The organism is Arthrobacter sp. PTI12 (genome assembly GCF_056679915.1).
The window spans coordinates 1,017,765-1,245,881 of the sequence record NZ_CM155256.1 but is presented as its reverse complement, the minus strand read 5'-3'; the positions used below and the strand labels follow the sequence as shown (position 1 = coordinate 1,245,881).

Annotated in this window: 208 protein-coding genes, 1 tRNA gene and 10 pseudogenes (2 of these 219 running past the window's edge); 96 read left to right on the top strand and 123 right to left on the bottom strand. The window is 63.4% G+C overall.

The window, feature by feature from the left end:
• On the top strand, nt 1–232 hold the 3' portion of the coding sequence (locus AC1MBU_RS06170) for an ATP-dependent 6-phosphofructokinase (RefSeq protein WP_277356890.1). It extends 806 nt beyond the left edge of the window; 232 of the gene's 1,038 nt are visible here — the last part of the coding sequence; the start codon falls outside the window, past its left edge; the stop codon is at nt 230–232.
• A 108-nt stretch (nt 233–340) separates the two neighbouring features.
• On the opposite strand, the gene dhaK is transcribed toward AC1MBU_RS06170, so the two are convergent.
• The 4 genes from dhaK to AC1MBU_RS06150 are packed head-to-tail and all read right to left on the bottom strand — an operon-like array spanning nt 341 to nt 3,709.
• The gene (dhaK, locus tag AC1MBU_RS06165; protein ID WP_277356891.1) at nt 341–1,336 is read right to left on the bottom strand and encodes a dihydroxyacetone kinase subunit DhaK; all 996 of its coding nucleotides are present in this window, start codon (nt 1,334–1,336) and stop codon (nt 341–343) included.
• Nucleotides 1,337–1,387: 51 nt separating this feature from the next.
• A complete protein-coding gene (dhaL, locus tag AC1MBU_RS06160; protein WP_479789376.1) occupies nt 1,388–2,026 on the bottom strand; it encodes a dihydroxyacetone kinase subunit DhaL in 639 nt (212 codons plus the stop codon).
• Nucleotides 2,023–2,844 (bottom strand): HAD-IA family hydrolase, encoded by an 822-nt coding sequence (locus AC1MBU_RS06155; RefSeq protein WP_479789374.1) that lies wholly within the window; start codon nt 2,842–2,844, stop codon nt 2,023–2,025. Before AC1MBU_RS06155 ends, dhaL begins: the two co-directional genes overlap by 4 nt.
• Before the next feature lies 1 nt (nt 2,845).
• Nucleotides 2,846–3,709: a class II fructose-bisphosphate aldolase gene (locus tag AC1MBU_RS06150; RefSeq protein ID WP_479789371.1), complete on the bottom strand. Its 864-nt coding sequence runs from the start codon at nt 3,707–3,709 to the stop codon at nt 2,846–2,848.
• Between the two features lie 167 nt (nt 3,710–3,876).
• On the opposite strand from AC1MBU_RS06150, the gene AC1MBU_RS06145 reads away from it, so the two are divergent.
• Nucleotides 3,877–4,296: a GlcG/HbpS family heme-binding protein gene (locus tag AC1MBU_RS06145; RefSeq protein WP_479789369.1), complete on the top strand. Its 420-nt coding sequence runs from the start codon at nt 3,877–3,879 to the stop codon at nt 4,294–4,296.
• 8 nt (nt 4,297–4,304) lie between these two features.
• Here AC1MBU_RS06145 and AC1MBU_RS06140 read toward each other — a convergent pair whose 3' ends face one another.
• A complete protein-coding gene (locus AC1MBU_RS06140) occupies nt 4,305–6,128 on the bottom strand; it encodes a glycoside hydrolase family 15 protein (RefSeq protein WP_479789367.1) in 1,824 nt (607 codons plus the stop codon).
• A gap of 97 nt (nt 6,129–6,225) precedes the next feature.
• Nucleotides 6,226–7,596 (bottom strand): glucose-6-phosphate dehydrogenase, encoded by a 1,371-nt coding sequence (locus AC1MBU_RS06135; RefSeq protein WP_479789365.1) that lies wholly within the window; start codon nt 7,594–7,596, stop codon nt 6,226–6,228.
• Nucleotides 7,597–7,709: 113 nt separating this feature from the next.
• On the opposite strand from AC1MBU_RS06135, the gene AC1MBU_RS06130 reads away from it, so the two are divergent.
• Nucleotides 7,710–9,347, top strand: a complete 1,638-nt coding sequence (locus tag AC1MBU_RS06130) for an ABC-F family ATP-binding cassette domain-containing protein (RefSeq protein ID WP_479789363.1) — start codon at nt 7,710–7,712, stop codon at nt 9,345–9,347.
• Nucleotides 9,348–9,352: 5 nt separating this feature from the next.
• Here the strand turns inward: AC1MBU_RS06130 and AC1MBU_RS06125 are convergent, their stop codons facing one another.
• A complete protein-coding gene (locus AC1MBU_RS06125) occupies nt 9,353–10,558 on the bottom strand; it encodes a hypothetical protein (protein WP_479789361.1) in 1,206 nt (401 codons plus the stop codon).
• A gap of 210 nt (nt 10,559–10,768) precedes the next feature.
• Here AC1MBU_RS06125 and AC1MBU_RS06120 point away from each other — a divergent pair, with 210 nt between their 5' ends.
• The 11 genes from AC1MBU_RS06120 (at nt 10,769) to AC1MBU_RS06070 (ending at nt 19,297) form a co-directional block, all read left to right on the top strand.
• Entirely contained in the window at nt 10,769–12,046 is a 1,278-nt protein-coding gene (locus tag AC1MBU_RS06120) for a class I SAM-dependent methyltransferase (RefSeq protein ID WP_479789360.1), read from the top strand.
• Nucleotides 12,047–12,069: 23 nt separating this feature from the next.
• Nucleotides 12,070–13,314 carry a metal-dependent hydrolase family protein gene (locus tag AC1MBU_RS06115; RefSeq protein ID WP_479789358.1) on the top strand — a complete coding sequence of 415 codons (1,245 nt, stop codon included), beginning with the start codon at nt 12,070–12,072 and terminating at the stop codon, nt 13,312–13,314.
• 275 nt (nt 13,315–13,589) lie between these two features.
• A complete protein-coding gene (locus tag AC1MBU_RS06110; RefSeq protein ID WP_479789355.1) occupies nt 13,590–14,669 on the top strand; it encodes a GAF domain-containing serine/threonine-protein kinase in 1,080 nt (359 codons plus the stop codon).
• 94 nt (nt 14,670–14,763) lie between these two features.
• Complete coding sequence (locus tag AC1MBU_RS06105; protein ID WP_277356900.1) at nt 14,764–14,970, top strand: hypothetical protein; 207 nt, start codon at nt 14,764–14,766, stop codon at nt 14,968–14,970.
• Nucleotides 14,967–15,344 (top strand): type II toxin-antitoxin system death-on-curing family toxin, encoded by a 378-nt coding sequence (locus AC1MBU_RS06100; protein ID WP_479789351.1) that lies wholly within the window; start codon nt 14,967–14,969, stop codon nt 15,342–15,344. The genes AC1MBU_RS06105 and AC1MBU_RS06100 overlap by 4 nt, the downstream gene beginning before the upstream one ends.
• A 45-nt stretch (nt 15,345–15,389) precedes the next feature.
• Nucleotides 15,390–15,581, top strand: coding sequence for a hypothetical protein (locus AC1MBU_RS06095; RefSeq protein WP_346028557.1), 192 nt, complete (start codon nt 15,390–15,392; stop codon nt 15,579–15,581).
• Nucleotides 15,582–15,781: 200 nt separating this feature from the next.
• Complete coding sequence (locus AC1MBU_RS06090) at nt 15,782–16,723, top strand: SbcC/MukB-like Walker B domain-containing protein (protein ID WP_479789348.1); 942 nt, start codon at nt 15,782–15,784, stop codon at nt 16,721–16,723.
• A 25-nt stretch (nt 16,724–16,748) separates the two neighbouring features.
• Entirely contained in the window at nt 16,749–18,182 is a 1,434-nt protein-coding gene (locus tag AC1MBU_RS06085) for a type II toxin-antitoxin system prevent-host-death family antitoxin (protein ID WP_479789345.1), read from the top strand.
• Entirely contained in the window at nt 18,179–18,571 is a 393-nt protein-coding gene (locus AC1MBU_RS06080) for a type II toxin-antitoxin system VapC family toxin (RefSeq protein WP_479789344.1), read from the top strand. Before AC1MBU_RS06085 ends, AC1MBU_RS06080 begins: the two co-directional genes overlap by 4 nt.
• Nucleotides 18,572–18,653: 82 nt before the next feature.
• On the top strand, nt 18,654–18,899 hold the full coding sequence (locus AC1MBU_RS06075; RefSeq protein ID WP_277356904.1) for a type II toxin-antitoxin system Phd/YefM family antitoxin: 246 nt from the start codon (nt 18,654–18,656) through the stop codon (nt 18,897–18,899).
• Nucleotides 18,896–19,297, top strand: a complete 402-nt coding sequence (locus AC1MBU_RS06070; protein WP_277356905.1) for a type II toxin-antitoxin system VapC family toxin — start codon at nt 18,896–18,898, stop codon at nt 19,295–19,297. The genes AC1MBU_RS06075 and AC1MBU_RS06070 overlap by 4 nt, the downstream gene beginning before the upstream one ends.
• A 91-nt stretch (nt 19,298–19,388) precedes the next feature.
• Here the strand turns inward: AC1MBU_RS06070 and AC1MBU_RS06065 are convergent, their stop codons facing one another.
• Both AC1MBU_RS06065 and AC1MBU_RS06060 read right to left on the bottom strand, forming a co-directional pair.
• The gene (locus tag AC1MBU_RS06065) at nt 19,389–20,165 is read right to left on the bottom strand and encodes a formate/nitrite transporter family protein (RefSeq protein ID WP_479789336.1); all 777 of its coding nucleotides are present in this window, start codon (nt 20,163–20,165) and stop codon (nt 19,389–19,391) included.
• 210 nt (nt 20,166–20,375) lie between these two features.
• Nucleotides 20,376–22,184, bottom strand: coding sequence for a bifunctional metallophosphatase/5'-nucleotidase (locus tag AC1MBU_RS06060; protein WP_479789334.1), 1,809 nt, complete (start codon nt 22,182–22,184; stop codon nt 20,376–20,378).
• 157 nt (nt 22,185–22,341) lie between these two features.
• On the opposite strand from AC1MBU_RS06060, the gene AC1MBU_RS06055 reads away from it, so the two are divergent.
• The gene (locus AC1MBU_RS06055) at nt 22,342–22,644 is read left to right on the top strand and encodes a hypothetical protein (RefSeq protein ID WP_479789332.1); all 303 of its coding nucleotides are present in this window, start codon (nt 22,342–22,344) and stop codon (nt 22,642–22,644) included.
• A 13-nt stretch (nt 22,645–22,657) separates the two neighbouring features.
• Here the strand turns inward: AC1MBU_RS06055 and AC1MBU_RS06050 are convergent, their stop codons facing one another.
• From AC1MBU_RS06050 to AC1MBU_RS06040, 3 genes are all read right to left on the bottom strand, one after another.
• Nucleotides 22,658–24,400 (bottom strand): hypothetical protein, encoded by a 1,743-nt coding sequence (locus tag AC1MBU_RS06050; protein WP_479789330.1) that lies wholly within the window; start codon nt 24,398–24,400, stop codon nt 22,658–22,660.
• 324 nt (nt 24,401–24,724) lie between these two features.
• Nucleotides 24,725–26,419 carry a ribonuclease J gene (locus AC1MBU_RS06045; protein WP_479789328.1) on the bottom strand — a complete coding sequence of 565 codons (1,695 nt, stop codon included), beginning with the start codon at nt 26,417–26,419 and terminating at the stop codon, nt 24,725–24,727.
• 179 nt (nt 26,420–26,598) lie between these two features.
• Nucleotides 26,599–26,967, bottom strand: a complete 369-nt coding sequence (locus tag AC1MBU_RS06040) for a DoxX family protein (RefSeq protein WP_479789326.1) — start codon at nt 26,965–26,967, stop codon at nt 26,599–26,601.
• Between the two features lie 222 nt (nt 26,968–27,189).
• Here AC1MBU_RS06040 and AC1MBU_RS06035 point away from each other — a divergent pair, with 222 nt between their 5' ends.
• Nucleotides 27,190–27,453, top strand: coding sequence for a ribbon-helix-helix domain-containing protein (locus AC1MBU_RS06035; protein WP_479789324.1), 264 nt, complete (start codon nt 27,190–27,192; stop codon nt 27,451–27,453).
• Nucleotides 27,454–27,569: 116 nt separating this feature from the next.
• On the opposite strand, the pseudogene AC1MBU_RS06030 reads toward AC1MBU_RS06035, so the two are convergent.
• Both AC1MBU_RS06030 and AC1MBU_RS06025 read right to left on the bottom strand, forming a co-directional pair.
• Nucleotides 27,570–28,591: pseudogene (locus AC1MBU_RS06030) on the bottom strand (1-aminocyclopropane-1-carboxylate deaminase).
• 84 nt (nt 28,592–28,675) lie between these two features.
• Complete coding sequence (locus tag AC1MBU_RS06025; RefSeq protein WP_479789322.1) at nt 28,676–30,145, bottom strand: DHA2 family efflux MFS transporter permease subunit; 1,470 nt, start codon at nt 30,143–30,145, stop codon at nt 28,676–28,678.
• A gap of 102 nt (nt 30,146–30,247) precedes the next feature.
• On the opposite strand from AC1MBU_RS06025, the gene AC1MBU_RS06020 reads away from it, so the two are divergent.
• Nucleotides 30,248–30,856, top strand: a complete 609-nt coding sequence (locus tag AC1MBU_RS06020; protein WP_479789318.1) for a TetR family transcriptional regulator — start codon at nt 30,248–30,250, stop codon at nt 30,854–30,856.
• A 352-nt stretch (nt 30,857–31,208) separates the two neighbouring features.
• Nucleotides 31,209–32,405 carry a ScoMcrA-related endonuclease gene (locus tag AC1MBU_RS06015; protein WP_479789315.1) on the top strand — a complete coding sequence of 399 codons (1,197 nt, stop codon included), beginning with the start codon at nt 31,209–31,211 and terminating at the stop codon, nt 32,403–32,405.
• A gap of 263 nt (nt 32,406–32,668) precedes the next feature.
• On the opposite strand, the gene AC1MBU_RS06010 is transcribed toward AC1MBU_RS06015, so the two are convergent.
• The 3 genes and pseudogenes from AC1MBU_RS06010 to AC1MBU_RS06000 form a co-directional block, all read right to left on the bottom strand.
• The gene (locus AC1MBU_RS06010) at nt 32,669–33,889 is read right to left on the bottom strand and encodes an endonuclease V (protein WP_479789313.1); all 1,221 of its coding nucleotides are present in this window, start codon (nt 33,887–33,889) and stop codon (nt 32,669–32,671) included.
• A 130-nt stretch (nt 33,890–34,019) separates the two neighbouring features.
• On the bottom strand, nt 34,020–35,246 hold the full coding sequence (locus AC1MBU_RS06005) for a helix-turn-helix domain-containing protein (RefSeq protein WP_479789311.1): 1,227 nt from the start codon (nt 35,244–35,246) through the stop codon (nt 34,020–34,022).
• A 336-nt stretch (nt 35,247–35,582) separates the two neighbouring features.
• Nucleotides 35,583–36,063, bottom strand: a pseudogene (locus AC1MBU_RS06000) (IS30 family transposase); the annotation flags it as partial.
• Nucleotides 36,064–36,301: 238 nt separating this feature from the next.
• Between AC1MBU_RS06000 and AC1MBU_RS05995 the strand changes: the two are divergent.
• A complete protein-coding gene (locus tag AC1MBU_RS05995; RefSeq protein WP_479789309.1) occupies nt 36,302–37,504 on the top strand; it encodes an IS110 family RNA-guided transposase in 1,203 nt (400 codons plus the stop codon).
• 246 nt (nt 37,505–37,750) lie between these two features.
• On the opposite strand, the gene AC1MBU_RS05990 is transcribed toward AC1MBU_RS05995, so the two are convergent.
• From AC1MBU_RS05990 to AC1MBU_RS05970, 5 genes and pseudogenes are all read right to left on the bottom strand, one after another.
• Nucleotides 37,751–38,200, bottom strand: a complete 450-nt coding sequence (locus tag AC1MBU_RS05990; protein ID WP_479789726.1) for a helix-turn-helix domain-containing protein — start codon at nt 38,198–38,200, stop codon at nt 37,751–37,753.
• A 108-nt stretch (nt 38,201–38,308) separates the two neighbouring features.
• Nucleotides 38,309–38,449 (bottom strand): HNH endonuclease, encoded by a 141-nt coding sequence (locus tag AC1MBU_RS05985; RefSeq protein ID WP_479789725.1) that lies wholly within the window; start codon nt 38,447–38,449, stop codon nt 38,309–38,311.
• 488 nt (nt 38,450–38,937) lie between these two features.
• Complete coding sequence (locus AC1MBU_RS05980) at nt 38,938–39,309, bottom strand: very short patch repair endonuclease (protein ID WP_479789724.1); 372 nt, start codon at nt 39,307–39,309, stop codon at nt 38,938–38,940.
• Between the two features lie 113 nt (nt 39,310–39,422).
• Nucleotides 39,423–40,538, bottom strand: a complete 1,116-nt coding sequence (locus AC1MBU_RS05975) for a DNA cytosine methyltransferase (RefSeq protein ID WP_479789305.1) — start codon at nt 40,536–40,538, stop codon at nt 39,423–39,425.
• Nucleotides 40,539–40,948: 410 nt separating this feature from the next.
• Nucleotides 40,949–41,792: pseudogene (locus AC1MBU_RS05970) on the bottom strand (transposase); the annotation flags it as partial.
• Nucleotides 41,793–41,901: 109 nt separating this feature from the next.
• Here AC1MBU_RS05970 and AC1MBU_RS05965 point away from each other — a divergent pair.
• Nucleotides 41,902–42,870, top strand: a complete 969-nt coding sequence (locus AC1MBU_RS05965) for an IS481 family transposase (protein WP_479789303.1) — start codon at nt 41,902–41,904, stop codon at nt 42,868–42,870.
• Here the strand turns inward: AC1MBU_RS05965 and AC1MBU_RS05960 are convergent.
• Nucleotides 42,865–43,107 (bottom strand): annotated as a pseudogene (locus tag AC1MBU_RS05960) (IS110 family transposase); the annotation flags it as partial. The gene AC1MBU_RS05965 and the pseudogene AC1MBU_RS05960 overlap by 6 nt on opposite strands.
• Before the next feature lie 296 nt (nt 43,108–43,403).
• Nucleotides 43,404–44,308, bottom strand: a pseudogene (locus AC1MBU_RS05955) (IS481 family transposase); the annotation flags it as partial.
• Between the two features lie 203 nt (nt 44,309–44,511).
• Between AC1MBU_RS05955 and AC1MBU_RS05950 the strand changes: the two are divergent.
• The 5 genes and pseudogenes from AC1MBU_RS05950 (at nt 44,512) to AC1MBU_RS05930 (ending at nt 48,721) form a co-directional block, all read left to right on the top strand.
• Nucleotides 44,512–45,576 (top strand): restriction endonuclease PLD domain-containing protein, encoded by a 1,065-nt coding sequence (locus AC1MBU_RS05950; RefSeq protein ID WP_479789300.1) that lies wholly within the window; start codon nt 44,512–44,514, stop codon nt 45,574–45,576.
• Nucleotides 45,569–47,461, top strand: coding sequence for a Z1 domain-containing protein (locus AC1MBU_RS05945; RefSeq protein WP_479789298.1), 1,893 nt, complete (start codon nt 45,569–45,571; stop codon nt 47,459–47,461). Before AC1MBU_RS05950 ends, AC1MBU_RS05945 begins: the two co-directional genes overlap by 8 nt.
• 509 nt (nt 47,462–47,970) lie before the next feature.
• Complete coding sequence (locus tag AC1MBU_RS05940) at nt 47,971–48,327, top strand: hypothetical protein (RefSeq protein ID WP_479789296.1); 357 nt, start codon at nt 47,971–47,973, stop codon at nt 48,325–48,327.
• Between the two features lie 82 nt (nt 48,328–48,409).
• Nucleotides 48,410–48,556: pseudogene (locus AC1MBU_RS05935) on the top strand (transposase); the annotation flags it as partial.
• A 27-nt stretch (nt 48,557–48,583) separates the two neighbouring features.
• Nucleotides 48,584–48,721 carry a hypothetical protein gene (locus tag AC1MBU_RS05930; protein ID WP_479789293.1) on the top strand — a complete coding sequence of 46 codons (138 nt, stop codon included), beginning with the start codon at nt 48,584–48,586 and terminating at the stop codon, nt 48,719–48,721.
• Between the two features lie 23 nt (nt 48,722–48,744).
• On the opposite strand, the pseudogene AC1MBU_RS05925 reads toward AC1MBU_RS05930, so the two are convergent.
• A pseudogene (locus AC1MBU_RS05925) lies at nt 48,745–49,020 on the bottom strand (transposase); the annotation flags it as partial.
• Between the two features lie 88 nt (nt 49,021–49,108).
• On the opposite strand from AC1MBU_RS05925, the pseudogene AC1MBU_RS05920 reads away from it, so the two are divergent.
• Nucleotides 49,109–49,992 (top strand): annotated as a pseudogene (locus AC1MBU_RS05920) (IS3 family transposase); the annotation flags it as partial.
• 8 nt (nt 49,993–50,000) lie between these two features.
• Here AC1MBU_RS05920 and AC1MBU_RS05915 read toward each other — a convergent pair.
• Nucleotides 50,001–51,145, bottom strand: a protein-coding gene (locus tag AC1MBU_RS05915; RefSeq protein ID WP_479788025.1) for an IS3 family transposase whose coding sequence is annotated in 2 segments (ribosomal slippage) — nt 50,001–50,869 and nt 50,869–51,145 — 1,146 coding nt in all. Because the reading frame shifts where the segments join, the coding sequence is not laid out codon by codon here.
• Between the two features lie 63 nt (nt 51,146–51,208).
• Here AC1MBU_RS05915 and AC1MBU_RS05910 point away from each other — a divergent pair.
• Nucleotides 51,209–51,501: pseudogene (locus AC1MBU_RS05910) on the top strand (integrase core domain-containing protein); the annotation flags it as partial.
• 790 nt (nt 51,502–52,291) lie between these two features.
• On the opposite strand, the gene AC1MBU_RS05905 reads toward AC1MBU_RS05910, so the two are convergent.
• From AC1MBU_RS05905 to AC1MBU_RS05890, 4 genes are all read right to left on the bottom strand, one after another.
• Nucleotides 52,292–52,696 (bottom strand): hypothetical protein, encoded by a 405-nt coding sequence (locus AC1MBU_RS05905; RefSeq protein ID WP_479789291.1) that lies wholly within the window; start codon nt 52,694–52,696, stop codon nt 52,292–52,294.
• Nucleotides 52,697–53,044: 348 nt separating this feature from the next.
• Complete coding sequence (locus tag AC1MBU_RS05900; RefSeq protein WP_479789289.1) at nt 53,045–54,043, bottom strand: Gfo/Idh/MocA family protein; 999 nt, start codon at nt 54,041–54,043, stop codon at nt 53,045–53,047.
• A 300-nt stretch (nt 54,044–54,343) separates the two neighbouring features.
• The gene (locus AC1MBU_RS05895; RefSeq protein WP_479789286.1) at nt 54,344–54,964 is read right to left on the bottom strand and encodes a hypothetical protein; all 621 of its coding nucleotides are present in this window, start codon (nt 54,962–54,964) and stop codon (nt 54,344–54,346) included.
• A gap of 527 nt (nt 54,965–55,491) precedes the next feature.
• Nucleotides 55,492–56,415 (bottom strand): acetamidase/formamidase family protein, encoded by a 924-nt coding sequence (locus AC1MBU_RS05890; protein WP_479789284.1) that lies wholly within the window; start codon nt 56,413–56,415, stop codon nt 55,492–55,494.
• A 173-nt stretch (nt 56,416–56,588) separates the two neighbouring features.
• Between AC1MBU_RS05890 and AC1MBU_RS05885 the strand changes: the two genes are divergently transcribed.
• On the top strand, nt 56,589–58,277 hold the full coding sequence (locus AC1MBU_RS05885) for a metallophosphoesterase family protein (protein ID WP_479789282.1): 1,689 nt from the start codon (nt 56,589–56,591) through the stop codon (nt 58,275–58,277).
• Between the two features lie 197 nt (nt 58,278–58,474).
• On the opposite strand, the gene AC1MBU_RS05880 is transcribed toward AC1MBU_RS05885, so the two are convergent.
• The 9 genes and pseudogenes from AC1MBU_RS05880 to AC1MBU_RS05840 form a co-directional block, all read right to left on the bottom strand.
• Nucleotides 58,475–59,617 (bottom strand): Gfo/Idh/MocA family protein, encoded by a 1,143-nt coding sequence (locus AC1MBU_RS05880; RefSeq protein ID WP_479789279.1) that lies wholly within the window; start codon nt 59,615–59,617, stop codon nt 58,475–58,477.
• A pseudogene (locus AC1MBU_RS05875) lies at nt 59,614–59,952 on the bottom strand (type 1 glutamine amidotransferase family protein); the annotation flags it as partial. The pseudogene AC1MBU_RS05875 and the gene AC1MBU_RS05880, both read right to left, overlap by 4 nt.
• A gap of 386 nt (nt 59,953–60,338) precedes the next feature.
• Nucleotides 60,339–62,327 (bottom strand): translocation/assembly module TamB domain-containing protein, encoded by a 1,989-nt coding sequence (locus AC1MBU_RS05870; protein ID WP_479789277.1) that lies wholly within the window; start codon nt 62,325–62,327, stop codon nt 60,339–60,341.
• A gap of 733 nt (nt 62,328–63,060) precedes the next feature.
• Entirely contained in the window at nt 63,061–63,783 is a 723-nt protein-coding gene (locus tag AC1MBU_RS05865) for a Gfo/Idh/MocA family protein (protein WP_479789723.1), read from the bottom strand.
• 6 nt (nt 63,784–63,789) lie between these two features.
• Nucleotides 63,790–64,713 (bottom strand): acetamidase/formamidase family protein, encoded by a 924-nt coding sequence (locus AC1MBU_RS05860; RefSeq protein WP_479789275.1) that lies wholly within the window; start codon nt 64,711–64,713, stop codon nt 63,790–63,792.
• Nucleotides 64,714–64,865: 152 nt separating this feature from the next.
• Complete coding sequence (locus tag AC1MBU_RS05855; protein ID WP_479789272.1) at nt 64,866–66,419, bottom strand: PTS ascorbate transporter subunit IIC; 1,554 nt, start codon at nt 66,417–66,419, stop codon at nt 64,866–64,868.
• Nucleotides 66,420–66,458: 39 nt separating this feature from the next.
• Nucleotides 66,459–66,731, bottom strand: coding sequence for a PTS sugar transporter subunit IIB (locus AC1MBU_RS05850; protein WP_056550377.1), 273 nt, complete (start codon nt 66,729–66,731; stop codon nt 66,459–66,461).
• 35 nt (nt 66,732–66,766) lie between these two features.
• The gene (locus tag AC1MBU_RS05845; protein ID WP_346028610.1) at nt 66,767–67,222 is read right to left on the bottom strand and encodes a PTS sugar transporter subunit IIA; all 456 of its coding nucleotides are present in this window, start codon (nt 67,220–67,222) and stop codon (nt 66,767–66,769) included.
• A 122-nt stretch (nt 67,223–67,344) separates the two neighbouring features.
• Nucleotides 67,345–68,475 carry an ROK family protein gene (locus AC1MBU_RS05840; RefSeq protein ID WP_479789722.1) on the bottom strand — a complete coding sequence of 377 codons (1,131 nt, stop codon included), beginning with the start codon at nt 68,473–68,475 and terminating at the stop codon, nt 67,345–67,347.
• A 112-nt stretch (nt 68,476–68,587) separates the two neighbouring features.
• On the opposite strand from AC1MBU_RS05840, the gene AC1MBU_RS05835 reads away from it, so the two are divergent.
• Nucleotides 68,588–70,609 (top strand): transketolase family protein, encoded by a 2,022-nt coding sequence (locus AC1MBU_RS05835; protein WP_479789267.1) that lies wholly within the window; start codon nt 68,588–68,590, stop codon nt 70,607–70,609.
• 36 nt (nt 70,610–70,645) lie between these two features.
• Here the strand turns inward: AC1MBU_RS05835 and AC1MBU_RS05830 are convergent, their stop codons facing one another.
• Complete coding sequence (locus AC1MBU_RS05830; RefSeq protein WP_479789265.1) at nt 70,646–71,446, bottom strand: IclR family transcriptional regulator domain-containing protein; 801 nt, start codon at nt 71,444–71,446, stop codon at nt 70,646–70,648.
• Nucleotides 71,447–71,596: 150 nt separating this feature from the next.
• Here AC1MBU_RS05830 and AC1MBU_RS05825 point away from each other — a divergent pair, with 150 nt between their 5' ends.
• The 8 genes from AC1MBU_RS05825 to AC1MBU_RS05790 all read left to right on the top strand — a co-directional run bounded on the left by AC1MBU_RS05825 (nt 71,597) and on the right by AC1MBU_RS05790 (nt 77,721).
• Nucleotides 71,597–72,829: a CaiB/BaiF CoA transferase family protein gene (locus AC1MBU_RS05825; protein ID WP_471672984.1), complete on the top strand. Its 1,233-nt coding sequence runs from the start codon at nt 71,597–71,599 to the stop codon at nt 72,827–72,829.
• Complete coding sequence (locus AC1MBU_RS05820; RefSeq protein WP_479789263.1) at nt 72,826–73,647, top strand: citryl-CoA lyase; 822 nt, start codon at nt 72,826–72,828, stop codon at nt 73,645–73,647. Before AC1MBU_RS05825 ends, AC1MBU_RS05820 begins: the two co-directional genes overlap by 4 nt.
• Nucleotides 73,648–73,666: 19 nt before the next feature.
• The gene (locus AC1MBU_RS05815; RefSeq protein WP_479789261.1) at nt 73,667–74,644 is read left to right on the top strand and encodes a DODA-type extradiol aromatic ring-opening family dioxygenase; all 978 of its coding nucleotides are present in this window, start codon (nt 73,667–73,669) and stop codon (nt 74,642–74,644) included.
• The gene (locus AC1MBU_RS05810) at nt 74,641–75,006 is read left to right on the top strand and encodes a hypothetical protein (protein ID WP_471672981.1); all 366 of its coding nucleotides are present in this window, start codon (nt 74,641–74,643) and stop codon (nt 75,004–75,006) included. Before AC1MBU_RS05815 ends, AC1MBU_RS05810 begins: the two co-directional genes overlap by 4 nt.
• 38 nt (nt 75,007–75,044) lie before the next feature.
• Nucleotides 75,045–75,575, top strand: a complete 531-nt coding sequence (locus AC1MBU_RS05805; protein WP_277356976.1) for a DoxX family protein — start codon at nt 75,045–75,047, stop codon at nt 75,573–75,575.
• A 69-nt stretch (nt 75,576–75,644) separates the two neighbouring features.
• A complete protein-coding gene (locus tag AC1MBU_RS05800) occupies nt 75,645–77,114 on the top strand; it encodes an amidohydrolase family protein (RefSeq protein WP_479789258.1) in 1,470 nt (489 codons plus the stop codon).
• Between the two features lie 107 nt (nt 77,115–77,221).
• Nucleotides 77,222–77,464 (top strand): type II toxin-antitoxin system Phd/YefM family antitoxin, encoded by a 243-nt coding sequence (locus AC1MBU_RS05795; protein WP_479789256.1) that lies wholly within the window; start codon nt 77,222–77,224, stop codon nt 77,462–77,464.
• On the top strand, nt 77,461–77,721 hold the full coding sequence (locus AC1MBU_RS05790) for a Txe/YoeB family addiction module toxin (protein WP_479789254.1): 261 nt from the start codon (nt 77,461–77,463) through the stop codon (nt 77,719–77,721). Before AC1MBU_RS05795 ends, AC1MBU_RS05790 begins: the two co-directional genes overlap by 4 nt.
• A 34-nt stretch (nt 77,722–77,755) precedes the next feature.
• Here AC1MBU_RS05790 and AC1MBU_RS05785 read toward each other — a convergent pair whose 3' ends face one another.
• A complete protein-coding gene (locus tag AC1MBU_RS05785) occupies nt 77,756–78,403 on the bottom strand; it encodes a TetR/AcrR family transcriptional regulator (RefSeq protein ID WP_479789252.1) in 648 nt (215 codons plus the stop codon).
• Between the two features lie 54 nt (nt 78,404–78,457).
• On the opposite strand from AC1MBU_RS05785, the gene AC1MBU_RS05780 reads away from it, so the two are divergent.
• Nucleotides 78,458–78,904 (top strand): nuclear transport factor 2 family protein, encoded by a 447-nt coding sequence (locus tag AC1MBU_RS05780; RefSeq protein ID WP_479789250.1) that lies wholly within the window; start codon nt 78,458–78,460, stop codon nt 78,902–78,904.
• Nucleotides 78,905–78,919: 15 nt separating this feature from the next.
• On the top strand, nt 78,920–79,783 hold the full coding sequence (locus AC1MBU_RS05775; RefSeq protein ID WP_479789248.1) for an SDR family oxidoreductase: 864 nt from the start codon (nt 78,920–78,922) through the stop codon (nt 79,781–79,783).
• Nucleotides 79,784–79,831: 48 nt separating this feature from the next.
• On the opposite strand, the gene AC1MBU_RS05770 is transcribed toward AC1MBU_RS05775, so the two are convergent.
• The 3 genes from AC1MBU_RS05770 to AC1MBU_RS05760 form a co-directional block, all read right to left on the bottom strand.
• Entirely contained in the window at nt 79,832–80,677 is an 846-nt protein-coding gene (locus AC1MBU_RS05770) for a type II toxin-antitoxin system HipA family toxin (RefSeq protein WP_479789246.1), read from the bottom strand.
• The gene (locus tag AC1MBU_RS05765) at nt 80,674–80,931 is read right to left on the bottom strand and encodes a helix-turn-helix transcriptional regulator (RefSeq protein ID WP_277356983.1); all 258 of its coding nucleotides are present in this window, start codon (nt 80,929–80,931) and stop codon (nt 80,674–80,676) included. Before AC1MBU_RS05765 ends, AC1MBU_RS05770 begins: the two co-directional genes overlap by 4 nt.
• Nucleotides 80,932–81,166: 235 nt before the next feature.
• A complete protein-coding gene (locus tag AC1MBU_RS05760; RefSeq protein ID WP_479789244.1) occupies nt 81,167–84,382 on the bottom strand; it encodes a DEAD/DEAH box helicase in 3,216 nt (1,071 codons plus the stop codon).
• Between the two features lie 16 nt (nt 84,383–84,398).
• Here AC1MBU_RS05760 and AC1MBU_RS05755 point away from each other — a divergent pair, with 16 nt between their 5' ends.
• Both AC1MBU_RS05755 and AC1MBU_RS05750 read left to right on the top strand, forming a co-directional pair.
• Nucleotides 84,399–84,755, top strand: coding sequence for a hypothetical protein (locus AC1MBU_RS05755; protein WP_056550394.1), 357 nt, complete (start codon nt 84,399–84,401; stop codon nt 84,753–84,755).
• A gap of 78 nt (nt 84,756–84,833) precedes the next feature.
• The gene (locus AC1MBU_RS05750; RefSeq protein WP_479789241.1) at nt 84,834–85,616 is read left to right on the top strand and encodes an alpha/beta fold hydrolase; all 783 of its coding nucleotides are present in this window, start codon (nt 84,834–84,836) and stop codon (nt 85,614–85,616) included.
• A gap of 416 nt (nt 85,617–86,032) precedes the next feature.
• Here the strand turns inward: AC1MBU_RS05750 and AC1MBU_RS05745 are convergent, their stop codons facing one another.
• Nucleotides 86,033–86,701 carry a TetR/AcrR family transcriptional regulator gene (locus AC1MBU_RS05745; protein WP_479789239.1) on the bottom strand — a complete coding sequence of 223 codons (669 nt, stop codon included), beginning with the start codon at nt 86,699–86,701 and terminating at the stop codon, nt 86,033–86,035.
• A gap of 122 nt (nt 86,702–86,823) precedes the next feature.
• Here AC1MBU_RS05745 and AC1MBU_RS05740 point away from each other — a divergent pair, with 122 nt between their 5' ends.
• Nucleotides 86,824–87,612 carry a DUF4386 domain-containing protein gene (locus AC1MBU_RS05740; protein ID WP_346028621.1) on the top strand — a complete coding sequence of 263 codons (789 nt, stop codon included), beginning with the start codon at nt 86,824–86,826 and terminating at the stop codon, nt 87,610–87,612.
• An 83-nt stretch (nt 87,613–87,695) separates the two neighbouring features.
• On the opposite strand, the gene AC1MBU_RS05735 is transcribed toward AC1MBU_RS05740, so the two are convergent.
• Nucleotides 87,696–89,045, bottom strand: a complete 1,350-nt coding sequence (locus AC1MBU_RS05735) for an MFS transporter (protein WP_479789237.1) — start codon at nt 89,043–89,045, stop codon at nt 87,696–87,698.
• A 218-nt stretch (nt 89,046–89,263) separates the two neighbouring features.
• Here AC1MBU_RS05735 and AC1MBU_RS05730 point away from each other — a divergent pair, with 218 nt between their 5' ends.
• Nucleotides 89,264–89,869 carry a cysteine hydrolase family protein gene (locus AC1MBU_RS05730; RefSeq protein WP_346028623.1) on the top strand — a complete coding sequence of 202 codons (606 nt, stop codon included), beginning with the start codon at nt 89,264–89,266 and terminating at the stop codon, nt 89,867–89,869.
• 40 nt (nt 89,870–89,909) lie between these two features.
• Here AC1MBU_RS05730 and AC1MBU_RS05725 read toward each other — a convergent pair whose 3' ends face one another.
• On the bottom strand, nt 89,910–90,272 hold the full coding sequence (locus AC1MBU_RS05725; RefSeq protein ID WP_056550403.1) for an Asp23/Gls24 family envelope stress response protein: 363 nt from the start codon (nt 90,270–90,272) through the stop codon (nt 89,910–89,912).
• Between the two features lie 123 nt (nt 90,273–90,395).
• Here AC1MBU_RS05725 and AC1MBU_RS05720 point away from each other — a divergent pair, with 123 nt between their 5' ends.
• The 6 genes from AC1MBU_RS05720 (at nt 90,396) to AC1MBU_RS05695 (ending at nt 100,443) form a co-directional block, all read left to right on the top strand.
• The gene (locus AC1MBU_RS05720) at nt 90,396–91,097 is read left to right on the top strand and encodes an HAD family hydrolase (RefSeq protein ID WP_346028624.1); all 702 of its coding nucleotides are present in this window, start codon (nt 90,396–90,398) and stop codon (nt 91,095–91,097) included.
• Nucleotides 91,094–91,855, top strand: a complete 762-nt coding sequence (locus AC1MBU_RS05715) for a maleylpyruvate isomerase family mycothiol-dependent enzyme (RefSeq protein ID WP_479789233.1) — start codon at nt 91,094–91,096, stop codon at nt 91,853–91,855. The genes AC1MBU_RS05720 and AC1MBU_RS05715 overlap by 4 nt, the downstream gene beginning before the upstream one ends.
• A 173-nt stretch (nt 91,856–92,028) precedes the next feature.
• Nucleotides 92,029–92,742 (top strand): endonuclease/exonuclease/phosphatase family protein, encoded by a 714-nt coding sequence (locus tag AC1MBU_RS05710; RefSeq protein ID WP_479789721.1) that lies wholly within the window; start codon nt 92,029–92,031, stop codon nt 92,740–92,742.
• A gap of 93 nt (nt 92,743–92,835) precedes the next feature.
• Nucleotides 92,836–95,544, top strand: coding sequence for a PD-(D/E)XK nuclease family protein (locus AC1MBU_RS05705; RefSeq protein ID WP_479789231.1), 2,709 nt, complete (start codon nt 92,836–92,838; stop codon nt 95,542–95,544).
• Nucleotides 95,541–98,756: a UvrD-helicase domain-containing protein gene (locus AC1MBU_RS05700; protein WP_479789229.1), complete on the top strand. Its 3,216-nt coding sequence runs from the start codon at nt 95,541–95,543 to the stop codon at nt 98,754–98,756. The genes AC1MBU_RS05705 and AC1MBU_RS05700 overlap by 4 nt, the downstream gene beginning before the upstream one ends.
• A complete protein-coding gene (locus AC1MBU_RS05695) occupies nt 98,749–100,443 on the top strand; it encodes a nuclease-related domain-containing DEAD/DEAH box helicase (protein ID WP_479789227.1) in 1,695 nt (564 codons plus the stop codon). Before AC1MBU_RS05700 ends, AC1MBU_RS05695 begins: the two co-directional genes overlap by 8 nt.
• A gap of 70 nt (nt 100,444–100,513) precedes the next feature.
• Here the strand turns inward: AC1MBU_RS05695 and AC1MBU_RS05690 are convergent, their stop codons facing one another.
• Nucleotides 100,514–101,164 (bottom strand): SDR family oxidoreductase, encoded by a 651-nt coding sequence (locus AC1MBU_RS05690; protein ID WP_479789225.1) that lies wholly within the window; start codon nt 101,162–101,164, stop codon nt 100,514–100,516.
• 201 nt (nt 101,165–101,365) lie between these two features.
• Here AC1MBU_RS05690 and AC1MBU_RS05685 point away from each other — a divergent pair, with 201 nt between their 5' ends.
• Complete coding sequence (locus tag AC1MBU_RS05685) at nt 101,366–102,358, top strand: matrixin family metalloprotease (RefSeq protein WP_479789223.1); 993 nt, start codon at nt 101,366–101,368, stop codon at nt 102,356–102,358.
• Between the two features lie 40 nt (nt 102,359–102,398).
• Nucleotides 102,399–103,052 carry a class I SAM-dependent methyltransferase gene (locus AC1MBU_RS05680; RefSeq protein ID WP_479789220.1) on the top strand — a complete coding sequence of 218 codons (654 nt, stop codon included), beginning with the start codon at nt 102,399–102,401 and terminating at the stop codon, nt 103,050–103,052.
• Nucleotides 103,053–103,094: 42 nt separating this feature from the next.
• Here AC1MBU_RS05680 and AC1MBU_RS05675 read toward each other — a convergent pair whose 3' ends face one another.
• Nucleotides 103,095–104,084, bottom strand: a complete 990-nt coding sequence (locus AC1MBU_RS05675; protein WP_479789219.1) for a copper resistance D family protein — start codon at nt 104,082–104,084, stop codon at nt 103,095–103,097.
• 218 nt (nt 104,085–104,302) lie between these two features.
• Nucleotides 104,303–105,340 (bottom strand): zinc metallochaperone AztD, encoded by a 1,038-nt coding sequence (aztD, locus tag AC1MBU_RS05670; RefSeq protein WP_479789217.1) that lies wholly within the window; start codon nt 105,338–105,340, stop codon nt 104,303–104,305.
• Nucleotides 105,341–105,511: 171 nt separating this feature from the next.
• Here aztD and aztA point away from each other — a divergent pair, with 171 nt between their 5' ends.
• The 3 genes from aztA (at nt 105,512) to AC1MBU_RS05655 (ending at nt 108,264) form a co-directional block, all read left to right on the top strand.
• Complete coding sequence (aztA, locus tag AC1MBU_RS05665) at nt 105,512–106,174, top strand: zinc ABC transporter ATP-binding protein AztA (protein WP_479789214.1); 663 nt, start codon at nt 105,512–105,514, stop codon at nt 106,172–106,174.
• The gene (locus tag AC1MBU_RS05660) at nt 106,171–106,707 is read left to right on the top strand and encodes a GNAT family N-acetyltransferase (protein WP_277357015.1); all 537 of its coding nucleotides are present in this window, start codon (nt 106,171–106,173) and stop codon (nt 106,705–106,707) included. The genes aztA and AC1MBU_RS05660 overlap by 4 nt, the downstream gene beginning before the upstream one ends.
• Before the next feature lie 153 nt (nt 106,708–106,860).
• On the top strand, nt 106,861–108,264 hold the full coding sequence (locus AC1MBU_RS05655; RefSeq protein WP_479789212.1) for an HNH endonuclease signature motif containing protein: 1,404 nt from the start codon (nt 106,861–106,863) through the stop codon (nt 108,262–108,264).
• 151 nt (nt 108,265–108,415) lie between these two features.
• On the opposite strand, the gene AC1MBU_RS05650 is transcribed toward AC1MBU_RS05655, so the two are convergent.
• Together AC1MBU_RS05650 and folE are read right to left on the bottom strand one after the other, a co-directional pair.
• The gene (locus tag AC1MBU_RS05650) at nt 108,416–109,666 is read right to left on the bottom strand and encodes an NAD(P)/FAD-dependent oxidoreductase (RefSeq protein ID WP_479789210.1); all 1,251 of its coding nucleotides are present in this window, start codon (nt 109,664–109,666) and stop codon (nt 108,416–108,418) included.
• Between the two features lie 71 nt (nt 109,667–109,737).
• Nucleotides 109,738–110,343: a GTP cyclohydrolase I gene (gene folE / locus AC1MBU_RS05645; RefSeq protein WP_277357018.1), complete on the bottom strand. Its 606-nt coding sequence runs from the start codon at nt 110,341–110,343 to the stop codon at nt 109,738–109,740.
• A gap of 90 nt (nt 110,344–110,433) precedes the next feature.
• Here folE and AC1MBU_RS05640 point away from each other — a divergent pair, with 90 nt between their 5' ends.
• The gene (locus AC1MBU_RS05640) at nt 110,434–111,177 is read left to right on the top strand and encodes a helix-turn-helix transcriptional regulator (protein ID WP_471672956.1); all 744 of its coding nucleotides are present in this window, start codon (nt 110,434–110,436) and stop codon (nt 111,175–111,177) included.
• A gap of 7 nt (nt 111,178–111,184) precedes the next feature.
• On the opposite strand, the gene AC1MBU_RS05635 is transcribed toward AC1MBU_RS05640, so the two are convergent.
• Nucleotides 111,185–111,763: a helix-turn-helix domain-containing protein gene (locus tag AC1MBU_RS05635; RefSeq protein ID WP_204534488.1), complete on the bottom strand. Its 579-nt coding sequence runs from the start codon at nt 111,761–111,763 to the stop codon at nt 111,185–111,187.
• A gap of 66 nt (nt 111,764–111,829) precedes the next feature.
• Between AC1MBU_RS05635 and AC1MBU_RS05630 the strand changes: the two genes are divergently transcribed.
• Both AC1MBU_RS05630 and AC1MBU_RS05625 read left to right on the top strand, forming a co-directional pair.
• Nucleotides 111,830–112,861: an NAD(P)/FAD-dependent oxidoreductase gene (locus tag AC1MBU_RS05630; RefSeq protein ID WP_479789207.1), complete on the top strand. Its 1,032-nt coding sequence runs from the start codon at nt 111,830–111,832 to the stop codon at nt 112,859–112,861.
• Nucleotides 112,861–113,598 carry a class I SAM-dependent methyltransferase gene (locus AC1MBU_RS05625; protein WP_479789206.1) on the top strand — a complete coding sequence of 246 codons (738 nt, stop codon included), beginning with the start codon at nt 112,861–112,863 and terminating at the stop codon, nt 113,596–113,598. The genes AC1MBU_RS05630 and AC1MBU_RS05625 overlap by 1 nt, the downstream gene beginning before the upstream one ends.
• Nucleotides 113,599–113,772: 174 nt before the next feature.
• Here AC1MBU_RS05625 and AC1MBU_RS05620 read toward each other — a convergent pair whose 3' ends face one another.
• Nucleotides 113,773–114,993: an NAD(P)/FAD-dependent oxidoreductase gene (locus AC1MBU_RS05620; protein WP_479789204.1), complete on the bottom strand. Its 1,221-nt coding sequence runs from the start codon at nt 114,991–114,993 to the stop codon at nt 113,773–113,775.
• 147 nt (nt 114,994–115,140) lie between these two features.
• Between AC1MBU_RS05620 and AC1MBU_RS05615 the strand changes: the two genes are divergently transcribed.
• Genes AC1MBU_RS05615 through AC1MBU_RS05605 form a run of 3 tightly spaced genes read left to right on the top strand, consistent with a single transcriptional unit; the run spans nt 115,141 to nt 118,420 of the window.
• Nucleotides 115,141–116,184, top strand: coding sequence for an NAD(P)-dependent alcohol dehydrogenase (locus AC1MBU_RS05615; protein ID WP_277357023.1), 1,044 nt, complete (start codon nt 115,141–115,143; stop codon nt 116,182–116,184).
• A 41-nt stretch (nt 116,185–116,225) separates the two neighbouring features.
• Nucleotides 116,226–116,840 (top strand): hypothetical protein, encoded by a 615-nt coding sequence (locus AC1MBU_RS05610; RefSeq protein WP_277357024.1) that lies wholly within the window; start codon nt 116,226–116,228, stop codon nt 116,838–116,840.
• Entirely contained in the window at nt 116,837–118,420 is a 1,584-nt protein-coding gene (locus tag AC1MBU_RS05605; protein WP_479789202.1) for a GMC family oxidoreductase, read from the top strand. Before AC1MBU_RS05610 ends, AC1MBU_RS05605 begins: the two co-directional genes overlap by 4 nt.
• Nucleotides 118,421–118,511: 91 nt before the next feature.
• On the opposite strand, the gene AC1MBU_RS05600 is transcribed toward AC1MBU_RS05605, so the two are convergent.
• Together AC1MBU_RS05600 and AC1MBU_RS05595 are read right to left on the bottom strand one after the other, a co-directional pair.
• Nucleotides 118,512–119,306, bottom strand: a complete 795-nt coding sequence (locus tag AC1MBU_RS05600) for an IclR family transcriptional regulator (protein ID WP_090585617.1) — start codon at nt 119,304–119,306, stop codon at nt 118,512–118,514.
• Nucleotides 119,307–119,418: 112 nt separating this feature from the next.
• Nucleotides 119,419–119,739, bottom strand: coding sequence for a putative quinol monooxygenase (locus tag AC1MBU_RS05595; protein ID WP_277357027.1), 321 nt, complete (start codon nt 119,737–119,739; stop codon nt 119,419–119,421).
• A 192-nt stretch (nt 119,740–119,931) separates the two neighbouring features.
• Here AC1MBU_RS05595 and AC1MBU_RS05590 point away from each other — a divergent pair, with 192 nt between their 5' ends.
• Complete coding sequence (locus tag AC1MBU_RS05590) at nt 119,932–122,760, top strand: FAD-binding and (Fe-S)-binding domain-containing protein (protein ID WP_479789199.1); 2,829 nt, start codon at nt 119,932–119,934, stop codon at nt 122,758–122,760.
• Between the two features lie 120 nt (nt 122,761–122,880).
• Here the strand turns inward: AC1MBU_RS05590 and AC1MBU_RS05585 are convergent, their stop codons facing one another.
• The 3 genes from AC1MBU_RS05585 to AC1MBU_RS05575 form a co-directional block, all read right to left on the bottom strand.
• Nucleotides 122,881–123,555 carry a haloacid dehalogenase type II gene (locus AC1MBU_RS05585; RefSeq protein ID WP_277357029.1) on the bottom strand — a complete coding sequence of 225 codons (675 nt, stop codon included), beginning with the start codon at nt 123,553–123,555 and terminating at the stop codon, nt 122,881–122,883.
• Nucleotides 123,556–123,698: 143 nt separating this feature from the next.
• The gene (locus AC1MBU_RS05580; protein WP_479789196.1) at nt 123,699–125,120 is read right to left on the bottom strand and encodes a glycerophosphodiester phosphodiesterase family protein; all 1,422 of its coding nucleotides are present in this window, start codon (nt 125,118–125,120) and stop codon (nt 123,699–123,701) included.
• Nucleotides 125,069–125,803 carry a glutamine amidotransferase gene (locus AC1MBU_RS05575; protein ID WP_479789193.1) on the bottom strand — a complete coding sequence of 245 codons (735 nt, stop codon included), beginning with the start codon at nt 125,801–125,803 and terminating at the stop codon, nt 125,069–125,071. Before AC1MBU_RS05575 ends, AC1MBU_RS05580 begins: the two co-directional genes overlap by 52 nt.
• 135 nt (nt 125,804–125,938) lie before the next feature.
• Here AC1MBU_RS05575 and AC1MBU_RS05570 point away from each other — a divergent pair, with 135 nt between their 5' ends.
• From AC1MBU_RS05570 to AC1MBU_RS05560, 3 genes are all read left to right on the top strand, one after another.
• Nucleotides 125,939–126,478, top strand: coding sequence for a hypothetical protein (locus AC1MBU_RS05570; RefSeq protein WP_346028644.1), 540 nt, complete (start codon nt 125,939–125,941; stop codon nt 126,476–126,478).
• Nucleotides 126,479–126,636: 158 nt separating this feature from the next.
• A complete protein-coding gene (locus tag AC1MBU_RS05565; RefSeq protein ID WP_479789191.1) occupies nt 126,637–127,476 on the top strand; it encodes a glucose 1-dehydrogenase in 840 nt (279 codons plus the stop codon).
• A 154-nt stretch (nt 127,477–127,630) separates the two neighbouring features.
• Entirely contained in the window at nt 127,631–128,695 is a 1,065-nt protein-coding gene (locus AC1MBU_RS05560; protein WP_479789189.1) for a spore photoproduct lyase family protein, read from the top strand.
• Nucleotides 128,696–128,762: 67 nt separating this feature from the next.
• On the opposite strand, the gene AC1MBU_RS05555 is transcribed toward AC1MBU_RS05560, so the two are convergent.
• On the bottom strand, nt 128,763–129,098 hold the full coding sequence (locus AC1MBU_RS05555) for a hypothetical protein (protein ID WP_479789187.1): 336 nt from the start codon (nt 129,096–129,098) through the stop codon (nt 128,763–128,765).
• A 185-nt stretch (nt 129,099–129,283) separates the two neighbouring features.
• Between AC1MBU_RS05555 and AC1MBU_RS05550 the strand changes: the two genes are divergently transcribed.
• Nucleotides 129,284–129,793, top strand: a complete 510-nt coding sequence (locus AC1MBU_RS05550) for a MarR family winged helix-turn-helix transcriptional regulator (protein ID WP_277357036.1) — start codon at nt 129,284–129,286, stop codon at nt 129,791–129,793.
• 64 nt (nt 129,794–129,857) lie between these two features.
• Nucleotides 129,858–130,373 (top strand): MarR family winged helix-turn-helix transcriptional regulator, encoded by a 516-nt coding sequence (locus tag AC1MBU_RS05545; RefSeq protein WP_277357037.1) that lies wholly within the window; start codon nt 129,858–129,860, stop codon nt 130,371–130,373.
• Nucleotides 130,374–130,466: 93 nt separating this feature from the next.
• Here AC1MBU_RS05545 and AC1MBU_RS05540 read toward each other — a convergent pair whose 3' ends face one another.
• A complete protein-coding gene (locus tag AC1MBU_RS05540; protein ID WP_277357038.1) occupies nt 130,467–130,763 on the bottom strand; it encodes a hypothetical protein in 297 nt (98 codons plus the stop codon).
• Between the two features lie 85 nt (nt 130,764–130,848).
• On the opposite strand from AC1MBU_RS05540, the gene AC1MBU_RS05535 reads away from it, so the two are divergent.
• Nucleotides 130,849–132,183: a DUF2254 domain-containing protein gene (locus AC1MBU_RS05535; RefSeq protein ID WP_479789185.1), complete on the top strand. Its 1,335-nt coding sequence runs from the start codon at nt 130,849–130,851 to the stop codon at nt 132,181–132,183.
• Between the two features lie 60 nt (nt 132,184–132,243).
• Here AC1MBU_RS05535 and AC1MBU_RS05530 read toward each other — a convergent pair whose 3' ends face one another.
• Together AC1MBU_RS05530 and AC1MBU_RS05525 are read right to left on the bottom strand one after the other, a co-directional pair.
• On the bottom strand, nt 132,244–132,702 hold the full coding sequence (locus AC1MBU_RS05530; protein ID WP_479789180.1) for a DUF3817 domain-containing protein: 459 nt from the start codon (nt 132,700–132,702) through the stop codon (nt 132,244–132,246).
• 37 nt (nt 132,703–132,739) lie between these two features.
• On the bottom strand, nt 132,740–133,666 hold the full coding sequence (locus AC1MBU_RS05525) for an EamA family transporter (protein WP_479789177.1): 927 nt from the start codon (nt 133,664–133,666) through the stop codon (nt 132,740–132,742).
• A 46-nt stretch (nt 133,667–133,712) separates the two neighbouring features.
• On the opposite strand from AC1MBU_RS05525, the gene AC1MBU_RS05520 reads away from it, so the two are divergent.
• Entirely contained in the window at nt 133,713–134,201 is a 489-nt protein-coding gene (locus tag AC1MBU_RS05520; RefSeq protein ID WP_471672942.1) for a MarR family winged helix-turn-helix transcriptional regulator, read from the top strand.
• On the opposite strand, the gene AC1MBU_RS05515 is transcribed toward AC1MBU_RS05520, so the two are convergent.
• Complete coding sequence (locus tag AC1MBU_RS05515; protein ID WP_277357043.1) at nt 134,198–134,725, bottom strand: DUF488 domain-containing protein; 528 nt, start codon at nt 134,723–134,725, stop codon at nt 134,198–134,200. The two genes, AC1MBU_RS05520 and AC1MBU_RS05515, sit on opposite strands and share 4 nt — an antisense overlap.
• Before the next feature lie 38 nt (nt 134,726–134,763).
• On the opposite strand from AC1MBU_RS05515, the gene AC1MBU_RS05510 reads away from it, so the two are divergent.
• Nucleotides 134,764–138,012 (top strand): DEAD/DEAH box helicase, encoded by a 3,249-nt coding sequence (locus tag AC1MBU_RS05510; protein ID WP_277357044.1) that lies wholly within the window; start codon nt 134,764–134,766, stop codon nt 138,010–138,012.
• A 10-nt stretch (nt 138,013–138,022) separates the two neighbouring features.
• Here AC1MBU_RS05510 and AC1MBU_RS05505 read toward each other — a convergent pair whose 3' ends face one another.
• The gene (locus AC1MBU_RS05505) at nt 138,023–140,671 is read right to left on the bottom strand and encodes an excinuclease ABC subunit UvrA (protein ID WP_479789173.1); all 2,649 of its coding nucleotides are present in this window, start codon (nt 140,669–140,671) and stop codon (nt 138,023–138,025) included.
• A gap of 103 nt (nt 140,672–140,774) precedes the next feature.
• Between AC1MBU_RS05505 and AC1MBU_RS05500 the strand changes: the two genes are divergently transcribed.
• Nucleotides 140,775–141,077: a DUF4193 domain-containing protein gene (locus AC1MBU_RS05500; protein ID WP_056550228.1), complete on the top strand. Its 303-nt coding sequence runs from the start codon at nt 140,775–140,777 to the stop codon at nt 141,075–141,077.
• Nucleotides 141,078–141,087: 10 nt separating this feature from the next.
• On the opposite strand, the gene AC1MBU_RS05495 is transcribed toward AC1MBU_RS05500, so the two are convergent.
• The 3 genes from AC1MBU_RS05495 to AC1MBU_RS05485 form a co-directional block, all read right to left on the bottom strand.
• Nucleotides 141,088–141,345 (bottom strand): YegP family protein, encoded by a 258-nt coding sequence (locus AC1MBU_RS05495; protein ID WP_277357045.1) that lies wholly within the window; start codon nt 141,343–141,345, stop codon nt 141,088–141,090.
• A gap of 63 nt (nt 141,346–141,408) precedes the next feature.
• Nucleotides 141,409–141,702, bottom strand: coding sequence for a DUF503 domain-containing protein (locus AC1MBU_RS05490; RefSeq protein WP_479789169.1), 294 nt, complete (start codon nt 141,700–141,702; stop codon nt 141,409–141,411).
• A gap of 6 nt (nt 141,703–141,708) precedes the next feature.
• On the bottom strand, nt 141,709–142,467 hold the full coding sequence (locus AC1MBU_RS05485) for an SDR family NAD(P)-dependent oxidoreductase (RefSeq protein WP_479789167.1): 759 nt from the start codon (nt 142,465–142,467) through the stop codon (nt 141,709–141,711).
• A gap of 150 nt (nt 142,468–142,617) precedes the next feature.
• Here AC1MBU_RS05485 and AC1MBU_RS05480 point away from each other — a divergent pair, with 150 nt between their 5' ends.
• Nucleotides 142,618–143,076, top strand: a complete 459-nt coding sequence (locus AC1MBU_RS05480) for a DUF4383 domain-containing protein (RefSeq protein ID WP_479789165.1) — start codon at nt 142,618–142,620, stop codon at nt 143,074–143,076.
• A gap of 202 nt (nt 143,077–143,278) precedes the next feature.
• Entirely contained in the window at nt 143,279–144,496 is a 1,218-nt protein-coding gene (gene fdhA / locus AC1MBU_RS05475; protein WP_056550213.1) for a formaldehyde dehydrogenase, glutathione-independent, read from the top strand.
• A 90-nt stretch (nt 144,497–144,586) separates the two neighbouring features.
• Here fdhA and AC1MBU_RS05470 read toward each other — a convergent pair whose 3' ends face one another.
• On the bottom strand, nt 144,587–145,018 hold the full coding sequence (locus AC1MBU_RS05470; RefSeq protein WP_479789163.1) for an acyl-CoA thioesterase: 432 nt from the start codon (nt 145,016–145,018) through the stop codon (nt 144,587–144,589).
• 360 nt (nt 145,019–145,378) lie between these two features.
• Here AC1MBU_RS05470 and AC1MBU_RS05465 point away from each other — a divergent pair, with 360 nt between their 5' ends.
• Nucleotides 145,379–146,062, top strand: a complete 684-nt coding sequence (locus AC1MBU_RS05465) for a transglycosylase family protein (RefSeq protein ID WP_479789161.1) — start codon at nt 145,379–145,381, stop codon at nt 146,060–146,062.
• A 93-nt stretch (nt 146,063–146,155) separates the two neighbouring features.
• Here the strand turns inward: AC1MBU_RS05465 and AC1MBU_RS05460 are convergent, their stop codons facing one another.
• From AC1MBU_RS05460 to AC1MBU_RS05450, 3 genes are all read right to left on the bottom strand, one after another.
• Complete coding sequence (locus tag AC1MBU_RS05460; RefSeq protein ID WP_479789159.1) at nt 146,156–148,555, bottom strand: Tex family protein; 2,400 nt, start codon at nt 148,553–148,555, stop codon at nt 146,156–146,158.
• A 54-nt stretch (nt 148,556–148,609) separates the two neighbouring features.
• Nucleotides 148,610–149,272, bottom strand: coding sequence for a hypothetical protein (locus AC1MBU_RS05455; RefSeq protein ID WP_479789155.1), 663 nt, complete (start codon nt 149,270–149,272; stop codon nt 148,610–148,612).
• Between the two features lie 62 nt (nt 149,273–149,334).
• On the bottom strand, nt 149,335–150,432 hold the full coding sequence (locus AC1MBU_RS05450) for a hypothetical protein (protein ID WP_479789153.1): 1,098 nt from the start codon (nt 150,430–150,432) through the stop codon (nt 149,335–149,337).
• A 116-nt stretch (nt 150,433–150,548) separates the two neighbouring features.
• Here AC1MBU_RS05450 and AC1MBU_RS05445 point away from each other — a divergent pair, with 116 nt between their 5' ends.
• Genes AC1MBU_RS05445 through AC1MBU_RS05435 form a run of 3 tightly spaced genes read left to right on the top strand, consistent with a single transcriptional unit; the run spans nt 150,549 to nt 153,486 of the window.
• Nucleotides 150,549–151,685 carry a type III polyketide synthase gene (locus tag AC1MBU_RS05445; protein ID WP_479789151.1) on the top strand — a complete coding sequence of 379 codons (1,137 nt, stop codon included), beginning with the start codon at nt 150,549–150,551 and terminating at the stop codon, nt 151,683–151,685.
• Nucleotides 151,686–152,372 carry a class I SAM-dependent methyltransferase gene (locus AC1MBU_RS05440; RefSeq protein ID WP_277357056.1) on the top strand — a complete coding sequence of 229 codons (687 nt, stop codon included), beginning with the start codon at nt 151,686–151,688 and terminating at the stop codon, nt 152,370–152,372. It begins immediately after the preceding gene.
• On the top strand, nt 152,365–153,486 hold the full coding sequence (locus tag AC1MBU_RS05435) for an FAD-dependent oxidoreductase (protein ID WP_479789146.1): 1,122 nt from the start codon (nt 152,365–152,367) through the stop codon (nt 153,484–153,486). Before AC1MBU_RS05440 ends, AC1MBU_RS05435 begins: the two co-directional genes overlap by 8 nt.
• 30 nt (nt 153,487–153,516) lie before the next feature.
• Here the strand turns inward: AC1MBU_RS05435 and AC1MBU_RS05430 are convergent, their stop codons facing one another.
• From AC1MBU_RS05430 to arfA, 5 genes are all read right to left on the bottom strand, one after another.
• Entirely contained in the window at nt 153,517–154,605 is a 1,089-nt protein-coding gene (locus tag AC1MBU_RS05430) for an NAD(P)/FAD-dependent oxidoreductase (protein ID WP_479789143.1), read from the bottom strand.
• A gap of 170 nt (nt 154,606–154,775) precedes the next feature.
• A complete protein-coding gene (locus tag AC1MBU_RS05425; protein ID WP_277357059.1) occupies nt 154,776–155,402 on the bottom strand; it encodes an FMN reductase in 627 nt (208 codons plus the stop codon).
• A 73-nt stretch (nt 155,403–155,475) separates the two neighbouring features.
• Nucleotides 155,476–155,679, bottom strand: a complete 204-nt coding sequence (locus AC1MBU_RS05420) for a hypervirulence associated TUDOR domain-containing protein (protein ID WP_056550188.1) — start codon at nt 155,677–155,679, stop codon at nt 155,476–155,478.
• 36 nt (nt 155,680–155,715) lie between these two features.
• Nucleotides 155,716–156,717, bottom strand: a complete 1,002-nt coding sequence (locus AC1MBU_RS05415) for an arabinan endo-1,5-alpha-L-arabinosidase (RefSeq protein WP_479789140.1) — start codon at nt 156,715–156,717, stop codon at nt 155,716–155,718.
• Complete coding sequence (arfA, locus tag AC1MBU_RS05410) at nt 156,717–158,219, bottom strand: arabinosylfuranosidase ArfA (RefSeq protein ID WP_479789720.1); 1,503 nt, start codon at nt 158,217–158,219, stop codon at nt 156,717–156,719. Before arfA ends, AC1MBU_RS05415 begins: the two co-directional genes overlap by 1 nt.
• A gap of 256 nt (nt 158,220–158,475) precedes the next feature.
• Between arfA and AC1MBU_RS05405 the strand changes: the two genes are divergently transcribed.
• Entirely contained in the window at nt 158,476–159,483 is a 1,008-nt protein-coding gene (locus AC1MBU_RS05405; protein ID WP_479789138.1) for a LacI family DNA-binding transcriptional regulator, read from the top strand.
• Nucleotides 159,484–159,511: 28 nt separating this feature from the next.
• Here AC1MBU_RS05405 and AC1MBU_RS05400 read toward each other — a convergent pair whose 3' ends face one another.
• From AC1MBU_RS05400 to AC1MBU_RS05385, 4 genes are all read right to left on the bottom strand, one after another.
• Complete coding sequence (locus AC1MBU_RS05400) at nt 159,512–160,519, bottom strand: nitronate monooxygenase (protein WP_479789136.1); 1,008 nt, start codon at nt 160,517–160,519, stop codon at nt 159,512–159,514.
• A gap of 39 nt (nt 160,520–160,558) precedes the next feature.
• Entirely contained in the window at nt 160,559–162,241 is a 1,683-nt protein-coding gene (locus AC1MBU_RS05395; protein WP_479789135.1) for a thiamine pyrophosphate-binding protein, read from the bottom strand.
• Nucleotides 162,241–163,224: an agmatinase gene (gene speB / locus AC1MBU_RS05390; protein ID WP_277357064.1), complete on the bottom strand. Its 984-nt coding sequence runs from the start codon at nt 163,222–163,224 to the stop codon at nt 162,241–162,243. The genes AC1MBU_RS05395 and speB overlap by 1 nt, the downstream gene beginning before the upstream one ends.
• A gap of 154 nt (nt 163,225–163,378) precedes the next feature.
• Entirely contained in the window at nt 163,379–163,786 is a 408-nt protein-coding gene (locus tag AC1MBU_RS05385; protein ID WP_277357065.1) for a VOC family protein, read from the bottom strand.
• A gap of 160 nt (nt 163,787–163,946) precedes the next feature.
• On the opposite strand from AC1MBU_RS05385, the gene AC1MBU_RS05380 reads away from it, so the two are divergent.
• On the top strand, nt 163,947–164,903 hold the full coding sequence (locus AC1MBU_RS05380) for a carbohydrate ABC transporter permease (RefSeq protein WP_277357066.1): 957 nt from the start codon (nt 163,947–163,949) through the stop codon (nt 164,901–164,903).
• 2 nt (nt 164,904–164,905) lie between these two features.
• Entirely contained in the window at nt 164,906–165,847 is a 942-nt protein-coding gene (locus AC1MBU_RS05375; protein ID WP_056550156.1) for a carbohydrate ABC transporter permease, read from the top strand.
• An 80-nt stretch (nt 165,848–165,927) separates the two neighbouring features.
• Here the strand turns inward: AC1MBU_RS05375 and AC1MBU_RS05370 are convergent, their stop codons facing one another.
• From AC1MBU_RS05370 to AC1MBU_RS05350, 5 genes are all read right to left on the bottom strand, one after another.
• Nucleotides 165,928–167,307, bottom strand: coding sequence for an extracellular solute-binding protein (locus tag AC1MBU_RS05370; RefSeq protein ID WP_479789131.1), 1,380 nt, complete (start codon nt 167,305–167,307; stop codon nt 165,928–165,930).
• Between the two features lie 195 nt (nt 167,308–167,502).
• The gene (locus tag AC1MBU_RS05365) at nt 167,503–168,081 is read right to left on the bottom strand and encodes a helix-turn-helix domain-containing protein (protein ID WP_056550151.1); all 579 of its coding nucleotides are present in this window, start codon (nt 168,079–168,081) and stop codon (nt 167,503–167,505) included.
• A 130-nt stretch (nt 168,082–168,211) separates the two neighbouring features.
• The gene (locus AC1MBU_RS05360; protein WP_277357068.1) at nt 168,212–169,354 is read right to left on the bottom strand and encodes an AI-2E family transporter; all 1,143 of its coding nucleotides are present in this window, start codon (nt 169,352–169,354) and stop codon (nt 168,212–168,214) included.
• Nucleotides 169,355–169,424: 70 nt separating this feature from the next.
• Nucleotides 169,425–169,751, bottom strand: a complete 327-nt coding sequence (locus tag AC1MBU_RS05355) for a DUF202 domain-containing protein (protein WP_479789128.1) — start codon at nt 169,749–169,751, stop codon at nt 169,425–169,427.
• A 1-nt stretch (nt 169,752) separates the two neighbouring features.
• Nucleotides 169,753–170,139 (bottom strand): YidH family protein, encoded by a 387-nt coding sequence (locus AC1MBU_RS05350; RefSeq protein WP_277357085.1) that lies wholly within the window; start codon nt 170,137–170,139, stop codon nt 169,753–169,755.
• A gap of 242 nt (nt 170,140–170,381) precedes the next feature.
• On the opposite strand from AC1MBU_RS05350, the gene AC1MBU_RS05345 reads away from it, so the two are divergent.
• Nucleotides 170,382–171,476 (top strand): VIT1/CCC1 transporter family protein, encoded by a 1,095-nt coding sequence (locus AC1MBU_RS05345; RefSeq protein WP_479789126.1) that lies wholly within the window; start codon nt 170,382–170,384, stop codon nt 171,474–171,476.
• Here the strand turns inward: AC1MBU_RS05345 and AC1MBU_RS05340 are convergent.
• Nucleotides 171,437–172,507, bottom strand: coding sequence for a DUF808 domain-containing protein (locus tag AC1MBU_RS05340; RefSeq protein WP_479789124.1), 1,071 nt, complete (start codon nt 172,505–172,507; stop codon nt 171,437–171,439). The two genes, AC1MBU_RS05345 and AC1MBU_RS05340, sit on opposite strands and share 40 nt — an antisense overlap.
• 299 nt (nt 172,508–172,806) lie before the next feature.
• Here AC1MBU_RS05340 and AC1MBU_RS05335 point away from each other — a divergent pair, with 299 nt between their 5' ends.
• Nucleotides 172,807–174,360, top strand: coding sequence for an LTA synthase family protein (locus AC1MBU_RS05335; RefSeq protein ID WP_479789122.1), 1,554 nt, complete (start codon nt 172,807–172,809; stop codon nt 174,358–174,360).
• A gap of 92 nt (nt 174,361–174,452) precedes the next feature.
• Here the strand turns inward: AC1MBU_RS05335 and AC1MBU_RS05330 are convergent, their stop codons facing one another.
• From AC1MBU_RS05330 to AC1MBU_RS05290, 9 genes are all read right to left on the bottom strand, one after another.
• The gene (locus AC1MBU_RS05330) at nt 174,453–175,505 is read right to left on the bottom strand and encodes a S66 family peptidase (RefSeq protein ID WP_479789120.1); all 1,053 of its coding nucleotides are present in this window, start codon (nt 175,503–175,505) and stop codon (nt 174,453–174,455) included.
• Nucleotides 175,506–175,550: 45 nt separating this feature from the next.
• Nucleotides 175,551–176,417 carry a glycosyltransferase gene (locus tag AC1MBU_RS05325; protein ID WP_479789117.1) on the bottom strand — a complete coding sequence of 289 codons (867 nt, stop codon included), beginning with the start codon at nt 176,415–176,417 and terminating at the stop codon, nt 175,551–175,553.
• On the bottom strand, nt 176,414–177,907 hold the full coding sequence (rfaE2, locus tag AC1MBU_RS05320; protein WP_479789116.1) for a D-glycero-beta-D-manno-heptose 1-phosphate adenylyltransferase: 1,494 nt from the start codon (nt 177,905–177,907) through the stop codon (nt 176,414–176,416). Before rfaE2 ends, AC1MBU_RS05325 begins: the two co-directional genes overlap by 4 nt.
• Nucleotides 177,904–179,322: an aldehyde dehydrogenase family protein gene (locus tag AC1MBU_RS05315; protein WP_479789112.1), complete on the bottom strand. Its 1,419-nt coding sequence runs from the start codon at nt 179,320–179,322 to the stop codon at nt 177,904–177,906. Before AC1MBU_RS05315 ends, rfaE2 begins: the two co-directional genes overlap by 4 nt.
• Nucleotides 179,323–179,422: 100 nt before the next feature.
• Entirely contained in the window at nt 179,423–180,364 is a 942-nt protein-coding gene (locus tag AC1MBU_RS05310; protein ID WP_479789110.1) for a Rieske (2Fe-2S) protein, read from the bottom strand.
• 88 nt (nt 180,365–180,452) lie between these two features.
• A complete protein-coding gene (locus AC1MBU_RS05305) occupies nt 180,453–181,373 on the bottom strand; it encodes an NAD(P)/FAD-dependent oxidoreductase (protein WP_479789108.1) in 921 nt (306 codons plus the stop codon).
• A gap of 39 nt (nt 181,374–181,412) precedes the next feature.
• Nucleotides 181,413–181,655: a hypothetical protein gene (locus AC1MBU_RS05300; protein WP_471672922.1), complete on the bottom strand. Its 243-nt coding sequence runs from the start codon at nt 181,653–181,655 to the stop codon at nt 181,413–181,415.
• A gap of 17 nt (nt 181,656–181,672) precedes the next feature.
• Nucleotides 181,673–182,017, bottom strand: a complete 345-nt coding sequence (locus AC1MBU_RS05295; RefSeq protein WP_471672921.1) for a DUF8129 domain-containing protein — start codon at nt 182,015–182,017, stop codon at nt 181,673–181,675.
• 6 nt (nt 182,018–182,023) lie between these two features.
• On the bottom strand, nt 182,024–182,233 hold the full coding sequence (locus AC1MBU_RS05290; RefSeq protein ID WP_277359876.1) for a hypothetical protein: 210 nt from the start codon (nt 182,231–182,233) through the stop codon (nt 182,024–182,026).
• Nucleotides 182,234–182,399: 166 nt separating this feature from the next.
• Between AC1MBU_RS05290 and AC1MBU_RS05285 the strand changes: the two genes are divergently transcribed.
• A complete protein-coding gene (locus AC1MBU_RS05285; protein ID WP_277359877.1) occupies nt 182,400–182,597 on the top strand; it encodes a YegP family protein in 198 nt (65 codons plus the stop codon).
• Between the two features lie 27 nt (nt 182,598–182,624).
• On the top strand, nt 182,625–183,818 hold the full coding sequence (locus AC1MBU_RS05280) for a glycosyltransferase family 9 protein (protein ID WP_479789105.1): 1,194 nt from the start codon (nt 182,625–182,627) through the stop codon (nt 183,816–183,818).
• Here AC1MBU_RS05280 and AC1MBU_RS05275 read toward each other — a convergent pair.
• From AC1MBU_RS05275 to AC1MBU_RS05245, 7 genes are read right to left on the bottom strand one after another with little or no spacing between them, the layout of a single operon-like run.
• Entirely contained in the window at nt 183,784–184,497 is a 714-nt protein-coding gene (locus AC1MBU_RS05275; protein WP_479789103.1) for an SDR family oxidoreductase, read from the bottom strand. The two genes, AC1MBU_RS05280 and AC1MBU_RS05275, sit on opposite strands and share 35 nt — an antisense overlap.
• A gap of 28 nt (nt 184,498–184,525) precedes the next feature.
• On the bottom strand, nt 184,526–185,926 hold the full coding sequence (locus AC1MBU_RS05270) for a PfkB family carbohydrate kinase (protein WP_479789101.1): 1,401 nt from the start codon (nt 185,924–185,926) through the stop codon (nt 184,526–184,528).
• The gene (locus AC1MBU_RS05265; RefSeq protein ID WP_471672917.1) at nt 185,923–186,606 is read right to left on the bottom strand and encodes a D-sedoheptulose-7-phosphate isomerase; all 684 of its coding nucleotides are present in this window, start codon (nt 186,604–186,606) and stop codon (nt 185,923–185,925) included. The genes AC1MBU_RS05270 and AC1MBU_RS05265 overlap by 4 nt, the downstream gene beginning before the upstream one ends.
• Nucleotides 186,603–187,919, bottom strand: coding sequence for a glycosyltransferase (locus tag AC1MBU_RS05260; RefSeq protein WP_479789098.1), 1,317 nt, complete (start codon nt 187,917–187,919; stop codon nt 186,603–186,605). The genes AC1MBU_RS05265 and AC1MBU_RS05260 overlap by 4 nt, the downstream gene beginning before the upstream one ends.
• Entirely contained in the window at nt 187,916–188,917 is a 1,002-nt protein-coding gene (locus AC1MBU_RS05255) for a glycosyltransferase (RefSeq protein ID WP_479789095.1), read from the bottom strand. Before AC1MBU_RS05255 ends, AC1MBU_RS05260 begins: the two co-directional genes overlap by 4 nt.
• Nucleotides 188,914–189,975, bottom strand: coding sequence for a glycosyltransferase family 9 protein (locus AC1MBU_RS05250; RefSeq protein WP_479789094.1), 1,062 nt, complete (start codon nt 189,973–189,975; stop codon nt 188,914–188,916). The genes AC1MBU_RS05255 and AC1MBU_RS05250 overlap by 4 nt, the downstream gene beginning before the upstream one ends.
• Nucleotides 189,972–190,496, bottom strand: coding sequence for a D-glycero-alpha-D-manno-heptose-1,7-bisphosphate 7-phosphatase (locus tag AC1MBU_RS05245; protein ID WP_471672913.1), 525 nt, complete (start codon nt 190,494–190,496; stop codon nt 189,972–189,974). Before AC1MBU_RS05245 ends, AC1MBU_RS05250 begins: the two co-directional genes overlap by 4 nt.
• A 119-nt stretch (nt 190,497–190,615) precedes the next feature.
• On the opposite strand from AC1MBU_RS05245, the gene AC1MBU_RS05240 reads away from it, so the two are divergent.
• Nucleotides 190,616–191,581: a glycosyltransferase family 9 protein gene (locus AC1MBU_RS05240; RefSeq protein ID WP_479789090.1), complete on the top strand. Its 966-nt coding sequence runs from the start codon at nt 190,616–190,618 to the stop codon at nt 191,579–191,581.
• Nucleotides 191,582–191,587: 6 nt separating this feature from the next.
• On the opposite strand, the gene AC1MBU_RS05235 is transcribed toward AC1MBU_RS05240, so the two are convergent.
• The 11 genes from AC1MBU_RS05235 to glyA all read right to left on the bottom strand — a co-directional run bounded on the left by AC1MBU_RS05235 (nt 191,588) and on the right by glyA (nt 204,160).
• Complete coding sequence (locus AC1MBU_RS05235) at nt 191,588–192,409, bottom strand: sigma-70 family RNA polymerase sigma factor (protein ID WP_479789088.1); 822 nt, start codon at nt 192,407–192,409, stop codon at nt 191,588–191,590.
• 147 nt (nt 192,410–192,556) lie between these two features.
• Nucleotides 192,557–193,006 carry an SRPBCC family protein gene (locus AC1MBU_RS05230; RefSeq protein ID WP_277358956.1) on the bottom strand — a complete coding sequence of 150 codons (450 nt, stop codon included), beginning with the start codon at nt 193,004–193,006 and terminating at the stop codon, nt 192,557–192,559.
• Nucleotides 193,007–193,056: 50 nt separating this feature from the next.
• Nucleotides 193,057–194,625, bottom strand: coding sequence for an MDR family MFS transporter (locus AC1MBU_RS05225; RefSeq protein ID WP_479789084.1), 1,569 nt, complete (start codon nt 194,623–194,625; stop codon nt 193,057–193,059).
• On the bottom strand, nt 194,622–195,245 hold the full coding sequence (locus AC1MBU_RS05220; protein ID WP_346028687.1) for a TetR/AcrR family transcriptional regulator: 624 nt from the start codon (nt 195,243–195,245) through the stop codon (nt 194,622–194,624). Before AC1MBU_RS05220 ends, AC1MBU_RS05225 begins: the two co-directional genes overlap by 4 nt.
• Nucleotides 195,246–195,406: 161 nt before the next feature.
• The gene (purU, locus tag AC1MBU_RS05215; protein WP_479789719.1) at nt 195,407–196,348 is read right to left on the bottom strand and encodes a formyltetrahydrofolate deformylase; all 942 of its coding nucleotides are present in this window, start codon (nt 196,346–196,348) and stop codon (nt 195,407–195,409) included.
• 4 nt (nt 196,349–196,352) lie between these two features.
• Complete coding sequence (locus tag AC1MBU_RS05210) at nt 196,353–197,726, bottom strand: L-serine ammonia-lyase (RefSeq protein ID WP_479789080.1); 1,374 nt, start codon at nt 197,724–197,726, stop codon at nt 196,353–196,355.
• Nucleotides 197,726–198,358 (bottom strand): sarcosine oxidase subunit gamma, encoded by a 633-nt coding sequence (locus AC1MBU_RS05205; RefSeq protein ID WP_346028690.1) that lies wholly within the window; start codon nt 198,356–198,358, stop codon nt 197,726–197,728. The genes AC1MBU_RS05210 and AC1MBU_RS05205 overlap by 1 nt, the downstream gene beginning before the upstream one ends.
• Nucleotides 198,351–201,305, bottom strand: coding sequence for a 2Fe-2S iron-sulfur cluster-binding protein (locus tag AC1MBU_RS05200; RefSeq protein WP_479789076.1), 2,955 nt, complete (start codon nt 201,303–201,305; stop codon nt 198,351–198,353). The genes AC1MBU_RS05205 and AC1MBU_RS05200 overlap by 8 nt, the downstream gene beginning before the upstream one ends.
• The gene (locus AC1MBU_RS05195) at nt 201,302–201,631 is read right to left on the bottom strand and encodes a sarcosine oxidase subunit delta (RefSeq protein WP_471672906.1); all 330 of its coding nucleotides are present in this window, start codon (nt 201,629–201,631) and stop codon (nt 201,302–201,304) included. The genes AC1MBU_RS05200 and AC1MBU_RS05195 overlap by 4 nt, the downstream gene beginning before the upstream one ends.
• A gap of 28 nt (nt 201,632–201,659) precedes the next feature.
• A complete protein-coding gene (locus AC1MBU_RS05190; RefSeq protein ID WP_471672905.1) occupies nt 201,660–202,880 on the bottom strand; it encodes a sarcosine oxidase subunit beta family protein in 1,221 nt (406 codons plus the stop codon).
• Nucleotides 202,877–204,160 carry a serine hydroxymethyltransferase gene (gene glyA, locus AC1MBU_RS05185; protein WP_428831049.1) on the bottom strand — a complete coding sequence of 428 codons (1,284 nt, stop codon included), beginning with the start codon at nt 204,158–204,160 and terminating at the stop codon, nt 202,877–202,879. Before glyA ends, AC1MBU_RS05190 begins: the two co-directional genes overlap by 4 nt.
• A 143-nt stretch (nt 204,161–204,303) precedes the next feature.
• On the opposite strand from glyA, the gene AC1MBU_RS05180 reads away from it, so the two are divergent.
• From AC1MBU_RS05180 to AC1MBU_RS05160, 5 genes are all read left to right on the top strand, one after another.
• Complete coding sequence (locus AC1MBU_RS05180; protein WP_471672904.1) at nt 204,304–204,978, top strand: GntR family transcriptional regulator; 675 nt, start codon at nt 204,304–204,306, stop codon at nt 204,976–204,978.
• 186 nt (nt 204,979–205,164) lie between these two features.
• Complete coding sequence (locus AC1MBU_RS05175; RefSeq protein ID WP_479789070.1) at nt 205,165–206,415, top strand: M24 family metallopeptidase; 1,251 nt, start codon at nt 205,165–205,167, stop codon at nt 206,413–206,415.
• Between the two features lie 88 nt (nt 206,416–206,503).
• Nucleotides 206,504–207,292: a creatininase gene (locus AC1MBU_RS05170; protein WP_346028696.1), complete on the top strand. Its 789-nt coding sequence runs from the start codon at nt 206,504–206,506 to the stop codon at nt 207,290–207,292.
• Nucleotides 207,289–209,004, top strand: a complete 1,716-nt coding sequence (locus AC1MBU_RS05165) for a BCCT family transporter (RefSeq protein ID WP_346028697.1) — start codon at nt 207,289–207,291, stop codon at nt 209,002–209,004. Before AC1MBU_RS05170 ends, AC1MBU_RS05165 begins: the two co-directional genes overlap by 4 nt.
• 96 nt (nt 209,005–209,100) lie before the next feature.
• Complete coding sequence (locus tag AC1MBU_RS05160) at nt 209,101–209,895, top strand: IclR family transcriptional regulator (RefSeq protein ID WP_346028698.1); 795 nt, start codon at nt 209,101–209,103, stop codon at nt 209,893–209,895.
• Between the two features lie 77 nt (nt 209,896–209,972).
• Here AC1MBU_RS05160 and sucD read toward each other — a convergent pair whose 3' ends face one another.
• The 5 genes from sucD to AC1MBU_RS05135 form a co-directional block, all read right to left on the bottom strand.
• On the bottom strand, nt 209,973–210,875 hold the full coding sequence (gene sucD / locus AC1MBU_RS05155) for a succinate--CoA ligase subunit alpha (protein WP_056550075.1): 903 nt from the start codon (nt 210,873–210,875) through the stop codon (nt 209,973–209,975).
• A gap of 32 nt (nt 210,876–210,907) precedes the next feature.
• Entirely contained in the window at nt 210,908–212,077 is a 1,170-nt protein-coding gene (sucC, locus tag AC1MBU_RS05150) for an ADP-forming succinate--CoA ligase subunit beta (protein WP_346028700.1), read from the bottom strand.
• A 136-nt stretch (nt 212,078–212,213) separates the two neighbouring features.
• A complete protein-coding gene (locus AC1MBU_RS05145) occupies nt 212,214–212,921 on the bottom strand; it encodes a hypothetical protein (RefSeq protein ID WP_479789065.1) in 708 nt (235 codons plus the stop codon).
• Nucleotides 212,922–212,929: 8 nt separating this feature from the next.
• Complete coding sequence (gene pcrA, locus AC1MBU_RS05140; protein WP_479789063.1) at nt 212,930–215,374, bottom strand: DNA helicase PcrA; 2,445 nt, start codon at nt 215,372–215,374, stop codon at nt 212,930–212,932.
• A gap of 115 nt (nt 215,375–215,489) precedes the next feature.
• Nucleotides 215,490–217,034: an alanine/glycine:cation symporter family protein gene (locus tag AC1MBU_RS05135; protein WP_277358950.1), complete on the bottom strand. Its 1,545-nt coding sequence runs from the start codon at nt 217,032–217,034 to the stop codon at nt 215,490–215,492.
• Between the two features lie 160 nt (nt 217,035–217,194).
• Here AC1MBU_RS05135 and AC1MBU_RS05130 point away from each other — a divergent pair, with 160 nt between their 5' ends.
• The 6 genes from AC1MBU_RS05130 to yczE all read left to right on the top strand — a co-directional run bounded on the left by AC1MBU_RS05130 (nt 217,195) and on the right by yczE (nt 221,308).
• On the top strand, nt 217,195–217,791 hold the full coding sequence (locus tag AC1MBU_RS05130; RefSeq protein ID WP_479789060.1) for a hypothetical protein: 597 nt from the start codon (nt 217,195–217,197) through the stop codon (nt 217,789–217,791).
• Nucleotides 217,792–217,843: 52 nt separating this feature from the next.
• A tRNA-Arg gene (locus AC1MBU_RS05125) sits at nt 217,844–217,917 on the top strand.
• A gap of 84 nt (nt 217,918–218,001) precedes the next feature.
• A complete protein-coding gene (locus AC1MBU_RS05120; protein WP_346028704.1) occupies nt 218,002–218,751 on the top strand; it encodes a hypothetical protein in 750 nt (249 codons plus the stop codon).
• Entirely contained in the window at nt 218,748–220,226 is a 1,479-nt protein-coding gene (locus tag AC1MBU_RS05115) for a PGAP1-like alpha/beta domain-containing protein (RefSeq protein WP_346028705.1), read from the top strand. The genes AC1MBU_RS05120 and AC1MBU_RS05115 overlap by 4 nt, the downstream gene beginning before the upstream one ends.
• A complete protein-coding gene (locus AC1MBU_RS05110) occupies nt 220,223–220,603 on the top strand; it encodes a hypothetical protein (protein WP_277358946.1) in 381 nt (126 codons plus the stop codon). The genes AC1MBU_RS05115 and AC1MBU_RS05110 overlap by 4 nt, the downstream gene beginning before the upstream one ends.
• A gap of 63 nt (nt 220,604–220,666) precedes the next feature.
• Entirely contained in the window at nt 220,667–221,308 is a 642-nt protein-coding gene (gene yczE / locus AC1MBU_RS05105) for a membrane protein YczE (RefSeq protein WP_056550049.1), read from the top strand.
• Nucleotides 221,309–221,336: 28 nt separating this feature from the next.
• Here yczE and AC1MBU_RS05100 read toward each other — a convergent pair whose 3' ends face one another.
• From AC1MBU_RS05100 to fdhD, 3 genes are read right to left on the bottom strand one after another with little or no spacing between them, the layout of a single operon-like run.
• Complete coding sequence (locus AC1MBU_RS05100) at nt 221,337–223,250, bottom strand: ABC transporter ATP-binding protein (RefSeq protein ID WP_346028706.1); 1,914 nt, start codon at nt 223,248–223,250, stop codon at nt 221,337–221,339.
• 28 nt (nt 223,251–223,278) lie between these two features.
• Nucleotides 223,279–224,352, bottom strand: a complete 1,074-nt coding sequence (locus AC1MBU_RS05095) for an LLM class flavin-dependent oxidoreductase (protein ID WP_471672897.1) — start codon at nt 224,350–224,352, stop codon at nt 223,279–223,281.
• 29 nt (nt 224,353–224,381) lie between these two features.
• The gene (gene fdhD, locus AC1MBU_RS05090) at nt 224,382–225,224 is read right to left on the bottom strand and encodes a formate dehydrogenase accessory sulfurtransferase FdhD (RefSeq protein WP_056550040.1); all 843 of its coding nucleotides are present in this window, start codon (nt 225,222–225,224) and stop codon (nt 224,382–224,384) included.
• Nucleotides 225,225–225,377: 153 nt separating this feature from the next.
• Between fdhD and AC1MBU_RS05085 the strand changes: the two genes are divergently transcribed.
• Nucleotides 225,378–227,741: an FdhF/YdeP family oxidoreductase gene (locus AC1MBU_RS05085; RefSeq protein WP_479789053.1), complete on the top strand. Its 2,364-nt coding sequence runs from the start codon at nt 225,378–225,380 to the stop codon at nt 227,739–227,741.
• A 41-nt stretch (nt 227,742–227,782) separates the two neighbouring features.
• On the opposite strand, the gene AC1MBU_RS05080 is transcribed toward AC1MBU_RS05085, so the two are convergent.
• Nucleotides 227,783–228,117: the 3' end of a molybdopterin molybdotransferase MoeA gene (locus AC1MBU_RS05080; protein WP_277358941.1), read on the bottom strand. It continues 919 nt past the right edge of the window; the window shows 335 of its 1,254 coding nt (coding positions 920–1,254); its start codon lies beyond the right edge, outside the window; it ends in the stop codon at nt 227,783–227,785.

Below are 228,117 nucleotides of genomic sequence, written 5' to 3'. Positions count from 1 at the left end.
GTCCACCACCCTCGGGCACATCCAGCGCGGCGGGGCTCCGAGCGGAGCTGACCGGGTCCTTGCCACCCGCCTTGGCCGGGCCGCTGTGGACGCCGCCCAGAACGGGGAATGGGGCACCATGGTCGCCAGCCGGGGAACAGAGATTGTGCGGGTGAGCCTGGAAGAGTCAGTCGGGCGCCTCAAGACGGTTCCGCAGGAGCGCTACGACGAAGCGTCATTCCTTTTCGGCTGATCAGCAGCACGGAGGGGAAGCAGCGGGGCGGGAACCGGCACCAAAACAGAAACACAGCAGAGCCCGTCCGGTGGGGGTTGGACGGGCCCTGCTGTGGCTTTCAGCTGGTCAGAACACGCGGATGGGGATCTCCGCGGGGTCGTTCAGGAGCCCTTCGATTTCGTCGTCGAGCTTGACCAGGGTGATGGAGGCACCGGCCATGTCCAGGGAGGTGCAGTATTCACCGACGTAGCTGCGGCCCACCGTGATGCCCTGCTCAGCGAGCCGTTTGTGGGCCTGGCCGTAGAGCAGGTAGAGCTCGCTGATGGGCGTGCCGCCGAGGCCGTTGACCATGAGGGCAACGCGGTCGCCGTCTCCGAACGGAAGATCCTTGACCACGGGGGTGAGTAGTTCATCGACGATCTCGTTGGCAGGCATCATCTTGGCCCGACGGCGTCCCGGCTCGCCGTGGATGCCCACGCCCATCTCGATCTCATCCTCGCCGAGCTCAAAGAGCGGACTGCCCTTGGCGGGAGGTGTGCAGGCAGTGAGCGCCACACCCATGGTCCGGGTGACGGAGTTGACCTTTTCACCGATGCGGATGACCTCGTCGAGATCCGCTCCGCGCTCGGCAGCAGCGGCGACGGCCTTGATGACGAAGAAGTTGCCGGCCACGCCGCGACGGCCGATCGTATAGGTGGAGTCCTCCACCGATACGTCGTCGTTGATGAACAGGGTCTTGACGTTGATGCCTTCGGCGGAGGACATTTCCTGGGCCATTTCGAAGACCATCTTGTCACCGGTGTAGTTGTTGACGAGCAGCAGGACGCCCTTGGGTGAGGCGAGCATCTTGGTGGTCTCATACACGTAATCGAACGGGGGTGCGGCGAAGACGTCGCCCGGGCACGCGGCGTCGAGCATTCCCTTTCCGACGATCATCACGTGCGCCGGTTCGTGGCCGGAGCCGGAGCCCTGGACAATCGAGACCTTGTTCTCGTCCGGGCCGTCGGCGCGCATGATGAGGTTGTACTCGGGCACATACTTCAGGGTGTCCGGATTGGCCAGTGCGAGGCCTTCGAGCATCTCTGGAACAAACTGCTGCGGATCATTGACGAACTTCTTCATGGGGGCTCCACATCGTTGTGCTGGTTGGGGAAAGGGGTGTGACGAAAGAAATCAGCGGTTGGGCCACTCGGAGACAATGCGCTCGATGATGATGGCAACCGCCACTGCACCGGCATCGGGTGAACCGATGCTGCGTTCACCGCTGTAGCTGGCGCGGCCGCGCCTGGCCTCGAGCTTGCTGGTGGCGTCAGCGCATTCACGGGCGGTCTTGGCGAAGGCTCCGCGCGCTTCCGCGGCCTCTGCACCGGACTGGATCTGCCGCTCGAGTTCATCGGTGGCCGGCACCAGTGCGTCGAGCAGCGTCTTGTCGCCCAGGTCGGCATTACCGCGTGCCTTGATCCCATCGGTCGCTGCCCGGAGCATTGCCACGGCTGCAGTGCCGTCAATGGTGTCGAGGGTCTTGGCTGTCATTGATGCGCGCAGGAACGCCGTGCCCCACAGCGGCCCGGAGGTTCCGCCGATCCGGCTGGAGATGGCGACAGCCACCTGTTGCAGGAAGGTGGCGACGTCGTCGCGCTTGAGTTTGTCCCAGTCAGCAAGGACCTTCTCGAAGCCGCGCGCCAGCGAGTAGCCGAGGTCGCCGTCGCCGACGACAGCGTCAAGGTCACCGAACTCCTTTTCCTGGTCCACTGCCGTCTGGGCAAGAGTACGGACAACGTATTCGACGTCCGCGAGATCTGTGGCGGTCATGATTTCTCCGTAGGGGTCGAAGCGGTGGTGGAGGGTGCTGACGGTGCCGGGCGGTCGAGGATGTCCTGCAGGACGGCCAGCGAGACGGCATCCGGCACATCAAGGCCGAGCGGGTTCTGCAACACCGCGGTGGGTTCGCCGTTATCCGGATCGCCGAGGGAGGAGACAACCAGCGAAGCGCCGCTGAAATCCTCCTCTTTCGTATAGCCGCTGACCGTGACGACGGTCCGCAGCCCTGCCGCCAGCGCGGCCAGCATTCCGTTGCGGCTGTCCTCGATGACGACGGCGTCATCCGGTTGCAGCCCCAGGTCACCGAGCGCTACCAGATAAATGTCCGGCGCCGGCTTCTTGTGCGGCACGATGTCACCTGCAAACACGGAGAAGTGGGCGGCGAGTTCCGGACCGACCGCATGGCCGAGTACGGCGCGCACGGCAGGTTCGGCAGAGGTGGATGCCACCGCAAGGGTCCAGCCGGCGTCGTGCGCTTCAGCGACGATGCGCCCAATTCCGGGCCGTCCCGGCATCGCGCCGCTTTCAACCAGTCCCTTGTAGATGTCGGTCTTGCGCTTGTGCCAGTCGCGGATCGCCTGGTCCACAGCGGCGTCGCTATTCAGTTCGAGCGAAGCGGCCAGCTCCCCGGTCAGGATGCTCCGCATCCGCTCCTTGCCGCCGCCGATCTTCACCTTCTGCGCGTACTCCTCCGAGGTCCACTGCACTGGAACGTTGAAGTCGGTGAAGGTCTGGTTGAAGGCGGGCAGGTGACCGTGCTGCTCAGTGTCGGCCAGGACGCCGTCGCAATCGAAGATGAGCGCCGGCATCCTAGTGTCCGGCCTTTCCTGCGCTGCCGAACTGGTCCGCGAGCTGTGTCACCATGGCCACGACGTCACCGCGGGTGTGCTTGAACAGTGACGGCGGATCCCACTTGTTGTTCTGTTCAGCCTGCTTCAGGAAGGACAACGAGGACTGCATGTACGTTTCCTTGAGCGCCGTGGAGATGTTCACCTTGGCGCAGCCGCGGGCAATGAGGTCGGCGAACTGTTCCGGGCTCAGTCCGCTTCCGCCGTGGAGCGCAATGGGAATGTTCCGGGCCTCGACGATCTGGGTGACCCGCTCGACGTCGAGCACCGGAGCTGCCTTGTAGGAGCCGTGTGCGTTGCCGATCGAGGGAGCAAACACGTCAATGCCGGTGGCGTCGATGAACGCGAGCGCGGTCTCCAGGCTCTGCTGCTGGGACACCTCGTCGGAGCCGTGATCGTCCTCGACGCCGGTGATGGACTCGATCTCCCCCTCGACCTGCGCGCCGTAGCTGCGGGCTTCGGCGACCACGTCGATGGTCTGGCGCTGGTTCTCCTCGACCGGAAGCTCGGAGGCGTCGAAGAGCACCGAGTTCCAGCCGGCTTTCAGGCATTCCGTCACGACCTCGCGGTCCGGGCAGTGGTCCAGGTGAAGGGTCACCGGTACCTCGATGCCGCGGGTGAGCGACTGCCACATGTCGAACAGCACCCGCGACCCGATGCTGCGCACGGTTTTGACCGAGGTCTGCAGGATGACCGGCGAGCGGGCTTCGACCGCGCCTGCCAGGACGGCCTCCATGGTCAGGTCATTGAAAATGTTGATCGCCGGTACGCCGTAGCGGGCCTGAAACGCGGGATCGACAATGTCTTTCAGGGGAACAACGCCCACGACACATACCTCCTGAGTAGGGTTCAAACTCCACAGTAGGGGTGCGTACCGCACGCCGGAATGGGGGGTTACCCGCCCCTCGCCTTGCGGGTAATCACCACCTCGTCAGGACCGGCGGGGCGTGCTTAGGTTGCTCAATCACCCCCCCCCTACCGACAGGAAACACCATGGCAACTGGAAGCGTGCTTGAGACAGTCACCGCCGAGGAAGCGCGCCGCGTCATTGACGCCGCGGCCGCCAAGGCAACGGAAATCGGGCAGCCGATGGACATCGCCGTCGTCGACGCCGGCGGCAACCTGAAAGCCCATGTCCGTATGGACGGCGCCAACATCGGCAGCATTCCGATTGCCATCAACAAGGCCTACACGGCCATCGCCTTCCAGTGCGAGACCGGTGATCTGCAGGGGCTCACCCGGCCCGATGGCCCGATCTACGGGTTGAATGACGCCCACGGCGGCCGGCTGGTGGTGTTCCCCGGTGGCATTCCGCTGGTACGCAACGGCGACATCGTGGGCGCCGTCGGTGTTTCAACCGGAACCATCGAGCAGGACCAGGAGGTTGCGGAGGCCGGGGTCGCTGCGTTCTGAGCGGGCGCTCAGGCCTGTGCTGCCTGCGCGTCCTCGGCCTGGGTGATAGCCCACGCTGCGTTGATCAGGCCTATATGCGACAGACCCTGCGGGAAGTTGCCGATCAGTGCGCCGCTCCTGATGTCGATCTCCTCGGAAAGGAGGCCGAGGTCATTTGCGTATCCGGTCACTTCGTCGAAGATTTTTCTGGCGCGTTCCGGTTGGCCTGCCATCGCCCAGCCGCTGGCCAACCAGTACGAACAGATGATGAAGGCACCCTCATCACCTGAGCCCGTCCACCGTTGGATGAGGTTCCCGGTGGCGAGTTCGCGCTCCATCGCGTCCAGCGTTGCCAGGATTCGGCTGTCGTCAGGCGGAAGGAAGGCCATAATCGGCATCAGGAGCACACCGGCGTCGAGATGGTCCGAGCCGAAGGCGCCTGTAAACGCATTGATGGTGCTGTCCCACCCCTGGTCGAGGATGGCGGCGTGGATCCTGTCCCGTTCACGCTCCCACTCCGGCACCTTCCGGGCGGCGCCGAGACGGTCGGCCAGTTTCATCGCGCGGTCCAACGCCACCCAACACATCAGTTTCGAGGTGACGTAGTCGCGGGTGCCTTCACGGCCTTCCCAGATTCCCGAATCGTTCTCCTGCCAGGTCTGGGCAGCCCTGTCCGCAACGGCGACCAGGAACTCCCGGGTCTCGGTTGGAAATTCGCCGAGCTGGTCCCGCAGGATCCAGGCACACTCGAAGACCTCACCGAGGACGTCCAGCTGCTTCTGGTCCCAGGCGTCGTTGCCGACACGGACCGGCCGGGAGCCGGCATAACCGGCCAGGTGGTTAAGTTCGCGCTCTGTGAGGTCATGCTCGCCGCCCACGCCGAACATGATGCTCAGGTGCCCGTCGCGGAGGACGCCGGCAGAGGTGGTGATCCAGTCGAAGAAATCCTGCGCCTCGTCCGGACACGCTGCCACCCACAGCGCCTTGAGTGTGAGGCTGCCGTCACGCAGCCAGCCGTAGCGGTAGTCCCAGTTGGCGGTACCGCCCGGCTCTTCCGGCAGGGAGGTGGTGGGTGCCGCGACGACCGCGCCGGTTGGACTGTAGGTGAGCGCCTGGAGCACCAGCGCGCTGCGGTGCACCTGTGCTTGGTAGGCGCCCCGGAAGCTCTGGTGCATGTCGCTCCAGGAGCGCCACGCTGCAATGGTGTTGTCCAGCTCAGCGGCGCCGTCGGCAGCTGGTTGCGCGGCTGCCGTGACGCCGTGGTGACGGAGCGCGAAAACGGCGGCGTCCCCGTCCTCCAGCCGGTAGGTGCCGCCGAGTGATCCGTCGGCGACAGAGAGGTTCAGCCCGGCGGTCAGCGTCAGACGGTCGGAGCCTCCCCTGATGACCCACCCGGTCGCGGTCTGCGTGAAATGAGGAGTGATCAGTCCGTATTCCGGACGGGGAGCAAGGTCGACCGCCAGTTCAACGGTTCCCCGGGTCACCTCGACCCGGCGAAGCAGCAGGTGCGGGGAGTTGTGCCCGATCTCGTGGCCCCGCTCCCCTGGCCCCAGGGCCAGCGCGTCCGTCAGCAGGACCGTCCCGTTGCCGCAGTCGAACTCGGTCTCGAGGACCATGGTTCCGGGAAGGTAGCGGCGAGTGGCTGTGTATGTGCCCGTCGGGCGGATGATCCAGTGTCCGGCGTCGGGATCCAGCAGGCGCCCAAACACGCTGGGGGCATCGAAGCGCGGCGGGCACCACCAGTCCACCGAGCCGTCCCGAGAGGACAGGGCGGATCCCTGGCAGTCCCCCAGCAGTCCATAGTCGGCTATCGCGGCTGACTTGTGATCCGGCGTGTTGTCCGGCCTGCGCACAGAAAGTCTCCCTCGATCGTGGTTCACCGTAACCCTACCCGTGGACCGTAATCCGGCCGGGCTCCGCTGCAAGGCGGGGGCACATTGAGCGGGGGCACTAGGGGCGCGGCCACTGAGGGCCGTTTGAGCCTGCCTCGTATTCATCCAGCGGAACCTCTCCACCGGCCCACGCCTCGCGCACCGAATCGACGATCCGCCATCCTTCTTCAGCGGCGGCACCGTCCAGGGCGAGCATCGCGTCCGCATCGAGCATTCCGCGCAGGACTTCGCCATAGGGATTCAGCTCTCCGGGCCCCACGTCTGCCGACAGGTGCGTCCGCTGGAGTTCAAGGGGGTGCCCTGATCCGTTCACGTTGATTCCCAGATCCACGCCGCCGTCCGCGAGGTTCAGGCGCAGTACGTTGGGCCGGTTCTGTCCGTTCAGCCGCCCAGGCAGGTGCGGTACGTCCCGGAAGGTCACGATCACTTCCTGGCGCGGCTGCCCGATCGCCTTGCCGGAACGGAGGGTGAAGGGAACTCCCGCCCAGCGCCGGTTCGCCGCCTCGACATCGAGCTCGGCGAGGGTTTCGGTGTTGCGCCCGGGATCCACACCGTCTTCGTCGGCGTAGGCCGGCAGCTCCCTTTCCCCAACGGTGCCCGCCGTATAGCGGGCACGCCTGCTCGCCGTCCGCGGGTCATTCCGCCACAGGTGAATCGAGCGGAGCGCCTGGACTTTGGCGGCGTGAAAATCCGCAGCGTCAAGCTCGGCCGGCGGCTCCATGACAATCAGCGCCATGATCTGCAGCAGATGGCTCTGGAGCATGTCCACCATGGCTCCGGCCTTGTCGTAGTAGCCGCCGCGGCCTTCGAGCCCGAGTTGCTCGTCATACACGATCTCCACCCGCGCAATATGGTCCCGGTTCCAGAGTGGCTCAAATACCCGGTTGGCAAGGCGCAACCCGAGGATGTTGAGGACTGTTGACTCGCCCATAAAGTGGTCCACCCGGAAGACCTGCGACTCCGGAACCACACCGGCGACCAGTTCATTCAGCTCGGTTGCACTCCTGCGGTCGTTGCCGAAGGGTTTTTCGAGCGCCAGCACGGTGCCCTCCGGCAGCTGTGCATCCTGTAGGGCCTTCACTGCAGTGGCCGTTACGCCCGGCGGCAGTGCGAAGTAGATGATCGGCTTGCCGTGTGCTTCCCGGACGAGCCCGGCGAGTTCCTCGGGAGAGGAGTAATCCACGGCAAGGTAGCGCGACGTGGACAGGACATGGTCAACGGCAGCGCCATGGGCGTCCACGGTGGAGAAGGCCTCGCTCACCGTGCTGCGCCACTGGTCATCGCTCCACTGCTTCCGCCCCGAACCCAGTACCAGAATCCGCCGATCGGGTTCCTCCGTGAGCAGCTTCCCCACCCCCGGCAGGAGCAGCCGGGCTGCCAGGTCTCCGGTTCCCCCGAGGATGATGAGCGTTGATTCCGAATCGGTCATGCCTGTTCCTCCAGGTTGGGGGCATCGTTGGATACTGACCCGTCCAGTCTGCACCCTCTCACTGACACGTTCCTGACGCGCGGCTGACTGCCACCGGCTCCTACACTGAATCAATGACTGCAACCCTCGTGGCCAAGGCGCTTTCCGGCGGCCACGCCCACCGCACCCTGTTCGCCAACCTGGACCTCACCGTCACCGAAGGCGACGTCGTCGGAGTGGTGGGTGCCAACGGTGCCGGCAAGTCGACCCTGCTCCGTCTGCTCGCCGGCGTGGATGAGCCGCTCGCGGGCACCGTGATGGCCTCGCCCAAGGATGCTTTCGTCGGGTGGCTCCCGCAGGAACATGAGCGCACACCGGGTGAGACCGTGGAGCAGTACATTGCCCGCCGGACCGGCGCCACCGAAGCTACTGCCGCGATGGAAGCCGCAGCCGAAGAACTCGGTACCGCCGTCAAGGGCGCCGATGACCGCTACGCCGCGGCGCTGGAACACTGGCTCGCCTCAGGAGCAGCGGATCTGGAGGACCGGCTCCCGGCGGTTCTGGCCGACGTCGCACCCGGCGTCGCTCAGGATGCCCTCGTCACCGGACTTTCCGGCGGCCAGCTTGCCCGGGTTGCCCTGGCCGCGCTGCTGCTGAGCCGGTTCGACGTCGTCCTACTCGATGAGCCCACCAATGATCTGGACCTGGACGGGCTGGCCCGCCTTGAAGCGTTCATGCGTAACCTGCGCGGCGGCGCTGTCCTCGTCTCCCACGACCGCGAATTCCTCGCCCGCTGCGTCACCACCGTGGTGGAACTGGACCTGGCGCAGAACCAGGTGGCGGTGTACGACGGCGGTTACGACGCCTACCTTGAAGAACGCGCCGTCGCGAAACGGCACGCGCGCGAGGCGTACGAGGAATACGCCGACAAGAAGCAGGACCTCGTCTCACGCGCCCGCACCCAGCGCGAGTGGAGCTCGCAGGGCATCCGGAATGCGATGAAGAAGAGCCCGGACAATGACAAGATCCGCCGCCGCGCCAGCACCGAGTCCTCAGAGAAGCAGGCACAAAAGGTCCGCCAGATGGAATCGCGGATCGCCCGGCTGGACGAGGTGCAGGAGCCGCGCAAGGAATGGCAGCTGCAGTTCAGCATCGGCTCCGCGCCGCGGTCCAGCTCAGTGGTCGCGACGCTGAACGGCGCCGTGGCGAGGCAGGGCGCCTTCACGCTGGGCCCCGTGTCGGTCCAGCTCCACGCCGGTGAGCGAATCGGCATCACCGGTCCCAACGGAGCGGGCAAGTCTACGCTGCTCCGCCTGCTGCTGGGTCATCAATCCCCCGACGACGGCGCCGCATCGCTGGGTGCCAATGTCGCCGTCGGCGAAATCGACCAGGCACGAGGCCAGCTTGCCGAGGACGAAACGCTTGCTGCAGCCTTCGAAGCGGCCGTACCGGAGTTGGCGCAGGCCGAGGTGCGCACCCTGCTCGCCAAGTTCGGCCTCAAGGCCGACCAGACCGGGGCACTCGTCGGCAACCTCTCCCCCGGCGAGCGCACCCGGGCCGGACTTGCGCTGCTGCAGGCACGCGGGGTGAACCTGCTGGTGCTCGACGAACCCACTAACCATCTCGACCTACCGGCCATCGAGCAGCTCGAGGAAGCACTCGAGGACTACACGGGTGCGCTGCTGCTGGTCACCCATGACCGCCGGATGCTTGAGAACGTGCGGCTGGATGCCCGGTGGGAGGTCAGTGCAGGACAGGTCCGGGTGCTGTAGCCGAACTACGCCGGAACCTTGGGATCCTCCAGAGCCTCATCGCGTGCCTTGAACTTCGCCGCGACCTTCTTCACCACCAGGTAGGGAAGCCAGCAGAGCGGCTGGTAGGCGAGGGCGGCCAGGAGAAAGCTCGTGCTCAGCTCCAGCTCCACCCCTGGGCGGCTCGGGATCAGCACCACTATCGCGCTGACGAGCACGCCGCCCGAATAGATGAACATGTAGGGCCAGCGAAGGTAGCTGCGGAGAAAGTAGAAGAAGGCGAACCCGAAAGCGATAACGCAGATGAAGCTGACCAGTGGGTTGCCGGGATCGAGGTATCCCCACTCCGCGGCGAGCTGCTGGACGAACAGAGTAGCCATCAGCCAGACGAAAATCAGTCCCATCGAGATCCAGGTCCGCCCCGAGTGCCGGGCGCGCCTGTCCTTCAACTCGGGGTCCTTAGCCTCTTCCTCACGGCGGATCGCTTTGTCGAGTGCTATCCACTGGGCACCCAGTTCTTGTTCATCCGCCAGCCAGCCCTCCGAGAAGGTGTAGGGAATGAGGTCGGCCGCAGCGTTGAGATGCTTCAGCCGGTCAGCGTCAGTGAGGACCTGTGTGTCGTGCCGGAAGAGGAACCGGGGAGTGTAGTGAAGCGGAATGCCTGCGCCGGCGAAGTAGCTCAGCCACCGGTCAACACCCTCATCCTTGTGCGACGAGAAGGGCACGCTCAGCAATTCCTGGCGGCCGTCGTCGTCGTACCGGATATACAGGACGGGAGCGGTCTCGATGATAGGGGTCGCTGTGCGGGGTGTCGTTGTCCGGCGAACGATCGCGAAGGAAGCCACCACGGAAGTCACCGCATCGAGCGGGATGGTGCGGCGGCGGGGCGCCTCACCGACTGCACTCTTCGCGCCGCCCTTCATGAACGGCGTGCGCCATTCCTCCGATTCAATGCGGTCGGTGAAGAGGGTGGCGCGCGGAAGGTGTGAGTAGTGCCAACGCAGCTTGCGGGAGTGCCCGAAAGCCTTGACCGCCATCCACGCTCCCCCCGCGACCACCGGCAGGAGAAGCAGGAGCCACAGGTTCCTATAGACGGCGAGCAACACCAATGGCCCGACGGCGAACGCCACCCCGAGCAGCACACCCACGAACAGGACAATCACGCCGAAAGTGCGCCAGAAAAGGTCCGGTGGAGCAAGTCTGTGCGCGTGAACCAGGCCTGGCCGTGTCATGTATCCCATCCCCCTGAGCAATCAACGGGGCGATTCGCCCTTCAGCATCCTAGTTGCCTTCGGAAACGAGTGCGGCCTGTGCCCGATCCCACTGAACTTTTGCGCACGTACGGCGACTTCTACGGGCTGGAAAGTCACCGGATCTGCGCAAAAGTTCCGAGGTGTTGGAGGCTCTGGTTCGTCGGCGCAATTCGGAGTAGACAGGAGTACATGGCGAAAGCAACGGGAGTAGCGCCTCGGCTGGCGGAAGCCCTGGGGATCATCCTCGGCACCGAAGAGATCCCGTTGAGGTTGCGCGCGTGGGATGGTTCCGAGGCCGGGCCAGCGGGTGCTCCGGTCATCGAATTCCGCTCCCGCCGCGGGTTGCGCCGAATGCTGTGGTGTCCCAACCAGCTGGGCCTGAGCCGTGCCTACGTCGCCGGGGATATCGACGGCCCCGGCGACCTCTTCGAGAGCTTTTCGGCGCTGAGTTCGGTGGGGAAGTTCGCCGAGCTGAAAGCCTTCCGCCCGCCGACGCTCCGCGAGCGCTGGAAGCTGATCCGCACCGCCGTCCGGGTCGGCGCGCTGGGACTTCCGCCCGCGCCGCCGCCGGAGGAGATGAACGTCAGCAGAAAAGGCGGGCTGCATTCGAAGAAGCGGGACGCGGCTGCTGTTTCACACCATTACGACGTCGGCAACGGCTTCTATGCGCTCGTCCTCGGTCCGTCGATGGTGTACTCCTGTGCGGTCTGGGCGGACGAAACCACCGGCCTGGACGCGGCCCAGGAAGCAAAACTTGATCTCGTGTGCCGCAAGCTCGGACTGCGGCAGGGCATGCGGGTGTTGGATGTGGGCTGTGGGTGGGGCAGCTTCGCGCTGCACGCGGCGCAAAACTACGGAGTCGACGTCGTCGGCATCACACTCTCGAAAGAGCAGGCAGCGCTGGCACGGGAGCGGGCTACCGCCGTCGGGCTTTCTGACCGGATTGAGATCCGCGTTCAGGACTACCGCGACATCAACGACGGCCCGTTCGACGCGATCAGTTCCATCGGCATGGCGGAGCATGTGGGGCGGGAGCAGATCGGGCACTATGCATCGAAGCTGTACGGCCTGCTGCGGCCCGGCGGCCGGCTACTCAACCATGCAATCTCGTGGAATGCCGGTGAGATGCCGCCGGATCCTGACTCGTTCATCCCCCGCTACGTCTTCCCGGACGGCGAGATGCTGAGCCTCACCGTGATGCTGGGTGCGCTGGAATCGGCGGGGCTGGAAGTGCTCGACGTCGAAGCGCTGCGCCTGCACTACGGACTCACCCTGCGTGCCTGGGTGCGCAACCTCGAGGAGAACTGGGACGAGGCGGTCCGGCTCACCAGCGAGGGCAGGGCGCGGGTGTGGAGGCTGTATATGGCCTCGAGCGCGCTCGGGTTTGAGCGCGGGCTGAACGGCGTCAACCAGATCCTGGTGCAGCGGCCGGGTGGCGAAGACCCGCCGTTGCGCCGCAATTTCTAACACACCGTTATTAGAGTGGCTGCATGACACCCTCTCTCACAGTTTTCCGCAATGGCCATGTGTTCGACGGCGAACGCTTCCTTCCCGAGCCCGCTGACGTTATTGTCCGGGGCACCACGATCGAAGCGGTGGGCCCGCGTGCTTCGAAAGCGGAACAGTACGACGGCGCGACGGTGGTCGACTGCACCGGGCGCACAGTGCTCCCCGGGATGATCGACCTGCACATCCACGCGACCACCTCCAACCCGGGTTCCATCCAGGCAGTGGCCGAGCCGTTTTCGCTGCAGTTCTACGAATCGGTGCGGAACCTGGAGGCCACGCTGCGGGCGGGCATCACCACGGCGCGCGATGCCGGCGGCGCTGACCTCGGCGCCAAGCTGGCCATCGAGCAGGGCCTCGTGAAAGGGCCGAGGCTCCGACTGGCAATCAGCATCATGTCCCAGACCGGTGGTCACGGGGACTTTTGGCTGCCGTCAGGTGTGGACTCCCCTGCACTGGGGCCCCACCCCGGGCGGCCGAGCGGAATTGCCGACGGCGTCGAGGAGGTCCGGAAGGTCACCCGCCAACTGCTGCGGGCCGGGGCGGACCAGATCAAGATCTGCTCGACCGGCGGAGTGCTCTCCCCCACCACCGATCCGCGGCATTCGCAGTTCACTCCGGCGGAGATCGCGGTCATTGTTGAAGAAGCAGACCTGCAGGGCAAGTACGTCATGGCGCATGCACAGGGCACCGCCGGCATCATCAACGCACTGCGGGCCGGCGTGCGGTCCATCGAGCACGGAATCTACCTCAACGAGGAGGCGATCCAGCTGTTCCTGGACACCAACGCCTACCTGGTGCCGACCCTCGCTGCGCCCCGGGCGGTCATCCGCAAGGGAGAATCCGGGACCAGCGGCCTTCCACCGCAGGTCATCGACAAGGCCAAGCGGGTGGCCGAGGATCACCGTGCCTCGGTTGCCCGTGCTGTTGAAGCCGGTGTCCGGATCGCCATGGGCACGGACTCCGGTGTGGGGGTCCACGGGGAAAACCTTGAGGAGCTCGCCCTGATGGCGGACGCCGGCATGAGCCTTGAACAGGTGCTGGCTGCAACTACGTCGGTTGCGGGTGAACTGATCACTCCGGAGCGCTCAGTGGGCCGGCTCGCTCCGGACTACCTGGCCGACGTCGTCGTTCTGAATGGTCGGTTGGAATCGGAAGGGCAGCTTCCGCGACTGCGCGAGATGATTGGGCAGGTCTACAAGGACGGCGAGCTGCAGTTTCCAGTCTGAGGAGGGCCCACAGCTTGACCTCGTCCCGGTAGAATTTTCGTGGCCAACACACAGCGACGATTTCCTCCTTTTCCGTCGCCCACTGATCATGTCGGTCAAGGAAGGTAAGTGATGGTTGAGGCGGCCGTGGACAGCACACCCGGACTCTTGTTCGGCGGACGGTACCGCTTGCTCGAACGGATAGGGGTCGGGGCCAAAGCCGCGGTCCACCGGGCACGGGATGAATTCCTCGCCAGGGACGTGGCGATCCGGCGTCACCTCTTGTCTATCTGGTCATGGAACTGGTGCGGGGCCCTGACCTGCGGCACCGGATTGCGGAGGGAACCCTGCAGTTGCGCCAAACCGCGCAAATTGGGTGCGATCTCGCTGATGGTCTGGATTACATCCATAGCCAGTCGGTGGTTCACCGGGACGTCAAGCCGGCCAACGTCATGCTCTTTGATTACGGCACCAGGAACGCTCGGGTTCGCGCCAAGCTGACCGACTTCGGCATCGCAGCCCTGACCGGCACAAAGGGCGACGACGCGAGCTCACTGACAGGGACCGTCGCCTATATGAGTCCAGAGCAGGTCAAGGGCGAGAGTGTCGATGCCGCGAGCGATATCTATTCGCTCGGCCTCGTCCTCCTGCAGTGCATCACCGGCAAAATGGAGTTCCCGGGCCCGGTGGTGGAGAGCGCCGTGGTGAGACTATTCCGCGCGCCGGAAATTCCTGCGGACCTGGATCCTCAATGGGTGGCGCTGCTGACCGCGATGACATCGAGGGATCCTGCGGCGAGGCCCACCGCCCGCGAGGTCTCGATGGCGTTGTACGAACAGGCGGTCGCGGGCCGTTCCCGGCGTAAGCAGGCGGGTTCACTTGTGCCGGACAATGAAGAGGATCGGCTGGCTGCAGTTCGCCGTTACAACATTCTTGACACTCCGCCGGACGGCGCGTTTGACCGCATCACGTCCCTCGCCTCGCGGATCTTTTCGGTGCCAACGGCGATTGTCAGCGTTGTGGACCACGACCGCATCTGGTTCAAGTCCCACTACGGAACCGATGTGGAACAGCTCGACCGGGACCCGGGACTGTGCGCGTCGGCCATCCTGCAGGACGGCCCCTGGATTGTCGAAAATGCGCCAGCCGACCCCCGGGCGCTCAGCAACCCGCTGGTGGCCGGCGAGTTCGGTCTGAAGTTTTACGCAGGGGTTCCATTGCGAACGCGGGACGGCTTCAACCTCGGAACGCTGTGCATCCTGGATACAGAGTCCCGTCAGTTCACTTCCGACGAGGTCGGCATGCTCGAGGACCTGGCCGGCATCGTCATGAATGACCTGGAGCTCCGGCTCGAGAGTCGTAGCGCACGGGCCTAGGCCTTCTGGAACGTGGTCGTCGCCAGTAACGCTGTCCTGGTCCCTGTCCGGAAAGCCTTTGAGGTGGGAGGTACCATTCCGGTACCGTGGACGGATGGCACTCAACATACGGCTCCCCAAGGATCTTGATCGCCAGCTCGACATAATCGCCTCGGAATCTCACATCTCGAAAAGCGCGCTCATTCTGCAAGGCGCCCAGCTCGTGATTGAGCGGCATGCACGCCGCAACGTCATCGACGCGTCTCTCGCATTCGTGAAGGCGCATGATGCGGAGTTGCTGGAACGACTCGCTGACGCGTGACGGCATATCTTGACATCAATGACGCTCTTTACATCATCGCGCAGTACGGCTTCCATGTCCGCGACGTTGGGATTCTTCAGTCGGCTCTTGCCCGGCCCGCGACAATCGCGGCGGGACAAGAAGCCTACCCTGCGTTAGCCAAAAAGGCGGCCGTTCTACTTGAATCAACTGCACGTAATCACGCCCTCATCGACGGCAACAAGAGAACTGCGTGGACGTTGATGGTGGTTTTTCTGGGACTCAACGGCTACCGGCATAACTTCCCGACAGATGTGGCCTTCGATCTGGTGGTCGGGGTAGCAAGCGGAAGCATCACCAATGAACAGTCCACCGACCTCATCTCCGCTCACCTCATCGCAACGCCACGGACCTGACACGCGAACTGCGTTTCGTCGGCGCCGGGTCGTACCTTTGACGACGTGAGCACCCTCAGCACTGCATACGCAACCGATCGCCTGGCCAAGGAAAGTCCCGCCTGGTCCCTGCTGCGCGGACGCAACGCGGGCGCCGCCGTCGCGCTTTTGGGAACGCATCTCAGTGGAGAGGAAAGACGGCGTCCTGCGCCGGAGCTTTTCGAGTTTGATCGACGCCGATTTGCAGGAGCTGCGTGACCACGGCTTCGAGCTCCCGCAGACCGCACAGGCGTATTGCTCGGAGTGGCGCAACGAGGGCGTCCTGATTCGCAGATGCAGCCGAGCTCGAACAGCGCTTCTACGGCGTCCGCCGGAGCATTACGCACGCTGAAATCGACGGCGTCGCGCTGAAGGTCAGCGGCGCGCTCATCGAGGAGGAGAACGCTGCCCGCGGTTCGGTGCAGGCGGCGGAACAGGCGATCACTGCAATCGAGTTCGCGTTCATCTCCTCGTGGCGGGCCGTTGCCGGCGACCTCACCGCAGAGATCACCGACCGTGGCGGCTTCCTCGACATTTTGGGCAAGCTTCGTGCGGACCGGCTGCCGGACTTCGAGCAGAAGTTCTTCGATTTGCTGGAGAGTCAGGCACAGCGAAACGTTGGGCAACTGGCCAATGAAATCCGCCGCGCGCCCGGGCAGATCCGGGAGCGCATTGACCCGGTGAACCGTTCCCTGCGCCGCTCCCCATTTGACCAGGGCCGGTATCTCAAGATCATGGTCAAGGACAACAATTCCGAGGCGAAGACCAGATTCATGCAGGACCTCCAGACCATCTCCGCGGGGTCCTGGGCCGAGGAAAGCCGCGAGGCCGCGGAGCAGAAGTTCGACGTGATGAACCGCCTCATGACGCGGCTGTCATCCAGCGAAGCCGGGGACCGCACCTGGCAACGGCAAGTACTGGACACCCGGCAGCACGTCCGCTTCACCGGGGTTGAGCTGGATGAGGCCGGCACCACGGTCAACATCCACGATTCCAGCGCTGGGCTCTCGGGCGGCCAGCGGCAGAAGCTGGTGATCTTCTGCCTGGCCGCTGCATTGCGGTACCAGCTGGCTGAGAATGAGGACGACATTCCCGGCTATGGCACTGTCATCCTGGATGAGGCTTTCGATAAGGCAGACAGCACGTTCACCCGGATGGCCATGGACGTGTTCCTCGAGTTCGGCTTCCACATGGTCCTGGCCACACCGCTGAAGCTGCTGCAGACCCTCGAGGACTACGTGGGCGGTATCGCGCTGGTGGTGTGCAGGGAGTTCCGCGATTCGCGGATCGGTGTGGTCTCTGTCGGCGATGCTGAACTGCAGGCCGCCGCTGATGAGTCGGCGCCGGAGACAGACGGTTGATGCCTCGAAAACGAGGTATCGCCTGATGCCGGGTGCCGGGAAGCTCTGGGTCGACGTGGAACAGGCACGCACTACCGCAGCCGGCAAGTATGAGCGGAATTTCGGTGAGTGGGCGGTAGTCGGTGGTGCCGGCGTCGTCGTCGAGTTTCCGCTGCACCCACCCACTGAGCAGGCTGCCCTTGCAAACCAGGGTGAGGCGATTGCCTGGGTGAAATCCTGGCGCGACGCCGGGCTGGAAGACGCTGTGGTGTGGGCGCCGCGCCGCTGGGCGAGCCTCGGAACGCAGCAGGTTCCGGACCGGCTGCGCCTCACCGGTGCCGTCGAGGTGGCACGGTTCGCGCGGAAGGGGCAGCACTGGTCACGCCTGAGCGCGCGAGTCCAGACACTGCTGTCGACGTTCGACGGCGGCACGCTGGCTGAAGCTGTGAGGCGGAGCGCACGCCGGATTGCGGAGCTTGATGACGCCGACTTCGACCGGTTGCTTTTGGTGCTTCGATGGCTGGAAGCGAATCCGCAGTCGGGACTGTATATCCGGCAGCTTCCTGTGCGCGGCGTGGACACCAAATGGGTCTCGACCCACCGCGGCCTGGTGGAGAAGCTGTTCGCTGCGTTGACGGGGCTGGAGTCCCTCGGGCTGGGCGCTCCGCCGGTGCTGGTGCGGATGCGGTTCCTGGATCCGCAGCTGAGTCCCGGCGGTCTGGTGGATGTGTCGGCACCGGTGCCAGAGCTTGCTGCCTTGGACATTCAGCCGCGAACTGGTTTCGTGTTCGAGAACCTTGAGTCAGTGATCGCGATGCCGCCGGTACCAGGCGCGGTGGTACTTCACGGTGCTGGATACGCGGTGGATCGGTTGGAGCGTATTCCGTGGGTTCGGGATGGCCGGGTTGTGTATTGGGGCGATCTGGATTCCCACGGCTTTGGAATTCTGAACCGAATCCGATCCGCTTGCTCCAACGTGTCCACTGTCTTGATGGACAGTGAAACGCTGGAGGCTTACCGCGATCTCTGGGTGAAGGAGCCGGTTCCATCGACCGGGACGTTCAACCATCTCCTGCCTGCCGAGCAGCAGATGGTCGAGCATCTCGGGCGGCAGGGCAACGTTCGCCTTGAGCAGGAGCGCATCGAGTGGCGGTATGCATTGGAGCAATTGCTCACTCGGCGACGTGTTGCTACGCTTGCTACGGAGGCAATCATGGCCACAATTCCCCACCGAGAACTGCGGAACTCCAGCAGCAAGATTCTCGAGCGCGTCCGCGCTGGTGAGACCATCACCGTGACAAACAACGGCGAAGCCGCAGCAACCCTTATCCCGCCGTCGTTGTCACCCCTGGAGCAACTACTGCTTTCTGGCAACGTCCGGCCAGCGGGTTCCGGAGCAGTTGACTTCCGCTTGTTATCTCGCGTGCGCCAACGTCAAAGTTCTTCCGATGTGCTCAATGATGTCCGCGGCGACCGATGATCCTGTATGTCGATACATCCGCCGCACTGAAGCTCCTCATCGAAGAACCCGAATCAGAGCCACTGGCTGAAGAATTGACCACGAGAGTGGGACGTGGAGATCGTCTGGTCTCATCAATGCTTCTCTACACGGAGCTTCACTGCGCTGCACGGCGGAGAGCGAAGCTGGCGCCGGAGCTGGTGAATTCGGTAACTGACTCGATCAACCTGGTCGACATAGCGCGTGCCGACCTCATGTATGCGGCCGCCCTCGCCGGTGGATTGAGGAGCGCAGACGCCATTCATCTTGCCACTGCCGTCCGGCTCGAGGCGGATTCGATGGTCGCCTACGACGCCGAACTTCTCGCCGCCGCGGCGGGCGCGGGACTCTCTACGCTCGCTCCTGACTGACCGCGGGAAGACATCGTCCTGAAATTCGAGCAGAGCCGCTCGCTCCGTAGCACTCCGTAGCATCGAGAGCTACAATAAGCTCATGAAGACCATCGCACAGCGAGAACTCCGCAACGACAACGCGAAAGTGATCGATGCAGTGCAGGCGGGGGAAACGTTCATCATCACGCGCAATGGTGAGCCGGTTGCTGAGTTGCGGCCCGCCCGGGTCAGTCGAAGTACGTTCGTCTCCCGTGAGGAACTGACGGCATTGGCGGTGTCCGGTGTGCGCATCGATCGGCATCAGTTTCGAGCCGATCTTGACCAGCAGATTGATCAGGGCCTGTGACCGCGACTCGCGGGTTGCTCGATACGTCGGTTGTCATCGATTGGCATGATCCTGCAGTGGCCCGCGCACTACCTGATGAGGTAGCAATTTCCGCGATCACAACGGCTGAGCTCACTGCTGGTCCCCATCTTGCTGCGACACCGGGCGAAGCGGCTAATCGACAGGCACGGCTGCAGGAGGTTGAAGCGAGGTTCGAACCGATCCCCTTCGACGGCACCGCCGCCCGCAGTTACGGACTGGTTGTTGCCGCAGTCGTCAGTGAAGGACGAAAGCCGCGAAGCCGATTCGCTGATCTCGTTATAGCAGCCACTGCCCATGCGCACGGTCTGGACCTCTACACCCGAAATGGTGCTGATTTCGCTGGGCTTGACCATCTGGTCCGGGTCATTTCAATCTGAGTCGTGTGTTGGCACACCGGTAATCGCACCGGAGTGATTGAGGATACCGCCGCAATACTCCGCACCGGCGGCCTCCAGGGACCAACAGCTGTTACTTGGCCTCCTTGGCCTGGGCGGTATGTGTCAGGGTCATGAGCAGGAGGCCACCGACCAGGTTCCCGGCTGTTGCCAGGAGGACATTCCTCCCCACCTCCAGATAGGTCACGTCTGCGCCGAGCCACAATCCGGCGAGCAGGTGGAGCCCGGAGACAACCACGTGATCGAAAGCGCCGAGCGCGAGGAACACCCCGACCAGATACGCGAGCACAATGCGGCTGCCTGCGGAATCAACAGCGTGTAACAGGTAGGAAAGCAGCGTCAGCAGGGTACCGGCGGCAATGGCACGCATGAAGGTGGCCAGCCCGCCTTTCCCTGCGATTTCCTCCGCCACGGTCACCAGGACATCGTGTGCACCGGAGGGCAGCGCTCCCGGCACGACGAAGACGGCCGCCATCACCGCTCCGCCGAGCAGGTTGAGGAGCAGGATGAGCCCCCACAGCCGGAGCAGCCGCAACCAGGTTGATTTCTCGCGCCGGTCAATCGCCGTAGCCACCGGATCGAAGAAATTCTCAGAGAACAATTCGGAGCGACCGATGACGAGGAAAACCACTCCCATGCCGAAAGCCAACGCGCCGGCGAGTTTGGCCGGGCCCTCACCGAAGGCCGGCTCGATGAGGTGTTCCGCTATGGCAAGCGCGACGATCCCGAAAACGATCGTGACACCGGCAATGAAGCCGGTCGATACCTGCTCGAGCGGCGGCATGAAGAGCCGTCGCTCACCCTCGTTTTTGGCCCGGTTGTAGATTTCCTTCGGTGCAAGATCGCTCACAGGCCATTCCTCTTCCCCGCGGTTGGAAGGCGGCAACTCATTTTTGCGTTCCTTTCCTGTTGCCAGGTCGGATACATTCCACGCTACCCACTTGCCAGAACGCAGGCCAAGGGCAGCTCCGCGCGTTCGTCATCGGAAAACGGACCCGGTCACGACGCAGCAGGGCACGGACCAACCGGTCCGCGCCCTGCGTGTTTACTGCTGGTTCCGCTAGTTGAAGACCGGCACTCCCTCGCGGGTGAGCTGCCAGTTCTCCTCGAAGAAGTTCGCCGGGTCAATGGTGCCCTGGGCGATCAGGTAGTCGATCAGCAACTGGCGGATCTCGGTCTGCTGGTTCACGAGTACCGGCGCGGTGGCGATGTGCGGGAAATTTCCGCCGCCGGACTGCCGGTAGTTGTTCGTGGCCACGGCGAAACGCTGCGCAGGATCGATGGGTGCGCCGTTGTAGCTCAGATCCACGATGCGCTCCCCCACCGGCTTGCTGATGTCGATGCTGTAGGAGACACCGGACATCATGTCGTAGTTGTAGTCCGGAGTGCCGCCCGCGTTGGTCAGCGTGGCGGGATCAACCGGTGCACCGGGTGCGGTCTGGTTGAAGTACTTCGCCGAGTACTCGAGGTAGTCCTTGATCTGCGCACCGGTCATTTCGACACCGAAGAGCGTGTTCGGGAAGACGTACAGTCCGGCCATATCCCGGATCGTCACGGGACCCTCAGGAATGACAGCCGCCCGGTTGAACGGTGCAACGATGGACAGAACCGGCAGATCCGCGTTGGCGGTACCCTCAAGTGCCCGGTCCACGGCGTCCGCCTGCACCTTGTTCACGAAGTCCATGACGGCGGTGTCCCTGTAGCGGGACTCTGCAGCGGACATGGTCTCCGTGGCGGTACCGATCGCAGTGTTCACATAGTCGACGACCTGCCGGTGCTGGTCGGCGACCAGCGCTGAAATCTCCGGGTCGGCAGGAACGGTGTTCGCGTTCAGCAGCTCCGAGTTCGCAGAGGTTACATCCCACTGCCCGCGGACCTTGACCAGCTCGAAGTCCATGACGGAGAGGCGCTGGCCCCACTGCTTGGGTTCGGTGAGGAGCACCTGCTCGCCGGTCTCCTTGTTGGTGATGAAGCGCTCGGCGATCTCGCGGTGTTCGTGGCCGGCGAGGATGGCGTCGATCCCCGGCACTTCCTCGGCGATCAGCGTCGAAGCGTTTTCAACCGGCAGGCTGTCGCCGTAGGACGAGGTGCCCGACGGCCCGGAGTGGGAACTGACAACAACGACGTCGGCGCCCGCCGCCTTCATCTCGGGAACGTACTTTTCTGCCTGCTCAACCATGTCGAGGAAGCGCAGTTCGCCCACGACATTGTTCTTGTCCCAGATGGCGCTGCCCGGCGTGGTAAGCCCAAGAATGCCAACGCGAATGGGCTTCTGTCCCTTCAGCTTGACCGTCTCGATGACGTACGGAGTAAAGGCGTCCTCACCGGTCTCCCAGTCCTTCACGTTGGCGCCGAGGAGCGGGAAGTCGAGCTGCTCCTCATAAGCGCGCAGCAGCGGCATCCCGTAGTTGAACTCGTGGTTGCCGAGCGTGGTGGCGTCATAACCCAAAGCGTTCATGGCGGCAGCCATAGGGTGCAGCTCACCGGTCTCATCGATGGGCTCAACGTTGGCGTAGTAGTCCGTCAGTGCGGTGCCCTGGATGGTGTCGCCGTTGTCGATGAGGAGGGTGGACTCCTCACCGCGGTCCGCACGGACCTGCTTGACCAGGCTGGAAATCTTGGCGAGGCCGACATCGTTGGAGGCGGCGTCGTCGTACTCCGCGTTGGTGAAGTAGTCCCAGTTCTCAATGTAACCGTGGAGATCGCTGGTACCCATCACCGTGATGGTGGCCGTCTTGCCGTTGGAACCCTTGATGGTGGTATCGCCGGGTGCGGCGGTTGCTGCCGGTGCGAGCGTCAATGCTGCGGCGCAGGTGAGCGCGACGGCCGTGATGGCACGGCGAGGCCCTCTGTTGAAAGTGTGGAACACGTGAAACCAACTCCCTGTCGTAATGCGGTGACAGCAGGCTACCCGTGACCGGTGACACTTTGGGAACATCGTGCCCTGATTCGGGTGAACAGGGCGTTGACATGGCCGGTGAAACGAGGACGATCAGAGGTACACCGGCTCAGCTACGGAGGACATTATGGCAGTCAAGGACCTGGCAACCAACGACGCCGGCGCACAGGTACCGTTCCAGGTTGAGTTGGTGCCCGATTCCGAAGACCCGGCCCTGCGCATTCCGGGCGCGGTTGCTGCTGCCGCTATTGCCCCCAATGCCGTGCTTGCGTTCATGACAGCCGACGACGACGCCTCCCCCTACAGCGATCCAGCCGCCTTGCGCGCGGGAGACTCCGGCCAAACCTATACGGGTGTCGCGGAACCGGGCCCGGAGGCGAACTTCGCCGGATCCTTCGACGCGGGTATCGCGGACGGCGGCGGCGAGTAAGGCCGAGATTGAGTCACACCGGACGGAGGTGTCCGCCCCGCCCCTCGCTCGCACCGAGGGTTGCCAGCGACGCGACGTAGCCCAGGGCATGCACGGCGTCGGAACCGGCTCCGTCGGTCAGGGGCCGGAGCTTGGCAGCGTCGACATGCCCGGACAGTGCCCCCTGAAGCTGAGCGAGGATCTCCAACCGGTTCAGGCCCTTTGACTGCAACCGCACGGCGGCTTCCCAGACCTGCGGCGGGTCGTTGTGCCACAACTGCGATATCACCAGCTCGCGCAGCGCGGCGTCCCATACGGGCGAGCCATCCGGTTCACCGCTCCGGGGATACTCCTTCTTCCCCACACCATGGAATTCCTTCAACTCACCGAGCACCAGCAGCCGCAGCTCGTCCGCCCTATTGGCGTTCAGCCGCGGATAATCTTCCGCACCGATCCGCGTGCCGAAGTAGGGCATGGCAAGCTGCCGGCGCCCAATGGCGTCCTGCGCTTCCTCCATCGTGTCCATATCCAAACCTTCGAGGAACACCATGCCCGGTGACGTAAGCTCCTCGCCCTCCTCAACCAGATCGGCCACCGAATCAAGGGTGGTCGCTGCTGCATGCTGCACCAGTTCAATCGCCAGCGCCGGAAGCTGCTGATGCTTCCCGCACCAGGCAATCCACGACTCAAGGAACAGTGGAAGCGCCTCTCGCTCCTCGTCATCGAGCATCACCTTGCGCGGCAGGAACCAGCCGGCGTAGTTGCTGATTTTCGGAGGGCTGACGCGGAGGAGGCGGCCGTCGTCGTAATTGCGTCCGTACATCAGTGCAAGCTCGGCGAGCCGCGCGAACTCCTCTTCATAGTCACGGACCGCGTGGTCGGTCGGGTCCTTCTGCAGATCCGCCAGGAACTCAGCGACCAGCCGTTCGTTCTCCGCTTCGTCCCTTTCGAACTGGGACAGTTCCTCGGCTTCAGTCGGAATGCGGCGGTCGGCGAGGTCGACGACGTCGCTACCCGGCAGCGCACGCAGCCGGCTCAGTGCCAGCGAACGGTTCGCTGCATACTCCGGCGCCAGGTCGGAATCGCTTGTGATGTCGGTGGCGTCAATCGCAGCGATGCCCATAGCCCGCACCTCGGTCAGCGATGCAGTTTCAATCTGCATCAGGCCGTCCATATGCCCTGCGAACCGTTCCCTGTCCTTGACAAGTTTGCGTGCGCTTTCGTCGAACGTCAGGCTGGTGGCGTAACCGCCCATGTGGTTGGTGTCGATCGTCATGGCCATGCCGTGCTTGCGGCGTCCGGTGCGGAACTCGATCACCAGTTCGATGGAATCACCGAAAACATCCGTCAGCATCCACGCTTCCGTGGCCTCAAGCTTGCGCAGGGGCGCAAGCCACGCCGGCGGCGCTACGCCTGCATCCATCAGGCGCTGGGCGGCCGCGGCGGCTTCCGCGTCAGCTGGTGGATCAGCGACTTGCGCAAGCGCCCATAGCATCGAGGCAGCTGCAGCATCCCGCTGGCGTTCGACGTAGCGCACCCAGTCGCCGAACATCTCGGCATCGATTCGAGGACCCAGATTCGTGGTCTGATGCATGACGGAGTACAGCTCCGATGCAATCAGCTCACTGTGCAGGGAAGACGTATGATCCGCTTCCGCTGCAAATACCGGCACGACGGTGCGGTAGACGTCCGCGATGGGGTTGCTGGGTGGGCCGGTCCTGCGGTTCTTGTTTCTGGCCGCCGACTTGGGCTTGCGTGTACGGCTTTTCGGGCTCATCTTTCGATGATGCCATCTTTGCTCACGGCCGCTGATTCGATGGCGCTCTGCATCTCGTCCAAGGAATGCGGCTCTTGATCGGGTCGATGAAACACGCCTTCAAGCGACTTGAGCGACGCGCCGACCGGTTCCATCACGCATCGACCGTCCGGCATGAACCGGAAATCGATCCTGGAACCCTTGCCCGATGGCGAGCCGCTGACGCACCTCAAGCGGTATTGTCACCCGCCTGCTGCTGGAGACTCGTGCGGTTGTCATGACTCGAACTTACTGCCGATCCCATCGTCAGGGAACCGGCAGTAAGACCGAGCGATCAACCGGAACTCAGGCGTCGACGATGATGACCGTCACCACGGGCTTGCGCCGCAGTGACCGGTCAGACCAGCGGACCAGGCCCTCGGCGATGGCGCGTTCGGCATCGGGGCCGGTCTTTTCGCCCTTAAGCTGAGCGAGCGTCTTCTCGACAATGTCGGTTGCCTTGTCCAGCTCGCCGTCCTTCGGAGCCCAGCCGACGGGGAAGAACTCGGGGTCCTCCTCCAGCTTTCCGGTGTCCGGGTTGACGATGGCCAGCACGGTGAGCGCGCCGTCTTCGGCCAAACGGATGCGGTCCTGCAGCGACTCCTCGGTGGCGGCGCCGGCCACCATGTTCTCCACATACACGTAGTCGGCGGTGACCTTGCCGGTCACGCGGGCTACGCCGTCCTTGAGGTCAATGGTGGTGCCGTCCTCGACCACGAGGGCCTTCTTCGGATCCACGCCGGTCCGTATGGCCAGCTCAGCGTTGGCCTTCAGGTGACGGTGCTCACCGTGGACCGGCATGACGTTGCGGGGACGTACGAGGTTGTAGCAGTAGACCAGTTCACCGGCGCTGGCGTGGCCGGAGACGTGGACCTTCGCGTTGCCCTTGTGCACTACGTTGGCGCCGAGCTTGGTGAGGTCATTGATGAGCCGGTAGATCGAGGTCTCGTTGCCCGGGATGAGCGAGCTGGCCAGGAGCACGGTGTCGCCCTGGGTGAGGTCGATCATGTGGTCCTGGCTGGCCATGCGCGCCAGGGCGGCCATGGGCTCACCCTGTGATCCGGTGCAGATGATGACGGCCTTCTTCGGGTCCATCTTGTCGAGTTCCTTGAAGTCCACCAGCGTGCCGCGCGGGATGTTCAGGTAGCCGAGTTCGCGTGCGGTCTTCATGTTGCGCACCATGGAGCGGCCCACGAAGGCCACCTTCCGGTGGTACAGGTGTGCGGCGTCGATAACCTGCTGGATGCGGTGGATGTGGCTCGCGAAGCTGGAGACGATGATGCGGCGCGGAGCGGTACGCATCACCTCGTCGATAGCCGGCGCCAGGTCCTGCTCGGAGATCTGGAAGCCGGGGACGTCGGCGTTGGTGGAGTCGGGCAGGAACAGGTCCACGCCTTCCTCGCCGAGGCGTGCAAAGCCGGCGAGGTCGGTGATCCGGCCGTCCAGAGGGAACTGGTCCATCTTGAAGTCGCCCGTGGCGAGGACCAGGCCGGCGGGAGTGCGGATGGCAACGGCCAGTCCGTCCGGAATGGAGTGGTTGACGGCGAGGAACTCGAGATCGAAGGGCCCGAACTTCTTGCGGTCCCCCTCCTTGACCTGCACGGTCTTGGCGGTGATGCGGTGTTCCTGCAGCTTGGTCTTGATGAACGCCAGTGTCAGCTTCGCCGAGATGATGGGGATGTCGGCGCGTTCGCGCAGCAGGTACGGAACGGCGCCGATGTGGTCCTCGTGCCCGTGCGTCAGCACCAGGCCCACGATGTCATCCAGGCGGTCCCGCAGGTAGGAGAAGTCAGGCAGGATCAGGTCCACACCCGGGTGGTGTTCCTCAGGGAAGAGGACGCCGCAGTCGACGATCAGCAGCTTGCCGCCGAACTCGAACACGGTCATGTTGCGGCCGATCTCCTCCAGACCGCCCAGCGCGACGATGCGCATGGCACCCTTGTCCAGCCGCGGTGGTGTTTGGCCTGCTCGTGGTGAGGAGTGGCGTGAAGTCCTGGTCATGGGATCCGATCTCTTGGACGGGCGGCAACCCGGAGCTCAAATACCGGCGGTAAGGTGCTTCGTGGCGGGAACGCCCTGCTGGGGCCGTTAACCCACGCTGAATCAGCGATGGGGACGGCATTACTTTGTACCGACTTTATCACCGTGCTGTCTAAAGCCGACGACGGCGGCACTCACCGTTACAGGGCCCACTCAGTGGAGCGTCCCCAGGCGACGAAGAGCGCGAGCAGGAGAGCCACGATGTTGATGGTGAACCCCTTCTCGCCGCGGGAGATGTGGAACGCGATCGACAGGGCCATGATCAACGCCAGCCCGATGGCTGCTGCCGGAATCAGGAATGTCGCTACCCGGAAGATGCCGGGAAGGATCAGCCCCAGAGCGCCGAGGATTTCGAATGCTCCGGCGGTGCGCGCATAGCCGGGTTTCTCCTTCGCCCAAGTGAGTCCCTGGGCCACGATTTTGTCGATTGGTTGAAGGGCCTTCGTGACACCTGCAGCGAGAAAGAAAAGTGCCAGGGCACCAGCCACAATCCAAAGCGCAATATTCATGACTTCTCCTCGTGAAGCCCCAACAGGGTAAGCATGCGCTCATCGGGCGGCTTTGGCTATGAAACTTTTGATCCTTCTGGACCGGCGTCGTTGCACGACTGAACCCGGCGATCATGCCCGCATGGGTGGAACCGGTGACCGTGCACACCACGACGGTGTCGAAGAAGACGCCGGCCGTCCGCTAGCCGTGATGCCCTGAAGATTACGTATTACGATATTTCGGTGAGCACAGAAGAGACGATAAACGGCGTGCCGCTCTCCGAGGATCAAATCAGGGAATGGGCAGCCGAGGCCGAAGCCGGGTACGACGTCGAAGCATTGAAGAAACGCGGCCGCGGACGCCCGGGGCGAGGCGCCGAACCCTCGCAAGTTGTCGCACTTCGTCTCACCTCGGAAGAGCTCGCCGCTATCGACGTTCGGGCCGCGAAAGAAGGGAAGACGCGTTCGGAGGTCATCCGCGAAGCGCTGGCCACTTTCGCTGCGTGAAGGCGCACGACTCCGCACTCAAGCACGGCATCCTTCCCGAAGACGCGATCCAGGCCGCCACGTGGGCGCTCTGGCAGTAGATCGAGCACGCCGGCGGGCGCCGTCGTCGTCGTTCCCTAGCTTCGGAACAGGCCGCTGTAGGCGTTGAGAGCCGGTTGGCCGCCGAGGTGCGCGTAGAGCACGTTGCTGGCGTCAGGGATCTCCCGGCTGGCGACCAGATCAATCATGCCGGCCATGGACTTGCCCTCGTAGACGGGGTCGGTGATCATCGCTTCGAGTGAGGCGCTGAGCCGCATGGCGTCCAGCGTGGACTCCACCGGGATGCCGTAGAGGTCGCCGGCCCAGCCTTCGAGGACGGTAATTTCGTCGTCGCGCAGGTCGCGTTCGAGGCCGATGAGGTTAGCGGTGTTGCGCGCGATGCGCGCCACCTGGTTGCGGGTCTTGTCCAGCGTTGCGGAGGCGTCGATGCCGAGGATCCGCCGCGGTCGGCCGCCTGCGTCCTCGAGAGCGGCGAAACCGGCGATCATGCCGGCGTGGGTTGAGCCGGTCACCGTGCACACCACGATGGTGTCGAAGAAGACGCCGAGCTCCTCCTCCTGCTGCTGCACCTCGTAAGCCCAGTTGGCGAAGCCCAGTCCGCCGAACTTGTGCTCCGACGCTCCCGCGGGAATGGCGTACGGTTTGTCGCCGGCTGCCTCCACTTCGGCGATGGCATTCTTCCAGGAATCACGGATGCCGATGTCGAAGCCGGCGGAGTCGAGCCGCACGTCCGCGCCCATCAGCCGGGAGAGCAGGATGTTGCCCACGCGGTCGGAGAGCGGATCGGCCAGTCCACCCAGTTCTCCTGAACCAGCAGAGCCTTCAGGCCGAGCTTTGCAGCGACTGCAGCCACCTGCCGGGTGTGATTGGACTGGAACCCGCCGATCGACACGATGGTGTCCGCGCCCTCAGCGAGGATGTCCGGGACGATGTACTCGAGCTTGCGGGTTTTGTTCCCGCCGAATGCCAGGCCGGAGTTCACGTCCTCCCGCTTCGCCCACAACTGCGCGCCGCCGAGGTGCTTGCTGAGCCGCGGCAAGTGGTGCACCGGGCTGGGCCCGAATGTGAGTGGATAGCGTTCGAAGTCCGTGATGGCCATGGGTCCTCGTTCTCTCGGCGGGAGTAGTGAGACCCAGTCAACCACTACTCCCGGCCACGGCGAGGCTGTTCCGCTCTTCGGTAACTAGTGCGCGCCGTCGTCGTTCTTCACACGCCGCACGAACAGCGAAAGCACCACCGCCACGACGGCCAACACACCGCCGACGACGAACGCCGCCTGCGCGCCGGACGCCTGGGCCGGACCCTCCGCCGCTCCCCCGGCTGACGCAGTCGCTGCGCCGACTGTGAGCGCAGCGACGAGGATCGCCGTGCCCGCCGCGCCGGCCAACTGCTGCAAAGTGTTCAGGCTTGCGCTGCCGTGACCGTACAGGTTGCGCGGCAGGGCGCTGAGTGCCGCCGTCATGAGCGGGGTCATGAGCATCGCCAGGCCGACGGAGAACATCACGTACATACCGCCAACCACCGGCAGCGGTGTCTCGACATTCAGCGTGGAGAGCCACCACTGGCCGCCGGCGACCAGCAGCGCACCGGGGATCACCAGCGGGCGGGGGCCAACGGCGTCGTACAGCCGGCCGATGATCGGCGAAACGATGCCCTGAATCAGGCCGCCCGGCAGGAGCAGCAGGCCGGTGGTGAGCACGCTCGCGCCGAGGCCGGTCTGCAGGTAGATCGGGAGGACGGTGACGGTGCCGATCATGGTCGCGAAGACCACCATCAGAATGGCCACAGAGATCCGGAAGTTGTGCACGGCGAACGGGCGGAGGTCCAGCAGGGTGGAGCCGGAGGCGCGCTGCAGGCGAAGCTGACGGCGCACGAACACCGCAAGGGCCACGACGCTGACCACCAAGGCAACAATCGGGAGCCACGCGCCGTCGAGTACGGCGTCGATCGAGGCGAGCGCGTAGACAAGGCCGCCGAAGCCGATCGCGGACAATACGACTGAAGGCGCGTCCAGCGGAGCCTTGCGTGTTTCTCCTCCCTTCTTCAGGAGTACCAGTCCGAGGATGAAGACGATGGCGATCACCGGGAGCATGAGCCCGAAGATCCAGCGCCAGCCGAGTGCGGAGACGACGACGCCGGACAGCGCCGGCCCGATGGCAGGCGCCACCGAGATGACCACCGAATTCAGGCCCATGACCGTGCCGCGGTGGGCGGGAGCGACCGAGGTAAGGGTTGTCGTCATCAGCAGCGGCAGGATGATCGCGGTGCCGCCGGCCTGGATCACGCGGGCAACGAGAATGATGCCGAAGGTCGGCGCGACGGCGGCGAGCAGCGTGCCGGCGATGAACAGCAGGAGCGCCGCGGTGAAAAGGGTGCGTGTGGTGAAGCGCTGCAGCAGGAAGCCTGTGGTGGGGATGACCACGGCCATGGTGAGGAGGAATCCGGTGGTGAGCCACTGCACGGCTGTGGCGGTCACGGAGAATTCCTGCATCAGGTTGGGCAGGGCGACGCCCACCACGGTCTCGTTCAGGATCATCACGAACGCGGACAGCGCGAGCACCGCGATGATCGGCGCGACGCGCGTAGGTGCTTGAGGTTCGACGGCGGTGGCCGGGTGAACGGATCGGTCCTCGCGGACGGGAGAGGGCGGCATGAGCTACCTGTTTCTGATCGAAGGGTCGCTCGATAGTGTCACAATGTGACAGGTCGTCGTAAGCTGACAGCTGCTGATGTGCCCAGTTTCATAGGAGGACAAATGAACGACGACGGTGTCCCCTCCTTACGTGCGCGACGGCGCCTCGATACCGAGCGCGAGATCCATCGTGCGGCGCTGGAGCTGTTCGAAGAGCAGGGCATCCAGGCGACGACGGTCCAGCAGATTGCCGACTTGGCCGGTGTTTCCTCGAGGACGTTCTTCCGCTACTTCACCCGGAAGGAACATGCGGCGTTGCCCGGACAACATCGGATGCTGGCGGGCGTCCGGGCGTTCCAGACGTCGGCTGCCAACCCTGCGGATCTGTTGCGGGACATCGAAGCCATGGCCGAGTCCGTGATGGCGCTGGAGACCAGCGGGGATTACGGCGACCATGCCCGCGTAATGCGCCTCCTGGCGAAGGAGCCGGAGCTTCTTGCGTGGGCGGCCGCGCAGGACCAGGTGTTGGCCGGCGAGCTGCGTGCTCGCATCACGTCGCAGGTCGAGGACAGGATCGACGCGCTGACCGTGCTGCTGCTGACGGAAGTGGCGGTAGCGGTGTGGCGGGCGTCGTGGGCGCGCTGGGGCGAGCTCGCGGCGGGCGGGAAGGCGTATGACCCCGTCGAGGTGTACCGGGAAACCCGTTCGGAGCTGCGGCGGGTGGTGGAGTAGCACCGAAACACAAGGGGTGCCCATTCGGTGAGGGAAGAGATGCCCCAATCGTTCACAGCGATCTGCCACACCAGCACATTCAGTCGGACCTTGTCGTACACCGGCTGGCGCGCATCATGGAGAGGACGTTTCCTTATCTCCACACGAACGTCGGACCTTGCCCCCTGTGGTCGCATTTTGGGCGTAGACGACGGTTCGCGGTGCAGATCCGGGCTAGAGGCTCCACCTGCCTTCGAAGCAGTCGACAATAATCGACTCAGCAACTAGAACGGACTATATTATCGGTGCATTCGATTGGAATGGGAGGGACAGCCTCGTGCCGCGGAACCCGCTTGGGATAGATCAGGAGGCTATGCGGGCTGCGCTCGAAGAAGCAGCAGGTATGTCCAGAGCTGCCTTCCGCACTAAGTATGGGTTCAGCGCCTCTAGAAAGTTCGTAGCCGTTCACAACGGACAACATATTGATAGCAAGGCCCTCGTCGCGGCCGCTAGTCGCCACGCTGGCATGGAACTTACGTGGGATGACTTCTCGGGCGGCGAGCAAACTACGTCAGTACTTGACCAGTTCGGCGTCCCGTGGATTGATCAAACTCACATTTCTGCCCTGTTATCGGCCTCTGATCTCCCTCATCTCAGCGATATGCGGCCCTGCTGGTGGGCGAATCAAGGTTACAACTTCGAATCCGCTTTCGCAGAAGGTTCGTTGTGGGCCTCTTACTACAGGTCCGACGGACGTTCCGGGCACAAGGATTGGACGCCCGCACTAGACCAAATGCGGCGAGGCGACCTTGTCCTCCATTATTCAAAAGGACTGTTGCGGGGCATCAGCACTGTTGCAATAACAAGCGTTGAAGCCGAACGTCCCGAGGGGTATGGCGAACCTACCGGTTATGACTGGGGCAAGTTGGTGCTCGTCGACCCACTTCTCCGCGACGTCGAATTCGAATTGATTTATCTGCAGCCCGTCTTTGGTCCGGGGGTTGGACCAATGAATTCATCCGGCGCTCCCGGGCTCTCCTACTTGTCCCCGCTACCCGAAGTCACCTCCAATCACCTGGTTAGACTCCTTTGCGCGGGGGGTCTGGCGTTCGACGTTGGTCGTGAACAGCTTGACAGTTATAAGGCTGATCCGCTTTGGACCGAGACGGACGCAATAGTGCAGAGCACGCGCCGGGTCGAACAACAGTTCCTGCGAGCGAATCTTCTAAACAACAGCCACGCGTGTTCATTGTGTGGCAGGGTCCTGCCACCGGACCTATTGATCGCGGCCCATATTAAGCGAAGGGCCCTTTGCAGCACAGAGGAGCGTCTAGATTTCAGAGCAAACACCATGCTCGCATGCGCGCTCGGGTGTGACCGGTTATTCGAACACGGCTACATCGGGGTAGACTCAGCCGGCGTCATTCGCGTCGGCTCCAACCCGCTTCTCAAGACTGACGCACTGACAGTCCATTTAGAAGGACGGACCTGCCCTGCTTTCTCAGAGCACACAAGGAATAGCTTCATCTACCACTGGAACCACTTCTATCAGCGGCAGTCGAACAGCTGACCGCGAAGCTCAACAGCATGAGAGCGCGCGAGGTTCCCTGTGCGTAGCATCGCTGGCAGCTGGTCCCAGCGTCGTGAGTCCGACGAAACCACTTCCGCGTGCGTGCGACTGAGGCCCGTCAGTAGCTTGGAAGCCCTGCCCGATCTTTCCCAACGACAGCGTGGCCAGCGTATCGGGAAGGCGATCGAGTCGCCGTGAGTCCGAGCATACTTCGGCCTCGTTCTCCATGATCATCTCGGGCCCCCGCCTCTTCAACTACGTAGTCAGCGTCCATTAATGTACATTGCGTCGATCGACAAGTCGTGTACGAAGATGCGACCGTCGAGGATCTGATGACGGATAAGCCTGTTGGCGCGCACCGCGGGCTTCTCAGGATAATCAACGAAACGGTCGTTACTAATGACGTATGTTGTAGAGCGTTCAGCTGCATCAAGAATGGTCTCGTCTGCGCCCTCTTCTGACGCTACAAGGTGGACCTCAATCCCGGGAAGCTTAGAGCGCAGGGCGTCGACGCTCGGCAGGCCGAGCTTTCTGGTTATGGATGCGTCGAAGACCACGACGACCTTGATTTCACTGGGCAGTCGCGCGCACAGTTCCCGGAGAGCGAAGAGGCCGATGAGCTTGTCAGCCTCATAGCATAAGTTACTGCCATCAATGATCAGCATTCGAGGGTCCAGCATCCCTCGTCGTCCGATTTCCCCAATTCGACGTTCCAGCTTCGCTATATCTCGTTCGGCACGATCAATGGCTGTGTTGGTTCTTTTGATGACCTCCCTAGGAGTACCGGTTCCAAATCTTCGTTGGCACTCATCATGGGTCAGCTTTCTCTCGTACGAATTGCTCGCGTCGACTAGCCGGCGCTCGAACTGTTTGGCTAAAACGAGTTCGCCCCGCGACGACGCCAGTCGGTTCTGAGCGACCGATATCTCACGCACCGGAGCTGCAAGCGCTTCATCGAGGACCTTCTCGCGAGTCTCCCACTTGTCGAGTTCAGCGCTACTCCGCGCGATGGAGAATTCCAGCTCCGCCAGTTCATTTTCGAGTGCCTTCCGATCGATACTCCAGTACCGATCGAGTGACTCCCGCGCATCGGCTTCTCGTGTCTGGGTATGCGCCAACTCGTCGGCGTACTGGCGCCGAGTTGCCTCGCGCCGTTCAATTTCAACAATCAAATGAGCCAGAACGCTCTTCGCATCGCTACGTTCTTTTGAGAGCCAGTAGCGCGGATTCCAACCAGGGCGAGTGGCCGATCGAATTCTCCGTAAGCGCCTATTCGTTACCTCGAGAACATTCTCGAGATCGGCGAGGCGGCTCTCACACCTGGTTACCGTGATTTCCTCGACTGCCGCCTGCCTCGCCAATGCATTGGGGTCTATGGCGTCATACCAAGCGAGTGTCTGCTCATACCCATTCACCGTCTCTTGCATCTTCGTTAGGTCATCCGCGCGCTCACGATTCAGCACCTTTATTGGGTTGTATTCCATATTGCCTTTCCAATTTCGCCTTCATGAATAGCATTCGCCTTAGCCACATCGGCGGTCCTTGGCGCGATCTATGTTCGACCTCGTCGTTGGCAAGACTTCGTTGACGAGTCGTTTCAGTCCCAAGCGGGTCCTAAACGAGCGCGCGCACCGTCGCCTCGGCGTAGTCAAGCGTTGCGGTGACAGTCGCTGTTAATCGCTGTAGTTCCGCACCTTCCATCGTCATGAATTGAACAGTTTCGATGCTGTCAATGGCCAACTCGCAAGCAGCGATGTCCACGAAATCGCGGTAACGTTGTTGTTGGTGGGCAGTCAACGATTTCCAGGTTATTGGTCGCGCGCCGAGTGTTTGTTCCCATTTCTCTAATGCATGAACCGCATGAACGCCGATGTATTCTAGGGTCGTTGTGGCTCTCGTAAGTGTTTGCGTGAGAAGTTCGAATCCTTCTTGAGTGGCGTTGAGCGATGTCTCCGCATCGTCTAACTGAGCATCAAGCTTGAGTTCCTGCGCCTTGTTTCGACGATGGGCAAGATATAGGCCGCTGGCGAACAAAATCACTGTAGGCGCAGCCACGATACTGGTGAGCAGAAGTGTGCCCCCAACGATCCCGCCACCGCCTGCCGCCAAAGTCCCGCCACCCAGCACCGACAGCGTGGCATTAGTTGCTGCAATCCCGGAGAGGCCGGAAATGGCAGCGCCAGTGGAAGCTGAACCACGCAACGCCACTCCAACGAATGCCGCATAAGCCGCCGCACCTCCCACGGCGGCACCTGCCACAGCTCCACCAGCCGCACCGACAAGCGCAGCGACTATCTTGCTCGACACGATGCGCATGCCGACAGCGATCGATTGGGCATTGGGCACACCGTCTTCAGGGCTGGGCATCTCATCCTTCGTCCCCGCTGTCGGTATAGGTGCATCTTTGATGCCACCCGCGATTCGCACGAAGCGCAGGAAGAACGCGTCGCGAGCCAACTTGTGAGCACCGTTGAAGGACGTTCCCATCTCTTCTGCACGATCGGTGCGCGATTTCGTGCATTGCTGAATCTTCGCCAGTCGATCCTTTACGCGGCGTTTCCCTCCGCTTGCACTAACCCCAAATTCCTGCATCACCGACGTGTAATCTCTCGACCGAGTCCTTGCACGGCCCTCGAGGCCCGCAGCAGTGATACCGAGTGCAGCCGCAATGCCAGCAAGACGAGGGGTACTGGGCCGAGTGATTCCCGACTCGATTCGCGAGATCGAAACACCCGCGCCCTTCTGGTAACCCGCCTTCGCCCCCAACGCTTCTTGGCTCATCTGGTGACGCTCACGCAATTCCTTAATCTCTTGACCCAATGCGGTCGGCGTATAGTCCACGTGTGCAGACTAGCACCATAGTGACACTAAACATACTAAGTGCGATTTGATCACCCATACATGGTCAACATCCTTCCACGAGCACAAGCTCGCTAGGTCAAGGAGTCAACAAAACCGGGGGCAGTCCCGGTCGAAAATCTGCAGCAGGAAGTCTGGTCTGACTAATTCGTCCCGAACAGCCCGCGATCGTAGCCGGCGTCGCTTGATCTCCCCCAACCAGTTCGAGCGCGTTTGGTCCGATTTCCACGAAGTCACGCCTGACTCCGACCGCAGGACCAGAAAATGGGTGTCGTGTCAGCGATGGTCGAGAAGTGAGCCGTTTTGTGGCGGCGGATTTCAGCGGTCGTTGCAACAGTTTATGAGTCCGTCGGGGGGTGGAATTAGTCTAGCGAGCTGCTCCGAAGGGCTCTGCCAGCCTAGGATCTCGGCGGTCGTCGGTTGAGTTCGTTAGCAATCTGGATGAGGTGTTCCGGGCTGTGGACCGCTAGGTCTGTCCCCTTAGGAAAGTATTGCCGGAGGAGCTAGTTAGTGTTCTCTTGGAACCACGTTGCCAAGGGCTTGCGGGATCACAGAAGTACACCGGAATCAGTGTCCGGCGGGTGAAGTTCTGATGACAGGCCATCCCGGTACCCTGATCCCAGGTCAGGGACCTGCGTAAATGCGCGGGGAGTGTGCTCATCGTGTCAACCAACCGATAACGTAGATTCTCGGCTCCCCTGTTGCCGGCCATATGCACGAGCACCGTGAACCTTGTGGTGCGTTCGACCAGCGTTCCGATCGCCGATCGGCTGCCCTTCCCGATGATGAGGTCCCCCTCCTTACGATTTTGTTGAGGGTGATTTCGGAGCTGTCGTAGTGTTTCGATCACCCTCGGGTGGCGGGTATGGCACAGGTCTCCCTGCCGCTTGGACGGCTCACTGGGAATGGCCGCCCGCTACCCGCCGATGACTCGACCGCTGATTGAGAATTACGACATTGATCGTTGGGTAAGGACGTGCCGGCGCAGTTATCGACAGGGACCAACCGAAATTGGAGCTGATCAAAGGGGATCGAATATGCCGGCATTTTGGGTAGGAATCGACTCGGGCAAGAGAGCTCATCATTGCGTCGTGATCGATCAGACAGGCGCGATGCTGCTCTCGAAACGGGTCGAGAACGACGAAAACGCACTCCTCGAACTCATAGCCACGATCGCGGAGATCGCGGACGGTCGTGAGGTCTGTTGGGCCACGGATCTGAACGCCGGCGGCGCGGCCCTGTTGATTGAGTTGCTGTCCGCCCACGCCCAGCAACTGCTCTATATTCCCGGACGAATAGTTCATCACGCCGCGGCGACCTACCGCGGAGATGGCAAGACCGACGCGAAAGACGCCAAGATCATCGCCGACCAGGCGCGGATGCGCACCGACCTTCAGCCGGTCCGCGGCGCGGACCAGATCAGCGTGGACCTGCGGCTGCTCACCGCCCGCCGCACGGATCTGATCTGCGACCGCGTCCGGTCGATCAACCGGCTCCGCGCCACCCTGCTGGAATACTTCCCTGCCCTCGAGCGGGCGTTCGACTACTCAAAGAAGGCGCCCCTGCTCCTCCTGAGCGGCTACCAGACCCCCGAGAGCATCCGACGGATAGGACTGACCCGGCTCACCGGTTGGCTGAGGAAACGCGGCTGCCGCAACAGTGCCAAGATAGCCGAGAAGGCACTGATAGCCGCGAACTCGCAGCATACCGTCCTGCCCACTCAAGCCACAGGCTCCGCCCTGGTCGTCCGGCTGGCCCAGCAAATCAGCACTATCGATGCAGAAATCGCCGACATCGACGCCCAAATCACCGAGCTGTTTCGGCAGCATGACAGCGCCGATGTTCTGCTCACCATGCCTGGGTTCGGCCCCATTCTCGCCGCAACTTTCCTAGCAAACATCGGCGGCAACCTGGACGCATTCGACTCAGTCGACCGGCTCGCCAGCGTTGCGGGCTTGGCTCCCGTCCCTCGCGATTCCGGAAGAATCAGCGGGAACCTGCACCGCCCACGCCGCTTCAACCGCAGGCTCCTGCGAACCTGTTACCTCGCCGCCCTCTCCAGCCTCAAGAACAGCGCGGCCTCCAGAACCTATTACGACCGGAAACGCGGAGAAGAAAAGTACCATAAACAGGCCCTCATCGCACTCGCCAGACGCGGCATCAACGTCCTCTGGGCAATGCTCCGTGACCACACGACCTACCAAGAACAAATGCCACGCATCACCGCTCAGGCGGCTTGACAGAAGCATTGAGATTCCCAATGGCCAGCCACCAATCTGCTGGTGACCTCTGCCGACCGGTCGCCAATTATCACCATGTTTGGGAAACGTTCGGTTCGATGTTCCTTCCTCCTGCGCGGTCGACGGCCGGTTCGTCCGGTGCGCAGCGAAATGGCAGGATCGACCGCCAGATCAAGGCTTCCTCGCCCATACAGGGCCTGATACACGGTTTCGGGTACGACCTGCATTTCGGCGCGGTCCGAGAACTCAACTCGTAGCCGATTGCAGATCTGGCGCGGACTCCAACGCTCTAGTAAATGGCTCCTCACGAATTCCGCCAGATCCGAACTGGCGGCGATCTTCCCGGTCCGAGGACGACTTCGCCCGCGCTCGGCGCTGCGCTGAGCTGTGCGCGGTCGGTAACTGCCAGGGGGCTGATGTGCATTCCGGCGAATCTCCGGGCTCACGGGTGGAGGGACTGCGCTTGAGCTCTCTAGCGATGGCCCGGACGCTTCGTTTGGCATGGAGCAGGTCTGCGATAGTGATTCGTTCTGCCTCCGATAGAAAGCGGGCGGATATTATCGGTGGCTTTTGTCGTGAGATTGGAGGGTACTTCTTGATGTCTCCCGTCTTCGAGATGACTGTGTGGCCATGCCGCCACCGCGTGCCTGAGCTTCGGCTGATACCGATAATTCGGCAGGCCTCAGAATTCCCCATCCCCTGTTTCATCATCTGATCATAGTGAGCGCGGGCAGCGTTTTTTGGAGGGGCGCCTCGTCCCCTTCTCGCTCGTTTCATGACGGCCATATTTGCAACTCCTATCCATCAGGTGTTGCAACGACCACTAGACGCCAAGCCGTCACAACGGCTCACTATTCGACCGTCACCGACAGTGTCGAAAGCCCAATGGTGCTGTTCGCAAAGAATCACGCCGTTTTGCGGGACGTCGAGGTAAAACTTCCCCAGGGCAAGATATGGGCTGAATCAACTCCAGCTGTCGAAAGACCGAGCCTTCCAGAGGCTTTGAAACCGCAAGAAGCGCTGGTGAATTTGTGAGCACGTTGCACATCGCGACGAAATTTCGCTCCGCTGGCTCCTCTCATCCTGGTCAGGCGAGATTACGCTCCGAGCGCCTTCGAGTGTCAGGTCTGCGTCGGGAATTTGGGCTGGTGAAAGGATCTGGCCGTGGCAGTGCCAGGCGCCGGGTGCGCAAGTTTGCACAGTTCGAGGAGTGGATCCGTGCCAGGCAGGGTATGCATCAGTCCAACGACAAGTTCTTGCATCGACGGTGTTGCCCGGGCACCGATTCCGGTAAATGCAGCTCTAGCTCGTATGAAACAACTATTGCTCGGTTCCCTTCCAACTCATCCCAGGTCCTCCTCCACTCTCCCTGCACCGACATCGCTTTGCTCTGTAGAAGCGAGGTAGGGGGCGCGTCCCCTACCTCGGCACGGTCACGGATCCAGGAAACACTGGATTTGGGCTATGTAGGTACTTCCAGGTCGCATTTCGCATTCCCAGACGTCCAAGTACTCCCAGCCGAGCTCTAGTAGTCTTTGCCGCTGCGTTGCATCCCTCTCCTGATTGCGTTGACGTTTGGAAGACCAGTACTCCAGGTTAGATTTCGGTAAGCGTCGGCCTTTTGGACAACTGTGACCGTGCCAAAAGCATCCATTCACGAAAATGACCTTGCCCCTTCCGGGAAAGACCAGATCGGGCTTGCCGGGCAGGCGCCTATCGTGGAGCCGATAACGGTAACCCAACGCATGGAGCTGGCGACGAACCCGAATCTCTGGCTTCGTATCCTTTGCTGGGATCTTGGCCATATTTGAGCTTCGCTGCTCTGGAGTCAAAGAATCCATATCGACATTCTCGAGTGCTTCATCAAAAGTCCGTCCCGTCGTCGGATACTCGCCCGGCTTGCAGAGAATGCTCAGCGTTAGCTACCCGTCTTGCTCGCTTCCTTGGGACTACCTACGAAGGCTTGCAGTAACTCTTCAGCAACAACTCTGGCTGCCGTAGGGGGAACGGAATTGCCAATCTGCCGACGCACCTCCGTGATCGACCCCTCAAATCGGAACGTATCCGGATAGCCAAAGAGTCTAGCTCTTTCACGGTTCGTGAGCGGACGATTGTGTTCGAAGTGGTATCCCCACGTCCCTCCGCCGCCACCCGCGATGATGGTCGTGGAAGGCTTGTCCCGGTGAAGCCGACGGTAAACGTGCGAGATCATGCCCTTAACGTAGCGAGGGTGCTCCTTCGGCACCGCTGAAAAATTCATGCCCTCAGGAATGAGACTTAGAAGCTCAACCGTGCGGGGAAGTATCCTTTGATGCTCATTATTCAGGGGTACGCTTTCGACTCCCGCCAGCGCCTCGCCTGCGGTCACATACGGGTGGGGGAATCCAGGACCGTGGGTTGGCTCTGGGGGTTGAAACTCATATGCGAGATCTTCACGGACACCGATGATGAGTACACGTTCACGCAGCTGTGGAACGCCATACTGAGCAAAGTTGTAAAGCTTGGCATGTACTTTGTACCCGGCCGCGGCAAAGTCCTGCGTAATGCGTTCCATCGCTTTCCCTCCATTTGCGGAGAGAAGTCCCTTGACGTTCTCAGCGACGAACATCCTGGGCTGCTTCACCATCACTGCCTTAACGAAGTAAGTGTAGAGATTGCCACGCTCGGTCTCTATACCCCCTCGCTTCCAAATCATTGAGAAGTCAGGACAAGGGAACCCCCCGGTCATGACGTCACAGTCTGGCAGGGCTTCCATGTCCACGTCCTCGATTGACCCATGAACAATGTGAGTGCCGAAGTTGGCTGCATAGGTTTGGCACGCCCATTCGTTGAAGTCGTTTGCCCAGATGATCTCGAAACCGGCCTGCTGGAACCCTAAATCGAGCCCTCCGCATCCCGCGAAAAAAGAGACTACGGTTGGACGTTCAGTTAGCACAGACATCTTGATTGACCTCAGAAGTGTTAGGCGGGAGCTCACGGACAAGGATACCGGCACGAGTAGATAGCTAGCCAAAAACTGCTCTGAGTCGGTCACCTCACCACGCTTTCAACGTACAAGGCATCTATGACAATCTCGTTGTGCGTGCCATTAGGTGGCTCGATAACTTGGCCGGAGCACCGGCAGCCGCTTAGGAAGTGTTTGCACTCGTGGCGTTCGAACAGACTCATATCGTTTTCGCCTGCGATCAGGCGCAAGATCTTGGGAGCAGCTCCCGCTCACCTGCTGGTTCGTCCACCGGAGGTATCGTCGCAGCGAGACGCCGTGGATCAAGTTCTGTGCACGAAGCCAACGATGAGTTTCACTCCGACGCCGATCGGGAAAACCATCCGATCGATCAGCGGCGGTAGTCGCGCTAGCTGTACTGCCCAGCCAGGTTGGTCAACCGGGTGATGGGCGGGTGGCCTCCGATGGCGGTGTGGGGTCTGTGGACTCTTCTATGTCTGTCAAGCCGCATTCATTGGTTCGGATGAGGCATTAAGCGTCCGATAGATGCGGCGGGCCACGTAGCGTTTGATGCAGCGGCGGATTTCCTTGTCGCTACGACCTTCGGCGCGTCGTTTTTCCACGTACTGACGGGTTTCTGCATCGTGAGTCATCCGCGTTACCGCGACCATGTGCAGTGCGCTGTTGAGTGCCCTGTCGCCGCCCCGGTTCAGTCGATGCCTGACGGTGTTCCCGGAAGAGGCGGGGATGGGGTTTACCCCCGCCAGAGAGGCGAAAGCCGCCTCGTTACGGACCCGGCCTTCGTGTGACCATGCGGTGAGACACTTCGCGGCGCTGATCGCCCTGAACCCTTTCTCTTCCAGCAAGGGCGCGGCCTCGCTGACCCTGACCAGCTCGTCCAACTGCTGCTCATTGTTTATGAGCTGCTCTTCCAGCTCGAGGATATGTTTCGCCAGGCGAATGGCCTCGTTCCGGGCGACTGACAGGGACAGTTCTTCCTCGCGGGGCCGCCAGCGAGAGATGTCCGAAGTTTGGGAGGCGGTAAGGGACTTGCGGGCATCGACCCCCAGGTTGTTGCTACGTACCAGAGCGTTTGAGTGCGTTGACCGATCGTGTGCGGTCGGCGCTCATGGCGCCGCGGGCGGTGGTCAAAATCCGTACCGCTTGGCGGATCCCGTCATTGAGCCGGGGGCGGCGTAGCTTTTCCACGAGCAGCGGTAGCGTTGCGGCCGCGATCTGGTGGGCATCCAAGGCGTCGGTTTTCCCCACGCCGCGGCGTTTCTTAGCATCCATGCGTGGTGCCTCGGCGATCGGATAACCATGGGAGGCCACTGTGCCGGCTAGGTGTATTGACCACAGAGGTTAGTGACGATCGGCGTGGTTTGGTGACATGAAGAAGACCTCCGGGTGAAGTGGGGCTTGTCTAGAGCATCCACTAACCAGGAGGTCTTCAATGTCCCACCCTAACGCCCTGCTCACTCCGAAGGGCAGACTGTTACTGGCTCGATGTGTTGTCGATGATGGCTGGCCGCTGCGCAGGGCAGCCGAACGGTTCCAGGTCTCGACCACGACTGCCGCCCGCTGGGCACATCGGTACCGCGAACACGGACCGGCTGGCATGAAGGACGCTTCCAGCCGCCCACATCGCTGCCCGGGCAGAACCCCGCGGCGGATGGAGCGTCGGATCATCGCTATGCGGGTCAATCGGCGATGGGGCCCGGCACGGATCGGGTATCACCTCGGGGTGCATCCCTCGACGGTCCACCGGGTTCTGACCCGGTACCGGCTGGCCAGGCTGTGTTGGCTGGACCGAGTGACCGGCCGGGTGATCCGGCGCTATGAGCACACCGCTGCGGGGGATCTGGTGCATGTGGACATCAAGAAGCTCGGACGGATCCCCGACGGCGGTGGTCACCGGGCGGTGGGTAGGGCAGCCGGCACCCGTAACAAGACCCGCACCGCGTCCAACCGCCGCCCGGGCTATCACTTCATTCACAATGCCGTCGATGATTACTCGCGGCTGGCTTACTCCGAAATCCTCACCGATGAAAAGAAGGAAACCGTGGCCGGATTCTGGACCCGAGCCAATACCTGGTTCACATCAAAAGGGATTAAGGTCGAACGGGTCCTGACCGACAACGGCAACGGCTACCGGTCGCACGCTTTCGCCGACGCCCTCGGACCTAACATCAAGCACAAACGCACCCGCCCGTACCGGCCGCAAACCAACGGCAAGGTCGAGCGCTTCAACCGCACCCTGCTCGATGAGTGGGCCTACGCCACCGCGTACATCTCAGAAGCCGCACGCGTGGCTGCTTTCCCTCACTGGCTCCACCACTACAATTACCACCGAGGCCACACCTCACTCAAAGGTCAACCACCAGCCAGCCGCGTCACCAACCTCTCCGGGCATTACAGCTAGGATCGCCCCGTAAGTCGCGGCGCCTTCGATGACCCAGAGGGTGTCGGCATCCGCGCCGGTGCCGCGGGCCACCCAGTTGATGGCCCGGTTGATTCCGGCCGCAGTGGTGGGAAACGACCGGGATTCAAGTAGGGCGCCGGTGTTGGCTGCGAGGATTGCGTAGACATGGTTGCGGGCGTGTGTGTCGACACCCACGACAAATGGGTGGGCATGAGCGACGATGGGCATGGCGGTCACGGCACCTTTCCGAAGAACGAAGGACATGGGTTAACGGCCGTCAACGGCCGGTACCAGTCCGGGTAGGAGTCACGTCGGAACAGCACTGTGATGGGTCACGCCCCGCTATGGGGTGGACAATCTTCTGATCAAGCTACCGAGGTGGGCCGGAATGGTACCGGCCACCCACCCCAAAGATGGACAAGTCCATAGCAAGACAATCAATGTCAATGATTGTATGAGTCACATTCTCGGGGCCGGGCGGCCAGTAGCCATCCTGCCAGCCGGTCCCAGACCAGCCATGATCAAGACTCACAGTGATTGTATTCGTGGAGCCAGGACGGGAGCGCGTTTCGGCGGGCTGATTCGGTTGTGTAGTGCTTGCTGAAGGCCCAACCGTCGGCGAGGGTGCGGTGAAAGCGTTCGATCTTTCCGTTCGTCTGCGGACGGTAGGGGCGAGTCTTCTTGACCCGGATTCCGAGCTCGGTGCAGGTGTCACGCCAGAGGTGGGATTTGTAGGCCGAGCCATTGTCGGAGAGCACCCGCTCAACGGTGACGCCTCGAGTGGAAAACCACGACACAGCCCGGCGAAGAACACCGACCGCAGTGGCCGCTGTTTCGTCGTCGTGGATCTCCGCGTAAGCGACTCGATCACGGTGTGGACGAACGCCGTGCCGATCTTCGGCCCGCGATGAATACTGCGCGGTTTGCCGGGCGTCGCGGACCGGTTCCGGTCGCCCTGTTGCCGCCCGACGTAACGCCAGCCACCACCGTCCGGGATGTTTCCGAGTTTCTTCACATCGACGTGGATCATCGCGCCCGGCGTCTCGTGCTCGTAACGGCGCACCACTTCACCGGTTCGGCGGTCGACATGGGAGAGCCGGTTCAGCCGGCAACGGACCAGGACGGCGTGGACCGTCGACGCCGGAACGCCGACCGTCGCTCCGATCTGGACCGGACCCAGCCGTTTCTTCCAACGCAGGTGAACGATCTTCCGGACCAGATCCGGCGATGTCCGGTTCGGAATCCGGTGCGGCCGCGACGACCGGTCCGACATCCCGGCGCCGCCCATCGCGGCGTATCGTTCCGCCCACCTGTTCGCCGTCGGCCAGGAACAGTTGAACGCTTTCGCGGCCTGCGACACCGGCCAACCCTGATCGACGATCAGCCGCGCCACTCGAAGTCGTTGGCGTGGAGTCAGAGCAGCATTAGCGTGGGACATCGAGGACCTCCTGGCTGTCGAGAGTGTTTGTCTAAGCAACTCCCACTCTGCAACCGGAGGTCCTCACCTCATTCGCAGCAACTACAGCGAGTCGTCACACCGATTCAACCAACCTCCCTGGGCAGTACAGCTAGCGCACGAGCGAGGACACGTACTTCCCGCCCTACCAGAAACCTTCCCGGACGTATGGGAGACTCATGCGGGTGAGTGAATCTTCGAAAATTCTCGCGTCTAATTTTCCGCCGCTGACCACGGCGAACAAAACGTATCCCTCGGTGTTCGAGCGACTGTTGCGTGAGTCTGACAGCGTGGCCATAGCTTGTGGCTATGTGAGTACCGAAGCTGTAGTGGACCTTACTCGGGTGATTGCCGAGAACGGCGCGCCCTATCTGGACCTTTGCGTAGGCATGGCTAACTTTGAAGGACTAACGCGAACGCAGCTGGAAGCTCTCAGGCAGCTTGATACTGCACTATCCGAACACGAACTTGGGTCTGTAAGCCTAGTGACCGCTTTTCCCTACCATGGTAAAACGGTGTCGTTTCGATCTGACGGTGGCGTGCTCACTGCGCTGGTTGGGTCCTCAAACCTTTCCAATATCATCTCAAGGAATTCACGTCTGTACGAAGTCGACTGCGAAATAGTCGGGCAGGCTGCAGATCAGGTGGACGAACTGATTAGTCGCCTCGTATCGCATGCGTCTCAGCCTCTCCACCAGCTGTCACCCAAGATCGTGGAACCGTCTAACCTTCTTCTGACAGATCACATAGGGGCAGAAAGAGTCAAGCCTCACGACGTGGCTGCCATCATAGCTCGCCCAATCGAATTCAGATTCTCGATACCGTTGAAGGGTGATAAAAGTCAAAGCAGCGGACTAAACGCGTCTTTCGGCAAGGGGCGCGAAAACCGCAACGGATTCGTACTACCCCGTTCCTGGTACGAGGTGGAGTTGATTGTAGGCAACTCCATTACAAGCTTGGAAGGGTACCCTCAAGCAGAACGAGCCGGATCAGGCGGAGTATTCCCCGTAGTGACAGATGACGGGTGGTCGTTCCATTGTAAGGTTAGTGGCGACTACTCGAAGAATCTCCGCTCAGCTGGTGATCTCCGGACGCTCGGTAAGTGGATGAAGGGACGACTCGAAAACGCTGGTGTCTTGGTAGCAGGAGAACGAGTGACGGATGCAGCGTTGGATGATTACGGACGGCGCACCCTGACACTAACGAAGTACGTAGGCGAGAATAGGTGGGTGCTTGACTTCAGTGTCTAATTCGTCCTCCCACTTCGAGAACTACATCGCTGCAGTCGAAGCGCAGCAGCCTGAAGCGGCACTCTCCATTCGACAAACCGTTAATCAAATCATCGAGGGCCACGTCAAAACATTCTCTCATCGAGAGCGGATTGTGGGCCTTCTTCTGGGTCAAGTTCAGAGTGGGAAAACTGGACAGATGTTTGGGGTGGTAAGCGCCACGGCAGATGCTGATCCCGGCTTCACCACTTTTGTACTCCTGACTAGCGATAATCGTGCACTCCAACGGCAGACTTACAAACGCGCCCTGCAAACTTTAGATACCTTTAATGTGTGCGACGAAAACGATGATGTACGATTCATGAGCGTTGGCTCACGAAAGCCGTCAATAATCGTATTGAAGAAAAACAAGCACGTGTTGACAAAGTGGCGCAACCTCCTGCGTTCCGCGAGCCATCTCATAGGTCGCCCTATCTTCATTGTCGACGATGAGGCGGACGCTGCCAGTCCCAATACTCGCGTAAATCAACGTGAACAGAGCACGATAAACACTCGCGTGAACGAACTTAGAGAAATCGGGACCAGCAGCCTTTACCTGCAGGTAACGGCAACCCCTCAAGCGGTATTTCTCCAAAGTGAAGAATCCGGATTTCGACCGTCCTTCGTAACATATTTCAGACCCGGCGAAAAGTATCTGGGTGGTGATTTCTTCTACAGCAATCCAGGGCCGTTTACCAACCGCTCGACCTCGTCCGACGAACTACAAGACATGGTAGACACTCTCGCTCCAGCGGAGGGTCTGCTGGCTGCGCTGGCCAGTTTCCTCATCGCCTGCGCACACGCGGAGCAGAGCGGAGGTCCGAAGAATTGTAATTTCCTCCTCCATCCGTCGGTAAGCACCGGAGTCCATGCCGCCCTCGAGTCTTGCGTGACAACAGCTTTCGGCTTGCTGTACGCGGAGTGCCAGTCAAACGACGCACCCTGGCTCAGGAATGCGTGGGAGGACTTAAAGTCCACAAAGCCCGATCTACTATCTTGGAGCGATGCTAGGAAATGCTTGAGTGAAAGCCTAACCGTGGGCACGGTTGTCCTCAATTCGGTGACGCCTGAGAGCTCGGCGATAGACGCTGACGTCGGGTACAACGTCTTTATTGGGGGCAACACGTTAGGACGTGGAGTTACCTTTCCTCGGCTTCAGACGGTCTACTATTGCCGCACAGCAAAGTCTCCCCAGGTAGATACTTTCTGGCAGCACTGCCGTATGTTCGGTTATGACCGCGATCCAATGATGATGCGGGTGTACATGCCACGAAGTCTTTTTATATTGTTTTCCGAGATGAATGACGCCAACCAGACTCTCATCCGACAGATCGAGGATGGCAAACTCGACGAGTTGCACGTCATAACTTCCAAGGGGCTCAAACCCACTCGTTCCACCGTCATAGATTCGGGAAGATACAGCCTCATAGTCGGTGGCGTCAATTACTTCCCTCCAGTTTGGGGAGCTGAATCATATGCAGAACTAGACCACGCAATAAGTTCCCTCCAGGACGGCGAAACGACGCTTCCAATAGGAGACCTAATTTCGCTGGTCGGGGCTTTCTCTTCTCACCCGGATCTAGATTGGTCGATCCCGGCGTTCGTCACTGCTCTTAATGCGCTCGCTGGCGCCTCCGATCCTATAACTGAAGGGCTGGTAATTGTGCGCCGTGATCGCAGCATCGCGCAGGGTACTGGCACACTTTTGTCCCCCACCGATCGGACTCTTGGGGCAGGCACCACAAACCGGCCGGTGCTAACCCTGTATCAGCTCCGAGGCGAAGTTGAGAAAGGTTGGAGTGGAACTCGTTTGTGGGTACCCAATATTAAGCTACCCTCAGGCTGCGTCTTTCATAGACTCAGTTAGGCAGCTTCTATCGGCAGTGCCTCACGTCTAGCAACGGATTTCGGCTTCGTAAGAAGAGGCGCGGTCGCCTATTGACCCAAATCGGTTATATCAATCGCGCTTGACCGGCCATACAACTATTTCTGACGGCTTGGACAAGTTGTGCAGTCCAGGGTAATTCGTCAATGGCATGCGGTCGCTGGCGGCCTGCTTCAGCTGTATTCGCCATTGACACGCACCGAAAACCAGGCGAAGGGCGATCATCGACGGCCATGCGCAAGCCAAAGCTCGTCGCCTTGACAGGCTACGTCGCGAACATCCCTACCGTTCACTCTGCCAACCCGCGAAGTCACTATTTCGTACGGGAATGGAACGAGCCCTCGCATGGATCCGGAGACGAACCGGCGAAAAACGGCCTTGGCTACCGTGGAGGGAACATCCCTCGTACGGCGCCCGTCTCACCCAGGGCCCTGCATGCCGGAGGCATTGAAGTAGGTGAAGTGAGGCCGCCCATCTGCTCGTCACGCGCATTGACAGGCAAATCAGATCCGATCGACGCAGAAGTTGCTGCGCGGTCAGTCCTCGGCAGGGAACGCGACCACATCATCACACCCCGCGCCGCAGGAACCCGGGCGCTGCGGATACTGCTCGCCTCACACTCCCCCCTGGACCAACAGCGCACCGCAAACCGGAAGGCCCTCATGGCACTGCTGCGCGGCACCGATTTGGGCGTCGACGCCCGCGTCCATCACTCACGGACGCACAGATCACCACGATCGCAGCCTGGCGGATCACCAACACCACCGACACCGTGGCACGAATCGCCCGCACCGAAGCTAAACGGCTGGCCCTCACCATCAAAGACCTCACCGGCAGGCTCGCCGTGAACCACAAGGAACTGGCCCAGCTCGCCGAAAGACTCCCCCCGGGACTCCAAACGATCCCAGGAGTCAGCCGGTAACCGCAGCGATCATCCTCTGGGCCCACTCCCACCACGGCCGGATCCCGCCCGAAGCAGCCTTCGCCGCACTCGGCGGAGTCGCACCACGCCCCGCATCCTCCGGCAACACCACCGCCACCGGCTCATCCGCTCGGGGGGACCGCCAACTCAACCGCGCCCTCGACGTCATCGTCCGAACGCGCATGAGCTTCGACATCGCAACCAAGGACTACGTAGCCCGCAACCGGGCCAATGGCAAGACCAACCGGGAAATTCGCCACAACCTCAAACGCTACGTCTGCCGCTCCATCTTTCGCCAACTCCAAATCATCGTGGCTTGACTAAACCCATAGAAGAGTCAATTTGGATTGATGTCCCTCGCCAGATACGCGGCGGCCCGGCGCCGGATCTAATTTTTCCTGCTCCATCAACCGGTTGCGTTTCTTCAGCTCCGCATCTCCGCCGACTCCGCAACCGCCGGACCCGCACCGGTTTCCTTTCGATCAGCGATAGCTATCCAGGGCTTCAACGTCGTGACCGACAGCCCGAAATTCTTCGCTATCTGCGACAACGGCGCCTCGCCCTTCCGTGCCACATCAATAACATCCTGGCGGAACTCCGCCCCATAAGCCGTGGGCATGGTCAACATGGTTGGGTCCCCGGGTAGGAGTCCGGTGACTGTGTGAGTTTCGCATCCGATAATGGGTGCAGGAGGAAATTCACAGATTATGGCACGTAGGCATACCCCGGATCAGGTCGTCGCGAAGGTCCGGCAGGGGCAGAAGATGCTCAATGACGGCAAGCCGATGATCGAGGTCATCAAGGAGCTGCAGGTCACCGAGGCAACCTGGTATCGGTGGCTGCAGCAGTACGGTTCCGAGCAGAACGCAGCCCAAACCAAAGCGGTCAAGGACTTGGAGAAGGAAAACGCCCGGCTGAAGCGGTTGCTGGCCGAGAAGGAACTGGCCATCGACATCCTGAACGAGGTGGCTAAGGGAAAATTCTGAGCCCCGAACCTCGCCGCCGGGCAGTGCGCATGGCGGTGGAGAAGTTCGGGGCGTCCGAGAGATTCGCGTGCAAGGTGCTGGGTCAGAACCGTTCCGCGCTGCGCAAGTCACGCCCAGCGGTCAGCTTCGAGGAAGCCCGGCTACGCGCGGCGTTGCGGGCCATCGCCGGGGAGCATCCGGCGTGGGGGTGGCGGAAGGCCCGCTGGCACCTGCTCGCCCAGCCGGAGTGGGCTGGCGTGGCGCTCAACGCTAAGCGGGTGCGCCGGCTCTGGCGGGCCGAAGGACTGACCTGTAAACCGAGGGCGCGTAAGCGTCGCCGCACCGGGCCCGGCGCCGGAGAGCAGAAGCGGCTGAAGGCCGAGTACCCGATGCATGTGATCAGCTTCGACTTCCAGTCCGATGTGACCTCCTGTGGGCGGCATGTCCGGTTCTTCAACGTCATTGACGAGTACACCCGCACCGCCCTGGCGATCGTTCCGCGCCGGTCCTTCACCGCCACCGATGTGGTCGCCGTCCTGGAGGACATCATCGCCGAAACCGGTGTCACGCCAACCTATGTCCGCTCCGACAACGGACCGGAAGGGACTGCCCCGGCTTTAGTTGACTCGGGGTCTTAGGCCGCGGTGAGCGCGGACCGGTTGATTGTTTCATATTCGACTGGCGTGAGTTTCCCCAGACGCCGCTGCCGGCGTCGGCGGTGGTAAGACCGCTCGATCCATGTCGTGATGGCGAGGCGCAGATCCTGCCGTGTGAGCCAGCGTTGACGGTCAAGGACGTTCTTCTGCAGCAGCGAGAAAAACGATTCCATGGCGGCGTTATCCGCGCACGCGCCGACCCGGCCCATCGAACCGGTCAGCCCGTGATGACGCAGTGATTCCACGAAACGGCGCGACCGGAACTGGGAACCGCGATCGGAATGCACCACTGTCCCTGCAGGGCGGCGTGCCCGTACGGCGTTCTCCAACGCCGCGACTGCCAGCGATGATTTCATGCGGGCGTCCATCGAGTAGCCAACGATCCTGCCGGAGTAGACGTCTTTCACCGCGCAGAGGTAGAGCTTGCCCTCGGTGGTGGGGTGCTCGGTGATGTCCGTGAGCCACAGTTCGTTCGGTGCTGTAGCGGCGAAGTCCCGTTCCACCAGGTCATCATGAACCGGTGGCCCGGGCTTGCGGTTCAGGCCTCGTTTCTTGGAGAACACCGACCAGATGCCATGGTCCCGGCACAGGCGCTGGACCCTGTTCTCGCCGGCTGTGACGCCCTTTTCTGGGAGTTCGTCGGCGATGAACCGGTACCCGAACGCCGGGTCGTCGGCGTGAATGTCCAGGGCGGCATTGATCAGGTGGGCGTCCGACCAGTCCCGGTCGGTCACCGGGTTGGCTCTCCACCGGTAATAGCCTTGCTTGCTGAACTTCAACACCCTGCAGGTCACCGCCACGGGAATCCCTTCGGCGGCAAGATCCGTGACCAGCGGGTACGTCATTTTGGGTTGATGTCCCTCGCCAGGTAGGCGGCGGCACGACGCAGGATCTCGTTCTCCTGCTCCAATAAACGGTTGCGTTTCTTCAGATCCCGCATCTCCGCGGACTCCGCAACCGCCGGACCAGCGCCTGCATCCTTCCGATCAGCTATCGCCATCCAGCGCTTCAACGTCGTGACCGACAGCCCGAAATCCTTCGCTATTTGAGTTAGCGGGGCCTCGCCCTTCCGGGCCACATCAATAACATCCTGGCGGAACTCCGCCCCATAAGCCGTGGGCATGGTCAACATCCTTCCACGAGCACAAGCTCGCTAGGTCAAGGAGTCAACAAAACCGGGGGCAGTCCCGAATTCACCGCCGCAGCCCTAGTCAACTGGTGCGCCACCGCCGGGGTAGATACGGCGTTCATCGACCCGGGATCCCCGTGGCAGAACGGGTTCGCCGAATCATTCAACGCCCAATTCAGAAGGGAACAACTCACCGGGAAATCATCGACACCATGGCCGAAGCGAAGTACTTGGCCGACGAGTGGAAGGACATCTACAATCATGAACGGCCCCACGGATCCCTCGACGGCATGACGCCGAAACAATACTGGGACACCTGGACGCAGAAAAATCAACTAGCTATCGCATAGCCACTGGACTGCTAACCGGGACCCAATCAAACATCCTTCCACGAGCACCAGCTCGCTAGGTCAGGATTCAACAAAGCTGGGGCAGTCCCGCGTTCTCATCACATGGGCCGGAATATCCGGCGAGCCAGCGAAGCAAAGGATTTTTTTCCGGGACATGCTGCGCTCCCTCAACGGCACCATCCTCGGCTTTACTGAAAACCCTAATGATCAGCTGGCCTCGTCGAGCCCGCGCAAAATGATCGAGGCCAACAGACACGCCCACTGCTCGTCAACGGTGTTCCCGGGCTGGAACTGTGAGCGCAGCAAACGAAAACGGCGGCACCCATGAGAACCGTCCAGGTGAAGGGTAAGCCGGCGCAGTATCAGCCGGAACCGATCGTCACCACCAAAGATTCTCATCGTGATGACGCCGCCGGATTTCGGGATCTCAAGCTTCGACCGACTACTCGAAGCCGGCGGATAACCCTTATAGGCGGGTTCATCATTTCGTCAGTCATTGCAGGCGTTGAGCTAAGGTGACGTTGTGAATTCGAATGTAGATGAAAAATGTTTGGTGTGCGGTCGCGCCGGTTCTATGCCGTGGACCTTGATCTCCGCGGATAGAAGCGCTAATGCTCGCCTCTGCGTTAGTCACTCGTCGCCTCTGGTCCAAGTTCTAGAGCTAGCGTCGTCTGGCGTCAGAAGACGGAAGCTCACGCCTGAACCTCCAAGCAAGATGCGCCGCAAGCCATCTTTCACGCCCCTTGATTGGGAACCGCCGTCTCACTGATAGCGCAAACGATCAGCGGCTTCAGGGGAGCATCATTTCTATCGATGCGGTGGTGCCGCCCTCTGGATCCGGCTCTCGCACTATCCACTTGTCGGCGGCCGTCCGTCTCACATAATAGAAGCCGCCTTTGCTCGAGGCATCGTTGGGCGGAGCTTCCGGATGATAATTGACTACAACTCCGTGCTCATTGAGACCGTGTAGCCATTCCTGTAGCAGTCGCACCTCCGTTGGAGTGACTTGCTGCCCATTCCTCTGCTTCAGGATCGTCCTAAACCGCTCCATGATTGCAGTGGTCTTGTGCTCCGGAAGAACACTCCATGGTAAGAGGTCGGCGACTCCAGACCGAAGTTCAATTAGCCCTCCGCGCTCAAGCGCACGCCAGACTGCGGGTTCAGTTACGCCGTATTTTGTTGCAATGTCCTTCAACCGTAATCCTTTGAGCCGTAGCTGACGCAGCTCGTGTGCTGGTGGCAATTTGCGAACTGCGGGCATAGCTCTCCCTAAGTCTTGAGTTCATCGACTCACTAACGATATGTGGCCAACTGGGATCGCCCATCAGACAACACAGGAGACGTGATGGGACTCACAGTGAACCCGCCGACGAGTCCCGCAGTAGAAGCTCCGGACACGGGAGCAAACTGAAGTAGCAATGTGAAATGCCGTCCGGTCCATCCCCATCCGATCTCTGTGGAAGTGACGTTCCGCAGCCGGAGGAAACGGTCGGCGCCTCAACAGTGCTATTTCGTCTCATTTCGCCGTAAGGCATTCGCTTTCTCAGTGCAGCGACGGCGCTGAAGGGAGAAAGATGCGCCTGCCGACAGCTGCCCGTCCAGAACCCCAACTCTTCAGCACCGCCCGCATATCCGCCCGCCACTCCGACGCCACGGCAACCCGGTACGCGTCCTCAACAACATCATCGATCAACACCCGCTGGCCGGTCGACGCCGATTGCACCGCCGCCTCCACCATGGCCAGACTCAACACGTTCGAGTGCACCTCCCCTGCCGGCACGTCGCCGGACCGCAACGCCGCCACAAACTCGGCAAGAGCCCCGGCGATCTCCTCCTCATGCGAGGCAGCCGGAACCGAAGCATCACCAGACAGCAGCTCCGCCACTGGAGAACCGGCACCATCCCACGCAGCCGTACCGCCGGCACCGTTTACCCGCCACGATCCGTTCCACGAGGTCGCCAACCCGTCCGCACACCAGCTCCCCGTATACACGTACCGGGTGCCGCCGGTCATCTGGAATACCGCGGTGGCGGCAGCAGCGCCGTCGTACCAGCTCCACGACGGGTTGAACTCCTCGCAATACACCGACACCGGATCCTGATCCAGCAGGAACCGCACCGCATCGAACTGGTGGATCGCCATGTCCACCAGCAGCACATGCGCCATCTCCTCCCGGAACCCACCAAAATGCGGAGCCTTGAAGAACTCGGTCGTCACCACACCGATATCACCGAGCTCAGCAGTCAGCGCCTTCAACTGGGTCAGCCCCTGGAGATACCGGCGCGACTGGCTGATCATCAGCAGCTGCCCGCTCACCTCAGCCACAGCCGCCAAGGACAGACCCTCGGCCACGGTCGGGGCCGCCGGCTTCTCACACAAAACCGGCAACCCGGCGAACATCGCCTCCACATTCACCGGATGATGCGCCGCCGGCACCGTCACGTTCACGACGGCGTGAGCCCCACAAGCGGCCGCAACCTCCGACACGGAAGTGCCCAGGGTGACGGAAAGCCCGAACTCCTCCACCTGTCGCCTGTGCACTCAACAAAGAGCCCGCAACAGTTGCGTTGATGAGCACGTTGCGCGCTTTCGGGGGGTCTGTCATCCATGAAACACGTCATCCGAAACGACGCGTATAAGGAGCACCCTGACAGCCGACACCCGGCGGCGCGCAATACAAGACTCACTCTGCAAGCTGTGCTTCCCGGCGTCCGGCGTCAACTCGAATCGCAACCGCGCCGCCGACTGCACCTGCGGTAAGTAGTTGATGTGTCTGTGAACTCCGGCAGGCCTATCTTGTGCGCCATACCCGGACCGCTCGATCTGGAAGCGCTGAATCGGTCAACCGTCAGAGCTCTGGGTATCGTCGCTGTGGCGGGAGCTCAAAGATCGTGCCCAAGCGTCCAGGTTCTCTGGCGCGAAGCCAGCCGCTTGCAGAGCGAGGATGCCAAGAGGGAAGTTGCCCGCGAGGAACAGTGTCACAGCTATCCACACGACGCGCCACACGAACCGCACCCCGATGTCCGCACAATCGCGCGCAAGCTCGCCGCTGCCAGCAAGCAACCGGTTGATCTGTTCCAGTTTGTCAGAAACCTCAACGCCAAGCTCCTCATCAGTCGGTAGGCCGGCCACGATCTCGGCGTCATCCTTGACAGCTTCGCCGATGCGATAAACGGTCGCGAAGTTGGGGAACTCCAACCGCGGAGTGGTTGCTGGCAACTGGCCGACGAGGTCTTCACGCAATGCCTCGTACAAAGCGTTCATGGTGGCTTGGAATTGGGGATTAGCAGTCAGTCGTTCCGCTACAGCTGTAGTGGCCGCAAGCTGCGGACCTAACCGCGCTTGAAGTTGCAGGAAACCCGAATCGTGCAGGTGTTTGATCCACGCGGATGTCTGGACATTCACCTGCGAATTTATCTTGTTGATCGTTTGCCGGAGCCGCTCCCACGCTTCCGGGTCCATGCCGAAGTCGCCTCCGGCGGCACCGGCCGATACTGGACTCATTGTCAGCTCCTTATCCCGCACAACAGTTCCAGGTTGACGCTAGCCCAGACGGGAGCGAATTTCCTCCGTTAGCGGGGTGTTGCTGAATTCGAAAAGCGGTAGAGAATGGGGCCCTTACCGGCCTCTTCCTCTGCCAGAATCCCCGCAACGACAAGAGCACTGACTACCGGTATCTCGTAAGCGCGGTTATTCAGGCGCTTCCCCGCTGTCTCTCGCCGAACCCCAAGCCTCCAGCGCTGCGCTCAGATCCGCTCGCCGCTCCGACGCCACAGCGACCCGGTACGCGTCCTTAACAACGTCATCGATCAGCACCCAGTAGCGTGTATTTCCAGGTGACCGGGTGAGTCGTTTCGCGATACCCCTTCTCATTCTGATCTTCAAGCGAGACGACAAGGAGGCCTTGGCCAACCTCAAGACCCTGGTGCAGAGCCCGTCAGCCGATCATCGAACACTGGTGACGTACGCGGTTTCGACGGCAGACGAAGCTACCCCACGGCGTCGTGATTCAGTACTGCGTGAACGCCCCAGGTTTCATTCGCGATCTGGGTGATCCGCAGGTCCACCACCGTGCTCGCGAGCGCCAGAGCCCGAGTGCGGTCCATGCCGAACAGGCCCTGCATCCACGTCAGCATGGCCTTCAGGGCCTCTGCCGTGGCCAGATTCAGATCGGCGTTGAAGCCGAAGGTGATTCTCGATCTCGGCGTCACTGCATGGATCGACCTTAGCGGCGGATCGGCGACCAGGTCGAGCACCAGCTCCGAGGTCATGCCGCACTCAATCGCGGTGCCGCCCACCTCTCCGTCGCCCTGTGCCGCATGCCCATCCCCCACACACAACAGCGCGTCGGGAACGGTGACCGGCAGGTACAGGGTGGAGCCGACAGTCAGCTCCCGACAATCGATATTCCCGCCACCGTCCGCCCGCGGCGGGGTAGTTGTCACCTCACCATGGGCTGCAGGCGGAACGCCGACGACGCCGAGGAACGGCCCCAGCCGCACCTTCTGTCCGAGGTCGTTGGCAGCCATACCGCGCTCGACATCCACCTCCCACAGCAGCCACTGCGGAACTCCGCCGTCAACGCCGAGCAGCCGGGTGAACGCATCATCCTTGCGTCCGGCGTTGGTGAACCCCCAGCTATCCGGGGTCAGCGACTTGAAGGCGACCGCCAGCATGTCGCCCGGCTGCGCTCCGGCGACGGCGATCGGCCCGGTAAGGCAATGGCCCTTCCGATCGGCGAACAGCTGAGGCTGGTCCTCGCCGGGGAAGGTCTGGCGCTGCAGGTGACCCCACGCGTCGAGGGATTGGACCCGTATGGTGTCGCCGCGGTTCACCGTGAGGGCCGCGGGAATGTCCCGAGAGAACACCTGGACCGTCGTGTCAGGTCCGGGCTCCAGCTGATGACTCGTCACGGGCACCCCTCGATAGGCGAAAAAGCCAGCCTACCGGGCGGGCGCCCACAACAGACGGACACGAACGTCTGCCCTTCCCCAGCCGTTCAACCGGACTTTCCCGTCCCGCTGTTTGTTGTTCCAGGCAAGTACCTACCGTCGAGGTGTTCACTCCACCCAGGAAAGGCACCCCCATGCTCGGGACTCCCCCGCGCCAGCGTGCGCTGGCCAGCGTACTGGCACTCGCCGTCGTCGTACCGCTGACCGTCGGCATCACCTCCATCGCCACCGCGGCACCGGACGAAACCACCCACAAGGCCAAGCCGGTCAATACCCAGCCGACCGACGACGTCCTCTACCGCCAGAGCTTCAACGGCCTGGCCAAGAACCTCCAGGCACGCTCAATCGACCCCGACATTGTTGACGGGACCGTCGGCTTCACCCACGAGGCACCCACGGGCTGGGACGTCGAGAATGACGAATCCTTGGCTGGCGTCGGCGTCGACGAATGGCGCGGCTGGTCCTTCACCACCCGCGAATTCTGGGTGGACGCCGAAGACCAGATGCGCAACCGCTTCGCCCGTGCGGACAACATCATCGCCGTGGCGGACTCGGACGAGTTCGCCGACCGCCACAACGCGGCCCACGACTTCCGCAGCACCCTGGTGTCGGACGAGATCAGAGTAAAGGGCCAGGACGCCGTCGAGCTCAGCTTCGACTCGCACTACCGCGGCTGGGCCGGCCAGTCGGCCACCGTGACCGTCGAGTATGACGGCTCCGGCGAGCAGACCGAAATCCTCCGCTACGACAGCGCCTCGGTGACGGACAACTACGACGGCTCGGTTCTCAATGCCAACGAGACCATCGCCATCGACGTGCCGGAAGGCGCGAAGAACGCAACCATCCGCTGGAACTTCGAGGCCAGTGCCAACAGCTGGTACTGGGCCATTGACTCTGTCTCCGTGCGTGAGGTGCTGCCGGGGGCCCAGGAACCGACCAGCGCCTGGGTGGTCAGCGACATCCAGGGTCAGCCCAAGGACCTGGCCCACGCCTTCACCGACCTCAACGTCACCCGCCCGGACGCCTCCGGCCTGCTGATGGTCGGCGACATAGTGTCCTCCGGTAGCGAGGCGCAGTGGAACGACATCTACAAGGTCATGGACGACGCCGCTCCCATCCTCCCCGGGACGGTCGCCGCAGCCATCGGCAACCACGAAAGCTACACCGGCGAACCGTGGGAAACCCTGCGCGACCGTTTCCTGGCCTTCGCCGAGCGTGACCGCGTCTGGGACGAATACGTGCTTGAAGGCAACGGCGGCGAAGTGCCCGTCCTGGTCCTCGGCCAGGAAGAGTCGCGGCCGCCGGAAGTACCCATGTCCCCCGAGCAGCTCGAGTGGTTCAAGGAGCGCCTGGCGTACTGGACCAAGCAGGACAAGCAGATCCTCGTCATCTCGCACTTCCCGCTCGGCGACACCGCGTCCGCATCCTGGATCCCCTGGTACTCCAACCACTACGAGCACAACGACCTGCTGACCGGCATCCTGGGCGACTACCCCAACGCCGTCATGCTCAACGGGCACACCCACTACCCGTTCGAACTCGGCGACTGGGCCGTCCAACGCCGCACCGACGGCGGCCACCCGGACGGCTTCTGGGCCGTGAACACGGGCGCCATCCAGGTCGAATGGGATGCCCGGGGCGAGAACACCGAGGGCATCAGTGAGATCGTCACCCGCGACATCAACCGCGGGCTGACCATCGACGTCTTCGAGGACCGCATGGTTATCGACGCGCGCGACTTCGGCGTTGCGGGGGTTGACGGCACCAACGACGTGAACGACGTCGTCCGCTCCGTCACCATCCCCAACCCGCTGGTCAAGTAACGCAGGCAGGAGCAGGACGGTACCGCTTTTCTGGACCAGCTGGCAACGCAGTAAGTTCCCCGCGATATATGCAAAGGGGGAGGATGGCCTTGTCGGCCGTCCTCCCCTCTGCTGTGTTGGATTGTCAGTTCCTCCCGAACCATCAGGACCATGCGGTTGATGTTGTGGGGAGCTTTCGCGTCCTCGATCGATCTGATCTAGCTCAACGACACCGGAGCGGCAGACTCTCGCCCACCCACGTGCGACCGTGCCGAGCCCCACGCCTCCAGCGTCCCCCGCACATCCGCACGCCGCTCCGACTCCACAGCTGCCCGATGTGCGTCCTCCACAACGTCGTCGATCAGCACCCGCTGGCCCGTCGACGCCGACTGCACTGCCGCCTCGACCATCGCCAGGCTCAGCACGTTCGAGTGCACCTCCCCCGACGGCACCTCACCGGACCGCAACGCCGACACAAACTCGACCAACGCCCCGGCGATCTCCTCCTCATGCGACACCGCAGGAGCCGCAGCAGCACCGGACGGCAGCTCAGCCACCGGTGCCCCCGCACCATCCCACGCCGCCGTTCCCCCGGCACCGTTCACCCGCCACGACCCGTTCCACGACGTCTCCAACCCGTCCGCACACCAAGTGCCCGTATACACGTACCGGGTGCCACCGCGCATCTGGAACACCGCGGTGGCGGCAGCAGCGCCGTCGTACCAGCTCCACGACGGGTTGAACTCCTCGCAATACACCGACACCGGATCCTGATCCAGCAGGAACCGCACCGTATCAAACTGGTGGATCGCCATGTCCGCCAGCAGCACATGCGCCATTTCCTCCCGGAACCCGCCAAAGTGCGGGGCCTTGAAGAACTCGGTCGTCACCACGCCGATGTCGCCCAACTGACCAGTCAGGGCCTTCAGCTGCGTCAGCCCTTGGAAGTACCGGCGCGACTGGCTGATCATCAGCAGCTGCCCGCTCACCTCCGCCGCAGCCGCCAAGGATAACCCTTCGGCCACTGTCGGCGCCGCAGGCTTCTCACACAGCACCGGCAACCCCGCGAACATCGCCTCCACATTTACCGGATGGTGCGCCGCCGGCACCGTCTCGTTCACCACGGCGTGAGCCCTAGAAGCAGCTGCAACCTCGGACACGGAGGTGCCCAACACAACATCCCGCAGCCCGAACTCCTCGACCGAGGCCTGCGCGGCACCCAGATTCAGGTCCACGAGACCAACCAGTTCGACGTCGTCGTTCGCCTGCAAAGTCCGGATCCAGGCCTTGCCCATCCCGCCGGCACCCACCTGCGCCACCCGCAGCGGGCCGGCGGTCTCAACGGTCTTGAAGGTGATCAACTGCTCATCGCTCCCTGGTAGCCGTGACCGGTGTAGAAGTCCTCGGTCTCATAGCGCAGCAGCACCGGGTCCGTGCGCTCGGGCCGCAGGGTCTTCGCCCACTCGACGCCGTTGGCGATCACGCGGCGCACGTCCTTGTGGTGGTAGACCGGATAGTCCTGGTCGCCCGGGCTGAAGAAGAAAATCTTCCCGAAGCCGCGCTTGAACGTGCAGCCGCTGCGGAACACCTCTCCCCCACTGAACGTGCTGAGGAAGATCAGCTCATCCGGCGCCGGGATGTCGAAAAGCTCCCGTACATTTCCTGCTCCGGGAATGATGAACGGGTGCGGCACGCCAGAGATCATTCGGACCAAGTAGGACGAGCTACAGCCGAAATTCAATGCATCGCGGATATCGCCGCGCGCAACATCGACGAAGGCTGGCTGTCAATGTATGTCCGACCGACTAGTTGTGAACGCCCGTCGACGTAGCAGGGACGGAACAACGACTTGGCTATGGCCCGGACCGGTTAGGTACTTGGCGAGTACTGCAGGGCCGGCTGGATCGATCGCTGCAGCGCGTGCGCGGACACTTCATCGAGAATCATGCACACAAATACCTTCCGGAGGATGAATACGGCATCTTGACTCAGGGTCGGCGGGACGGCTCACACCAGACCTAGTACGTCGCCGTACCAGAAGCCACCCGCTACGCGTCGATCTTTCCTAGTTCTCGCAACTTTCTAATCTTTGCGTAGGAGTCCGGTGATGCCCGCCAGCAGTAGTGCAGTGAGCACCCAAGCGAAACCCTTGATGCTTGCAAAAGCGGTCGGCAACCAGGAATCATCAGTGACGCGCCAAGCCGCCGCTTGTCCGGTCGCCGCTGCGGGAATGGCGGTGTCCACGGCGAATAATCCGGGGTTGAACCTCGGGTAATTGGGAGGCGTCTCCGTTGCCCCAGTAACTTGAATTTGCTCTGTCTTGTTACTGATTACGACATCTACTGTGGACGCTCGGAGATCGGTCGGCGTGAATGCGGGGGCATTCAGACTGGCCAGCACGAAAACGATGCCCCACAGCGCGGTCAACCAAGCGATCGCTATCGCCGGGTAATAGCCGTAGCCGACGAGCGCCGCGTAAGGCCACCGGACCAGCTTCGACGGAAACGGTGCCACCTGCGTTGTCCGTCGGGCCGCCCAGAAGCGGAGCCGTCGTCCATCTTCGGGTTGCCCTATCTGATCGTAGATCTTCGCGAGTTCCTTCCATGGCTGGGCCTCAAACTCCTTCCTGCTGCCCTTCTGGCGACGCGTGTCAATGGTGTCTAGCCACTCGCGAGCACTGTTGCGATCCGTACGTATAAATCCATGGACGGTACCCACCTTCCAACCATGAGCGCCCGAGAGCAGCGGCAGCCCATCGGCAAATTTGTCCGTCCCTACAGTGAGAACGCGGATGGTCGCGAAGGATAGACCTATGCCTCCCTCCGCGCTAAACACATCATCAAGAACGACCGTATCGAGGTGGGCGTCAGTGAGATCTAGCCCTATTCCATCGGGATTGGTAAGCTTCGCACCTGCCAACGTCAGGTGGCCATTGATGTGGGCGCCTAGTGCCCGGACTGAGCCGGTGACCTCCAACCCCTGGAGGATTGCGTCGCCGGAGATCTCCGCCCCGTCGAAGCTCAGCGCATCCCCACCCGGATTGATGATTTTCGCCCCAGTAAGGATCAACTGGCCGGCGATACGAGCATGAAGCGCCCGAATTGCTCCTGTCGCCTCCAATCCCTGCAGGAACGCGCCGCCGATGATTCCCGCGCCGTCGAGGCTCAGCGCATCTCCGTTCGGATTAGTCAGGTTTGCATTCGTAAGAACCAGCTGCCCTTTGATTTGAGCATGAAGCGCCCGGACTTCACCGAAGGCCACCATTTCCTTCAAGATTGCGCCACCGACGATCTCCGCCCCGTCGAAGCTCAGCGCGCTTCCCTCGCTGAAGCTTAGCTTCGCTCCAATTAGAATGAGCTGGCCGCCAATGCGGGCATGAAGTGCTCTAACGCCACCAGCCACCTCCAATCCCTTCAGGAACGCGTCCCCGCTTATTTCCACTCCGTCCAGATTCAGAGCGATTCCGGATGTGTTGGCGAGCTTCGCTCCGCTCAACGTTAACTGGCCGCTGATTCGGATACCCGGCGCACGGACTGCGCCGATGGTCTCCAGGCCCTGCAGAAGTGCGTGGCCCGTGATTTCCGTTCGGTCCAAGCTCAATGCGTCCTCGCCCGGATTGCTAAGCTTGGCCGCGGTCAGGTTCAACTGCCCGTTGATGAGGGCATGAAGGGCTCGAACCTCACCGGCAGCCGTCAGTTCGTTCAGGAATGTACCGCCGATAATTTCGGTCCCGTCAAGGTTCAGCGCGTCCCCGCCCAGGTTCATCAGCTTCGCACCGGTCAAGTTCAGCTGACCGTGGACGCGGGCATGCAGCGCCCGAACAGTACCCGCGGTCTCCATCTCCTCTAGGAAGACGTCACCCTTGATGTGAGCGCCGTCAAGGTTCAGCGCGTTCCCAACTGGGTTGTTGAGTCTCGCTCCTTGTAAATTCAGTTGGCCGCCTACGTGGATGCGAGCAGCGTGAACCTCTCCACTTGCTTGAAGACCAGATAGGACACAATTGCCGGAAACCTGCGTCGCGCTAAGGGAAAGGCTCGGTAAGACAACGTCCTTGAGGACCAACTCCGGCACGCTCGCCTGCACGAAGGACGCGGGACTTTCGAACTGGCAATCGATGAAAACTAACCGACAGGGGATTTTCGAATGGTTGAGGTCTAGTCTTCCGGACACCCGTGCGCCACGGATGCGTAATCCCCGAGGATCGACAACTAAGTCTGGCGCCAGTAAGACTGCACGAATATCTCGAGCCGGAATGTGACTCGCAGATACTCTCCTTCCCGCAGCATCCGCGTCGGCTTCGTCTCCCCCGAAATCCATAGCGAGATCAATTACTTCCCCGGATGCAACGCCGTCACGTAACCGCTCCATCCATGAATTTCCGCCCCCACTGTCCGCCGTCATCACCCAGTCATATCATTTGAACAGCCCCGAGGGGCCTCCGAGCTGAACCTCAAGCTGCGCAGCGTGCCATCCATCCCGGAGCGTCACCCAATTAGCCGCCTACATCAGAATCGTTACCGCATTCGTCGTTCCCTCGGTCCAGCCCATACTGCCCGGCGCTCGTCAAGCGACCCACCGGATTCAACGGCGACACCCACACCGACGTCATGGCCGAGACAGCACCGGACGTCCCTGGCTCTGCCCGGACAACGGCACCGACCGCGGGGGAACCATAGACAAATCGGCTCTGGCTGGCAGAGCTTAACCAGCCTGATCGGCTGAAGCGGTTGAGCGCGTTAAGGGGAAGCCCGGCGAACCTCGCTCACGAATAATTATCCGGGTTCTTCTTGTTATCTGTCTGTAGTTAGGAAGATTCAGCCGCCATGCGCTCTCCTGCACGTCCGCGCGCCGAGCCCCACGCCTCCAACGCCGCTCGCACCACCGCACGCCGCTCCGATGCCACCGCGGCCCGGTACGCGTCCTCCACCACATCGTCGATGAGCACCCGCTGACCCGTGGACGCTGATCGCACCGCCGCCTCCACCATGGCCAGGCTCAACACCTTCGAGTGCACCTCCCCCGACGGCACTTCACCGGACCGCAACGCCGCCACAAACTCCCCCAAGGCCCCCGCGATCTCCTCCTCATGCGACACACGCAGAACCGAGGCAGTACCGGACACCAGCTCGGCAACCGGTGCGCCCGCCCCATCCCACGCCGCGGTTCCGCCAACACCGTTCACCCGCCACGACCCGTTCCACGAAGTCTCCAACCCATCCGCACACCAACTGCCCGTATACACATGCCGTGCACCATCGCTCATCTGGAACACAGCGGTGGCGGCAGCAGCGCCGTCGTACCAGCTCCACGACGGATTGAACTCCTCGCAATCCACCGACACCGGATCCTGATCCAGCAGGAACCGCACCGCATCAAACTGATGAATCCCATGTCCACCAGCAGCACATGCGCCATCTCCTCCCGGAACCCGCCAAAATGCGGTGCCTTGACGAACTCTGTCGTCACCACACCAATGTCGCCCAGCTGAGCAGTCAGCGCCTTCAGGGCGCCCATCGCACGATGTCAGGCAACATCACTGCACGGCGTCGTGCCTCAGCACTGCGTGGACGCCCCAGGTCTCATTCGCTATCTGGGTGATCCGCAGGTCCACCACCGTACTCGCCAGCGCCAGGGCCCTGGTACGGTCCATGCCGAACAGGCTCTGCATCCAGGTCAGCATGGCCTTCAATGCCTCTGCCGTGGCCAGATTCAGATCGGCATTGAAGCCGAAGGTGATTCTCGACGTCAGCGTTACGGCATGAATGGAGGTCAGCGGCGGATCGGGAACCAGGTCGAGCACCAACTCCGAGGTCATACCGCACTCAATCGCGGTGCCGCCCACCTCGCCGTCACCCTGTGCCGCATGCCCATCCCCCACACACAACAGGGCGTCAGGTACGGTGACCGGGAGGTACAGGGTGGAGCCGGCAGTCAGCTCGCGGCAGTCGATGTTCCCGCCGCCGTCCGCCCGCGGCGGGGTAGTAGTTACCTCGCGATGGGCTGCGGGCGGAACGCCGACGACGCCGAGGAACGGACCCAGCCGCACCGTCTGTCCGAGGTCGTTGTCCGCAGTCCCCCGTTCGGCATCCACCTCCCACAGCAGCCATTGCGGGACTCCGCCGTCAACAGCGAGCAGACGGGTGAAAGCGTCGTCCTTGCGTCCGGCGTTGGTGAAGCCCCAGGAATCGGGAGTGAGCGAGACGAAGGTGACTGCCAGCATGTCCCCCGGCTGCGCGCCGGCGACGGCGATCGGACCGGTGAGGCAATGGCCCTTCCGGTCGGCGAAGAGGAGAGGCTGCTCCTCGCCGGGGAACCTCTGGCGCTGCAGGTGCCCCCAGGCGTCGAGGGACCGGACGCGCACGGTGTCTCCGGGGTTCACGGTAAGCGCCGCCGGAAGGTCCCGGGAGAACACCTGGACCGTCGCATCAGGGCCGGGCTCCAGCTGGTGAGTTGTCACGGGCACCCCTCGATTGTCGGAAGAATCAGCCTATCGGGCACACGCGCCATCGCAGATGAACACGAACGCCCGCCGTCGTCGTTCGCTAACTCACCCCAGAATGAGGAAAGGACGGCACCGCCTTCGGTGCCGCCCTTCCCTACCGCTAACCCCTACTCTGTCTTCTGCGGAACGCTTTCAGCGCTCGACGCCGCAGCGGTCTTCCGCTCCTCAGCCTTGCGCGCCTTCTCCGCGTCGGCCCGGGCCTTCTCCTCGGCCTTCAGACCGTCCAGCCATTCCTGGCGGTTGGCTCCGGGAACCCAGCCGGTATCCACGAACTTGCGCTGGAAAGCGATGGCCGCGACCACCAGCACCATCGCAATCACGATGGTCAAGACAACACCGAGCGTGGTGCCGCCCAGCAGGCTCACACCGATCAGGGTGCCGAACCAGCCGAAGTCCGCATCACCGAAGGTGCTGTTGGCGAAGCCAAGCTCGCCGAGCACCAGCAGGAGGATCGCCGGCAGGATGGTGATGATCACGCCGTTCACGAACCCGCCGATCACAGCACCCTTACGTCCACCCGTCGCGTTGCCGTAAACACCGGCACCGCCACCGGTGAAGAAGTGCGGAACCATGCCGGGCAGGATCAGCGCCAGTCCGAACATCGGGTTGAGCCAGATGGCAAGTATGCCCAGGCTGATCAGGCCGCCCGCAAACGAGCTGAGGAAGCCGATCAGCACCGCATTGGCACCGAACGGGAACACGATCGGGATATCCAGCGCGGGCTTGGCACCGGGAACAACCTTCTCCGCAATGCCCTGGAACGCCGGAACCAGCTCACCCAGCACCGTCCGCACACCGTAGAGAATGACGGCCACACCAACACCGAACTGCAGCGCCAGCCCGAAGCCCGCCATGATGAAGGCACCGGCATCGGCTGCGCCGAAGATTGCCAGGGCGTCCTCCAGCGGAAGGGCGATCAGGCCCCAGATCGCGAACACCATGTAGATAAGGACCATGGAGAGCGACGTGGCAACCATCGAGTCGCGGAGGAACTTGAGCCCCTGCGGGAAGTTGATGTCCTCGGTGGACTTGCTCCGCCGGCCCACAGCCTGGCCGGAGGCGCCGGCGGCAATGTAGCCGAGGGTGCCGAAGTGGCCGATAGCGATTGTGTCATTGCCCGTGATCTTTTTTGTCCATGGGTGGGCGAACGCCGGCATGACCACCATGATTACGCCGAGCAGCAGCGCACCGATCAGAACAACGAGCCAGCTCAGGCCGTCACCGAATCCAACCGACAGCACCACGGTGAGCATGGTTGCCATGAACACCATGTGATGACCGGTCAGGAACACGTACTTCAGCGGGGTGAAGCGCGCCAGGATCAGCATCACGATGAACCCGAGGGTCAGCACATACGCGCTTTGCGCACCGAACTCTTCCTGCGCAAGTGCGGTGATGACCTCATTGGTGGGGATCACTCCCTGGGCGCCGGTGACGGCCAGGATCAGCGCGCCCAGCGGATCCAGTGAACCGACGACGACGCCGGCTCCCGCACCCAGGATGAGGAAGCCCAGCGCTGCCTTCAGCGCGCCTCCGATCACCTGACCGGAGTTGCGGCGCATGGCCATCAGACCAATGGCGGTGATGATGCCGATTAGGTAGGCCGGCACATTCAAAATCTGTTGACCTATGAAATTCAGTACTACAACGAGCCACTCCATCGTGGGAGCTCCTTCTCTACTGTTCTGGACGGAAAGGTTCTACTGGACGGCCGGCGTGAGCTTCTCGGTGATCTCGTCGAGATCGAAGAAATTGTCAATGATGATGACTTCCGCCGGAACGTCACCGATCTCGGGTGCGAGCTCGTCGGAGGTGAGGACGATGTCCGCGGTCTGGGCTGCGCCTCTGGCCACACCGATATCTGCGGCTTCGACATCCGCATCGATGCCCAGTGAGGCGAGAACTTTCTCTGCATTCATCTTCAGGAGCACTGAGGTTCCAATGCCCATTCCACATACGGCGACGATTTTCATGAGATGCCTTTCAGTCCAGGTTGATGAGGGTCGGTTTACTTGGTGGCCAGGCCACTGAGGAGGTCGCGGACCTGTTCCGGGGTCTCCGCTGCTTCTAGCCGCGCCCGGACCTCCTTGTTGGAGAGCACACCGGCAACTGCTTTGAGTACTTCGATATGCGCGGTGTGGTCCAGCGCGGCCAACCCGATGACCAGGGTCACCGGATCATTCGATGCATGGCCAAACTCGACGGGGGTTTCCAGGCTTACCCAGCTCAATCCACCCTTGAGGACCGACTCCGCTGGACGGGAGTGTGCCAGCGCAATTCCGGGGGCAATCACGATGTACGGTCCGTGTTCCTCCACAGCCGTGATCATTTCCTCGGTGTAGGCCTCGGTGGTGACGCCACCGGCTACCAGCCCGTCACCAGCGAGGCGGATTGCTGCCCTCCAGTCGGAGGCCGTCGCTTTCGTGGTGATCGACGACAGCTCTTCGGCAAGATTCAGGCTCACAGCAAATCCTTTGCGTTGGTGGGGCAGGGGGGTGGCGCACGTCACACGCTACCGTCGCAAAGGGGCTTATGTCTACAAGTAACCCAAAGTGGATTTCAATTCGTTATCGTCAACAGGCTTAGCTATTTGGTGGTTCCGGTGCGCGTCATCCGGCTGATTCGGCCGGGTTCGAAGAGCGCATCCTGGGCCAGCAGTGACGCACCGGTAACGCCCGCCGCGTGCCCCAGCCGGCTTGGCTCAACCACCAGGCCGCGCGTGGCGAAGTCCCTGGCGCCGTCGAAAATTGCCTGCCGGATCGGCTGCAGGAACGGATCTCCGGACTGGGCCAGATTGCCCCCGACTATCACCGCTTCCGGATTCAACAGGCCGACGACGTCGGCAAGCGTCTGCCCGATGATCGCCGCCGTTTCCTCAATCAGGGAAAGCGTTGTCTGGTCACCCTGGCGGGCCAGCTCCACGATGTCCGCGCTGGTGCGGACCGTGTAGCCGCGCTCCAGCAATTTGGCCCTCAGCACGGCACCGCTGGCGACCTCCTCCAACCGCTGCAGGCGGTCCCCGCCGAGCGTCGGGCAGCTCACATCACCGGCGCCGCCGCGCGCTCCCCGGTAGACCTGACCATCCGTGACGAAGGCCAGTCCGAGGCCGATCCCGGCTTTTACCACCACGAGGTTCGGCTCCTCAGTGGGCGCCCGACGGGCCTCCGCGAGCGCCATGACATTTACGTCACGGTCGACGGCGAACACGGCGTGGTCGTAGCGGGTCTTGAAGTACTCGCGCACCAGCACGCCGTCCCACTCGGGATAGACCTGTGGACTGGCCAGCCGTCCGGTTGCCACATCGACCGGGCCGGGCACGCCGACACCGATCCCGACGACGTCCCTGCGTTCCTTGCCCATGCTGCGGAGCATGTAATCGAAGACCTGCCCTGCCCATTCGAAGATCTCGGTGGGGCCTTCATTGAGACCGATATCCGCCTCGTCTTCGGCCAGCAGCGTCGAGGTGAGATCGGTGATGGCCAGGCGGGTGTGCGAGCCGCCAATATCGACGGCGAGGAGCAGGCCTGCGTCGGCATTGACGGCGAAGGTTTCCGGCGGCCTTCCGCCCCGGGAGTCCAGTTGGCCAACGCTGACGATGATGGAGGCGTCGAGCAGCTCGTCGAGCCGGCGGGCAAGGGTGATCCGCGACCAACCGAGCACCTCGATGAGGTCGTTCCGGGTAGTGGCACGCCCCGATCGAATCAAACTCAATGCCACACCTGAGCCGGTTGCCATCCCCTTGACCATTGCGTCCCCTTCTCCCGGCCGACTGCGGCCGCACATCATCCAAGCATTGACTTAAGTACAGGTGTATACCAAAGTGGCGTCCGTGACTAGAGAAGATTCTTCCACCGTTGGGTTTCCTTCCATTGCGGACGCCCGCGCAGTCGCCGCTGCGCAGGCGATTCCAGCCGTCCTCGTGCAGCAGAAGGGCCACGGACACGCTGGGACGGCAATGGCCTTGGCGCCGCTATCCCACGTCCTGTTCTCGCGGGTTCTCCGGCATTCACCGCAGCATCCGCACTGGCCGGCTCGGGATCGGTTCGTGTTGTCCGCCGGCCACGCAAGCCTCTTGCTCTACCTCCAGCTGTATTTCACCGGGTACGGGCTCACCCTTGAGGACCTGGCGGCAAGCCGCTCACTGAAGTCGAAGACTCCAGGCCATCCGGAGGTGCACCACACCGTCGGCGTGGAAATGAGCACCGGGCCACTGGGGCAGGGAGTTGCTTCCGCCGTCGGCATGGCCATGGCAGCCAGGCATGAAGCGGCGCTTTTCACAGCGGGTTCGAATCACCTGGACCACACCGTTTGGGCGCTGGCCGGGGACGGATGCCTGCAGGAAGGCGTGTCATCGGAGGCATCCAGCCTCGCCGGCAGCCTGGGTCTCGACAATCTGGTGCTCATCTGGGATGACAACGGCATCACTATCGACGCCGACACGTCCGGCACCTTCTCCGAGGACGTCCGCGCCCGCTACCGCGCCTATGGCTGGCGGGTCCTCGAGATCGACGACGCCACCGATCTGGCAGCCATCGAGTCTGTCCTCCGTGCCGCCGCCGAACGGACCGGCCAGCCGACGCTCGTGGCCGTGAAGACGGTCATCGGCGCGCCCTCCGCCAAGTTCGGCGGGACTCCTGCGGCGCACTCAGGCGGGTTCGGCAAGGAGGAAGTCGGCGCGGTCCTGGAATCGCTGGGCTACTCCCCCACGGCTGGGTTGGAAGACCTGGTGGACGAGGAAATCCTGGCCCACACCCGTGCTGCCTCTGAGCGCGGAGTCGCGCTGCACGCCGCCTGGCAACGCTCGCATAGCGCGTGGGGAGCTGATCAGCCCGAAGCGGCTGCGCGCTGGAATGCCTTCCGGGACGGCACCACCGATCCGTCTCCGCTGGATGGAATCGACACGGGCGCTCCGGGAGACCCGCTGGCTACCCGCAAAACCAACGGCGCGGTGATCAAGGCGCTGCAGGAATCGCTTCGGCTTTGGGGCGGGTCGGCTGATCTGAGCGGCTCGACCAATGTCGCCGTGGATGGCAAACCGTTCTCGGCGGGCAACCCGGTCGGCGAGTTCATCCGCTTCGGCATCCGCGAACACGCGATGGCCGCGATTCTGAGCGGCATCGCCCTACACGGACCGTGGCGTCCCTTCGGATCCACCTACCTGGTCTTCAGCGACTACATGCGCCCGAGCATCCGGCTCGCGGCACTCATGGGCCTCGGCGTGATCTACGTCTTCACCCACGACTCCGTAGCAGTGGGCCAAGACGGTCCCACGCATCAGCCGGTGGAGCAGATCGCCTCCCTGCGCACTGTGCCGGGGCTCGACGTCGTCCGGCCGGCTGACGGTGTGGAGGTCACCGCCGTCTGGCAGCGCATCCTCGCGTCCCCGCAGCGGCCGGTGGCGCTGTTGCTGAGCAGGCAGGATGTGCCGGTCCTGGAGTCCGACGGCGACACTGCGGACGGCGCAAGAGCCGGCGGCTTTGTCCGGTGGCAGAGCGGCGACGGAAACGACCTTGCGTTGATCGCCACCGGCAGCGAAGTGTCGTTGGCAATCGAGGCTGCCCAAGTTCTTGAGCGCGAAGGAATCGCCGCGCGGGTCGTGTCCATGCCCTGCGTTGAGTGGTTCAGCGAAGCGGACCGCGACTACCGGGAATCGGTGCTTCCGCCGTCGTTGACTGCCCGGGTGGCAATCGAAGCCGGACGGGGTGATGCCTGGTACCGCTGGGCCGGATCCTCAGGCGAGGTGGTCTCCATCGAGGAGTTCGGCGAGTCAGGATCCGGCGCAGAAGTTATGCGCCTGCGCGGAATCCATCTGGATGCTGTTCTTGACGCAGCCCGGCGGGTGCTTTCCTGAGTCACTTGAGGCAAGCCAGACAGGAGCGGCGAACTCCTAGCGCATCGCCTTGACCGGCCGGGCCTGCCAGCGGGCCCAATCCGCGCTGGTCGCCGCAGCTGCTTCCTGCAGCAGCGGCAGGTACTCGTTGATGAGTGTCTCCACACTGGTTTCCTGGGCATGCACCGTTGCGTTCATGGAGGTGCGCACCACGCCCTCACCATCCCGCACCCCCACTGAGATGGACCGAACCCCCGGAGCCAGCTCCTCATCCGCCAACGCATAACCGCGCTTCCGGGCCTCCGCCAGGATCTCGAGCACCCGTTCGTCGCTCATCGGCGGAGCCGCTGGAAGTCCCGAACGGGACGGCTCAGCCAGAACCTTCAGGGCCTGATCCGGTTCCAATGAAGCCAACAGCACCTTCCCCTGCGACGTCCGCATCGCCGGAAACCGGGTGCCGATGTCCACCCGCAAGGCGATCAGCTTCGGCACGGCCACCCGGGCAACGTACACAATGTCCGATCCATCCAGCTGGGCCATGGACGACGACTCGCCCGTCCGCTCCACTAGATGTTCCAGATGCGGCCGCGCCATGTCCCAGAGACCCAGTGACCCGACATAGGCCATGCCCAGCTCAAGCACCTTCGGCGTGAGCGCAAACGTCCCGTCCCGGACGTGGACGTAGCCCAACTCCTGCAGCGTCAAGAGGATGCGTCGGGCGGTGGGCCGGGCAAGTTCTGACGCTTTGGCCACCTCGCTCAGGCTCATGACCGGATGCTCCGGCGAGAAATGACGCAGCACATCCAGCCCCCGCGCCAGCGCCTCAATGAAATCCGCTCCCTGCCCGCGATCAGGCATGGCACGTCCCTAGCGCTGGTGATGAGTGATGTCGTGACCCTTGACACATCGGCGATCCGCTTCCATCATTGAGGAACTTCGCATCCGTCGGACAAGTGTCCGTCTAGCGGACACTCTACCCGAGAACCTCCTCCACCGGAAAGGTCTTCCGTGTCAGACCCAGAGATTTCCTCGACCGCCCGACCACTCGAGGGCGTGGTGATCGCCGACTTCTCCCGCGTGCTCGCCGGCCCCTACGCGACCATGCTGATGGCGGACCTCGGCGCGGAAGTCATCAAGGTCGAAGGCCCCGGCGGAGACGACACCCGCAGCTGGGTCCCCCCGGTCCGTGCCGACGGCGTCTCCACCTACTACACCGCCATCAACCGCAACAAGAAGTCCATCGTTCTCGATTTCAAGAACGACGACGACCGCGCCACCGCGCAGGCACTCGCCCGCCGTGCCGACGTCGTCATTGAAAACTTCAAGCCCGGCGGGCTGAAGCGGTTCGGGCTGGACTACACCTCGGTGCGCGAGGAGAACCCCGCAGTAATCTACTGCTCCATCAGCGGGTTCGGCTCAGCTGAAGGGGCTTCGCTCCCCGGCTATGACCTGATTGTCCAGGCCATGTCCGGCCTCATGAGCCTCACCGGTGACGCCAACGGCAGCCCGTACCGCGCCGGCATCAGCGTGTTCGATGTCATGGCTGGCCTCCACGCAACCATCGGCATCCTTGCCGCCCTGCGCCACCGCGATGCCACCGGCGTCGGCCAGCATGTGGAGACCAGCCTGATGGCCTCGGCGATGAGCGGGCTCGTTAACCAGACCACCGCGTACGTGGCCGGCGGCGTGGTCCCCCACCGCATGGGCAACGCCCACCCGAGCCTGTTCCCCTACGAACCGCTCCCCACCGCCGACGACGACCTCATCGTCACCGCCGGCAACAACGCCCAGTTCCGCAAACTGTGCGAGGTTCTCGAGATCCCCGACGTTGCCGATGACCCACGGTTCGCCGAGAACGGCGACCGCACGGCCAACCGGGAGGAACTGCGCCCACTGCTCGTCGACCGGCTGAAGACCAACACCGCCAAGCACTGGTTCACCAAACTCAACGCGGTCGGCGTACCGAACGGTCCCATCAACACCATCGGTCAGGGCGTCGAATACGCCAAGGAACTCGGGCTGGAACCGGTGGCCACCGCCGGCACCGGCGACCGCGCCGTCCCCGTGGTGCGCCACCCGATCACCTTCTCCGCCACTCCCGCCCGCTACGACCTGGCCCCGCCTGAACTTGGCGAACACAGCGATCAGATCCGCGCCTGGCTCGGCGCCCAGACCGGTGCAGCCCGGACAGCACATCCCACCACCGCAGGGGCCTCAGCCTCACAGGAGGAAACCCGATGACCGTCACCCCCGAAAAGACCGGAACGACGCCGCAGTTCCCCACGTCGCTGGGCACCTCCACTCCCACCCAGATCAACCTCCTCGGCCAGGACCTGGCACAGGACCTTATGGGCAAGATCAGCTTCGGCGAACTCGCCTACTGGCTGGTTGCCATGCGCCGCCCCACCCCCGGCCAACTGCGTGTCTTCGAATCCGTCCTCGTTGCCCTGGCCGACCACGGTTTCACCCCCACGGCCATCGCCGCCCGCCTCACCTACCTCAGCGCCCCGGACTCGATCCAGGGCGCAATGGCCGCCGGCCTCCTCGGCGGCGGATCACGATTCCTCGGCGTCACCGAGGACTGCGGACAGTTCCTCGCCGCCACCCTCGCTGCCCATGACGGTGACCTGCCCGACGACGACGACGGCTGGGACGCGATGGCCCTGGACGCCATCCGCGCACAGCGCGCGGCGGGCAAGTTTGTTCCTGGGCTCGGGCACCCGAACCACAAGGACGGCGACCCCCGCACCCCCGTACTCATCGGCATTGCCGAGGAGGAAGGAGTGCGTGGCCCGCACCTGCGCCTGTTCGAGGCCATTGGCCGGATGAGCGAGACCGCCCTCGGCCGCCGTCTTCCCCTGAACGGTGCCGGAGTCTGTGGAGCAGCACTCGCCGATGCGGGCCTGCCCACCGATCTGCTGCGCGGGTTCGCCCTGCTGGCCCGTGCCGCGGGGCTGCTGGGCCAGATTGCCGAGGAAAAGCGCAACCCCATCGCCAATGACGTCTATATGACCGTGGACCGCAACGCGGTCTATGTCGACCCCGACCAGAGCGCCTGAGCAGGAGAGAGGACATCCCATGGCTGATCTGACGGCCGTACTGGCCAGCACCCACCACCCGTTCTACCTCAAGGCCACCACCGACACTTCCGAGAACCGGCTCCCCCAGGCCGACGAGTGGCAGCGCAAGGTCGAGGCCTACCGGGAGACCCTGGCCGCCGCCGAGCCGGACGTCCTGGTGATGGTCGGCGCCGACCACTTCCACCAGTTCTTCCTCGACAACTACCCCACCTTCCTGATCGGCAAGCAGGAGAAGTACGACGCGACCTTCTACAACGAGGAACGCGAATTCGGCCTCCCCACCTACCTGCTCGACGGCGACCTGGAACTCTCCAATTACCTGCACCAGGGCCTGCTGGACGCCGGATTCGACTTCTCCTTCAGCCATGAACTGAAGATCGACCACTCGATCGTCTGCCCGATCATCACCGTCCGCCCGCAGGCCGACCTGCCCATCGTCCCGATCTACACGAACATCTTCGCTCCGCCCATGCCCTCGCCGAAGCGGTTCTGGGATTTGGGCAGGGCCATCCGCACAATCATCGACGCGTGGCCCTCGGACAAGAAGGTCGCCGCCATCGGCACGGGCCATCTGTCCCTGGAGCTCGGCGGACCGCGGATGTTCGGTGACCACGGCCCGGACCCCGTGTTCGATGCCCAGGCCATCGAATGGCTTTCCACCGGCAACATCGACGCCATCCTCTCCAGCGTCACCCATGACTCGATGGCCGCCGTGGGCAACGCTACCCATGGGTTCATGGACCTGATTCTCATGATGGGCATCGCCGGACCGCAGCAGGCGGACTACGTCGACCAGCTCGACCTCTTCCACACCCGCGAAATGTACATGACGTGGTACCCGAACAAAACCGGGAAGCTGGCCGCCGCCGCCGAGCGCGCAGCCCGGTCCTCCCACGCCAGCCTCGGCCCCGTCTACGCCACCGCGGAAGCCGGCGCAGAAGCCAGCAAGGAATCAAAGGAAGGTGTCCCGGCGTGAGCAAGTACTACGTCAACAAGTTCCTCTACACCGTGGACCGCGACCCGGCGTGGGTGGCCCGCTACAAGGCCGACCCCGCCGCCACCATCACCGACTGGGAAGCGGAGATCGGCCAGTGGCTCAACTCTGCGGAGAAGACAACCTGGCTGTCCTTCACCGACGACGAACGCCGCGCCCTGGAAACCTACGACTACGAGTGGCTCTTCGAGTACGGCGCCCATTTCTTCCTCTACCTCACCCTGTTCATCGGACTGTTCGACGAGGACTGGGCGAAGGAACGGGGACCGCTGTCCTACCAGCTCGCCTGGGCCAAACGCCTCCAGGGCTGGACCGGCAAACCGTACCCCTCCATCGCCCTCTAACAACCACCAACATAATCCCGACGACGACGGCGGCCACCATGCATGAAGGAATCCTCCTCCTCCGGCTCCTCCTGGGCCTGGTTCTGCTGGTTCATGCCGCCCAGAAGTCGCTCGGCTGGTTCCAGGGGCTCGGCCTCACGACCATGGCTGGTGCCTTCGAGCAACTGGGCCTGCGCCCCGGAAAGCCCATGGTCCTTCTGGCCAGCATCACTGAAGCCCTGGCCGCCGTCTCGCTGCTGCTCGGTCTCTTCACCCCCCTGGGAGCGGCGGCAGCAGCCGGAACCATGGCGGTTGCCGGTGCCACCTCCCAACTCAGCGCCGGTTCCTTCTGGAACGCCAAAAAGGGAGGCGAATACCCCTACGTCCTCGCAGTCCTGGGCATCGTCCTTGCCTTCACCGGCGCCGGCGCCTGGTCACTGGATGCATTGCTGACCACCGCCTATCCCCAGGCGGCACCGTTCCTGGGAGGCACCGCCGTCGGGCTCGCCGTCGTCGTACTGGCCGGCCTTTCCGCGGCAGTGTTCCTCAAAGTTGTCCTGAACCGCCGTCCGGCAGGGCAACCAACATGACGACGGCGGCACCAACCCCAGTCTCTCCCCACCTTTCCTTACACCTACCCCTACTCAAAGGAGTCAACGATGACCACTGAAACGCGAGCACCCCAGCCGGGCCGTCCGATCGTCTTCCGCAACGGAACCGTGCTGACCATGGACGGCGCCAAGCGGGTCCTGCAGGATGCCGACGTGCTCATTGTCGGTGAGAACATCGAGGCTATCGGCCAGTCCCTGGAGGTGCCGGAGGGTACGGAGGAGATCGATGCGTCCGGCGGGATCGTGATGCCGGGCATGATCGACACCCATCGGCACATGTGGCAGACCGCGATGCGCGGCTACGGCGCCGACTGGACGCTCACCCAGTACTTCGTCTGGTACTACCTGGAGCACGGCACGGCATTCCGGCCCGAGGACATCGCCGCCGGCAACCTGCTCTCGGCGTGGGATGCGCTGGACGCCGGGGTCACCACGAGCGTCGACTGGTCCCACGGGCTGAGCACGCTTGACCATGCCGAGGCCGCGCTCGAAGCCCTCGAGGGAACCGGCGGCCGCTTCGTCTTTGCGCCGGGCAACATCTTCGCGGGGCCGGCCGAGTGGACCTCGAACCCGGATTTCAAGAGCTTTGTGGAGCGTCGCAACCCGCGCTCGGACATGCTGAAGTTCCAGCTGGCGTTCGATGTCACCGGCGATCCATCCTTCCCGGAAAAGGGCGCGTTTGAGGTGGCCCGCGAACTGGATCTGCCCGTCACCACCCACGCGGGCGTGTGGGGAGCAACCAACGACGACGGCGTCCGGCTGATGCACGAACACGGCTTCATGACGCCCGGCACGGTCTACGTCCACGCCGCGACGCTGAGCCGCGATTCCTACCAGCGCATTGCTGCCACCGGCGGGTCTGTGTCCCTGTCCACCGAGAGCGAGCAGAGCTGCGGTCAGGGCTATCCGCCGTCGTGGGTTCTGCGCCAGCATGACATTCCGATGTCCCTGTCCATCGACACCAGTGTGTGGTTCAGCAGCGACCTGTTCGTCGCAATGCGCACTACCCTCGGCGCAGACCGATCCTACGAGCACATGCGGGCGCACGAAGCCGGCGACACCATCACCCACTCCGCGCTGCGTGCTGAGCACGTGGTGGACTGGGCTACGCGCGGAGGCGCTGCGGCGCTCTCCCTGGACCACGCGGTCGGGAGCCTTGAGGTGGGGAAGAAGGCCGACGTCGTCCTTGTCAAGAACGATCACTCCCCCACGTCCTTCCCGCTGCTCAACCCCTACGGGCATGTGGCGCTGCAGGCCGGACGCGGTGACGTGCACACCGTGCTGGTCAACGGACGGGTGGTCAAGCACAACCACCGCCTGATCGGTGCGGACCTGCCGGGAATCCGCGCGAAGGTCGAGTCGACCGTGGAGCACCTGCGCTCGACCCTCGGTGAAGAGGCCTGGCAGAAGGGCATGAACCCGGACGTTCCGGAGACCAAGATCCTGGACAACCCGTACATGTACACGGACTACCGGGACGCGTCCACCCACGCGAAGGCGGCGGACCTCCCGGCCTGACTGCTTCCTCCGCCGTGGGAGAAGCTCACTGAACGGCATCGAGGTGTTCACGGGAGCACGCTCCTTGCGTACAATAAACTGTACGCAAGGAGGTAATAATGAAAACCATGACCTATTCTGAATCCCGCGCGAACTACGCTGCCACTCTTGACGCAGTGCTCGATGACCGTGAAGAAGTGGTGATCACCCGTGCCGGCAAGGACCCCGTCGTCATTGTTTCGCTGGACGACTACCAGTCGCTGAAGGAAACCGCGTATCTTCTCCGCAGCCCGGAGAACGCCCGGCGACTTCTTGGTGCCATCGAGAACCTTGAAAGCAGCAAGGGTGTGACCCACGAGCTCGACGAATGACGCTGGTCTGGGACGAGTCAGCGTGGGAGGACTACCTCTGGTGGCACACTGAAGACCGCAAGATCCTCAAACGAATCACCATACTCATTCGGGACGTGCAGCGGAACGGGAATGAAGGAATTGGAAAGCCCGAGCCCCTGAAGCACGGGTTTCAGGGGTATTGGTCTCGACGGATCAACGACGAGCACAGGCTCGTGTACAAGGTGGTGGAGCAGGAAGTCCGTATCGCCCAGTGCCGGTACCACTACAGCAGGTGAACACCTCCAGTGCGCTCAAAGACTGGGGCTCACCCTAGGTCCGCGGCGGAAGCAGCGCCGCACTCATGGTGTCCGCGACAAAGGTTGCGAACTGTGCCGGCGTCCATCCGCGCTGAAGCACCAGCAGTTCATACAGTTCCGGGGAGCTGACCGTCCACAGAACATCGATGGCGTCCGAGAGGGTGGTCCCTTCCTTCAGGAAACCGCGTTCGGCCAGGAATTCAGCGTTATGCCTCATCCGTTCCAGGCGGTGCGCGTTACTAGCCTCCAACAGTCCGGCCATCGACGAGTCTGTCGCGGCTGCGGAGCGGATGAGCAGGAGGATCGGGGTAACTGTCGACGCCACTTCAGCCGTGAGGGTGCCCCACTGGTGCATCAGCTCCCGGGGATCATCGATGCGTTCTCGGATGTCATCCGAGCGTCGGTAGGCGGGAGTGTCACCCGTGCCGGTCAAGCCGCGCTCGTAGATGGCGCGGACCAACCCTGACTTGTTCTCGAACGACTTGTAGATAGTTTCCGCGGAGATACCCGCCGCTGCCGCGATGCTGGCCACGGTTGTCGCAGCGAAGCCGTCCCGCAGAAACCGCTGCTCCGCGACATCAAGAAACATCGACCGCGTCTGTTCTGCGAGTGCCTTTCGGCGGCTCGAATCATAGGGGCGACGGCCATTGACCGGAGGCATTGCCAGCTCCATACTTGGTATTGGGTACAAAGCACTGTAATGAAAGGTTAGCCGATGAACGGCAACCAGGAACACCCTCATGCAGATGGCCCGCAGCGAAGCCCGCTAAGGGTCATCGACAGGCTCGTCAGCGCCGTCAACGACCACGACCTCGATGCCCTCACCGCCTGTTTCGCGGACGACTACGTCAACATCACACCGGCCCACCCGGCACGCAGCTTCAGCGGAGTGGATCAGGTTCGGCAGAACTGGCGCACCATCTTCGAATCCCTCCCCGATATCCAGACAAGCGTTGTCAGCGCGGCCATCGACGGTCAGGTGGTCTGGACCGAATGGGAACATCGCGGCACCGGCCGCGACGGCTCTGCCAAGCTGCTGCGCGGCGTCGTTATCTTCACGGTCGGTACTGAAAGGATCACCGGCGCCCGATTCTTTCTGGAACCGGTCGACGACGACGCCCGGGGCGTCACCGCCGCTCTCACTCACCAACTGGACCGCTAGCCCAAAGGAAGCATCATGATTCTCGTAGCCGGAGCCACCGGCAAGCTCGGCGGGCTCATTACGCAGCAACTCATTCAGCAGGGCGAACCTGTCCGTGTCCTTGTCCGGCCGGATGCTGTGGGCAATTTCGGGCCGACCACGGAGGTTGCCCTCGGTGACCTCAAGGATCCGGCCTCACTCCGCGAAGCCTGCAAGGGTGTCGACGCGGTCATCACTACGGCGAACTCAACGGCGCGGGGCGGGGCCGACACCATCGAGTCAGTGGATCTGACCGGAAACCGCAATCTGGTGGATGCTGCCGCTGCCGAGCGGGTCGGGCGGTTCATCTTCATCTCATCGCTTGGCGCGGACCCCGCCAGCACCATGCCGCTGCTTCAGGCGAAGGGAGAGACGGAAATGCACCTTGCCGAATCCGGCATGGTCTGGACGTCGATCCAGCCGAATGTGTATATCGACCTCCTGGTGATGGGCGTCGTCGGTGGTCCGGCCCTGTCGGGTGCCCCGGTCACACTGGTTGGCTCCGGCGAGCGCAGGCACTCCTTCGTGGCGGTGTCCGACGTCGCCGCCTACACCCTGGCCGCGCTCCACTCCCGCGCGTCCGAGAATCAAACCGTTCGGGTGGGCGGTCCGGAACCGCTCTCCTGGCGGGACGTCGTCGCGACGTTCGAGCAGTTCCTGGGCCGTCCGGTGGAGGTCCGCACAGTTCCTCTGGGTGAACCGGTACCCGGGATGCCGGAATTCATTGTGCAGCTCCTCACGGCACTGGAGACCTATGATTCCCCGATGGACATGACGGGCATGGCGGAAACTTACGGTGTGAAAGGGACCTCGCTGAGGGAATTCCTCGGCGCCACGCTTCCGGTTCAGCAGGTGGGCTGAGGTTGTTTCTGCCGTTCGGTGAGAATTTGCATGGACCCGCCGCGAGCCTTACTCCTCGACCAGACGCCTGCGGTTCTTCAGTTCCTTCACCCAACTCCTGATCTCGGCGTCCGAGAAAGGAACCGCTCCCCCACGAAGGTCGTCAATCAAAGTCCCGGTCGCATTCAAAGCAATGTCGAGAACCCGAACGGCTACCCGCTGCGGCAGGCCCACATCCTCCATCCACCTCAAAAGATGCTTGCGCGAGATACCTGTCCGCTTCCCCGCTATGGGCAAAGCAAGTGATCTGTCTCCGTAAACCACGGTCGACGGAATGTCATAGACCGGCGCTATTGCGGTCCCGCCGAGCGCATCCTGCAGGAGAGAAACGTTCTTCGCATGAAGGTCGCCGTTCCCCGTCAGCCAGGCGAAGACCAGTTGCAGCGCCAGGTTGCGCAGCGCCGGAAGCGGAGCATCGCAGAGTGCGATGAGTTCCCCGGCACACCTGTTCATAGGGCACATCATATTTAGCGGCGGGATGCAGCCCCATGTACCCTCCGTCACGGAACTGCCCCTCGGGACGATCTGCACATCGCCCACCGTGTCACCTCCCACTGCGAGCAGAAGAGACAGTTCATCGTCCATCGACGTTTTTACGGCCCTGCGCAGCAATGAGAGGCGGCGCCCTTCAGGCAGCAAACCAGCAAAAAAAGGGGGCACAGCGCCACCGGTCAGGATCACGGCTTCGGATGACAGCGGTAGCGATGCCGCCACTGCTGGACCGCCCGTCACAAGGTATTCCGGCAGATAGCTGAACCGTGTCCCGCTTTCATACCGTTCCAATTGGGCGGCGAGGACACCCCGTTTGTAGACGTCAGCCTGCCGCTGACCCTTGACATCCTCGAATGATTTCATCGGATGCCACCGCCCTGCGATTCGGGCCCTTCAGCGCCCTGCGTCTCGCGGCGCCAGCCCGTGACAGCGAGATCTAGTCCCAGTGTGCGAAGGACCACCAGCAGCGACTCCAACCTGACCGTCGGCTTCCCGTGTTCAACGGATCGGACGAATCGTTCCGAAACGCCGGCAAGGTCAGCGAGATCAGCTTGCGTGAGCTGCTCGGCGACGCGCCGGGCACGCACGGATTCCGCAAGAGTCTGCTCGAAAGCCACTTTTATCCACTCCTCGTCCGGCACGATCGTACCGATTCTTTCAGTATGTGGGCCCCTGACGAGCTTTTCAACGGCAATCGAGCATCAAACGGTACGAACGTTCCGATTCGTGCCTATCTGTCCTGAGAACAGCCAGGTTTTGAGGTCAAAACCGACAAAACGGCACGATCATGCCGGTCGCCCTACTGGTTTAGACGTTGCGTGCCACTCTAAAAAAGCAGTACCGCCAGCCGTCTCACTCAAACAGGCCCCGCACATCGCCGGCGGTGAGAGCGGAAGAGAACATGGCGTCGTCGTCCATTACTGCAGTGAAGAGCTTCGCCTTCTTCTCCTTCAACGCCATCACCTTTTCCTCGATGGTGTCCTTTGCCACCAGCCGGTACACCATCACGTTGCGCTGCTGCCCGATCCGGTGCGCCCTGTCCACCGCCTGGTTTTCGCTGGCCGGGTTCCACCACGGGTCCAGCAGGAAGACGTAATCCGCTTCGGCGAGGTTCAGACCGAACCCGCCGGCCTTGAGGCTGATCAGAAAGACGGGCGCTTCCCCGGACTTGAACTTCTCGATCACCTCCGCACGTCGGCGGGTCTTCCCGTCCAGGTAGGCATACTCCATCCCTGCCGCCTCCAGCCGCTCAACCGCTTTGGCCAGGAACCCGGTGAACTGGCTGAACACTAGCGCCCGGTGGCCCTCCGCAACAAGGTCCTCAAGCTGCTCGAACAGCGCATCCAGCTTGCTCGATGGAACCGATGCATACTTCTCATCCACCAGCGACGCGTCCAGGCTCAACCGGCGCAGCATCGTCAGCGACCGGAAGATTTCGAACCGGTTCTTGTTCATGTCCGCGAGCAGGCCAAGCACCTTCTGGCGCTCACGCTGCAGGTGCCGTTGGTAGATGGTGCGGTGCCGGGGAGAAAGCTCAAGTTCGAGCACCTGCTCCTGCTTGGGTGGAAGGTCCCTCGCCACCAGCTCCTTGGTGCGGCGCGTGATGAGCGGACGAATCCTGCGCCGCAGCTGGGCCAGCCTCTCGCCGTCGGACTCCCTCTCGATGGGCCGCTGATAGTACTCCGCGAACTTTCTGGAGCTGGGAAACAGGCCCGGGGCGGTGATCGCAAAGAGCGACCACAGCTCCATCAGGTTGTTTTCCATCGGTGTGCCGGTAATCGCCAGCTTGAACGGCGCCGGGAAGTCCCGCGCATTCTCGCTGGCCCGGGTCACCGGATTCTTCACGAACTGCGCCTCGTCCAGGATCAGCCCTGCCCACTCCTGCGCGGCGTACGCCTCGTAATCCAGCCGGAACAGCGTGTAGGACACAATTACGACGTCGTTGCTTGCCGCCAGCGCGGCAGGATCGGCACCGCTGCGGCGCAGCGTGTCCAACACGGCTTCCGAGCGCAGGTTCGGCGCGAACCGGTGTGCCTCGGCTGCCCAGTTGGGCACCACGGACGTGGGAGCGACGACGAGGAATGGCCGCGTTTCCTGCCCCGCTTCCCTCGTGTGCGTCTCCCGCGTGTGCGCGATCAGCGCCAACGCCTGGAGCGTCTTTCCGAGCCCCATGTCATCGGCAAGGATGCCGCCGAGTCCGTGCTCCCAGAGGAAGGCCAACCAGCTGAAGCCCTCCTGCTGGTAGGGCCGCAGTGTCGCCTCAATTCCCGCGGGCACGTCTCTGGCGGGCACCTCGGACAGCTCGAGCAGCGCGGACACCGAGTTCCGCCAGGACTCGGCCTGTTCGGCAGTGGCTGCGAGGTCCGCCAGATCCTCCCACAGGCCTGCCTGGAAGCGGCTGATCCGCAACTCAGCGGTGTCCTTGTCCTGCAGCGCCCGGGCTTCTTCTATCAGTCGGCGGAGCTGGGAGAATTCCGGCTGGTCCAGCGAGAAGTAGCCGCCACCAGGCAGCAGCAGGTGGTCCTCGTCGAGGGCGAGCGCACGGAACAACTCGCCGAACGGAACCTCCGTGCCGCCCAACGAGACGCTGACGCCGAGGCCAAACCAGTCGCGGTCGTCCGTCTCGCTGGTACTCACGGAAACCGTTGGCTGCTCTGTCAGCTCCGTGTAGTCGGGGACGTCCTCGCTCTGCACAACGCGCACCTGTTCGAGAGCTTCGAGTTGCGGCACCAGTTCGGCGACGAACCGTGCGGCGGCCACGCCGTGCAGTTCCCTCGGTTCCGGCCGGCCCGGAAAGCCGTCCGCCGGCCGCGGAAAGGCGTCATACCAGGCTGCGCGGAAACCGTCGAGCACGCCGGCAACGGCGGCCAGGGTGCCGGCTTCCGCCGGCTGGTCCCGGTGGCCCGTGCCGTCGTCGGGAAGCGGGTGCGCCGTCGTCGTTCCTCCCTGGGTGTACTCCCAGGACCAGCTCAACCGCACTGCCTCAGTCTGCGCGGGGGAATCGGAGGCACGACGGCGCGAGCCGGTTGCGGTGGGCGCGTAGCTGATTTCCAGCAGCAGGGAAGGCGGCGGGATCTCCGGCAACTCAACCGAGCCGTCCCTCGAGATGAGGTTCATCTGCTGGTGCAGCTGCGGATAGTAGTCCTGGAGGAAAGCCTCCCGGCCGGTTTCGGGAATCTGCAGCGGAATTTGCGCAGTCACCAGGGAACGGAGGGTCCCCGGAATCGGAGTGGACGTGGGCGCAAGTCCGATATTCCGGTCGGACAGCGGTGCCTGTGCGTCCTCCGAGTCCCACCAGAAGATGCCGTGGACCGGCGAACCGACCAGACCGATCGACGTCGGATCCAGGGCATCGCCATCAACCTCCACGTGGGGCGCGAGGATCAGTCCACCGCCGTTGGCCTGCACATTGAGGCTTACGTCCGCGGTGGTGTGGAGCGTGACCTTCCCGCTTCCAGCGGTGATGAACTGCACTCCCGCCTCGCGGCCGCGCACCAACAGGTCCCACAGCAGCGGGCTCCGGAAATCGTCCACCCGGATTGTCTCACCGGGGCCCTGACCCGAACCTGCACTCCGCGTGCGAACTGCTGCGAAGGTGGACATCCAGTCCCAGTGCGCGTCCTCGAAGCCTGCCCTGTTATACCCGGCGAAGAAACTCTGCCAGCGCAGTTGGCCGGTGATCCAGGTGCCGCCGGCGCTGCGCTGCACGGGTCGGATGTAGAGATGCACGCCCGGGTCCTGCCGCTTGAACCGGCTGGGCGAGGAACGCGGTGCGTCTTCACGCAATTCGAAGGAGAGCGCCAGGGGAACCGCAGGCACGGGTGAACGGGCGGAGTAGCCGCTGGCTGAGTACGTATTAACCGGCGCAGCAGGCTTCGGGTTCAGGAGCGAGTCGAGGCTACGCTGCCAGTCGGGAGATGCAGGCGCTGTGGGTGCCTCTTGCGCAGGCGGTTTTGCTGGTGTTTTTGGAGCGTCGAATGGCATCACCTCAAGGATACCGGTGCGCTTTGCTGACCGGCAGCGCGCCGCCGTAGTGGCCTCGCCGTACCCCACGGTTGAGGAGACCACGACCTAAGCTGGTGCCATGGAATTCCTGCGCAACCTGCTCCTCGTTCTGCACTTTGTCGGTCTTGCTGCCATCCTGGGTGGCGTCATCGCGCAGATTCGGAGCATGCGTACCGGCGGGGCCGTGGTGACACCGGGCATCATGCACGGCAGTTGGCTTCAGCTGGTCTCCGGGCTGGGACTGGTCGGCGTTCTCGAAGCCGGAGATCTGGCGGAAGTCGACAACATCAAAATTGGAGTGAAGCTCCTGGTGATGGTCGCCGTCGTCGTACTGGCTTTCATCAACCGCAAGAAGGACGCAGTGCCGTCCGCCATTCTGGGAGTAATTGGCGGCCTGACGCTGCTCAACATCATCATTGCGGTGTTCTGGCGGTAGAGCTTTCATCTCCTGACGCGAGGCATCCACAGGCCCTGGTACGACGAACAGCCTTGCGACGGAAGGAACACGATCCACATGTTGAACACCGAACGAACCGGCTCCGGCACACCGCTTGTCCTCGTCCACGGACTCGGATCCAGCATCCGTAACTGGGATCCGGTCCTTCCCATGCTGCAGGAAAAGCGTGAGGTCATCGCCGTCGATCTGCCCGGATTCGGCAAGAGCGAGCCCCTCACAGGTGAGGTGACCATTGACACCCTGACCGCCGCCGTCGAACGGTTCCTTCGCGAGGAGGGCCTTGAGGATGCTGACATTGTCGGCAGTTCGATGGGTGCGCGCATGGTGGTCGAGATGGCTCGCCGCGGGCACACGGGCAACGTCGTGGCGCTCGATCCCGGTGGATTCTGGAACGACACCCAGGTGCGCATCTTCAACAGCACCATCACGGCGTCCATCGCGCTGGTGCGCCGAATCCAGTCCATCCTGCCGTCACTGGTCAAGCAGGCTGCGGGCCGTACCGCACTGCTCGCGCAGTTCTCAGCCGCTCCGTGGAAACTCGATCCGGACCTGGTGCTCACGGAACTCCGCGGATTCGCAACCTCCCCGAGCCTTGATGCAGCACGCAGGTCCCTCGCTCACGGTCCCCGGCAGGAGGGCGCACCGCAGGGAACGCTCAAGGGACGCCTCGCGTTCGGCTGGGGCCGGCAGGACAAGGTGACTCCGCTCAGCGAAGCGGCAGTCGCCATGTCGCTCTACCCGGACGCCACCTTGCACGTCTTCGAGAACTGCGGGCATTTCCCCCACTGGGACCAGCCGGAGGAAGCCGCGCGCTTCATTCTGGATTCAACGGGTTGGTAAGCCTGCTGGCTGCATAGGGTTTGCAGCAGATACGCGGCGCCTTCGACCAGGAGCACAGGTGACCGGGCCGGTCCGCTGCCGAAGGCTGAGCAAGCGGACCCTGCCCGGTGAGAACGTCCGTCAGGTCATGACGGCCGCTCCCAGCACAATCATCACCCGCGGGGCTTGCTGATTCCTTGGGAAGGGAGGCAGTGAGGCGGCGGGGCCACATCGGGGGAAACGGGCCCCGCCTCGCGGGAGATCTCCGTCCAGATCACATCCCGCTGCCGTTTATTCTCGTCTCCCTTTGCCCTCACGGGATAGCTTTGGGGATTATTACCGCCGACGACGAGCACATGACGCTCGCGACTGGTCCGTCACTGGCAGCTGATGTCCGGATTGAAGGTCGCAAAGGTACCGTCGAAGGGCATTCGGCTCTAACTGAGGGCTCGTTCCAGTCCGTCCAGGATCACGTCGAGGCCGTACTCGAATTCCTCCGCGAAGTCATAGCCCGGCTGCAGAACGTGGTCCGTCACGAACGCCGCCAGGTTTGGGTACTCATTGGCAGGAAACGGCTCAAACATGTCCTGCGCCATCGCTTCGATTTCGGCTGGGGTATCGATGGGCATACTCATCTTCGTGAGTGCGAAGCCGTAAATGTATCCGTCGAGGAGCGAGTAGGCGTGTGCCACCATCGCCATATCGAACCCTGCCCCACGGAGGTTGCCGATGACCGCGTCATGATGACGCAGGTTGGCAGCTCCAGGCCGCCTTCGTGACTCCATCAGTCCGATCGCCCACCGGTGGCGCGCAAGTGCGTCCCGGAGCGAGAGCGCCCGTTCCCGCATTGCTGTTTTCCACTCCCCCTGCACAGGAGGAACCGGAATCTCACCGAAGACGATGTCGATCATCGCATCGATAAGGTCATCCCGGTGCGAGATATGGCGATAGAGGGCCATGGGAGCGACGTTCAGTGTCTTGGCGACATGGCGCATTGTCAGTCCCTCCAGTCCCGCAACGTCCGCATGCGCAATGGCAGCCTGAACGACGCGCTCCCTGGTGAGGGGTCGACGGCGTGTCCCGGCGTTAGTGCTCGCTTCTGACATCTCGTCCCCTTTTCGGTCGGCCATCGAAAATTCCCACTTACTTCTCGTGTACTTAGTACACTACTGCGTGTACGCTGTACACATTCCGTGAAACTGTTCACGGATTCACCAAAGGAACGGTTATGAGTAATTCACACGGGGTTCTCCCCGAGGCACCGGCACCGGCATCGTCGAGGCTTACGCCGGCGTCACCGAAGCGCCTTGCGAGGATTGCAGGAGTGTTCTACCTCCTGGTAGGAATCACGGGCGGCTTCGCTGCGGGGTTTATGGACCCCTTCCTCTATGTCGCCGGTGACGCGGCGGCAACCGCCGGCAACGTGACGGAGAACCCCACACTCGTGCGGATCGGCGTCGTTTCCCACCTCGTGGACGCCGTCTTCTTTCTCCTGACGGCGGTGACGCTTTACCTGTTGCTCAAGCACGCAGGCAAACATGCGGGCCGTCTCATGGTGTTGGCTGTGATCGTCGCCGCCGGCATCATTTCGGTCAGTGCAGTCTTCACTTATGTGGCGCTCCAGGTAACAACAAACGGCTCCTATACGGATGTCTTCGGGCTGCTGGGGTCCAATGCACTGGTGCTTCTGCTGCTGGACATCCAGCACTACGGCATCCTCGCCGCACAGGTCTTCTTCGGGCTGTGGCTGGCACCCTTGGGTTACCTGGTGATCAAATCGAAGCTATTCCCAAGGGCGCTTGGCATCATCCTCATCCTGGCCACAGCCAGTTACCTGGTCGATGTTGCCCTCGCGTTCCTGTTTCCCGCACTCGCAACGCAGATTCATAGCTACCTAGGCATTGTGCCGGCCATCGCAGAAATCTGGATGGTGTTGTACCTACTCATCATCGGCGTCCGCACTCCGCGCGTGGCGGGCCGGCTGCCGGCACAAGTGACGCCAGCGCCGGCCTGGTGAGAGGCGGCAATAACTTCAGCGACGTCGTCGTACGTTCCGTGAACATCCGTGGTTCAGCAAGGGCAGATCTTGCCCTTGCTGGTCTAGGAGCCTTCGAGGTCTTCGAGCGACTTGCTCCTGGTGTCAGGGGACAGCAGTGTTGCCACTGCGGCAAGCACGCAGATACCGAACGTAGTCAGCCCGATAACCATCGGCACGTTCGATGAACCCGGCGGAGCAATGGCCGTGAAGACGCTCGGGAAGAATGACGCGATCATCAGCCCAACGTTCTGCGACACCGCAAAACCGGTGACGCGGATCCGCATGGGGAACTGCTCCTGGAAGAACGTGGCGAAGGTGGCGTTCCACATCTGAAAGAAGAGCCCCTGCACGATCACGACGCACACAAAGACCAGCAGCAAACTCCTCTGATCGATGGCCCACAAGTACCCTCCTGCCAGCAGGCCTCCGCCAAGCCCGCCAACCACCATGAGAGTCCGCCGGCCGATCTTGTCCGACAGCGCGCCGAATGCCGGGATGGTCAACACAGCGACCACGTTGGCTACGAGGGTCACCCAGAGGAAATCATCGCTTGAGTAGCCAATGCCGTACCCATCCTGCGTTGCATAAGCGACGCCGAAAATTAGCGTTGCCATACCGATGACATTGGTGAAGGTCATGATGATGCAGCGAACCACTACCCAGGGGTACGTGCGCAGCAGTTCGACCAGCGGGAACCGGCGCTTTGTCTCTCCGCTTGCAGACTGGGCCTGGTATGCCGGAGGCTCCTCCACACGACGGCGGATGTAGTAACCGGCGAGGATCACCAGGGCGCTGAGCAGGAACGGGATGCGCCAGCCCCAGGCCTCGAACTCGGCATCCGGAAGGATGGCAGCGAGTGAGAGCAGGACGCCGGTAGCCAGGATTGACCCGACCTGCGTGCCCTGGAGGCTGAAGCTTGCGAAGAATCCACGCCGGGCATCGGGTGAGTGCTCGACGATCATGGCGCTGGCTCCGCCGAGCTCACCTGCAACCGCGAACCCCTGGATCAGGCGGAGGACCACCAGCAGGGCGGGCGCGAGGAGACCTACCTGACCGAACGTGGGCAACAGACCGACGGCGAAAGTCGCGAAGCCCATCAGCAGCATCGCAGCGACCAGCACCTGCTTGCGGCCGTGCCGGTCACCGTACGCACCGAGGACCACAGCGCCGACCGGACGGGCTACATATCCCACGGCGTAGGTGGCAAGGGAGGCGATAATTCCCACCGTCGGATTCTCGGACGGGAAGAAGATAGCGGGGAAGACCAAGGTTGCGGCGAGCCCGTACAACGCAAAGTCGTAGTACTCGAGCGCGCTCCCGATCCAACCGCTCATCGCGGCCTTCTTGGGATTCCTCTGACCGACGCTGGAATCGCGGATCGGGCTGACGTCCTCGGTGGGCGTTCTACTCATTGCTGATATTCCTTCGTCGCCATTGGCAAGGAGCCGCAACTTCCGTCCCGGCATGGCTTCGTGTTGTGACCGGCAGGAGCGCATTGGACAGGAGTTACAGAACCTGAGCCGGCGCTCACATTGAATCGATTCATGCCAGCCTAGGGCGCTGGCCGGGGCCGCGTCAAAGCCTCGGCACAAGCCGCTCCGATGCCTGGCACGGTTGCTATCGTTGCACCGTGTCCGCTACCCACTCCGCCCCCTCCCTCAGTGACCGTGCCGCGCTCGTCATCGTTGACGTCCAGCAAGCCTTCGACGACGCCGCCTACTGGGGCACACGCAACAACTCCTCCTGCGAGGAGAACATCGCCGCCCTCCTGACTCACTGGCGCGAGACCGGCCGTCCCGTCGTCTTTGTCCGGCACGACTCCACAGATCCGGAGTCTCCCCTGCACCCCGACCATCCGGGACACGCGTTCAAGGACTTCATCACCGGCACACCGGACCTGCTGGTACACAAAAGCGTCAACTCCAGCTTCCACGGCACCCCTGATCTCCACGCCTGGCTGCAGGAGAACGCCATCTCCGAACTGGTTATCTGCGGAATCACCACGAATCACTGCTGCGAAACCACAGCCCGCGTCGGAGGCAATCTGGGCTACATGGTTTTATTCGCGCTTGATGCCACGCATACCTTCAACCGCGTCGGTCCGGATGGCGATGATGTTTCAGCGGACGCGATTTACCGCATGACTGCCGTGAACCTGCACGGCGAGTTTGCCGCCGTCGTGAACACAGCTGACCTGCTTGCACCGGCGCAGACGGCCGCAGTTGGGAGTCAGTGACTACGCGTTAGTCGGGTAACGGTGACCGCTGCCCTCAAAATCAGACGCTGGTACCGGTGGAGAATCCACTCGTGAAAGCGGCAGCGAAGAACAGCACCCAGCCGATGATGAGCAGAATGCTCAGCGCGCCGAGAATAATCGCGACCCACCCCAGCAGACGCCCGCCGGCTGCCGGTTCACCCATCCGCTCAGCCTTGTTCGCCGAGCTGATCGCGAGCGGCCCGAAGACAAACCAGAACAGGAACATCCCGAGTACGCCATAGGCAAGAGACAGTTGGGCAGCGCGCTTTCCCTCGTAGTCCGACCCCGCATAGCTCATGCCCGGAGACCGGCGGGTGCTGGCGGCCGCGAAGGGCTGTTCGCTCGGATATGGGGCACGATTCTGAGTGGAGTAACTCGACATGGGTATTCCTTCTGAGACAAGGTGGATAGTCCGGGATCCTGTTGGTGAGTTACCGCCAATACACCCGTATGCGAGCACATCCTATTGCACGGCGACTTACCCGACGACGATGTAGGTGGAAAAATGGCACAACCGCACGACGACGGCGTACGCGGCGTCCTGTTCGACGTTGACGGCACGCTGGTGGACACCAACTACCTGCACACCCTCGCGTGGTGGCAGGCCTTCCGCCGCTTCGGTCACGACGTTCCGATGGCCAGCATCCATCGCACCATCGGGATGGGCGGCTCCACCCTCATCGAGCACCTCATCGGCGAGGGCCGGGACACCGGCCAGGATGAGGAGCTCAAGGACACCCACGGGGCGCTGTTCTCAGCTCAGTGGCCTGCCATCCGCTCGTTTGACGGCACCCGGGACCTACTGAATCATTGCGCGGAAGTGGGCCTCGCCGTCGTGCTGGCCACCTCCGCGAACAACGAGGAGTTGGCCGTCCTGAAGAAGGTGATCGATGCGGATGACGCGATCACCGGCGCCACCACCGCAACGGACACCGGCATCAGCAAGCCCTCCCCGGACATCCTCGAAGCAGCACTCGGCGTCGGAGAACTCAAGGCCGAAGAAGCAGTGTTCATTGGCGACGCCGTCTGGGACGTCCTCGCCGCCAACAAGCTCGGCATGCGCACCATCGCCGTCACTACCGGCGGAACCAGCGAAGCTGAACTGCGCGACGCCGGTGCGGCCTATGTGTTTGAGAACGTCCGGGAGCTGCTGAACGCCGTCCTCGCCGGCGAGGTTCCTGAACTGGCGAAAGCAACCGGCGGATGAAGCCCGATTATCCCTACGCCCTCACCTTTGCCCGCTACCGGGAGCTGATGGAGAAGGACTTCGCGCGGCTTCTGGAGCTCACACGCTCCGCCGACGCCGCGGCCCGGATTCCTGCCTGTCCGGACTGGGATATCGAACAGCTGGTCCGGCACACCGCGCTCGTGTACCTGCAGAAAGCCGAGACCATCCGCACCGGCGCCAAGCCGCAGGGCCGCTGGGTTCAGGAGGACATTCTGCAGCTGGGTCCGGCCGAGATATTGGAGACCTGCTACCAGCGGATCACTGGCGAATTCGATGCCCATGACCCCTCGGACCCTGCGGAATCGTGGGTGGCTGAGGATCAGACCGTGGGTTTCTGGATTCGCCGACTGACGCACGAGACCTCGATCCACCGCTACGACCTCGAAGCAGCCCTGGGCAATCCGCAGCCGGTCGAGACAGAGCTGGCAGTCGACGGGATCGACGAGGTGCTGACCGTCATGTTCGAGCGCGGGCGGTCGGCGGGCACGGATTCCGGTCCTGCTGAAGTCACCGGACATTTGATCCTGGAAAGCGGCGGTGCATCCTGGTCGGTTCACCTGCTGCCTCACGACGTCGAGATTTCCGCCGATGCGGCAGGCTCCTCCCCCGATGCCAGTATCAGCGGGGAACCCAACGACATTCTGTTGTGGCTCTGGGGCCGCGAACCGCTGCCCATTCAAGCTGGCGACGCCGGTTTGGCAGCAGAACTACGACGGCGCCTGGCCGCCACCACCTGAAGTGCCGGATTCAGCGAGGACTGCTGCTCCGCAAAGGCGCCGTTGTTGTGCAGGATCGTGGGGACGTCCCTACGATCCTGCACAGATGCGGCACTCCTGACGCGGTTCCAAAGCCTGGAAGTGTTTAGACTGAACCTGCTGCTGCCGTCAATCGCCAAAGGAGTCCGGTCCTGATACGCACCATCAGCTACAACCTTCGTGAGCACAAGGCGCGCGGTGAGCTCGAAGCCCTCGCCGAGGGTTACGAGGTGGATCTGCTGTGCCTGCAGGAATGCGATGCATCGGACCTGCCTGACGTCGTTGGTGGGCTGCAGATGGCAACCGCCACCAAGGAAAACCGGCTGGGACTCGCCATGTATTATCGGCGCGACCGCTTCGACATGGTCCGTGCCGACTCCTTCTCGCTCAAGAAGTCCCTGCATGACCGTGTGCTCACGCCTGCACACGAGCGGCTGATCGGCGTCAAGCTCCTCGACCTGCAGACGGACAACACGCTCGTGGCCGGGTCCTTCCATGCGGCTCCCCTGACGGCCTCTAATTCGCTGCGCAGACATCAGATCAATGCCGCGCATGCCGAACTCCTGAGCATGGGGGACGGTTTTGCCACCTTGATGGTCGGCGACTTCAACTACCCGTTTTTCACGCAGAAACTCACCGAGCGCATGAACGAATCCGGCTACGATCTGTGGCTGAGCGACCGGCGAACCTACACCCGCGGCATGGTCTTCCGGGGACACTTCGACTTTGCGACGTCGCGCGGACTGGAAATCGACAAGGTGGAGACCCTGCCGCGTGGGGCGTCCGACCACCTGCCGATCCTCGTGCTCGCGGACTACCGGGCCAACGTCGAGGAGCCGTCCACGGAGGACGAGATCCAGCCCGCCTAGAATTGTCAGGAGCGGCTGTTACGTTCAGAATTCCACTGGACAGCTGCTCAGGCAGCACAATCCGCGACGGCGGGCACGGGGAGCGGGGCAATCATGAGGGTTGAGTTCGGCTGGTTTCTCGACCGCGCGCCGTGGTCTTTTCAATCCGGTGGCCTGAACACCGTACGAGTGGGCCGCCTCGGCTTTGTGGCACTGCTGCAGACCAGGCTTGGCATCACACGGCCAGAAGTCGCGCACCTTGGGCGCGTGAACCAGTACACCGCGCGTTTGCGGGCACTGGACAGTTCGTCAGCGTGGTTCTCGACCTCCTTTGCCGTGGACCCATGGTCAACCGCTCAGGATCTCCTCTATGCGCGGGATGACCTGGTGGCCAACAGTTGGGACGGCCGTCTTCCCGCAGGCCATCCCTCCAATTTGTTGCAGACTCTGGCGGCGGCCGAGGCGGTCGAACTTCCGCTTGCTCCGGCACTTGCTGACGACGTCGCCGGGCTGACGGCTGCCCTGGAAACTCCACTTCCGCTCGGCATCTCAGCCGTTGCGCTGCAGCACCCGCGGTCCTCCTTTCCCTCAATTTGGCAGGCGATTCTCGGGAAGCTCGAAGTGCGCGGCGTCAGCATCGTGGAGCCGGAACCCACCGCAGCGCCGCCACCACGCATCACGGTTCTGCACGCGGAAACTGAGTGGGAAGCCGCAGAGCACGCTGCCCGGTGGTTGGGTGCCGGCGGTAGCGGTAGCGGTAGCGGTAGCGCGGGCGCTGCGGGCACTGCGGCGAGTACCGCCGTCGTCGTATCGCACCAGACCAACATTCTGGACCATTACCTTTCCGCCCGTGGACTGCCGCGCATCGGCATCGGAGCCAGATCCCGTTGGCGAGCACAGGACCAGATCATCCCGCTCTTCATGGAGATCATTTGGGGTCCGGCGAATGTGCAGTTGCTCAGCGAGTTCCTCGCACTCCCGGTCTCGCCCGTACGGCGTGATGCCGGCCGCGAACTCCTCAAAGCCCTGAAAGAGGAGCCGGGAACCGGTGGCGAAGCGTGGAACGTGGCGCTGCAGGCGATCGCAGAGCTACCCGACTGTGACAGGGAACAGGCCTCCGAGCTCGACGAGCTATTCTCCCGGAATCTCCTGATCGAGCACCACGGTGTCAGCGGTACGCAGATTGCGGCAAAGACCGAATGGCTTGCAAAACGGCTCAATCGGCTCGCTCGTCATCGCACCGAGTTGGCCTCCACCTACGCGCAGCTGCAGACGCTGATTGCCCTGATTTCCGGCCTGCCGTTGGTGTCCCGAACGGACCTTCGGCGGATGATCTCCTCGGTCGTGGCGGAAACCACCAATCCGCTTGCAGCCAGCGAAGCGTCCGACTGGCTGCGGCTTGAGCACCTCACCGAGCTGATGGATCCAGTGGATGACGTCCTGTGGTGGGGATTCCAGAACGCTACGGCGCCACGAACGCGTCGCTGGGACCGTTCCGATATTGAGGCACTCTCTTCGGTGGGCGTGCACCTGCCCTCACCCGAGAGCCTGGCGATGCTGCAGATCACCCAGACAGTCCAGGCCTCGACGCGCTGCCGGAACCTTCTAATCGTCCAGACTGCCCCGCAGGAAGGCGAGCCCACTGAGAACAATCCCCTGCTTGAGGCTTTGGTCGCCGCACAGCCCGCAACCGGTTCGGGGCCATCGCTACGCGAGCAGATCAGGGAATGCACTGTTACACCGGTGCAACTGGTCCAGAACAACCGTTGGGCCTTGGCAGGACGGTCGGCGCGGATGGCCCCCGTCGACCCCGTCCGCGTAGCGCCGCCGCCTCCTGAGTTCGAGCTGGAGCCGCGCGCTGATTTCGCCCCTGACGCGCTGTCCTTCAGCCAGCTCGGCAACCTGCTGGGATGTTCCCTGGCCTGGGTGCTCGACAAGAAAATGCGGCTACGGCCCGCGGATGCCGACAGCGCGCCGAGCGGCAACACCATGATCGGGATCTTCGCGCACAAGCTGGTCGAGGAACTGCATCACGATCTCTCAGCCCAACTCCGCGCCGTCCCCACGCCCGAGGAAATCGACCGCAAGATCGACAAACTCCTGCCGCACCTCGCATCGGAGCTTCTCCTACCAGGGCAAAGCGCAAGGCTGAAGAATCTGCGCGCAGTGCTGTCCTCCAACGTGATGAAGTTCTTCACCTGGGTGAGCGCTGCCGGGATCACCATCCAGGACGTCGAGAAGCCGTTCGAGAAGTTCCTTGAACTCACCGTGGACGGAAAGCAGATGTCGGTTCCGGTGAGAGGCTCCATCGACGTCGCGGGGATAGACGGCGAGGGCAGGCCTGCCGTCATTGACCTGAAATGGAGCAACCGGGACAAGTACCGTCTGGAAGAGGTACGCGAGGGAAAGGCCCTCCAGTTGACGCTGTACCAGTGGGCGCTCGGTGGGGAAACCGAAGGAGATGTCAGCGAAACTGCGCCGACCGACGGGAATCGATCGGATGGCGTGGGCAGACCCGCCGCTTACTACTTGCTCAAGCAAGGCAGCTTTGCGACCACCCACCCGGGGCTGGGCGGATCGGCAACAGCAGCCGAAGGACCGGACGCCCTGTGGGATTCCGCAGTGAAAGCGGTAACCTTCTCTGTCTCGGAAGTAGTTCATGGCCGTATCTCAGCAACGCCGCTGGTGGACACAGCCCGCGAGGCTGACGGCGGGGAAACCGGTGAGGCCCGGGCAACGGCGGACGGGCGTTTTTATGGCAAACCACCCTGCCGGTTCTGCCACTTCAGCAGGCTCTGCGGATTGGCGGGCGACTTCTCATGAACACCCTCAGCAACGTACTGATGATTTCGGCGAGCGCCGGCACCGGGAAAACGCATGCGCTGACCAACGTCATTGCTGACCGCATCGCCGGCGGCACACCTGCCGCTGCCATCATGGCGACCACCTTCACCAAGAAAGCGGCCGGTGAGCTCAAGGAACGCATAGCTCTGCGGCTGCTGGACGATCAGGGCTCGGGCGCTCACGGATCGGGCGCTCAGAACTCCGGCGAACAGGGTTTCAGCTCCGACAACTCGAGCGTGCCGGATCCCCTGAAGCTGAAGGAAGCAGCACAGCAACTGTCCACAAGCCTCATCGGCACCGTCAACAGCGTCTGCAGCAGGCTCCTCACCGAATACGCCATCGACGCCGGGCTTTCTCCTGCCCTTGAAGCGATCGCCGAGGGAGAGCAGGACGGCATTTTCCGGCTCGCTACGGACGAAGTGCTTGCCGATTATTCGGACCAGATCCTGCCGATTGCACGCAGAATGAGCATGGTCGAGGATGACGCGTGGATGGTGCTCGTCCGCGGTATCTGCGATGCGGCCCGCAACAACCTCCTGCAACCACAGGACCTCGCTGCCTGTGCCGAACGTTCCTGGCAGGGCTACCAGAGCGTCCTGGAGGAGCGCGGGACGTATGACGGCAGGCAAGCCTGGCTGGACGGCCTGCGCCTGGCGCTGCCGGAACTTCAGGCCGTGGTGCGTGACGGCGTCGACCCCGCCGGCAAACCCGTCAATGTGGCAGCCAAGAACTTCGCGGAGAACTGGCCCAAGGTTGTCCACCGGATCACCTCGATGGGGGACGTCGAGGACGTCTCCTGGGAGCAATGGCGCGGCGCTATTCCGGCCGCGTCCTCAAAGCTCATCAAAACCATCTTCGAGCAGCCGATCGCCGCATTTTCCGAAGAGCTGCTGAGCAATCCGGCGTTCCACGATGACATTGAGCAGTTCATCCGGCTTATCTACGCGTGTGCGGCTGAATGCCTCGAAGCGTTCGAGCGTTTCAAGCACACCCACGGCCTGATGGACTTCGTTGACCAGGAAACCCTGGCCCTCAAACTCGTCCGTGAGAATGAGGCGTTCAGGCAGTCCTTCTCGCAGCGGGTGCAGTTCCTGGTGGTGGATGAATTCCAGGACACCAGTCCCCTTCAACTTGAACTCTTCCTGCAGCTCAGCAGGCTCGTGGATCGCGCCGTCTGGGTGGGTGACCCCAAGCAGGCCATCTACGAGTTCCGCGGAACCGATCCTGAGCTGATGGATGCGGTGGTCTCCAAGGTGACCCAGCGTGAGATGTTGAGCAGCTCCTGGAGGTCTGAGCAGGTTCCCCTCGACCTGTCCAACGCAACGTTCATCCCTCTGTTGGCAGCCGTTGGGATGAGCCGCGAGTCCGTGGAGCTCCGTCTGCCGGACGCCCGTGCCGACTGCACCGGCGGGTTCCTGGAAGCGTGGAGCCGGACAGCGGGGAAAGACGAAGAGCGGCTTGCGGCAACCGCCGTCGGTGTCGTTGACCTGTTGCGCCGGCGTCCGGAGCTGGAACCGAAAGAGATCGCCGTGCTGACGCGCACCAATAAGGAAGCACAGGCAGTGGCAGCAGCGCTGTCCGCACTCGGCATCCGGGCAACGCTCAACAGCCAGCCGCTGCTGAGTTCCCGTGAGGTGCAGTTGGCGCGGGCCGCTCTGGCCTTCGTTGCCGACGCACGTGACACCATCGCACTCAGTGAGGTTGTTGCCCTGCATCCGGGGCACCGTGGACATGAAATGTGGCAGCAGGCGTTGCTGGCCTCGCCCGAGCCTGCTGAAACCCTCGCGCAATGGGCTGCCGATCCGCTCTGTACAGCGCTCACGGAGCTGAATGAGCGGGCCATCGCGTCTACGCCCACTGAGGTGTTCGAAGAGGTGGTCAGCCTCATCGGCCTCCCGGCGTTGCTGAAAACCTGGTCTGCCCCCGAGACGCGCCTGCGGAACCTCGACGCTGTGCGTGCCGAGTTCAACAACTACTACGAGGCCGCCAAGGCGCTGAAGGCCCCGGCAACCCTGCGCGGTGCACTGCAGTTCCTGTCCGAATCGGAGGCTGTTGCCTCTGACAACTCAGGTGACGACGTCGTTAATGTGATGACGTATCACAAGGCCAAGGGGCTCGAGTGGCCGGTGGTCATTATGGAGAGCCTGGACCGCGAAGTGGGCGCCCGTGCGTTCGGTGTGGCGGTGCAGTCCGACGGCGAGTTCGACCTCGATGAACCTCTTGCCGGACGCTGGATCCGGTTCTGGCCCTCTCCCTTCCCGTACAAGGGCTCACCGCTGGATGCCGCAGCGAAATCGAGCGCCGTCCTCATGGCCAATGAGGACCGCGAACGCCGCAACGCAGCGCGCCTCATGTATGTGGGCATGACCCGGTCCATCAACACCACCGTCCTCACCGCAAAGGGCAGCTCGCCGCTTGGGTTGAATGACCTCGGCATCACCGGCCTGATCAAGTGGTCGGGCGAGAAGCATGACGGCGTGATCACGGTAAACGGGAAAGAACTGCCGGCGTATGTGCAGACCTACGTTGCAGAGGACGCACCGGAGAGCGTCACCTCCGCCTCATCTATCCAGTACGACGACGCCGCTGCCGCTCCCCTAGCCGGGTCCTATCTGCCCGCGCGAATCAAGGCGAGCGCCCAGACAACCACGAACGGGACCGACGCCGACGCACTTATTCATGAGCATGCGAACCTCGGTGACCCGCTGGCCACCAGGGGAGACGAACGATGGGCCTCCGTGGGTTCGGCCGTCCACGCGTACCTCGGCACGGAGTACACAGCGCTCGATCGTGCCGCGCAGCTCGGGGTCGCCAAGCAGATTCTTGACCGCTGGCAGGTGGGCGACCTCATCGACGTCGAACTGCTCCTCACCTCGGGCGACCGGTTCGCGGAATATCTGACGTCGATGTATCCGGGAGCGTCGATCCTCCGAGAGGTGCCGATCTCTTGGCGCACTGGGCAGAACCAGTACATGGAAGGCTGGATCGACCTGCTCATTGAACTGCCCGAGGGTTTTGTCCTGATCGACCACAAGAGCTACCCCGGTGAGGATCCGGCGAAACATATCCGCAAGGAAAACCTCGGGCAGATGGAAACGTACCGTCAGGCACTCCTCGATGTGACCGGAAAGCCGGTCATCGAGACACTGATCCACCTGCCGGCCCTCGGCAAGGTGTACAGAATTGACTGAGCACACCGTCCACTGCATCCCAGAGAAGCCCACCTTCGATGACGGCCAGTCGGCCGAGCGGGCCGTCTGGCAGGTGCTGAAGGCAGCGTTGCCGGATGGCATGGTGTTGGCGCATTCGGTTCAGGTACGGCACGGAAGCTCCGAACACGAGATCGATCTGCTCGTCCTGTGGCCCGGAGTCGGCATGGCAGCCATCGAGGTCAAGGGTGGCCTGGTCAGTGTGGACAAGGGGCAGTGGTACCAGTCGGACCGCTCCGGGAAACATCCGATCCAGAGCCCGCTGGTGCAATCCCAGGGCTCCAAGCATGCGTTCCAGGAGTGGATCGGCGAGCAGCTGGGCAACGTGCTGACCAGCCGCTTCGCCTACATGGCCTGCCTTCCCTACACCTCCGTACCCCGCGACTGGACGCTCAGCGGAGCTCCGCGGACGCTGATTCTGGATCGAGAGGACCTGACCGGAGCAGCCGAGAGAATCCGGTCCGCAATCGAAACGGAAGCCAGCGGCGCAACTCCGCTGGCGGCGTCGTACCTGGCACGGATTGTGCGGAAGCTGGAAGGAAGCTTCGACTCCCTGCCCAGTGACACCTCGAACACAGCCGAAAGCGAAGACCTGCAGGATCAGCTGACTGAGCGGCAGGACACTCTGCTGGCCGCTACCCGGGATATCGCGCGCATCCGCTTTACAGGGGGCGCCGGCAGCGGCAAGACATGGCTTGCCCTCGCCAAGGCGCAGGAGCTCTGCAAGTCAGGCAAACGGGTTGGGGTCTTCTGCTACAACAAGGGCCTGGGAATGCACCTGCAGAACAAGGTGAGCTCCTGGCGGCAGAGACAACCGGCGTTCACTGGAGAGTTTCACGAATATGTGCGGTCCCTCGGGGTGCCGGACGGAGAAGGGCAGTCCTACTTTGACGAGGAGATGCCTCAACTTCTCAAGGAGAGGGCGGCTCACCTTCTGCTGGACCAGAAATTCGACGCCGTAGTTGTGGATGAAGCTCAGGACTTCGCTCCGCTGTGGTGGGAAGCACTGTTCCAGTGCCTGAAGGATCCGCACTCCAGCGAGATCTACGCCTTCATGGACGACCGGCAGGATGTCTACCACCGCAGCGGCGGAACCGCTGACTTCACCAACGGACCGCTGGCCGGCCTGGTGCCGATTCATGTGGACGACAATCTCCGCAACACCCGCCGCATCGCCCTGACCTTCAAACCCCTGGCCGGTAAGCACTTCACCCCGCGCGGGAACACCGGGATTCCGGTGCGGCGCGTGGACTGTACTACGGAAAAGGCCCTGGATCGCGCCTCGGATTGCGTGGATGCGCTGATCGACGAGGGCTGGCCGGCAAACCAGATAGCGCTGCTGACCACCAACCATCGGCACCCCATTCACCTACAGCACCACGAAGGCGGCACAACCCTCGAGTACTGGAACGAGTTCCATGCGCAGGAAGCCGAGTTCTATGGCCATGTACTCGGCTTCAAGGGACTTGAGCGATCAGTGGTCATTCTCTGCGTAGACGGATTCAAGAACCTGGAGCGGGCAGCCGAGCAGCTCTATGTCGGCATGTCGAGGGCGCGTAGTTTGCTGATCATCGTGGGCAACTCAGACCTCATTGCCCAGGGCGGCGGCAGGGAGCTCGCTCAGGCTCTTCGGACATGCGAGGTGTGGAACCCGGTAGTGGGCGGGTGAACTCAGACACAGCACTGCCCCCGCACCACACGGGCACAGGGGCAGCACAAGCAAAAGAACGACGGCGGGGTCACACCACCTCAAGTGCCTCCGCGATCGGGGTTTCGCCGGTGTTGAACTGGATAAACTTCCCAACAGTTCCCGGGTTGTTCAGCACCGATGCAGCCACCTGCGCCACGTCCTCACGGGCCACTGAATCCTGCTGCGGCTCGACCGACACCTCGATGGTTCCCTTGCCGGGATCCGTGGTCAGCGCGCCCGGGCCGAGGATGGTCCACTCGAGGTCAGTCCCGCGCAGGTACTCGTCTGCCGCAGCCTTCGCCTCCGCGTAATGGAAGAATCCATTGTCCTCGGGTACGCCGTGATCCTTCCGTGCGCCGATGTAGGAAACCATCACGTAGCGGTTCACGTCCGCCTCCTTAGCTGCGTCCATGGAACGGATTGCAGCGTCCCGGTCTATGGCGTAGGTCGCCTCAGGGCTACTGCCGCCCGAACCCGCGGACCACACCACCGCATCATGTCCACGCACGACGTCGGCCAGCTCACCGACCGCAAGCTGAGTCACGTCCGCAATCACCGGCTTCGCTCCTGTGTCCTCGATGTCGGCTGACTGATCGGGATTGCGGATGATCGAGCTGACTTCATGACCGGCTCCGGACAGGATCCGCGACAGGTGCAACGCCACTTTTCCGTGGCCTCCAATGATGGCAATGCGTGACATATCCGCTCCTTTTCGTTGGGTGTCTTGTCCTTGGCAACACCACGAAACCGCTGGGCATTCCAACAGGGCGCCGGCCACCGGGGATTGGGCGTTGCCGCCGCGCAGCTTTTCAGCAGGATTGGCCCAAAACAGGAGATGAGCCACAATCCGTAGGGGAAACTGACTCTGGGAAAGCCTGCCCTACGAGAAAGAGACACACACATGGGGGTACTGGACCGCGAATGGTCCCGGAAGGATGACGTGCCGCCGTTGTCGGGCGGGATGCGGCAATCCAGCTCGGGGCGCGTTCCGCAATGGGCGCTCGAGGAAGCGCTGAACGAACAGCTTCGCGCGTACGCAGCTGAGAACGGCGGGAGGCGGGTTCGGGGAGAGCGCCGCCGCCGTCGTCGTGAGCGGTCTTCAGTCCGTAAGCTGCGGGTCCGCACCGGGGTGCTCATCGCGTTTGTTCTTGCCCTCTATCTGACTCCCACCGTCTTCGAGCGCGACATCTTCCCGGATGTACTTCCACATCTGCCCTGGTCCAACGTGCCGCCGCGCGGTGTGGAAGCAGCAGCAGCGCCGCTGGGGACGCCGCCGCCGTCGACAGGTTCTGCTCAGTACAAGCTGTTTGAGTACCCCGGCCTCCGGCAGGAATTTGTCGCCTATGACCCGTGCCGGCCCGTGCACTATGTGATCCGTCCCGATTTTGCGCCGGCTGGAACCGAGGGGATCGTTCAGGAAGCCGTTGCCGAGGTGGCCGCTGCGACCGGGCTTACCTTCGTCTTCGACGGACCAACAACCGAAGCTCCAAGCCCTGAGAGCCGCGACTCCTACCAACCTGAGCTGTACGGCAAGCGCTGGGCACCGGTCCTGATCACGTGGACCAGCCCGGCCGAAGTGCCGGATCTCGCCGGTCCCACAGCCGGACTCGGCGGCAGTGAGGTAGCGCAGCGTCCGGACAAGCCCATAGTTCTCGTGGCGGGTCAGGTGATGCTCGATGCGCCGGCCATGACCGAGATCCTCGGGTATCCGGGCGGGCGCGACCACGTGAGGGCCATCGTCATCCACGAGTTGGGGCACGTGCTCGGTCTCGACCACGTGGATGATCCGAACCAGCTCATGTATGAGGAGACCCGGGAGCTGACCACCCTCGCAGACGGGGATCTTGCCGGTCTGGCGAAGCTCGGCGCAGGGCCGTGTGTGCCGGAGCTCTAAGACCCTTGACGCCAGCTCACCGCGGCTCCACAGTGGGCCAATGACCGTTCCGTTCCAGTCAGGCCCCGCCGAACTCCAACATCCCCGATTCGCGCGTGCCTATGCCCGGGCTGTGGAGGGAATGAACCGCAGGGGCGCCGATGAACACCGCCGCGCGCTCCTGGCGGACTTGACCGGTGTCGTGGTCGAGATCGGTGCCGGTGAGGGATCGAATTTCGCACACTATCCGCGCACGGTCACCGAGGTTCTGGCGGTCGAACCGGACGATCACCTCAGGTCCATCGCCATCCGCCGGGCGTCCGGTGCGCCGGTTCCCGTTCGAGTGGTCACCGGCACGGCCGAAAGCATTCCGGCTGAGGATGGCAGTGCGGACGCTGTTGTCGCGAGCCTCGTACTGTGCAGCGTGCCGGACCAGGGCGTTGCACTGGCTGAAGCGCGCAGGGTGCTGCGCCCGGGCGGGATTCTGGCCTTCTACGAGCACGTCCGCTCGGACCGGAAAGTCCTCGCTGCCCTCGAGGACGTGATGACACCCCTGTGGCAACGGGCTGCCGGCGGCTGCCACCCCAACCGGGACACGCTGCAAGCAATCAGCGCCGCCGGCTTCGACATCAGGGACAACGAGCGCTTCGGGTTCTCGGTTCAGCCGTTGGCCCCGCGCGTTGCGCACATCCTCGGTCACGCGGTTGCCCCTTGAGCAGGAGTTCCGGGACCCTGCGAGCGCCGGTCCGGGCCGAATCTACAACGGCGGTTCAAGCCCCACCAGCGCAACCGCCAACCCGTACGCAGCGCCCATGACCACCAGTTCACCGGCCGCCAGCCTTCCGAAATCGGCACAGCTGAATGTGGTTCCCGCAAGCAGACGACGGCGGTGCAACGCCCCGAACCCGATCAGCCCTCCCAGCGCAACCACCTTCAACAACAGCACCAGGCCATACAGGGAACCAGGCAGCACCGTCAGGTCCGGTACCCGCACGAGTGCGCTGACCACACCGCTGATAGTGACCACCGCTGCGCAGATCAGCGCGACGCGGCTGAACCGCTTCACCGCGGCGTGCAGCACCTCAACCCGGTACAGCGCCAGCCATCCGAGACCCGCAAGCCCACCGACCCACACCGATGCTGCCGCTATGTGCCCGGTCATGCTGAACATCGCGAGACCGTGCCCCGACTCGGAAGCGGCGTGTCCGCCGAGGGCCAGCGTAGTGGTGCCCGCAACGGCCAGGAACAGTGCCATTCTCAATGCAGTGGAGGTCCGAGCAAACCCCGCCATGACAGCGCTGGCCAGCAGGAATCCGATCTGCGCAATCAACGCACGCCCCGACGCGAGCTGATCCAGAAAGACCCCGAAGTCCGCGAACCCTGCCTCCTGCAACGGGCCCTCACCCAGCACGTCGAAGTAGGTCCAGAGCAGGAACAACCCACAAACGACGACGGCGGCCAGCGCCGCCACACTCCCCCGCCTCCCGAGCCGCACGGCTAAGGGGGCGAGAACTTCCGAACCGGCGTCGTCGCCTTGGGGGTTGCCTGCGGGTAACAGGACGCCAACGCACAACAGTGCAATCGCCGTCAGGCTCGTGAGGTGCACCAGCACGCGCACCAGCGGCAAAGTCCAGCCGACAAAGTTGGCGGTGCCGTCGTCGTCGGACAGTCCGAAAAGTGCCAGCGGAATCAATGCCGCCATCAACACGGCCACCGAAATGGCGCTGAGGAAATGTCGGGAGGGCACACCGACAGCGTGCGCTGTTCGAGGGAACACCTGCATCCCAGCCTTCCGGACGGTCAGTACGCCTCAGCATCGGCACAGCTCAGAGACGGTCCTCCGATCCTAGGCCAGCGTGCGGCCGTGGACCCGCAGTGGGCCCGGCCGCGGACCGATGGAAAAACCCGCGAAAGGACCCCGCCGCTGATCGATCCCAGCGACGGGGTCCTCCTGCTCTGCTCAGGTCATCCGGTGACGGCGGTCAGCTCGTTCGGAGTCTGCTTCAGTTCACCGGTTCCGGTGATTTCCCCGGATTCCACATCAACTGCATGGATGGTGTTGGTTGACGGGTCGGTGATGTAGGCAGTGTGGTCTTCGACAAAGATGGTTGGTCGCAGTTGCTGCCATTCGAGCGGTTCCTCCCACTCCCCAATCACCGGCAAACTGTTGGTCACCTCAGCGGTCTCAGGGTCAATCACGAGCAGCGAGCCGTCCGTGCCCAGGACCAGCGCTTCACCATGCGGACCGCGGGCCAGTGACCGGAAGCTGTAACTCGTGCCGAGGTCGACCAGGGTGAGGTCCTTCGTCTCGGTGTTGATCAGCGAGATTGTTTCGGGACGCTCAAGTTCGGCGTCGGGATCCTGCTTGTAATCGCCAAGTGTGATGACCGATTCCTCAGACCCTGCCTGATTGCCGATCCGCCCGTACTCGGTGGGGGTGTCGAGCTTGGTGATCTTGCCGTCGTCGTAGATGAGGACGCCGGTCTGGCAACCGATCACCACGGCTTCCCCTGCGGCCGTCGCTTCACCGTGTACACCCGGGCAATCCTCGTTTCGGGCGATCTCCTTGCCGTCTTCGTCGAAGACCACAATGCCGGGGCGTTCTTCCTCGTTGCCGAGCGTGAGCACCAGTTCACCGCTGGAAAGCTCGACGGCGACACCATGGTGCGCTTCCTCCGCCGAGTAGGTCTCGACTTCCGGCTGGCCTTCGGCGAGGTCACTGGATTCGAAAACCGTCACCTCGCCGGTTCCGTCGCTGAAGAGGACGGTCTTGCCGTCGTGACGGACCACGTGACCGGGCTTGCTCGTGGGAAAGGCGATGTCCGTCATCACCGGTTCCTCAGCGTGGGAGGTGCCGCCGTCGGTCCAGGCTCCGGTGTCGAGCACTTCGAAGCCTTCGGCGGTCGAGATGATGACGTGGCGTCCATCGCCGGCCGGATTGATCCGGTTGAAGCCCTCCATCGGGAAGTCGCCGAGCACCTCGAAAGTGTCTCCGTCGAGCACCTGGATGCCGCCGTCGTATGTGGTGACTACGCGAGGGGTGGGTTCAGCAACGGTTACTGCGGCGTCGGCGGCACGAACGACGCGCTCAGAGGCTCAAGGAACCATTCCATCGCGACTCATCTTATATTGATAATGAGAATGATTCGCAAACAAGGAGAAATGATGGTGATTGTGAGCGGCGTTCGATACGCCTATCAGGGCAGGCGCGCGCTTGGGGAGGTGTCTCTCGCGCTCGAGCGAGGGGTGCACACCGTGGTCACGGGCACCAACGGATCAGGAAAGTCGACGCTGCTGGCGCTGATTGCCGGCGCGCTGAAGCCGCAGTCCGGATCGGTGACCCTCACCACCAGCCGCCGGCCGGCCTTTGTCATCCAGCACACGCGGACCTCGGAGATCCTTCCCTGTACGGTGCGTCAGACGGTCGAGATGGGACGGTGGCCTCATCGTTCCTGGCTGTTGCCGCTTGGTCCGCAAAATCGCCGTATCGCGCGGGATGCCATGGAACGCTTGGGGATTTCGGGCCTCGCTGATCGGCAACTCGCCGGGCTTTCCGGCGGGCAACGTCAGCGTGCGCTTATTGCGCAGGGGCTGGCGCAGGAATCGGACATCCTGATCCTTGACGAGCCCACGGCCGGCTTGGACAGTGCGGCACACCGGCTCATCCGCTTGGCGGTCGACGAGGAACTGCTGCGTGGCGTGACCGTCATCGAATCGAGCCACTCGCCCGAGGACATCGAGCGAGCGGAGCGGGTAGTCACACTCGAGGGCGGCCTCGTCATCTCCGATACAGGATCGATGTTCCGGCCGGCGATCAGCGCTACCCTGACTTCGTGACCGTTGTTATTGACCATGCCACCGCGAACGACGCCGGCCCCCTCGCCACCCTGGCTGCCGTCACCTTCCCGCTCGCTTGTCCACCGACGTCGCACCCCGACGACATTGCACACTTCATCGCATCAGAGCTTTCCGAGGAACGGTTCACCCAGCACATAGCGGACCCTGACAAGATCTTGCTATGCCTGCGGGAGGACGGCCACCTTCTTGCCTGGAGCACGTTGGTCAAAGGACTTCCCAAGGACGAGCAGGTGCGGTCTTCTCTCTCGCTTTTCCCGACCATCGAGCTGAGCAAGTTCTATGTGCACCCGTCGCATCACGGACAGGGCTCCTCGTCGCACCTCATGGAAGCGTCACTGGAGATCGCGGCGAAGGGAACCGGCGCGAAGGGAATCTGGCTCGGCACCAATGACCGCAATGCCCGTGCAGTCCGATTTTATGAGAAGCACGGATTCACCCGCGTGGGGGCAAAGACGTTTCAGCTTGGACGGAACGTGGAAACGGACTTCGTGCTGGAGCGCGCGTTGGGCTGAGTGGGGTTTGGCGGGATTGTGCCAGTCGAGCGGCGTGCGGCTTGAGCAGGGGGCCTACCCCCACGCCGGGGTGTGGATAAGTCGGTTTGACTTGTCCTGCACATTGGTGGTTTTCGGTCGCGGTTAGTACACGTGTTCGATAAAATTTTGGGTATGGCCGTCGCACTGCTCGAACCCCGCCCGGAGGACACGTCTCTCCTGGGTGAAATGCGTTCGCACCTACAGGTCTTTGCGCAGCAGCTGGAATCGACATACCTGACGCTTAGCCCGCAGGAGGCCGCGGTGACCCTGGTGGAGGTCGAGCAGCTCTCCAACCTGGTCGATCACTTGCAGACTGTGGTTGCCCGTGCCGCTGAGGACCACCAACTCGCTACCGTTGACGCCCTAGATCCGTACAAGAACACTGCGGACTATTTGCGGGCGAAAATCGGTATCAGCCGCTCCGAAGCGAACCGCCGGTTACGCCTCGGACATGACGTCCTGCCCGAGGTTCCCGGGCCAGGAGCCGCGCTCGTACCCACCCTGGGTGTGCTGGCTGAAGCCACCAAGGTCGGTGCGCTCAGCAGCCGTGCCGCGACCATCATCGCCAACGCCGTACACCGGGTCTCCACTGTCGCGACCGGCCGTGAGTTGAATGCCATGGAAGAGCACCTGGTCCGCCAGGCCGTTGAGTCCGACGAAGACGTCCTACGGGCCCTCGCCCGACGCTGGGAAGACATCATCGACCAGGACGGCCAAGAGCCCACCGAAAAAACCCTCCGCGCACGCCAGGGTGTGTTCCTGCGCGGCAGGCGCCACGGCCTGCACTTCATGGAAATCGGCGCCACCGATGAGCAGTTCGAACACCTCATCACCGTCATGAACACCGCCACCAACCCCAGAACTCAGGGCACCGTTTCAGCGCCCGACGAGCCGACCCGTGAACAGAACCTGCTCGACGGGCTGGTTTCAGCATGCCGGATCGCACTGGCAGGTGATGGTCTTCCAGCGACCGGAGGACACCGACCCCAGGTAATGGTCACCATCAACTACCGCGACCTCCTCAAAGACCTGACACACAGCGGACATGACGGGCATTCGGTCTTCGCCCAACAACTCAGTGCGCGCAGCATCCGCAAACTCGCCTGCGATGCCGACATCCTCCCGCTCGTCCTCGGCGGCAAGGGTCAGGTCTTGGACATCGGCCGTGCCCAACGTCTCTTCCCACCGCACCTCCGGCGAGCGCTCGTGGCCAGGGACAAGGGGTGCGCGTTCCCCGACTGCACCACGCCCGCAACCTGGTGCGAAGCCCACCACATCATCCCCTGGGCTGCAGGCGGAACCACCAACATCAGCGACGGCGTGCTGCTCTGCACCCGACACCACCACCAGATCCACGAAGGAAACTGGACAGTCGAATCAGTCAACGGAATCCCCTGGTTCACACCACCCAAATACCACGACCCGCAACGAACACCCAGACGCAACCGCTACTGGCAAGTAGAACAAGCCATACACGACCAACTTGCAGACACGGTCAGTCACGTGTCCACGAGCATCGGCACGGCACCACCCTGATCAGCGGAAATGCCGCCGTAGCCGGCGTCTGAGCGAGCGCAGCACCGCCAAGTCAACTGTGCCCCGAGCGCGTGGCAGAGGTGACAGAACCGCGAGCGCACGTGGCAGGCGTCGATTCCAGATCAGGCGGCCCTCGGATCCCGCTCCCCCATCAGGCAGTTTTCAAGTCCGAGTCCGGATCAGTGAGCACAGCCCGGTCCACAGCCCTGCCGCTCCGGATGAGATCCTGAATTTCCTCCTGCACGTCCCACACATTGACGTTCATGCCGGCTACCACCCGGTCCTCGCGGAGCCAGAAGGCAACAAATTCGCGATCTTCGAGGCTGCCCCGGACCACCACGTCCGCATCTTTTGTCAGGGCACCGTAGCCGGAATACTCCATGCCCAGATCGAACTGGTCTGTGTAGAAGTACGGAATGTCGTCCAGCACAGCGTCTCGGCCGAGCATCGACTGTGCGGCCACTTTCCCGCCGCTAATAGCGTTTGCCCAATGCTCACTGCGGGCATACTGGCCCGTGACAGGATGCAGCGCGCTGGCCACATCCCCAGCTGCAAAGATGCCCTCGGCACTGGTCCGCAGCCCCGAATCGACCTGAATACCGTTCCCGATGGTAAGCCCGGCTTCCTCTGCAAGCGCCGTCTGCGGCACCACGCCAATGGCGATCACAACAAGATCCGCGGACAAGGTTTCACCCGCATCGGTCACTACTGCAGTGACACGGCCTGCATCGTCACCCCTGATCTCTTTCGCCGAAGCCGGCAGCCTGAACTGAACACCAGCTTCACTATGGCGATCCATGAAGACGGTGCCAAGCCTGGGACCGATCGCCGCACTCATCGGGACCTCTTCCAACCCGAGCAAGGTGACCTCATTGCCAAGTTCCCGTGCAGTTGCGGCAACCTCCATACCGATCCAGCCGGAACCGATAAGCACGAGGTGACGGCCACCTCCTGCCAACTCTAAGTGAAGACGCTGACTATCCGTTTTCGTACGGAAGTAGTACACCCCTTGGAGATCGGTACCTGGCAGGTTCAGCTGACGGGGAACAGCGCCCGTAGCGAGCAGGAGCCGACCATAGGAAAGCGAACGGCCGCTCGACAAAGCAACAGTACGGGCGGTGGGATCCACACTGACCGCCTCATCCGAGGTGAGGAGTTCGACGTCGTTCTCTGCGTACCACTTCTCGGGATAGGGCAGGAGTGACTCCTCGCTCTCCTTGCCGGCAAGGAATCCCTTCGACAGCGGCGGACGCAGATAGGGCGCCTGACCTTCCGCCCCAACGAGGACCACAGGACCAGTGAAGCCTTCTTCGCGCAAAGTTGCGGCCGCCGTCGCGCCCGTCAGGCCTGCCCCAATGATCACCATTGCGTCATCAGATGCCGGGAAACTGGTGTTGTCCATGGATACTCTCTCTTCTGGTGGGGTGGCCTGCGAATGCGCGGTGCCACGAAGCGTTGATTCGGGCAGAAGCGTTAGTTTGGAAATTGGTCGCGTAGCGGGCCCCCGACTGCGAGGTCGCCATAGAACGTCGCCGTCCGGGTAGTGGTACCGGCACTCTGCACACCGCGCAACGACATGCACAGGTGCTCTGCCTCCAGCACCACACCGACTCCACGCGGATTGAGCAGGTCCAACAGCCAGTCCGCCACCTGCTTGGTGAGCCGCTCCTGCACCTGAAGGTCACGTGAAAACATCTCCAGTGCCCGCGCCAGTTTGGACAGACCGAGAAGTCGTTCCCCCGGCAGATAACCGATATGCGCGATTCCCCTGAATGGCAACAGATGATGCTGGCACAGTGAATTGAATGGGATGTTCTTTACGAGCACCAGGTCGTTATACCCCTCGTCATTCGGGAAGGTAGTCCACGAGGTGGTCCGGGGTGTCAGCATTTCCTCGAAAGCGCCCGCCACGCGGCGCGGGGTATCGCTGAGGTGCGGATCATTCACGTCCCGCCCGAGCGCACGCAGCAAGTCGGCCACCGCCAACCTCGCTGCTGGCAGATCGATAGCCCCGACAGAGCTGTCCTGCTCGATGTCGTCTTCCAACAGCCGGAGCGCAACCTCTGAATGCGATGACATGGCGTCTCTCTTTCTAAATATTGTATTGTTGACTTTAGAAGCGCACACTGAAGAAGTCAATGGTGAACAAACTCCAGATAGGCTCGGCATATGTCTGACTTCGAGGGCAATCCAGGCCCGGCAGCCCGCTCAGGTCGCGGCGCATCAGATGCCACGCTGCGCCTACACGCCAACCTTGATGAGCGGCTGGAGTCGGTAGCAACCCTTGGTGACCCTGTCCGACGCGAGGTGTACCAAACCCTCCAGCGCAACGCCGAAGCAATGACCCGAAACCAGCTGGCAGAACTCACCGGGCTTTCGTCCAGTACCTTGCTGTTCCACTTGGAGAAGTTGGTGAATGCAGGACTCCTCAACGTGGAGTTCCGGAAACTCGGTGAACGTAGCGGACCGGGGTCAGGCAGACCGGCAAAGCTATATCAGCTTGCTCATGCAGAGGTGACGGCATCGGTTCCGGACCGCCGCTACGACCTCGCCGCCGAGCTGATGGCGGCCGCAATCGAAGCTTCCATTCGCGAGAACGTTGCCATCCAGCCTGCGCTGTCAAAAACCGCGTACGACGCCGGTCGTCGCCTTGGCCTGAAAGCCGGCAGCATCGACGGGGTGCTTGATTCGTCCGGCTACGAACCGCATCCGGACGGAGATGGTGGCTTCCTGCTGCACAACTGCCCCTTCCATCGACTGTCGCGCAGCCATTCGGAGGTGGTGTGCGGAATGAACGGCGCGCTTCTCTCCGGCGCACTCGAAGGCAGTGGCGACGTCACACACGCGGTAACGCCTGACCCCGAGGGACCTCACTGCTGCGCACGCATCACCCGGCGCACCGACGCCAGGTAGGCTGCGCTTACGTCGTCTTCGCCCGAAGATGCAGCCGCTCCCCCTGACGGCCAAACAGGCTGAGGAACTCCACCGCATGCCTGTCAGCCTTCCCAAACCAGTGCGGTACCCGGGTGTCGAACTCAACCGCTTCACCGGCGGGCAACACCAGGTCGAGCTCACCGAGGACCATCCGCAGGTTCCCGTTCAGTACGTACAGCCACTCGTAACCCTCATGTACCTTGAGGTCCGGCTCCTCCAGTGCCATTTCGGCATGCAACACGTGCTTGTAGGCCTGAATGCCGCCTGGCCTGCGGGTGAGCGGAACCACCGTTCCGCGACCCATGTCGATCGGGCGCAGGTGAACGCGCGGATCCCCCGTGGTCGGCGCACCAACGAGCTCATCCAACGGCACCTGATGCGCCTGGGCCAGAGGAAGCAGCAACTCAAGGTTGGGTTTACGCTGGCCCGATTCCAATCGCGACAAGGTACTCACCGAAATTCCGGTCGATTCCGACAACGACTGCAGTGTCACGTCCCGCTTCACTCTCAGCGCCCTCAGTCGCGGACCTACTGCCGCAAGTGCTTCACCAATTTCATCCGTCATAGACCCTAGTTTGCCAGATCAGCAATGTTACTTGCTGATCCATGTTCTGCAATCCACGATGAATACATGACATCTGAACTGAACTCATACGACGTCGTCGTTATCGGCGGCGGGGCTGCCGGCCTCAGCGCGGCACTGATGCTCGGGCGTACCCGCCGGAGTGTCGCGGTGGTCGATGCCGGCCACCCACGCAACTCCCCGGCCAGCGGTGTACACGGTTTCCTCACCCGCGAGGGCATGAACCCGCTGGACCTTGTGGCCGCGGGCCGGGCCGACGTCCAGCTGTACGGTGGCGTCATTGTTCCCGGCACCGCCGTCGACGTCGCTTCCACCGATGATCCCCGTGATCGCTTCCGCACCACGCTCGACGACGGGACGGTCCTCCACTCCCGCCGCCTGCTTCTGACCACAGGCCTCACGGACGTACTGCCGGAAATCCCAGGACTCCGCGAACGGTGGGGCCAGGAAGTGCTGCACTGCCCGTTCTGCCACGGCTGGGAGGTGCGCGACCAGCACATCGGCATCCTCGGCACCAGCGCCATGTCAGTACATCAGGCACTGCTGTTCCGCCAGTGGAGCAACAACATCACTCTTCTTCTCAACGACACCGTTGAACCCACCGAAGAAGAATGGGAGCACCTGGCCGCCCGCGGCGTCACGGTGGTCGACGGCTCGGTTGCCCGTGTCCTGAACCAGAACGACGGCGGCACCCTCAGCGGCGTCGAACTCACCGGCGGCCGCGTGGTTCCGTTGGAAGCCCTCGTGGTTGCGCCGCGATTCGTCGCCAACACAGAAATCTTTGCGAGTCTCGGCCTAGTTCCGGTCCAGCATCCGATGGGAGTCGGTGAGCACCTGGCCGTGGATGAAATGGGCGCATCCGGAGTGGACGGGGTGTGGGCAGCAGGAAACGTGGCCAACCTGATGCTGCAGGTACTGCCGTCCGCTGCGTCGGGATCAATGGCAGCGATGGCAATCAACAATGACCTGATGGCCGAAGAACTGCAGCAGGATCTTGCAGCCCACCGCGAATCTTCCCTAGGTGCTTCCTCTTCCGCGGCAACCCTGCGGGATAGCAGGATAGGAGCGGAGGTTTCCTGATGCAGTCACAGCACTCACACCACACGCCCAACGATCAGCACGACCACGGTCACCAGCACAATCATCACGACCACGGTTCCCGCGAGTTCGACGAAGCCTTCTGGGACGCACGCTATGGCGAAAAGAAGCGCATCTGGAGCGGTCGTCCGAATCCGCAACTGGTCACTGAGGCAAACGGGTTACCGCCGGGCACAGCGCTCGACGTCGGCTGCGGAGAAGGTGCCGACGCCCTCTGGCTGGCCGAACAGGGTTGGCGAGTCACCGGCGTCGACATCTCAGCGGTTGCCCTTGCCCGCGCAGCCGAACACGAGCAGGAGCATCAGCAGGAGCAGCACAAGAACAACAACGAGAACCGTGACCTCGCTACCCCGCCCGTGCGCTGGGAACATCACGATCTCACGGTCTGGGAACCTCCGGCCGGAGCATTCGATCTCGTCACGGCGCAGTACATGCACCTACCCACCGCGCAACGTGAACCGCTGTTCCGTAGCCTGGCACGCGCCGTCGCGCCGGGCGGAACATTGTTCATCGTCGGGCACCATCCTTCAGACATGCAGAGCGGCGCATCACGACCCGATCTCCCGGATCTGTACTTCACGGCGGAGGACATAGTGGACCTGCTCGACGACGGTTGGGAACACCAGAGAGTCGAGTCCCGTCCGCGGGAAGCCAGCGGTCCTGACGGCGCCACACTCGCAGTAGCGGATGCGGTCTACCGGGGGCGCCGGCACGGCTGACAATCCAACCGGCCGCAGCCCTTAGAAGAGGCAGCCCTCAGAAAGACGTAGCCGTCAGAAGACACCCAGCGCCAGTCCAGGCGGCAAAAACGCGTTCCCTCGGCGCCGCGAAGGTACGGGTGACGGTGATCTGATTGGACATGTGAATCCTCTCTGCAGAACGGGAGCGTGGGCTCAGGCCCGGCCCTTCAGAATGGCGTACCAGTAGAGCCGGATGAACCCATACCGCTCCACGAGCCAGGTGAGTCGCTTCTCCTTTGCCAGACCCTTCCAGCCGGGAACGGATGGCTTTGGAGCGAGAGTGTCATCAAATTCGGCAAGCACCACGGTGGAGCGGCTCACCGTGAAAGGGCAGGCGCCATACCCGTTGTACTTCTGGCCAGGCTGATTGCCCTTGAGTACAGACTGCAGGTTCTTCGCGAGCACCTTGGTCTGCTGACGGAGCGCTGCACCGGACTTCGAGTTCGGTGTCCCTGCGGCGTCGCCGAGTGACCACACCGTTGGATGGGTGATGTGTCGGAGCGTGTGCTTGTCCACGGCGACGAAACCGTCGTCGTCGGCCAGTCCGGTGCTGCGGATCCAATCCGGAGCGGATTGCGGCGGTGCGGCGTGCAGGACGTCGTACCGGATCTGTTCCTCCGTACCGTGCTCGGTGTCCCGAAGGGTGGCGACGCGATTGTCGGCGTCAACGGAGGTGAGCTCCGTGGTGCAGCGCAGCTCAATCCCGTACTCGGTGATCTTGCGGTTCAGCTCCTCGTCCACCACGTCGACGCCGTACACGCTACTGGTGGGCACCGCGAGGATGACGCGGATATTGTCCAGCACGCCCTGCGAGCGCCAGTAGTCGCACGCCAGGTACATGGGCTTCTGGGCAGCGCCGCCGCAGGTGATGGGGCCGTCGGGCATGCTGAAGATGGCGGTCCCGGAGCGTAGGCCGCTCAGCAGCCGCCACGCTTTCACCGCCAAATCGAGGCTGTAATTCGTTGCACCGTAGGGAGAATCGTAGGCCTCCTGCAGTCCGGGAATCCCGTCCCAGTTCTTCTGGATGCCGGGACACATCACCAGGTGCTCATACGTGAGGGTCTGCCCCGATCCGAGCGTCACCGATTTCGCCGCCGGGTTGACGGCGGTAGCGGAGTCCCGGTGCCAGGTGACGCCCTTCGGCATCACGGATTCCTGCGGTCGAACCGCCATTTCTGCTTTCGCTGTACCGCCGGCGATGTGGGAAAAGAACGGCTGGTAGAGATGCTGTTCGGTGGGGTCGACGACGGCGATCCCCTTGATCCTGTAGCGCTTCAGACGTGCTGCGAGGGAAATACCCGCGTTCCCACCTCCGATCACGAGTACCTGGTGGTGCCCCTTTTCCATCCGCTGGACGTCCTTGCTGCTGTGCATCGAGCACCTCCTGGGTCGAACTGTTGCCGAACAGAGACCGAATGCCTCGACCCTACCGGCTTTCTCACCACGCGATAACGACTCTATGCGGAGTGGGTGACCCGCCTCACACTCGAAGTCACACCACTTCGCTGTCGAGGGAGGACCATGAAAGCCGTCCGCGTGCACAGGTACCGGGAAGATCCGCACCTAGATGATGTTGACGAGCCCACCGTCATCGGCCCCTGGGATGTGATTGTCGAGGTGGGTGCGGCGGGGCTCTGCCGGACCGACCTCCATGTCATTGAAGGCCAGTGGGATCACATCCAGCATCCCTCACTCCCCTACATCCTCGGGCACGAAAACGCGGGCTGGGTGCGTGAAGTGGGAAGCGCCGTCAGCAACGTCAGCGCCGGAGACACCGTGATCATGCACCCGCTGGTGACCTGCGGACTCTGCATGGCCTGCCGCGAGGGCCAGGATTCCCACTGTGACAACGCCACCTTCCCCGGTCTCAACGTCGACGGCGGCATGGCCGAATACATGCGGACCAACGCCCGCTCAGTGGTGAAGCTCGATTCCTCCCTCCAGCCGGCCGACATCGCTGCCCTCGCCGACGCCGGCCTCACCGCGTACCACGCGGTCCGCAAGGCGGTTCCGCAACTGCCGCCCGGATCGCACGCGGTGGTCATCGGCAGCGGCGGCCTCGGCCACATCGGAGTCCAGTCCCTGAAGGCGCTGACGGCGGCAACCGTCACCGTAGTCGACCGCTCAGCCGAGGCACTTGAACTGGCACACTCACTCGGTGCAGACCATACCGTCAACGCTTCTTCCGACGGCAACGGCGACGCCGGCCGGTTGCTCGATATCACGGACGGCGGCGCACACGTGGTGTTCGACTTCGTGGGAGAGCACGGCACGGAGTCCCTCGGCGTCACGGCGCTGCGCAACCGCGGCAGCTACTACAGTATCGGCTACGGCGGCGCGGTGAATATCGACACGATCGAGATCATTTCGCGGGAAATCAACGTCGTCGGAAACCTGGTGGGGACCTACACCGATCTGGTCGAGCTGATGACGCTCACTGCCCAGGGCAAGGTAACGCTCCACACCCAGAAGTATGACCTCGAGGATGCGGTCCAGGCCATGCACGATCTTGACAGCGGCGCCCTGGTGGGCCGCGGCATCCTCGTCCCCCGTCTCAACAAGTAACTGCCACCAAGTACCGCATCTGAACCCGAAGGGTGATTCCCATGGCGTATCCCGCAAAGTATTCGGCGCTCAATGAGCTGCAGCTATCGGAGGAGGCACGGCGAACGCTCACGCGCATCATCCGCGTGGCCTTTCCGCATCCTGCGGTTCCTGACGGGCCGTACGAACGCATGACCGAGAAGATCGTGTCGGAGGCGCAGGCGTCCACGTGGTTCCGGGTGGCGCTGACTCAAGGCCTGCTCACTCTCGACTCACTCACCGAGGAGCATTTCCTGGACCTTCCTGACGACCGCGCGCTCGCCGTGCTCAAGCGCATCAGCGACCTCGACTTCTTCGGCTTCATCCGGCGCACCACCGTCCTGAATTTCTACGACGATCCGCAGGTCTGGGACGTCCTCGGTTACGAGGGCGAGTCCTTCTCCAAGGGCGGCTACATCAACCGCGGTTTCAACGACCTCGACTGGCTGCCCGAGCCTCGCATCGAGGAGAGCGACGAGGACCTGACCGAGGTCGGCCCGTTGCCCTACAACATTGCCCAGCAGGCACCCGACCGCGCGGAACCGGCGGGCCAGACCGGGGGCGTGCCCTCCGATGAGCAGTTCTCGGACCTCTTCAAGGGCTCCGACACCGTCAACGAAGGGAACACAGCATCATGACCACGGCCGAATCTGCCCGTTTCGACCAGGACGACGCCGACGTCGTCGTCATCATCGGTTCCGGCGCCGGCGGCGGCACCCTCGCCCACGAACTCACCGAAAAGGGCGTGAAGGTGGTCCTCCTGGAGGCGGGTGGCCATCTGACCAACGAGGATTACCACAACAACGAGTGGGAGGCCTTCAACCAGATGGCCTGGCTGGACCCGCGCACCACGTCCGGTTCATGGCGGATTGCGCGCGACTTCCCGAACCTGCCCGCGTGGCTCGTCAAGGCGGTCGGCGGAACGACGACGCACTGGTCCGGCGCCACCCCGCGGTTCAAGGCCCACGAGTTCAAGACCCGCACCGCCTACGGGCGGGTCGACGGCGCCAACCTGCTGGACTGGCCAATCACCCTCGATGACCTCGCACCGTATTACGACAGGGCAGAACAGAAGATCGGCAGTACACATCGTCATGGGCGTCCGGCGCTGCCCGCTAACAACAACTACAAGGTGCTCGCCGCCGGCGCCGAGCGCATCGGCTACCGCCACTATGCCACCGGACCGTACGGCACCAACGCTGAGCCGTTCGACGGCCGGCCGGCGTCGATCCAGGACGGCTTCAACTTCCAGGGCGACAAGAACAAGTCCAAGTGGTCCACCCTGGTGTCCGAGATCCCCAAGGCGCTGATCACCGGAAAACTCGACCTTCGGCCCAACAGCCACGCCGTTCAGATCACGCACACCGCGGAGGGGCTGGTGGACAGCGTGCTCTATGTCGACGCCGAGGGGAACCTGCAGCGGCAGCGCGCCCGGATCGTCGCGGTGGCTGGCAACGCGATCGAGACGCCGCGCCTGCTCATGCTTTCGGGTTCGCCGATGTTCCCGGACGGTCTCGCGAACTCTTCGGGACAGCTGGGCCGCAACTACATGCGCCACACCACCGGATCCGTCTATGCGAAGTTCGACAAGCCGGTACACATGTACCGGGGAGAGACCATGGCCGGGCTGGTCGCGGATGAGTCCCGGCACGACGTCGACCGGGGCTTCGCCGGCGGCTACTACCTGGAGACCATCGCCCTCGGTCCGGCGTTCCTCGCCAGCTTTGTGGATCCGGGAGCCTGGGGTCCCGGATTCGCGTCGCTCCTCGATGACTACGAGAACACAGCCGGGCTCTGGATCGTGGGTGAGGACATGCCACAAGAGACCAATCGGGTGACGCTGAACACCGCGGTCACCGACAGGCTGGGGCTGCCGGTGCCGAACGTGCACTTCGACGACCACGAGAACGACACCGCGATGCGCAACCACGGGTACCAGCAGGCATCACTGCTGTACGAGGCGGTGGGCGCCCTGTCTTCGCACCACACGCCGCCCTACCCTGCGACTCACAACATGGGCACCGCACGGATGAGCGCCCGGCCGGAAGACGGTGTGGTCAACGGGTTCGGCCAGACCCACGATGTGAAGAACCTGTTCGTCTCGGACGGCTCCCAGTTCACCACCGGAGCTGCTGCCAATCCGACGCTGACGATTGTGGCGCTGGCGATCCGCCAGGCTGACTACATGGCACAGCAGATGGCCTCCGCCGCCATCTGACGTCCGGCCCCCTGAACCCTGGCGGTACGCTCCCCCGACCCCGCACCTGGGGAGCGTGCCGCCAGTTCCGGCTGTCAGGGTTGGGAGCCCCTCATTGGAGATGCGGCAACACTGATGTTGCACGCAACGCCCGACTGACCCGATCCGCTGTGTCCCGCAGCAGAACCGCGAGCTTCGCCGAGCGGGCGTCGAACTCACCGGCGTCCATCGATACGGCGACGGAGCCCACAATCTGGCCCGCCGCATTGCGCACGGGCGCCGCGATGCATGACGCCCCCTCGATGAATTCCTCACGTTCGACGGCGATGCCGCCTTCACGGACGCGCTCAAGTTCGGAATCGAGGTCGTCAAGGGTGCCGATCGTCTGGGACGTCATCGCAGGCAGGCCCTGCCGGCGCAAAAGCGTGGCGCGCTCTGCCGGTTCCATGCCGGCCAGGAGAATCTTCCCGAAGGCCGTCGCGTGGGCAGCATCATTGAAGCCAAAACCCATTGGTGTAATGCGTGGCCGCCTGGGCGAGTCGACAACATGCGCGACGACGATGTGGTCTCCCCGGTGGACGGCGTAGTACGCGGCAGCGTCACCGCGCGCGTGAAGTTCGAGGATGAGCCGCGCGACCGCCGTTGGCGTACCGATCTGCCGCCGGAGAGAGGTGTCCAGGGCGTGCAGTTTATACCCGAGCGCGTATCGGCTTTCCTTCTTGAGATGAACGAGGTGCTCGGATCCGACCAGCAGCTTGAGGAGACGATAGACGGTCGGCAACGGCATATCCAGCTTCGCTGCGATCTCCTTGGCGGTCAGCCCGCGCCGATCCGAGGCAACAACGTCAAGCAGAGCAAACGCCTTCTGGACCGAAGCCATGCCTCCGAGTGCGTCATTGCGTCCCATAGGCCTATCTTGGCCGGTGTCACCGGCTTATGCCACATGCCCCGCAGTGACAGCCGGACGTGAACGCGAGCCCCGAGCTTTGCCCGGAGCTCACGTTCACGTAGCAAGGTTCCTAGTCGACGCTGAGTTCGCCCATGCGGTTCCAGCCGTTGGCCGAAATCTTCTCGCTGATGATTTGCGGCGTTTCGACCAGCGCCTGTGGCATATCCTTCATCGCCTGCTGGAAGTGGTCGCTGTTGACGTGGTCGCCCGCGGCGTCGTCCTCGAAGGCCTCGACCAGCACAAACTCATTCGGGTTGTCCACGCTCCGCGACCAGTCGAACCACAGGTTGCCCGGTTCGGCGCGGGTGGCTTCGGTAAAGCCTCGGGTGAGGTCAAGCCAACGGTCGCTCCAGTCGGGCTTCACCTTGAATTTGACGACGATGAAGATCATGCTGCTGCCTTTCGTTCGGGTGCGCTGCTCTCATGTGGGTCCTAGTCTGCTGCCGACCGTGGCAACGCGGAAGACCGCTTTTCACAGGGTGAGAATGTGTTGCATACTCCTCCGCTGACCGGACCTAGTCTGGGCACGTGTGCAGCACGCTTCTACCGCTGCCGTCGTCGTCCATTGCCCAGGGAGGTAACCATGCTGACCGATTTCCTCGCCGCGGTCGCCGATCCGTCCCGGATCAGCGATCGGGCTATCGACCGGCACGCCAAGGCGCACGACGCATCGCACTTCCTGCTCATTCCAGAGGCGGTGGCAACGCCGTCGGACGCCGTCGAGGTCGGCAGGCTGCTCCGCGCCAGCGCCGCCGCGGGGATGCCGCTGACTCTACGTTCCGGCGGGACGAGCCTCAGCGGACAAGCGGTAAGCGACGGCCTGCTGGTCGACGTGCGGCGTAATTTCCGGAACATCGAAGTGCTCGACGACGGCGCACGGGTACGCGTGCAGCCCGGCGTCACGGTGCGGATGCTCAACAGCCACCTGCTGCGTCACGGACGCAAATTCGGGCCGGACCCGGCGAGCGAATCCGCGTGCACCATCGGCGGCGTCATTGCCAACAATTCCTCCGGGATGCACTGCGGCATAGTGGACAACGCCTACCGGACGCTGGAGTCCCTGACGGTTGTCCTGAGCAGTGGGACCGTGATCGACACAGCCGCGCCGGATGCTGACAAGCGCCTTTACGCGGCGGAGCCTGAGCTTCACGAGGGGCTCCGCCGGCTGGCCGCGCGCGTCCGGTCCGACGCCGCATCAGCCTCGACAGTGCGGCGGCAGTTCGCCATGAAGAACACCATGGGCTACGGGCTGAACTCGCTACTCGATTTCCAGCGTCCTGTGGACATCCTGGCGCACCTGATGGTCGGCAGTGAAGGAACGCTCGGTTTCGTGGCGGATGCGGTGTTCCGCACCGTACCTATCAGGGCGCATACGGCGACGGCACTGCTGGTCTTCCCTGATCTGGCGACCGCCAATTCCGCGCTGCCGGCGCTCGTGGAATCAGGCGCTGCGACAGCGGAATTAATGGATGCGCTGTCCCTTCGGGTCGGCCAGTCAATTCCTGACACTCCCCCGGCGGTACGCGGCCTGTCCGTCGAGGATCACGCGGCACTGCTCGTGGAATACTCGGCTGATTCTCCTGAACGTCTCACCGATGCGGTTGCCAAGGGCGCGGATGGCCTGAAGCCCTTCAGACTGACGATGCCGGCCACCTTCAGCACCGACCCTGTTGCACGGGCGGAACTGTGGCATCTGCGCAAGGGGCTGTACGCGTCTGTCGCCGGTGCCCGCCCTCCCGGCACGACCGCACTGCTCGAGGACATCGTGGTTCCGGTGCCTTCCCTTGCCCGTACGTGCGGCACGCTGTCCGAGCTGTTTGACCGCTACGGGTACCGCAACAGCGTGATTTTTGGGCACGCCAAGGACGGCAACATCCATTTCATGCTGACCGACGGGTTTGCTTCCGCCCCTGAACTGGACCGTTACCACGCCTTCACCGAGGACATGGTTGACCTGGTGCTGGCCGAAGGCGGGTCCCTCAAGGCAGAACACGGCACCGGCCGCGTCATGGCCCCATACGTCCGTCGCCAGTACGGCGACGCACTGTACGGGGTCATGCAGGACATTAAGGCGCTGTTCGACCCTTCCGGAATGCTCAATCCCGGCGTCATCATCAATGACGACCCGCAGGCACATCTGCGCCATATCAAGACGGCGCCCGCCGTGGCCGAGGAGGTAGACCGGTGCGTCTCGTGCGGCTACTGCGAACCGGTATGCCCCAGCAAGGACATCACCCTCACGCCGCGGCAGCGCATCGTGACCCTGCGGGCCATCGAGCAAGCCCGCATCGACGGGGATACGGCGCTGGTCGAAGCGCTGGAGAAGGACTACGACTACGAGTCGGTCCAGACGTGCGCGGTCGACGGAATGTGCCAGACCGCATGTCCGGTGGACATCAATACGGGCACCCTGGTCAAACGGCTTCGCCGCGAAAGCGCGAATCCGGTAGCGGCCAAAATCTGGGAGACGGCGGCAGGACACTGGGGGCCGGCAAGCCGCGGTGCGGCGGCTGCGCTCACGGTGGCAGACAGGATTCCGACGCCGGTGATCCGCGCTCCGAACGTGGCCGCCCGTGCCGTACTTGGCACGGATAACGTGCCCCTCTACTCACCGGACCTGCCCGCCGGTGGGCACTCCCGGCGTCGTCCGCGTCCGGCAACTGCGCCGGACGCGGTGTATTTCCCGGCGTGTGTGGGAACAATGTTCGGACCGGCAGAGCCCGGCGATGACGGCGTGCAGGCCAGCTTCGAACAGCTCTGCCGGTTTGCCGGGATCACTCTCCTGGTTCCGGCCGCCATCGACGGGATGTGCTGTGGAACCCCGTGGTCGTCGAAGGGCATGGTTGCCGGTGCCCACGCCATGCGCCGGCACGTCCTTGAGGAATTGCGTGAAGCCACCAACGACGGCGAGCTGCCCGTGATCGTCGACGCCGCCTCCTGCACGGAGGGGCTTCTGGCCACGCTGGAGGCTGAGGCGACGGCGGGAGGGCAACGGCCCCTACGAATCATCGACGCTGTGAAATTTACCGTCGATCGCATCCTGCCGCTGCTCGGCCCCTACCCAAAACTGGATTCACTGGCGCTTCATCCGACGTGCTCGTCTACACGGCTCGGTTTGAACGAGTCCCTGCAGCAGGTGGCTTCCGCGGTGGCGGAATCGGTTCGGGTACCGGCGACGTGGGGTTGCTGTGCCTTCGCCGGGGACCGCGGAATGCTCCACCCCGAGCTCACTGCCTCGGCGACGAGCGCACAGGCCGCAGAGGTCCGCGCGTTTGGGGCACGTGCACATGCCTCCTGCAACCGCACCTGCGAACTCGGCATGACGAGGGCTACCGAACGGAGCTACCACCACATTCTCGAGTTGCTGGCCGGGCAGGCGGGGAGAGGGGTAGACGGGAGGATAAGACGGTGAGTTGCGTCAGCGGCGCACCTCTTGATCAATTGCGGATGCGCGGGAGTACGGTCTTCTCTCAGACGGTGCAGGCACTGCTTTCATTGCATGGCCTGCAATGAAAGCAACGTTTCGGAAGGACTATGTCGCCCGAATCGCCCCTGCGAGATCAAGGAGACTAACCACCTCCAGGTCCGGTGCGTCAAAGTACTCGGGATACGAGGTACCGGTCCGGTTGATCCAGGCGGTCCGGAGCCCTGCCCGATGAGCGCCATGAATATCCCAGGGATGCACGGCGACCAGCAGCATCTCCTGCGTCTGCCTGCCGAGTTCCATGGCTGCGTACTGGTAAGCGCTGTTCCCGGGCTTCCAGACGGGTGCGTCCGCGACGCTGAGGAGCCGCGCGAAGTGCCCGCGGATGCCGGCTCGCTCAAAAAGACCGTCCGCCACTGAAGTAGCACCGTTGCTCAAGGTGACCAGCTCCGCCTGGTGAGACAGGGCTTCAACGCCGGGCACGACGTCGTCGTGCACTGGCAGAGACGTCAGCGTAGTCATGATGTTTTCCACTGCGGCAGCGTGGTCTCCTCCGCCACGGGTGTCGGCGCACAGCCGCTCCAGGCTGTCTTTGGCGAGCTCGGCGAACCCGGGGTTGTCATTGGTGACGGTGAGCGCGAATCCGTCCCGAAGTATCCCGGCGAACCACACCCGGGCGGCCAGCGGCGGAAGCCCCTCTGCTTCGAATGCCTTCGCGAGGGGACTCAGGTCGGACAGGGTTTCGTTAACGTCGAAGACGATGGTCCGGGGCATTTCAGTCATGGTGGCAACGTTCGCAGACTTGCGCGAGCGGCGATACCCCGCCACCCGGCACGGGACCGGCCCACCCAGCTGAGCAACTGGATGGGCCGGAACCGCGTGTGCCCACCGGGTACATCAACCCGGTGGGCACACGCAGCAGAAAACTAGTTCGCGAAAACGTCCTGCAGGCGCGGGCCGATCCACAGGGCAACCGAGTCACCGCCGTTGTTCAGCACGGAAGCTCCGCCGCCGTTGTAGTAGGCCTCAGCTGAGTTGGTACCCGGACCCGTGTAGACACGCAGCTCGGCACCCGGAGCCAGGACGTAACCTTGACCGACGGTGAGGATGTTGTTCGCGGCATCGCGGATGATCGCGCCACTTACATCAACGCTCGCTGCCGACGTGTTGCGGAGCAGGACATACTCACCGTTCTCGGGCTGGACATCATCACCGGGCACGTTGTTGGCAGCATCCGCGATTTCAACGCCGGCTCCCGGGAACACAGGCTGACCCTGAAGGAAGCGCTGGTTCTGGATCGGGAAGTCAGTAGTCACCGCATCGACGCCAAGGTCGAGCGAATACTGCACAGCCTCAGGCGAGTTCACGGTGTACACACCGAGGATCAGACCGGCACCCTTGACCTCGGCAACGTTCTGTGGCGTCAGCGTGCGGTAGTTGGTGCCCACCGAATCGGCAAACGTTGCCCAGGAGTCGACGACAGCACGCGCAGGGACCACGCTGGTGAGCTGCTGCAACTCGATCTCCGGCGCAATCGCTGCGAAGCGGCGGTTTGAAGCCTCATCGAAACCGAGAACCTGGATCTTGTCCGCGGCTACCAGCTGAGTCCACTTGGGATCGTTGCGCAGTTCGTCGGCAACAACCTGCTCAACACCGGGCGAATTCACGGGAGCCTTGATCTCGATGTACACGCCCGTCTTCACGGTCGCGACCCTGGCGGCGTCGTCAAGGTGCGGGATGCGCTCACCCTCGTATTTTTCGTCGAAGTATGCCCCGGCATCGAGCTGCTGAAGTTCCGCCCAGGTGAAGGACGTGATGGGGTCGTTCTCGCGGCCCGGGAACACTTCTTCCACGTTCGTGGTGCGCGCAGGAGTGTTGTCGTGAAAGAGGAATGGCACGCCGTCGGCACTCAGCTGAACGTCGATCTCAAAGAAGTCAGCACCCGAAGCACGGCCGTCCTTGAACGCCGCGACAGTATTCTCCGGTGCCGTGCCGGCGGCTCCGCGGTGCCCGATAAGAAGGGGAGCGCCGCTCGTCTTCTGTGCCGGCAGAGCGTGCGCCTTCTGTGCCGGCGCAGCGTGTGCGACGGCGGCGGGCGCGGTCGCGAGCATCAGACCGGCGGCTGTGGTCGCAATAATCCTGGTCAGGCGATAAGCCATAAGGTTCAGTTCCTTTCGGATGAGTGTGTGGGTGGTCCCCCTCATCCGATGCAACAGGCCGCCGAAGTCCACCCGGTCAACGCGGAATGAACGGCGGGTGAAAGCAAACATTCCACCCGCGTTGAGTTGGCAGTGGGTCAGCAGCGAGCGTAACGGCGCACGAAGTTGTTGAGGATCTTCGGCGGCCATGTGACAGACGCAGCCTCCGCACGCTCGATCACGGTCTCTGCCTGATCGGGCGGAAAGTAGCCCGCATGACGGTAGATCCGAATGCGTTCAACGAGTGCATCCACGTCGAGCTCGGGATGAAATTGCGTGGCGTAGAGGTTCTGCTGGACCCGGAACATCTGAACCGGACAGGACGACGACGACGCCAGCAGCACCGCGCCCGCCGGAAGCGTTGCGCACGCCTCCTTGTGCCCAACAAATGCATCGAAGCGAAGCGGAAGCCCGGCCAACAGCGGGTCCGCTGCGCCGTCGTCGTTCACTGTGATTTCGGTGGGACCAATGGGCTCAGCAAAGGTGCGGTCAATGACGGCGCCCTGGTGCCGCCCGAGCGTTCCCACGCCGTAGCAGGCACCAAGGAACGGAAAATCGTTTTCGACCACGCGATCGAGCAGCTCACCAAGCTCCCGTTCCACCCGGTGCTGCGTCGGAGACTTGGTGTCCTCCGCATCAGACGAGTTGAAGGGACTTCCACCCAGGAAGATTCCCGAATAGTCCTCGAGGCGGAGGGCAGGCAGCGGCTCCTGCTCCACCCGGATGCGGTGAAGGTTCGACGGCGCCAGTCCAGTGAAACGGAGAAAGCTCCGGTATTCGCCTTCGGCAGCAGCATCCTCGGCACGGGTGGCCAATAGCAGGAACGGTAGCACCCGTCGATCCTACTGCCGGGCGAAATTTTCCACCCGATCACTCGCAAAATGCTAAGCATGCTGATAAACATTAAGGGAGCCGTTTTCCAAATATCCCCATCGGATTACGGCACACCCAAGTCTAAGGAGAGCATCATGGCAGGAAACACGCTTGTACGGTCCCTACACGATCTCAGTGCTGCGGCTTGGTTCGGCGGATCGCTCATGGGCGCCGTTGGCCTGAACGGCGCAGCGGCCGAAGCCAAGGACCCGACGGAACGCACCCGTCTTTCCACCGTTGGCTGGGCACGCTGGACTCCGGTGCAGATCGCAGCGTTCGGCGCACACGCGGTTGGCGGCATCGGCCTCATCGCAGCGAACAAGGGAAGGCTTGCCGGTCAATCCGGCGCTGTTGCCAATACCGTGGTGAAGTCAGCGATCACGGTGGTCGGCATGGCAGCATCCCTCTACTCGGGCATGCTCGGCAAGAAGGTGGGCGAACTGAGCCAGCACGGAGCTGCCGGCGCAACTGAGCCCAAGCCCGGAGCACCGGAGGAGCTGAAGAAAGCCCAGTCGCAGCTGAAAACACTCCAGTGGATCCTGCCCGCCCTCAGCGGCGCAGTGATTGTGCTTGGCGCCAACCAGGGTGAGCAGCAGCGTCCCAAGAACCTACTTGACGGCATCTTCAACCGCTGAGTACCCAGAAGCCCGGCCCGTCGTTTCCCCCAAACGGCGGGCCTCTTCGGTTAACCCCGAGGAAATTTTGTGCAGCTACGGCGGGTTCCGGCGCTGGAAAGCCACCGGAGCTGCGCAAAAGTTCCCATCGATAGACAACGAACAGTGGAGGAAAAATCATGGGCCAGCCAGCACAGCAGCAGGATGTACCGGGCGTTCAGTCGGCGATGGAACCCATCCCTGACTGCGGTGAGGAAAGCTATCGCGGCAGCGGCAAACTGACCGGCAAGGCAGCGGTCATCACCGGCGGTGACAGCGGGATCGGCCGCGCCGTGGCCATCGCCTTTGCACGTGAAGGCGCCGACGTCCTGATCTCCTACCTGAACGAGGACGAGGACGCCAGGGAAACAGCACGTTACATCGAGGAAGCGGGCCGGAAAGCAGTCCTCGTTCCGGGCGAACTGTCGGATTCACAGCATTGCCGCGACATCATCGACAGGGCAGTGCAGGAGTTTGGCAAGGTGGACATCCTCGTCAGCAACGCCGCCTACCAGATGAGCCACCAGACCCTCGACGAGATCACTGAAGAGGAGTGGGAATACACCTTCAAGGTGAACGTGTCAGCGATGTTCCACCTCGTCAAGGCCGCCCTGCCGCACATGGCTCCGGGTTCTTCGATCATCGGCAGCTCATCGGTGAACTCGGACATGCCGAGCCCCGCGTTGGCCCCCTACGCCGCAACCAAAGCAGCCATCGCCAATTTCTCAGCGAGCCTCGCGCAAATGCTCGGCGAAAAGGGAATCCGCGTCAACAGTGTCGCGCCCGGCCCCATCTGGACGCCGCTCATTCCCTCGACCATGCCCGAAGAAAAGGTCAAGCAGTTCGGCGACGACACTCCTCTGCGACGCGCCGGCCAGCCCGCCGAACTCGCTCCTGCCTATGTTCTCCTCGCGTCCGACGACGGTAGCTACATGTCAGGCGCCCGGATCGCCGTCACCGGCGGCCGGCCCATCCTGTAGCGCGGCCCTTACGGTGGATCACCACTTCAAGTGAGCAGGACACACCCTCAATGACTCTCCGAAAGGGGTGTGTCCTGACAACTCAACGCGAGGAGGATGGACGCCGTGGGCTTAACCGCCTGCGGCGTCCCGCGCGAGACGGAAGGATGGACGCATGGAATTCAACCGGCTGCTGCAGATCAAGCGCATCTATGCGCAGCCTGCCGCCCTGGAGTTGCCCCGCGGCAAGGAGATTGTGGAGCGGTGGCCGGAAGCCGACGTCGTGCTGGTGGACAACCACTGGAACATCCCGGAAGTCCACGGTGATGAAACAAACGTCCCGCGCTGGTCACGGATCAAGACCGAGGCGCTGGTCCTCGGCGTCAAGAAGGCGCTCACCGTCAAGCCGAACGGCAGGTCAGCAGACTTCATCGCCCCCTCATCCGCCAACGGTTGCGCCATGGCGTGCGCCTACTGCTACGTTCCCCGCCACAAGGGGTACAGCAACCCGGTGACGGTGTTCGCCAACATCGACCAGATCGCCGGCGCGCTTGAACGGCACGCCACGCGTCAGGGGATGAAGCTCGAACCTAACCAGTGTGATCCCGAGCTGTGGGTCTATGACATCGGGGAAAACAGCGACTGCTCCGTAGACGCCCTGATCAGCGACAACGTCCAGGACCTGGTCGAGCTCTTCCGTGACCTGCCCACCGCCAAGCTCTCGTTCGCCACCAAGTACGTCAATCCGGCAATGCTGAGTTGGGACCACGGCGGCCGCACCCGGATCCGCTTTTCCCTCATGCCCGCGGACCTCGCCAAGTCGATCGACGTTCGCACCTCACCCGTGCCAGAGCGGATGGCCGCGATCAACGATTTCGTTGACGCCGGGTACGAAGTCCACGTGAACTTCTCCCCCGTGATCATCACGGATACCTGGCTCCGCGACTGGGGGGACCTCCTCCGCCAGCTCGATGCGACGCTCACCCCTGCAGCAAAGGCTCAGCTCGCAGCCGAAGTCATCTTCCTCACCCACAACGAGCGCCTGCACGAGGTCAACCTCGGATGGCACCCGCAGGCCGAGAACGTGCTGTGGCGGCCAGACCTGCAGGAGTCGAAGGTCTCTTCCAACGGCTTTACCAACGTCCGTTACCGATCCGGCGCCAAGGGGCGCTACGTGCGGCAGCTGACCGAGCTCATCGAGGAGATAGCACCGTACTGCCGGGTTCGCTACGCGTTCTGATGATTCCTGGAGGGGAGCATGCCTGAACGGACAGAGGCACCACCCGTGGGCCAGCGCCGCTCCGACTTCAGGCTTCGCTCTCACGAAGTTCCATACAGGGCGCCCAGAGCAGGGAGGTGATGTCTTCGTGCGTCATTCCCGCAGCCACGGCAATTGCGTCTACCGGACATCCTTCGGACGCGGCCCGCTCGATCGCCTCGGCAAGACCGGCTCGAGCACGATCCAGCTTCCACTCGAGCGACTCGACCGCCCCGGCGGCGGCAATGACCCGTTCTGTACCTGAGGCGCTGTCGTCGAACGCCACGTCGATTTCGGACATCCACAGCTGGTCGCCCAAATCCAAGGCGTTACCAGCAGAACCCGAGACAAACTCCCCGGGGGACTCGTGAGCGATGGTGATCATCGGCGGCTCTCTATCAATAGGTGGAATAGTAACTAGCCTGGCTAGTTATATATGACCTTAGCTTGACTGTCCATCACCAGAAACAGACCAAAAGCTGAGTCGCTCTTGAGGCGGTCTCGAAACCTTTCCCGACCTTGAGATTCGCTAGGTGGCCTAGCATATAGCTGAGCGATAAAATGATTGACATGGAGACCGCAATGAACCCCGACGGCGCAGGCTATTGGTACGCCGACCAGGACACCCCTGGCAGCGTTGACGTGCTCAACGCGCTCCGCGCGTACCGTGCCGCAGAAGCCGAGATGCGCCGTCGAACCCGTGATTCCATGAAGATGAATGAAACAGACCTTCTGGCTATCAGGTATGCCATGCGAGCCCACAAGGCCGGGCATTGCATCAGTCCCAAGGACCTCTCACGCATGCTGAAGATTTCGACGGCGTCCACCACCGGACTCGTTGACCGTCTCGTTGCGAGCGGACACCTGATCCGACGGCCACATCCTACCGACCGGCGTTCCGTCGAGATCATCCCGACCGGCAGTGCTGACACAGAAGTACGTGAAACCCTTGGCGGGATGCACAAGCGGATGCTTGAAGTTGCTGAATCACTGACCACCGAGGAGGCACTGCATGTCACGCGCTTTCTTGAACGCATGACCTGGGCTGTGGAACAAGAGGACCCGCCCCATCACCCCTGACACCAACAGAAGCACAACCAACCACAAGGATTCGTTGCACGGCGACCGGAAGAGACAACACATCATGGATATCGCGCAGTGGCCAACAAACCGACTTCTCAACACGGCTGCCCGGCTCAGCGCCAATCAGGAAAATGAGCGACTCCGTCAACTGGGAACCACCCACGCGGGACTCCTGACACTGCGCGTTCTCGGCAGAACCAGCGCCATCACGCAGGTGGAACTGGCGCGGGAACTTCGCGTTCAGGCACAGACCACCGGCAAACTTCTCGAAAGGCTTGAAACACGGGGCCTGATCCAACGCACCAGAAGCGACGACGATCGCCGTGTCTTCATCGTCAGCCTCAGCGCAGAGGGCAAGGCCGTGCTACAGCGGGCCCAGGCAATGGAGGACGAGGAAGCTCAGTCGTCGATGGGCTCAGACGCCGTCCTGCGGGCGGAACTGATTGCCCACATCCGGGATCTGGGGGGTTTCCCCCGCCTCGTAGGGCAAGGCCAGAACGAACACGCGGACTCCCGTGACCTGCCGCAGGACAAGTTCGCCGAGGAGCTCGCCGGACACGATCTGACCGCAGGCTAGGCGGCTGCCCCGCAGGCCAGGCGCAGGCTGAACGACTGCTCCGCAGGTCGAGCGCACGCTCACGAGGGTACGCGGCAGCTACGAGGCCAGGCGTCAGCTCGCGAGGAGTGTTTCGCAGCGCTCGGTCGTAGAGTGCAGGGTGCGCGCCTCGAACAATCGGGCGTCCAGCTCCTCAAGATCGCGCACCGCGGCAGAAATCAACCGCTGAACATGGTCAGGATCCCGGGAGGTCTCGCCCGCCCGCTGAACGTCCAGCAGCGTCCTCGCGAGCTGGACCCGCACCCGTTCCAGATCCCGGATCCGGCGGGCCGATTCCCTCAGTTCCTCGGCAATGCCGGGCCGATCATGGTCTCGCGCGGAGGATAGGGAACTCGTTGAAGATTGAAGCACCAGAGAATAATAAGCAGGCTTTCTTTTCTCACGCAAGTTCTCGCTCGGATATCAGCGACCCGTGCGGCATTGCTACTGTTCTCGAATGGAACGCAGCAGGTCAGTCTGGCGCAGTGCATCGAACCTGACCCCGCGCATGGTTCGCGACTACATCCGAACCCAGCTGTGGCCGGTCCCGCTCACCGCGGTCATCGCCTCAGTGGTGCTCGCTCAGTATGTCACCTGGCTTGACCACCAGCTCGACGACGACATGCCGCCCGCACTGTCAGCGCTTCTCTTCGGCGGCGGCGCGGCGGCCGCGCGATCGCTCATGGAAGCGATAGCGGCATCAACCATCACCGTGACATCCCTGACCTTCTCGCTGACGGTCGTCACACTGCAACTTGCCAGCAGCCAGTATTCGCCGCGCCTGCTGCGCACCTTCACCAGCGACAGGTTTGTCCACAACACTCTCGCGCTTTTCCTGGCGACCTTCGCTTATTCCCTGACTGTGCTGCGGACAATCCGGGATAACGACGAGGAATCCACCGGCTTCGTTCCGGAGATTGCCGTCACGCTGTCCTTCCTGCTGTCGCTGACCACCGTCATTGGACTGGTTCTGTTCCTTGGTCACCTCTCGCGCCAACTGCGGGTGGAACGAATGCTGGCGGACGTCCACAATGATTTATCGGCGACGATGGGCAGCGTCACGGGCGGATCTGCGACACCGCACATTGAGCTGGAGGCCCCTGCTGGAGCGCTGGATCTACCCGCCGGGTCATCGGGCTTCCTCGTGCAGGTCAATGAGGAGTCGCTGCTCAAGGTGGCCAGTCAGTTCGACGTGGTCATCGTCCTCCAGCGTCCGCCGGGAGACTTCCTTGTCGAGGGTGTGCCCTACGGATATGCAACACAACGGGAGGGCGGCGACTGGACCGAAGACCAAGCGCAACAGCTCAGGCAGGCGGTCGAGAACTGCGCCACCATCGGATTTGAACGCAACTCGGTTCAGGACATCGGCTTTCCGGTGCAGCAGATCCTCGACGTCGCGGTCCGGGCCATCTCCCCCAGCGTCAATGACCCTACGACGTGCGTGCACGCTTTGGGGCATCTCTCGGCAGGCCTGTCCTCGCTGGCCAGGGAAGACTCGGGACACCGGATGATGACTGACAGCGAGGGCCACGTGAGGGTCACCATCCGCAGGCGAACTTTGTCCATGCTGCTTGAACTGGTCGTGTCGCAGATCTGCACCTACGGCATGGATGACCCACGCGTAGCGCGCCGCCTGGTTGACCTGATCGATGAGACAGAACTCAACGCCTCAGGCCGGCATAGTGAGATTTTCGGCCAACAGCGACAGCGGATCGCGCGTGCCCTGTCCGGCAGCGGGCTCGACCCGGTGGATCAGCAGGAACTCCTCCAAAGATGCGCTACCGGCGCGTGACGAGGTAAGACTCGGTCAGCCCCGAAGGATGCACGGCCGGTCACCCCAAAAAGGACCTAGTCACCCCACAGGTACGGGCGGACCGACGATCAGCAGGGCCGCAAAGACCACGCTGACACCGATGATTCCCACCAGTGCGGCCGTGAGCGGATTGCGCAGCACCCACGCCTGAAGGTTCTCAACTGCACCGGACGGCTGGTCCTTTCCGGCCGCAAGGCGCCATCCGCCGTCGAGCTTTCCCCCGCGCTCAAGCTGCCAGTCAAAAAGAACCGTGGCAAACGGGATGACGCCGGCCAAAAGGCCCAGCGTCCCGGTGCCCGTGCTCCACCGCTGGTTGACCCAGACAAAGGTTGTGCTCACCAGGTACGTGAGGAAGATGAAACCGTGCAGTGCCCCGCCCACCGAAACCAGGATCTCAGTGGTTTCAGTAACGTACTTCAGATACATGCCCGCCAGAAGCAGTGCCCACGTGATCGCCTCCGCGACGGCAACGCTACGGAAGAGGGTACGAGGGCTCATGGATGTCTCCTGGTCAAACGGGTGCGGTCATTCAAATCTAGCGCAGCGGCGTCGGGATGCAGATTTCAGGCGACTGGTCAGCGGCAGGCAGCGCAACCGCCGGCTGCCTACCGGAGCGCCTGCGCACATTGACCGCCAGGATGGAACCCAGAACCAGCAACCCGCCAACTCCCTGCAGAAGGGACAGTTGCTCGCCCAAAACCAGCCACCCCAAAAGCGCTGCGACCACCGGGCTGAGCAGTCCGAGGAAGGAAGGAGCAGTAACCGGCAGCCGCTGAATACCGCGGAACCACAGCACGTAGGCCACAGCTGTTCCAAGGATCGAGAGGTACAGGTACCCGCCCAGGTTGGTCATCGTAAGCGCGGGCGGCTGCCCCTCGACGATGAGCATCAGCGGGACCAGCAGGAGCCCGCCGGCCACTAATTGCCACGCGGTCATGGTGAGCGGCTTCTCTGCCTTGCCCCACTTCTTGGCAAGCACGACGCCGGCAGCCATGGACACCGCCCCGCCCAGTGCGGCGAGCACACCCACCGTATCGAGGCGCGCTTGCGATGACAGAACCAGAAGCGCGACGCCGGCAGCACCGGTAATCCCCGCCAGCACCACTTTGAGCGACAGCCGATCCTTGAGGACCCACGTTGCCAGTCCCGCCACAATGAGCGGCTGAACAGCGCCTACGGTCGCCGCCACTCCCCCGGGCAGCCGGTACGCCGCCACGAAGAGCAACGCAAAGAAGACCCCGATGTTGAGGCCGCCAAGCACCAGCGCCTTCCACCACCATGAGCCGTGTGGCAACCGCCGCACCACCAGGAGAAGCAGGAGACCGGCAGGGAGTGCGCGAAGCACCGCGGCAGTCAGCGGAAGCCCCGGCGGCAGCAAGGCCTCGGTCACCAGATAGGTGCTGCCCCAGACCATCGGCGCAAGGGCGGTTATCAACAGGGTCCAACTCATTTTGCTAAGCACTTAGCAATAGTAGCTAAGTGCTTAGCAAACTGTCTAGAGTGGATCCATGACTGACCACGTGGACGGAATTGTGCAGCAGTGGCATCGCGAGCGGCCCGAGCTCGATGTCTCCCCCATGCACGTACTGGGCCGGCTCTCCCGGGTGGCGCAACAGGCGGAACGCCGGCTTGAGGGAAACTTCTCGCGGCACGGGCTGGATGCCGGGTCTTTTGACGTGCTCGCCACCCTGCGGAGGAACGGACCCCCCTACACACTTAGCCCGAAAGACCTCGCTGCGAGCGCCATGATCACCTCAAGCGCCGTCGCACAGCGCCTGAACCGGCTGGAAGACCGCGGACTGATTACCCGCGCCAAAAGCAGCGTTGACGGGCGCGGAACCGAAGTAACGCTGACGCAACAGGGGAAGGACCTGGTCGATGCAACCCTCCCTACCCACTTGGCCGCTGAGGAGGAACTGCTCGCGGGCCTCTCCGCCAGCGAGCGCCACGCACTTGCAGACCTGCTGAGGAAGTTCGGTGCCGGGCTGGTCGACTAGTCCTGCACATCCCAGTACACGGCACTGTCAGAAACTCGGGCGCCTGCGGACGGTTCATGCAGCGTCAACCGGCCATCAGGCATGAGGTGATGCACTTCGAAGCCATGCAGCATCACCAGCACGTCCGCAACAATGCGCCGATGGCAACGCCACCAGACACTCTCGCTGCACATGATCGCGGTGGAGGCCTGTGCAGCGACCGCCCGCAGCTCCGCCAGCGCAGCCGCGAATTCGTCCGTGCGGGTGTAGGCGGCATAGGCGCGGAACTGCGCCACCCGCCACCACGTGTCAGTTTCCGGCTCCCCCGCAGCATTGCGCCGGCGCCCGCCCAGATCCTCGAACCACCGGTAATCGATTCCTTCGGATGGCAACCACTCCTCGAGCGCTTCCTTCCGCGTGTCGAGGTTCCGGCGGCTGCCGGGAAAGCGACGCACATCCGCCAAAGTCTGCACCTGGGCCCCTTGAAGCAGTGCGCCGAACTGATCCCGGTCCGCTGTTCCGTGCCCCACCGTAAGTAGCCGCATGACACCAGTCTGTCAGGGCCACATGAGAGCATAAATTCATGCCCGAAACCCCGTATCCCATGATTGATGTCGCTGACATCATCCGCATGGTAGGCGGCGCCGCGTTCCAGCGTGGGCAGGGGTATGCCAAGGATTCCCTGGTGCAGGGGCTGACTTTCGAACCGGACTCCAGGACGGTCCACGCGCGCGTCATGGGAAGCTCGCCTGCGCCATACCGCACGCAACTGTATCTGGCGCAGAAGGGTGACGGCCGCTTCCACCTCCGGGACAGCGTGTGCTCCTGCCCGGTGGGGTTGGACTGCAAGCATGTTGCCGCCGTCGCGCTTCGTTCCAACATGGAGAATCTTCGCGCCAATCAGGAGCTGACGGCGCCGTCGTCGCCCGCCCGCCCCGCCGGGTGGCAGGAATCCCTGTCCGGCCTCCTTTCAAGCCACCAGCACGACGACGGAGCCCTCGCCACCGTCCAGCCCACCGTTCTGGGCCTGCAGTTTGAACTGCGCCCCACCACGGTGTCCAAGTGGGAGAAGCGCCATGCCTACCGCGGTTTCAAGCTCGGCGTCCGCCCAGTGATCCGGAACGCCAAGGGCAACTGGGTGAAGAACAATCTCGCGTGGGGAAACATCAGCTACCAGACGTACGGGCTGAAGCTGGATCCCGATCAGCACCGCTGGTTCGCCCAGTTTCCGGCGCTGCACCGCGGGACCGGCGTCACCTACTTCGGGAACAATGACTCCTGGCTGTACCTGGATGACTTCAGCAACCCGCTCCTGTGGCAGCTGCTGCAGGAGGCTCAACGGTTGGGGATCGCCTTCGTCGGTTCGAAGAAGAGCGTCACGGTCCACCTGGCTTCCGAGGCGGTCCTGCTCCTCGATGCCACCACCACGGACAACGCCATCCAGCTCTGCCCGGCCATCAATATCGACGGCGAGAACCACCCGCCGGACTCGGCACACGTCATTGCCGATCACGGCGTCTACACGGCCTCCGAGAACGGCACCATCACTCTGGCGCCCACCACGCGCAAGCTGACCGATCACAACCGGGAACTCCTCGAGCGCACCAAGCCGGTGCGCATCCCGGAGAGCGAGAAGCAGGAGTTCCTGTCAGGCTTTTACCCGCGGCTCATCCAGTCCATCGATGTGGTGAGCAGCGACGGCTCGGTCATCTTCCCGGAAATCCTTCCCCCCGTGCTGGTTCTCACTGCTGCCTTCGGTGAGGATGAGCTGCAGCTCTCCTGGGACTGGGCCTACCAGAGCGGTGATACTGAGACCCGCAAACCCCTCAAAAGCAAGGACGACGACGGCGGGTACCGAGACGCCGCAACCGAAACCGCCACGCTCGCAGCGGCTCGGGACGCCCTCGGCGGTCGCATGGTGAAGGACCGCGTATTCACCGGCATGGAGGTGGTGGACTTCACGGAGACCGCCCTGCCGCGGCTGGAGCGGCTGGACGCAGTGCGCGTGGACATTCTCGGCAGCAAACCGAAGTTTGAGGAGCTCACCGACACACCGCAGCTTCTCATCACCACCGTGGATACCGAGGACCGCGACTGGTTTGACCTGGGCGTATTGGTCACCGTACAGGGCCGGAAGATCCCGTTCGACCACATCTTCACCGCCCTCGCCAAGGGCAGCAACCGGATCAAGCTGGTAGACAACAGCTACCTGTCCCTGAACCAGCCCATCTTCGACCAGCTTCGCGAACTCATCGATGAGGCACGGATGCTCAACGAGTGGGAGACCGGGCTGCGGATCAGCCGCTATCAGGCGGGTCTGTGGGCTGAATTCGAGGACCTTGCTGAGGAAACGGAACAGGCACAGTCATGGCGTGCAGCCGTCAATGGCCTACTCGAGTTGACCGAGGTTGAGCAGACACCACTACCGGAGGGGCTTCACGCAACCTTGCGCCCCTATCAGGTGGACGGCTTCAACTGGCTCGCGTTCCTGTGGTCGCACGGCCTGGGCGGTGTGTTGGCAGATGACATGGGTCTCGGCAAGACCCTCCAGACGCTGGCGTTGCTGGTCCACGCGAAGGATCAGGGCGAGAAACGGCCCTTCCTCGTGGTGGCGCCCACCTCGGTGGTGCCGAACTGGATTGCTGAGGCGCAGCGCTTCGCGCCCGGTCTTGCTGTGCGGGGTATCGGTGACACGCAGGCCAAGAGCGGAACGCCGGTGTCCGAGCAGGTGGAGGGCGCCGACGTCGTTATCACGTCCTATGCACTCTTCCGGCTGGACAATGACGCGTACGGGAAGCAGGAGTGGGCAGGTCTCATCCTGGATGAGGCGCAGTTCGTGAAGAATCATGCGGCGAAGGTGCACCGGTGCGCCAAGGAACTTCGCGCACCCTTCAAGCTGGCCATCACCGGCACTCCCATGGAGAACAACCTGATGGAGCTGTGGGCGATGTTCAACATCACCGCCCCGGGGTTGTTCCCGTCCTCGCGTGCTTTCACGGAGGAGTACCGGACCCCCATCGAGAAGCAGGGCAGCACGGAGCGGCTGCAGCGGCTGCGGCGCCGGATCCGGCCGCTGATGATGCGGCGAACCAAGGAAGCCGTCGCGTCAGACCTCCCGCCCAAACAGGAGCAGGTGCTCGCGGTGGAACTGCACCCGCGGCACCGCAAGATCTACCAGACGCACCTCCAGCGGGAACGGCAGAAGCTGCTCGGCCTGATCGAGGACCTGGACCGGAACCGGATGATCGTGTTCCGCTCGCTCACCCTCCTTCGGATGCTCAGCCTCGATGCGTCGCTGGTTGAGCCGGAGTATGAGGGCGTGCCGTCAGCAAAGCTGGACGTCCTGTTCGAGCAGTTGGAGGACGTTCTCGCAGAGGGACACCGTGCCCTAGTATTCAGCCAGTTCACGTCCTACCTCAAGCTGGCGGCAGCGCGCCTGGAAGCCCAGGGCGTCGAGTTCGCCTATCTGGACGGCTCCACCCGGAAGCGCGGAGACGTCATCGACTCCTTCAAGAACGGCACCGCACCGGTGTTCCTGATCAGCCTCAAGGCAGGCGGCTTCGGGCTGAACCTGACCGAAGCTGACTACTGCTTCCTGCTGGATCCATGGTGGAACCCGGCCAGCGAAGCGCAGGCGGTGGACCGGACGCACCGCATCGGCCAGACGAAGAACGTCATGGTCTACCGGATGGTCTCAACGGACACCATCGAGGAGAAGGTCATGAAGCTGAAGGAGCAGAAGGCCAAGCTGTTCAGCTCAGTCATGGATGATGACGCCGTCTTCAGTTCAGCGCTGACGGCGGATGACATCAGGGAACTGTTGGCCGGGTAAGCGCTGGAGGTCAGGAGTGCAGGGTAGCAGCGAGATACGAGGCGGTCCGGCTGTCCTGTGATGCCGACACCGCAGCGGGAGTGCCGACGGCAGTGATCTTTCCGCCGCCGTCGCCACCGGCGGGTCCAAGATCGATGACCCAGTCAGCGGAGGCGACAACATCCATGGTGTGCTCGACCAAAATCACTGTGTTGCCGGCGTCGACCAGCCCGTGCAGTTGCGTCATCAGCAGACGGACATCTGCGGGATGCAATCCGGTGGTGGGCTCATCCAGCAGGTACAGCGTGTGACCGCGCTGGGCACGCTGCATTTCCGTGGCCAGCTTGATGCGCTGGGCCTCTCCGCCGGACAGCTCGGTGGCGGGTTGACCCAGCCTAAGGTAGCCCAATCCCACTTCCAGCAAGGTTCGAAGGCTCCGGGCCGCTGAGGGTACGTCGGCCAGGAATTCAGCGGCAGCGGTAACCGTCATTCCCAGCACCTCGGCGACGTTCCGGCCGCGGTAGGTGACCTCAAGAGTTTCGGGATTGAACCGGGAACCATCGCACTCTGGGCACGGCCCGTAACTGCCGGGCAGGAACAACAGCTCCACGGCCACGAACCCTTCGCCCTGGCAGACCTCGCACCGGCCGCCTGCCACATTGAAGGAGAAGCGTCCGGCGCCGTAGCCACGGGATCGGGCCTCGTCGGTGGCGGCGAATTCCTTCCGCACGGCGTCAAAGAGCCCGGTGTAGGTTGCGAGGTTGGAGCGCGGAGTCCGGCCGATCGGCTTCTGATCAACCGTCACGAGCCGGTCGAGGTGGTTCCGTCCGGACGGCGAGTCGACTGTCAGCGACCCTGTGCGGGCGGCAGCAGGGCCATTTTCGCCCGTGTCCGACGATTCCGTTGTCCCACCGTGCGGATCTGCACCGTGCGGAATTTCACCGTGTGGAATTTCACCGTGTGGACGCAGCCGTTCCTTGACGAGCTCGGCGAGGACCTGACTGACCAGGCTCGATTTGCCGGAGCCGGAAACACCGGTGACCGCAGTAAGTACTCCGAGTGGGAAGTCCACGTCGAGGTTGCGCAGGTTGTGCCGGGTGATGTTCCTCAGCCCGAGCCAACCTGTTGCCTCCCTGCTTGCACCTTGGCCAGCGGTTGCGCCGTCGTGATCGTGACCGGCTGAAGCGACGTCGCCCGTCCCGTCAGGGTGCCCACGGAAGAGGAACGGCCTGGTTACAGACGCTGCAACGTCTCGAAGCCCGTCGACCGGTCCGCTGTAGAGCACCTCACCGCCGCCCTCGCCGGCGTTCGGTCCGACATCCACAACCCAGTCAGCACGGCGCACCACGTCCATGTTGTGCTCCACGACGAAGACTGAGTTGCCGGAAACCCTGAGCTGGTCCAGCACGGCCAGCAGGGGTTCGGCGTCCGCTGGGTGCAGCCCGGCCGACGGCTCGTCGAGCACGTAGATCACACCGAACAGTCCGGACCGGAGTTGGGTGGCGATCCGGAGTCTCTGCATCTCCCCCGGTGAAAGCGTGGGAGTGGATCGACCGAGCGCAAGATAACCCAGGCCCAAATCCAGAAGGACGGTGATCCGTTGTAGCAGATCCTGGGTGAGTGCGACGGCCACCTCGTTGGTTTCGCCTGAGGACCGCCTGCGCGAGGCCGTTCCCGCCGAGGTCAGCTCGGTGGTGGGACGGATGATGTCGGCCAGTTCACTCAACGGAACCGCGTTGAGCTCGGCGATGGTCTTCCCGGCGAACGTCACGGCGAGGGCATCGGGCCTGAGGCCGCTGCCTCCGCAACGCGGGCACGGCCCGGTGTGCATGAACTGCAGCACTCGGTTGCGCATGGTGGCGCTCTGCGAATCGGCCAGAGTGTGCAGGACGTAGCTGCGGGCGCTCCAGAACTTTCCCTTGTACGGCTTTGCTACGCGGTCCCGCTCCGGGGTCACTTCGACCACGGGCTGCTCTTCCGTGAAAAGGATCCAGTCGCGGTCCTTTTTCGGCAGCTTCTGCCAGGAAGTTTCGACGTCGTAGCCGAGGTGGGTGAGGATGTCACGCAGATTCTTGCCCTGCCAGGCGCCCGGCCAGGCAGCGATGGCTCCGTCACGGATGCTGAGCGAGGGATCCGGCACCAGCGAATCCTCGCTGACGGTGTGCGCTATGCCGAGGCCATGACATTCCGGGCAGGCTCCGGCAGCGGTGTTCGGAGAAAACGCATCCGAATCAAGTTGCTCCGCGCCGGCAGGGTAACTGCCTGCCCGTGAGAAAAGCATGCGTACAGAGTTGGACAGGGTCGTTACTGTGCCAGCGGAGGACCGGCTGCTCTGGGCGCCCCGGCGCTGTTGAAGTGCAACCGCGGGAGGCAGCCCGGTGATCTGTTCCACTTTGGGGTTGTGGCCCTGCTGAATGAGCCGGCGGGCATACGGCGCCACGGACTCGAAATAACGTCTCTGGGCTTCGGCGTATATAGTACCGAAGGCCAGGGAAGACTTGCCTGAGCCGGACACCCCGGTGAAAGCAACGATCGCATCGCGGGGAACGTCCACGTTCACGGCGCGCAGATTGTTTTCGCGGGCGCCGCGCACCCGGACAAAGCCATCCGTGGGACGGGTAGGGTCCGGCGTCAGTAGCATCTGGTCGGGAAGTTTGGAGGCGTGCTGTTCACTTTGCATTGATTCGACACTATCGCTGGATCGTGGGAACAAAGGCACGCACATATGTGTTGCAAGATTGCTGTAGTAACAACCGCTAACGCCAGAGAGAAGAACATCCAAAGTGGCAACCGATTACGACGAAGTCCGTTCCGACGTCAAGGAATCTCAGGACCGGTCGCTGGAGGCACTGCAAGCCGCCAACGCCCCCGATGCGAAGAGAGTCGTAACTGAGCTGGACGAGTCCGATTCCCTTGATGAAGGACATACGCCCGGCGGGGAAATCGTCTCCGAAGAGCTGATCGTTCAGGTGGTCCCTCAGGGTGAGGACGAGTTCACGTGCTACTCCTGTTTCCTGGTCCGGCACCGGTCTCAGAAAGCACGGGAAAGCAACGGGCACACCTACTGCGTCGAGTGTGAAGGCTAGGAGCGAACCTTCAGGCCGAAAGGCGCGGCTTCGCTACGGCATGGGTGGATTGCTCCCTGGCAGCGTGACCGTGGGCAGACTGCTCCCTGCGGGTGTGGTCCATCACGGGACCGGTACCGGCGATTTCACGGATGACGTCGATGCCCTCGATGGCAGCCTGTTTGGTGGGGAAGTACGCGGAGACAGCAACCAGGGTGCCGTCACCGGCCATGAGTTTGAGCCGGTACCCATGATCATGGGCGTCAACCAGCTTGAAATATCCAGACACGCTCTTACCTCCTCGTAAGTACGCCTCAACGTTCCCATGATAGTAAGTTCGCTGACGATCCCGTTAGTCATCGCTGGTCACAATTCGGCGTCGAGCACTCAAGAGTTCAAGTTCCGGCCGCGCAGCGACAAACCGCTCAACCTCATCCAGCACCTCGACAACGTGCCTACGATCCCCCGAAACCAGACCCACGCCAACGGTTGCGCGGCGGTGGAGATCCTGCGTACCGACTTCGGCAGCTGACAGCTCGAAACGTCGCCGCACCTCCGCCACCAGCGGCCGAACCAGCGAACGCTTCGCCTTCAGTGAGTGCACGTTGCCCAGCAGGAGGTCGAACTCGATGAACCCCACCCACATATTCGTTCACCTGCCGCGCGCGGCGAGCCTTGCCACCAACGACGACGGCGCATTCCTCGCAACGAACGCAAGCACCTTATAGCGAAGGCTGGGAATCGACACCGCCTTGCCGGCGGAAAGATCCTTCAGGGCAGCGCCCACGACGCCCTGAGCATCCAACCACATCCAGCGTGGAACGGAGCCCTTGTCCATGCCCATACGCTGGTGGAATTCAGTGTGGACAAAGCCGGGACACAACGCCATTACGGTTACTCCCCGGGACTTGTAGGCGAAGTTGGCCCAGGTGCTGAAGTTGATCATCGCTGCCTTCAGCGCGCCGTAGGTCCCACGCGGAGTGAACCCGGCAACGCTGGCCACGTTCACTATCTGCCCGGAACCGCGTGCGAGCATGCCCTGCAGCGCGGCATGGCTGAGCGCAAGGGGAACGGTGAGATGAATCGCCGCGTGGTTCAGTTCGTCCTCAAGCGGATTCGCCTCGAAGGATTTGGGCAGGCCATAGCCCGCGTTGTTGACCAGGGTTGACACCGGCTCCGTGCTGTCCCGCAGCCTGTCGAGGACACGGCGGACGCCGTTGTCGTCATGCAGGTCCGCAGCCAGCACCTCCACCGCCACGCTGAAGCGGGAGCGAAGTGCAGCCGCTTTTTTCTCCAGCCTGGCCGAGTCCCGGGCAACCAGGACAAGGCCCTTTCCCTGCCGGGCAAGTTGCTCCGCGAACTCCGCCCCAAGGCCTGCAGTTGCGCCGGTAATCATTGCCCAGTTGGCCATGTTTTCCCTTATCAGGTGGGTATTTCAGCAGTAAAATGAGAGTGCTGGTTGGGCGCGGTTTGCGCTCCTCCAACGGCGGTGCAGGCGATGCGCCTCTCCTGACGTTTTCGCGGCACCGCGAAGAGTCATATTCACACATGAGGAGGGGAGATGACTACCGCATCACACCATGCGCATGATTTCCATGTGACGCGCGATCACGTTCGCAGCGCCTCGATGGGGATGGGAGTAGTTTTCCTGCTGGTGGGGATTCTCGGATTCATCCCGGGCATCACCACACAATACGGTTCCATGGCCTTTGCATCCGGTTCCGGGGCGATGCTCCTGGGCGCGTTCCAGGTGTCGGTGCTCCTCAACCTGCTGTATCTGGCCATGGGAGCCGCCGGAGTCTGGATGAGCCGCGGAGTTCTTTCAGCTCGAAACTTCCTGATCGGAAGCGGCGCGGTCCTGCTGGTCATGTGGCTCTACGGACTGATTGTCGGCACCTCTGCCGCCAACATTCTGTCGACCAACGCATCCACCAACTGGCTCAACCTGATCCTCGGCGTCGTCGCCGTTGGACTGGGCGCTGCCTATGCCATGCGGCACCGTGGGAGCCGTGCCCTCTAGCGATCTTTGTCCCCGAAGCACGTCCCGCCCGGAAACCCGGCGGGACATGCTTTTGTACGTCTGGAATGTTTATCAAATCGGTATACGCCGAAGCCTTTCAGACCTAGACTGACGGCGAGGCCACCTTCTGACGGACGCGGTCAGTTGCGGCCTCTGAAAGGGATGTTCGAAGACGAACTCCCATCACATCGGAAGGATCACCATGTCAGGAAACAGGGCTGTGGCCTACAAGGGCCCCGGCAAGGTCGAGATCATCGATACCGACTACCCCACGTTTGAACTCAAGGACGGTCCCGGGGTCAACCCTGCGAACGTCGGCAGAAAGGTCAATCACGGCGTCATCCTGAAGACTGTCGCCACAAATATCTGCGGCTCGGACCAGCACATGGTCCGTGGACGGACCACCGCACCCGCGGACCTCGTCCTGGGGCACGAAATTACCGGCGAGGTGGTGGAGGTCGGAAGCGATGTCGAGTTCATCAAGAAAGGTGACATCTGCTCGGTTCCGTTCAACATTTCCTGCGGACGGTGCCGGAACTGCAAGGAACGCAAGACCGGTATCTGCCTCAACGTCAACCCTGACCGGCCGGGCAGCGCCTACGGTTACGTGGATATGGGCGGCTGGGTCGGCGGCCAGGCAGAGTACGTCCTGGTGCCCTACGCGGACTGGAACCTGCTGAAGTTTCCGGATCGGGACCAGGCGCTGGAGAAGATCCTGGACCTGACGATGCTCTCGGATATTTTCCCCACCGGTTACCACGGTGCCTACACGGCCGGCGTCACCACCGGTTCCACGGTCTACATCGCGGGCGCAGGCCCGGTGGGTCTGGCGGCTGCACTCTCCGCGCAGCTGCTGGGTGCCGCCGTCGTCATCGTGGCCGACCTCAATGAGGAGCGGCTTGCACAGGCCCGCACTTTCGGGTGCGAAACGGTCGACGTCTCCAAGGGCGACCCCAAGGACCAGATCGAGCAGCTTCTCGGAGTGCCGGAGGTGGATTGTGGCGTTGACGCCGTCGGGTTTGAGGCCCGCGGTCACGGCAAGGACTCCTCGCACGAGGCTCCAGCCACCGTGCTGAATTCGCTCATGTCGGTAACCGCCGCTGGTGGCGCGCTCGGCATCCCGGGACTCTACGTCACGGGTGATCCGGGCGGAATTGACGAGGCTGCAAAGGTCGGTTCCCTGTCGCTTTCGCTCGGTACCGGCTGGGCGAAGTCTTTGTCCTTCACCACGGGCCAGTGTCCGGTGATGAAGTACAATCGCGGCCTCATGATGGCGATCCTGCACGATAAGGCGCACATCGCCAAGGCCGTAAATGCCAAGCCGATTCCGCTGGACCAGGCACCTCAGGGTTACGAGGAGTTCGACAAGGGCGCGGCCACGAAGTACGTGCTGAACCCGAACGGCTACATCGCCGCCTGACCCGCGTTGAATTGGCAGGACACGCCCCTTATGACTGGCGTAAAGGGGTGTGTCCTGCCAACTCACGGGTCTAGGTGAAAACTCGCGGGTCTAGGTGAACAGGCCCGGGCCCACGTAGGGCTCCAGCTGCTGCTTCTGCTCGGCCGAGATGCGCAGTAGCGACCCCGTTCCGCCGTCCACAAAGGCCAATGTGGTGTGGGCCAACACGCACGCCCGGTGAGTCACCGGATCGTGGAGGCGGTATGCGATGTCGAGGCTCGCAGCTTTCAGGCCTGCAATCCACACCTCGATTTTCAACGGGACGTTCCGGTAGTCCAGGGTGGCCGTGTACTTGATGCGGTGTTCCACCACCAGCGCCTGGACCCCTGCGGCCACGGAGCTGAAGAGAGGCACCGGCGGGTCCTGGCCCGCGGCACCGGTTCCTCCCGGCGGACCGAACGCCTGGATACGCGCTTCCTCGAGAAGCCGCACCACCTGGACGTTATTGATATGCCCGTAGGCGTCCATGTCTGACCATCTCATAGGGATTTCACAGGTGACTGTTCGGTGCGCGTCCATTCCTATGTTTTACAGTGGTCTGCGGGGTTTCCACTACTGCGCGGTAAGGAACCTCTGCACGTCTTCCGTCAATAACCGCCACGTCTCGATTTGGCAACGATTGCTAAACAGTCTACGGTAGACAGGAACCCGCTTCGGGTAACCACAAAGCAGACGGCGCTCTACGCGTCTGCCACATAATGCCCTGGTGCTGTCCCTCCACCGTACGTTGCTCGTCCGGCAGACACCACAGACAAGACCAATGATCAGTCAAGGGTGAGCAACGTCGCAAAGACGTCCGGGGACGGAACGAGTGCAGGTGGCCTTTTGGAGCATCGTACCCATATGAAGAATCAGAAACTTACTCTTAACGCGCGCCGTGGATTTGCAGCGGCAGCTCTCGTCGGTGTTGGAATCACCGCTTCCGCAGGCGCAGCCAACGCTGCTCCTGCCAGCACCTGGGACGCCCTCGCACAGTGCGAGAGTGGCGGCAACTGGGGCATCAACACCGGCAACGGTTTCTCCGGTGGCCTGCAGTTCACCCCGTCCACCTGGGCCGGCTTCGGCGGCCAGGGTCTCCCCCAGAACGCCAGCCGCGCAGAGCAGATCGCTGTTGCTGAGCGCGTACTCGACGGACAGGGCTGGGGCGCATGGCCCGCATGCTCGGCCAAGCTCGGCCTGACCGCCGGCGCCAACCCGACTCCGATCCCCGCTGCTCCGGCACCCGCCCCTGTGCAGGTCCAGTCGCAGCAGGTTCAGGTTCAGGCACCAGTTGTTCAGGCTCCTGTTGTTCAGGCACCGGTTGTCCAGGCACCAGTTGTTCAGGCACCAGTTGTTCAGGCGCCTGCGGCTCCTGCCGTTCAGCTGTCCGGTGACACCTACACCATCCAGTCCGGCGACACCCTCAGCACCATTGCTGCCAAGCTGGGCGTCGAAGGTGGATGGCAGGCCCTTTACCAGGCCAACGCCGACACCCTCATCCACGCCGACCTCATCTTCACCGGCGACGTTCTGCAGCTGCCTGCCTAAGGTTTCAGCTACACACGAAAGAGCCCTGCAACGTGTCCGTTGCGGGGCTCTTTCGTGTCCGGAGCTGGAAAGCCGCGGTTGTCGCTGCCCGCGCTAGTCCCGCGGCGCCAACCCTGCAGCACGAAGCGCCTCCGCCATTGCGCTGTTCGCCGGAGCCGGTGCGCCCTTGCCGCCCTGCTTCTGCGCTCCCGAGTTGGAGTTTCCTCCCGGCTTTGAAGCGCCAGGCTTGGCACTGCCCCCTTGCCCACCGGCGGGACGACGACGGCGGTCCCCTCCTCCGCCGCCCCGCGCCTCATGATCAGACCCGCCGCCCCGCGGCACGGCGTCGTCATTGACCCGCAAGCTGAGGGAGATCCGTTTGCGGTCAGGGTCAGCCTCCAACACCCTGACCTTTACAACCTGGCCGGACTTCACAACTTCATGGGGATCGCTGATGAAGCGGTCGGCCATCGCCGAAACGTGCACCAGCCCATCCTGGTGCACCCCGACGTCCACGAACGCGCCAAAAGCAGCAACATTCGTGACCACGCCGTCGATGATCATGCCCGGGCGCAGATCTGAAATCTTCTCGACATCAGCAAAGGAGGCCGTGACAAACGCGGGCCGCGGATCCCGCCCCGGTTTCTCGAGCTCAGTGAGGATATCCTGCAGCGTGGGCAGCCCGATCGAATCGTCAACATACTCTGCGAGGTTCAGTGACCGGAGTGAGCCACTGGCATCGTTCACCATTCGCCGCGCCACAGAATAAGCCTCCGGGTGCACGCTGGAGGCGTCCAGAGGCTCAGGTCCGCCGGCAATGCGAAGGAAGCCCGCACACTGCTCGAACGCCTTGGCGCCAAGCCTGGGAACCTTCAGCAGGTCGCTTCGGCGTGCAAAGGGGCCGTTCGCATCACGGTGCGCAACAATATTCCCGCTCAACAGGGACCCCACGCCGGCCACCCGGGTCAGAAGCGACGGCGATGCGGTATTCACGTCCACCCCCACGGCGTTCACGCAGTCTTCAATCACGGCATCAAGCGAGCGCTCCAGCTTCGCAGGACTCACGTCATGCTGGTACTGGCCTACCCCGATCGACTTCGGGTCAATCTTCACCAACTCGGCCAGCGGATCCTGTAGCCGCCGGGCAATCGACACAGCACCACGCAGCGACACATCCAGCTCAGGCAGCTCTGCCGATGCCAACGCTGACGCTGAATACACCGACGCGCCTGCCTCGGACACAACCAGTTTCTGCAGGGTACGCCCGGACATAAGCGAGATCAGTTCGGACGCAAGCTTGTCCGTCTCCCGCGACGCCGTGCCGTTGCCGATGGCGATGAGCTCGACGTTGTGGGTGGTTACCAGCCGCGAGAGCACAGTCAATGCGTCATCCCACTTCTTCGCGGGGGCGTGCGGATAAATTGTCGCTGTTTCGAGGACCTTGCCCGTCCCGTCCACCACGGCGACCTTCACACCGGTCCGAAGCCCGGGATCCAGCCCGATGGTGGTACGTCCACCCGCGGGCGCCGCAAGCAGCACATCACGCAGGTTCGCAGCGAACACCCGCACCGCTTCCGTCTCTGCCTCCACAAACAGCCGCACCCGGAGGTCGATCGAGAGCTTGGCGAGCAACCGACGCCAGGCCTGCTGGACCGTCGCCATGAGCCACGCATCCGCCGGCCGGCCCTGGTCCGCAACGCCCAGGAAAGCGGCCACGGAGTTCTCGAAACGGCGCTTGGCACGCAACGCAGCTTCAGCGTCGGTGGAGTCAGCCTCGGTGAGCGTCAGCTGCAGCACGCCTTCCTTCTCGCCGCGCAGCAGTGCCAGGACCCGGTGCGACGGCATGGCGGACGGCGCCTGCACAAAGTCAAAGTAGTCGGAGAACTTCTGGCCCTCGGCTTCCTTGCCGGAAACCACCTGCGAGCGCAGCCGGCCCTGCTTCCACAGCCGTTCACGCAGGTCAGCAAGCAGGTCGGCGTCCTGCCCGGCACGCTCCACGAGCAGCGCCCGGGCACCGGCCAGCGCGTCATCCGCCGTGGGAACGCTCCCGTTTAGGAAGCGGCCTGCTTCAGCAACGGGATCGAGCGATGGGTTGGCGAGAAGTGAGTCCGCGAGCGGCTCCAGCCCGGCTTCCCGTGCAATCTGAGCTTTGGTGCGCCGCTTGGTCTTGAAAGGCAGATAGATATCCTCCAACCGCGCCTTGGTGGTAGCACCGACGACGGCGGCACGAAGCTCAACGGTCAGCTTGCCCTGCGCTTCGATCGCCTCAAGCACGGCCGCGCGCCGCTCCTCAAGTTCGCGCAGATAGCGCAGCCGCTCCTCCAGCTCACGCAACTGGGCATCGTCGAGGGTTCCGGTGACTTCCTTGCGGTAGCGCGCAATGAAGGGAACGGTTGATCCCCCGTCCAACAGGTCCACCGCGGCCTTGATCTGCCATTGCTGGACGCCGAGTTCCTCAGCGAGTTGCTTGAAGATGGACGGAGGAGTGGTAACTGGTGCGCTCACGCCTGCCATTGTGGCATTGACGCGGTCAGCAATCTAAAAGGCTGCCCCGCTGTGGAGGGAAGGTTAGGCGCAGCTCTCGCGGTTCAGCTCGATCGCAAGCGGGTGGGTACCCGCGAATTCCTGTCCACCGGCAGAGTACGCAACGGAAACGCCCTGGGACGTGCCTCCGTCAACACCGCCAGCGATCGAGACCGCCACCACCAGATTCACGTACTCATGGGTGGTGATGTTGTAGCCCTCCGCTGGCACCGGCTCAACCGGACCGGCCGGCTCAACCGGACCGGCCGGCTCAGCCGTCTCGGAAGGAGCTGCAGGCGCCGGTTCCGCGCTGTGCGTGCCGTGAGCGCCGCCGTCGTCCTCGCCGTGTGCCTTGTGGTGACCCTCCCGGTTGGCCGTGGACACCTCAGCGCTCACGAGGGTGAGCCCTTCGGGGTTCTGCAAGGTGACGTCGTCGAGAGTGAAGGTTTCAAGCGCCTCGTTGTGCACCAGGACCGTGAATTCCTGGTAACCGATGTCAGGCTGTGTGGCGCAGAGCGTGGCGCCGTTCTCGGCGAGGTTCAGGGGGTCATCACCGAAGTCCGCCGCCGTCTGCTGGACCGCGCTGACGTTCTCCTGCGAGCGCGGAGAGTTCACGTCGAGCGGGTTCTCCTCGACAGCCATGCATCCGCTGGTGAAGAGCGCAGCGAGCAGGGCGCCGCCAACCAGTGCTGCCGATCGAACCGCCATGTCCACCATCCCTCAAAGAAGTCTCTACCTGTGTTCGGCAACACAGTGATGTTGGATGGGTCCTACTCGTACAGAACGTACTCCGGCTGCGGTGTAAGCGCCAGGACCTCGGCCGGCGTCATCAGCGGACCCAGCACCACGTCCTCCTCGAAGAACAACTTGAACCCTGGGTGGACAGTCGGAGGCAAGTCTTTCATCAGCAGGTTGTAGGTTTCGATTTTCATGGTCGCGGACCCGATTCCGTCCACGCTCCGGATAACTTCCACCCCTGCGTATTCCTGTATCGCCGCCACATTACTGACGACGCCAGGAGCCACCTGATGGAACACGAGCGGCTTCTGCGGAAGGTTATTCTCGGTCACCAGACCATCGAGGTACGCAGCAATCTCGTTGATTTCCTCACCCGTGGTGTGCCCGTAGGAACGCCCGGGAAGCTGCTCCGCCGTAATGTCCCACTCGGGATCAAGCGCCACACCGACATCCGGCTCCACCAGCCACTTCTCAAGCGCACGGACTTCCTCAGCCATGCTCGCCCGGCCGGGCTGGACATTCAGGATCAGCATCCCGTCATGCCTGCGGGCGGCCTCGAGGTACCCGCTGATGATCTCATCGGACGCGCGGGTCCGGTAGGCGCCGTCGGCACCCGGATCAGCCTGCACGACGACGGCAATCAGCTCCAGCACCGGCATCACCTTGCGCTCGCCGGCCAGCTCCTTCCCGAGTGCCTCGATCTCATCCACCCGCTCATCGATTGCACCGATGCCGAGCCTGCCCAGTGCGGCTGAGTAGGGATGCCCGCTGAACCCGACAAGGCGGTAGTCCGGAAACAATTCCACCCCGCCGCGGGGAAGCTCGAAACGCTCCGGGGTGGGTTCGGCGGAGGGCGTGGGTGTTGCGGACGGCGTGGGTTCGGCGGAGGGCGTGGGTGTTGCAGACGGAGTGAGCGAGGGCCCCTGAGCCGGCGTCCCTGAAGCGGTTGGCGTTGCTGCGGAAGACGAGGCAGATGTTTCAGGAGACTCTGAAGCGGTGTTCGGAGGTGCCGCACTGCACCCGGCCAGTAGCACCGCCGATACCGCCCACACCGAGCCATGGCGGAGCATACGGCCAGCTTGCTCATGGCCGCGTGCGCGTCGTCGTTGTACGTTCCGGTGCAGTGCCATAGCAACACGCTACGCCACGGGCAGCGGGCGTCTCAGAGGCACAGCGCAGAGGCGGCAGACTTCCCGGCCGCCTGCTTCGTATTGTGTTCAGTTACTCGGTCGCCTAACAATGAACTATGACAGTCCTGATGAGGTCCCTCGAAACCGCCGTACCGACCACCGTCATGGTGCAGTCCCAGGTACGGGATGTCTTTGCAGCACAGCCGGGGCTGAACAGGTTGGGGCAGCGGCTGGTGACTGCTGCGTTCGATTCCTCCGGCATCGATACGCGTTACACGGCTGTGGAGGAACTCACGCTCGAACGCCACAACGAGACCCCGGTGTTCTTCGACTCGGACACCATGACCATCCTCAGCCCGGGCACCAAGGCCCGGAACGAGGTCTACGCCGAAGCCGGCACCAAGCTGTTCGTCGAAGCTGCACAGAAAGCGCTGGATGCAGCAGAGGGAGTTGAAGCTGAGGACATCACCCACGTGGTGACAGTTTCCTGCACCGGGTTCTTCAACCCCGGCCCGGACTACAAAATCGTCCGCGCACTGGGGCTGAACCCGTCAGCACAGCGCTACCACCTCGGATTCATGGGGTGCTACGCGGCGTTCCCGGCGCTGCGCGCGGCGAAATCTTTCTGCGACGCCGATCCCAACGCGGTGGTCCTCGTGGTCAGCGCCGAGCTGTGCTCGTTGCACGTGCGGTCCTCCAACAACCCGGACACGATTGTGGGGACGTCCCTCTTTGCCGACGGCGCAGCGGCCGCGGTCATTACCGCTCGGACTGACCTGGCGCCGCCGTCGGGGCCAGCCCTGTCCCTCGACTTCTTCGAAACCACCCTGACCCCGGTCGGCGAGGAATCGATGGCCTGGAACATCGGCGACGAGGGTTTCGAGATGGTCCTCGGAACCTACGTGCCGCACATCATCGACGAGCACATCGTCGGCGCCCTCGCTCCCTTACTGGAACGCGATGAGTCCCTGATCGGTGTCGAGTACCGGGACATCGAGCACTGGGCCATCCACCCGGGCGGCCGCAGCATTCTGGACAAGGTGCAGGCCAAGCTTAAGCTCAGCGATGACCAGCTGGTCCCCGCCCGGGAAACGCTGCGGGACTACGGGAACATGAGTAGCGCCACCGTGATGTTTGTCCTCAAGCACATCCTCGATCAGCCCGGCTCGGACTCCGATGAGCGCATCTGCTCGATGGCATTCGGTCCGGGGCTCACAGTGGAGACCGCCCTCCTGACCAAGACATCCGTCTGAATGGCCTTCCTCGCCTCCCGGAACCTCACGGCAATCGAGGAGATGGACAAGCCGGACTGCGATCCCGCCAAGCTCGACCGCACCTATGCCCAGTTCCCGCTCGTCAACCGCTCGGTCGCCGGCTGGCACCGCACCTGGGCACACTACATCCGGCCGGTCCTGTCGACGGCGCGTACCAATACGCTGCTCGACGTCGGCTCAGGCGGCGGCGACGTACCCCGTGCGCTTGCCCGCTGGGCTGCCCGCGACGGCTTCAGGCTGGAGATCACCGCGATTGACCCCGACGAACGCGCGAATGCGTTCGCCAGCAGCCGACCAAGGACGCCGGGGCTCAGGTACCGCCGTGCGTTCAGTTCGGAACTGGTCGCCGAAGGTGCCCAGTTCGACGTCGTCACTTCCAACCATGTGCTCCACCACCTCTCGCCGGACGAGCTGAGCGGACTGCTCAGCGACTCGGAGAAGCTGGGCACGCGGCTCGCCCTGCACAGCGACCTGTCGCGGACCCGCGTGGGGTTTGCACTGTTCTCCGTGGCCACTCTGCCGTTGCCCGGTTCCTACATCCGCGAGGACGGGCTGACGTCGATCCGGCGAAGCTATCTGGCGGACGAACTGCGCGCCGTCGTCCCTCCAGGTTGGCGCGTGGAGCGGCAGGTGCCATTCCGGAATCTGCTGGTGCGCCGTGCCTGATGTCCTGATAGTCGGCGGTGGGCCGGTAGGGCTGTACGCCGCGATCCTGCTGGCGCAGTCAGGTGTTGAGGTTCAGGTCCTGGAGCGCCGTACCGGGCGCAGTTCGCACTCCCGGGCGATAGGGATCCACCCACCGGCGCTTGCCGCACTGGAACAGGCTGGAGTAGCGGAGAACCTGGTTGCCGCGGGCGTTCAGATTCCCGGCGGTGTTGCGCGGAGCCGCGGTCGGACGGTCGCTGAACTGTCCTTCTCGTCCCTTCCCGGCAGACACCGTTACGTGCTTGCAATCCCCCAGGAGCAGACGGAGCGCATCCTTTCGGAGCGGCTCGCTGAGCTGGCACCTGACGCGCTGCGCAGGGGCGAAACCGTCGAGGCCGTTCACGACGTCGGGAGTGAGGTTCTGACCATTACGGACAACGGCACCCACCGGTCCGCGTTGCTCATCGGGGCCGACGGGGCCAGAAGCACCGTACGCGATGCGGCGGGCATCGGCGCGAGCATCCGGCCGTATCCCGACGCCTACGTCATGGGCGATTTCCCTGACACCACCGCTGACGGAAGCACCGCTGCCCTGTACCTGGAGCCGGCCGGAATTGTTGAGTCCTTCCCCTTGCCCGGCTCGGTCCGGCGCTGGGTGGTGCGGATGCCGTCGCTTGTGAAAGACCCCACGGCCGAGGCAGTCGCGGAGCTGGTGGCGAGCCGCACCGGTGTGGGCGTCGATACCCGGAACAACACGATGTTGAGCTCCTTTGCGGTACGGCGGCGCATAGCGGAACGGTTTGTGCAGGGGCGTATTGCGTTGATCGGCGATGCCGCGCATGAGGTGTCCCCCATTGGCGGGCAGGGCATGAACCTGGGGTGGCTCGATGCCGTGCAGCTCGTGCCGCTGGTCATCGCTTCGCTGGCGGGCACCGACGTCGGGCTTGGACTTCGGCGCTTCAACGAGGAGCGGCGCCGGGCAGCCCTGGCAGCCTCGCGTCAGGCGCACATCAACATGATCCTTGGGCGTCCACTGCCGCCGGGCATGCTGGAACTGCGTAATCGGGTGATGGGCAGGATGGCCGGAGTACCCAGGGTGCACGATGCCGTAGCACGCACTTTCACAATGCACTGAGGCTCACGCTCCAAGAAGCGGGCCGGCGAATCAGGCCTTTCCGAGCTGGGCTTCCGGACGCAGTAAGGCGGGCACGACGCCGGACACTGCAGTTTCTGCCAGCGCCTCACCCAGAGCCGGTGCCTGTTTGAAGAGATTATGGCCGGCGATGGCGCTGATTTTCCCGGTGGACCAGATCCCTACGCCGTCCTCGCCCCAGGGCAGACGGGTCACCCAGCAGTGCACGTAGCCGGACGGCTCGGGGTCCAGGCCCGGCAGAGCGTGGCGGACGTAGGCCGCCGCCCGGGCGGCAAGGGATTCGAGTGCCGGAGGATCCGCGAGGCTTCCGTCCTGCCGTACCCCGGTTGTTTCGCTGAGGCCTACCGAGTAGGAACGGTTATCGGCTGAAGGGGCCGCGTAGACTCCGGTTTCTCCGAAAGTTCCGCTGCCGTCCTGGAAGGTGGGTAGCGGAGTATCCACGTCCTGGCGCAAGGGGAACGTCACGCGGGCATGGGCGGCGAGTTCAACGGGGATCTCGAGCCCCGCATTCCGTGCCAGTGGAGCCGTGCCGCGGCCCGCGGAGAGGACAGCATGGTCAAAACGGTCCACCCCGGTTCCGGTACGGATCTCGACATCGCCCTCACTGGTGTGCTGGACCGTCAGCACGTGATCCGCCACCAAAGCTTCTGTAAGGCTTTCGGTCAGCGCACGGAAGGCGGCGAGCGTGCGGATAGCGCCGCCGTCCACATCGAGCATGGCCTTACCCTCGAAATCAGCGAGGATCGGCAAAGCGGATGCGAGTTGGCCCTGGGCCAGGAGCGCCACGCGGATATGTGGAAGGTCGCTGAGGATGCGCAGCTTGTCCTCGACGCTGTCGCCGATCGCCACCGCTCCGGCATTGGACACCAGTTCCACACCGAACTCGGCCTCCCACTGCCGCCAGAGAGCGCGGCTGTGACTGACGAACCCGGCCAGTCGGACGTCGTCGTGGGCGTGCCGGAAAACTCGCCCGTCACCGGCGGACTGTCCGCCGCCGGGCGTTCCGGACTCATAGATAGTGACGTCCGCGCCCGTTTTCCGAAGGGCATGTGCCGTAGCCAGTCCGACGATTCCTGCTCCCACCACTGCTATCCGAGTCATGGGTCCAGCAAAACACGCTTACGCGTGCCGGCGCAGCCCCGCGGGTGAGAATCCCGGCTCCGACTATCCCACTGAACCGGCGCGTTCAGTGGGAAGAAGACGCTCGTTCCCACCGAACCCGCATGTTCAGCGGGAAGGGCGGCGGGAGGATCAGCAGCGCGGGTTAGGAACTAGCGGCCCTGCACCTGAGCCAGAAGCTGCTCGAACGGAAGGGAGGCCTGCGCGCTATTGGGGCGGCGCGCCGTCGTCGTTCCCGCAATCATGCCCGCGAGTTCGCCGGCCGCGCGGGTGACGCGCTGGTCCAGTGCCGGTGCGCCGTCGGATCCGGTTCCCCAGTCCTCGGGACCGGCGTATACCCCGGTCGAGACAACGCGGGCCCGGAGATACGTGAAGAGCGGGCGCATGGCGTGGTCAAGCATGAGGGAGTGCCGGACGCTGCCGCCGGTTGCGGCGATGAGCACGGGCATCGAGTCCAGTGCGGTGTTGTCGAGGACATCGAAGAAAGATTTCAGCAGGCCGCTGTAGGAGCCGGAGAAGACCGGGCTGACAACAATGAGCGCATCAGCATCCGCCACGGACTTCAGGGCGTCTGCGAGCGCAGGCGGAGCGAAGCCGGTGACCATGTTGTTCGCGATGTCCACGGCCAGTTCGCGCAGTTCGATGGTGGTGATGTCGGTGTGGATGTCGACGCGCTCGAGCTGGCGACGGGCTGCCTCTCCGAGCTGATCCGCCAGCATCCGGCTTGACGATGGCGTTCCCATGCCGCCTGACACCACTACTACTCGGCGTGTTTCCATGTGCCGGTTCTCCTTCGCTGCGCTTCATGCATTTGCATCTAGTTGAACCAGCGAACAGCCGGAAACATTCCCGCTACTGTTTGTCGAGCGCGCTTTCCTTGTGGGCGGCCTGCTTGCCCGACTTCTCGCTCTCGACGATGTAGTACGGCTCGTCCTTGGAGGCGTTGAACTTCTGGCCGTCGAACGTGAACTCCTTGTCCTTTTTCTCCACGACCGTGCCGTGCGTCTTGCCCTGCGACGTGTTCCAGCTGACCTTGGTTCCCTTGCTGTATGACATTGCTTCAGCGTCTCACCTCGGCGCAGCCGGTGCCACCTATTCCCAGCGCGCTGTAGGCCAGCCGTCCTCCCAGTTCAACGGGACCAGGCCGAGCCGGAATGCGCCGTCGAGTGCTTCATCGTAGTAGTGAAAGGCGAGCAGGTCGCCGGAAACGGACTGGCCACCGGGGCCCACACGCGGTCCGTCACTTGCCAACAGGGGCGTGCCGCCGTCGTCGAGCATGGACACACCGTCGCGGTCCACGTAGGGCCCATCGATCTCCGTGGACCGCCCGACCGCCATATTGTAGGTGCTCTCGAGGCCTTGGCAGCAGAAGTCCTTCGAGACAAACAGGTAGTAGTAGCCGTCGCGCTCAATCAGGTACGGCGCCTCAATGGCATTCGGCGGAGTTCCCCGGTCGGCGATAGTGACCGGCTCGGCGTCCGAGTCCGCAAGGAGCCCCGACGGCCACTCGAGTTCCACAAGCTGCAGGCCACCCCAAAACGAGCCAAAACTCATCCACGGCGTACCGTCAGCATCCTCCACAATGCCGGGGTCAATGGCGTTGAAATTTTCCCCCGCCGACGCAATGACCTTGCCCTGGTCGACCCACTCATAGGCCGGGTCCTCGGGATCAAGAGTGCTGTTCGTCGCCAACCCGATCAGCGAGTCATTGCTCCCGAACGTGGACGCGGAGTAGTAGAGGTACCAGGTGCCGTTGTGCTCGTAGAGCTCCGGTGCCCACAGATTGTCGACGCCGGGAACCGCCTCGGTGAGCCACTCCGGCTTCTCCTGCCACACCTCGCCGGCATATTCCCAGTGCACGCCGTCGTCCGAGCGGCGGACCTGGATATTGCCGTCGGCCACCTGCCCGTCGCCGGTGGAGTAGACGAACCAGTAATCCCCATCGTGTGAGGGACCGGCTATCAGAGCGGGATCGTGCGTGAAATAGTCCCCGCTCAGCTCCCACTCCCCCGACGAGGACGCCGGCGCGGCACAGCCCGCCACCCCAATAGCGAGTGCAAGGGTGGCGGACCAGGCCGCTGCGCGTCGTTTCACTAGCCGAGGGCGATCGCTGACCAGGAAACCGGAGGCAGCGAGACGGTGAGGACACCGTCGTCGAGCACTGCGCCGGGCAGCTGCTTCAGGCCCACCCGGAACTGGTCCTCACGCGTGTTCTTGGCGTAAACGTCCTCATCATGCAGGGTGAGAGCTTCAGTGACGACTTCGGCGCCGAGATCCTTCACGTCGACCGACACGTCAATGGTCTCGGTCTGACTGCGGTTGACGAGGAACAGCGCCGACTTCCCGCCGTCGACAGTGGCCACAGCATCGACCAGCGGCGCGTCGCCGTAGACCTTCGTGGAGTACGTGCCGGCGTCGATCTGCGGACGCAACACCTCGCCCTTCGCCAGCCGTGAGGTGACGGAGAACGGGAAGAAGGTGGTCTGGCGCCAGGTGTCGCCGCCCGGCTCGGTCATGATCGGTGCAATGACGTTGACCAGCTGGGCGAGTGACGCCGACGCCACCCGATCATGGTTCTTCAGCAGCGTGATCAGCAGGTTGCCGAAAACCACTGCGTCAGCGACGGAGTACGTGTCTTCGAGCTGGCGCGGGGCTACGCGCCATTCGTCGTTGACCTCATCGGATGCCTGGTGCTCCTCGAGATACCAGATGTTCCACTCGTCGAAGGAGAGCTTGATGGTCTTCTTGCTCTTGAGCTTGTGCTTGACGTGGTCCGCCGTGGCCACCACAGTCTCAATGAAGTACTGCATGTCCAGCGAGGAGGCGAGGTAGGAACCGAGGTCCCCGTTGCGCTCCTGGTAGTACGCGTGGCAGGAAATGTAGTCCACGTAGTCATAGCTCTGCTCGAGGACCACGCGCTCCCACTCACCGAAGGTCGGCATTGAGGAACCGGAGGAACCGCACACCACCAGCTCGAGGTCCTTGTCCGCCGTCTTCATGGCGGAGGCGGTGCGGGCGGCGATCTTCCCGTAGTCCTCGGCGGACAAGTGCCCAATCTGCCAGGGCCCGTCCATCTCATTGCCCAGGCACCACATGCGGATGTCGTAGGGTTCCTTGGCGCCGTTGGCGATGCGCTGGTCACTCAGCGCTGTGCCCGAGGGATGGTTGGCGTATTCGAGGAGGTCGAGCGCCGCTTCAATGCCGCGGGTACCAAGGTTGACCGCCATCATCAGCTCAGAGCCGGTCAGCTTGCACCAGCGCGCAAACTCCTCGAGGCCCACCTGGTTGGTCTCGATGGAATGCCAGGCGAGGTCGCGGCGGACGGGGCGCTGGTCGCGGGGGCCCACGCCGTCTTCCCAGCGGTAGCTGGAGACAAAGTTGCCGCCGGGATAGCGGATGGTCGTGGAGCCGAGTTCGCGGACAAGCTCGACGACGTCCATGCGGAAGCCGTCCTCGTTGGCGGTCGGGTGACCGGGTTCGTAGATGCCGTCATACACACAGCGGCCGAGGTGCTCAACGAAGGAGCCGAAGATTCTTGGGCTGACGGGCGCGATTACGGCGGAACGGTCAATGCGGATGGTGGTCGGCGCTTCCATGGGAAGCTCGCCGCTTGCCGCGGAGGTCGTGGCCGCCGTCGAATCGGGCGTGGTGGTGGTGGTCACGGATAAGTTTCCTGCCTGTCAGAACGCACGGGTGCTCGTGTTTTTATGCGGATTACAACGTTGAAAATACTCTCACGCAGCATGTGGGTCGTCAACCGCCCGGCGGCGTGGAATTCCACCAACGCGATATTCTGCCGGTGGGACACCACGATGTGTCCCACCGGCTCCAACTCGACAAAGGACTCTCCACATGGCGGCGACCCTGCATGATGTGGCCCACGTGGCCGGGGTGTCGTTCAAGACGGTGTCCAACGTCATCAACGACCACCCGAACGTTCGCCCCGCAACACGGGAGCGCGTTCAGAAGGCCATCGCCGAGTTGGGCTACCGGCCCAACCTCACGGCGCGCAGTCTTCGATCCGGCCATACCGGTGCCATCACCCTTGCGGTTCCCCAGCTGCGCCTCCCCTACTTCGCTGAATTGGCCGACGCCGTAATCCGCGCCGCCGAAGCCCGCGGTCTGGTGGTGCTCATCGAGCAGACGAGCGGCGAACGCGACCGTGAACTCGAAGTCCTCAAAAGCCCCAGGCTGCGCATGTCGGACGGGTTGATCTTCAGCCCTCTCGGTCTCGGTGAAGAGGACGCCGCGCTGGTCACCGCCGAAGTGCCAATGGTGTTGCTCGGCGAACGGATCTTCTCCGGCGGCTGCGACCACGTCACCATGCAGAACGTCGAAGGCGCCCGTGCCGCCACCGAACACCTGCTGGATACCGGGAGGCAGCGCATCGCCGTCGTCGGTGCGCATGAGGGCGAGGTCATCGGCTCGGCAGGGCTTCGCCTCAAGGGCTACCGTGAGGCGCTTGAATCGCGCGGAATAGAGTACGACGACGGCCTGGTCGCCTACGTCGGCACGTGGCACCGCGCTAACGGTGCCGAAGCGATGCATGAGCTGCTTGACCGCGGCGCGGAGTTCGATGCGGTGTTCGGCTTCAATGACACTCTGGCGCAGGGCGCCATGCGCGTCCTGCAGGAGGCCGGCCGGCGCATCCCCTCCGACGTGGCCGTGATCGGCTTCGACGACCTCGACGAAACCCGCTACTCCATCCCCACACTGAGCAGCGTCAACCCCGGCCGCGAAGAGATTGCCGAGACCGCGATCAAGGTACTCATGGAGCGCATCAAGAATCCGACCGGACCGGCGCCGCGCGAGATTCTGACGCAGTTCGAGGTCATTGCGAGGGAATCAACGGCGGCCTGACCTCGGGCCCTGTATTGAGACGCTGTGTTCAGGCCAGGGACCGGATAATTTCCGCTGCCGGTCCCTGCCGAACGGATGCGAACCCGGTCCCGGCCCACAGGTGCGCCACGTCCGCGTTCCCCTGCGCTACCGCGGCCTTCCGGAGGGGCGCCGTCACGTAGTGCAGCTGCGGATACCCCGCCGGCGCGTCCTCGTGCTCAAGGATGAACCGGTTCGTCAGGCCGCGCGCGTACCGTCCGGTGTAGGCGCGGGTGAGTGACGTCCCCGCGAATCGACCCTCGCTCAGAGCTGCCCGGTGCAGCGGATTGGTGCCCGCTTCATCCGAGAGCAGCAACGCGGTGCCCACCTGTACCGCATCCGCACCGGTTTCACGCAACCGCACGACGTCGGCTGGCCCGGACACTCCCCCGCCCGCAGCCAGCGGCACCGCAGTTCTGGACCGAATAGCGGCAAGCACGTTCTCGAGCGGATCCGAAGCCGGTGCCTTCCGCTGATCGAACGTCCCGCGGTGGCCACCGGCATTCGGCCCCTGAACGGCGAGCGCCCGAGCCCCTGCCGCGACCGCATACTCCGCCTCATCGGGGGTTGTCACGGTGACGATCGGAAGAATCCCCGCGCCGGCCATCCGCTCCAGAACCGCGGGGTCCGGGCAGCCGAAGGTGAAGGACACCGCGGCGGGGCGGAAATCCAGAACGAGAGAGAGCTTTGCGTCCCAGCCGTCGTCGTCGTACCGGGGTTCACCTAACTCAGCTCCAAGCGCGGCAGCCTCCGGGCGCAGGGATTCACGGTAGGCACCGAGGAGCGCCACATCCGGCTGGAAGGCATCCGGCACAAACAGGTTCACCCCGACGGGACCACTGCTCAGCGCGGAAACGCTGCGCAGCTGCGTCTCGAGATCCTCCGGCGCACGGTACCCGGCTGCGAGGAAACCCAGACCGCCGGCATTGCTCACCGCAGCGGCAAGCTCCGGCGTGGTAGGCCCGCCGGCCATCGGCGCTCCGATGATGGGCCTGTCCAGTTCGCGCAGATCAAACACGGCGGGGCCTCCCAGAGTCAGCGGACTTCGCCTCCCAATTTACAGGTGTGTGGGAGCGAAGAGCCTCAGCAGCGTCTCAACAACGACGACGTTGGGACCCTCCGCAGCGAAGCTTGTCTCCAGTGCCTCCCGCACGTCTTCCGGCGCCACGCGGACAGCGGGGACGCCAAAGGATTCGGCCAGCTTTACGAAGTCCGGCCGGGTGAGCTCGGTGGCTGTTGCCTTGCCGAACGCGCCCTCCATGTATTCGCGGAGGATGCCGTAGCCGCCGTCGTCGACAATGAGCCAGGTGACCGGCAGATTGTGCTGGCGGGCCGTGGCAAGCTCAGCGATCGAGTACATGGCCGAGCCGTCGCCAGACACGGCAAGCACGCGGTCAGACAGCCCCTTCGATGCGAGCCCCACCGAGCCGCCAATAGCGCTGGGGAAGCCGTAGCCGAGGCCTCCGGCCCCCTGCGCCGAGTGAAATTCTCCATCCCGGGAATCCCAGCAGCTCCAGGCCCAGTAAGCCGCGATGGTCATGTCCCAGAACGTCTGCATGTCATCGGGTGCGGCCGCCCGGATGTCGGCCATGAAGGTCCGCTCCTTGCCCAGGTCCTGCTCATCAAGGCGCGCCTGCACCTTGGCAAGGGTCTCGGCAACGAGCCTGCGCGGATCGTAGTCGCCGGTGCGGCGCCCGGCCGGTTCGAGTGCGTCATCCAGCGCGGTGAGTGCCTGGCCGGCGTCGGCCCGGATGCCGAGGGCAGGACGGTTGGATTCGAGGACCCGTGGTTCGGCGTCGATCTGGATGATGCGGCCTCGCGGCTCGAGGCTGAAGTAGTTGGACGTCACCTCACCGAGCGAGGAACCGATCACCAGGAGCACATCGGCGTCTTCGAGCACTTCGGTGACGTAGCGGTCCTCAACCCAGGATTGCAGCGACAACTCGTGGTTCCAGGGGAAGGCGCCGTTGCCGCCGGGCGAGCACAGCACCGGCGCATCCAGCTTCTCCGCGAGCGAGAGCAACTCCTTCTCGGCCTTGCCGCGCCGGGCGCCGCCGCCGGCCACAATCGCTGGGCGCTTAGCGTCCGAGAGCCACTTGACGGCTTCACGGACCAGCTCGATGCGCGGCGGATTATCGAACGGCTCTGCCAGCGCATCCTCGACCTGGGGCACAACGACGGCGTCCAGCAGCACATTCTGCGGAACCTCCACCCACACAGGCCCCTGGGGCGAAGAGACGGCTTCGGTCCACGCATCCTGAATTGCGGACGGGATGCCGGACGCGTGCTGGATCAGCCGCTGGCTCTTGGTGACGTTGGCGGCCGAGGCCTTCTGGTCATCGAGCTGGTGCAGCATGCCCTTCCGGCGGGCGCCCAGGCCCTCAAGCGGGATCTGGCTTGCAATGACGACCATCGGCACTCCCGTGGCGTATGCCTCCTGCAGCCCGGCCAAAGAGGTCAATGCGCCGGGTCCGGTCGAGAGGAAGAGCACTCCCACTTCACCGGTGGCACGGGAGAACCCGTCGGCGGCAAATGCGGAGTTGTTTTCCACCCGGGAGGAGACGAACTGCAGATCAGAACGGGACAACGCATCGAACAGGCCCAGCGCGTGCTGGCCCGGGATGCCGAAGACGGTGGAGGCGCCCAGCGCGCTCAGCGTCTCGACAACCAGGTCACCGCCGTTGCGCTGGCCCGAGACCGGCTGCGGGGGAACTGTTGCATCACTTTCAACGGACTGCATCAGCCGTCCTTTCGCGTGGAGATTTCGTCGGCCATCAGACTCACCAGATCGTAGGCGACATGCGACGCCGCCACACCGGTGATTTCTGCGTGATCGTACGCGGGAGCAACTTCGACGACGTCGGCGCCCACCAGATTCATCCCGCGCAGGCCGCGCAGGATCTCGAGCAGCTCACGGCTGGTGATACCACCGGCCTCGGGAGTGCCGGTGCCCGGCGCGTGTGCCGGATCCAGCACGTCGATGTCGATCGACACGTAGAGGGGCCGGTTGCCGATCCGGTCGCGGAGCTTGGCGACGGTTTCGTCAACACCCTGGCGGAACACATCGGAGGAGGTCACAATGCCGAAGCCGAAGCGCCGGTCATCCTCCAGGTCCTTCACTCCGTACAGCGGCCCGCGGGTGCCGACGTGGGAGATGGCCTCAGTGTCCAGGATCCCTTCCTCCACAGCGCGGCGGAAGGGTGTTCCGTGCGTGTACTCGGCACCGAAGTAGGTGTCCCAGGTGTCCAGGTGGGCATCGAAGTGCAGCAGCGCAACCGGCTCACCGGCGCGTTCGGAGGCCGCGCGCAGCAACGGCAGTGCGATGGTGTGGTCACCACCGAGCGTGACCAGGCGGGCGCCGTCGTGCGTGAGGTCCAGCGCGTTCTGCTGGATGGTCTCAATGGCCTCGTTGATGTTGAAGGGATTCACGGCCATGTCACCGGCGTCAGCGACCTGCACTCGCTCGAAGGGCGAGATATCCATCGCCGGGTTGTAGGGGCGCAGCAGCCGCGAGGCCTCGCGGACATGGTTGGCGCCGAACCGCGCGCCCGGCCGGTAGGAGACACCGGAGTCGAACGGCACACCGACAACGGTGATGTCGGTCTTCTCCACCTGGTCGATCCGCGGCAGCCGCGCGAACGTGGCCGCTCCGGCGTACCGCGGAATGCGAGCCGAATCGATCGGCCCAAGGTTGCCGCCTGCCGTGACGCGCAGCTCTTCCATGTACATCTCCTTAGTCCCCGTGAAGTCCGCTCGTACTCCGGACGCAGTTGCCCTATAGGCATCAACTGTTTCTCGTAAGGCTAATTGTGGTACGCGTCTCAGTCAAGGTCGCGGGTCAGTTCATGCCGGTCGGCATGAAGGAGAGCGGAAACAGTCAGGAACGCGGAATCAGCGGCTTGTCGGCGCGTGCCTTGATCTGCTGCACAGCCCAGGAATTGCCGTCCGGGTCATCAAATCCAAAGAAAGTGCCGCCGTCGCGCTCGTCAAAGACGGTGACGTCGCCGACCTCGGCACCGCGACCAATCAGCTCCTCGCGCGCTGCTTTGACGTCGGAGACGACCAGTTGAAGGCCCTTCAGGCTGCCGGGCTGCATAGCGCTCATGCCCGGCCCGTTGCCGAACACGATGGAACAACCGGAACCGGGCGGGGTGAACTGGGTGAAATGCACGCCGCCGGAGTCGGTCTCGAAATCCTGCACGAATCCAAGTTTGTCGCGGTAAAACCCGATCGAGCGCGCGATGTCGCTCACCGGCACCACAATGACTTCCAGTGTCCAGTCCATTGATAGCTCCTGACCTTGAGAGGGACGGCTCACGCTATCGGACCGCCTCCGGCACGTATAGCCCATCGCTTCTCGAATGGGAAGATTTGCGCCGTAAACAAAGCTTGCTTATGGCTTACTCTGTTGAGAAGCGACTCTGCCGACAGCAAGGAGGTGCAGCATGGCCACAGCGGTTGACTCCCCCCGGAAGCGACGGCTTCGGCGTCCCCGCTGGATCAAGGAACCCTTCAACAGGGAGGCGAGGGCAGGGTATCTGTTCATCCTTCCCTGGGTGGTTGGGTTCCTCGTGTTCACGCTCGGAGCCATGGTGTACAGCCTCGTCATCTCCTTCACGAATTACGACCTCTCCACCGACACCGCCACGCCTGTGGGCTTCAGCAACTACGAACTGCTGTTCAAAGATCCCAAGGTGATGACGTCCCTGGGCAACACGCTGTATTACGCCGTACTGTCAGTGCCGCTCGAGATCTGCTTCGCCCTACTCCTGGCCTATCTGCTGCACCGCATTCCCGAACGGGGGGCCGGCGTCTTCCGCATCATCTACTACCTGCCGAAGATGACGCCATCTGTCGCTGCCGCGTCCATCTTCCTCCTGCTCCTCAACGGGAACTCCGGGGCGATCAACGGCTTCCTGGGCATTTTCGGGATCGACGGGCCGCAGTGGCTGATTGACCCGGACTGGATGAAGCCGTCCATCATCATCATTGGTTTATGGAGTGTCAGCGGCACCATGCTGATCCTCCTTGCGGCGCTGAAGAATGTCCCGCAGGACCTGTACGAGGCAGCGTCCCTCGACGGCGCAGGGGCCATCCGGCAGTTCTTCTCCGTCACCCTGCCGATGATCTCCAACGCCCTGTTTTTCTGCACCATCGTGCTGACCATCGCCGCGCTCCAGGTCTTCGACCAGGCGTTCCTGCTCTTCTACAGGGACACGACAAGCGCAGCACCCGACGCCGCACTCTTTGTCGGTGTCTACCTGTTCCAGCAGGCTTTCCAGCAGTTCAACATGGGTTTCGCTGCGGCCATCGCCTGGCTGCTGTTCGTCATCATCCTCCTGATCACGGTCTTCCAGGTCCGCTTCGGAAACAAGTTCGTCTACTACGAGGGGGGCCGGTAACCATGGCGTCAGTTCTCAAGTCGCAACCGCAGGCTGCCGCTGAGTCGGATCCGCGGGACAAGTCCGCCGCAACCCCCACGCAGCGCTTCCCCTGGTACAAGCCGCGCAGCATCATTGGCCGGGTCGTCCTCTGGGCGCTTCTCCTGGGATTTTCCGTGCTGTTCCTGTACCCGTTCGCGTGGCTGCTGGCGGCAACGTTCAAGCCACGCCAGGACGTCTTCGACAACCGGCTCATCCCGGAAACCTGGGTCTTCACCAACTACGTTGAGGTGTGGGACCAGCTGCCGCTCCTCGCCTGGATCTCCAACAGCCTGATCATCGCCCTGCTGGCAGCCGGGCTGGTGACCTTCTCGAGCTCTCTGGTGGCCTTCGGCTTTGCCTACTTCCGTTTCCCGTTCCGCAACCTGCTGTTCGGCCTCGTGCTTGGAACCATGATGCTGCCCGGAGCAGTGACCATGATCCCGGTCTACCTGATCTGGAAGGAACTCGGCTTCCTCGGCACAACGGTGCCGCTGTGGGGAGCCAATCTCTTCGGCTCAGCGTTTTACATCTTTCTGCAGCGCCAGTTCTTCCTTGGCCTGCCCCGGGATATCTTCGAAGCCGCCCGCATCGACGGGTGCAGCTACTTCGGATTGTTCCGGCGGATCGCCATGCCGCTGTCCATCCCGTCCTTCATCATCGTGTTCATCTTTGAGTTCCAGGCGAGCTGGAACAACCTGCAGGCGCCGCTGATCTACCTGAACTTCGGCAGCCCGGACCAGTACACGGTGCCGCTCGGCATTTCCTACGCGATGTCGCTGTTCAGCCCGACCTCCGGCGGTGAGGCCGACTACCAGTACGTGATGACAGCGGCCCTGCTGGTAACGCTGCCCATGCTGATCCTGTTCGCTTTCGGTCAGCGGTACTTCATCGAGGGCCTGGCGGGACAGGGCCGCAAGGGCTGACCCACCACCGGGGCGCAAAGAGAGGGGAGCCAGCCTTGCGGCCGGCTCCCCTCTTTACGTCTTAACAACGACGGCGGCGCCTACTGTGCGCCGGCGGTCGCCTGTTCGTATACCAGCATTGCGGCGGCCTGCGCATCGCCCAGTGCTTCCTCAATGGTCTTGTCACCGGACATCGCGGGAGCCATGGCGTTCTGCAGTTCGGTCTGAATCTCAAGGCCAGCCGGCGATGAACCGAGCGGAACACCGTTCTCGAGCGCCTGGTAATAGGAGTCGATCAGCTGGTCGAAACCCTCGTTACCGGTCGGCTCCAGGTACTCTTCCTTGATCAGCTGGTCTGCGGTCTGCGAACCGGTGAAGATTCCGGTGAAGATCCCGCCCTCCTCCATACCCGAAACGCGCGCCTCGGCTGCTGCCATCCAGGCTTCATCGGAGGTGTTGGTGACGGCCCACTTACAGGCTGCCGCCTTGTTCTTGGCACCCGTCGGGATCACGTAGGACTGCCCGCCGGCAACGGCGATGGCCTCACCGTCCTGGTTCCGCAGCGGAACACCGGAAATCTCGAGCTTGTCCGCATAATCAGCGAGGACGTTGGGGTACCACTGGGCGTACAGTCCTGCGCCAACCTGGTCAGCAACGAACTGGTTGTTCTCGCCGAAGAAGTCCCAGGTCTGGCCGAAGCTGTAGGCGGTCTCATAACCACCCTGGGCGTCGTAGATCTCCTTCAGCCAGGTGAGCGCTTCGATATTCGCGGGGTCGTCGAGGGTGGGTTTACCTGTCTCGTCCATGATCTGCCCACCGAACGCGGCGAACCAGATCGGAGCCTGTGACGGCATTTGAGGATCGAAGCCAAGACGGGTGGGGTTTTCACCATCGGACTCGTACATTTTCTCTGCAGCGGCGAGAACGGCATCAGGATTCGAGGTGTCGAGGTCCTCGGCCGTGACCCCGGCCTCCTCCATGACGCGGGTGTTGGTGATGATTGACCAGGGCTGCCAGAACTGGGGAATGCCATACACCTTCCCGTCATAGGTGACATCCTGCAGCACCGCAGGGTAGTAGTGCTCCTCAGCGTTGACATCATGCGTAGTGAAGCATTCATCAACCGGCTCGATCAGCCCCTTGGCCGCATAGGTTGCCACGTACTGGCGGTCCATCACCACAAGGTCCGGCAGTGTTCCGCTCGCGGCCTGCGCAGCAAACCGTTGGGGATCGAAGTTGCTCTCGTTGATCTCGACGGTCACGCCGTCCTCCTCCAGGGCGGCGGTAGCAAGGTCCGCACGGGACGTTGCCACCTCATCCCCCAGAGTGAAGCCGCCCGTCGTCATGGTGCCGGAGAGTTCTGCCCCGTAATCTGCGGCCTCGCCGCCATCGGCAGTCCCGCCGCCTCCGCCGCCACATGCCGTGGCGGTCAACGCAACAGCCGCAACCACCGCAAACCCTGCTGTCCGAGAAGTTTTCATCGCTCCAGTCCCTTCACAAGCTAGCGCGCCGGGCACCGGCGCGGCGTCGTCGAGGCATCGAGGCGAACAACCGGTACGAGCCGGCCTGCCGCGATGAGTGACCACAACAGTCGCCGATCCTGTATAGACCGGCGTCGTTCGATCAGTATTCCATAAGCTCGCTTGGTATCCCGGTAACAATTGGGACAGGAAAAATCAGCTTCTTGACGCCGCTGGGACCAGGGTCCATAGCACCACCGCTTCCTCGTCAGAGGGGTTCACCCAGGTGTGCGGTTCCCGCCCCGGGAAGGTGATGGTGTCACCCGCTTCCATCGCGTACCGGTCGTTGGAGAAAATCAGTTCGAACCGACCGGCCACAATATGCAGGGTCTCCACTTCGCAGTCCACCGAGTACAAATCCGACTCGCCTTTGCCATTGGGTGCAACAACAGCCCGAATCATCTGAAGGCGCTGCTCCGAACGCGCTGTCATGAGCCGCTCGTTGATGCCTTCACCACCGAGACTGATCTTCGGTGCTTCACTCAGCCGGGTGAGATGCGTTTCCGGGACGGTGAAGAGGTCCCCGATGGAGATGGACAAAACCTGGCACAGCGTCACGAGAGAAGCGACCGACGGCGACGTCAGGTCCCGCTCCACCCTGCTGAGGAAGCCTTTGGTCAGCCCGGTGGAGTCTGCCACCTGTTCGATCGTCATGCGCTGGGCCTGCCGCGCTGACCTGATCCGCGAACCAATGGCGACCGGCGCGTTGCTCGGTTCTACTGGGAGAGCCTTCACTGTGGTTCCTTCCGGGGCTGCTGGTTTACGAGCATACAGACGCTGTCCGCTCCCCAGTACAGAAACTGCCCGCAGGTGCAGGGCTGCCGTTTCGAACCGTTGGCCCTGCACCCGCGGGCAGTTTCTGTGTTTACGGTTCCTGCGCAGGCACCGCCCCGGCGCCGTCCGGATCGGATTTCGCAGGCACAGCAGCCGGCTCCGGCTCATCCTCCTCGTTCCATGCCTTGATCGCCGCCCACGTAACTGCGGCCACCGGTACGGCAAGAATCGCACCGACGATGCCGGCCAGGATGGTCCCCGCGGTCAACGCCAGCAGGATCACGAGTGCGTGGATGTTCAGCGAGCGCCCCATGACAACCGGCTGCAGGAAGTTGCCTTCCAGCTGGTTCACAACGACGACGGCGAGAATCACCATCAGCGCAACGAACGGCCCGTTGGCCACCAGTGCAACCAGCGCGGCGAGGACTCCCGCAACGGTTGCGCCGACGAGTGGAACGAATGAGCCGATGAACACGATCACGGCCAGCGGGATGGCCAGCGGCACACCCAGAATCAGCAGGGCGATGCCGATGAACACCGAGTCCACGGTGGCGATAATGGCCGTTCCCCGAACGTAGCCGCCCAGCACGTCCAGGCTCCTGTGCCCAACGCGCTGCGCGCGGTGCAACCGTTCCCCGCGGAAAGGCCGCAGCATGAAGGCCCAGATCTTGTCCCCGTCCTTCAGGAAGAAGAACAGGATCACCAGCATGAGCAGCGCTCCCGTGAGAAAGCTGCCGGCTGCGCTGAGCCCGGTCAGCGCAGTACTACCCACGGTCGAGCTCGTGGCGAAGTCGATCAGGGATTGCCGGGCGCTTTCGATTTGCTCCTGGTCAATCGGGATGGGACCGGTCTGGATGAAGTCGTAGACCTGCTGGAAACCCTCGTTGGCCTGCTGGATCAGCTCGTCGAGCTGACTGCGTACCGCGAACACAATCCCGGTGATGACGCCGCCGAGCACCACCAGCAGCAGCAGGAAGGAGGTGGCAGTTGCCAGCGCGCTCGGCCAGCCGCGGCGTCGCAGCATGTTGACCAGAGGGCTGATGGCTGCGGCGAGGATCAGCGCGAGCAGCAGCGGAATGACCACGAGCCGCACCTGGATCAGACCGTAGATCGATACCACCAGCAACGTCAGGAGCAGGAGCAGCTGCGCACTGCGGAGGCTCACCCTTCCGAGGCCGTCCCTCCATGGGTTCGGCTGGTTGCGTGCTGCATTGGTGTCGCGTCTGTACTCCACGGCGCTTCTTCCTGGTATGAGAGGGCATGCTGAAATCAGGCGGGTTCGCTACTACCCTACGTGCAGCCTGTTACAGCGGCAGGAACAGCACGGTGTAGATTCCGAGCGCGCCCATCGCGAACACTGCCAGCGAGGTAGACATCACCGCCACAACATCCGCGTCCACCCGTCCCCGCGAAATCCCTGCGACGCTCCGCGCATACCTGCGGCGCTGGCTCACATAAATGCCGAGCGCCGCCGCCAGTGCCGCAGCCACAAGCGTTCCAGCGAACCAGCCGTAGGTTGGCACCCACCGCAGGAACAGGAGACTGGAGCCGACCAGCGCCGTCATTGTCCTACCCCAGGCCAGTGATGTCCGCTCCGGCTGAAGGCCGGAGTCCCGGACCAGCGAAATCACTTCAACTGCTCCGCATCAGCACGAAAACAACGACGACGGCGGCAACTACCGACCCTCCCAACGCCAGCAGCGGCGCCAGGAAAGGAAGCGGCAAAGGCGTGCCGTGCCGCATCGCACGCTCAACATTGAGCCAGCGAAAACACGCCAGCGAAGAGATGATCATCGCAAGCAGGAGCAGCAGGACGGCCAGGGCGGTCCGCAGCTGCGGCTCGAAGATCGCGGTGGTGAACGCCTCCACGGCGATCCCGCCGGCCATCAGCGCCAGTGAGGTGCGGATCCACGCAAGGAACGTACGTTCGTTCGCAAGCGTAAACCTCGGGTCCGGCTCGGCACCTCCGCGCAGGAGGCGGCGGGCGAGACCGCGCCGAGCGCCGTCGTCGTCGTTCATTGCGGTATCCACCGCCTCATCCTAACCAGTGCCGGCTTCAGGACCCGTTGCGGGTACCATGGATGTTTGCGAAGGGGAGTAGTTCCGGAGTGCAATGCGCTCCGCGGCCTGTCGACATACTGGTGATCAGCGATGATGCCCGGCAGTCCACCGCATCAGCGGCGAACGAGACCTTCGGCCATGCATTCGTTAATGGCCGGAGCTCCTCAACAGCCCTGGCCGGAGAAAATCAGGAGCCGGCTGTGAGCCCCGAGGTAACCCGAACACCCGCCGAGATCAAGCGTTGGCGGCAGTATCTCGCCGACGAACGGGCAGAGGCTGCAACCTACCGCTACCTTGCCCGCAAGCGCGGCGGCGAGGAGAAGGAAATCCTCCTCGCTCTCGCCCAGGCTGAGGGACGCCACGAACAGCACTGGCTCACCCTGCTGGGGAACGACGCCGGCAAACCGTTGCGTCCGTCGCTGCGGAACCGGATTCTCGGCTTCCTTGCCCGGCGCTTCGGCTCCGTGTTTGTGCTGGCCCTGGCCCAGCGTGCCGAGGGCCGCTCCCCCTACGCTGCGGACCCTTCCGCGACCAGCGCAATGGCTGCGGACGAGCAGATCCACGAGGAGGTTGTGCGGGGCCTCGCAACGCGTGGACGCAATCGGCTTTCCGGCAACTTCCGTGCCGCGGTCTTTGGTGCGAATGACGGCCTGGTGAGCAACCTGGCTCTTGTCATGGGTATCGGCGCAACAGGAGTCTCGAGCGCGTTCGTGCTGTTCAGCGGTCTCGCGGGCCTGCTCGCCGGCGCGCTGTCCATGGGCGCCGGCGAATACGTGTCGGTGCGGTCGCAGCGGGAGCTTCTGACAGCGTCACGTCCCACGCAGGTCACCCTGACGGCAGCCAAAGAGCTCGATATCGACGCCAACGAACTCGTGCTGGTCTACCGCGCACGCGGCATGTCCCCTGAGGCAGCAGAACATCGTGCAGCCGAACGCCTGGGGCAGTTCAGCTGTGACTGCGATCCGAGTTTCTCGCTCCAGCCCGAGCGTCAGGAACGGCAGGACGACCACGAGAGCGTGGGGACAGCGATGGGAGCGGCAGCCGCGAGTTTCTGCTTCTTTGCCTCCGGGGCAGTGATCCCCGTTCTTCCGTACATTTTCGGGCTCACCGGAATCACGGCTGTGATTGTTGCCTGCGCCCTGGTGGGGCTGGCGCTATTGGCGACAGGCGCCGTCGTCGGTTTGCTTTCCGGCGCCTCTCCGCTCAAGCGGGCACTGCGTCAGCTCGCCATCGGACTCGGAGCGGCCGCAGCGACCTACGTTCTGGGGTTGGTGTTCGGCGTCTCTGTTGCCTGAGCGGAAGTTGCCTGAGCGGAATCGGCGTTGTGTTTCTTCGGCCGATAGCCCGCGATTGCTGCGCGTACGTCTCCCTCCTCGTGCCCGCCTTTGTCCTTGCCGAACGGCAATGCCTTCAGCAGCGGGTGCACGATGGCCATGACGGCGAGGCCCCAGGCAAGTCCGACGATTGCCGACAACAGCGTGTTCACGAGCCAGGCCAGCAGCCCACCCACCACTGCAATACTCACGAACGGTTCTTCGAGGGAGTGGATGAGGTCGTACGGCGGGTGCCATCCAAGGTCATGGACGCCCTGCACCATGATGTGGCCACCTACCCAGAGCATGGCGATAGTGCCGATGAAGGTAATCGCGGCCAGCACCGCGGGCATTCCCTTGACGAGCAGCTCACCGAACCGCTTGGAGCCTGCAGAGTCTTTGGTTGTCAGGTGCAGCCCGATGTCGTCCATCTTGACGATCAGACCAACGGCTCCGTAAACGAGCACGGTGATCGCGATAGCCACGACAACCAGGATGAGCGCACGGGACCAGATGGACTCGGCGGCCACCTCGTTCATCGAGATGACCATGATTTCGCAGGACAGGATGAAGTCGGTGGTGATCGCACCTTTGATGACCTTGGCTTCTGCCTCGGGGCCTCGCTCCACCGCTGGCGACTTCTTCGCATCGTGTTGGCCGCGGAGCTTGTGCCAAACCTTCTCGGCGCCCTCAAAGCAGAGGTAGGTGCCGCCCAGCATCAGGATGTAGGGGATGATGCCCGGGACGAAGGCACTGACGAGGAGCAACGCCGGCAAAATGATCAACAGCTTGTTGCGTAGCGAGCCCCAAAAAATGCGCTTGATCATTGGCAGTTCGCGGGACGGATCAGCCCCGGAAACGTACTGCGGGGTGACTGCAGCATCGTCAATCACAACGCCGGCCGCCTTTACGCCGGCTCTTGCGGCTCCGGCTGCAACGTCATCCACCGACGCGGCCGCTATGCGGGCCAGGGCTGCGACGTCATCCAGCAGGGCTACCAGACCGCCGCTCACCGAGTGCTCCCATGATTTTCAAGGGCGGACGGCTGACCGTGGAGGCCTCGGTCGAGGCGCTGTGAAGACATGCTCCGAGTATATTCTGATGTCCCGGTCACCGCCCCGGGGACGGACCCGTGCTGACGATCTGTGATGGTGACACGGCAGAGGTACAGGCGGATGTTCGATGAAGTTTTCCTTCGTGGCTCGCGCATGAAATCCTTATGAACTATGGATATACGACTGGGCACCCGTGAACCGGACCACGATCGAGGGTGTTCAGCGGACATCCGAGCTGCGAAAGGCGAGGGGTTGCCGTGCTCGGCTCAATTCTTTCAGTAACCCGGCGGGCTGGCGCTTTCCTTGGTCGCACGTGCATCTACGCGCTGATCTGGGCGGGCCTCGCACTGCTCATCGCTGCTGCCATCATTCGTTCCCACTGGGGCGAAATCTCCGTTGGCCAGATGCTGCTGAACCTCGTCTCCGTGGAAACCGACGGCGGTGGCGGCCCCATCATCTGGATCGCCGTCCTGGGTATCGGTGTAGTTCCGCTGCTCATCACCGCCGGGATCGCGCTGTGGCGCTACGCCCGGCATCGTAGGCGGCGGAACAAGACGGCGGTCATTCCGCCGCGATCGCAGTGGATCATGAACACTGTCTCCGGCGTTCTGGTGGCCGGACTGGTTGTCGCGGGCACCACGTCCTTCGCCAGCACGGTCAGCCTGTGGGATTACATCAAGGCGGCGAATTCGTCGTATGACATCGGCAACTACTATGTGGAGCCGACGGTCACCGGCGATGCGCTCAAGCGAAACCTGGTGTTGATCTATCTTGAGTCCGGTGAAGGCACCATCGCGGATGACCAACTCTTCGAGAAGGACGCATTCGCTTCGCTCAAAGAGGTCACCAAGGCTTCAGACGGCTGGCAAAGCGTCGAGAGTTTGCGCGAGTACAAGGGTGGTGGCTGGACAATGGCCGGCCTCGTTTCGACGCAGTGCGGCATCCCGTTGAAGGGCACAAGTTCCGCCATGGGAAGCGGCGCGCTGAACAGTCTCGGCGGTGAAGTCGACACCTATCTGGGTGGGGCTACCTGCCTGGGCGATCTTCTGGACGAGCAGGGATACAAGAACGTCTTCCTGGGCGGCGCCAATGCTTCATTCGCCGCGAAGGACGTCTTCCTGAGCAGTCACGGTTACTCCGAGATCAAAGATCTTTCCGACTGGCGCGCAGCCGGCGAACCAGAGAACAACTTCCGCAGCGACTGGGGCCTGAGCGATGAACGCCTGATGGCCTACGCCAAGGATGAGATCGACGTGCTGCACGCCGAGGCGGAGAACACCGGGCAGCCGTTCAACCTCACAATGCTGACGCTGGACACACACGCCCCGCTGCACATCTATGACTATTGCGACGTGGACACGGAGAACGCGACCACCTCGGTGTTCGCCTGTTCCATGACCCAGGTGGCCGGATTCGTCGACCACATGAAGGAGAAGGGCTACCTTGACGACACCGCCGTGGTGATCATGGGCGACCACCTCAAGCAGTTGACTACCGGCGACCCCTTTGAGGACCAGTTAAGCGGGAACGACAACCGCACCATCTTCAACCGGATCTGGATCCCGGGAGCGGACAGCAGCACCATCGTGCGCTCCGAAATGGACCAACTGAGTCTGTACCCAACAATTGTGGAGGTGGCCGGCCTTACGCTCCAGGATCAGGAGGCAGGCCTGGGCGTGTCAGCCTTTGCTCCATCGGTGTCCGCTGACTCAGCGCAGGCGATGAATCCTGATGCCTACGCTGAGCTGCTCGACGCGGCCTCTGCGCAATTCTACGCAGAGGCCTGGGCCGGCGAGCCAGCCATCGAGTAGCGCCGGGGTCAGCATTATCGCGGTTAAGCGGCCCGGGGAGAGGCCTACGCCGGCCCTGTCCTCAAAACCTACCTACCAAATCGATCTGACTCCTACTTATAGAGGGCGCTTATTGTGCGGGCGGTTCCGTTCATCGTGATCCGTCCGCCATAAGGCAGGATCCATTGTGGCCGCGTATGCCCGAAGGGCACACCAGCGCAGACTACGGCGCGAGGGTTGTATGAAGTCACCTGCTCGATGACAGCACCGTACTGGGCTGCCCGTAGGCCGGCGCGTTCCCGCCGCTCAGGGCGGGCTCCGAAGTCGCTGGTGGGAGGCCGCGCAAGCAGAACCCCTTCTACTGCTTCGAGGATGCCGCGTTCACCCAGTGCCCGAATCCAACGTTTTACCCAATCAGCAGGAGGAATCAGCTCGCTGGTCTCCAGCAACAATATTGACCCGCGGAGATCCGCGGCCCGCGGTAGACGATCTGCCAGGGCGAGCTGATCGATGACCTCCAGACAACCTCCCCAGGTCCGCCGGGACACCTTGCGTTCGGGTCCAGCCCAGGTCCACGCTTCGGTGGGCTCCCGCTCTCCGAACTCGACAAGCGCATCAGGGTCTTGCCAATCAAGTCCAAAGTCTTCTGATTCACCGGGCTCGACGATTTCCAACTCTTCGCCCGTCATCAACGCAGCTTTGAGGGAGGCACGATGGACGCCGTCAATCTGAGGTCCCGGTCCGAGGTGAACCTGAGTTGACCCGCCGTAGAAACCTGCCACGCCCTGCTGCCACAACCAATTGAGCAGGTTCGTATTGTCGCTGTACCCAAGGAAGATCTTCGGATCGGCACGAACCGCCGCCGGATCCAGCAGTGGTATGACGGTGATCTGGTCGTCGCCACCGATCGTCGACAGAATGGCACGAATACTGGTATCCGCGAATGCCGCGTTGAGGTCAGCAGCGCGAGCTTCCGCTGTCGCCCCGAGCGCACGAGTAGTGGGGAACTCCACGGGAATGAGCCCAGTTACAGCGGTCAGGCGGCTCATTGCCTGCTCATGAATGGCCGGCGCGAAGCCAGGCGCCGCGAACGAGGGCGACAACACCGCAACACGGTCACCCTTGGTGAGCTTCGGCGGCGACACAATTTCCCCCGTGGCAAGCATCCCGCAATTCAAACACAGCAGCGTTCGGTCCGGAATTCGCTCGACCTAAACCCCATCAACACCAAGCACGACGTCGGCCGCATCCGTTTCGCGGTGCGGGACGGTAGTGGGCGACTCCAGATGCACTGCCCCCGACGGCAGGATTCCGGCGCCGCCGTACCGTTCCATCACGCGCCACTGAGCGGCAACATCCTCGCCTGCATGGTCAGCCGGCAGCTGGTCCCAGAATTCGAACCCGCCACACTCCACCAGTGCTTCCCGGTTGAAGAGGACGCATCCTCCGACCCAGGCCACCTTGTACAGCCGCCAGTCCTCCGGCGCGAGGTGAAGCTCAGCCGCGGTGTGGGTGAGGTTGGCGGCGTTGTGCAGCGCCCACCGGCCGAAAGACGGGTCATCCCGCCGAACCCGCTCAGGGCGAACAGCGCGTTCCCACAGCTCAAGCGGTTCAAGCTCATGCTCCCGATAGTCGTCGAGGAAGGACAGCCCCTGCACCGCAGCGCCCACGAACCCGCAGCCGGCTTCATTCAGGGCGGCGTGCATGCGGGCAATCATTCCGGGTTCGAGCCAGACGTCGTTATCCAGAAACAGCACCTGGGCCGCACGCGAACGCTCCAGCAGGATATGCCGCTGCTGCGCCACTCCGCGTCGAGGCAGATTCCGCTCGAGAGTGACCGGCCGCCCCTGCGCGCGAAGAACCCGCACCATTGCGGCCACCGCGGGTTCCTCCCACACCGGTTCCCCGTCGGTCTGGTCACTCAAAATGACCGAGAAAACGGGGCCGTCCTGTGCCGCCAGGCCCGAGAGCGTGACAGCCAACTCTGCCGCGCGGCCGTAGGAGGGGATCAGCACGTCCAGCGCGGGCTCTTGGGAAGGAGCCGGCCGTCCCCACTCCCCTGACCAGCGGCGGCTCATGGTGCAGCAGTGGGAGTGGTGCGGATCTTCTCGACCATCGCCGTCGTCGAACGCTCGGGAACGTAATCGAGAATCCGGACCACTCCCCCGCAGCGCTCCACGACCGGTGCCTCTTCCAGCATCTGGGACGAATAGTCCCCGCCCTTCGCGTAGATATCCGGCCGTAGCGCCTCAATGAGCGGCACCGGCGTGTCGGTGTCAAAGGCCGTTACATAGTCGACACAGCTGAGCGCCGCAATGACCCCCGCCCGGTCGGCGAGCGAATTGATAGGCCGGTCCGGTCCCTTCAGGCGACGCACGGAGTCATCACCGTTGAGGGCCACAACCAGCACGTCGCCCAACTGCTTGGCCTGCGTCAGATAGCGGGTATGGCCCCGGTGGAGAACGTCGAAGCACCCATTCGTCAGTACAATCCGCCGGCCTTGCTCCCGCTCTGACTCCACCCGCTGCAGCAGTTCATCCAGCGGCAGGGTTGTCGAGGACAGATCACCCAGGTACTGCGCAAGATCAGCAGTGGAACACACCGATGTTCCAGCCCGGCCCACCACAACGTCCGCCGCAGCCTGCGCCAGATCGAGCGCAGCGCTCATCGGCATTCCCGCGGCACGCCCGGCCGTCAGGCAGGCAACGAACGTATCTCCGGCCCCGGACGCCTGTTTCTCCGAGGCGGGCCTAGCCCACGTCCGATGCGCCTGACCCTCCGCAGAGAGCAGCACCGTTCCGTCCCGATCCAGCGTCACGACGACGGCGCCCGCACCCGTCGCTGCGAAGAGCTCCTCACGGCGTTCGGTCACCAGCGCGACCCGTTCTTCCGCAGCGGTGGGCGGGAAAGCGGTGCCCAACAGCCGCGCCGCCTCCTGGGCGTTCGGCGTAACGATGGCCGGCGACAAGTCTGACCAGGGCCGCGGGTCATGCGCATCCACCACGGCGAGCGCCCCGCCAATGTGCTCCCGCAGCGCTTGCCGCACGGCCGCGCCCAGCGCTCCGGTGCCATAATCACAGACGACGACGGCGGCACTCCCGTGCAGTGCGGCAGGAACCGCCGCTGCCAGCGCGGCCACGGTATCCTCGGGCGGCTCGCCGTCCTGATCGTCAAGGCGCAGCATCACCTGGTCGCCGCCGATGATGCGGTTCTTGGTGGTTGTGCGAACGCCGAGCGCGGCGATCAGTCCGGAGGTGTCCACCCCGGCGTCATCCAGCAGCGCGCGCAGGCGGGCTCCGGCGTCGTCGGTTCCGACCAGGCCAACCAGACGCACGCTGGCGCCGAGAGCAGCAAGGTTCATGGCTGTGTTCGCTGCGCCGCCTGGAGCGTGATCCCTGCGCTGCACGTCGACGACGGGTGCGGGAGCCTCCCGACAAAACCGTTCAATGGTCCCGGTCCACCAGCCGTCCAGGATAACGTCGCCAACCACGGTCACGACCGGTGCCACACGGGCAAGCTCGATGGGCACCCGCTCGGTGAGGCCACGGGTCTCCGGCAGCGTAGTCATAATCCGGCGGACTTTCCCGGCGCTTCGATGTGCACTACCTTCACCCTGCAGAACTCGTCGAGCAGTTCCGGCCCATAGCCGAAGCCCTGGCCGCTCTCACCGCGCGGCTGTGCAGAACCGCCCGGAGCGCCACCGAAGACTGCGTTGACCTTGACCGTTCCGGCTGGTAACGCAGCAACTGCCTTCTGCGCGTGGGTGATGCTCGCGGTCAGGACATTCGCTGCCAGACCGTACTTCCCCGCAGCGGCGAGTTTGAGCCCCTCGTCGAAGCTGCCCACGCGCACCACAGGAGCCACCGGGCCAAAGGTCTCCTCCGTCATGATGTCCATCCGGTCACTGCAGTTCAGCAGGACAGTCGCCGGGTAGTAGGCGCCGGGACCGTCCGGGATCACCCCGCCCTCCGCCGGATTGGCTCCTTCAGCCACTGCTGCCTGGACCTGAGCGTGAACAGCATCGCGCAGGCGGCGGTCAACGAGCGGCGCGAACGTACCGGACTCGTTGCGCCGTCGTGCTTCGGTGATCAGCGCGGCACGGAACTCGTCTGCAATCGCGTCCACAACATAGATGCGCTCGACGGCCGTGCAAATCTGTCCGGCATTGCTGAAGGCGCCGATAGCGGCTTGCTCCGCTGCCCAGGCCGGATCCACGTCGTCGTCAATCAGCAGCGGGTCATTGCCGCCGTTTTCTCGGAGCACGTGGGCGCCGGTGAGCACTGCAGCACGAGCAATCCGGGCGCCCGTAGCGCTGGAGCCAACGTGGGCGTAGACGTCAACGCCGTCCTCCGAGGTAAGCATCGATCCGACGTCGGGACCTCCGGTGAGGGTGGTCAACACACCAGCAGGAAAACAGGGTGACAGGAGCTCGCCGAGCAGCTGGCCCACATGCGGGCAACGTTCGCTGGGCTTGTGCAGGACAGTGTTGCCGGTGACCAGCGCTGCGCCGAGCAGTCCTGCAGCAACGGCAACCGGGTCATTCCAGGGAGTAAGCAGCACCGCCACCCCGCGTGGCTCCGTGACCGTGTAGTCAGAGGCGAGTGCGGACCCGCGGAGGCTGTGTCCTCGATGCAGCGGACCCAGCTCGGCATACTGTTCAAGGGTGGAAGCTCCAGCCTCGATGCCGGCAAGAGCCTCCTCGCGTGGCCGTCCGGTCTCCCTGCTGTTCAGGTCTGCCAACCGATCCGCCCCCTCGCGCAGTGCACCGGCTGCCGCTCGAACCATGGCTGCCCGCTCGGCGGGCGCCGTCGCGGCCCACTCCGGATGGACGGCCCTGGCGAGCTGGACGGCGAGCGCAACCTGCTCACGCCCGGCGCTCTCGAGGGTTCCCACTTCGCTGCCGTCCCGCGGGTTCCAGATGGTCAGGGCGGACTCCTGGCCGGCGGCGTTGCCGCGGGTCATGGTCTGGGACTCGCTCGTCATTGCGCTCCTTTGTCTCGCAGCTGTTGCTTCGTGCCAGAGAAGTACCCATTCCGGCGCCGGTTTACACAGCCTCTGACAACGCTTTGCATCAGGCGGGCTGTCAGGAGCTGCTTCCGCCGCCATTCAGTCCGGCACTACCGGTCACCGGCTCTGTTCGGAGACTGCCGGGATCGGCAACCGGCCGTACCTCAACCCTGCCGTTCAGCGCGCGCACCTCGAAAGCCCGCTGCGGTCTGGTTGCAGGGCCCCGGTCGATCTGCCCGTCCGTCAACCGGAAGCGGCTGCCGTGCCATGGGCATTCCACACAGCCATCCACGATCGTTCCCTCGTGGAGCGGCCCGCCGCGGTGCGTGCAGCGGTCGGAGATGGCCCGCAGCTCACCATCATGGCGGACGAGCAGCACAGCTACTCCGCCGGCGTCCACGCATACCGGCTTGTCGCTGACATCCTCGAGGGCGGCAACGTCGGTCCAGTCCGGCGGCGCAACCTCGAAGGCCGTGGTGTCGGTGCCGACGCCGCGCGCGTAGGCGAGGTGCCCGCCGAGCCAGCCGGACGCTGACACGAGACCCATGCCGAGCGCCGCCGTCAGGACGCCCGCACCACGTGCCTGAGTGGCGCGCGCAGCGGCGCTGGCGGTGAAGACCCCGAGAGCCGTGATGTTGAGGGCCGCGTGGACAAAGCCGACCCGGCGCTCGGCTCCCTGTGTATCTGCCCAGTCGCTGAGCCCGGTCAGGGCCGTCGGCAGGGCGGTGAGGTTTCCGAGGATAATCAGCCGGCGCGCCGCCGTCGCACTCCCGCCGTCAGGTCCACCGGCCAGGTCAAGGAAGAAGGCTGACACCCACGAACCCAGGGGGAGCAGGATCAGGATGGGGTGCGCCGGATGCCCGGTCCCGGTGCCGCTGAGAAGATTCTTCACGGGCCCGGGCTTCAACCATTTACCCACCAGGTTTGCGAGCGCGTTGGCCGGGCGGTCAAGGGCTTCAGCCCGTTCCACCCGCCCGATGATGTTATCCAGCGAAGCGTTGATGGTGGCCATGTCCATGGCGACCACTCCTTCCAGACGGTGAACCAGCAGATAGTCCGACGCTAGCCCAGCCCCCCTGGAAGGGGAAGCAATAAGTACGCTTATTTTATGGAAGTGAGCTCCGGGCCTGAGCTACGTCATCCTCAATCAGCGCTGCGTTCACCGCCACTGCAAGCCGGTAGGAGTCGCCGGCGGCAACGATGACCTGGGCCGCCGGATCAGCAGCATTCCCGGTTGCCCAGATTCCCTCAACGCCGGTGCGGCCCAGTTCGTCGGTGGTGACACACCCGTTCTCGGAAGTTTGACAGTCCGGGACCTTGATTATGGAGGTGTCAACGGTTGCGCCCGGTTCATAAAACAGGGCGTCGCACGCGTGGAGCTCCCCGTTTTCCAGCCGGACGCCGGTGAGGGACTCGGGTCCGCCGATCAGCGCCTGCACGCAACTCCGGACAACTCTCACGCCGCAGGATGCCAGATCAGCAGCCGTTTCAGCGTCAGGTTCTGCCATGTCATGAGTAAAGAGAGTGACGTCATCCGAGAACTGCCGAACCAGCAGAGCCTGCTGGACTGAGGACCCGCCCGTTCCCAGGACTGCGAGCTTCCTGTCCCGGTACTCCCAGCCATGGCAGTACGGGCACTGGAACAGGCCCCGGCCCCACCGGGACTCGGCGCCCTCGACGTCCGGCAGCACATCCCGTAGGCCGGAGGCGAGGATGATGTGCCGGGCGGACAGCATCCGGCCGTCATCCAGGCACACCCTGCGATCGGGGTAGATCTCCTCCGCCGTGGCGTCGGTGAGCTCGACACCGTAGCTTCGGACCTCCTCGCGCGCCAGCTCAAGGAACCTGGCGGGCGGAACCCCATCGCGCGTGAGATAGCCGTGAATATGCTCCGCCCGCAGGTTGCGGGGTTTCCCGGAGTCGACGACGGCGACCCGCCGCCGCGCACGCCCCAAAAGGAGGGCGGCACTCAGGCCAGCCGCGCCGCCTCCGATAATGACGACGTCGTACTTGTTGTCTGTGTTCACGCGACGCGCCGTCCTGTGGCCGGCCCCGCTCCGGGCGCCTTAGGTGGAGACGTCATTCTCAATGTCTTCGGCGAGATCATCGACCTTCTCCGGCCGCAGGTGCACTCCGGCCTCGTCCAGCCTTTCCTCGAGCACATGGGTCACGTCATCCTCCACATGACCGAGCCGGATTTCGGAGCGGACGTCCTCTGCCACCGCTTCGACGGTCTCTTCCTGTGTCTCGACAGGATCAGAGCTGAGCGGTTTAGAGCTGAGCGGTTCGGGGCTGGCATCAGCGGTCATGGAATCAACTCCTTGAATCAGCGCGGCTGGGCCGGGTTGGTGGGCACTCCCTGCGACGGCGGATTCACCGGCGGGCCTGATGTTTCCGGGCTCACGGGCGAACCACTGCTGCTGCTGGTCTTCTCCGGAGTGTCAGGATTTTCCGGTCCGCTTGGTACCGCGCCGTTGCGCAGTGCGTCCAGCCTGTGCTCAAGGACCTGCACAATGGGAAGCCTGTCTCCGTGTGCCCGTTCATACTCCAGGAGCTGGGAGACAGCCTCCTCATCGAGTCCATTGATGCGCGTGGGCAGGGTTCCCAGCGGGAGATGGTCATAGTCCGGCAGGGGAAGGTCTTCATGCCGAGGAGAGTTGCTCTGCGTCATGGGTTATCACTCCGAAGGTTCAGTGGCTACGTCCGAGGGCTCTTCACTACCGCGCGAGTCGTCCTCAAGGTCATCGTCAATACCGTTGTTGTCGTCGAACTCGGTTTCCTCAACTTCTTCCGGCGAGTCTCCTCCGCCCGGATCGTCACATCCGGTCAGCAGCACGGCGCTGATACCCGCCGCAGCTGCGATCGCCCATAGCTTCTGCTTTGCCATGACCAGTCTCCTTCCGCTCGAGGATTCGGGGGTGGACCACCCTCCATCAATCAACAGTATGCTTACTACTTTCCTCTTGTCGATGCTTGTCAGCCTTCCCCGTGATAAGCAGGCTGATAATCTACGATGAATAAACGCCAGACACCGCGTAGCAAGGGAGTTTGAGATGGCAGGCAAGTTCGAGCTCTACTTCGATGATGCGAAGCGTTACCGGTTCCGACTGACCGGAGACGACGGCGCAACCCTGATGACGAGCGAGCCGTACAGCGACAAGCCCACAGCTGTGTCCGGGATCAACGGGATCCGCGACTGCGCATCCACGGCGCTGATCGCTGACCTGACCGACGGTGACGAAACCGAGTAGCCGTCCTACCCAATCCCGGAGGTGACAATGACCAACAGCCTGGCAGCGAACCGGCAATCCGCAGCAATGGGCTCGGGCGTCGGCCCGCTCCTGGACCCGTTCCCCAACGTCGAGCGCATCGCCGTCCTTCGGGGCGGGGGCTTGGGTGACCTGATGTTTGCCTATCCCGCTCTCAGCGCCCTTTCCGCGGCGTATCCGGAAGCGTCAATCACCCTGCTCGGAGTTCCGCTGCACGCAGAGCTCCTACGGAACAGGCCCGGTCCGGTCGCTGAGGTGGAAGTCCTTCCCTACGCGTCCGGAGTCCGCCCCGGGCCTGAGGACGGGACGGCGACCGCCGACTTCTTCGCAACGATGCGCGCCCGCAGCTTCGATCTTGCCGTCCAGATTCACGGCGGAGGCCGCAACTCCAACCCGTTCCTCCTGAAACTGGGCGCCCGGCATACCGTCGGAACCCGTACGCCGGACGCGGTCCAGCTGGAACGCAGCGCGCCCTATGTCTACTACCAGAACGAGTTCCTGCGGTCCCTTGAAGTGGTGGGCCTGGCGGGAGCCGCACCGGTATGCCTTGAACCGCAACTGGTGGTGACGGAAGAAGAAAGGGCTGCCGGGCAACGGATTACGGGCGCCGGAACACGGCCGCTTCTGGTGATCCATCCGGGTGCCACCGATCCTCGGAGGCGATGGCCGGCGTCGTCGTTTGCCACGGTTGCGGCGTGGGCTGCACGCGACGGCAGTGACGTGGTGATTGTGGGCGACGACGGCGACGCCCCCTTGGCAGCGGAGATTGTCCGGTTGGCAGGGGGTCACCACAGAGATGGTCACCATGCAGGAGTTCAACCCGGAACTGAAGTCCCGGGTATCCGGTCCCTGGCCGGACAACTGTCCCTCAGCGAGCTCACCGGCGTGCTGTCAGTAGCCACCGTTGTTATCGGTAATGACAGCGGACCACGGCACCTGGCCCAGGCGGTCGGGACGCCTACAGTCGGGATCTTCTGGGTGGGCAACGTCATCAACGCCGGCGCCATGGGGCGCGTGCTGCACCGCGTGCACCTCGCCTGGGCCACCAACTGCCCGGTGTGCGGCGTGGACGTTACGCAGGTGGGCTGGACCGCTGAACGGTGCGAGCATGATGACTCGTTTGTCCAGCAGATCCAGCCCGACGCCATTTACGACGACGTCCGGGACCTTACGGCCACGACCCCTCTTCTTCGTGGCAGATAAGCATCTGCCGGACCTCGCAGCCCCGCGGCTGTGACAGTGCGAACAGGATCGCGTCCGCCACGCGCGCCGGGTTGTTGAGCCGTGAGTTGTCCTGCGGCTTGTACTTCTCGTCCCGGTCATCGAAGAACTTGGTCTCCATGCCGCCCGGAATCATGGTGGTGACTCCCACCTCGCCTGCCATTTCCGCCGCCAGTGCATGGCTGAAACCGACCACTGCGAACTTCGAGGCGCAGTAGGCGGTCGCATCAGCGACAGCTCGAATACCCAGGGTCGAGGCGATGGTGACCACGCGTCCGTGGCTCGTCTTCAGGTAGGGCAACGCGGCGCGGACGGTGGACACGGTCCCTGTGAGATTGACCGCCAGCACCTTCTCCCATTCTCCCGCCGCCACGTCCTCAAGCCGGCCGCAGCGATCTATGCCCGCAGCCGTGACGACGGCGTCCAGTCCGCCGAGCGTATCGCCCGCCTGCTGCACGGCGCCGGTCACCGCTTCACGGTCTGCGACGTCGACCTCCAGCGCTTTCACCCCGGAGACACTGCTGATGTCCCGGTCCAGCACGATGGGGGTGCCGCCGGCGTCGAGCACGCGGGCTACAACCGCCGCTCCCAGTCCGGATGCTCCGCCGGTGACCAGTACACGGCCCGGATTGAAGGTGCTGTTGCTTTCAGGAACAGACATGTGGTCCTCTCTGTGTTCGTTGACGGTGCTACCCAACCTCGGCGAGTGCCGCGGCCAGGGAGGTGGTTGATCGTGCAGGTATATAGGGAACAGTGACGGTCTGCCCGCCCCACGAGCGCAGGAGCGCTGATTCGGGCAGCTCCGTTGCTGAGTAGTCGCCGCCCTTGACCCAGATGTCAGGGCGCAGGGCGGCGAGGGCCTCCTGGGGGGTGTCCTCGCCGAAGACGAAGACGGCGTCGACGCACTCGAGGGCTCCGAGCAGTTCCGCGCGGTCGTCCTCGCCCATGATCGGGCGTTGGCTGCCCTTGAGCCGGCGGACGGACTCATCCGAATTCAGGCAGACGATCAGGCAATCCCCCAGGCGCCGCGCCGCGGACAGCGTGCGGGCATGTCCGGCATGCAGCAGGTCGAAGCATCCGCCCGTCGCCACCACCGTGCCGCCGGCTTCCCGGGTTTCGCGGGCAACGCGGAGTGCGTCGACAGCCGGGCCGTGGAGCTGCGTGGGCTCCGGCTCCTCGCCCAGAGCGGAGACGCCGCCACGGCTGAGGAACTCCGCGGCCCGCTGGACTGCGGCCTGCACTGCGTCCTCGAGACCCGCTCCCGCGCCGAGGGCCAACGCCAGCATTGAACAGAACCGGTCGCCGGCTCCGCACGGGTCCGCAGCTCCGATGGCAGGTGCAGGAACCAGATGCGGCAGCTCAGCGCCCTCACCTTGCCTGTGGAGGAGCGCCCCGCGCTCACCCAGCGTCACAATGACCGCTTCGCTCTGCCAACGCCGCACCAGGAGTGCTGCGGCGTCAGCTGCTTCCCGCACCGTGTCTGCCCTGCCGCCCTGTCCCGTGCCCGCCGCTTTGAGCGCTTCGCTGAGGTTCGGCGTCACGGCGGCAACTCCCGGAACCGGATCCGGGCCTGCTGGGTGCGGATCCCACACCACCGGGATGCGGCCAGCAACGCGCTCAAGCAGCTCCCGCAGCTCAACATTGGCGGCCAGCCCGCGCCCGTAATCGGACACCAGTACGACGTCGGCACTTTCCACTGCGCGCAGCATCCCACCGGTCACCGGCGGTACCGGTGCTTCCGCGCACCCTTCATCGAACCGTACGATGGCGTGGCCGCCTGCCCGGATCCTCGTTTTCACCGGCGTGGGGGCGCCGGAGGGTCCGGTGACGAGGGGAATGTCGGTGAGCTCCGCGCGCAGGTGTGCCGCGGCGTCGTCGTCGGACAGGACCGTGACGAGTTCAACTGTTGTTCCCTGCCGGCCCTCCTGCACATCCTGGTGGAGCATGCGGGCCACCAGGCCTGCACCGCCGGCGCGGCGGCGGGCGGCGGCGACGTCAACCACGGGCACCGGAGCATCCGGGCTCAGGCGGCTGGCATCTCCCGACAGGTCGACGTCGAGGAGCACATCGCCCACGACAACGATCTTCATGATCCCTCCCCTGCCCGGCAGCGCCTTACCTCCGAGTCAAACGCCCTGCAGATGGCGTGGAGCGCGATGAGGTGGCCCTCCTGTGCGTTCGCGGATCGCGCCTCCACCGCTACGTAGTCATCGCACACAGCAGTAAGCGGGTTGGGGGCGGGACCGGTGAGCGCCCAGCTCGTGACGCCGATCTTTCGGGCCGCTTCGGCGGCACGCAGCAGATTCGGGCTGTTTCCGCTGGTGCTCAGGAGCATCAGGACGTCGCCCTCCCGGCCGTGGCCCTGCACCTGACGCGCGAACATGTTCTCGTAACCGTAATCATTGGCGATCGCGGTGACCGAGGAGGAATCTGCGTGCAGGGAGATCGCCGAGAACGGTTCGCGGTCACCGTCGAACCTGCCTACCAGCTCTGCGGTGAGGTGCTGCGCTTCCGCCGCCGATCCGCCGTTCCCCGCCGCCAGCAGGCGCTGACCGGCCATGAGCCGCTCGGCGAGGTCCACCCCCCAGTCGGCGAGGTGGGCAGCCGAAGCCATCAGCGACTCCACCGCGGGAAGCACCTGCTGCAGATGTCCCACCACGGCGTCGAAAGCTCCGGATCCGGGAGCCGGCGCCGGAACGTGATGCGGCGGAACGGCGACCAGCGGCTGCCGGCGTCCGGGACGGACTGTGGCCAGGTATTCGGCGCTCATCGTGCGCTCCTTCCTGTGCTTTGTAGACGTGAACTGTGTGCAAGTGCTGCCGCGCTGCCCTGCTGCGCTCCCCGGCGGCCGGACTGGGAATGCCCGTTCGCCTGGTTGAGGGTGAGCTGGTAGGCCTTTTCGGTGTCCGCGGCAATGCGGTCCCAGGAATAGCGGGCGTTGACCCGGGCGAGCCCTGCCCGCCCAAGCTCCCGTGCTGCCTCCGGGTTCTCGATCACCTGGCGGATGGCCTCGGCGAGCGCACCCACGTCCCGCGGCGGCACATGCAGCCCGGTCTGGCCGTCCACCACGGTGTCGATCAGCCCTCCGACGGCTGCAGCGATCACCGGGACGCCGCAGGCCATCGCTTCGAGCGGGACAATGCCGAAGGGCTCATACCAGGGCGCGCAAATCACCGCGTCGGCACTGCGTAGTAGCTCCGGCATCCGCTCGCGGGGCACCTGGCCCTCGAGGACCACCTGGTCCGCAACGCCGAGCTGGGTTGCGAGGGCCAGCAGCCGCTGGGCTTCCGGATCTTCTTCGAGGCGCTTGGCGTCGCCTCCGCCGCCGGCAATGACCAGTTCGACGTCGTGAATCCCGCGGTCCGCCAGCGTCCTCAAGGCGCGGATCGCCAGGTCGACGCCCTTGCGCGGCACCAGCCGCCCGACACTCATGATGCGATGCGTTCGCCGGCGGGCGGCGGCGGGGCCGTCAGCACCGAACAGCGTCAGGTCCACTCCGCACGGCGCCACCGATACGCGGGTGCCGTCGACGCCCATCGCTTTCAGTTCGAACACCTCGTCGGAGCAGGTGGCGATAACCCTATCGGCCTGGCGGCCCACGGAGGGTTCCAGCCAGGCGCGTTCCATCGGGCTGGTGTCTTCCTTCCCCTGATGCCGCCGTTTGACCGTCCCGAGTGCGTGGAAGGTCTGCACCACGGGGACGGCATAGCCCATGTCCTCGCGCCGCGCCGCGTCCAGGGCCGCAAGACCGGACATCCAGAAGTGCCCGTGCACGAGGTCCGGCGGACGTGTTCCCCAGTCCGCTGCAATGCCGTCGGCAAGCGCTCCCATATAGGGCAGCAGCTCATCCTTGGAGATGGCGGCGGGCGGGCCGGCGTCGACATGGACGACTTCAAGTCCAGCGCCGGCCTGTACCCTCTCGGGCAGGTCCTCGCTGTCCCTCCGCGTGTACACCGTGATGGTGTGGCCCCGCCGCGCCAGCGCCAGGGACAGCGCGGCAACGTGCACGTTCTGCCCGCCGGCGTCCACCCCGCCGAGTGCTGCGAGCGGGCTCGCGTGCTCCGACACCATGGAAATCCTCATTGTGGTCTCCTCTCAGAAGCTGCAGGAATGCGCGTGCGTTCCGCTGTCTGGCCCAGAATGTCGTCCCATGCCTGCAGGAACGCCGGCAGTCCGTAGCGAGCAAGTGCTACCTCGCGGGCAACCTGTCCGCGGGCGTGGGCCTCGGAGGGGTCCTCCAGAAGCAACCGGACCGCCGCACACAGCTCATCGACGTCGGTGGAGATTGCCCCTGCCTCCGGTGGAACGGCACGGGCCGCCTCGGTGGTAGCCAGCGCAATGACAGGCATGCCGAGATGCATGGCCTCAAGCAAGGCCAGGCCGAGCGACGTCCACCGCAACGGGTGGACGTACAGTCGGCGCCGCGCGAGTTCTGCGTGCAGCGCCGCCGTCGGCAGGTCCCCGCAGACGGTGAGTTCATCGGTTCCCAGGCCAAGTGCGTTGGGCAGTTCTGCTGTACCCATGCCGAAAACGTCGAGGGGCGCCGCGCGGCTGAACTGCGGAAGGAGGTCAGTACCGGTCACCCGTCCGCGCCGCACCGGCTCGTTCACGACGACGGCGGCGCGCGCCAGTTCTCCGGTGTAGAGCGGTCCCGGGTCCACGATTCCGTGTTCCACCACCACCGCGAGGGCCATCCCGTTGTCCCAGAAGAGCCTGTTGAAATGGGTGACGTGGACAATCGGAATCTCACTCTGCCCGGCCAGCGGGTGCAGCGTCGTCGGGATGTCGCCCTTGGGCGTGTTGTGTTCGAGGAAAACCGCAGGAATGCCGACGCCCGGCCGGCATCCGAGCAGCCGCTCGACAGCCTCGAGCTCCTCGAGCCGCTGCAGGATCACCATGTCCGGCTCAGCTTCCCGCAGGTCCTCCGGCGCCACTTCCCGGACGGAGCCGGGCCAGTGGCGGCCGGCGCGGCCGAGTCCCCATGCACCTCCCTCGGGGGTGGTGGGCAGCAGGTACTCGTGAGAGCCGCGCACGAAGGCGTCGGTCCAGCCGCCGTGAACGTGCCACAGCAGTATTTTCATACGTTCCTCGTTTCTCTTCTGCTGGCCAGCGACGGCACGCCGGAGAGCAGCCGCATCAGCGCGGCGAAGGCTTCCTCGGGACTGACATTGGCGAGGCAGGGGTGACCGGGAACCGGACAGTCGCGGGCCCGGGTCAGCTTGCAGGGTGCGTTCTGCTCCCCCAGCAGCTCTACCGGCACCCGGTACGGAGCCCACCGGACGGCCGGCACAACCGGCGAGAACAGGCTCACCACGGGGGTGCCAACGGCCGCAGCCAGATGAGCCGGACCGGTATTTCCGACGACGACAGCCCCGGCTCCCGCCAGCACGCCCGCCATGGTCAACAGGTCAGTCTGCCCGCCAAGGTCAATGCCGTCCGGGCCGGCCACCGTGGCCGTCAGTTCGCGCTCGCTGTTTCCTCCGGTGACCACCACGCGGTAGCCGGCGCCGGTCAGCAGCTCCGCGAGCGCCGCATGGTGCAGCGGCGGCCAGGTGCGGGCGGGCACAGCTGCGCCGGGGTGCAGCACAATATAAGGTTCGTTTCCCACCAGGTGGGTCACATCGGGGACGTCGCGCACGGAAAGCCGGCCGTCGTCGTCGTCGGGCAGGTGGTGGCCTGCGGCAGCGGCAATCCGCAGCGCTCGCTCAGCCTCCGGCTGGTCCTCGGGGAAGTCCTCACCGGGCTTCAGCCGGACGTCCAGGAGGCTGCCCGCGTAGTCGACGGATGCACCGGTAATCCGCTGCACACCGGCCAGGCGCAGCAGCATCGCCAGCGGCAGTGGCGACTGATGGAACGAGGTCAGGATGACGGCCTCCGTGATGCCCGCCGCCGTCACAGCCTCCTGCAGGACATTCAGGTGCTCGTGCGTGACCTCAGGCGCCGGCGCCGTGATCCAGGGACAGTCCCAGACAAGAACGTCGGAAACTCCCGGGAGCAGCCGTGCGCCCGCTGCACCCTGTGGACCGCACACCATGACGACGCCGGCAGGCTGGCTCGCGGCGACCGCCCGGACCGCCGGCCCTGCCAGGAGAACATCGCCCACGCTGTCCAGCCGGGCAACGAGGGTGCGGCCGCTCATGCGCTGCCCCGCAGGAGAGTGACCGCTTCGGCGAGGGTGCCCGCAACGAGCGGTGCGGCGTCGATTTCTTCCTGCCGGGTGACCGGCGTGGGAACCAGCACGCCGGTGGCTCCCGCGGCGGCGGCCGCCTCGACGTCCGACCCGATGTCTCCGATGAAGGCAACTTCCGAAGGGTGCAGTCCCAGCCTTTCGCAGGCGCGCAGGATCATGCCGGGTGCCGGCTTGCGGCAGGTGCAGCCGTCGTCGGGTCCGTGAGGGCACAGTTCCCAGAGATCGAACGGGCCAAGAACGGTTTCGACGCGCTCGTTGACTGCGTCCACCTGAGCCGCTGTCAGCAGACCGCGGGCAATGCCGGACTGGTTGGTGAGCACACCCAGCGGCACTCCGGCGGCGCGAAGGCCGTCCAGCGCTTCCTGCGCTCCGGGCATCGCGACAACCTGCTCGGGATCACCGTTGTACGGCACATCAACCACGATGGTGCCGTCCCTGTCGAGGAGAACGGCTTTGGGCTCGCTTCTCATACAGGCACAGTTCCCTCCGAAGCACGAACCTAAACACTTCTCACCGGAGAAGTTCTTCCCGCGGGTCGGGACTCCTCTACCGCGTCGGGCCGACCCGGCTTTCTGGCAGGATGAAGATCATGCTGCCTGACACCGCCGTGGAAGCACTTGAGCCGGATGGACGCCCCGAGGTGCTGGCGCTTCGTGCACTGAAACTGGGAGACCTGCTGGTCGCGGTGCCCGCTCTGCGCGGGCTGCGGCGAGCCTTCCCGGATCACCGCATCCTGTACGCCGCGCAGTCCTGGCTCGAACCGATCGTCGGGCTCACCGATGCAGTGGACGCGCTGCTGCCCACCCACGGGCTCGATGAGCCGCTGGCGTTGCGCCCGGGCAGGGTGGAGGTCGCGGTGAACCTCCACGGGAACGGTCCCGAAAGCCGCGGGAGGCTCGAGGCGCTGGAAGCAACACGCCGGATCGGGCATCAAGCACCCGGCTGGTCCGGCCCCGAATGGGAGGACGGTGTCCATGAGAGGTATCGGTGGGCGCACCTGGTGAGTGCGCACGGCATCGAGGCAGACCCGCTGGACTATCTCCTCCGGCCGCCAGCTGTCGAAAGCCCGGCACCGGGCGCGGTTGTCATCCACGTCGGCGCGGCCTATGGGAGCCGGCTCTGGCCGGTCAAGCGGTTTGCCGACGTCGCCCGTTCCCTGTCGGATGCAGGGCACCTGGTGCTGTTGACCGGCAGCGCGGCTGAGCGTGCCCGGGCGGAGGCAGTGGCGCAGACGGCCGGGCTTCCGGACGAGCAGGTAGTGGCCGGCCGGTTGGGGTTGCTCGAGTTCGCCGCGTTGATTGCTTCAGCTGAGCTGGTCATCTCGGCGGACACGGGCGCAGCGCACCTCGCCTCGGCGTACGCGCGGCCGTCGGTGGTGCTGTTCGGTCCTGCCCCGGTAGCGGAATGGGGCCCACCGCCGGGTCCGCACCTTGTGCTCACGGACGAGTCGGTGCGCCGCGGCGAAACGTTCGCCACTGACCCGGATCCTGCGATTCTGGCGGTCACCCCGGAAGACGTTCTGCGTGCCGCAGCGGAGCTGGGTATCCGGAGCTAGACCGGCTCAGGCAATACTGGTAGCCCGGTCCGGTCCCGTTATCTTCAGAACGGGAGAGGGGTCTGCGCGGTGAGGACCGGCGTCGTCGAGAAGGCGTTTTTGCAGCTTCACGAGAGTCCGGGCAAGAAGACGTGAGACCTGCATCTGGGTCATCCCCAGCCGGCGGCCAATTCGGTCCTGAGTTTCCTCATGGAAATACCGCCGGTACAGCAGCTCCTTCTCCCGCGCAGAGAGTTCGTGAACCACAGCACGCAGGGCGAGCACGTCGTCGGTATGGGCGAACGGGTCATCCTCGGCAGGCAGAATCTCCGCCCAGCCCGGTCCCTCCGCGGACGTGTCAAGGGACTCGGGCCGCTGGCTTCCTCCACAGCTCAGGGCTTCGGCCACTGTTGCCGGATCCTTCTCGAGGTGTTTGGACAGTTCGGTGAGGGAGGGCTCCCTGCCCAGGTGCTGGGCAAGCTCCGAGTCAGCCTTGGCGGCTGTCGACTTCAGGTCCTGGAGTTCCCGCGGCGGGCGGACCATCCAGCAGCAATCCCGCAGGTAGCGCTTGACTTCTCCCCGGATGGTCGGCACCGCATAGGCTGCGAAGTCGATGCCCAGCTCCGGGTCGAAGCGCTTGGCCGCCTTCATCAGGCCCAGATAGGCAACCTGGCAGACGTCGGCGGCGTCGTTGGCAAACGGAGAAAATCCGCGCGCGATTGCTTCAGCAAGATGGAGGTGCTCAAGTGCAATCTCCTCCTGCATTGCACTCTGCAGCCTGCTATTCCCTCGGCGGTTCGCCGGAACGTTGCGGGAGCTGACACTCCGGGGGCGGGCGGCTGTGCGCATGCTTTCACCTCTTGTCGAAGAGCTGGGGCAGTTCTTCTACAGAAGAACATAAGCATGCTGACTACCGCAATGTATTTATCAGATCGTTATCTTAAAAATCTTCTCATCGTTTCTCCGCTGCGGTATTGACTACTTCTCCTTGAGCCCCTATGCGCGGGGACCTGCGGTGACGTACCGCTCGAGGTTCTCAAGCGTGCGTTCGATCGATTCCGGGTGGGCCCTCGTGAATCCCAGCAACCTGAGCACGGGCTTGCCGGGAACAGCGCGGGCGTCCCATTCCTCCGCAACCAACGTGCCGCCGTCGTGCTCCTGAAGGGTGTAGCGCCAGATATGGCGGGCAAAGTGCCGCCAGGCAATCCGCTTGCCCTCCTCGAATTCGACAACCGTGTTGAGGATTTTGTAGGGCGTCCCGATCTTCATGTCCATTCCGAAGCGGGCGCCCGGAGAGAGCCGCTCCGGGCCGTTGGGCTGAACACCTGTGACGGTGCCTGAGCCGTCAATCACGCTGTGCAACGCGGGCGTGGCGAGCACGTCGAAGATAGCGGAAGCAGGGGCGGGGATGAAGCGCTCTCGGCGGATCAGGTAAGGGGTAGCCATGTGTTCATTCTGCCCGACGCCGCCCTCGCGAAACGCCCGGACGCGTCGGGCTAACGCGAGAGCTGCTCTACCGGCTCAGGCGGGAGGCCGGCGTCTCGCTCCACCTTTGTGTCCCGCTCGATGACCGTTGACAGCGCCTTCTCGTGGACAAACGCGAGGAGTACTGCGGCGATCACACCGAGCGGTGCCATGTAGAGGAACAGCGGGGTCAGTGCGTCGTTGTAGGACTGGATGATCGGGGACTGCAGGGCGGCGGGCAGTGCGCTGACCAGCTCGGGAGTGAGCGACTTCGCTCCTCCTTCCAGCGCAGCGCCACCCGCGGGGAGCCGCTCCCGCAGCAACTCCCCCACCCGCGCGGTGAAGAGGCTGCCCACCACCGCCGAACCCAGGGTTGCACCGATCTGGCGAAAGTAGTTGTTAGAGGCCGTCGCCGTGCCCACCACGCGGTTCGGGAACGTGTTCTGGACGATCAGCACCAGAATCTGCATGCTCAGGCCCAGCCCGGCACCCATGATGGCGATGTACACGCAGATCATCCAGACCGGCGTGGTCGGACTGATGGTTGAGAGCAGCAGCAGCGCCACAGCGACACCGAGCGATCCGACAATCGGCATCCACTTGTAGCGGCCGGTCTTGCTGACGAGAATTCCAGAGCCTGTGGAGGTCAGGATGAGCGCACCCATCATCGGGATCATGAGCAGGCCTGCGTTGGTGGCACTGGCGCCGGTCACCATCTGCAGATAGGTGGGCAGGTAGCCGATGGCGCCGAACATCGTGACACCGATCAACAGGCCGCCTGAGGTGGTGAGGACAAAGTTCCGCTCCCGGAACAGGCTCATTGGCAGGATCGGCTCCTTTGCCCGCCGCTCCACAGCGACGAACATCAGTCCCGTCACGACAGCGAGGGCAAACAGTCCAAGGATCGGCGCGGACAACCACGGATACTCGGTGCCGCCCCAGGTGCCCACAAGCACCAGCGACGTCGTTGCAATAGCGAGCAGCACCATCCCCGCGATATCCACGTGTGGATGCACCCGCTCGCGCGCGGGCAGGTGCAGGAAGAACAGCACTACAACGATGGCCAAAACACCCAGCGGCATGTTGATCCAGAACATCCACCGCCAGCCCGGACCTTCGGTGAACCAGCCGCCCAGCAGCGGGCCGGCCACTGATGCGAAGGCAAACACGCCTCCCATGGCACCCATATACTTGCCGCGCTCCCGGGCAGGAACGACGTCGGCAATGATGGCCTGGGAGAGGATCATCAGCCCACCGCCGCCGAGACCCTGAACCGCGCGTCCGACGATGAGCCATTCCATGTTCGGCGCAAGCCCGCCAACGATCGATCCCGCCATGAAGATTGCAATGGCAAAGAGCAGCAGGCTTTTACGGCCGATGAGGTCACCGAGCTTGCCGTAGATGGGCATCACGATGGTCGCAGCCAGGATGTATGCGGTGATGACCCAGAGCATCTGGTCCACTCCGTTGAGCTCACCGACAATCGTGGGCAGCGCAGTGCTGAGGATCATCTGGTTCAGGGCGGCGAGCAGCATGGAGAGCATCAGGCCGACAAAGAGCAGGAGCAGCCCTGATTCCTTGCGTGGGACGGTAGTGGTCATCGAATTTCCTCAAGAACTTCCCGAAGCAGCGCGGTGGCGCCGGCAAGAGCGGAGAACTGGTTGTCAATCGTGGGTGAATCGGCGGTTTGCTGGAACGCGTAGCGCATGGGGGCTCCAGCCACGAGGACAATCATGCGCGCCACGTCTTCAGCGGAATTTCGGCTCAGCGCGGCCTGCCAGCGACCGGAATCAGTCAGCGAGGCGGCAACGACGTCACGCACCAGCTGCTCCACGCGCACGAAGTAGGCGTATCGGCGCTGGCGCAGGAACGGATATGCGGTGAGCACGTCGATGCGGCGGCTTGCCTCCCTTTCGCCGCCCTCGGTGGAGTGCACCACAGCCATCAGCAGCCGCGAAACCTGCTCCAACAGGTCATGCCCGGGAGACAAGTCTGCGATCAGCTCTTCGTCGATCCTCGGTTCCTGCAGCCCCAGAATCGCGTCTTCCTTGGTGCTGAAGTAGTTGAAGAACGTCCGTGGCGACACGCTGGCGCTGGCAGCGATCTGCTCGACTGTGACCGCCTCCGGTCCACGTTCGAGCGTGAGGCGCGCTGCGGCGTCGTGCAGTGCGGTCCAGGTCTCGGTGCGCTTGCGTTCACGCAGCGAAATTAGTTGACTCACCGAACTATTGTGGCATAGGAAGGAATTCTGCACAACTGCAACGTTGCAGTACTGCAAACCCAAGAACCCCGCAGGAGGGAGCAGACAACCGTGGAATTCAACACTCCAAGCGTTGTCTATCTGCGCACCCGGCGGGGCTCTATAGCGACGACGACGGCGCGCTACCGGAGCAGGACCGTCCGGTTGTCGCGCAGGATCACGCGGCCTTCACAGTGCCACTTCACGGCATTGGACAGCGCCCTGCACTCGGTGTCCCGCCCGGCGGCCACTAATTCCTCCGGGCCGTAGGTGTGATCGACCTCCATCACCTGCTGCGAAATGATCGGACCCTCGTCCAGCTCACTATCCACGTAGTGTGCCGTAGCTCCGACGGTTTTGACTCCGCGCTCGTACGCCTGATGGTACGGTTTGGCCCCCTTGAAACTGGGAAGGAACGAATGGTGGATGTTGATGGTGCGTCCGGTCAGCCGGGTGGCCAGTTCGTCGCTGAGTACCTGCATATAGCGAGCGAGGACCACCAGTTCAGCGTCGAGCTCGTCGACGAGTTCAAGCAGCCTCGCTTCTGCGGCCGGCTTGGTCTCGCGCGTCACCGGGATATGAAAGAACGGGATTTTGTGCCACTCCACCAGCGCCTCGTGGTCCCGGTGGTTGGACACCACCGCAACGATCTCGATAGGCAGTTCCCCGCTTGCCGCCCGGAAAAGCAGGTCGATGAGGCAGTGGCCGAACTTGGAGACCATAATCAGGACCCGCCGCTTTGCACCGTGCCGATGAAGCTCCCACCGCATTCCGAAACGTTCGGCCAACGGCGCAAAATCAGCCCGGAACCGCTCCTCCGCCTCTTCTGCGGCGGGCGTTTCTCCCTCGATGCCGACGCCGGCGTCAGCTTCAACGCGGCGCGCGACATGGAGGCGCATAAAAAAGTGCCCACGGCACCGGTCCCCGAACTGCTGGTTGTCCACGATGTCGTAGCCGTGTTCCAACAGGAACCCAGTCACGGCATGCACAATTCCCGGTGCTTCTGCACAGTCGAGGGTCAGCACGTGCTCGATAGTCGTTCGCGCCTCAACAGCGGGCGCCTGGAGGGGGCTCGTCAGCTTCATCATTTCAGCACTCCGTCACATTCACGGCGAGACCGCCGCGGGAGGTTTCCTTGTACTTGGATTTCATGTCGGCTCCGGTATCCCGCATGGTTTTGATGGCCTGATCGAGCGACACAATGTGCCCGGCGTCCCCGCTTAGCGCCAGGCGCGCAGAGTTGATGGCCTTGATGCTGGCGATGGCGTTCCGCTCGATGCAGGGCACCTGCACCAGCCCGCCCACAGGGTCGCAGGTGAGCCCGAGGTTGTGCTCGATCCCCATTTCAGCAGCCTTCTCAACCTGCTCCGGGGAGCCGCCCAGTACCTCACAGAGAGCGCCGGCGGCCATTGAACAAGCGGAGCCCACCTCACCCTGGCAACCGACCTCCGCGCCAGAGATCGAGGCATTTTCCTTGAACAGTATCCCGATCGCCGCCGCCGTGAGCAGGAAGCGGATGACGCCGTCGTCGTCGGCCCCTGGCACAAATTTCATGTAATAGTGCAATACCGCAGGGACAATTCCCGCGGCTCCATTGGTGGGCGCGGTGACGATGCGCCCACCCGCCGCATTTTCCTCGTTGACGGCGAGCGCAAAGAGGTTCACCCAACCCATGGCACGCAGTGGATCATTCTCGTCCGCAGCCTCGGTCAGCTCCCGCAGCAGCTGCGGCGCACGACGCCGGACCTTCAGTCCCCCGGGAAGGGTTCCGTCAGTGCTACAGCCGTTTGTCACGCACTCCTGCATGACGGACCAGATGTGCAGGAGCCGGTTCCTCAGTTCCTCCTCGCTGCGCCAGACCAGCTCATTGGCTGCCATCACACCGCTGATGCTCTTGCCCGTCCGCGCGCATTGCTTCAGGAGTTCCGCTCCCGTTGTGAAGGGGTACGGCAACACCGTGTCATCGGAACTGATCCGGTCAGCACCGGCGGCGGCTTCGTCCACGACGAAGCCGCCGCCCACGGAGTAATACGTCCGCTCAACCAGCGTGCCGCCGTCGTTTGCAAGCGCCCGGAAGGTCATGCCGTTCGGGTGGTGTGGCAGAGATTTTCGGCGATGCAGCACCAGGTCCTCGGAGCCCGCGAACTCGATCGGACGGTTTCCGGCCAAAGAGAGCTTTCCTTCAGCAAGTACCGTGTCGACCTTGTGCCCGGCGGTGCCGGTATCCACCGTTTCCGGGTCCTCTCCCAACAAGCCGAGCACCACCGCGCGGTCCGATCCGTGGCCCCGCCCGGTGGCTCCAAGAGAGCCGAACAGTTGGACGCTGACCCGGTGGGTGGCCTCCAGCCTGCCTTCTGCACAGAGCGAATCCGTAAACCGCTTGGCGGCCCGCATCGGTCCAACCGTGTGGGATGAGGAAGGACCGATACCGATCGAGAAGAGATCGAGCACGCTCAGCGCCATCAGGGAACCTCAGGCGAGGCGAACTCCGCCATGGCGTCCAGAAGCCAGCGTGCAACGTATTCGGCGAAAGATGCGCGGGGCATGATGCGGTACGTAGTCTCGTCCAGTTGCCACAGCAGCACCGGAACCGGGCCCAGCAGTGTTGACACCGCTGTGCCGGGCTTGAACACCCGAGGGTGCAGGTCGAGAGGACAGCCCTTCTCCAACACTTTGCGGGCCGACGGACCGCTGAGTTCCAGGGTGGTGCGGTTGGCGGAGAGGTCAACGACGGCGCCCGGTGCATCTCCCAGCGCCGTTGCGAGTTCCTTTCCAACGTCGGAGCCATCGGGTGCCACCAGCAGGAACTCATCCGGTCCCTGCCAGAAGATGGCTGTTCCATCCGGACTGCCGCTGACCTGGCCGCAGCGCGCCGGCAGCGGGGCGCCGACAGCTGTGGCCAGCGCCTCCCCTGCTTCGGAGGCGGGGTCTGCGCGCAGTCCCACCATGGTGAGGAACCTGACCTCGTGAAGTTCAGCGCCCTGGTTGGTTCCCGCCCGCAGCCTCTCTTCGAGGTGAGCGAGCGGACTCCGGCGCAGCTGCTCCGTGCCTTCCCGTGTGTCCAGCGGTGATGTGATGATTACCTGCTCAGCCATCGCGACGGCTCCCTTCGGCGTCGTACAGTACGGTTTCTCCAACGGTGACCTCGACCAGCTGCCCGTTCACCGGGGCAATGAGTGTTTCGCCGATGCGGTTCCGGCCATTCTTGATCAGCGCCAGCCCGAAGGACCTGCCCAGTGCGGCGCTGTGGTAGCTCGAGGTAACGTGCCCTTCCATCGGGACCGGGCCGTAGGCCGGATTGATGGAGCGGCCCTTCTCCACCAACTGCGTACCTTCGGGCAGGCGAATGGTTCCATCCACCGGCAGGACGCTCACCATGTGCTTACGGTCCAGACGGCTGCTGTCCAGCCGCGCGTAGGAGCGCTTGCCGATGAAGTCTTTGGCCTTGGAGACGATCCACTCCATGCCGGCGTCCTGCGGAGTGACGGTGCCGTCAGTATCCTGGCCGACAATTGGGTAGCCCTTCTCCGCACGCAGTACGTGCATGGTCTCGGTGCCGTACGGTGTGATGCCGAACTCCGCACCTGCCTCGGCAACCGACTCCCACACGTGCAACCCATACCAGGACGCCACGTTGATTTCGTAAGCAAGCTCGCCTGAGAAGGAGATCCGGCAGATCCGCGCAGAAACTCCCGATTCGAGCAGAACTTCCCGGAATGTCATAAATGGGAACGCGTCGTTGGAGACATCAAGTTCCGGTGCCAGGCGGGCAATCACCTCCCTCGATTTAGGCCCGACGACGGCGACCGTGGAATATTGCTCGGTCACCGAAGTGAACACCACATCGAGTTCCGGCCATTCAGTTTGCGACCACTCCTCCAGCCAGTCCAGTACTTTCGCGGCGCCACCGGTCGTAGTGGTGAGGAAGTAGCGGTCCTCGTCCAGGCGGAGGTTGACGCCGTCGTCGAAGATCATGCCGTCCGGGGTGCACATCACGCCGTAGCGGGCAGAACCGGGAGCCAATTTCTTGAAGGCGTTGGTGTAGATACGGTTGAGGAATTCTCCCGCGTCCTTTCCCCGGACTTCGATTTTCCCGAGGGTGGTTGCATCCATGAAGCCGACGCTGTCGCGTACAGCCGCGCATTCGCGCAGCACCGCCGTGTCCATGTCCTCACCCGGCTGTGGGTAGTACCAGGGACGCTTCCACTGGCCCACGTCCTCGAACTTGGCGCCGTGGGCAAGGTGCCAGGAGTGGATCGAGGTGATGCGAGCGGGATCGAACAGCTCACCGCGCTCCCGTCCGGCGAGCGCCGCAAAGGCAACCGGGGCGTAGGGCGCGCGGAAGGTGGTGGTGCCGATCTCACCAAGGCTCGTGCCGCCGTCGTTCCCGTTCAATGCAGCGGCGATGACGCCGATCGCATTGACGCCGGAGGTCTTGCCCTGGTCGTTGGCCGTGCTGATGGAGGTGTACCGCTTGATGTGCTCCACGCTGCGCAGTCCGGCACCGGTTGCCCGAAGCACGTCGGCCACCGACTGGTCGCGCTGGAGGTCGACGAAGTGCTCGTCCCAGCCCTCGCCGTCGGGAGCGGGAGCAAGCCACAGCGGGCGGGTGATTCCGTGCGCACGCGGCGCTTCGGCGAGCAGGGAGCCGGCCGTCACGCCGTCGTCGCTCACGAAACCGGCGTTGAAGGCCGCAATAGCGCCGGCGGACAGGCCCTCGGCAACACAGTCGTACAACTGGTAGGTGCCGCGGGCAGCTCCGATGACCTGTTGCGCTTCCACCTCGGCGGCGGGTACGAAAGCGACCAGATCCTCGTCCCAGCGCAGCTTTCCCTGCCGCTGGCTATGGAGATGGACCACGGGGCTGAAGCCGCCGGAGATGGCGAGGAGGTCGCAGTCGATGCTCTCTGCTTCGCCGGTCAGCGCGCCGTCGTCGATCGCACTGACGGTCACCGAGGTGATGCGGCCCTCAGCTGCGGAAATACCGCTGTCCCGGGCCTCGGTGTCGATGACGGCACTGCCCGCAATGACGCGAATGCCTGCTGCCGCAGCCTCTTCTGCGGCAGCACCCGGGTCCTGCCGGGTGTCCACAATTGCAGTCACGGTGACACCTTCGGCTGCGAGGTCCCGGGCAACGACATAGACGCTGTCATTGGTGGTTGCCAGTACTATGTTGCGGCCGGCGAGCACGGCATACCTGTTGAGGTACGTGCGCACCGCGGACGCAAGCATGATGCCTGGTCGGTCGTTATTCCGAAACACCAGCGGTCGTTCGTGAGCGCCGGTTGCCAGCACAACCTGGGCCGCCCGAATATGCCAGACGCGCTGGCGTGAGACACCTGCCGGCGCCGGACCAGCCAGATGGTCCGTGCGGTTCTGGACGGCGATAAGGTAATTGCCGTCATAGCTGCCAAAAACACTGGTCCTGTTGAGCACCGTGGTTTCGGGGGCGGCGTCCAACTCGGCGACGACGGTCTGGACCCACTCACGGGCAGGTACGCCATCAATGGTTTCGACGATCGGGTCCGGACCGTCGCCGCGCGAGCCGGACAGGACTGAGCCGCCCGGCTCCGGCTGGTCGTCCAGAAGGATGACGCGGGCGCCGGTCGCTGCCGCGGCGCGTGCCGCCGCCAGACCAGCCGGCCCCCCACCGACGACTGCAACGTCGGTGTGGACGTATTTCTTGTCGTAGACGGCGTCGTCGGGGGTGGGATCGAGTTTGCCCCTCCCGGACAAGTAACTCGCGCGGAGCCCGTCGACAAGTTCCACCGTGGTGGCGGTAAGCATCGATTCGGCAGTGCCGCCGTCGTCTGCGGCTTCAACCCGAAGCAGGGCGTTGGGTTCCTCAACCCCGGCGCTGACGATTCCGCGCGGGCGCCCAAGGTAGAGCGAGGGCGCAGCCGCGATCCGGCCATTGGCGAGAAGCGCGGATGCCACGGTATCGCCGGGGTGTCCGGTGAGCTCCTCACCATCGACGGTGAAGCGCAGCAGGCGGGAGCGGTCAATATGTCCGCCGGAGGGCAGACGGTGGAACTGTGTCATCGGGGTCCTCCCGTTGGTCCGAAGGCGGGCGCACCGGACGGTGTGAGGGTGCTGGTGTCGGGGCGCGGCTGTCCCATCCGGTAGACGGAGAGCACCTCATAGGTGACGGTGTCCCGCAGCACGTTGAACCAGCGGCGGCACCCAGTGCTGTGCACCCAACGCTCCGCCGAGATTCCCTTCGGGTTCTCCCTGTAAAAGAGGTAACGCGCCCACTCCTCGTCGCTGAGGTCGGACGGAATCTCGGGGTAGGCAACATGGGCCTGGCCGCCATAGTGGTATTCGTTCTCGTCCCTGGCTCCGCACCAGGGGCAGTTGATCAGTAGCATGACTGTCCTTTGTTTTCGTGGAGTCGGTTCAGTGCGCTACGGCGGCGGCGCCGTGCTCATCGATAAGAGCGCCGGAGACGAAGCGGTCCAGCGCAAACGGTGCGTTCAGTTCGTGCGGTTCGCCGGTGGCGATGGTGTGTGCGAAAGCCCAGCCGGCGCCCGGCGTCCCCTTGAAACCGCCGGTTCCCCAGCCACAGTTGACGTACATATTGTCGACTGGCGTCTTGCCCACGATGGGCGAGGCATCGAGTGTGACATCCACGATCCCGCCCCACGTGCGCAGTACATGCGCACGGGCGAAGATCGGAAAGAGTTCGACGGCGGCCGCCATCTGTTCCTCGATCACGTGGAAGGATCCGCGCTGGCCATAGCCGCTGTAGGAGTCAACCCCTGCGCCCATTACCAGTTCACCCTTGTGCGCCTGTGAAACGTAGACGTGGACGTGGTTGGACATGACGACTGTAGGGTGAACCGGTTCATGAAGCTCCGAAACCAGCGCCTGTAGCGGGTGGGACTGGATCGGCAGATCGAAACCTGCGAGTTTCGCCAAAACACTGCTGTGGCCTGCAGCGGCGAGCCCTACAGCTCCGGTGTTGATCCGGCCGCGGTTCGTCTCCACGCCGACCACCCGGTTGCCGTCCTTAATGAAGCCGGTAACCTCGCAGTTCTGGATGATGTCCACCCCCAATTCGTCGCACTTGCGGGCGAAGGCCCACGCCACGTGGTCGTGTTTCGCGATGCCTGCGCGCGGTTGATAGGTGGCCCCCAGGACTGGATACCGGATGTTGTCGGAGATGTTCAGGATGGGGCAGAGTTCCTTGACCTGCTGCGGATCCAACCATTCGGCGTCCACACCGTTGAGCTGGTTGGCGTTGACGCGGCGCATGCTCTCACGGACGTCGCCCAGCGTATGGGCGAGATTCATCACGCCGCGCTGGCTGAACAGGAAGTCGTACTCCAATTCTTCCGGCAGCCGCTCCCACAGTTTGAGTGAGTGCTCGTAAATCGCCGCACTTTCATCCCACAGGTAGTTGGACCGGATGATCGTCGTGTTGCGAGCCATGTTGCCTCCGGCCAGCCAACCACGTTCGAGTACGGCGATGTTGGTCATGCCGTGGTTTTTGGCCAGGAAGTACGCCGTTGCCAGTCCGTGTCCACCGCCGCCGACAATCACGGCGTCGTAGGAGGATTTGGGCTCAGGGTTGTGCCAAAGGAACTCCGGGTGCTCCGGCAGCAGGTCGGCGCTCACGACAGGTCTCCGTTCAGGTTCGGGTAGAGCGGGAACTTCTCGGCGAGGACAGCTACGCGGCCCTGCAGTTCCGCTTCCAGTTCCTCGGTCAGCTCGAGGGTCAGGGCTGCAGCGATGATGTCTGCCACCTCGTTGAATTCGCCGGCACCGAAGCCCCGGGTCGCCAGAGCGGGTGTGCCAATCCGCAGCCCCGAGGAGACCATGGGCGGGCGCGGGTCGAACGGGACGGCGTTCCGGTTGACCGTGATCCCGATGCGGTGCAGCCGGTCCTCAGCCTGCTGCCCATCCAGCTCGGAGTTGCGCAGGTCAACAAGAACCAGATGGACGTCGGTCCCACCGGTGACCACCGAGATGCCGGCGCGAGCCACCTCGTCCTCCATCAAGCGCCCGGCGAGCGCCTTCGCGCCTTCGAGGGTACGCAGCTGGCGTTCCCGGAACTCCTGGGTTGCGGCCATTCTGAAAGCAACTGCTTTGGCCGCGATAACGTGTTGCAGAGGACCGCCCTGTTGCCCGGGGAAGACTGCACTGTTGATCTTCTTTGCATACTCGGAGCGGCTGAGAATGACGCCTCCGCGCGGACCGCCGAGCGTTTTGTGGGTGGTGGTGGTAACCACGTCGGCGTAGGGCACAGGACTGGGGTGGAGGCCCGCCGCGACCAATCCGGCGAAGTGAGCCATGTCGACCATGAGGTAGGCACCCACCAGATCGGCGATGCGACGGAAGTCCGCGAAGTCCAGCTGGCGTGAGTAGGCGGACCAACCGGTGATGATCATTTTTGGCCGGTGCTCGAGCGCCAATGCCTCGACCTGCGCCATGTCCACACGGTGGTCGTCCTCCCGGACATGGTAGGGCACGACGTTGTACAGCTTGCCGGAGAAGTTGATCTTCATACCGTGGGTGAGGTGGCCGCCGTGCGCAAGGTTGAGGCCGAGGATGGTGTCACCGGGCTGCAACAGTGCAAACATGGCGGCGGCGTTGGCCTGTGCTCCTGAATGCGGCTGCACATTGGCAGCTTCAGCCCCGAAAAGCTCCTTCACCCGGTCGATGGCGAGCTGTTCGATCACATCGACGTGTTCGCAGCCGCCGTAGTAGCGCTTGCCCGGATAACCTTCGGCGTACTTGTTGGTGAGGACTGAGCCCTGCGCCTCCATCACTGCCGTGGGAGCGAAATTTTCGGAGGCGATCATTTCGAGCGTCGACTGCTGGCGCTCCAGTTCGCGATCAATTGCGGCTGCGATCTCAGGATCCGCCGCAGCCAACGTAGTAGACAGGTTCGTCACGATTGGCCCTTCCTTGAAGCTAGAAGACTAATGTGGGACTGATATATCAGTGATGAGCTAAATGGTATGCTGTAGATCACACAGCGTCAACAAGCTTCGTGATGAGAGTGCGGCGCACCTGCCGGGGAAGGGAAACACAACCCATGAGCGTGACCGAGGCATACACAGAGGCAACTGCGGAGCACCTGTCGCTTGCGGAGCGCGCCTATCAGGAACTCCGGGACCGGCTGATCATGCTTGACATCCGCCCCGGTGAACCGATCAACGATGGGCAGCTTGCGGCCCAACTGGGAATCGGACGCACCCCCGTTCGAGAGGCGCTCAAGCGGCTGGAAACGGACCACATGGTGATCTCCTACCCGCGTAGGGGCACCTTCGCCACGATTGTGGACATCACTGCCCTGGCGGATGTTTCCGAGCTCCGCCGCGTCCTTGAACCGTTAGCCGCCCGCAAGGCGGCACTTGGTGCCAACTCCCGCTCGCGGCAAGAGCTGTTCGCCTTGGCGGATGAAATCCAGCGCCTCGATGAGGCCGGCCCGGGCAACACTTCGGACCTGATGCGGTATGACCTGAATGTCCATCGGATCATCTATCGCACAGCCGGAAACCCGCACCTTGAAGACACCCTGATCCGACTGGACAACCTTGCCACGCGGATCTGGTGCCTGGTCCTGGACAAGGTCCCGACCGTCGCTGGGCACGTCTCGGAACACGTCGAGCTTCTTAGGTCTATCGGCAACGGCGACGCGGATCAGGCGTCGGAACTTGCCCTGGAGCACATCACCAGTTTTGAGAAGACAATCCGCACAGTCCTGTAAAGCCGTAGGCGATGGGCCGCTTCCGCCTAGCCGGCCGGTGATTGTTACGGGTCCTCGCACCCGGCAAAAGAAATACCTTGACCGTGACCCACGGCACATCTACTCTGATGCAACAACGTTGCGCAGAATGCAACGCTTCCTATGCCTTACCGGAACTTTCGTTATACCCATTTCAAAGGAGAAATCATGACGCTGAGCCCTTCTATCCTCAACGTTTCCGACCTCGAACGTCTGAAGGTTCTACACAACGGAACCAAGCAGCCCCTCACCTTCCCGGACGCTGAGTTCGAACGCCGCTTGGCCGGCCTGCGCCAGATTATGACCGCAAAAGAGCTCGACGCCGTCATCCTCACCAGCTACCACGGCATCAAGTACTACTCGGACTTCCTATACACGACGTTCGGCCGTAACTACGCACTGGTTGTCACCGCCGATGACTCGGTTACGGTGACCGCCAACATCGATGCCGGCATGCCGTGGCGCACCAGTTACGGCGAGAACATCGTCTACACGGACTGGAAGCGGGACAACTTCTACTTCGGTCTGCAGGAAGCCCTGCGCGAGCGTGGAGTCAGCGCCCGGCGTATCGGCGTCGAGGATGATGCGCTGCCGCTGATGACCCGCCAGCGCATTCAGGCCGCTTTCGACGGCGCCGAACTGCTGGACGTTTCCCAAGACGCGATGCGCCAGCGCATGATCAAGTCGGCCGAGGAAATCGAGGTCATTAAGCACGGTGCCCGGATCGGTGACCTGGGCGGCGAAGCCATCAAGGCCGCAATCCGCGAGGGCATCAGCGAATACGAGGTCGCGCTGATCGGCACCGAAGCCATGGTGCACGAGATCGCACGCACCTTCCCGCACCGCGAAGTACGCGACACCTGGGTGTGGTTCCAGTCCGGCATCAATACCGACGGCGCCCACAACTGGGCGACCACCCGCCAGCTGCAGCGCGGCGACATCCTGTCGCTGAACTGCTTCCCGATGACCTCCGGCTACTACACCGCCCTGGAGCGCACCCTGTTCCTCGGTCAGCCGGACGACCGCAGCCTGGAACTGTGGAACATCAACGTCGAGGTGCACCGCCGCGGGCTCGAACTCATCAAGCCCGGCGCCGTGTGCAAGGACATCGCCGCCGAGCTCAATGAGATCTTCATCAGCCATGGACTGCTCGCCAACCGCACGTTCGGGTACGGCCACTCGTTCGGCGTCCTCTCCCACTACTACGGGCGTGAAGCGGGCCTTGAGCTCCGCGAGGACATCGACACCATCCTCGAACCCGGCATGGTTGTCTCCATGGAGCCCATGATCACCGTGGCTGACGGCGAACCAGGTGCCGGCGGGTACCGCGAACACGACATCCTTGTGGTTGGCGAAGACGGGGCCGAAAACATCACCAAGTTCGGCTTCGGCCCCGAGCACAACATCATCGACGCGTAAGCCGGTGATGACGGCGGCGGCGCCCCCTTTCCGGCGTCGGCGCCGCCGCCAGACCCTCCACCTTTTGCCAACTAGCAGGAGAACGCACATGGCGCGCACCAGCGTGTATATGGAAGAACTCGACGCTTTTACCTACTCCGAAAAGATCAGCGCCGAGGATGGAATCGTCCTCATCCCCGCGGGCGCGATCGAGCAGCATGGACCACATATGCCGCTGAACGTTGATGTTCTGCTCTCCCGTGCGATGGCCGGGGCCGTCGCCGAGCAGATTGGTGCGATTGTGGCTGCGCCCATCATGTACGGCTACAAGTCACAGCAGCGCTCGGGCGGCGGCAACCACCTACCCGGAACCACCAGCCTCGACGGCGCCACTGTTGCCGCCATCGCCAAGTCACTCACCCTTGAGCTGGCACGCCATGGAGCGCGCCGGATCGTTTTCGTGAACGGCCACTTCGAGAACTACCAGTTCCTCTACGAAGGCGTGGACCTTGCCATCCGGGAGCTGCAGCTGGCCGGCATGGACGACCGCCGGGTCATGCTGCTCTCCTACTGGGACTTCATTGACGACACAACAATCAGCGAACTCTACCCGGAAGGTTTCGGCGGTTGGGATGTCGAGCACGGCGGTGTGCTGGAGACGTCCCTGATGCTGCACCTCTACCCCGAACGGGTCGACATGGGAAAGGTCGAGGATTTTTCCCCTGCCGTCCTGCCTAATTACGACCTGCTACCAGTCCGTCCCGAGCTCACTCCCGGCTCCGGATGTCTATCCTCCGCCGCAAACGCCTCTGCGGGCAAGGGAGAAATCCTACTGAAAAGGGCATCGAGCAGCATGGCTGACGCGATTTCCCATGAGTTCAAAGGCGATCAACGATGATCACTAACAAGCAAGCGGCTGCAACCACGGTGCCCAACGAGGACGCACCACTGGGAATGGGGGAGGCGGTGGAGACACCGGTTCAGAAGAAGCGGAGGGCGGTTGACGATACAGCGATCAAGTGGCTGGCGGCGGTTCTCGTGGTAGCCATCCTTGTCGGAACCATCGCCGCCCCCGACGCGGCGGCCGGAGCCATCGGTGCCGCCCGCACCTTCGTCACCGAATACTTCACCTGGTTCTTCGTGCTCTTCTCTGTTCTCGCCCTGGCGGTCTGCGCCTGGCTCGCATTCGGCCGTTACGGCCGGATTCGGCTGGGCGGCGCAGGCGCCAAGCCGGACTACAGCAAGTTCGCCTGGTACTCGATGCTCTTCGCATGCGGCCAGGGCATCGGGCTGATCTTCTGGTCCGTTGCCGAACCGATCATGCTCAAGGAGGAGAGCCCGCTGTTCACCGGTGTCGACGCCGGTGTGGCCCAGGATGGTTCCATGGCGTGGTCCTACTTCCACTGGGGGCTGACTGCATGGGCGATGTACTGCATCGTCGCGATCTGCCTCGCCTACTCGCACTACAACCTCGGCAAGAAGTTGACCTTCCGGGACGCCGTCGTTGACTTCTTCCCGGTGAAATCCCGGCGCAGCATCGGCGTCGCGGTCGAGGTCCTCGCCATCCTAGCCTGCGTGCTGGGCCTGGCCACCTCGTTCGGGTTCGCCACTCTCCAGTTCACCTTCGGTCTCACCTCCTTCACCCCCATCACCGGCGGGATGCCCGTGTGGATCGCCGTCGTGGTGGTTTTCGCTACCCTTACCGCCGTCTCCGTCTACTTCGGCATCAGCAAAGGCATGAAGCGCATCAGCGAGCTGAACTCAATTCTCAGCATCGTGCTGGTCGGCGCGGTCCTGCTCTTCGGCCCTGCGGTCTACCTGCTGTCCTCCGTGCTGCAGACCTTCGGCGTATACTTCCAGAACTTTCTGGCAATGAGTCTGTGGTCGGAGTCCGACGTCGCGGGCGCCGGCATCGGCAGCTGGCAGGACAGCTGGAATGGATGGTGGACCGTCTTCATCTGGTGCTGGGTCATCGCATTCTCCGCCTTCGTTGGCCCGTTCATCGCCCGGATTTCGCGGGGCAGGACCATCCGCGAGTTCGTCATTGGAGTCACGGTCATCCCATCCGTCATCGTGATGCTGTGGATCGGCGTACTCGGCGGCGCAGCGCACTTTTATGACAATGCCAGCGCCGGCGCCATTTCAGGACAGATCGCCGAAAGTACCGAGAGCGGGCTCTTTGCGATGCTCGACTTCGTGCCAGTCGTCGGCACGATTCTGATGGTTGTATCAACCATTCTGGTGGCCACGTACTACATCACATCGCTGGACTCGGGAGTCCACGCGCTTTCGGGGTTCGTCTCCTCGGCCAAGAGCCCCAGCAAGTGGTTCCGCGTGCTGCTGGTGGGGGCAATTGCGGCGGTCACCGTAGCGCTCCTGGTCCTTGGCGGGGTCTCAGTCATCGGGACGGTCCAGACCGGCACGATCATCGGCGCCTTCCCACTGGCGTTCATCCTGATCATCATGGTCATCAACTTCATCAAGCGCCTCCGGAGCGGCGGGACCATGACGGCACCTCTTGCTCCACCGGCCCTCGGGATCTCCCAGAACGAGAAGGAATCACCGACACCCGAGCTGGTGGCTTCAGACCGCGGTGCACATTTGAACTAATACCCCAACCGTTCCTGCCGGCGGCGTCACCCAGACGGGTGGCGCCGCCGGCGTTTCATGCCGAACAGGCCGTGATAGGGAATGATGAAAGACACTATGACAGCGCAACCAGAATCCAGGGACAGCAAAGGCGCCTCAGTCATCTCTAATGTGATCGACGTGCTGCGTTGCTTCAGCATCGAAGAACCACTGCAGGGAGTAACAGAGATCGCGGTACAGGTGGGCCTGCACAAGAGTACGGTCTCACGAATCCTCGCGACGCTCGAAAACGAGAACATCGTCGAACGCGACCCGCTCTCCCGCCGTTTCCGCCTCGGACTGGGGATCATCACGCTCGCCGGTCCGCTCCTCGCGGATCTGGATGCCAGGAAAGTCGCGCATCCGGTACTCGATGATCTGAGCCGGCAAACCGGCGAAACTTCTGCCCTGGTGCTGTGGAACGGCACGGAGTCGATCACTGTGGAGCAAGTGGTCAGCAGGAACAATGTTAAACACACCTCCCCCCTCGGCACCAGCTACAGCACCGCACTGAGCGCCAGCGTTCAGGTCTTCCTCGCCCTGGAGGAAGAGGACCGTGTGCGGCAGCTTCTCGGCAGCGGGACAATTCAGCACCCCTCCCCCGACAGCGAGCAACTGGGCGCGTATCTCACCCGGCTCCGGGACGTGCGCAGCCTCGGCTATGCAGTCAACTTCGGTGAAACGTCGGTGGAGGAAGTTGGCATCGCCGTGCCGGTTCGGGACCACCGCGGGGATGTGGCTGCGGCCGTGCTCATCTCAGCTCCGCGGTTTCGCGTGAACGAGCAGCAACTCGACACCCTCGTGGCGGCCTGTGTCCTGGCAGCGAAGGACATCACCCACAGGCTCGGCGGCCGCGCATCCTCTTCCCGCTGAAACGAGCAATCACCATCCAACGACGACGGCCGTCACCTTCCCGGGGAAGATGACGGCCGTCGTCGTTGGATGCGAACCTAGAGCGCCGCGTAGACCTCGCGCAACAGGCGGGCAGTCTCGGACGGGGTCTTCCCCACCTTGACGCCGGCGGCCTCGAGGGCCTCCTTCTTCGCCTGGGCAGTACCGGCCGAGCCGGACACGATTGCACCTGCGTGGCCCATGGTCTTACCCTCGGGGGCAGTGAAGCCCGCAACGTAGCCCACAACCGGCTTGGTCACGTTGGCTTTGATGAACTCGGCTGCGCGCTCTTCGGCGTCGCCGCCGATTTCGCCGATCATGACGATCGCCTTGGTCTCGGGATCCGCCTCGAACGCCTCAAGGGCATCGATGTGCGTGGTGCCGATGACCGGGTCTCCGCCGATGCCGATTGCGGTGGAGAAGCCGAGGTCCCGCAGCTCGAACATCATCTGGTAGGTCAGGGTGCCGGACTTCGAGACCAGGCCCACACCGCCCTTGCCGGTGATGTTCGCGGGAGTGATACCAACCAGTGCTTCCCCGGGGGTGATGATGCCGGGGCAGTTGGGGCCGATAATCCGGGTGATCTGCTTGCCGTTCTCGTCCACGCGGGACTGCGCCAGCGCCCAGAACTCCGCGGAGTCCTGCACGGGAACACCCTCGGTGATGATGACGACCAGGCCGATACCGGCGTCGATCGCTTCAACGACTGCGTCCTTGGTGAATGCCGGCGGCACGAAAATGATGGAGACGTCAGCGCCGGTCTCGGCGATCGCTTCCTTCACGGTGCCGAAAACGGGGAGGGTAGTTTCGCCGTGAGTGACGGTGGTTCCGGCCTTGCGGGCGTTGACGCCACCGACCACCTGCGTGCCGGCTTTCAGCATCAACGCGGTGTGCTTGGTGCCTTCGCCGCCGGTGATGCCCTGGACGATCACCTTGGAGTCTTTGTTCAGAAAGATAGACATGTGAAGTTCCTTAGTCCTGGAGTCGCGACCGGTCAGCGAGCGGCGTGAGCCAGCTCGGCGGCCTTGTCTGCGCCTTCGTCCATGGTGTCGGCGAGAGTGACCATCGGGTGGTTTGCCTCGGCGAGGATACGGCGGCCTTCTTCGACGTTGTTGCCGTCGAGGCGCACCACGAGTGGCTTGTTCTCCTTGTCGCCAAGGATTTCCAGCGCCTTAACGATGCCGTTGGCCACGGCGTCACACGCGGTGATGCCGCCGAAGACGTTCACGAACACGCTTTTAACCTGCTCGTCATTCAGGATGACGTCCAGACCTGCAGCCATGACCTCGGCAGAGGCTCCACCGCCGATATCCAGGAAGTTGGCGGGCTTGACGTTACCGTGGGCCTCGCCTGCGTAGGCAACGACGTCCAGCGTGGACATCACCAGCCCGGCTCCGTTACCGATGATGCCGACCTCGCCGTCGAGCTTGACGTAGTTGAGGTCATTTTCCTTGGCCTTGGCCTCCAGCGGATCGGTGGAGTCCTTGTCCTCGAGCTCAGCGTGACCCTTCTGGCGGAAGTCAGCGTTCTCATCGAGGGTGACCTTGCCGTCCAGGGCAAGGATTTCACCCGATCCGGTCTTCACCAGCGGGTTCACCTCAACCAGGGTGGCATCTTCCTTGGTGAAGACATCCCACAGTTTCAGGATGGTGTTCGCCACGCCTTCCCGGAGCTCGGGTGCAAACCCGGCGGCATCGATGATCTCATCGGCCTTCGCGCGGTCAATACCGGTGCCCGGATCAATGGCGATCCGCGCCAGCGCTTCGGGCCGCTCAACGGCGAGCTGCTCGATTTCCACGCCGCCCTCAACGGAGCACATGGCAAGGTAGTTCCGGTTTGCCCGGTCCAACAGCACGGAGAAGTAATACTCTTCAGCGATGTCTGCACCCTGGGCGATCATCACCTTGTGGACTGTGTGGCCCTTGATATCCATGCCGAGGATCGCGGATGCGTACTCGTAAGCCTCATCCGGCGTCTTGGCGACCTTGACGCCGCCCGCCTTTCCGCGGCCGCCAACCTTGACCTGCGCCTTGACGACTACGACGCCGCCAATTTTCTCAGCTGCTGCTTTTGCTTCTTCGGGGGTCTGCGCCACGATGCCGGCCAGCACGGGAACGCCGTGAGCCTCAAATAGATCGCGCGCCTGATATTCAAACAGGTCCACTTATCTAGTGTCCTTCTGCGTCGAAGTAGGTTTACACAGGGAACTCTAGTCCCTTGGCTCGGAGCGCCTTTTACAGACTAGCGGTTTCGTGAGTAAGCACACAGTTCTATGAGTTGTAGAAAAGTAACCCTTTCGGTTACCGTTCAGCGCCCTCGTCGGGTGCAATGATCTCGAACGCATCCGCCGACGCGGTGAAGCCGTGGCCGGTTTCTGACTCGACACACACCATGCCCCGGCCCGCGCTGCCGCAGCGGAAACCGTTCAGCTCAACGGCCAAGCCGTCCTCAAGAACCGGCAGGCGTGCGAGCGGGCTCTCTCCACCGTCTGAACCCGGACCCAGCTCCGCCTCCATCAGGGTCATGCCAACCCGGCATCCGCCGTACGCAACTCCCGAAGTCGTGAGCAGAACGGTCCCGCCCTTGAACCCGAGGTTGGTGCCGTGACAGTCGTCGGCGACCTCAGCAGGTTCCGGATAGCGTGCCAGTTCGCAGTACACGGCGGGCACCTCCAGCACGGCGTCATCCCGCTCGCCCCCGGAAAGCCGAGGATCCACGGGTGAGTCGATGATGCCGCCCTGCTCTGTGGCGATGACGCAGTAGGCATTCCGGTTCTCGGTGAGGAAAGCTGCAGTGTCCCCGCCGAAGGTCTGAAGTTCAGACGCCGGCAGTTCCGGCATGGCGGCAAGTTCCTGCTGCGGGGCCAGCTCGGGCACGGAATCCGGTGCCGGATCTCTGACCGGCACTTCCACGCACCCGCTCAGAAGCGCGCTGCCGAGGAACACCAAACCGACGACGGCGGCACGCGCCCGGGCGCGCCGCTGCACTCCCCCTCCGGCCAGCTTCACCGCCTGTGCTACCCGACCTTGGTCAGCGGAGCGTACCGGAGCAGCAGTCGCTTCTCCCCGATGTCGAACCGCACCTTGGCCACCATTTTGTCTCCGCCGCCTTCCACCGCAAGGACGGTGCCGTTGCCGAAGGTCGTGTGATTAACCTTGTCTCCAGCAGAGACGGCGACAACCTCCTTCTGGGGCTGCACCCTGCCGGCCGCCTTTCCGGGCAGCCCGCGACCGGACTCGCTACCAGAGGCTGCGCCCGCACCCCAGTAGGAGCCGCTGAACCGTGGACCGTTGATGCTCTGGCCACCGGTCCATGCCGGCTTCGCAGTGCCCTCCCGCTTCCAGTGGATCAGTTCCTCCGGAACCTCGCCGACGAACTGGCTCGCCGGGTTGTACTGACTCTGCCCCCACAGGCTCCGGACTTCCGAGCGCGTGATATACAGCCGCTTCCTCGCCCGGGTGAGACCTACGTAGGCGAGCCGGCGCTCCTCCGCAAGTTCCTTCGGGTCTGTCGCGGAACGCTGGTGCGGGAAAATTCCCTGTTCCATTCCGGTCAGGAAAACCACCGGGAATTCGAGTCCCTTGGCGGTGTGCAACGTCATCAGGGTCACGACGCCCTGCCGCCGGGCTTCCTCCACCGCCTTCTCCACGTCCTCCCCGGCACCGGCCGGTGCATCGGGAATCTGGTCCGCATCCGCCACCAGCGACACCTGCTCAAGGAAATCGCCCAGGGTCCCCTCCGGGTTGCCGGTCTCGTATTCACGGACCACCGCAACAAGCTCGGCAAGGTTCTCCACCCGGGACTCGTCCTGTGGATCCGTGCTCGTTCGCAATTGCGCGAGGTACCCCGTCTGCTCAAGGACCGCTTCCAGAGCCGCCGAAGCACCCGATCCCGAGGCGACCTCTGCCAGGTCATCGATGAGCTTCACGAATGACGCAACGGCGTTAACCGAGCGCGTTGCCATGCCCGGAGCCTCATCCGCCCGCCGAAGGGCTTCCATGAAACTTGTGCGGTCGCGTTCGGCGAGCGCGGCAATGGCGTATTCCGCCCGGTCTCCGATGCCGCGCTTCGGTTCGTTGAGGATGCGGCGGAGGTTGACGACGTCGTCCTGGTTGGCCAGCACACGCAGGTAGGCCAGCGCGTCCTTGATCTCCTTGCGCTCGTAGAAGCGGGTGCCGCCAACCACTTTGTAGGGCAGGCCTACCCGCATCAGGATTTCCTCGATGGAGCGGGACTGCGCGTTGGTCCGGTAGAACACAGCGACGTCTCCGGGACGCAGGTTTTCCTCGTCCTGGAGCCGGTCGATCTCGTCCGCTATGAAGCGTGCTTCCTCGTGTTCATTTTCACCGACATAGCCGATGATCTTCTCGCCGCTGCCCTCGGCCGTCCAGAGCCGTTTCGCCGGCCGGTTCGGGTTGCGGGAGATGACTGCGTTGGCCGCATTGAGAATGTTCTGCGTGGAACGGTAGTTCTGCTCCAGCAGGATGGTACGCGCGTTCGGGTAGTCCTTCTCGAACTCCACGATGTTCCGCACATCCGCGCCACGGAAGGCATAGATGGACTGGTCGGAATCGCCCACCACCGTCAGCTCGGCAGGCTCCTCGACGTTCTCCCCCGCGACTCCCACAATCTCGCGGACCAACGCATACTGGGCGTGGTTGGTGTCCTGGTATTCATCCACGAGCACGTGGCGGAACCGCCTGCGATAGTAATCAGCCACCCCGGGGAAGGCCCTGAACATGTAGACCGTCTGAGCGATCAGGTCATCGAAGTCCATGGCGTTGGCCTGGCGAAGCCGCTGGGCATACCCCTTGTAGACCTCAGCAACAGCCTGCTCAAACGGATCGGAAGAGTTGGCGGTGGAGGCGTACTCTTCCTCGTCGATCAGCTCGTTCTTCAAAGCAGAGATCTTGTGCTGAATCGCCTTCGGTGCGAAACGCTTGGGATCGAGGTCCAGTCCCTTGGCCACCAGGGTGATGAGGCGAAGGGTGTCCGCCGAATCATAGATGGAGAAGTTCGAGTTCAAGCCGATGGACGCTGCCTCGCGGCGCAGGATCCGCACGCATGAGGAGTGGAACGTTGAGATCCACATGCGCTTGGCAACCTCACCCACCAGCCCTTCGATGCGCTCACGCATCTCCGCAGCAGCCTTGTTGGTGAACGTGATGGCGAGGATCTGACCGGCATGGGACCTGCCCGTGGCCATCAGGAACGCGATCCGGTGACTGAGCACGCGGGTCTTTCCGGAGCCGGCTCCAGCAACGATCAGCAGGGGTGAACCGCTGTGCTTCACCGCCTCCTCCTGTTGCGGGTTCATACCCTCGAGCAGTTCGCGGGCACGCGCTTCATCGACGTGCCCGCCGCGTCGCGGATGCTCCGCCGGATCAGAGGAGGACGACGACGGCGCGCCGCGCCTTCCTGCGGCAGGTGTGCTGAGGTGCGGGTCAAAAAGCAAGTCCATGGTGCCTTTAAGTCTAGGCGCTGGCACGGACAGAACCTGTCCGCTGCTGGTCCAGGCATGGCTGTGCCCGCCGGGTCGGGGACCCGGCGGGCACATTGTGGACGGATAGGTGTGGTTACTTGGTGGCGGCTTCGCGGTCCTCAGGCTCGATGCCGAGGTCGAGGAGCTTGCCGCTCTTGCGGTCCGCGAGGTATTCCTTCATTTCGCGCTTGATCACCGGCAGGAGCATGTACACGCCGAGCAGGTTCACGAACGCACAGACGAACAACGCCGAGTCGGCGAAGCTGAGAACCTGGCCGAAGGTGAGAACCGTACCGGTCACCGTGAAGAACAGGAAGATGACCTTGTACAGGACCTCCGAGGTCTTGCCGCGGCCGAAGAGGTACTCCCAGGCCTTCAGACCGTAGTAGGACCACGTGATCAGTGTGGAGAACGCGAAGAGCGCGACCGCCACGGCCAGGACAATCGGGAACCAGTCAATGACGGTGGCGAAAGCGTCCGAGGTGAGGATGACGCCGTCGGGAGTGCCTTCACCTGCCTGGACCTGATCAATTCCTGCCTGCAGGCTGGGTGCCCCGGCAATGACGATGGTCAGGGCCGTCATGGTGCAGATGACCACAGTGTCGACGAGCGGCTCGAACATCGCCACGAAACCCTCGCTCACTGGACGGCGGGTCTTGACTGCCGAGTGGGCGATAGGAGCGGAACCCAGACCGGCCTCATTGGAGAAGGCAGCACGCTGGAAGCCGACGATCATGACGCCGACGATGCCGCCGGCCAGGCCCTGCGGGTTGAAGGCGCCTTCGATGATGGCACCGAATGCGGCTGGAACCTGACCGATGTTCACGATGATGACGAACAGGCAGGCAAGGACGTAGATGATGCCCATCGCCGGTACGAGCCTGCTGGTGGTGGCGCCGATGGACTTGATCCCGCCGAGGATGACAGCGCCGACAAGCGCCGCAAGGATAATGCCGAAGATCAGGGCTGCACCCGGGCTGCCGAGGAATCCGTCAGCACCGCCGGTGACTTCCTGCGCCTGGGCGAAGGTCTGGTTGGCCTGGAACATGTTGCCGCCTGCAACACCGAAGATCAGGATCGCAACCGCGAAGATACCGGTGAGGATCTTGGCGGGCCATTTGCCGAACTTCTTGAAGGCAACCGGCAGGTACTTGAACGGCCCGCCGGAGACGGTGCCGTCCGGATGGACCTCGCGGTACTTCACACCGAGCGTGCACTCAGCGAACTTGGTGCACATTCCGAGGAGGCCGGCCAGAATCATCCAGAAGGTGGCACCGGGTCCGCCCAGCGCCATTGCTGCGCCGACACCGGCAATGTTTCCAAGCCCGACCGTCCCGGACAATGCCGACGTCAGTGCCTGGAAGTGTGGGACCTCACCGGGATCATCCTTGGACGAGTAGCGTCCGCGGATCACCTCGTAGGAGACCTTTAATCCTCGGAACTGGATGAAGCCGAAGTAGATAGTGAAGATGACGGCCGCAGCGATGAGCCACGCGACCACTACCGGGAAACTGACCTCGCCAATGGTGATTGGGACGAAGACAATCGCGGCGAACCACGTTGCGACAGGTTCGAAGACGGCATCGATGGCGTCCTCGATGGCTGCGAGCCATCCCACCTGATCCGCAACGCTAGACATGGGTAGTACTTGGTTTATAGCCATCCATTAAACAAACCCCAATAACGGTTGTGATTGCAATCACAGGCAGCTATCACCGGCCATCTTTATCGAAATGAGATCAAATACAGGGTGGATTTTCAGGAACTGTTGCTGCATGGTAACGGTCTAGCATTGTGGCATGGGCAAAACGAGGGCACAGATTGCACGCAAGCACGGGCCGGCCGCGGCTGGCCTACCGGCGAACCCGGGCGAGCAGCCCCTCCCACCTCGCCATAACGGCAACCTGATACTCATTCCGGCGGTGGCTGCGGCTCTCTTCCTGTTCTGGTACTTCCATCTTCTGACGCTCTCCCAGATGACCCAGCTCTCCGGTGGGCTGAGCATGCCGGACATGCTCTTCGGCGGATATGATGCCGCCTATATCGACCAGCTGCGTGCCGTCATGGACTCTGCGGCTCTCGGGCAGCTGAGCTACGTGCACAAGACGGCCGGCACGCTCTTCCCGCTGCTTTTTGGACTGGCCTGGCTCCTGCTGGTTCAGCTCAACGTTTCACGGCGATGGCTTCGCTGGCTGCTGTGGAGCCCGGTGCTGCTCTTCGTTGTGGTGGACCTCTGGGAGAACGTCGCGATCGACTCCATTCTTTCCGGGCCCGACGCCGGTTCGGTCGCCCTGGCGTCCGTACTCACCATCGCCCGGTGGGTGCTGTTCGCGTTGAGCTGCGCGGCCGGTTTGACCGCGGTGCTGCTGCCGCGGAGGATGCGGTCACGGAGTTAGGAAGACTGTAAGCTGGTACCGCCTGCGCACCGCCCGGTGCGGTGGCGCACCCGCCTCTGTAGCTCAGTAGGATAGAGCGTCCCTCTCCTAAAGGGAAGGTCGTCGGTTCGATTCCGGCCAGGGGCACAACCGTTGTCCACATGGGTACACCTGCCCATGGCAGAGAATCCCCGCCTGCACTAGCTTGACGGGATGGGGAATCTTTCAACTGTGCCACCACCGTCTCACGTCGTCCGTCTATCACCGGCCGCCTGGTCGCTCGCACTGAGCTCAGCTTCGACAGCACACTCAGGCCATACCGATCCTTCGACTGCGCCTGCGCCGGATGCCGGGTGGGCGGAACTGAACTCCCTCGGATTGGCAACCGGCACCGAATTGTCATCACGCTGGCATACGGCTCTGCAGGAATTCCTCTCGCCCGCGATCCTTCTTCGCCTGTCGGCTGCCTACAACAGCGTGGGAGCCAACAGTGACCTCACGCTCACCGCAGACCGCGGTGTGTGCGTTCACCGCCGCAGCACCGTGGAAACAGACAACGACGGCAGCATCCGTGCACGGGGCCACGAACCGTCCCTTGAGGTAGCTCTCTTCGACGCGGAAAACATCTGGGGCGCAATCAGCCGCGTCCTTCCGCCGCTCCCCGAACTTCGAGCTGATGCGGTGCATGCCCGGACCGATTCCGGTGACACCGTCGTCCACATGCCGCTCACGCCTTCGGAAGCGGCCGCCGTCGTTCCGGAAGAAGCGATCCTGAGCGCAGCGATGACCACGCGGGCCGGGCAGAGCCGGCAGGTCTGGGCGGGCCGATGGTCAGTCAGCGAGAGCACGCTCTATTCGGTGCGCACCACAGACGGCGCTCTGCTCCTGACTCCGCAGCGAGCCGGTCATGTGGCCCGCGAAATCACCTTCGCCCTCGCAGGCGCCTATGAGTTCGTCGCGGGAGCAGCGGCGAGCGCATGAGCCAGCTCCTCGGGATGGACCCGGGCCAGGTTCGTCAGCTTGCCCGTTCCCTCGAGAATGCTGCGGCGCATTTCGAGCTGGTCGGACGGCAGGTCTCCGGGAAGCTCTCGGTCATCGGCTGGCAGGGCGGAGATGCGGACTACTTTCGCGCCGACTGGGCCGGCAGGCACCGCCCCACACTGTTGGGTATCGCTGAGCAGTTGAGGCAGGCCGCCCTCGAGGTTGTGGGTCATGCGGATGCCCAGGAAGGAACGAGTGCCACCGGCGCAGTAGGTCCACCTGCCCCTTCCGCCGCTCAGCCGCTCGCCTCCAGCACCCGGGAAACGAGCGGGGACGACAACGGCAACTGGATCACCGACGGACTGGCGTGGGTCGCAGGCGGCGCGGACTGGGTTGTCGACACCACCGCAGACGGAGCCGAGTGGTTCGGGAACCAGGCGGAACTGGGATACGGCAACATCGCGGAATCGTTTCGCGACCTTGTCGATGGCGGCATCCATGCAGGCGGCCTGTTCGATGAGATGCTGGCCGGAAGTCCGCCATCGATCATGGAATTGTCAGCGTCGGTCGCGTTGGCGGGGAGCAGCCTCGTCGATTTCGCTGTCACTGCCGGGACGTTCGGCCAGTGGGCTCCACTGCTGCTCGACGATGGAACGCCCTGGGCAGGAGAGCCGATTCCTGTCAGCGTGTCCCGGGATGGCATGAACCGTGGGCCCTCACAACATCTGGACAGCGTGGTGCCAACAGATCTTGCTGCGCTGGCGTTCCTCACGGCCCAGGCATACGGTGACGCGAGCAATCCATCCACCGCTGACGGTGCTGTCCGAATCACGCGGGTAGAAAACGCCGAGGGTCCCGCCTACATCCTGAGCATTCCAGGAACCCAGTCATGGAATCCTGTTACTTCTGCGATCTCGGCTGACTTGACCGGCAATCTGGTGAGCGCTTCGGGCCAAATGTCGACTGCGGCCGCGACCGTTGCGTTGGCCATGGAACGGGCGGGGATCGAACCCGGCGCGCCGGTGATGCTGTCAGGACATTCGCAGGGCGGAATGATCGCGGCCTCGCTAGCCTCGGACCCTGTGTTCCTGGAGCGGTACAACGTCACCAACGTGATGACGTTCGGCTCACCGGTTGACGGGACGGCCATGCCGTCGAACGTTGATGTCATTTCATTCCAGCATCAGAACGACGTCGTCCCGCGCCTCGATCTTGGAGGTACGAGCGTCAATGGTGCGGTGCCGGAGCAATCCGGTGAACAGGTCACCCTTCCGGACCCGCCCGGCAGCGGCTGGAGCGACGTGGCCGCCAACCACGACTACAACAACTACGCACACTCCATCAGCGAGGCTGAAGACGATCCCGCCAATCGCGCATTCCAGTACGCTCAGTCACCCTCTACTCAGCGATTCCTCACCGGCGACACCTCAGCGGTAGAGTCCTTCGTGATTCCAGTCGGAAGGCGACAACAATGAGACGCATAAGCTCGTTATTTGCTGTGCTGGCTTTGCTGCTCCTCCCAGCCTGTGGTGCATCGTCACCGGCAGACACGTATAGAGAGGCGATCTCCGCAATCGATGGCGTTGAGCGCGTCAGCGTGGAGTGGGCAAGGATCGGTGCCGGCGACTCCACCTCCATCGAGATTGATACAGCGACAAGTGATACCGCCGAGCTGCATCGGATACTCGATGACACGGTGCGCGCCTTCGTCGAGAGTGCCGATCGGCATGAAGAAACAACGCTCAACTACATGGTCTACTCCCAGGATCGCTCCGAATACCTCACCCCGAGCGACCTCGGCTCGGTGATGCGTTCGCTCAGCGATATCCGCGAGCACTACGGCATCGACTAGCAATCCCGGGTACACCCAGCTGAGCGGCTCATCTGAGCCGTAACCGTAACCGATACTGGAACCATGTCCCTTCTCCTTCTGCGTCGGATTGTGCAGCTGCTCGTTGGCCTCTTTCTTTACGGGTTCTCGATCGGCATGATGATCCGCGCCGGCATTGGAGTGTCCCCCTGGGACGTGCTGGGTCAGGGCGTTTCGGTCCAGAGCGGCATACCCTTCGGGCTGACCACGAACCTGATTGGTCTAGCCGTACTGCTGCTCTGGATCCCTATCCGCCAAAGGCCCGGAGTGGGGACAGTACTCAACGTCCTCCTCGTAGGACCGAGCGCTGAAGTGGGCCTCGCCGTCATCCCGCAGCAGACGGTCCTGTGGGTGCAGATTCTCCTGTTTACCGGCGGCCTGGTTCTGCTCGCGGTTGCCACTGGTCTCTACCTTGGGGCGCGCATGGGGCCTGGGCCACGTGACGGGCTGATGACCGGCATGCACAAACGCTGGGGCTGGCCCATCTGGGCAGTGCGGACGGGCATCGAGGTGTCGGTCCTCGCGATCGGCTGGGCTCTGGGCGGAACGGTCGGCGTGGGCACCGTGGCCTTTGCCCTCTTTGTGGGCCCGCTGGTCAACCTCACACTGCCTCGGTTCCACATTCCGGAGAAGCCCGGGGAGCCACGGCTGGACGGTCAGGCTGCACCATCCGGCGCCGCTCCCTAAGAATCCCGCGTCCTAGCAAAACATTGCTTCAGGCGCCGGAGCCGGTCAGCGCTTCCGCAGGCTCGTCCGGCGCGACCGACTTCTGCACCGCGAACTGTGTGCGGTGCAGCTCGTCATACCGCCCGCCGGCGGCGAGCAGTTCCTCGTGCGTGCCGCGCTCGGCGATGCGGCCGTCCTCGATGACCAGGATCTGGTCCGCACTCCGGATGGTGGACAAACGATGGGCGATCACCAGAGCCGTACGGCCGGCGAGCGCCTCAGTGAGTGCGGCCTGGACGGCGGCTTCCGACGTCGAGTCCAGGGCTGCTGTGGCTTCATCCAGGATGACAACGCGCGGCTGGGCGAGCAGCAGACGCGCAATGGTCATGCGTTGCCTCTCCCCACCGGAAAGCCGGTAACCGCGTTCACCCACCATGGTGTCCAGTTGGTCCGGAAGCGACTGGATCAGGGTCTCCAGCCGTGCCCGGCGAACCGCATCCCAGAGCTCCTCATCCCGTGCTTCAGGGCGGGCCAACCTCAGGTTGGAGGCGATTGTCTCGTGGAACAGGTGGCCGTCCTGGGTCACCATGCCAAGGGTATGCCGCAGCGACTCGAACGTGGTTTCCCGGACGTCCTTCCCGCCAATCCGGACAGAGCCGGAATCGACGTCATACAGCCTGGCCAGCAACTGGGCGATAGTGGATTTACCCGCACCGGAGGTACCCACCAGTGCAACGGTCTGCCCGGGCTCAATGCGGAAGCTGACACCGTGCAGCACCTCCTCACCGCCACGGGTGTCCAGCGTTGAGACCTCCTCCAGCGAAGCGAGGGAGACTTTGTCCGCTGACGGGTAGGCGAAGCGGACGTCGTCGAACTCGACTGCAACCGGACCAGCCGGAATCATCTGCGCGTCCGGCTTCTCCTTGATGAGTGGGTCGAGGTCGAGCACCTCGAAGACCCGCTCGAAGCTCACCAGAGCGCTCATGATCTCCACCCGCGCGTTGGCGAGGGATGTCAGCGGCGCGTAAAGGCGGGTGAGCAGCAGCGCCAGCGTCACGACTTCACCGGTATCCAACGCGCCGCCGAGCGCCAGGCTGCCGCCCAATCCGTACACCAGTGCAAGGGCGAGGGCAGAAACAAGCATCAGCGCAGAGAAGAACACGAATTGCAGCATCGCCGTCCGGACACCGATGTCCCGGACCCGTGCAGCGCGGACACGAAACTCTTCGGACTCCTCATCAGGGCGCCCGAAGAGCTTGACCAGCGTGGCGCCGGGGGCGGAGAACCGCTCAGTCATCTGCGTGCTCATGGTCGAGTTGTAATCAGCGGCCTCGCGCCGAAGGGACGCCAGCCTGCTGCCCATGCGGCGGGCCGGCAGCAGGAAGATGGGCAGCATGATGATTGCGAGCACGGTGACCAGGACGGACGTGCTCAGCATGACGATCAGGGTGAGAATCAGCGCCACGAGATTACTCACCACGCCGGACAGCGTGCCGCTGAACGCCTGTTGGGCGCCGATCACGTCATTGTTGAGCCTGCTCACCAACGCACCAGTGCGGGTACGCGTGAAGAACGCGATGGGCATCTTCTGAACGTGGTCAAAGACCGCTGTCCGTAGATCGAGGATCACTCCCTCGCCGATCCGTGACGAGTACCAGCGCGTCAGCAGTCCCACGCCGGTGTCAGCTACGGCCACAATCGCAATCACGACGGCGAGCCACACGATGGTCTCTACCGCGGCTTCGGCGATGATCGCGTTAACAACCTGCCCGGCAAGGACCGGCGTGGCAACCGCCAGGAACGCGGATACCACTGACAGCGCGATGAAGAGCACCAGCTTGACCCGGTACGGCACGGCAAAGGACAGGATCCGCTTCAGCGTTTCCCTGGAAAATTTGTTGCTGCCGTTCTTGGCGGAGGAGATCCGGTACAGGGAACTCCAGGCCGCGCCTTCCATGCTCATGGGTGCCTCCAGCTAGTGAACTTCAAGCTTAGGACCCGTTGCGGACACTTTCGGTCCGGGAAACGGCGTCCTCGAGTTGGTGGACGCCGAGGGCGTCATTGACGAGGGGCAGCACCTGTGTACCCAACAGTTCGATGGACTCAAGAACCTGTGCCTGGGGCACAGATGAGAAGTCGAGCTGGAGGATGTGCCGGTCATGGCCCATGGCGGCGTGCGTGAGAACAATCTTCTCCGCCACTTCTTCAGGGGTACCGACATAGAGCGCCCCCGTACGCGCCGCCTGCATGTTGTAAGTGACTCCGCTGGGTTTGGGAAAGCCGCGTTCCGCGGAAATACGGGTCATGCTGTCGAGCCAGTGCGGACGGAAGGCCTCCTTGGCTCCGTCACGGAGGATCAACCCGACGCCGCTGACGCCGACCCGCGGCACGGCTGTCCCCCTCGCGTTGAACTGTTCCCGGTAGAGCGCGGCGTGCTGCGCGAAATTGTCGACGGCACCACCCAGCAGCGCGTAAATGACCGATGTGCCCAGCCGTGCAGCACGCACCGACGACGACGGCGTCCCACCGGTTGCGATCCAAATGTCCAACTGCTCCCGGACCGGTCTCGGCAGGATCAGCGCATCCTGAAGCGGCGGCCGAAAACGGCCGGACCAGGTCAACCGTTCCTCGGCGTTGAGGCGCAGCAGAAGGTCGATCTTTTCCTCATAGAGTGCGTCGTAGTCTTCGAGGGCAGCACCGAACAGCGGGTAGGACTCGATGAAGGAGCCGCGGCCGGCGGTCAGTTCCGCCCGTCCGCCGGAGAGCAGGTCGAGGGTGGCGAACTGCTGGAAGACGCGCACCGGATCCTCGGTGCTGAGTACGGTGACCGCTGATCCCACGTGGATCTGCCGGGTCTGTGCGGCGGCGGCGGCCAGAACCGGCACTACGGAGGACACCGCGTAATCCGGCCGGTGATGTTCTCCGATACCGAAGTAGTGCAGGCCCACCTCATCGGCAAGCCGTGCCCGCTCCAGCAGATCGGCCATCCGTTGTTCGGGTGATACCCGTTCGCCGGTTACCGGGTTCGGGTGGATGTCGCCGAAGCTGAAGATGCCAAGTTCCATACTGGTGTGCAACTCCGGGCCCGGTGCCCCTATTCCGGGTTTGAGCCTGCGACAATACGCTGCGGGTGTGTGTAGCAGTTCAGTGTCTGCCCCCGGCTGAAACCGACAAGCGTGATCCCGGATTCCTCCGCCAGGTCCGCAGCCAACGACGACGGGGCGCTCACGGCCGCGAGGATCGGTATACCGGCAAGGTGCGCCTTCTGGACCAGCTCGAACGAGGCGCGTCCAGAGACCTGCAGAATTGTTCCCCGCAGCGGCAGCAGATCCGAGCGCAGTGCCCAGCCCACCACCTTGTCCACGGCGTTGTGCCTGCCCACGTCCTCACGGAGGCACAGGAGCTCGCCGTCCCGGGAGAACAGTCCCGCCGCGTGGACGCCGCCCGTACGGTCGAAAAGCTTCTGGCTGGTCCGCAGCCGGTCCGGCAGGGAGGCAAGGACCGGCAGATCCACGGTGCCGTCGTCGTCGTGCACGTCGAAGCGGCCCGACTTCCGGACCGCGTCAATGGAGGCTGTTCCACAGATGCCGCAGGAACTGGAGGTATAGACATGGCGTTCCATCGATGTATCCGGCAGCGCTACGTCCGGGCGGAGCTGGGCCTCGACCACGTTGAAGGTCTGCCGGCCCTCCTCGTCCACCCCGGCGCAATAGCGAAGCGCGAGGATTTCACCGGGCTCGGCAACTACGCCTTCGGAGACGAGAAAACCTGCGACCAGATCGAAATCATCGCCCGGGGTGCGCATGGTGACGCTGAAGGCGCGTCCGCCCAGCCTGATCTCCAGGGGTTCCTCACCGGCCAGGCGGTCCTCCCGCCGGCTGACCGTGCCGTCCAGCCGGTAGCGCGTAATCCGCCGCCTGTCCATCACCCGCGTCATCAATTCACCTTTCGGTTGGGCCTGGATTGAGCCTAATGGACGCTTCAACCTTCAGCGACCGGCGCCGCGTGTATCCCACATTCGATGTTCCTGAGCGACAATGGGTCAGGTAGGACCACTCAGCGCTGAGAAGCGGCCTAGAAAGGATGCGCGATGACTCGCTCAAACCCTCCCGTCGAAGAAGCAGACGAGAATGATCTCGATGTCGGTACACCCAAGGAATGGGCGGCCGGATTGCCCGGCGTGTACCACTCCATGCAGCCTGCTTTGAAGCATATGGGTGTCGAACGAAGCGCCCGCACCCTGCTCCGGATGAACCAGAAGCAGGGCTTCGACTGCATGAGCTGCGCCTGGCCGGACCCGTCGGATCACCGCAGCACCTTTGAATACTGCGAGAACGGCGCCAAGGCGGTCACGTGGGAGGCCACACCGGTCACTGTGTCCTCCCAGTTCTGGGCAGAGCATTCCATCACCGAACTGCGCGGACGGTCAGAGTACTGGCTCGGCATGCAGGGCCGGCTGACGGAACCCGTCTACAAGGCGGCCGGTGAGGATCACTACCGGCCCGTGAGCTGGGACAGGGCGATCACGATCATCTCGGACAAGCTGAAGAGCCTCGCCTCCCCCGATGAAGCGGCGTTCTACACGAGCGGGCGCGCGTCCAACGAGGCAGCATTCATCTACCAGCTGTTCATCCGTGCACTGGGCACCAACAACATGCCGGACTGCTCGAACATGTGCCACGAGTCATCCGGCGTTGCCATGGGCCAGACCATCGGGATCGGCAAAGCGACCGTCGCATACAACGACTACCTGAACTGCGATCTGATGATCGTCATCGGCCAGAATCCCGGGACCAACCATCCGCGGATGTTGAGCGCCATGGAGAAGCAGAAGGAAAACGGCGGCCAGATAGTGGCAGTCAACCCGCTGCCCGAGGCCGGCCTGCGCCGGTTCAAGAATCCCCAGAAGCCCAAGGGCGTAGTGGGTCGCGGCACCGATCTTGCCGACCAGTTCCTGCAGATCCGAAGCGGCGGCGACATGGCGCTGCTTCAGGCGGTGTCCAAGCGGGTGCTCGAGGCCGAGGACAGGAACCCCGGCACGGTGCTGGATCATGAATTCATCGCTGAATACTGTGAGGGGCTGGACGAACTACGGGAACACCTGTCGGGTCTTGATGAGGAGACCGTGCTGGAGGCGACGGGGCTGCGTTCTGAAGAGATCGACGAACTGGCCGACCGCTACATCAGGTCCAAGAGGACCATCATTACCTGGGCCATGGGCGTCACGCAGCAGAAGAACGGCGTCGGCACCATCAAGGAAATGATCAACCTGCTGCTGCTGCGCGGCAACATGGGCCGGCCTGGCGCGGGCGCCTCTCCCATCCGCGGACACTCCAATGTGCAGGGCGACCGCACCATGGGCATCTGGGAGCAGATGCCGGACTCGTTCCTGGACGCGCTCGGTAAGGAATTCCGGTTTGAACCACCCCGCGAGCACGGCGTGGACTCCGTCGCGGCGGTCAGGGGAATGCGCGACGGCGACATCAAGTTCTTCCTCGCACTCGGCGGCAACTTCGTCGCAGCGATGTCGGACACCGCAGCCACCGAAGCGGCCATGCAGAACCTTGAGATGAACGCGCAGATCTCCACCAAGCTCAATCGCTCCCACACGGTTATCAGTGAGGACGCAGAAGCGCTCATCCTTCCCACGCTCGGCCGCACCGAGATCGACATCCAGGCAACCGGCCCGCAGTTCGTCTCCGTCGAGGACACTGTCAGCGCCGTGCACTCCTCTGAAGGCAGGGTAGACCCGGTGGCACCGGGGCTGCTGTCCGAGGTTGCCATCGTGAGCCGGTTGGCACAGGCCACCATCGGTGACCGCATTGACGCTGACTGGCAGGGATTCGAGGACGACTACGACCGCATCCGGGACCACATTGCACACGTGGTTCCAGGGTGTGAGAACTACAACCGGCGGATCCGCGAGAAGGACGGCTTCCTGCTGGCCAACGGGCCGCGTGATTCGCGAAAGTTCAATACCCCCAGCGGCAAGGCGATGATCACCGTCAACGAACTGGACCCGATGGAGTGCCCGCCCGGCCGCTTGATCCTCCAGACCATGCGCTCGCATGACCAGTTCAACACCACCATCTACGGCTACAACGACCGCTACCGCGGAATCAAGAAGGGCCGCCATGTGGTCTTTGTGAATCCCGAGGATCTCGCAGAACTCGGCTTCAAGGACGGCGATCTTGTGGACGTGCACGGCGAGTACCTGGACGGCAAGGACCGCGCGCTGCGCAAGTTCCGGGCGGTTGCGTACCCCACCGCACGCGGCTGTGCTGCGGCGTACTACCCGGAGGCAAACGTCCTGGTTCCGCTGGACGACACCGTGAAGGGCAGCAACACCCCGGTCTCAAAGGGCGTCATCATCCGGCTGGAGCCGGCAGCTGACGGGCCGGCGGGCGGCACCGGCGAGGAGAACGCGCGGGAGAACATGCCGGCTACCGTCTGACCTGCACCGCCCTGCCGCGTTTCAGCTGAACGAGGGAGCTGCTAGCTGAACCACGGCAGGGTGAGTGCCGGTACCTTTTCGTCCGGCTCACAACCATGTTCAGGTACAACGAGGACGCCGTCGGCATCCGCCAGACCGCGCAGCATGCCCGAACGGTGGTGGACTGTGGGCATGGCGCGTCCGTTCTCCAGGCGGTACGGCACCAGCCGAGTGCGCCCTTCCAGCGGCTTGAAGGCCTCACCTGCCAGAACTGAGCGGGACTCCGGGAAGGCGGCTCCCCGCAGACCGGCCAACAGCGGTGCTCCCACCGTGAACAGCGCCATCATCGCGGCGAGCGGGTTGCCGGGCAGGCCCACAAAGAATCGGCCGTCCGGCA

What these genes read in the sequence shown, in the direction of transcription:
- dhaK (WP_277356891.1), bottom strand. Translation starts at nt 1,336, where the DNA reads ATGAAGAAGTTCGTCAATGATCCGCAGCAGTTTGTTCCAGAGATGCTC.
- dhaL (WP_479789376.1), bottom strand. Translation starts at nt 2,026, where the DNA reads ATGACCGCCACAGATCTCGCGGACGTCGAATACGTTGTCCGTACTCTT.
- AC1MBU_RS06155 (WP_479789374.1), bottom strand. Translation starts at nt 2,844, where the DNA reads ATGCCGGCGCTCATCTTCGATTGCGACGGCGTCCTGGCCGACACTGAG.
- AC1MBU_RS06145 (WP_479789369.1), top strand. Translation starts at nt 3,877, where the DNA reads ATGGCAACTGGAAGCGTGCTTGAGACAGTCACCGCCGAGGAAGCGCGC.
- AC1MBU_RS06135 (WP_479789365.1), bottom strand. Translation starts at nt 7,596, where the DNA reads ATGACCGATTCGGAATCAACGCTCATCATCCTCGGGGGAACCGGAGAC.
- AC1MBU_RS06130 (WP_479789363.1), top strand. Translation starts at nt 7,710, where the DNA reads ATGACTGCAACCCTCGTGGCCAAGGCGCTTTCCGGCGGCCACGCCCAC.
- AC1MBU_RS06125 (WP_479789361.1), bottom strand. Translation starts at nt 10,558, where the DNA reads ATGACACGGCCAGGCCTGGTTCACGCGCACAGACTTGCTCCACCGGAC.
- AC1MBU_RS06120 (WP_479789360.1), top strand. Translation starts at nt 10,769, where the DNA reads ATGGCGAAAGCAACGGGAGTAGCGCCTCGGCTGGCGGAAGCCCTGGGG.
- AC1MBU_RS06115 (WP_479789358.1), top strand. Translation starts at nt 12,070, where the DNA reads ATGACACCCTCTCTCACAGTTTTCCGCAATGGCCATGTGTTCGACGGC.
- AC1MBU_RS06110 (WP_479789355.1), top strand. Translation starts at nt 13,590, where the DNA reads ATGGAACTGGTGCGGGGCCCTGACCTGCGGCACCGGATTGCGGAGGGA.
- AC1MBU_RS06105 (WP_277356900.1), top strand. Translation starts at nt 14,764, where the DNA reads ATGGCACTCAACATACGGCTCCCCAAGGATCTTGATCGCCAGCTCGAC.
- AC1MBU_RS06085 (WP_479789345.1), top strand. Translation starts at nt 16,749, where the DNA reads ATGCCGGGTGCCGGGAAGCTCTGGGTCGACGTGGAACAGGCACGCACT.
- AC1MBU_RS06080 (WP_479789344.1), top strand. Translation starts at nt 18,179, where the DNA reads ATGATCCTGTATGTCGATACATCCGCCGCACTGAAGCTCCTCATCGAA.
- AC1MBU_RS06075 (WP_277356904.1), top strand. Translation starts at nt 18,654, where the DNA reads ATGAAGACCATCGCACAGCGAGAACTCCGCAACGACAACGCGAAAGTG.
- AC1MBU_RS06055 (WP_479789332.1), top strand. Translation starts at nt 22,342, where the DNA reads ATGGCAGTCAAGGACCTGGCAACCAACGACGCCGGCGCACAGGTACCG.
- AC1MBU_RS06050 (WP_479789330.1), bottom strand. Translation starts at nt 24,400, where the DNA reads ATGAGCCCGAAAAGCCGTACACGCAAGCCCAAGTCGGCGGCCAGAAAC.
- AC1MBU_RS06045 (WP_479789328.1), bottom strand. Translation starts at nt 26,419, where the DNA reads ATGACCAGGACTTCACGCCACTCCTCACCACGAGCAGGCCAAACACCA.
- AC1MBU_RS06040 (WP_479789326.1), bottom strand. Translation starts at nt 26,967, where the DNA reads ATGAATATTGCGCTTTGGATTGTGGCTGGTGCCCTGGCACTTTTCTTT.
- AC1MBU_RS06025 (WP_479789322.1), bottom strand. Translation starts at nt 30,145, where the DNA reads ATGCCGCCCTCTCCCGTCCGCGAGGACCGATCCGTTCACCCGGCCACC.
- AC1MBU_RS06020 (WP_479789318.1), top strand. Translation starts at nt 30,248, where the DNA reads ATGAACGACGACGGTGTCCCCTCCTTACGTGCGCGACGGCGCCTCGAT.
- AC1MBU_RS06015 (WP_479789315.1), top strand. Translation starts at nt 31,209, where the DNA reads ATGCGGGCTGCGCTCGAAGAAGCAGCAGGTATGTCCAGAGCTGCCTTC.
- AC1MBU_RS06010 (WP_479789313.1), bottom strand. Translation starts at nt 33,889, where the DNA reads ATGGAATACAACCCAATAAAGGTGCTGAATCGTGAGCGCGCGGATGAC.
- AC1MBU_RS05995 (WP_479789309.1), top strand. Translation starts at nt 36,302, where the DNA reads ATGCCGGCATTTTGGGTAGGAATCGACTCGGGCAAGAGAGCTCATCAT.
- AC1MBU_RS05990 (WP_479789726.1), bottom strand. Translation starts at nt 38,200, where the DNA reads ATGGGGAATTCTGAGGCCTGCCGAATTATCGGTATCAGCCGAAGCTCA.
- AC1MBU_RS05980 (WP_479789724.1), bottom strand. Translation starts at nt 39,309, where the DNA reads ATGGCCAAGATCCCAGCAAAGGATACGAAGCCAGAGATTCGGGTTCGT.
- AC1MBU_RS05965 (WP_479789303.1), top strand. Translation starts at nt 41,902, where the DNA reads ATGTCCCACCCTAACGCCCTGCTCACTCCGAAGGGCAGACTGTTACTG.
- AC1MBU_RS05930 (WP_479789293.1), top strand. Translation starts at nt 48,584, where the DNA reads ATGAGCTTCGACATCGCAACCAAGGACTACGTAGCCCGCAACCGGGCC.
- AC1MBU_RS05895 (WP_479789286.1), bottom strand. Translation starts at nt 54,964, where the DNA reads ATGGACCCGGAAGCGTGGGAGCGGCTCCGGCAAACGATCAACAAGATA.
- AC1MBU_RS05885 (WP_479789282.1), top strand. Translation starts at nt 56,589, where the DNA reads ATGCTCGGGACTCCCCCGCGCCAGCGTGCGCTGGCCAGCGTACTGGCA.
- AC1MBU_RS05855 (WP_479789272.1), bottom strand. Translation starts at nt 66,419, where the DNA reads ATGGAGTGGCTCGTTGTAGTACTGAATTTCATAGGTCAACAGATTTTG.
- AC1MBU_RS05850 (WP_056550377.1), bottom strand. Translation starts at nt 66,731, where the DNA reads ATGAAAATCGTCGCCGTATGTGGAATGGGCATTGGAACCTCAGTGCTC.
- AC1MBU_RS05830 (WP_479789265.1), bottom strand. Translation starts at nt 71,446, where the DNA reads ATGCCTGATCGCGGGCAGGGAGCGGATTTCATTGAGGCGCTGGCGCGG.
- AC1MBU_RS05820 (WP_479789263.1), top strand. Translation starts at nt 72,826, where the DNA reads ATGACCGTCACCCCCGAAAAGACCGGAACGACGCCGCAGTTCCCCACG.
- AC1MBU_RS05815 (WP_479789261.1), top strand. Translation starts at nt 73,667, where the DNA reads ATGGCTGATCTGACGGCCGTACTGGCCAGCACCCACCACCCGTTCTAC.
- AC1MBU_RS05805 (WP_277356976.1), top strand. Translation starts at nt 75,045, where the DNA reads ATGCATGAAGGAATCCTCCTCCTCCGGCTCCTCCTGGGCCTGGTTCTG.
- AC1MBU_RS05800 (WP_479789258.1), top strand. Translation starts at nt 75,645, where the DNA reads ATGACCACTGAAACGCGAGCACCCCAGCCGGGCCGTCCGATCGTCTTC.
- AC1MBU_RS05795 (WP_479789256.1), top strand. Translation starts at nt 77,222, where the DNA reads ATGACCTATTCTGAATCCCGCGCGAACTACGCTGCCACTCTTGACGCA.
- AC1MBU_RS05790 (WP_479789254.1), top strand. Translation starts at nt 77,461, where the DNA reads ATGACGCTGGTCTGGGACGAGTCAGCGTGGGAGGACTACCTCTGGTGG.
- AC1MBU_RS05785 (WP_479789252.1), bottom strand. Translation starts at nt 78,403, where the DNA reads ATGCCTCCGGTCAATGGCCGTCGCCCCTATGATTCGAGCCGCCGAAAG.
- AC1MBU_RS05780 (WP_479789250.1), top strand. Translation starts at nt 78,458, where the DNA reads ATGAACGGCAACCAGGAACACCCTCATGCAGATGGCCCGCAGCGAAGC.
- AC1MBU_RS05775 (WP_479789248.1), top strand. Translation starts at nt 78,920, where the DNA reads ATGATTCTCGTAGCCGGAGCCACCGGCAAGCTCGGCGGGCTCATTACG.
- AC1MBU_RS05770 (WP_479789246.1), bottom strand. Translation starts at nt 80,677, where the DNA reads ATGAAATCATTCGAGGATGTCAAGGGTCAGCGGCAGGCTGACGTCTAC.
- AC1MBU_RS05755 (WP_056550394.1), top strand. Translation starts at nt 84,399, where the DNA reads ATGGAATTCCTGCGCAACCTGCTCCTCGTTCTGCACTTTGTCGGTCTT.
- AC1MBU_RS05750 (WP_479789241.1), top strand. Translation starts at nt 84,834, where the DNA reads ATGTTGAACACCGAACGAACCGGCTCCGGCACACCGCTTGTCCTCGTC.
- AC1MBU_RS05745 (WP_479789239.1), bottom strand. Translation starts at nt 86,701, where the DNA reads ATGTCAGAAGCGAGCACTAACGCCGGGACACGCCGTCGACCCCTCACC.
- AC1MBU_RS05740 (WP_346028621.1), top strand. Translation starts at nt 86,824, where the DNA reads ATGAGTAATTCACACGGGGTTCTCCCCGAGGCACCGGCACCGGCATCG.
- AC1MBU_RS05735 (WP_479789237.1), bottom strand. Translation starts at nt 89,045, where the DNA reads ATGAGTAGAACGCCCACCGAGGACGTCAGCCCGATCCGCGATTCCAGC.
- AC1MBU_RS05725 (WP_056550403.1), bottom strand. Translation starts at nt 90,272, where the DNA reads ATGTCGAGTTACTCCACTCAGAATCGTGCCCCATATCCGAGCGAACAG.
- AC1MBU_RS05720 (WP_346028624.1), top strand. Translation starts at nt 90,396, where the DNA reads ATGGCACAACCGCACGACGACGGCGTACGCGGCGTCCTGTTCGACGTT.
- AC1MBU_RS05715 (WP_479789233.1), top strand. Translation starts at nt 91,094, where the DNA reads ATGAAGCCCGATTATCCCTACGCCCTCACCTTTGCCCGCTACCGGGAG.
- AC1MBU_RS05705 (WP_479789231.1), top strand. Translation starts at nt 92,836, where the DNA reads ATGAGGGTTGAGTTCGGCTGGTTTCTCGACCGCGCGCCGTGGTCTTTT.
- AC1MBU_RS05700 (WP_479789229.1), top strand. Translation starts at nt 95,541, where the DNA reads ATGAACACCCTCAGCAACGTACTGATGATTTCGGCGAGCGCCGGCACC.
- AC1MBU_RS05690 (WP_479789225.1), bottom strand. Translation starts at nt 101,164, where the DNA reads ATGTCACGCATTGCCATCATTGGAGGCCACGGAAAAGTGGCGTTGCAC.
- AC1MBU_RS05685 (WP_479789223.1), top strand. Translation starts at nt 101,366, where the DNA reads ATGGGGGTACTGGACCGCGAATGGTCCCGGAAGGATGACGTGCCGCCG.
- AC1MBU_RS05680 (WP_479789220.1), top strand. Translation starts at nt 102,399, where the DNA reads ATGACCGTTCCGTTCCAGTCAGGCCCCGCCGAACTCCAACATCCCCGA.
- AC1MBU_RS05655 (WP_479789212.1), top strand. Translation starts at nt 106,861, where the DNA reads ATGGCCGTCGCACTGCTCGAACCCCGCCCGGAGGACACGTCTCTCCTG.
- AC1MBU_RS05650 (WP_479789210.1), bottom strand. Translation starts at nt 109,666, where the DNA reads ATGGACAACACCAGTTTCCCGGCATCTGATGACGCAATGGTGATCATT.
- folE (WP_277357018.1), bottom strand. Translation starts at nt 110,343, where the DNA reads ATGTCATCGCATTCAGAGGTTGCGCTCCGGCTGTTGGAAGACGACATC.
- AC1MBU_RS05640 (WP_471672956.1), top strand. Translation starts at nt 110,434, where the DNA reads ATGTCTGACTTCGAGGGCAATCCAGGCCCGGCAGCCCGCTCAGGTCGC.
- AC1MBU_RS05635 (WP_204534488.1), bottom strand. Translation starts at nt 111,763, where the DNA reads ATGACGGATGAAATTGGTGAAGCACTTGCGGCAGTAGGTCCGCGACTG.
- AC1MBU_RS05630 (WP_479789207.1), top strand. Translation starts at nt 111,830, where the DNA reads ATGACATCTGAACTGAACTCATACGACGTCGTCGTTATCGGCGGCGGG.
- AC1MBU_RS05625 (WP_479789206.1), top strand. Translation starts at nt 112,861, where the DNA reads ATGCAGTCACAGCACTCACACCACACGCCCAACGATCAGCACGACCAC.
- AC1MBU_RS05620 (WP_479789204.1), bottom strand. Translation starts at nt 114,993, where the DNA reads ATGCACAGCAGCAAGGACGTCCAGCGGATGGAAAAGGGGCACCACCAG.
- AC1MBU_RS05615 (WP_277357023.1), top strand. Translation starts at nt 115,141, where the DNA reads ATGAAAGCCGTCCGCGTGCACAGGTACCGGGAAGATCCGCACCTAGAT.
- AC1MBU_RS05610 (WP_277357024.1), top strand. Translation starts at nt 116,226, where the DNA reads ATGGCGTATCCCGCAAAGTATTCGGCGCTCAATGAGCTGCAGCTATCG.
- AC1MBU_RS05605 (WP_479789202.1), top strand. Translation starts at nt 116,837, where the DNA reads ATGACCACGGCCGAATCTGCCCGTTTCGACCAGGACGACGCCGACGTC.
- AC1MBU_RS05600 (WP_090585617.1), bottom strand. Translation starts at nt 119,306, where the DNA reads ATGGGACGCAATGACGCACTCGGAGGCATGGCTTCGGTCCAGAAGGCG.
- AC1MBU_RS05595 (WP_277357027.1), bottom strand. Translation starts at nt 119,739, where the DNA reads ATGATCTTCATCGTCGTCAAATTCAAGGTGAAGCCCGACTGGAGCGAC.
- AC1MBU_RS05590 (WP_479789199.1), top strand. Translation starts at nt 119,932, where the DNA reads ATGCTGACCGATTTCCTCGCCGCGGTCGCCGATCCGTCCCGGATCAGC.
- AC1MBU_RS05585 (WP_277357029.1), bottom strand. Translation starts at nt 123,555, where the DNA reads ATGACTGAAATGCCCCGGACCATCGTCTTCGACGTTAACGAAACCCTG.
- AC1MBU_RS05580 (WP_479789196.1), bottom strand. Translation starts at nt 125,120, where the DNA reads ATGGCCGCCGAAGATCCTCAACAACTTCGTGCGCCGTTACGCTCGCTG.
- AC1MBU_RS05570 (WP_346028644.1), top strand. Translation starts at nt 125,939, where the DNA reads ATGGCAGGAAACACGCTTGTACGGTCCCTACACGATCTCAGTGCTGCG.
- AC1MBU_RS05565 (WP_479789191.1), top strand. Translation starts at nt 126,637, where the DNA reads ATGGGCCAGCCAGCACAGCAGCAGGATGTACCGGGCGTTCAGTCGGCG.
- AC1MBU_RS05560 (WP_479789189.1), top strand. Translation starts at nt 127,631, where the DNA reads ATGGAATTCAACCGGCTGCTGCAGATCAAGCGCATCTATGCGCAGCCT.
- AC1MBU_RS05555 (WP_479789187.1), bottom strand. Translation starts at nt 129,098, where the DNA reads ATGATCACCATCGCTCACGAGTCCCCCGGGGAGTTTGTCTCGGGTTCT.
- AC1MBU_RS05550 (WP_277357036.1), top strand. Translation starts at nt 129,284, where the DNA reads ATGGAGACCGCAATGAACCCCGACGGCGCAGGCTATTGGTACGCCGAC.
- AC1MBU_RS05545 (WP_277357037.1), top strand. Translation starts at nt 129,858, where the DNA reads ATGGATATCGCGCAGTGGCCAACAAACCGACTTCTCAACACGGCTGCC.
- AC1MBU_RS05535 (WP_479789185.1), top strand. Translation starts at nt 130,849, where the DNA reads ATGGAACGCAGCAGGTCAGTCTGGCGCAGTGCATCGAACCTGACCCCG.
- AC1MBU_RS05530 (WP_479789180.1), bottom strand. Translation starts at nt 132,702, where the DNA reads ATGAGCCCTCGTACCCTCTTCCGTAGCGTTGCCGTCGCGGAGGCGATC.
- AC1MBU_RS05520 (WP_471672942.1), top strand. Translation starts at nt 133,713, where the DNA reads ATGACTGACCACGTGGACGGAATTGTGCAGCAGTGGCATCGCGAGCGG.
- AC1MBU_RS05515 (WP_277357043.1), bottom strand. Translation starts at nt 134,725, where the DNA reads ATGCGGCTACTTACGGTGGGGCACGGAACAGCGGACCGGGATCAGTTC.
- AC1MBU_RS05510 (WP_277357044.1), top strand. Translation starts at nt 134,764, where the DNA reads ATGCCCGAAACCCCGTATCCCATGATTGATGTCGCTGACATCATCCGC.
- AC1MBU_RS05505 (WP_479789173.1), bottom strand. Translation starts at nt 140,671, where the DNA reads ATGCAAAGTGAACAGCACGCCTCCAAACTTCCCGACCAGATGCTACTG.
- AC1MBU_RS05490 (WP_479789169.1), bottom strand. Translation starts at nt 141,702, where the DNA reads ATGTGGGTGGGGTTCATCGAGTTCGACCTCCTGCTGGGCAACGTGCAC.
- AC1MBU_RS05485 (WP_479789167.1), bottom strand. Translation starts at nt 142,467, where the DNA reads ATGGCCAACTGGGCAATGATTACCGGCGCAACTGCAGGCCTTGGGGCG.
- AC1MBU_RS05480 (WP_479789165.1), top strand. Translation starts at nt 142,618, where the DNA reads ATGACTACCGCATCACACCATGCGCATGATTTCCATGTGACGCGCGAT.
- fdhA (WP_056550213.1), top strand. Translation starts at nt 143,279, where the DNA reads ATGTCAGGAAACAGGGCTGTGGCCTACAAGGGCCCCGGCAAGGTCGAG.
- AC1MBU_RS05470 (WP_479789163.1), bottom strand. Translation starts at nt 145,018, where the DNA reads ATGAGATGGTCAGACATGGACGCCTACGGGCATATCAATAACGTCCAG.
- AC1MBU_RS05465 (WP_479789161.1), top strand. Translation starts at nt 145,379, where the DNA reads ATGAAGAATCAGAAACTTACTCTTAACGCGCGCCGTGGATTTGCAGCG.
- AC1MBU_RS05460 (WP_479789159.1), bottom strand. Translation starts at nt 148,555, where the DNA reads ATGGCAGGCGTGAGCGCACCAGTTACCACTCCTCCGTCCATCTTCAAG.
- AC1MBU_RS05455 (WP_479789155.1), bottom strand. Translation starts at nt 149,272, where the DNA reads ATGGCGGTTCGATCGGCAGCACTGGTTGGCGGCGCCCTGCTCGCTGCG.
- AC1MBU_RS05450 (WP_479789153.1), bottom strand. Translation starts at nt 150,432, where the DNA reads ATGGCACTGCACCGGAACGTACAACGACGACGCGCACGCGGCCATGAG.
- AC1MBU_RS05445 (WP_479789151.1), top strand. Translation starts at nt 150,549, where the DNA reads ATGACAGTCCTGATGAGGTCCCTCGAAACCGCCGTACCGACCACCGTC.
- AC1MBU_RS05440 (WP_277357056.1), top strand. Translation starts at nt 151,686, where the DNA reads ATGGCCTTCCTCGCCTCCCGGAACCTCACGGCAATCGAGGAGATGGAC.
- AC1MBU_RS05430 (WP_479789143.1), bottom strand. Translation starts at nt 154,605, where the DNA reads ATGACTCGGATAGCAGTGGTGGGAGCAGGAATCGTCGGACTGGCTACG.
- AC1MBU_RS05425 (WP_277357059.1), bottom strand. Translation starts at nt 155,402, where the DNA reads ATGGAAACACGCCGAGTAGTAGTGGTGTCAGGCGGCATGGGAACGCCA.
- AC1MBU_RS05420 (WP_056550188.1), bottom strand. Translation starts at nt 155,679, where the DNA reads ATGTCATACAGCAAGGGAACCAAGGTCAGCTGGAACACGTCGCAGGGC.
- arfA (WP_479789720.1), bottom strand. Translation starts at nt 158,219, where the DNA reads ATGGAAGCGCCGACCACCATCCGCATTGACCGTTCCGCCGTAATCGCG.
- AC1MBU_RS05405 (WP_479789138.1), top strand. Translation starts at nt 158,476, where the DNA reads ATGGCGGCGACCCTGCATGATGTGGCCCACGTGGCCGGGGTGTCGTTC.
- AC1MBU_RS05395 (WP_479789135.1), bottom strand. Translation starts at nt 162,241, where the DNA reads ATGCAGTCCGTTGAAAGTGATGCAACAGTTCCCCCGCAGCCGGTCTCG.
- speB (WP_277357064.1), bottom strand. Translation starts at nt 163,224, where the DNA reads ATGGAAGAGCTGCGCGTCACGGCAGGCGGCAACCTTGGGCCGATCGAT.
- AC1MBU_RS05385 (WP_277357065.1), bottom strand. Translation starts at nt 163,786, where the DNA reads ATGGACTGGACACTGGAAGTCATTGTGGTGCCGGTGAGCGACATCGCG.
- AC1MBU_RS05380 (WP_277357066.1), top strand. Translation starts at nt 163,947, where the DNA reads ATGGCCACAGCGGTTGACTCCCCCCGGAAGCGACGGCTTCGGCGTCCC.
- AC1MBU_RS05375 (WP_056550156.1), top strand. Translation starts at nt 164,906, where the DNA reads ATGGCGTCAGTTCTCAAGTCGCAACCGCAGGCTGCCGCTGAGTCGGAT.
- AC1MBU_RS05370 (WP_479789131.1), bottom strand. Translation starts at nt 167,307, where the DNA reads ATGAAAACTTCTCGGACAGCAGGGTTTGCGGTGGTTGCGGCTGTTGCG.
- AC1MBU_RS05350 (WP_277357085.1), bottom strand. Translation starts at nt 170,139, where the DNA reads ATGAACGACGACGACGGCGCTCGGCGCGGTCTCGCCCGCCGCCTCCTG.
- AC1MBU_RS05330 (WP_479789120.1), bottom strand. Translation starts at nt 175,505, where the DNA reads ATGCTTGCCACGGGGGAAATTGTGTCGCCGCCGAAGCTCACCAAGGGT.
- AC1MBU_RS05325 (WP_479789117.1), bottom strand. Translation starts at nt 176,417, where the DNA reads ATGAGCCGCCGCTGGTCAGGGGAGTGGGGACGGCCGGCTCCTTCCCAA.
- rfaE2 (WP_479789116.1), bottom strand. Translation starts at nt 177,907, where the DNA reads ATGACTACGCTGCCGGAGACCCGTGGCCTCACCGAGCGGGTGCCCATC.
- AC1MBU_RS05315 (WP_479789112.1), bottom strand. Translation starts at nt 179,322, where the DNA reads ATGACGAGCGAGTCCCAGACCATGACCCGCGGCAACGCCGCCGGCCAG.
- AC1MBU_RS05310 (WP_479789110.1), bottom strand. Translation starts at nt 180,364, where the DNA reads ATGGACATGGCCACCATCAACGCTTCGCTGGATAACATCATCGGGCGG.
- AC1MBU_RS05300 (WP_471672922.1), bottom strand. Translation starts at nt 181,655, where the DNA reads ATGACCGCTGATGCCAGCCCCGAACCGCTCAGCTCTAAACCGCTCAGC.
- AC1MBU_RS05295 (WP_471672921.1), bottom strand. Translation starts at nt 182,017, where the DNA reads ATGACGCAGAGCAACTCTCCTCGGCATGAAGACCTTCCCCTGCCGGAC.
- AC1MBU_RS05290 (WP_277359876.1), bottom strand. Translation starts at nt 182,233, where the DNA reads ATGGCAAAGCAGAAGCTATGGGCGATCGCAGCTGCGGCGGGTATCAGC.
- AC1MBU_RS05285 (WP_277359877.1), top strand. Translation starts at nt 182,400, where the DNA reads ATGGCAGGCAAGTTCGAGCTCTACTTCGATGATGCGAAGCGTTACCGG.
- AC1MBU_RS05280 (WP_479789105.1), top strand. Translation starts at nt 182,625, where the DNA reads ATGACCAACAGCCTGGCAGCGAACCGGCAATCCGCAGCAATGGGCTCG.
- AC1MBU_RS05275 (WP_479789103.1), bottom strand. Translation starts at nt 184,497, where the DNA reads ATGTCTGTTCCTGAAAGCAACAGCACCTTCAATCCGGGCCGTGTACTG.
- AC1MBU_RS05270 (WP_479789101.1), bottom strand. Translation starts at nt 185,926, where the DNA reads ATGAAGATCGTTGTCGTGGGCGATGTGCTCCTCGACGTCGACCTGTCG.
- AC1MBU_RS05265 (WP_471672917.1), bottom strand. Translation starts at nt 186,606, where the DNA reads ATGAGCGCCGAATACCTGGCCACAGTCCGTCCCGGACGCCGGCAGCCG.
- AC1MBU_RS05260 (WP_479789098.1), bottom strand. Translation starts at nt 187,919, where the DNA reads ATGAGGATTTCCATGGTGTCGGAGCACGCGAGCCCGCTCGCAGCACTC.
- AC1MBU_RS05255 (WP_479789095.1), bottom strand. Translation starts at nt 188,917, where the DNA reads ATGAAAATACTGCTGTGGCACGTTCACGGCGGCTGGACCGACGCCTTC.
- AC1MBU_RS05250 (WP_479789094.1), bottom strand. Translation starts at nt 189,975, where the DNA reads ATGAGCGGCCGCACCCTCGTTGCCCGGCTGGACAGCGTGGGCGATGTT.
- AC1MBU_RS05245 (WP_471672913.1), bottom strand. Translation starts at nt 190,496, where the DNA reads ATGAGAAGCGAGCCCAAAGCCGTTCTCCTCGACAGGGACGGCACCATC.
- AC1MBU_RS05240 (WP_479789090.1), top strand. Translation starts at nt 190,616, where the DNA reads ATGCTGCCTGACACCGCCGTGGAAGCACTTGAGCCGGATGGACGCCCC.
- AC1MBU_RS05235 (WP_479789088.1), bottom strand. Translation starts at nt 192,409, where the DNA reads ATGCGCACAGCCGCCCGCCCCCGGAGTGTCAGCTCCCGCAACGTTCCG.
- AC1MBU_RS05230 (WP_277358956.1), bottom strand. Translation starts at nt 193,006, where the DNA reads ATGGCTACCCCTTACCTGATCCGCCGAGAGCGCTTCATCCCCGCCCCT.
- AC1MBU_RS05225 (WP_479789084.1), bottom strand. Translation starts at nt 194,625, where the DNA reads ATGACCACTACCGTCCCACGCAAGGAATCAGGGCTGCTCCTGCTCTTT.
- purU (WP_479789719.1), bottom strand. Translation starts at nt 196,348, where the DNA reads ATGAAGCTGACGAGCCCCCTCCAGGCGCCCGCTGTTGAGGCGCGAACG.
- AC1MBU_RS05210 (WP_479789080.1), bottom strand. Translation starts at nt 197,726, where the DNA reads ATGGCGCTGAGCGTGCTCGATCTCTTCTCGATCGGTATCGGTCCTTCC.
- AC1MBU_RS05205 (WP_346028690.1), bottom strand. Translation starts at nt 198,358, where the DNA reads ATGGCTGAGCAGGTAATCATCACATCACCGCTGGACACACGGGAAGGC.
- AC1MBU_RS05200 (WP_479789076.1), bottom strand. Translation starts at nt 201,305, where the DNA reads ATGACACAGTTCCACCGTCTGCCCTCCGGCGGACATATTGACCGCTCC.
- AC1MBU_RS05195 (WP_471672906.1), bottom strand. Translation starts at nt 201,631, where the DNA reads ATGCTACTGATCAACTGCCCCTGGTGCGGAGCCAGGGACGAGAACGAA.
- AC1MBU_RS05180 (WP_471672904.1), top strand. Translation starts at nt 204,304, where the DNA reads ATGAGCGTGACCGAGGCATACACAGAGGCAACTGCGGAGCACCTGTCG.
- AC1MBU_RS05175 (WP_479789070.1), top strand. Translation starts at nt 205,165, where the DNA reads ATGACGCTGAGCCCTTCTATCCTCAACGTTTCCGACCTCGAACGTCTG.
- AC1MBU_RS05170 (WP_346028696.1), top strand. Translation starts at nt 206,504, where the DNA reads ATGGCGCGCACCAGCGTGTATATGGAAGAACTCGACGCTTTTACCTAC.
- AC1MBU_RS05165 (WP_346028697.1), top strand. Translation starts at nt 207,289, where the DNA reads ATGATCACTAACAAGCAAGCGGCTGCAACCACGGTGCCCAACGAGGAC.
- AC1MBU_RS05160 (WP_346028698.1), top strand. Translation starts at nt 209,101, where the DNA reads ATGACAGCGCAACCAGAATCCAGGGACAGCAAAGGCGCCTCAGTCATC.
- sucD (WP_056550075.1), bottom strand. Translation starts at nt 210,875, where the DNA reads ATGTCTATCTTTCTGAACAAAGACTCCAAGGTGATCGTCCAGGGCATC.
- pcrA (WP_479789063.1), bottom strand. Translation starts at nt 215,374, where the DNA reads ATGGACTTGCTTTTTGACCCGCACCTCAGCACACCTGCCGCAGGAAGG.
- AC1MBU_RS05135 (WP_277358950.1), bottom strand. Translation starts at nt 217,034, where the DNA reads ATGTCTAGCGTTGCGGATCAGGTGGGATGGCTCGCAGCCATCGAGGAC.
- AC1MBU_RS05130 (WP_479789060.1), top strand. Translation starts at nt 217,195, where the DNA reads ATGGGCAAAACGAGGGCACAGATTGCACGCAAGCACGGGCCGGCCGCG.
- AC1MBU_RS05115 (WP_346028705.1), top strand. Translation starts at nt 218,748, where the DNA reads ATGAGCCAGCTCCTCGGGATGGACCCGGGCCAGGTTCGTCAGCTTGCC.
- AC1MBU_RS05110 (WP_277358946.1), top strand. Translation starts at nt 220,223, where the DNA reads ATGAGACGCATAAGCTCGTTATTTGCTGTGCTGGCTTTGCTGCTCCTC.
- yczE (WP_056550049.1), top strand. Translation starts at nt 220,667, where the DNA reads ATGTCCCTTCTCCTTCTGCGTCGGATTGTGCAGCTGCTCGTTGGCCTC.
- AC1MBU_RS05100 (WP_346028706.1), bottom strand. Translation starts at nt 223,250, where the DNA reads ATGAGCATGGAAGGCGCGGCCTGGAGTTCCCTGTACCGGATCTCCTCC.
- AC1MBU_RS05095 (WP_471672897.1), bottom strand. Translation starts at nt 224,352, where the DNA reads ATGGAACTTGGCATCTTCAGCTTCGGCGACATCCACCCGAACCCGGTA.
- fdhD (WP_056550040.1), bottom strand. Translation starts at nt 225,224, where the DNA reads ATGACGCGGGTGATGGACAGGCGGCGGATTACGCGCTACCGGCTGGAC.
- AC1MBU_RS05085 (WP_479789053.1), top strand. Translation starts at nt 225,378, where the DNA reads ATGACTCGCTCAAACCCTCCCGTCGAAGAAGCAGACGAGAATGATCTC.